Origin of the sequence: Aeromonas sp. ASNIH5 (assembly GCF_002902865.1) — a bacterium.
GTDB classification, from domain to species: domain Bacteria; phylum Pseudomonadota; class Gammaproteobacteria; order Enterobacterales; family Aeromonadaceae; genus Aeromonas; species Aeromonas caviae.
Genome location: NZ_CP026122.1, coordinates 1,323,389 through 1,550,935, shown reverse-complemented (window position 1 = coordinate 1,550,935; position 227,547 = coordinate 1,323,389). Strand labels below are relative to the sequence as shown.

General features: G+C 62.6%; 212 protein-coding genes, 1 tRNA gene, 1 other RNA gene, 3 pseudogenes and 1 riboswitch (2 of these 218 only partly in view). Of the genes and pseudogenes, 121 read left to right on the top strand and 96 right to left on the bottom strand.

What is annotated here, in order from left to right; all coding sequences use genetic code 11:
• The 29 genes and pseudogenes from C2U30_RS06880 to C2U30_RS06740 form a co-directional block, all read left to right on the top strand.
• Positions 1-279: the final stretch of a glycoside hydrolase family 108 protein gene (locus C2U30_RS06880; RefSeq protein ID WP_103243490.1), read on the top strand. 297 nt of this gene lie to the left of the window's left edge; 279 of the gene's 576 nt are visible here — the last part of the coding sequence; its start codon lies beyond the left edge, outside the window; the stop codon is at positions 277-279.
• Complete coding sequence (locus C2U30_RS06875) at positions 276-593, top strand: hypothetical protein (RefSeq protein ID WP_103243489.1); 318 nt, start codon at positions 276-278, stop codon at positions 591-593. Before C2U30_RS06880 ends, C2U30_RS06875 begins: the two co-directional genes overlap by 4 nt.
• Positions 586-807 carry a hypothetical protein gene (locus tag C2U30_RS06870; protein ID WP_103243488.1) on the top strand — a complete coding sequence of 74 codons (222 nt, stop codon included), beginning with the start codon at positions 586-588 and terminating at the stop codon, positions 805-807. The genes C2U30_RS06875 and C2U30_RS06870 overlap by 8 nt, the downstream gene beginning before the upstream one ends.
• 21 nt (positions 808-828) lie before the next feature.
• Positions 829-1,056, top strand: a complete 228-nt coding sequence (locus tag C2U30_RS06865; RefSeq protein WP_095592516.1) for a TraR/DksA C4-type zinc finger protein — start codon at positions 829-831, stop codon at positions 1,054-1,056.
• On the top strand, positions 1,037-1,351 hold the full coding sequence (locus C2U30_RS06860; RefSeq protein WP_005345918.1) for a DUF2730 family protein: 315 nt from the start codon (positions 1,037-1,039) through the stop codon (positions 1,349-1,351). The genes C2U30_RS06865 and C2U30_RS06860 overlap by 20 nt, the downstream gene beginning before the upstream one ends.
• Positions 1,348-1,644 carry a VpaChn25_0724 family phage protein gene (locus C2U30_RS06855; RefSeq protein ID WP_005345917.1) on the top strand — a complete coding sequence of 99 codons (297 nt, stop codon included), beginning with the start codon at positions 1,348-1,350 and terminating at the stop codon, positions 1,642-1,644. The genes C2U30_RS06860 and C2U30_RS06855 overlap by 4 nt, the downstream gene beginning before the upstream one ends.
• A 2-nt stretch (positions 1,645-1,646) precedes the next feature.
• Positions 1,647-2,222, top strand: coding sequence for a DUF3486 family protein (locus C2U30_RS06850; protein WP_058059546.1), 576 nt, complete (start codon positions 1,647-1,649; stop codon positions 2,220-2,222).
• Entirely contained in the window at positions 2,222-3,790 is a 1,569-nt protein-coding gene (locus tag C2U30_RS06845) for a terminase large subunit domain-containing protein (RefSeq protein ID WP_103243487.1), read from the top strand. Before C2U30_RS06850 ends, C2U30_RS06845 begins: the two co-directional genes overlap by 1 nt.
• Positions 3,790-5,367 (top strand): DUF935 domain-containing protein, encoded by a 1,578-nt coding sequence (locus tag C2U30_RS06840; RefSeq protein WP_103243486.1) that lies wholly within the window; start codon positions 3,790-3,792, stop codon positions 5,365-5,367. The genes C2U30_RS06845 and C2U30_RS06840 overlap by 1 nt, the downstream gene beginning before the upstream one ends.
• Positions 5,367-5,807, top strand: a pseudogene (locus C2U30_RS23155) (phage head morphogenesis protein); the annotation flags it as partial. The gene C2U30_RS06840 and the pseudogene C2U30_RS23155, both read left to right, overlap by 1 nt.
• Before the next feature lie 1,067 nt (positions 5,808-6,874).
• Positions 6,875-7,075, top strand: coding sequence for a hypothetical protein (locus C2U30_RS06830; protein WP_103243484.1), 201 nt, complete (start codon positions 6,875-6,877; stop codon positions 7,073-7,075).
• Entirely contained in the window at positions 7,075-7,521 is a 447-nt protein-coding gene (locus C2U30_RS06825) for a phage virion morphogenesis protein (RefSeq protein ID WP_103243483.1), read from the top strand. Before C2U30_RS06830 ends, C2U30_RS06825 begins: the two co-directional genes overlap by 1 nt.
• 360 nt (positions 7,522-7,881) lie before the next feature.
• Entirely contained in the window at positions 7,882-9,510 is a 1,629-nt protein-coding gene (locus tag C2U30_RS06820; RefSeq protein ID WP_103243482.1) for a phosphoethanolamine transferase, read from the top strand.
• Between the two features lie 23 nt (positions 9,511-9,533).
• A complete protein-coding gene (locus tag C2U30_RS06815; RefSeq protein ID WP_103243481.1) occupies positions 9,534-9,914 on the top strand; it encodes a diacylglycerol kinase in 381 nt (126 codons plus the stop codon).
• 139 nt (positions 9,915-10,053) lie between these two features.
• Complete coding sequence (locus C2U30_RS06810; RefSeq protein WP_103243480.1) at positions 10,054-10,566, top strand: cytochrome b; 513 nt, start codon at positions 10,054-10,056, stop codon at positions 10,564-10,566.
• Between the two features lie 119 nt (positions 10,567-10,685).
• Complete coding sequence (locus C2U30_RS06805) at positions 10,686-11,861, top strand: phage protease (RefSeq protein WP_103243479.1); 1,176 nt, start codon at positions 10,686-10,688, stop codon at positions 11,859-11,861.
• A 44-nt stretch (positions 11,862-11,905) separates the two neighbouring features.
• Positions 11,906-12,814, top strand: a complete 909-nt coding sequence (locus C2U30_RS06800; protein WP_103243478.1) for a Mu-like prophage major head subunit gpT family protein — start codon at positions 11,906-11,908, stop codon at positions 12,812-12,814.
• Between the two features lie 103 nt (positions 12,815-12,917).
• Positions 12,918-13,379 carry a Rho termination factor N-terminal domain-containing protein gene (locus C2U30_RS06795; protein ID WP_103243477.1) on the top strand — a complete coding sequence of 154 codons (462 nt, stop codon included), beginning with the start codon at positions 12,918-12,920 and terminating at the stop codon, positions 13,377-13,379.
• A gap of 1 nt (position 13,380) precedes the next feature.
• Positions 13,381-13,794, top strand: a complete 414-nt coding sequence (locus C2U30_RS06790; RefSeq protein WP_103243476.1) for a gp436 family protein — start codon at positions 13,381-13,383, stop codon at positions 13,792-13,794.
• The gene (locus C2U30_RS06785) at positions 13,791-14,237 is read left to right on the top strand and encodes a phage tail terminator protein (RefSeq protein ID WP_103243475.1); all 447 of its coding nucleotides are present in this window, start codon (positions 13,791-13,793) and stop codon (positions 14,235-14,237) included. The genes C2U30_RS06790 and C2U30_RS06785 overlap by 4 nt, the downstream gene beginning before the upstream one ends.
• Positions 14,237-14,986 carry a hypothetical protein gene (locus tag C2U30_RS06780; protein ID WP_103243474.1) on the top strand — a complete coding sequence of 250 codons (750 nt, stop codon included), beginning with the start codon at positions 14,237-14,239 and terminating at the stop codon, positions 14,984-14,986. The genes C2U30_RS06785 and C2U30_RS06780 overlap by 1 nt, the downstream gene beginning before the upstream one ends.
• Positions 14,987-15,130: 144 nt before the next feature.
• A complete protein-coding gene (locus tag C2U30_RS06775; protein WP_103243473.1) occupies positions 15,131-17,974 on the top strand; it encodes a tape measure protein in 2,844 nt (947 codons plus the stop codon).
• Positions 17,971-18,339, top strand: a complete 369-nt coding sequence (locus C2U30_RS06770) for a hypothetical protein (protein ID WP_103243472.1) — start codon at positions 17,971-17,973, stop codon at positions 18,337-18,339. The genes C2U30_RS06775 and C2U30_RS06770 overlap by 4 nt, the downstream gene beginning before the upstream one ends.
• On the top strand, positions 18,336-21,929 hold the full coding sequence (locus tag C2U30_RS06765; RefSeq protein WP_103243471.1) for a curculin (mannose-binding) lectin protein: 3,594 nt from the start codon (positions 18,336-18,338) through the stop codon (positions 21,927-21,929). Before C2U30_RS06770 ends, C2U30_RS06765 begins: the two co-directional genes overlap by 4 nt.
• 39 nt (positions 21,930-21,968) lie before the next feature.
• Positions 21,969-23,168 carry a hypothetical protein gene (locus C2U30_RS06760; protein WP_103243470.1) on the top strand — a complete coding sequence of 400 codons (1,200 nt, stop codon included), beginning with the start codon at positions 21,969-21,971 and terminating at the stop codon, positions 23,166-23,168.
• 3 nt (positions 23,169-23,171) lie between these two features.
• On the top strand, positions 23,172-24,752 hold the full coding sequence (locus tag C2U30_RS06755) for a hypothetical protein (RefSeq protein WP_103243469.1): 1,581 nt from the start codon (positions 23,172-23,174) through the stop codon (positions 24,750-24,752).
• 2 nt (positions 24,753-24,754) lie between these two features.
• Positions 24,755-25,159 carry a hypothetical protein gene (locus C2U30_RS06750; RefSeq protein WP_103243468.1) on the top strand — a complete coding sequence of 135 codons (405 nt, stop codon included), beginning with the start codon at positions 24,755-24,757 and terminating at the stop codon, positions 25,157-25,159.
• Positions 25,160-25,172: 13 nt separating this feature from the next.
• Positions 25,173-27,134: a hypothetical protein gene (locus tag C2U30_RS06745; RefSeq protein WP_103243467.1), complete on the top strand. Its 1,962-nt coding sequence runs from the start codon at positions 25,173-25,175 to the stop codon at positions 27,132-27,134.
• A complete protein-coding gene (locus C2U30_RS06740) occupies positions 27,131-27,355 on the top strand; it encodes a hypothetical protein (protein WP_103243466.1) in 225 nt (74 codons plus the stop codon). Before C2U30_RS06745 ends, C2U30_RS06740 begins: the two co-directional genes overlap by 4 nt.
• Positions 27,356-27,725: 370 nt before the next feature.
• Here the strand turns inward: C2U30_RS06740 and ssrA are convergent.
• Both ssrA and smpB read right to left on the bottom strand, forming a co-directional pair.
• Positions 27,726-28,085, bottom strand: a transfer-messenger RNA (tmRNA) gene (ssrA, locus tag C2U30_RS06735).
• 122 nt (positions 28,086-28,207) lie between these two features.
• Entirely contained in the window at positions 28,208-28,696 is a 489-nt protein-coding gene (gene smpB / locus C2U30_RS06730; RefSeq protein ID WP_010673973.1) for an SsrA-binding protein SmpB, read from the bottom strand.
• A gap of 248 nt (positions 28,697-28,944) precedes the next feature.
• Here smpB and C2U30_RS06725 point away from each other — a divergent pair, with 248 nt between their 5' ends.
• Both C2U30_RS06725 and C2U30_RS06720 read left to right on the top strand, forming a co-directional pair.
• Positions 28,945-29,379, top strand: a complete 435-nt coding sequence (locus C2U30_RS06725; protein ID WP_010673974.1) for an SRPBCC family protein — start codon at positions 28,945-28,947, stop codon at positions 29,377-29,379.
• Positions 29,372-29,728 (top strand): RnfH family protein, encoded by a 357-nt coding sequence (locus tag C2U30_RS06720; RefSeq protein WP_102948158.1) that lies wholly within the window; start codon positions 29,372-29,374, stop codon positions 29,726-29,728. The genes C2U30_RS06725 and C2U30_RS06720 overlap by 8 nt, the downstream gene beginning before the upstream one ends.
• Before the next feature lie 68 nt (positions 29,729-29,796).
• Here the strand turns inward: C2U30_RS06720 and C2U30_RS06715 are convergent, their stop codons facing one another.
• From C2U30_RS06715 to yiaY, 3 genes are all read right to left on the bottom strand, one after another.
• Positions 29,797-30,432, bottom strand: a complete 636-nt coding sequence (locus C2U30_RS06715; protein WP_041212681.1) for an NAD-dependent epimerase/dehydratase family protein — start codon at positions 30,430-30,432, stop codon at positions 29,797-29,799.
• Between the two features lie 100 nt (positions 30,433-30,532).
• Complete coding sequence (locus C2U30_RS06710) at positions 30,533-30,871, bottom strand: outer membrane protein assembly factor BamE (protein WP_029314185.1); 339 nt, start codon at positions 30,869-30,871, stop codon at positions 30,533-30,535.
• A gap of 132 nt (positions 30,872-31,003) precedes the next feature.
• On the bottom strand, positions 31,004-32,155 hold the full coding sequence (gene yiaY / locus C2U30_RS06705; protein WP_041212682.1) for an L-threonine dehydrogenase: 1,152 nt from the start codon (positions 32,153-32,155) through the stop codon (positions 31,004-31,006).
• A gap of 392 nt (positions 32,156-32,547) precedes the next feature.
• Here yiaY and udp point away from each other — a divergent pair, with 392 nt between their 5' ends.
• Entirely contained in the window at positions 32,548-33,303 is a 756-nt protein-coding gene (udp, locus tag C2U30_RS06700) for a uridine phosphorylase (RefSeq protein WP_103243465.1), read from the top strand.
• Between the two features lie 107 nt (positions 33,304-33,410).
• Here the strand turns inward: udp and C2U30_RS06695 are convergent, their stop codons facing one another.
• Positions 33,411-34,175 (bottom strand): RluA family pseudouridine synthase, encoded by a 765-nt coding sequence (locus C2U30_RS06695; RefSeq protein WP_199767352.1) that lies wholly within the window; start codon positions 34,173-34,175, stop codon positions 33,411-33,413.
• A 161-nt stretch (positions 34,176-34,336) separates the two neighbouring features.
• Between C2U30_RS06695 and rihA the strand changes: the two genes are divergently transcribed.
• Together rihA and C2U30_RS06685 are read left to right on the top strand one after the other, a co-directional pair.
• Positions 34,337-35,272, top strand: coding sequence for a pyrimidine-specific ribonucleoside hydrolase RihA (gene rihA, locus C2U30_RS06690; RefSeq protein WP_010674039.1), 936 nt, complete (start codon positions 34,337-34,339; stop codon positions 35,270-35,272).
• 29 nt (positions 35,273-35,301) lie between these two features.
• Positions 35,302-35,778, top strand: coding sequence for a hypothetical protein (locus C2U30_RS06685; RefSeq protein ID WP_029314217.1), 477 nt, complete (start codon positions 35,302-35,304; stop codon positions 35,776-35,778).
• 96 nt (positions 35,779-35,874) lie between these two features.
• Here the strand turns inward: C2U30_RS06685 and C2U30_RS06680 are convergent, their stop codons facing one another.
• The 3 genes from C2U30_RS06680 to C2U30_RS06670 form a co-directional block, all read right to left on the bottom strand.
• On the bottom strand, positions 35,875-36,171 hold the full coding sequence (locus tag C2U30_RS06680) for a winged helix-turn-helix domain-containing protein (RefSeq protein ID WP_103243464.1): 297 nt from the start codon (positions 36,169-36,171) through the stop codon (positions 35,875-35,877).
• Positions 36,168-36,698, bottom strand: a complete 531-nt coding sequence (locus tag C2U30_RS06675; RefSeq protein ID WP_039039880.1) for a DUF1523 family protein — start codon at positions 36,696-36,698, stop codon at positions 36,168-36,170. Before C2U30_RS06675 ends, C2U30_RS06680 begins: the two co-directional genes overlap by 4 nt.
• 178 nt (positions 36,699-36,876) lie before the next feature.
• Positions 36,877-38,499 carry a methyl-accepting chemotaxis protein gene (locus C2U30_RS06670; protein ID WP_041215567.1) on the bottom strand — a complete coding sequence of 541 codons (1,623 nt, stop codon included), beginning with the start codon at positions 38,497-38,499 and terminating at the stop codon, positions 36,877-36,879.
• A 164-nt stretch (positions 38,500-38,663) separates the two neighbouring features.
• On the opposite strand from C2U30_RS06670, the gene C2U30_RS06665 reads away from it, so the two are divergent.
• Positions 38,664-39,296 carry a LysE family translocator gene (locus C2U30_RS06665; RefSeq protein WP_039039878.1) on the top strand — a complete coding sequence of 211 codons (633 nt, stop codon included), beginning with the start codon at positions 38,664-38,666 and terminating at the stop codon, positions 39,294-39,296.
• 142 nt (positions 39,297-39,438) lie between these two features.
• On the opposite strand, the gene C2U30_RS06660 is transcribed toward C2U30_RS06665, so the two are convergent.
• The 6 genes from C2U30_RS06660 to C2U30_RS06635 all read right to left on the bottom strand — a co-directional run bounded on the left by C2U30_RS06660 (position 39,439) and on the right by C2U30_RS06635 (position 44,970).
• Positions 39,439-40,542: a beta-N-acetylglucosaminidase domain-containing protein gene (locus C2U30_RS06660; RefSeq protein WP_103243463.1), complete on the bottom strand. Its 1,104-nt coding sequence runs from the start codon at positions 40,540-40,542 to the stop codon at positions 39,439-39,441.
• A 45-nt stretch (positions 40,543-40,587) separates the two neighbouring features.
• Positions 40,588-42,315, bottom strand: a complete 1,728-nt coding sequence (locus C2U30_RS06655; protein WP_010674047.1) for a potassium/proton antiporter — start codon at positions 42,313-42,315, stop codon at positions 40,588-40,590.
• Positions 42,316-42,583: 268 nt separating this feature from the next.
• On the bottom strand, positions 42,584-42,730 hold the full coding sequence (locus tag C2U30_RS06650; RefSeq protein WP_010674048.1) for a hypothetical protein: 147 nt from the start codon (positions 42,728-42,730) through the stop codon (positions 42,584-42,586).
• On the bottom strand, positions 42,730-43,416 hold the full coding sequence (locus tag C2U30_RS06645) for a M15 family metallopeptidase (RefSeq protein WP_103244661.1): 687 nt from the start codon (positions 43,414-43,416) through the stop codon (positions 42,730-42,732). The genes C2U30_RS06650 and C2U30_RS06645 overlap by 1 nt, the downstream gene beginning before the upstream one ends.
• Before the next feature lie 29 nt (positions 43,417-43,445).
• Positions 43,446-44,573: a succinyl-diaminopimelate desuccinylase gene (gene dapE, locus C2U30_RS06640; RefSeq protein ID WP_103243462.1), complete on the bottom strand. Its 1,128-nt coding sequence runs from the start codon at positions 44,571-44,573 to the stop codon at positions 43,446-43,448.
• Between the two features lie 22 nt (positions 44,574-44,595).
• Positions 44,596-44,970, bottom strand: a complete 375-nt coding sequence (locus C2U30_RS06635) for an ArsC family reductase (protein ID WP_053288949.1) — start codon at positions 44,968-44,970, stop codon at positions 44,596-44,598.
• Between the two features lie 240 nt (positions 44,971-45,210).
• On the opposite strand from C2U30_RS06635, the gene C2U30_RS06630 reads away from it, so the two are divergent.
• From C2U30_RS06630 to C2U30_RS22615, 5 genes are all read left to right on the top strand, one after another.
• Entirely contained in the window at positions 45,211-46,926 is a 1,716-nt protein-coding gene (locus C2U30_RS06630) for a recombinase family protein (RefSeq protein ID WP_103243461.1), read from the top strand.
• A 20-nt stretch (positions 46,927-46,946) separates the two neighbouring features.
• A complete protein-coding gene (locus C2U30_RS06625) occupies positions 46,947-47,897 on the top strand; it encodes a hypothetical protein (protein ID WP_103243460.1) in 951 nt (316 codons plus the stop codon).
• 379 nt (positions 47,898-48,276) lie between these two features.
• The gene (locus C2U30_RS22620; protein WP_010674054.1) at positions 48,277-48,414 is read left to right on the top strand and encodes a hypothetical protein; all 138 of its coding nucleotides are present in this window, start codon (positions 48,277-48,279) and stop codon (positions 48,412-48,414) included.
• Positions 48,415-48,526: 112 nt separating this feature from the next.
• Positions 48,527-49,066 (top strand): recombinase family protein, encoded by a 540-nt coding sequence (locus tag C2U30_RS06620; protein ID WP_103243459.1) that lies wholly within the window; start codon positions 48,527-48,529, stop codon positions 49,064-49,066.
• 170 nt (positions 49,067-49,236) lie between these two features.
• Positions 49,237-49,833: a hypothetical protein gene (locus C2U30_RS22615; RefSeq protein WP_158654837.1), complete on the top strand. Its 597-nt coding sequence runs from the start codon at positions 49,237-49,239 to the stop codon at positions 49,831-49,833.
• 513 nt (positions 49,834-50,346) lie between these two features.
• On the opposite strand, the gene C2U30_RS06615 is transcribed toward C2U30_RS22615, so the two are convergent.
• Positions 50,347-50,661 (bottom strand): hypothetical protein, encoded by a 315-nt coding sequence (locus C2U30_RS06615; RefSeq protein WP_010674057.1) that lies wholly within the window; start codon positions 50,659-50,661, stop codon positions 50,347-50,349.
• Positions 50,662-50,946: 285 nt separating this feature from the next.
• Here C2U30_RS06615 and dcuC point away from each other — a divergent pair, with 285 nt between their 5' ends.
• Both dcuC and C2U30_RS06605 read left to right on the top strand, forming a co-directional pair.
• Entirely contained in the window at positions 50,947-52,323 is a 1,377-nt protein-coding gene (gene dcuC / locus C2U30_RS06610; RefSeq protein WP_103243458.1) for a C4-dicarboxylate transporter DcuC, read from the top strand.
• A gap of 137 nt (positions 52,324-52,460) precedes the next feature.
• Entirely contained in the window at positions 52,461-53,600 is a 1,140-nt protein-coding gene (locus C2U30_RS06605) for a M20 family metallopeptidase (protein WP_103243457.1), read from the top strand.
• A gap of 70 nt (positions 53,601-53,670) precedes the next feature.
• Here C2U30_RS06605 and C2U30_RS06600 read toward each other — a convergent pair whose 3' ends face one another.
• From C2U30_RS06600 to asnS, 3 genes are all read right to left on the bottom strand, one after another.
• Entirely contained in the window at positions 53,671-54,327 is a 657-nt protein-coding gene (locus C2U30_RS06600) for a hypothetical protein (protein ID WP_103243456.1), read from the bottom strand.
• Positions 54,328-54,453: 126 nt separating this feature from the next.
• Positions 54,454-55,797, bottom strand: coding sequence for an anaerobic C4-dicarboxylate transporter (locus C2U30_RS06595; protein ID WP_041215561.1), 1,344 nt, complete (start codon positions 55,795-55,797; stop codon positions 54,454-54,456).
• Between the two features lie 352 nt (positions 55,798-56,149).
• Positions 56,150-57,550, bottom strand: coding sequence for an asparagine--tRNA ligase (gene asnS / locus C2U30_RS06590; RefSeq protein WP_039039869.1), 1,401 nt, complete (start codon positions 57,548-57,550; stop codon positions 56,150-56,152).
• Positions 57,551-57,790: 240 nt separating this feature from the next.
• Between asnS and C2U30_RS06585 the strand changes: the two genes are divergently transcribed.
• Entirely contained in the window at positions 57,791-58,093 is a 303-nt protein-coding gene (locus tag C2U30_RS06585; RefSeq protein WP_010674063.1) for a hypothetical protein, read from the top strand.
• Here the strand turns inward: C2U30_RS06585 and C2U30_RS06580 are convergent.
• Both C2U30_RS06580 and bioA read right to left on the bottom strand, forming a co-directional pair.
• Positions 58,081-58,902 (bottom strand): HAMP domain-containing protein, encoded by an 822-nt coding sequence (locus C2U30_RS06580; protein ID WP_041212690.1) that lies wholly within the window; start codon positions 58,900-58,902, stop codon positions 58,081-58,083. The two genes, C2U30_RS06585 and C2U30_RS06580, sit on opposite strands and share 13 nt — an antisense overlap.
• 135 nt (positions 58,903-59,037) lie before the next feature.
• Complete coding sequence (gene bioA, locus C2U30_RS06575; protein WP_042882496.1) at positions 59,038-60,312, bottom strand: adenosylmethionine--8-amino-7-oxononanoate transaminase; 1,275 nt, start codon at positions 60,310-60,312, stop codon at positions 59,038-59,040.
• Positions 60,313-60,505: 193 nt separating this feature from the next.
• Here bioA and bioB point away from each other — a divergent pair, with 193 nt between their 5' ends.
• From bioB to htpX, 5 genes are all read left to right on the top strand, one after another.
• Positions 60,506-61,594, top strand: coding sequence for a biotin synthase BioB (bioB, locus tag C2U30_RS06570; RefSeq protein WP_042016348.1), 1,089 nt, complete (start codon positions 60,506-60,508; stop codon positions 61,592-61,594).
• Positions 61,591-62,787 (top strand): 8-amino-7-oxononanoate synthase, encoded by a 1,197-nt coding sequence (gene bioF, locus C2U30_RS06565; RefSeq protein ID WP_103243455.1) that lies wholly within the window; start codon positions 61,591-61,593, stop codon positions 62,785-62,787. The genes bioB and bioF overlap by 4 nt, the downstream gene beginning before the upstream one ends.
• Entirely contained in the window at positions 62,777-63,580 is an 804-nt protein-coding gene (gene bioC / locus C2U30_RS06560) for a malonyl-ACP O-methyltransferase BioC (protein ID WP_103243454.1), read from the top strand. The genes bioF and bioC overlap by 11 nt, the downstream gene beginning before the upstream one ends.
• A 108-nt stretch (positions 63,581-63,688) precedes the next feature.
• Complete coding sequence (bioD, locus tag C2U30_RS06555; RefSeq protein WP_103243453.1) at positions 63,689-64,369, top strand: dethiobiotin synthase; 681 nt, start codon at positions 63,689-63,691, stop codon at positions 64,367-64,369.
• 113 nt (positions 64,370-64,482) lie between these two features.
• The gene (gene htpX, locus C2U30_RS06550; RefSeq protein WP_010674070.1) at positions 64,483-65,355 is read left to right on the top strand and encodes a protease HtpX; all 873 of its coding nucleotides are present in this window, start codon (positions 64,483-64,485) and stop codon (positions 65,353-65,355) included.
• 80 nt (positions 65,356-65,435) lie between these two features.
• Here the strand turns inward: htpX and C2U30_RS06545 are convergent, their stop codons facing one another.
• Positions 65,436-67,238, bottom strand: coding sequence for a hybrid-cluster NAD(P)-dependent oxidoreductase (locus C2U30_RS06545; protein ID WP_103243452.1), 1,803 nt, complete (start codon positions 67,236-67,238; stop codon positions 65,436-65,438).
• A gap of 351 nt (positions 67,239-67,589) precedes the next feature.
• Between C2U30_RS06545 and C2U30_RS06540 the strand changes: the two genes are divergently transcribed.
• Together C2U30_RS06540 and nifJ are read left to right on the top strand one after the other, a co-directional pair.
• Positions 67,590-69,251 carry an NAD(P)-binding protein gene (locus C2U30_RS06540; protein WP_103243451.1) on the top strand — a complete coding sequence of 554 codons (1,662 nt, stop codon included), beginning with the start codon at positions 67,590-67,592 and terminating at the stop codon, positions 69,249-69,251.
• Positions 69,248-72,823, top strand: coding sequence for a pyruvate:ferredoxin (flavodoxin) oxidoreductase (nifJ, locus tag C2U30_RS06535; protein WP_103243450.1), 3,576 nt, complete (start codon positions 69,248-69,250; stop codon positions 72,821-72,823). The genes C2U30_RS06540 and nifJ overlap by 4 nt, the downstream gene beginning before the upstream one ends.
• Before the next feature lie 163 nt (positions 72,824-72,986).
• Here nifJ and C2U30_RS06530 read toward each other — a convergent pair whose 3' ends face one another.
• From C2U30_RS06530 to C2U30_RS06505, 6 genes are all read right to left on the bottom strand, one after another.
• Positions 72,987-73,202, bottom strand: coding sequence for a YdcH family protein (locus tag C2U30_RS06530; protein ID WP_005313020.1), 216 nt, complete (start codon positions 73,200-73,202; stop codon positions 72,987-72,989).
• Between the two features lie 276 nt (positions 73,203-73,478).
• A complete protein-coding gene (locus C2U30_RS06525; protein WP_039039859.1) occupies positions 73,479-74,069 on the bottom strand; it encodes a hypothetical protein in 591 nt (196 codons plus the stop codon).
• An 11-nt stretch (positions 74,070-74,080) separates the two neighbouring features.
• Complete coding sequence (locus C2U30_RS06520; protein ID WP_010674075.1) at positions 74,081-75,427, bottom strand: MATE family efflux transporter; 1,347 nt, start codon at positions 75,425-75,427, stop codon at positions 74,081-74,083.
• A 122-nt stretch (positions 75,428-75,549) separates the two neighbouring features.
• On the bottom strand, positions 75,550-77,373 hold the full coding sequence (locus tag C2U30_RS06515) for a SulP family inorganic anion transporter (RefSeq protein ID WP_039039857.1): 1,824 nt from the start codon (positions 77,371-77,373) through the stop codon (positions 75,550-75,552).
• A 70-nt stretch (positions 77,374-77,443) separates the two neighbouring features.
• Positions 77,444-78,028, bottom strand: a complete 585-nt coding sequence (locus tag C2U30_RS06510; RefSeq protein ID WP_103243449.1) for a nucleotidyltransferase family protein — start codon at positions 78,026-78,028, stop codon at positions 77,444-77,446.
• Entirely contained in the window at positions 78,018-78,275 is a 258-nt protein-coding gene (locus tag C2U30_RS06505; RefSeq protein ID WP_041212700.1) for a GNAT family N-acetyltransferase, read from the bottom strand. The genes C2U30_RS06510 and C2U30_RS06505 overlap by 11 nt, the downstream gene beginning before the upstream one ends.
• 154 nt (positions 78,276-78,429) lie before the next feature.
• On the opposite strand from C2U30_RS06505, the gene cysM reads away from it, so the two are divergent.
• Positions 78,430-79,320: a cysteine synthase CysM gene (cysM, locus tag C2U30_RS06500; protein ID WP_103243448.1), complete on the top strand. Its 891-nt coding sequence runs from the start codon at positions 78,430-78,432 to the stop codon at positions 79,318-79,320.
• A 15-nt stretch (positions 79,321-79,335) separates the two neighbouring features.
• Here cysM and C2U30_RS06495 read toward each other — a convergent pair whose 3' ends face one another.
• The 4 genes from C2U30_RS06495 to C2U30_RS06480 are packed head-to-tail and all read right to left on the bottom strand — an operon-like array spanning position 79,336 to position 83,083.
• On the bottom strand, positions 79,336-80,520 hold the full coding sequence (locus C2U30_RS06495; RefSeq protein ID WP_103243447.1) for an iron-containing alcohol dehydrogenase: 1,185 nt from the start codon (positions 80,518-80,520) through the stop codon (positions 79,336-79,338).
• 16 nt (positions 80,521-80,536) lie between these two features.
• Positions 80,537-81,064, bottom strand: a complete 528-nt coding sequence (locus C2U30_RS06490) for a hypothetical protein (protein ID WP_103243446.1) — start codon at positions 81,062-81,064, stop codon at positions 80,537-80,539.
• Complete coding sequence (locus C2U30_RS06485) at positions 81,054-81,644, bottom strand: TetR/AcrR family transcriptional regulator (protein WP_103243445.1); 591 nt, start codon at positions 81,642-81,644, stop codon at positions 81,054-81,056. Before C2U30_RS06485 ends, C2U30_RS06490 begins: the two co-directional genes overlap by 11 nt.
• 8 nt (positions 81,645-81,652) lie before the next feature.
• A complete protein-coding gene (locus C2U30_RS06480) occupies positions 81,653-83,083 on the bottom strand; it encodes a coniferyl aldehyde dehydrogenase (protein ID WP_103243444.1) in 1,431 nt (476 codons plus the stop codon).
• Between the two features lie 212 nt (positions 83,084-83,295).
• On the opposite strand from C2U30_RS06480, the gene C2U30_RS06475 reads away from it, so the two are divergent.
• Complete coding sequence (locus C2U30_RS06475) at positions 83,296-83,589, top strand: hypothetical protein (RefSeq protein ID WP_010674084.1); 294 nt, start codon at positions 83,296-83,298, stop codon at positions 83,587-83,589.
• Positions 83,590-83,643: 54 nt separating this feature from the next.
• Here the strand turns inward: C2U30_RS06475 and C2U30_RS06470 are convergent, their stop codons facing one another.
• The 8 genes from C2U30_RS06470 to C2U30_RS06435 form a co-directional block, all read right to left on the bottom strand.
• Positions 83,644-84,093 carry a C40 family peptidase gene (locus tag C2U30_RS06470; protein WP_103243443.1) on the bottom strand — a complete coding sequence of 150 codons (450 nt, stop codon included), beginning with the start codon at positions 84,091-84,093 and terminating at the stop codon, positions 83,644-83,646.
• Between the two features lie 106 nt (positions 84,094-84,199).
• A complete protein-coding gene (locus C2U30_RS06465; RefSeq protein ID WP_010674086.1) occupies positions 84,200-85,114 on the bottom strand; it encodes a hydrogen peroxide-inducible genes activator in 915 nt (304 codons plus the stop codon).
• Between the two features lie 297 nt (positions 85,115-85,411).
• A complete protein-coding gene (locus tag C2U30_RS06460; RefSeq protein ID WP_010674087.1) occupies positions 85,412-86,377 on the bottom strand; it encodes an alpha-L-glutamate ligase-like protein in 966 nt (321 codons plus the stop codon).
• Positions 86,378-86,380: 3 nt separating this feature from the next.
• Entirely contained in the window at positions 86,381-87,919 is a 1,539-nt protein-coding gene (locus C2U30_RS06455; protein ID WP_103243442.1) for an inactive transglutaminase family protein, read from the bottom strand.
• Positions 87,920-87,922: 3 nt separating this feature from the next.
• Complete coding sequence (locus C2U30_RS06450) at positions 87,923-88,711, bottom strand: ATP-dependent zinc protease family protein (protein ID WP_039039848.1); 789 nt, start codon at positions 88,709-88,711, stop codon at positions 87,923-87,925.
• A gap of 52 nt (positions 88,712-88,763) precedes the next feature.
• Positions 88,764-89,741 (bottom strand): tRNA 5-methoxyuridine(34)/uridine 5-oxyacetic acid(34) synthase CmoB, encoded by a 978-nt coding sequence (cmoB, locus tag C2U30_RS06445; RefSeq protein WP_053288620.1) that lies wholly within the window; start codon positions 89,739-89,741, stop codon positions 88,764-88,766.
• A 3-nt stretch (positions 89,742-89,744) separates the two neighbouring features.
• The gene (gene cmoA, locus C2U30_RS06440; protein WP_010674091.1) at positions 89,745-90,482 is read right to left on the bottom strand and encodes a carboxy-S-adenosyl-L-methionine synthase CmoA; all 738 of its coding nucleotides are present in this window, start codon (positions 90,480-90,482) and stop codon (positions 89,745-89,747) included.
• A 333-nt stretch (positions 90,483-90,815) separates the two neighbouring features.
• Positions 90,816-91,664 carry a DUF72 domain-containing protein gene (locus C2U30_RS06435; protein WP_010674092.1) on the bottom strand — a complete coding sequence of 283 codons (849 nt, stop codon included), beginning with the start codon at positions 91,662-91,664 and terminating at the stop codon, positions 90,816-90,818.
• Positions 91,665-92,092: 428 nt separating this feature from the next.
• Here C2U30_RS06435 and aspS point away from each other — a divergent pair, with 428 nt between their 5' ends.
• The 3 genes from aspS (at position 92,093) to C2U30_RS06410 (ending at position 96,911) form a co-directional block, all read left to right on the top strand.
• Complete coding sequence (aspS, locus tag C2U30_RS06425; protein ID WP_045525291.1) at positions 92,093-93,859, top strand: aspartate--tRNA ligase; 1,767 nt, start codon at positions 92,093-92,095, stop codon at positions 93,857-93,859.
• A gap of 100 nt (positions 93,860-93,959) precedes the next feature.
• Positions 93,960-94,700: a YebC/PmpR family DNA-binding transcriptional regulator gene (locus C2U30_RS06420; protein WP_010674094.1), complete on the top strand. Its 741-nt coding sequence runs from the start codon at positions 93,960-93,962 to the stop codon at positions 94,698-94,700.
• A gap of 585 nt (positions 94,701-95,285) precedes the next feature.
• On the top strand, positions 95,286-96,911 hold the full coding sequence (locus C2U30_RS06410) for a phosphoethanolamine transferase (RefSeq protein WP_103243440.1): 1,626 nt from the start codon (positions 95,286-95,288) through the stop codon (positions 96,909-96,911).
• Positions 96,912-97,104: 193 nt separating this feature from the next.
• Here the strand turns inward: C2U30_RS06410 and nagC are convergent, their stop codons facing one another.
• The 3 genes from nagC to nagB are packed head-to-tail and all read right to left on the bottom strand — an operon-like array spanning position 97,105 to position 100,279.
• Positions 97,105-98,319 (bottom strand): DNA-binding transcriptional regulator NagC, encoded by a 1,215-nt coding sequence (gene nagC, locus C2U30_RS06405; protein ID WP_010674096.1) that lies wholly within the window; start codon positions 98,317-98,319, stop codon positions 97,105-97,107.
• A gap of 4 nt (positions 98,320-98,323) precedes the next feature.
• Positions 98,324-99,469 carry an N-acetylglucosamine-6-phosphate deacetylase gene (nagA, locus tag C2U30_RS06400; protein ID WP_039039842.1) on the bottom strand — a complete coding sequence of 382 codons (1,146 nt, stop codon included), beginning with the start codon at positions 99,467-99,469 and terminating at the stop codon, positions 98,324-98,326.
• A gap of 9 nt (positions 99,470-99,478) precedes the next feature.
• Entirely contained in the window at positions 99,479-100,279 is an 801-nt protein-coding gene (nagB, locus tag C2U30_RS06395) for a glucosamine-6-phosphate deaminase (RefSeq protein ID WP_010674098.1), read from the bottom strand.
• Positions 100,280-100,551: 272 nt separating this feature from the next.
• Here nagB and nagE point away from each other — a divergent pair, with 272 nt between their 5' ends.
• The 3 genes from nagE (at position 100,552) to glnS (ending at position 106,796) form a co-directional block, all read left to right on the top strand.
• Positions 100,552-102,006: an N-acetylglucosamine-specific PTS transporter subunit IIBC gene (gene nagE, locus C2U30_RS06390; RefSeq protein ID WP_039039841.1), complete on the top strand. Its 1,455-nt coding sequence runs from the start codon at positions 100,552-100,554 to the stop codon at positions 102,004-102,006.
• A 122-nt stretch (positions 102,007-102,128) separates the two neighbouring features.
• Entirely contained in the window at positions 102,129-104,792 is a 2,664-nt protein-coding gene (locus tag C2U30_RS06385) for a beta-N-acetylhexosaminidase (RefSeq protein ID WP_103243439.1), read from the top strand.
• Positions 104,793-105,134: 342 nt separating this feature from the next.
• On the top strand, positions 105,135-106,796 hold the full coding sequence (gene glnS / locus C2U30_RS06380) for a glutamine--tRNA ligase (RefSeq protein ID WP_103243438.1): 1,662 nt from the start codon (positions 105,135-105,137) through the stop codon (positions 106,794-106,796).
• Positions 106,797-106,895: 99 nt separating this feature from the next.
• On the opposite strand, the gene fur is transcribed toward glnS, so the two are convergent.
• The gene (gene fur / locus C2U30_RS06375; RefSeq protein WP_010674102.1) at positions 106,896-107,324 is read right to left on the bottom strand and encodes a ferric iron uptake transcriptional regulator; all 429 of its coding nucleotides are present in this window, start codon (positions 107,322-107,324) and stop codon (positions 106,896-106,898) included.
• Between the two features lie 231 nt (positions 107,325-107,555).
• On the opposite strand from fur, the gene C2U30_RS06370 reads away from it, so the two are divergent.
• A complete protein-coding gene (locus tag C2U30_RS06370) occupies positions 107,556-108,029 on the top strand; it encodes a DUF4442 domain-containing protein (RefSeq protein ID WP_010674103.1) in 474 nt (157 codons plus the stop codon).
• 68 nt (positions 108,030-108,097) lie between these two features.
• Here the strand turns inward: C2U30_RS06370 and fldA are convergent, their stop codons facing one another.
• The 4 genes from fldA to C2U30_RS06350 are packed head-to-tail and all read right to left on the bottom strand — an operon-like array spanning position 108,098 to position 110,021.
• Positions 108,098-108,622, bottom strand: coding sequence for a flavodoxin FldA (fldA, locus tag C2U30_RS06365; RefSeq protein WP_010674104.1), 525 nt, complete (start codon positions 108,620-108,622; stop codon positions 108,098-108,100).
• A gap of 40 nt (positions 108,623-108,662) precedes the next feature.
• Complete coding sequence (gene ybfE, locus C2U30_RS06360) at positions 108,663-108,959, bottom strand: LexA regulated protein (protein ID WP_005325670.1); 297 nt, start codon at positions 108,957-108,959, stop codon at positions 108,663-108,665.
• A gap of 20 nt (positions 108,960-108,979) precedes the next feature.
• The gene (locus C2U30_RS06355) at positions 108,980-109,201 is read right to left on the bottom strand and encodes a DUF2788 domain-containing protein (RefSeq protein WP_010674106.1); all 222 of its coding nucleotides are present in this window, start codon (positions 109,199-109,201) and stop codon (positions 108,980-108,982) included.
• Positions 109,202-109,256: 55 nt separating this feature from the next.
• Positions 109,257-110,021 carry an alpha/beta fold hydrolase gene (locus C2U30_RS06350; RefSeq protein ID WP_103243437.1) on the bottom strand — a complete coding sequence of 255 codons (765 nt, stop codon included), beginning with the start codon at positions 110,019-110,021 and terminating at the stop codon, positions 109,257-109,259.
• Positions 110,022-110,312: 291 nt separating this feature from the next.
• On the opposite strand from C2U30_RS06350, the gene seqA reads away from it, so the two are divergent.
• Both seqA and pgm read left to right on the top strand, forming a co-directional pair.
• On the top strand, positions 110,313-110,822 hold the full coding sequence (seqA, locus tag C2U30_RS06345) for a replication initiation negative regulator SeqA (RefSeq protein WP_010674108.1): 510 nt from the start codon (positions 110,313-110,315) through the stop codon (positions 110,820-110,822).
• Between the two features lie 53 nt (positions 110,823-110,875).
• Positions 110,876-112,525: a phosphoglucomutase (alpha-D-glucose-1,6-bisphosphate-dependent) gene (gene pgm / locus C2U30_RS06340; RefSeq protein WP_010674109.1), complete on the top strand. Its 1,650-nt coding sequence runs from the start codon at positions 110,876-110,878 to the stop codon at positions 112,523-112,525.
• A 73-nt stretch (positions 112,526-112,598) separates the two neighbouring features.
• Here pgm and C2U30_RS06335 read toward each other — a convergent pair whose 3' ends face one another.
• A complete protein-coding gene (locus C2U30_RS06335; RefSeq protein ID WP_103243436.1) occupies positions 112,599-113,480 on the bottom strand; it encodes a DMT family transporter in 882 nt (293 codons plus the stop codon).
• A gap of 94 nt (positions 113,481-113,574) precedes the next feature.
• Here C2U30_RS06335 and C2U30_RS06330 point away from each other — a divergent pair, with 94 nt between their 5' ends.
• A complete protein-coding gene (locus C2U30_RS06330) occupies positions 113,575-114,057 on the top strand; it encodes a MarR family winged helix-turn-helix transcriptional regulator (RefSeq protein WP_103243435.1) in 483 nt (160 codons plus the stop codon).
• Positions 114,058-114,102: 45 nt separating this feature from the next.
• On the opposite strand, the gene mltB is transcribed toward C2U30_RS06330, so the two are convergent.
• The 10 genes and pseudogenes from mltB to C2U30_RS06280 form a co-directional block, all read right to left on the bottom strand.
• Positions 114,103-115,200, bottom strand: coding sequence for a lytic murein transglycosylase B (mltB, locus tag C2U30_RS06325; protein WP_041212714.1), 1,098 nt, complete (start codon positions 115,198-115,200; stop codon positions 114,103-114,105).
• 93 nt (positions 115,201-115,293) lie between these two features.
• Entirely contained in the window at positions 115,294-115,896 is a 603-nt protein-coding gene (locus C2U30_RS06320) for a CDP-alcohol phosphatidyltransferase family protein (RefSeq protein ID WP_103243434.1), read from the bottom strand.
• Positions 115,889-116,551, bottom strand: a complete 663-nt coding sequence (locus tag C2U30_RS06315) for an ATP-binding cassette domain-containing protein (RefSeq protein WP_103243433.1) — start codon at positions 116,549-116,551, stop codon at positions 115,889-115,891. Before C2U30_RS06315 ends, C2U30_RS06320 begins: the two co-directional genes overlap by 8 nt.
• A gap of 4 nt (positions 116,552-116,555) precedes the next feature.
• Positions 116,556-118,208, bottom strand: coding sequence for an ABC transporter permease (locus C2U30_RS06310; RefSeq protein WP_103243432.1), 1,653 nt, complete (start codon positions 118,206-118,208; stop codon positions 116,556-116,558).
• 6 nt (positions 118,209-118,214) lie between these two features.
• Positions 118,215-119,384, bottom strand: coding sequence for an ABC transporter substrate-binding protein (locus C2U30_RS06305; RefSeq protein ID WP_103244659.1), 1,170 nt, complete (start codon positions 119,382-119,384; stop codon positions 118,215-118,217).
• Positions 119,385-119,403: 19 nt separating this feature from the next.
• Positions 119,404-121,559, bottom strand: a pseudogene (locus tag C2U30_RS06300) (FAD-dependent oxidoreductase).
• A complete protein-coding gene (locus C2U30_RS06295; RefSeq protein WP_103243431.1) occupies positions 121,556-122,131 on the bottom strand; it encodes a carboxymuconolactone decarboxylase family protein in 576 nt (191 codons plus the stop codon). The pseudogene C2U30_RS06300 and the gene C2U30_RS06295 overlap by 4 nt, the downstream one beginning before the upstream one ends.
• Positions 122,121-122,834 carry a DUF1499 domain-containing protein gene (locus tag C2U30_RS06290; protein WP_103243430.1) on the bottom strand — a complete coding sequence of 238 codons (714 nt, stop codon included), beginning with the start codon at positions 122,832-122,834 and terminating at the stop codon, positions 122,121-122,123. The genes C2U30_RS06295 and C2U30_RS06290 overlap by 11 nt, the downstream gene beginning before the upstream one ends.
• Positions 122,835-122,961: 127 nt before the next feature.
• The gene (locus C2U30_RS06285) at positions 122,962-123,240 is read right to left on the bottom strand and encodes a peptidylprolyl isomerase (RefSeq protein WP_039039827.1); all 279 of its coding nucleotides are present in this window, start codon (positions 123,238-123,240) and stop codon (positions 122,962-122,964) included.
• A 59-nt stretch (positions 123,241-123,299) separates the two neighbouring features.
• On the bottom strand, positions 123,300-123,695 hold the full coding sequence (locus C2U30_RS06280; protein WP_010674121.1) for a hypothetical protein: 396 nt from the start codon (positions 123,693-123,695) through the stop codon (positions 123,300-123,302).
• A 536-nt stretch (positions 123,696-124,231) separates the two neighbouring features.
• Here C2U30_RS06280 and tamA point away from each other — a divergent pair.
• Both tamA and tamB read left to right on the top strand, forming a co-directional pair.
• Positions 124,232-126,007, top strand: coding sequence for an autotransporter assembly complex protein TamA (gene tamA, locus C2U30_RS06275; protein WP_103243429.1), 1,776 nt, complete (start codon positions 124,232-124,234; stop codon positions 126,005-126,007).
• Between the two features lie 76 nt (positions 126,008-126,083).
• Positions 126,084-129,857 carry an autotransporter assembly complex protein TamB gene (gene tamB / locus C2U30_RS06270; RefSeq protein ID WP_103243428.1) on the top strand — a complete coding sequence of 1,258 codons (3,774 nt, stop codon included), beginning with the start codon at positions 126,084-126,086 and terminating at the stop codon, positions 129,855-129,857.
• Between the two features lie 204 nt (positions 129,858-130,061).
• Here the strand turns inward: tamB and C2U30_RS06265 are convergent.
• Positions 130,062-130,146, bottom strand: a tRNA-Tyr gene (locus C2U30_RS06265).
• 126 nt (positions 130,147-130,272) lie between these two features.
• Between C2U30_RS06265 and C2U30_RS06260 the strand changes: the two genes are divergently transcribed.
• Positions 130,273-130,785, top strand: coding sequence for a VC2046/SO_2500 family protein (locus C2U30_RS06260; protein WP_039038826.1), 513 nt, complete (start codon positions 130,273-130,275; stop codon positions 130,783-130,785).
• A 63-nt stretch (positions 130,786-130,848) separates the two neighbouring features.
• Here C2U30_RS06260 and hpf read toward each other — a convergent pair whose 3' ends face one another.
• Positions 130,849-131,181, bottom strand: coding sequence for a ribosome hibernation-promoting factor, HPF/YfiA family (gene hpf, locus C2U30_RS06255; protein WP_010674126.1), 333 nt, complete (start codon positions 131,179-131,181; stop codon positions 130,849-130,851).
• Between the two features lie 392 nt (positions 131,182-131,573).
• Here hpf and C2U30_RS06250 point away from each other — a divergent pair, with 392 nt between their 5' ends.
• From C2U30_RS06250 to yciA, 5 genes are all read left to right on the top strand, one after another.
• Positions 131,574-134,093, top strand: a complete 2,520-nt coding sequence (locus C2U30_RS06250; protein ID WP_103243427.1) for a bifunctional diguanylate cyclase/phosphodiesterase — start codon at positions 131,574-131,576, stop codon at positions 134,091-134,093.
• Between the two features lie 83 nt (positions 134,094-134,176).
• Positions 134,177-136,093, top strand: a complete 1,917-nt coding sequence (locus C2U30_RS06245) for a transglycosylase SLT domain-containing protein (protein WP_103243426.1) — start codon at positions 134,177-134,179, stop codon at positions 136,091-136,093.
• A gap of 177 nt (positions 136,094-136,270) precedes the next feature.
• Positions 136,271-137,269, top strand: coding sequence for a LacI family DNA-binding transcriptional regulator (locus C2U30_RS06240; protein ID WP_039038828.1), 999 nt, complete (start codon positions 136,271-136,273; stop codon positions 137,267-137,269).
• Between the two features lie 247 nt (positions 137,270-137,516).
• Complete coding sequence (locus tag C2U30_RS06235; RefSeq protein ID WP_103243425.1) at positions 137,517-138,329, top strand: NAD-dependent epimerase/dehydratase family protein; 813 nt, start codon at positions 137,517-137,519, stop codon at positions 138,327-138,329.
• Positions 138,330-138,468: 139 nt separating this feature from the next.
• Positions 138,469-138,867, top strand: a complete 399-nt coding sequence (gene yciA / locus C2U30_RS06230) for an acyl-CoA thioester hydrolase YciA (RefSeq protein WP_029314261.1) — start codon at positions 138,469-138,471, stop codon at positions 138,865-138,867.
• A 6-nt stretch (positions 138,868-138,873) separates the two neighbouring features.
• Here yciA and C2U30_RS06225 read toward each other — a convergent pair whose 3' ends face one another.
• A complete protein-coding gene (locus C2U30_RS06225) occupies positions 138,874-139,098 on the bottom strand; it encodes a hypothetical protein (protein WP_010674132.1) in 225 nt (74 codons plus the stop codon).
• 111 nt (positions 139,099-139,209) lie between these two features.
• Between C2U30_RS06225 and C2U30_RS06220 the strand changes: the two genes are divergently transcribed.
• The gene (locus C2U30_RS06220) at positions 139,210-140,055 is read left to right on the top strand and encodes an endonuclease/exonuclease/phosphatase family protein (protein ID WP_029314263.1); all 846 of its coding nucleotides are present in this window, start codon (positions 139,210-139,212) and stop codon (positions 140,053-140,055) included.
• 96 nt (positions 140,056-140,151) lie between these two features.
• Here C2U30_RS06220 and C2U30_RS06215 read toward each other — a convergent pair whose 3' ends face one another.
• Positions 140,152-141,402: a LysM peptidoglycan-binding domain-containing protein gene (locus tag C2U30_RS06215; protein WP_233721078.1), complete on the bottom strand. Its 1,251-nt coding sequence runs from the start codon at positions 141,400-141,402 to the stop codon at positions 140,152-140,154.
• On the opposite strand from C2U30_RS06215, the gene C2U30_RS22890 reads away from it, so the two are divergent.
• On the top strand, positions 141,403-141,675 hold the full coding sequence (locus tag C2U30_RS22890; RefSeq protein ID WP_010674135.1) for a hypothetical protein: 273 nt from the start codon (positions 141,403-141,405) through the stop codon (positions 141,673-141,675).
• An 87-nt stretch (positions 141,676-141,762) separates the two neighbouring features.
• Here C2U30_RS22890 and gloB read toward each other — a convergent pair whose 3' ends face one another.
• On the bottom strand, positions 141,763-142,527 hold the full coding sequence (gloB, locus tag C2U30_RS06210) for a hydroxyacylglutathione hydrolase (protein WP_053288602.1): 765 nt from the start codon (positions 142,525-142,527) through the stop codon (positions 141,763-141,765).
• Between the two features lie 79 nt (positions 142,528-142,606).
• On the opposite strand from gloB, the gene C2U30_RS06205 reads away from it, so the two are divergent.
• Complete coding sequence (locus tag C2U30_RS06205; protein ID WP_010674137.1) at positions 142,607-143,329, top strand: class I SAM-dependent methyltransferase; 723 nt, start codon at positions 142,607-142,609, stop codon at positions 143,327-143,329.
• Between the two features lie 6 nt (positions 143,330-143,335).
• On the opposite strand, the gene rnhA is transcribed toward C2U30_RS06205, so the two are convergent.
• Positions 143,336-143,800 (bottom strand): ribonuclease HI, encoded by a 465-nt coding sequence (rnhA, locus tag C2U30_RS06200; protein ID WP_010674138.1) that lies wholly within the window; start codon positions 143,798-143,800, stop codon positions 143,336-143,338.
• A 75-nt stretch (positions 143,801-143,875) separates the two neighbouring features.
• Between rnhA and dnaQ the strand changes: the two genes are divergently transcribed.
• Positions 143,876-144,610 carry a DNA polymerase III subunit epsilon gene (gene dnaQ, locus C2U30_RS06195; RefSeq protein ID WP_041212726.1) on the top strand — a complete coding sequence of 245 codons (735 nt, stop codon included), beginning with the start codon at positions 143,876-143,878 and terminating at the stop codon, positions 144,608-144,610.
• Positions 144,607-145,857 carry a TIGR03503 family protein gene (locus tag C2U30_RS06190; RefSeq protein WP_042865207.1) on the top strand — a complete coding sequence of 417 codons (1,251 nt, stop codon included), beginning with the start codon at positions 144,607-144,609 and terminating at the stop codon, positions 145,855-145,857. Before dnaQ ends, C2U30_RS06190 begins: the two co-directional genes overlap by 4 nt.
• A 75-nt stretch (positions 145,858-145,932) precedes the next feature.
• Here the strand turns inward: C2U30_RS06190 and C2U30_RS06185 are convergent, their stop codons facing one another.
• Both C2U30_RS06185 and fadE read right to left on the bottom strand, forming a co-directional pair.
• Positions 145,933-147,450, bottom strand: a complete 1,518-nt coding sequence (locus C2U30_RS06185; RefSeq protein ID WP_103243423.1) for an HD domain-containing phosphohydrolase — start codon at positions 147,448-147,450, stop codon at positions 145,933-145,935.
• A 174-nt stretch (positions 147,451-147,624) separates the two neighbouring features.
• Positions 147,625-150,081: an acyl-CoA dehydrogenase FadE gene (gene fadE, locus C2U30_RS06180; RefSeq protein ID WP_041212728.1), complete on the bottom strand. Its 2,457-nt coding sequence runs from the start codon at positions 150,079-150,081 to the stop codon at positions 147,625-147,627.
• Positions 150,082-150,333: 252 nt separating this feature from the next.
• On the opposite strand from fadE, the gene lpcA reads away from it, so the two are divergent.
• From lpcA to C2U30_RS06165, 3 genes are all read left to right on the top strand, one after another.
• Positions 150,334-150,912, top strand: a complete 579-nt coding sequence (gene lpcA / locus C2U30_RS06175) for a D-sedoheptulose 7-phosphate isomerase (RefSeq protein ID WP_010674142.1) — start codon at positions 150,334-150,336, stop codon at positions 150,910-150,912.
• Positions 150,913-151,023: 111 nt separating this feature from the next.
• Entirely contained in the window at positions 151,024-151,821 is a 798-nt protein-coding gene (locus tag C2U30_RS06170) for a class II glutamine amidotransferase (protein ID WP_010674143.1), read from the top strand.
• 300 nt (positions 151,822-152,121) lie between these two features.
• Positions 152,122-152,457, top strand: a complete 336-nt coding sequence (locus C2U30_RS06165) for an Hpt domain-containing protein (RefSeq protein ID WP_039038838.1) — start codon at positions 152,122-152,124, stop codon at positions 152,455-152,457.
• A gap of 12 nt (positions 152,458-152,469) precedes the next feature.
• Here C2U30_RS06165 and C2U30_RS06160 read toward each other — a convergent pair whose 3' ends face one another.
• Positions 152,470-153,393, bottom strand: coding sequence for a gluconeogenesis factor YvcK family protein (locus C2U30_RS06160; RefSeq protein WP_103244658.1), 924 nt, complete (start codon positions 153,391-153,393; stop codon positions 152,470-152,472).
• 113 nt (positions 153,394-153,506) lie between these two features.
• Between C2U30_RS06160 and C2U30_RS06155 the strand changes: the two genes are divergently transcribed.
• Both C2U30_RS06155 and C2U30_RS06150 read left to right on the top strand, forming a co-directional pair.
• The gene (locus C2U30_RS06155) at positions 153,507-154,688 is read left to right on the top strand and encodes an FIST signal transduction protein (RefSeq protein WP_041201554.1); all 1,182 of its coding nucleotides are present in this window, start codon (positions 153,507-153,509) and stop codon (positions 154,686-154,688) included.
• 18 nt (positions 154,689-154,706) lie between these two features.
• A complete protein-coding gene (locus C2U30_RS06150) occupies positions 154,707-156,782 on the top strand; it encodes an ATP-binding protein (RefSeq protein ID WP_199767350.1) in 2,076 nt (691 codons plus the stop codon).
• Between the two features lie 272 nt (positions 156,783-157,054).
• On the opposite strand, the gene C2U30_RS06145 is transcribed toward C2U30_RS06150, so the two are convergent.
• From C2U30_RS06145 to narQ, 4 genes are all read right to left on the bottom strand, one after another.
• Complete coding sequence (locus C2U30_RS06145) at positions 157,055-157,630, bottom strand: LON peptidase substrate-binding domain-containing protein (RefSeq protein ID WP_043154220.1); 576 nt, start codon at positions 157,628-157,630, stop codon at positions 157,055-157,057.
• A 302-nt stretch (positions 157,631-157,932) separates the two neighbouring features.
• A complete protein-coding gene (locus tag C2U30_RS06140) occupies positions 157,933-158,403 on the bottom strand; it encodes a globin domain-containing protein (protein ID WP_233721076.1) in 471 nt (156 codons plus the stop codon).
• A 101-nt stretch (positions 158,404-158,504) separates the two neighbouring features.
• Complete coding sequence (narL, locus tag C2U30_RS06135) at positions 158,505-159,143, bottom strand: two-component system response regulator NarL (protein ID WP_039038841.1); 639 nt, start codon at positions 159,141-159,143, stop codon at positions 158,505-158,507.
• Positions 159,143-160,855 carry a nitrate/nitrite two-component system sensor histidine kinase NarQ gene (narQ, locus tag C2U30_RS06130; RefSeq protein WP_041215515.1) on the bottom strand — a complete coding sequence of 571 codons (1,713 nt, stop codon included), beginning with the start codon at positions 160,853-160,855 and terminating at the stop codon, positions 159,143-159,145. The genes narL and narQ overlap by 1 nt, the downstream gene beginning before the upstream one ends.
• A 78-nt stretch (positions 160,856-160,933) precedes the next feature.
• Positions 160,934-161,073: riboswitch (molybdenum cofactor riboswitch) on the top strand.
• Between narQ and moaA the strand changes: the two genes are divergently transcribed.
• The 16 genes from moaA (at position 161,061) to C2U30_RS06050 (ending at position 173,921) form a co-directional block, all read left to right on the top strand.
• A complete protein-coding gene (gene moaA, locus C2U30_RS06125) occupies positions 161,061-162,056 on the top strand; it encodes a GTP 3',8-cyclase MoaA (RefSeq protein ID WP_041215514.1) in 996 nt (331 codons plus the stop codon). (Overlaps the previous riboswitch by 13 nt.)
• A gap of 251 nt (positions 162,057-162,307) precedes the next feature.
• The gene (gene napF, locus C2U30_RS06120) at positions 162,308-162,817 is read left to right on the top strand and encodes a ferredoxin-type protein NapF (protein WP_010674153.1); all 510 of its coding nucleotides are present in this window, start codon (positions 162,308-162,310) and stop codon (positions 162,815-162,817) included.
• The gene (locus C2U30_RS06115; RefSeq protein ID WP_010674154.1) at positions 162,814-163,116 is read left to right on the top strand and encodes a chaperone NapD; all 303 of its coding nucleotides are present in this window, start codon (positions 162,814-162,816) and stop codon (positions 163,114-163,116) included. The genes napF and C2U30_RS06115 overlap by 4 nt, the downstream gene beginning before the upstream one ends.
• A 189-nt stretch (positions 163,117-163,305) precedes the next feature.
• Complete coding sequence (napA, locus tag C2U30_RS06110) at positions 163,306-165,795, top strand: nitrate reductase catalytic subunit NapA (RefSeq protein ID WP_103243422.1); 2,490 nt, start codon at positions 163,306-163,308, stop codon at positions 165,793-165,795.
• A gap of 16 nt (positions 165,796-165,811) precedes the next feature.
• Entirely contained in the window at positions 165,812-166,546 is a 735-nt protein-coding gene (napG, locus tag C2U30_RS06105) for a ferredoxin-type protein NapG (protein ID WP_103243421.1), read from the top strand.
• Complete coding sequence (gene napH, locus C2U30_RS06100; RefSeq protein WP_103243420.1) at positions 166,543-167,418, top strand: quinol dehydrogenase ferredoxin subunit NapH; 876 nt, start codon at positions 166,543-166,545, stop codon at positions 167,416-167,418. Before napG ends, napH begins: the two co-directional genes overlap by 4 nt.
• Complete coding sequence (locus C2U30_RS06095) at positions 167,418-167,873, top strand: nitrate reductase cytochrome c-type subunit (protein ID WP_041212738.1); 456 nt, start codon at positions 167,418-167,420, stop codon at positions 167,871-167,873. Before napH ends, C2U30_RS06095 begins: the two co-directional genes overlap by 1 nt.
• A gap of 11 nt (positions 167,874-167,884) precedes the next feature.
• Positions 167,885-168,475, top strand: coding sequence for a cytochrome c3 family protein (locus C2U30_RS06090; RefSeq protein WP_010674159.1), 591 nt, complete (start codon positions 167,885-167,887; stop codon positions 168,473-168,475).
• A 193-nt stretch (positions 168,476-168,668) separates the two neighbouring features.
• Positions 168,669-169,175: a molybdenum cofactor biosynthesis protein B gene (gene moaB / locus C2U30_RS06085; protein WP_039038846.1), complete on the top strand. Its 507-nt coding sequence runs from the start codon at positions 168,669-168,671 to the stop codon at positions 169,173-169,175.
• Positions 169,176-169,225: 50 nt separating this feature from the next.
• Positions 169,226-169,720, top strand: a complete 495-nt coding sequence (gene moaC, locus C2U30_RS06080) for a cyclic pyranopterin monophosphate synthase MoaC (RefSeq protein WP_042017462.1) — start codon at positions 169,226-169,228, stop codon at positions 169,718-169,720.
• Positions 169,717-169,962, top strand: a complete 246-nt coding sequence (gene moaD / locus C2U30_RS06075) for a molybdopterin synthase sulfur carrier subunit (protein ID WP_103243419.1) — start codon at positions 169,717-169,719, stop codon at positions 169,960-169,962. Before moaC ends, moaD begins: the two co-directional genes overlap by 4 nt.
• Positions 169,963-169,964: 2 nt before the next feature.
• Positions 169,965-170,444, top strand: coding sequence for a molybdopterin synthase catalytic subunit MoaE (gene moaE, locus C2U30_RS06070; RefSeq protein WP_103243418.1), 480 nt, complete (start codon positions 169,965-169,967; stop codon positions 170,442-170,444).
• 54 nt (positions 170,445-170,498) lie between these two features.
• On the top strand, positions 170,499-171,227 hold the full coding sequence (modA, locus tag C2U30_RS06065) for a molybdate ABC transporter substrate-binding protein (protein WP_103243417.1): 729 nt from the start codon (positions 170,499-170,501) through the stop codon (positions 171,225-171,227).
• A gap of 117 nt (positions 171,228-171,344) precedes the next feature.
• Entirely contained in the window at positions 171,345-172,025 is a 681-nt protein-coding gene (gene modB / locus C2U30_RS06060; RefSeq protein ID WP_010674165.1) for a molybdate ABC transporter permease subunit, read from the top strand.
• On the top strand, positions 172,022-173,077 hold the full coding sequence (modC, locus tag C2U30_RS06055) for a molybdenum ABC transporter ATP-binding protein (protein WP_103243416.1): 1,056 nt from the start codon (positions 172,022-172,024) through the stop codon (positions 173,075-173,077). The genes modB and modC overlap by 4 nt, the downstream gene beginning before the upstream one ends.
• Positions 173,078-173,144: 67 nt before the next feature.
• On the top strand, positions 173,145-173,921 hold the full coding sequence (locus tag C2U30_RS06050) for an alpha/beta fold hydrolase (RefSeq protein WP_199767372.1): 777 nt from the start codon (positions 173,145-173,147) through the stop codon (positions 173,919-173,921).
• Positions 173,922-173,989: 68 nt separating this feature from the next.
• On the opposite strand, the gene moeB is transcribed toward C2U30_RS06050, so the two are convergent.
• Both moeB and moeA read right to left on the bottom strand, forming a co-directional pair.
• Positions 173,990-174,745, bottom strand: coding sequence for a molybdopterin-synthase adenylyltransferase MoeB (moeB, locus tag C2U30_RS06045; protein ID WP_103243414.1), 756 nt, complete (start codon positions 174,743-174,745; stop codon positions 173,990-173,992).
• Positions 174,742-175,968 (bottom strand): molybdopterin molybdotransferase MoeA, encoded by a 1,227-nt coding sequence (moeA, locus tag C2U30_RS06040; protein ID WP_053288944.1) that lies wholly within the window; start codon positions 175,966-175,968, stop codon positions 174,742-174,744. The genes moeB and moeA overlap by 4 nt, the downstream gene beginning before the upstream one ends.
• Before the next feature lie 370 nt (positions 175,969-176,338).
• Between moeA and folE the strand changes: the two genes are divergently transcribed.
• The 3 genes from folE to C2U30_RS06025 all read left to right on the top strand — a co-directional run bounded on the left by folE (position 176,339) and on the right by C2U30_RS06025 (position 181,233).
• Complete coding sequence (gene folE, locus C2U30_RS06035; protein ID WP_010674171.1) at positions 176,339-176,995, top strand: GTP cyclohydrolase I FolE; 657 nt, start codon at positions 176,339-176,341, stop codon at positions 176,993-176,995.
• 251 nt (positions 176,996-177,246) lie between these two features.
• Entirely contained in the window at positions 177,247-178,896 is a 1,650-nt protein-coding gene (locus C2U30_RS06030; protein ID WP_053288586.1) for a methyl-accepting chemotaxis protein, read from the top strand.
• Between the two features lie 249 nt (positions 178,897-179,145).
• Entirely contained in the window at positions 179,146-181,233 is a 2,088-nt protein-coding gene (locus C2U30_RS06025; RefSeq protein WP_053288585.1) for a methyl-accepting chemotaxis protein, read from the top strand.
• Between the two features lie 74 nt (positions 181,234-181,307).
• Here the strand turns inward: C2U30_RS06025 and C2U30_RS06020 are convergent, their stop codons facing one another.
• Entirely contained in the window at positions 181,308-183,038 is a 1,731-nt protein-coding gene (locus C2U30_RS06020) for a formate--tetrahydrofolate ligase (RefSeq protein WP_053288584.1), read from the bottom strand.
• Positions 183,039-183,104: 66 nt separating this feature from the next.
• On the opposite strand from C2U30_RS06020, the gene C2U30_RS06015 reads away from it, so the two are divergent.
• A complete protein-coding gene (locus tag C2U30_RS06015) occupies positions 183,105-183,506 on the top strand; it encodes a hypothetical protein (RefSeq protein WP_103243413.1) in 402 nt (133 codons plus the stop codon).
• Positions 183,507-183,514: 8 nt separating this feature from the next.
• On the opposite strand, the gene C2U30_RS06010 is transcribed toward C2U30_RS06015, so the two are convergent.
• Positions 183,515-184,417, bottom strand: a complete 903-nt coding sequence (locus C2U30_RS06010; RefSeq protein ID WP_103243412.1) for a LysR family transcriptional regulator — start codon at positions 184,415-184,417, stop codon at positions 183,515-183,517.
• A gap of 109 nt (positions 184,418-184,526) precedes the next feature.
• Between C2U30_RS06010 and C2U30_RS06005 the strand changes: the two genes are divergently transcribed.
• The 4 genes from C2U30_RS06005 (at position 184,527) to C2U30_RS05990 (ending at position 187,436) form a co-directional block, all read left to right on the top strand.
• Complete coding sequence (locus C2U30_RS06005; RefSeq protein WP_010674176.1) at positions 184,527-185,087, top strand: YceI family protein; 561 nt, start codon at positions 184,527-184,529, stop codon at positions 185,085-185,087.
• The gene (locus tag C2U30_RS06000; RefSeq protein WP_048207342.1) at positions 185,087-185,821 is read left to right on the top strand and encodes a hypothetical protein; all 735 of its coding nucleotides are present in this window, start codon (positions 185,087-185,089) and stop codon (positions 185,819-185,821) included. The genes C2U30_RS06005 and C2U30_RS06000 overlap by 1 nt, the downstream gene beginning before the upstream one ends.
• A 185-nt stretch (positions 185,822-186,006) precedes the next feature.
• Positions 186,007-187,128 (top strand): adenosylhomocysteinase, encoded by a 1,122-nt coding sequence (locus C2U30_RS05995; RefSeq protein WP_042882543.1) that lies wholly within the window; start codon positions 186,007-186,009, stop codon positions 187,126-187,128.
• Positions 187,125-187,436, top strand: a complete 312-nt coding sequence (locus tag C2U30_RS05990; protein WP_010674179.1) for a SelT/SelW/SelH family protein — start codon at positions 187,125-187,127, stop codon at positions 187,434-187,436. The genes C2U30_RS05995 and C2U30_RS05990 overlap by 4 nt, the downstream gene beginning before the upstream one ends.
• Before the next feature lie 63 nt (positions 187,437-187,499).
• On the opposite strand, the gene C2U30_RS05985 is transcribed toward C2U30_RS05990, so the two are convergent.
• Together C2U30_RS05985 and pepT are read right to left on the bottom strand one after the other, a co-directional pair.
• Entirely contained in the window at positions 187,500-189,224 is a 1,725-nt protein-coding gene (locus C2U30_RS05985) for a lysophospholipid acyltransferase family protein (protein ID WP_103243411.1), read from the bottom strand.
• A gap of 105 nt (positions 189,225-189,329) precedes the next feature.
• Positions 189,330-190,556: a peptidase T gene (gene pepT / locus C2U30_RS05980; protein WP_103243410.1), complete on the bottom strand. Its 1,227-nt coding sequence runs from the start codon at positions 190,554-190,556 to the stop codon at positions 189,330-189,332.
• A 1,025-nt stretch (positions 190,557-191,581) separates the two neighbouring features.
• On the opposite strand from pepT, the gene speA reads away from it, so the two are divergent.
• Positions 191,582-193,483: a biosynthetic arginine decarboxylase gene (speA, locus tag C2U30_RS05965; RefSeq protein ID WP_042882536.1), complete on the top strand. Its 1,902-nt coding sequence runs from the start codon at positions 191,582-191,584 to the stop codon at positions 193,481-193,483.
• Between the two features lie 256 nt (positions 193,484-193,739).
• Positions 193,740-193,928, top strand: a complete 189-nt coding sequence (locus C2U30_RS05960) for a hypothetical protein (RefSeq protein ID WP_010674183.1) — start codon at positions 193,740-193,742, stop codon at positions 193,926-193,928.
• 45 nt (positions 193,929-193,973) lie between these two features.
• Here the strand turns inward: C2U30_RS05960 and C2U30_RS05955 are convergent, their stop codons facing one another.
• Both C2U30_RS05955 and C2U30_RS05950 read right to left on the bottom strand, forming a co-directional pair.
• The gene (locus tag C2U30_RS05955) at positions 193,974-194,261 is read right to left on the bottom strand and encodes a hypothetical protein (protein ID WP_103243409.1); all 288 of its coding nucleotides are present in this window, start codon (positions 194,259-194,261) and stop codon (positions 193,974-193,976) included.
• Between the two features lie 164 nt (positions 194,262-194,425).
• Positions 194,426-196,534 carry a putative bifunctional diguanylate cyclase/phosphodiesterase gene (locus C2U30_RS05950; RefSeq protein ID WP_227263536.1) on the bottom strand — a complete coding sequence of 703 codons (2,109 nt, stop codon included), beginning with the start codon at positions 196,532-196,534 and terminating at the stop codon, positions 194,426-194,428.
• Positions 196,535-196,859: 325 nt separating this feature from the next.
• Between C2U30_RS05950 and C2U30_RS05945 the strand changes: the two genes are divergently transcribed.
• On the top strand, positions 196,860-197,447 hold the full coding sequence (locus C2U30_RS05945) for a histidine phosphatase family protein (protein WP_103243408.1): 588 nt from the start codon (positions 196,860-196,862) through the stop codon (positions 197,445-197,447).
• Between the two features lie 48 nt (positions 197,448-197,495).
• Here the strand turns inward: C2U30_RS05945 and C2U30_RS05940 are convergent, their stop codons facing one another.
• Positions 197,496-200,639: a DUF3427 domain-containing protein gene (locus tag C2U30_RS05940; RefSeq protein WP_103243407.1), complete on the bottom strand. Its 3,144-nt coding sequence runs from the start codon at positions 200,637-200,639 to the stop codon at positions 197,496-197,498.
• 153 nt (positions 200,640-200,792) lie between these two features.
• Here C2U30_RS05940 and C2U30_RS05935 point away from each other — a divergent pair, with 153 nt between their 5' ends.
• Positions 200,793-201,260, top strand: a complete 468-nt coding sequence (locus C2U30_RS05935; RefSeq protein ID WP_103243406.1) for a hypothetical protein — start codon at positions 200,793-200,795, stop codon at positions 201,258-201,260.
• Positions 201,261-201,370: 110 nt separating this feature from the next.
• On the top strand, positions 201,371-201,739 hold the full coding sequence (locus C2U30_RS05930) for a VOC family protein (protein ID WP_103243405.1): 369 nt from the start codon (positions 201,371-201,373) through the stop codon (positions 201,737-201,739).
• Between the two features lie 12 nt (positions 201,740-201,751).
• Here C2U30_RS05930 and C2U30_RS05925 read toward each other — a convergent pair whose 3' ends face one another.
• Positions 201,752-201,967 (bottom strand): DUF3955 domain-containing protein, encoded by a 216-nt coding sequence (locus C2U30_RS05925; RefSeq protein WP_103244655.1) that lies wholly within the window; start codon positions 201,965-201,967, stop codon positions 201,752-201,754.
• Between the two features lie 184 nt (positions 201,968-202,151).
• Positions 202,152-203,495, bottom strand: a complete 1,344-nt coding sequence (gene gdhA, locus C2U30_RS05920; RefSeq protein WP_103243404.1) for an NADP-specific glutamate dehydrogenase — start codon at positions 203,493-203,495, stop codon at positions 202,152-202,154.
• A 571-nt stretch (positions 203,496-204,066) separates the two neighbouring features.
• On the opposite strand from gdhA, the gene rluF reads away from it, so the two are divergent.
• Positions 204,067-205,080 (top strand): 23S rRNA pseudouridine(2604) synthase RluF, encoded by a 1,014-nt coding sequence (rluF, locus tag C2U30_RS05915; protein WP_010674196.1) that lies wholly within the window; start codon positions 204,067-204,069, stop codon positions 205,078-205,080.
• Positions 205,081-205,166: 86 nt separating this feature from the next.
• Here rluF and C2U30_RS05910 read toward each other — a convergent pair whose 3' ends face one another.
• Positions 205,167-206,399 carry an MFS transporter gene (locus tag C2U30_RS05910; RefSeq protein WP_103243403.1) on the bottom strand — a complete coding sequence of 411 codons (1,233 nt, stop codon included), beginning with the start codon at positions 206,397-206,399 and terminating at the stop codon, positions 205,167-205,169.
• Positions 206,392-206,901: a nucleoside deaminase gene (locus C2U30_RS05905; protein WP_103243402.1), complete on the bottom strand. Its 510-nt coding sequence runs from the start codon at positions 206,899-206,901 to the stop codon at positions 206,392-206,394. The genes C2U30_RS05910 and C2U30_RS05905 overlap by 8 nt, the downstream gene beginning before the upstream one ends.
• 116 nt (positions 206,902-207,017) lie before the next feature.
• Between C2U30_RS05905 and C2U30_RS05900 the strand changes: the two genes are divergently transcribed.
• On the top strand, positions 207,018-207,860 hold the full coding sequence (locus tag C2U30_RS05900) for a LysR family transcriptional regulator (RefSeq protein WP_029314296.1): 843 nt from the start codon (positions 207,018-207,020) through the stop codon (positions 207,858-207,860).
• Between the two features lie 16 nt (positions 207,861-207,876).
• On the opposite strand, the gene C2U30_RS05895 is transcribed toward C2U30_RS05900, so the two are convergent.
• From C2U30_RS05895 to C2U30_RS05885, 3 genes are all read right to left on the bottom strand, one after another.
• Positions 207,877-208,344, bottom strand: a complete 468-nt coding sequence (locus tag C2U30_RS05895) for a GyrI-like domain-containing protein (protein WP_103243401.1) — start codon at positions 208,342-208,344, stop codon at positions 207,877-207,879.
• Positions 208,345-208,364: 20 nt separating this feature from the next.
• Positions 208,365-208,520, bottom strand: coding sequence for a pleiotropic regulatory protein RsmS (rsmS, locus tag C2U30_RS05890; RefSeq protein ID WP_010674200.1), 156 nt, complete (start codon positions 208,518-208,520; stop codon positions 208,365-208,367).
• 84 nt (positions 208,521-208,604) lie between these two features.
• On the bottom strand, positions 208,605-209,072 hold the full coding sequence (locus C2U30_RS05885; protein ID WP_103243400.1) for an acyl-CoA thioesterase: 468 nt from the start codon (positions 209,070-209,072) through the stop codon (positions 208,605-208,607).
• Between the two features lie 173 nt (positions 209,073-209,245).
• Between C2U30_RS05885 and C2U30_RS05880 the strand changes: the two genes are divergently transcribed.
• Both C2U30_RS05880 and C2U30_RS05875 read left to right on the top strand, forming a co-directional pair.
• Positions 209,246-209,896: a tellurite resistance TerB family protein gene (locus tag C2U30_RS05880; protein WP_103243399.1), complete on the top strand. Its 651-nt coding sequence runs from the start codon at positions 209,246-209,248 to the stop codon at positions 209,894-209,896.
• Positions 209,897-210,055: 159 nt separating this feature from the next.
• Positions 210,056-210,514, top strand: a complete 459-nt coding sequence (locus C2U30_RS05875; RefSeq protein WP_199767348.1) for a GNAT family N-acetyltransferase — start codon at positions 210,056-210,058, stop codon at positions 210,512-210,514.
• Between the two features lie 26 nt (positions 210,515-210,540).
• On the opposite strand, the gene C2U30_RS05870 is transcribed toward C2U30_RS05875, so the two are convergent.
• Positions 210,541-211,989, bottom strand: a complete 1,449-nt coding sequence (locus tag C2U30_RS05870) for an aminotransferase-like domain-containing protein (protein ID WP_045525377.1) — start codon at positions 211,987-211,989, stop codon at positions 210,541-210,543.
• Between the two features lie 120 nt (positions 211,990-212,109).
• On the opposite strand from C2U30_RS05870, the gene C2U30_RS05865 reads away from it, so the two are divergent.
• The 3 genes from C2U30_RS05865 to C2U30_RS05855 are packed head-to-tail and all read left to right on the top strand — an operon-like array spanning position 212,110 to position 214,950.
• On the top strand, positions 212,110-213,681 hold the full coding sequence (locus C2U30_RS05865; protein WP_103243397.1) for a cytochrome ubiquinol oxidase subunit I: 1,572 nt from the start codon (positions 212,110-212,112) through the stop codon (positions 213,679-213,681).
• Positions 213,681-214,808, top strand: a complete 1,128-nt coding sequence (gene cydB / locus C2U30_RS05860; RefSeq protein WP_103243396.1) for a cytochrome d ubiquinol oxidase subunit II — start codon at positions 213,681-213,683, stop codon at positions 214,806-214,808. The genes C2U30_RS05865 and cydB overlap by 1 nt, the downstream gene beginning before the upstream one ends.
• A 28-nt stretch (positions 214,809-214,836) precedes the next feature.
• Complete coding sequence (locus C2U30_RS05855) at positions 214,837-214,950, top strand: CydX/CbdX family cytochrome bd oxidase small subunit (RefSeq protein WP_010674207.1); 114 nt, start codon at positions 214,837-214,839, stop codon at positions 214,948-214,950.
• A gap of 63 nt (positions 214,951-215,013) precedes the next feature.
• Here C2U30_RS05855 and C2U30_RS05850 read toward each other — a convergent pair whose 3' ends face one another.
• The 5 genes and pseudogenes from C2U30_RS05850 to C2U30_RS05830 form a co-directional block, all read right to left on the bottom strand.
• Entirely contained in the window at positions 215,014-216,183 is a 1,170-nt protein-coding gene (locus C2U30_RS05850; protein ID WP_103243395.1) for an MFS transporter, read from the bottom strand.
• Positions 216,184-216,725: 542 nt separating this feature from the next.
• Positions 216,726-217,528: pseudogene (dkgB, locus tag C2U30_RS05845) on the bottom strand (2,5-didehydrogluconate reductase DkgB).
• 90 nt (positions 217,529-217,618) lie between these two features.
• Positions 217,619-217,909: a putative quinol monooxygenase gene (locus tag C2U30_RS05840; protein ID WP_103243394.1), complete on the bottom strand. Its 291-nt coding sequence runs from the start codon at positions 217,907-217,909 to the stop codon at positions 217,619-217,621.
• Between the two features lie 154 nt (positions 217,910-218,063).
• Complete coding sequence (locus C2U30_RS05835; RefSeq protein WP_103243393.1) at positions 218,064-218,429, bottom strand: VOC family protein; 366 nt, start codon at positions 218,427-218,429, stop codon at positions 218,064-218,066.
• A 26-nt stretch (positions 218,430-218,455) separates the two neighbouring features.
• Positions 218,456-218,842, bottom strand: coding sequence for a DUF6404 family protein (locus C2U30_RS05830; RefSeq protein WP_103243392.1), 387 nt, complete (start codon positions 218,840-218,842; stop codon positions 218,456-218,458).
• Positions 218,843-219,010: 168 nt separating this feature from the next.
• Here C2U30_RS05830 and C2U30_RS05825 point away from each other — a divergent pair, with 168 nt between their 5' ends.
• Positions 219,011-219,913 carry a LysR family transcriptional regulator gene (locus tag C2U30_RS05825; RefSeq protein WP_041212776.1) on the top strand — a complete coding sequence of 301 codons (903 nt, stop codon included), beginning with the start codon at positions 219,011-219,013 and terminating at the stop codon, positions 219,911-219,913.
• A gap of 177 nt (positions 219,914-220,090) precedes the next feature.
• Here the strand turns inward: C2U30_RS05825 and glpK are convergent, their stop codons facing one another.
• Positions 220,091-221,593, bottom strand: coding sequence for a glycerol kinase GlpK (glpK, locus tag C2U30_RS05820; RefSeq protein WP_010674229.1), 1,503 nt, complete (start codon positions 221,591-221,593; stop codon positions 220,091-220,093).
• Between the two features lie 54 nt (positions 221,594-221,647).
• Complete coding sequence (locus tag C2U30_RS05815) at positions 221,648-222,496, bottom strand: MIP/aquaporin family protein (protein WP_103243391.1); 849 nt, start codon at positions 222,494-222,496, stop codon at positions 221,648-221,650.
• 490 nt (positions 222,497-222,986) lie between these two features.
• Between C2U30_RS05815 and glpT the strand changes: the two genes are divergently transcribed.
• The 4 genes from glpT to glpQ all read left to right on the top strand — a co-directional run.
• The gene (gene glpT / locus C2U30_RS05810) at positions 222,987-224,342 is read left to right on the top strand and encodes a glycerol-3-phosphate transporter (RefSeq protein WP_010674232.1); all 1,356 of its coding nucleotides are present in this window, start codon (positions 222,987-222,989) and stop codon (positions 224,340-224,342) included.
• A gap of 101 nt (positions 224,343-224,443) precedes the next feature.
• Positions 224,444-225,202, top strand: a complete 759-nt coding sequence (locus C2U30_RS05805) for a DeoR/GlpR family transcriptional regulator (RefSeq protein ID WP_010674233.1) — start codon at positions 224,444-224,446, stop codon at positions 225,200-225,202.
• Between the two features lie 449 nt (positions 225,203-225,651).
• The gene (gene glpD, locus C2U30_RS05795) at positions 225,652-227,139 is read left to right on the top strand and encodes a glycerol-3-phosphate dehydrogenase (protein ID WP_103243389.1); all 1,488 of its coding nucleotides are present in this window, start codon (positions 225,652-225,654) and stop codon (positions 227,137-227,139) included.
• A gap of 102 nt (positions 227,140-227,241) precedes the next feature.
• Positions 227,242-227,547, top strand: partial view of a glycerophosphodiester phosphodiesterase gene (glpQ, locus tag C2U30_RS05790; RefSeq protein WP_103243388.1) — the beginning only. Its footprint extends 774 nt past the window's final position; the window shows 306 of its 1,080 coding nt (coding positions 1-306); its start codon is at positions 227,242-227,244; the stop codon falls past the right edge of the window.

Below are 227,547 nucleotides of genomic sequence, written 5' to 3'. Positions count from 1 at the left end.
CACGGGCCGAAACGCGCCATCCAACAGCTGCAGCAGGTCTTGGGGGTGATGGCAGATGGCCGCTTTGGCCCAGTGTCGATTGGTAGGCTCAAACAGCAACTGGGCGCCAAGGGCGAAGGCCCGTTCCTGCTGGCGCTGATGATGCAGCGGGCCAGCTTCATGCACGGAATTGTGCGCAAAGACCCGAGTCAATGGGCCAATGCCGATGGCTGGATCAACCGGCTGCTGCGTCTGCAGAGCTACCTCCTTTCCGACGTGGTTGGCGAGGTGGTGGCATGAGCGTGCTGTCCATCAAGCAACAGAAGGTGGCGGTCGCGATCCAGGCTGCGGGCTACTTTGGCATTCCTGAGCTCAAGAACCCCCGCTATCTCGCTTGCTTCAAGGATGGGCGCAAAGCCCATCTCAAGGCCGCCTTGGCCAATCAGATCGCTGACCCGAAGGCGATCCCGCTCTATAGCCACCACCAGACCCTTCAATCCCTGTTCGAGAAAGGGTGGCGTTCGGTGACCGAACTGGATCGCCTGCGGGCCCGTGCCCGTCATTGCCAACCTCCGTTATTTCACCCCAAAAAGAAGGAAGTCCATCATGCCTGATTCCCTGTTACCTCAAACGAAATCTGCCTTTAAAAGCCGCACCGTGATCGGTGGTGTGATTGCCGTGGGGGCCGGTATTGCGGGCCTGTTCGGTGTGCCGGTCGATGCGGGTACCCAAGCCAGCTTGGCATCCACCCTGGTGGATCTGGCCAGTGCGGTGGGTGGCCTGCTCGCCATCTGGGGCCGCATCAAGGCGACACATACCGTCCGTTAGTAGCCATACGAGAGAGGTCATGTGACAAACCTCATAGACCGCGCCCAGCAGGCCGATGCCGATCGGACTGGGCGCATTATCGAAGCCCACCAGAACAGGGCAAGGCCACACGGTGATGGTATCTGCTGCGATTGTGACGAAGCCATCCCGCCCTCCCGCCTTGCCGCCGAGCCTGGTGCCGAGCGCTGTATTGAGTGCCAGACCCTGTATGAGCGCAAGGAGGCGACCCGTGTGGGATTTCATCGTTAAGAACTGGGGCCCGCTCTATGCGTTGGCCAGCCTGGTGGGTCTGGTGGTCATCATCTTGCTCTCCAAAACCTACGCCAAGCGCGAAGACCTCACTGCCCTGGTGCAGAGAGTCCAGCGGGTGGAGCAGGTACTGGCTGATCTGCCGAGCGAGCGTGAGCTGCACAAGCTGCAGTTGGAGATCAGCGAGTTGCGGGGGGAGTTGCGGGAGGTGAAGCCGGAGCTGCGCCAAGCCCGTCGCCTTGCCGATCTGCTGTTGGAAAATGAGCTCGCCGCCGTACAGAAGGAGAAGCCATGAGCATTCAACAAATATTGGACGCCCAGCAGCGGCTGGTGATCCTGCGCTCCCTGCTGGATATCGGTGGTGCCGCCAACGAGTCAATCCTCAATGACTGCCTCGACCAGCTGGGTACCGGCCGGGTGACGCGGGATCGGGTGAAGACCCTGCTGGCCTGGCTGGAAGAGCAGGGGCTGGTGCGCATCGAGCGACTGGCCACGGTGCAGGTGGCTCACTTGACCGGTCGTGGGCAGGACGCGGCAGAGGGCCGTGCAACGGTGCCCGGCGTCAAGAAGCCCCGAGCGGAGGATTAAGCATGGCCGAGAAACCGACCCGAGGCCGCGCCAGCAAGGTGTGGCTGCTGCCTGAGTCTATCCGCAACGCGCTCAACGAGATGCTGCGGGACAAAGGCAACAGTCAGGCCGCCATCCTGGATGAAATCAACGGTCTGATCGAGGAGGCGGGGTTGCCCGATGATCTCAAGCTTTCCCGCTCCGGGTTAAGCCGTCATGCCAGCCAGGTTGAACAGGTCGGCCAGCACCTGCGGGATTTGCGCGAAACCACGGCCGCCTTGACCTCCCAGCTTGGCGACAAGCCGATGGGGGAGACCACCAAGCTCATTCTGGAGCTGGGCCGTTCCCAGTTGTTCAAGGCGATGCTGGCTCAGGTACAGAACCCGGAGGAGGCGGTGGATATCGACATGCTGAAAAACGCCATGCTGGCGGCTCAGCGGCTCGAATCCACAGCCATGCAGAGTCATAAGCGGGAGAAAGAGATCCGCCAGGCATTTGCCGAAGAGATCGCCGCCAAGACTGAAGCCATCGTAACTCAGGCGGGCTTGAGCGGTGAAGCCGCCGCCGAGATACGCCGCGAAATCCTGGGGATTGCCTGATGACCGCCATTGCTCAGACCCCTATCGCCCAGCAGTTAGCCCAGACCCTGGGTACCGAATACAACTCCGACGAGGTGTTGCTGCCGTACCAACGGATCTGGATTGCCGACGAGAGCCCGCTCAAGATTGCCGAGAAGAGCCGCCGTACCGGTATCACCTGGGCTGAGGCGGCCGACGCTGCCCTGACGGCCTCCAAGACCAAGACGGCCGGGGGTTGCCACCACTTTTATGTGGGCAGCAACAAGGAGATGGCCCGCGAGTTTATCGATGCGGTGGCGATGTGGGCCAAGGCGTACAACAAGGCGGCCGGTGAGATCCAGGAGGAGGTGTTCACCGACGATGAGGATAAAGCGATCCTCACCTTCGTGGTCTATTTCGCCTCTGGCTTCAAGGTGCAGGCGCTCTCCAGCAACCCCTCCAACCTGCGGGGGATGCAGGGCAATGTGACCATCGACGAGGCTGCTTTCCACGACCGACTGGCCGAGGTGTTGAAGGCCGCCATGGCGCTGACCATGTGGGGCGCCAAGGTGCGCTTGATCAGTACCCATAACGGCGTCGATAACCTGTTTAACCAGCTCATCAACGACAGCCGAGCGGGCCGCAAAGAGTATTCCATCCATACCATCAGCCTGGACGATGCTTGCCGCCAGGGGCTCTATCGCCGGATCTGCCAGGTCAAGGACGGCCTTTGGACACAGGAAGCAGAGGACGCCTGGAAGGCGGGGCTGCTCAAGGCCACCGCCACCGAAGAGGATGCCCTTGAGGAGTATTTCTGCGTACCCAAGCAGAGCAGCGGCGTCTATATCAAGCGCACCCTGATCGAGCGGGCGATGCAACCGGATATCCCTATTCTGCGCTTTACCGCCCCCAAAGACTTCGAACTGCAGAGCGAGGAGACCCGTAAGGCAGTGGTGGATATCTGGTGCGAGGAGAACCTCAAGCCCTGTCTGGAAGCACTCGATCGCAGTTGCCGCCATGCGTTTGGAGAGGACTTCGCCCGCAAGGGCGATTTGTCGGTGTTCGTTCCGCTCTCCATCGCCACCAACTTGCGCAAACGGGTGCCCTTTGTGGTGGAGCTGGTCAATGCCCCCTATGAGAGTCAGCGCCAGATCCTGTTCTACCTGCTGCAGGGGCTGCACCGTTTCACGGCGGCGGCCTTCGATGCCACCGGTAACGGCGGCTATCTGGCAGAGGCGGCCCGCTTGCGCTGGGGGGCCGGAATGATCGAGTGCGTGATGCTCAATGACCCCTGGTATCGGGAGTGGATGCCCAAGCTCAAGGCCGAGTTCGAGGATGGCAACCTGACAATCCCGCGCCATGCAGACGTGCAGGATGACTTGGGGAAAATCCAGGTCATCAACGGCATCCCCAAGATCGACAAGGGCAAGAACACCGGCCAAGGGGGCCAACAGCGCCACGGTGACTTTGCGGTGGCCTTGGCCATGGCGGTGCGGGCCAGCTGGATGGAGGGGGGCGCCATCGAGTTCACCCCACTACCAGGTAAACGTGATGACCATGGCAGCGACAACAACGATGACTATCACCGATATGAGCGAGGAGCCTGGTAATGGGCAGGATCATTGATATCCATGGCAAAGCCATGAGCCTGGAAAAAGAGCCGCAGACCGAGAACGATGCCAAGTTGGCCCAGCTGCGCCGTCACTACAGCGATCACCCGACCATCGGGCTGACCCCAGGCAAAGCAGCTGCTGCACTGAAAGAGGCCGAGGAAGGGGGCCTGATCGCCCAGTGCGAGCTGGCCGAAGACATGGAGGAGAAGGATGCCCACCTGCAGAGCGAGCTCGGCAAACGCCGCCGCGCCCTGCTGGGGGTGAGTTGGACAATCGAGCCGCCTCGCAATGCCACCCCGGCCGAGAAGCGCGATGCCGAGCTTATCCGGGAGCTGCTGGAGGACTTCACCTGGTTGGATGATGCCATCTTTGACGCCACCGACGGGATCCTCAAGGGGTTCAGTGCCCAGGAGTTCAGCGGCTGGGAGATGGTCGAGGGGCTGCAAATCCCCAAGGGTATCATCTGGCGCGACCCTGCCTGGTTCCAGACCCACCCCGACGATCGCAATCAGCTGCGCTTGCGAGACGGCAGCCAGGAAGGGGTTGCTCTCAACCCGTTTGGCTGGCTGCTGCACAAGGCCAAGTCAAAATCGGGGTATCTGGCTCGCACCGGCCTTGTCCGCACCCTGGTCTGGCCGTTCCTGTTCAAGAATTACAGTGTGCGGGATCTTGCCGAGTTTCTGGAAATCTACGGCCTGCCGGTGCGGCTGGGCAAATACCCGGAAGGGGCGACCGAAAAAGAGAAGGCCACCCTGCTGCAGGCGGTGCTCTCCATCGGCCATAACGCCGGGGGCATTATCCCGCGCGGGATGGAGATTGAGTTCCAGAACGCTGCCAGTGGTCAGGCTGATCCCTTCGTGGTGATGATGGAGTGGTGCGAGCGCTCCATGAGCAAGGCCATCCTGGGGGGCACCTTGACCTCACAGGCTGATGGCAAGAGCTCGACCAATGCCCTGGGCAATGTCCATAACGAGGTGCGCCAGGAGGTACGGGATGCCGACCTGCGTCAGCTGGCCGCCACCCTGACCCGCGATCTGGTTTATCCGCTCTATGCCCTGAACGGCAAGAGCTACCAGGGGCCGCGCCGTTGCCCCCGGTTGGAGTTTGATGTGACCGAGCCGGAGGATATGCGCGATTTGGCCTATCCACTGCGGGCTCTGGTGGGGATGGGAATGCAGATCCCGGCGCAGTGGGTACGGGATAAGTTGCAGATCCCGACCCCCAAAGAGGGGGAGGAGGTACTGATCATCGTTGACAAACAGGCCGGGCAGGGAGAGGCCGCGCTCAAGGCAAAGGGACTGGCCGCGCTGGCTGCAAGTAAAGGTGAAGCCGACAAGGGGGATAACAACGATGCCCAGTTGGCCCGGCTGCAGGCCGAGGCGGCCCCTCTGCTGGCGGGGATGACCGATGCTGTCCAGGCGCTGGTGATGCAAGCCACTACCCTGGAAGAGATCCGGGATGGCTTGTTGGCACTGGAACCAGAGCTCAGCCATGACGAACTGGGGGCGCTGATGGCGCAAGCCATCGCCGCCAGCGAGCTGCTCGGCATGCTTGAGATGGAGGAGGGCCGCTGATGCCCGTTCGCTATGGTTCCTTGCCCTTTGCCGAGGCGATCGCCTTCTTTCGCCAGAAGCTCGATATGCCGAGCGAACGCTGGGCCGATGTGTGGCGCGATGCCCATAACCGCGCCTTTATGGTGGCGGGGGCCACCAAGACGGATCTGCTGGCTGACCTGCGCGGGGCGGTAGACAAGGCGATCAGTGAAGGGCAATCCATCGGGGCCTTTCAGAAGGCGTTCAAGGAGATTGTGGCCCGCCACGGTTGGGAGCATACCGGGCCCGCGTCCTGGCGTTCGCAGGTTATCTTCGAGACCAACCTGCGCCAGAGCTATAACGCCGGGCGTGAAGAGCAGATCCAGCGCATCAAGCACAAACGCCCCTATGCGCTCTATCGTCATGGGGACTCCGAGCACCCCAGGGAGTTGCACCTCAAGTGGAACAACTTGGTACTGCCGGTTGATCACCCCTGGTGGGAGGCGCACAGCCCCAGTAACGGCTATGGCTGCAAGTGCAAGAAGTACCTGCTCTCCGAGGCAGACCTCAAGCGGCGCGGTTTGGCGGTCGGCAAGGCCCCGGATGATGGCAAATATGAGTGGGTGGACAAGGCCACCGGGGAGTTGCACAAGATCCCCAGAGGTATCGACCCCGGCTTTGATTATCGTCCCCAGACCCCGGCAGACCTGACCAAGGTGGTGGCCAAGCGCGAAGCGGCCAAGCCTGCGTTGGCCGAGCGCCTGCCAGAGCGGATAGTGGAGAGCGTCTTCTCCAGTGTCAAAGGTGTCACCGCCCAAGGTTTGAGTGACCTGATGGCCCAGTTGCCAGCTCCCCAGCGTGAACCGTTGGCGGCGTTCCTCAAGGCACATCCGGTCAAAACGCTGTTTATCAAGCAGGCCGAGATGGGGAAGGGGGCGGCAGGGCTCAAGGTTGCCCCGGCTATCGCTGATTACTTGGGCAAAGATCCCTATCTGGTGCGCTCCTTTTACTATTCGCGCCGGGCCAGCAGGGTTAACGGCTTTACCGCAACCAGCTGGGATCATCTGGTTATCAAGGTAAAGGGGGGCGATACTTTAAAGACGGTGGATATGCAGGCAGTGCAAGCGGCGGCTGCCGACGTGTTGGCTGATGCCTACGCTAATCGCGGCCCGCGCCAATTGCTGCCAAGAGGCGCCAGTGGTGCAGCCTTGCGCCGTCATTGGAGTGTGTCGGCCAATGTAGGCGATAAACTGGGGGAGTCGGCCCAGCGGATCTCGACCTGGTTGCATGAACTCGGCCATCAGGTTCACTTCTGGGCCGGGGAGCTCAATCTCACCGGTATCGGTCTGATTACCGAATATGCCGGAACCAATGGCAAAGAGATGGCTGCCGAGGCGTTTGCCGCCTGGGTGCTGGCGAGGGAATCCATGCTGGAGTACTTTCCCGAACTGGCCAAGGGGGTGGAAGCCATGCTGGCCAAAGCAACGGCAGCCACTACCAAAGGCGGCCGCTAGTGGCCCCGGAGATCAAAATATAAAGGAGCGAGAAGATGACCTTGCTGGAACAAGCCAGCGCCCTGCTGGCACAGGATGGCCCCTTTACCCTGGCGCAAGCCAAGGCGCTGGATGCCTTGTGTGAGCAAGCCCGTGATGAGGAAGCTGACCTGATGGGGGATCTCTGGGAGGCCGCCATGGCAGTCGCTGATGAGGAGGCCTTGCATTATATGACCACCTTTGAGGATGAGATCTGATGGCGGGCAGCTTTATCGCCATCAGCCACCATGGGGTGGCTGATGCCCACGAACTGCTGGCCAAGCTCTACCAGCAAACCGGTGATCTCAGTGAGCCGCTGGCCGATATTGGCGAGGGGCTGCAGCTGTCGCACCGGGATCGCTGGGATGTGCAAGAGAGTCCGGAAGGGGAGCCCTGGGCCCCGCTCTCGGAGAAGTACCGTGCCCGCAAGCCGCGTCATGCCGATGAGGTGCTGCGTCTGAACGACGATCTGCGCGATACCCTCAACTATCAGGCCGAACCCCAGACTCTCTACTTTGGTACCCCCATGGGATATGGTGCCGCCCACCAGTTCGGCCGTGAGGAGATTCACCTGCCCGAGCGTCCCTATATGGGGCTGTCAGAAGAGGATAAACAGAGCGTGTTGGAGACGTTGGAGAGCTATCTGGCCTCCGAAGGGCTGTAACTCTCTTGGCGCTATTCTGGGATTAATCTGGACGGATGCTTGTCCGAAATAGAGCATGCGCCTTCATGAGGCCATTAAACACGTTTAAACAGTGTTGCCGTTACAGTTGTCACCCGCGCTTGTCCCTCTCTCAGTTGCCAACACGGTAGAGAGGGCGCCGTGCTCCTCATTTTGGCCTGAAACACTGTCACCACTACTCACTTCCGTCGAACATTGTTCTTAAGTTTTCCTTAAGAATGCGCCAATAACATGTGTCGTTGCCTCTGTATGACAACGCTTGCTGTTATAAATGACATTTTTGTTTCTAGCTATTGTTTTTGTTGTTAACGGGGCCGTAACATCATGGTTTTTAACGGGTAAATGGACACCCCAAAAATGAAAATAAAAGTAGTACCCTTTGTGTTATTGGTGGCATTTGGTTTTTCCTTATTACAAAACTGGCCGATTTTATTACATTTTGCCGATATTCTGCTCGGGCTCGAACATTTCAAGATTGGTTTCGCTATTTCCATCCCCATCGTATTGATTGCGGCACTGAACTTCGTGCTGATGCCCTTTTCCATTCGCTATTTTGTGAAGCCCTTTTTCGCCTTCCTGTTCATCGCAGGTTCGATAGTCAGCTATGCCATGCTGAAGTACCGGGTCATTTTTGACCGGGACATGGTGCAAAATGTGCTCGAAACTAACAGTGGCGAGGCGGGAGCCTACCTCAACCTCTCTGTCATCTTGTGGGTCGCGCTCATCGGTGTGTTGCCCGCCGTGCTGCTCTTCTTTGTCAAGATCGAGTATCCCCAGCGCTGGTATCGTGGCCTGTTGGCCAGAGGTGCGTCCATGCTGGCCTCCCTGGCGGTGGTCGGCGTGGTGCTGGCGCTCTACTACCAGGACTATGCGTCGGTCGGGCGCAACAACACGACGCTGAACAAGGAGGTGGTACCGGCCAATTATGTCTATGCCACCGCCAGATATGTCTATAAACGCTATCTGCAGGCACCCATGCCGTTTCAAAAGATTGGCGAAGATGCCACGCGCGAGCCCGGCAAGGAGAAGCCCACCCTGATGTTCCTGGTTGTGGGAGAGACGGCCCGTGGTGAAAACCTCTCCATGAACGGGTATGCCAAAGAGACGAATCCGTTTACCTCGAAACAGGAAAATGTGGTGTCGTTCAAGGATGTGCGCTCCTGTGGTACGGCGACGGCAGTCTCGGTGCCCTGCATGTTCTCGAACATGGGGCGTGCTGGATTTGACAGCAACAAGGCTCGCAATAGCGAAGGCTTGTTGGATGTGTTGCAACGCACCCAGGTCAGCGTGCTGTGGAAGGAGAACGATGGAGGGTGCAAGGGAGTGTGTGACCGGGTTCCGACCATCGAGATCAAGCCTGCGGACTTCCCGGCCCTGTGTGACAAGGAGACCTGCTTTGACGAGGTCATGCTGGAAAACCTGCAGCACGAAATCGCCAATATGAAAGGGGACAAGCTGGTGGCCTTCCATCTGATCGGCAGTCATGGCCCGACCTACTACAAACGCTATCCCGATGAGCATCGCCACTTCCAACCGGACTGTCCGCGCAGCGATATCGAGAACTGCACCAGCGAGGAGCTGATGAATACCTATGACAACACGATCCGTTATACCGACAACGTGGTTGCCAAGATGATCGAGCGGCTCAAGCAGTATGAAGGGAACTACAACACCGCCCTCATTTATCTCTCCGACCATGGGGAGTCCCTGGGGGAACTGGGGCTTTATCTGCACGGTACCCCCTACAAGTTTGCCCCGGATGAGCAAACCAAAGTGCCATTCCAGGTCTGGATGTCGCCGGGTTATATCGTCGAGAAAGGCATGAACATGGCGTGTTTGCGTGACAGTGCCGCCGCCAAAAGCTATTCCCACGACAACCTGTTCTCGTCCGTGCTGGGACTCTGGGGGGTGAACAGTCAGGTTTACAATCCGGAGCTGGACATGTTCCAGCCGTGCCGGACAACACAATAATTCAGATATAGGAGGGGCCTTGTATGGCCAAACCAGGTGCTACCGGTTTGATCCGGGTGATCCATGCCACCGGCTACAGCATGAAAGGGCTGAACTCGGCCTGGCGGCATGAGGCCGCATTTCGTCAAGAATTGCTGCTGATCCTCTTGCTGACGCCGCTGGCGTTTGTGGTGGGCAAGGATCTGCCACAGACCCTGTTGCTGCTTGTGCTGGCCTGGCTCGTGGTGGTGGTCGAGATCCTAAATTCGGCCATCGAGGCCGTGGTGGATCGCATTGGCCACGAGCACCATGAACTCTCCGGACGGGCCAAGGATCTCGGTTCGGCCGCCGTCTTCATCACCCTGATGATGAATCTGGTGGCATGGGGAGCACTGGCGGGACGCAACCTGCTACATCTGTGGTGAGCGTAGTGAGTCCACAAGGGGCCGGATGGCCCTTTGTTTATTTCTCAGCGGCTTAAGTTTCGCTTAATCGAGTCTGACTACACTCAACAGGTATTCGAACGGATTTCACTACCCATGCCGGTGCCATCAAGGAGCAATCATGAACAAATACCCATCCCCCCTGATCGTCATTCACTGGATGACCGTGGTTTTGGTGCTGACGGCCTATGCCACCAGCGGCGATCCGACCCGGGGCGCCACTACCATGGACTTCCTGGTTGGCCAGACTCATGTGCTGAGTGGCAGCCTGTTGTTCATCCTGGTGCTATGCCGTCTGTTTGTCCGTCGCCTGATGCCGGTGCCTGAGGTGATGGCGCATACCCCATGGCTCACCCTGGCGGCCAAGGCAGGGCATGGTCTGCTCTATCTGTTTATGTTGCTGACGCCGGTGGCGGGCTGGCTCAAGCTCTCCGGCAAGGTGACCTACTTTGACGCTATCTTGTTCGAGCTTCCCCTGATGGGGAAACCTGGACCCTTGTTGCATCAGTTGGGCAATCTCCATCAGACGATAGGCAATGTGTTCATTACTCTGGTGGGCTTGCATGCTGCGGCCGCTTTGCTGCATCACTACTATTTCAAAGATGACACCTTGAGAAAGATGATGTTTCGCTGATGATTGTGTGATTGCTGTAATGGGTATCCGAGCTGTGAGAGAAATCATCTGACGGCCAGAGGGAAAGTAAATGCAATCGCCGTCATATCTCTAATCCACCATAAACCCCATCTCTTTTCATGCCGCCGCACTATGGCGGCATGAACATATCCAAGACCCAATACTCAACGCCCCTCGTGGCCATCCTCCATGCCAACCCAGTCAGCGGGGAGCGGCTGGCGGTGCTCGATGCGCATTTAACCCCTCAAGGCGATGGCTGGTACCAGTTGTTGCCGGTCGGCCCGTTCAAAGCCCGTGATGGTCGCCCATTCGATGTGGCGAGTGGCCACTGGCAACTGGACGGGCAGATCGCGGCTGCCCTGATTGCCCGTGCCAAAGTGCTTGGACAAGACATCCTGATCGACTACGACCACCAGACCCTCAAGACTGACCAGAATGGCCAGCCTGCACCTGCGGCCGGTTGGTACAACGCTGACGAAATTGAATGGCGCGAGGGGCAGGGCCTCTTTATCAAGCCTCGCTGGACCGAGCGGGCTGCCGCCTTGGTGGCTGCCAAAGAGTACCGATTCCTTTCTGCAGTCTTTCCCTATGACGCCCAGGGCCGCCCGCTGGAACTGCGGATGACCGCCATCACCAATGATCCTGGTGTGGTGGGTATGCAGGCACTGGCAGCTCTCAGTGCCTTACCCCTCAAGACCAATCAACCCGGCCAGTTGGCCACTGTACCCAAGGAGAGACCCATGAACGAGGCAATGCTCGCCCTGCTGGCCAAGCTGGGCATTCAGGTGGAGGAGGGCTGCGAGCTCACCGCCGAACAGGGACAGGCTGCCCTGTCGGCCCTCGACACCCTGCAAAGCGCGGCAGGCAAAACTGCCAGCGCAGAAGCCGCTTTGGCTGCCCTCAAGGCCCAGCCGGTGCAACAGGGCGGCCAGATTGACCTGGCCAAGTATGTGCCGGTGGCGACCTATAACGCCCTGGTGACTGAAGTGGCCACGTTGAGCGCCAAGGTCGAGACCACGGATGCCACGACCCTGCTCAAAGATGCCCGTGCCCAGGGCAAGGTGGTGGCCGCAGAAGAGGAGTATTTGACCGCCTATGCCGCCCAGAAGGGGGTGGCAGCCCTCAAGGCATTGCTGGAGCCCCGTCCGGCGATTGCCGCCCTGGCCGCCAGCCAGACCACCCAGGTGACTCTGCCTGAGAAGAAGGGGGATGCGGTGCTCTCGGCGGATGACAAGTATGCCGCCGACCAGCTCGGTATCAGCCACGAAGAGTTTGCCAAGGCCAAGCAGGCTTAAGCGCAGACCCTACCACGCCATTTATCCAGAGAAGGAACACCCGTATGGCCATGATTACACCCGCGCTGTTGCAGGCCCTCTTCACCGGCTTCAAGAAGAACTTTGAAGACGCCAAGGGTGAAGCGCCTGCCCAGTACACCAAGATCGCTACCGTGATCAAATCGACCACCAAGTCCAACACCTATGGCTGGTTGGGCAAGTTCCCCAATCTGCGCAAGTGGGTCGGTGATCGGGTGATCGAGTCGATGAAGGCGCACGGTTACCAGATCGTCAACGAAGACTTCGAGGCCACCGTCGGCGTCGATCGCAACGATATCGAAGATGACGAGCTGGGTATCTACGCGCCGATGTTTGCCGAGATGGGCCGTTCGGCGGGTATTCACCCCGATGAGCTCTGCTTTGGTCTGCTCGGTGCTGGCTTCACCACGCCTTGCTATGACGGCCAGTATTTCTTCGACACCGATCACCCTGTCTATCCCAAGGCCGATGGCACCGGTACCCCTGTTCTGAGCGCCAACGTGGTGGTGGATGCCGGTTATCAGGGGGAGCCCTGGTTCCTGCTCGATACCAGCCGTGCTCTCAAGCCAGTCATCTTCCAGGATCGCAAGTCGCCGCAGTTGATTGCCATGACTAAGGTCGATGACGAGTCGGTATTCACCCGCAAGGAGTTCCGTTACGGGGTCGATTGCCGCGATGCCGCAGGCTTTGGCTTCTGGCAACTGGCCTTTGCCAACAAGCGGGCGTTGACCCCCGACAACCTGTGGGATTCTTTCTCCAAGATGCGGGAGTTTCAAGCCGATGGTGGCCGAAAGCTCGGGGTGAAGGCCACTCTGCTGGTGGTACCGCCCTCCCTTGAGAAGCTGGCGACCCAGATGCTGGAGCGAGAGCTGTCGAACAGCAGCAGCAACGAGCTGAAAGGCAAGTTGGAGCTGGTGGTGGCTGACTACCTCTAACCCTGCGTTATGCCTGTTTAAAGCGGGGTTAAACAGCTGCCAGGCACTGTTTAACCCCCGGTTTAAACAGCCTCTCTATCAGATACGACGAGGAAAACATGAGATGGAACAAGAGATGGAACTGGCTATTCGAGTGGGGATTACGTCAACAGTTCGTCAGGTCTATTTTCGCGCGGGCCTGCCGATTGTACCGGGCAAGTCTGAGATGGTTGTGTCGCCTGAGCAGTGCGCGACCCTGGAGAGCGACCCGCGTCTGGTGGTCGTCCGGTTGGCTGAAGACGCCAGCCTTCAGGCAGGTGATGCACCATCGGCGCCTGGGGATCTGGACGCAACACTGGGCGTCCTGACCGGTTCGGGCTATCTGGCAGGGGTTGTCACCTTGGCTGGCAAGGTCACGCCGCTGGCCGAGATGAAGGTCGATGGGCTGCGCGAGCTGGCGCTGCAGATGGGTATCCCGGAGGCGGCCAAGCTCAAGAAGGCCGAACTGGTGACAGCGATCGCCGCGACCGAAGTGCAATACCCGGTCAAGGATGAGCAGTCATCTGGCCAGAACGGAGAGCAGTGATATGTACGCCAGCGTCAATGACATGGTAATCCGCTTTGGCGAGGCCGAGTTGCTACGCCTGGCCATGATGCCGACCGGTGAGCTGGATCAGGCGGCCATCACCATCGCCCTGCAGGATGCAGGCGCCTTGATCGATGGCTATCTGGCGGGTCGCTATCCCTTGCCGCTGGCCCATATCCCGAGTGCCCTGGTACCTATCTGCGCCGATATCGCCCGTCACCGTCTCTATGGTGAACAAGCACCGGAGCAGATAGCCAAGCGCAATGAGGCCGCCCTGGCCTTTCTGAAATCGGTTGGCAAGGGGGAGCTGGCGCTGGGGTTGGCATCCGATGGCGCCACCCTGGAGAGCCAGAACCTGGCTCAACTGCAGTCGGATGGGCGGGTGTTCGGGCGGGATAAGGGGGGCTTTCTATGAGCCAACCCGCCAACCCGTCTGGTACCGAACTCGACTACCTGCAGGCGGGCGAGCGGCTGCGTGAGCTGCTGACCCCCCTGAAAACCAAGGGGCTCAAGGAGGTGTTTGTGGCCACCGATGTGGCGGCCATCGCCAATCTGGGCCAGCACAGCCCGGCGGTGCATGTGGTCTATCAGGGCGAACGTGAGAGCGAAGGCACCCAGTCAGGCCGGGCCAGCAGCTTTGATCAGCTCTGGTTGCTGGTGCTGGTGCATCGTGCCAGCCCCAGGGAGGTCAGTGCCGGAGTGTGGCTTGGCCGCATCCTGCAGGCCGTCAGTGGGCGAGCATGTGGTGACAGTACCTTTCGCCGCGAAACCCCACCGGTCAAACCCAGTTACAGCGGCGGTGCGGCTTATTTGCCGCTTGCCTTTACTACCCGAGTGAAATTCAAAGGAGAGCGATGATGAGCGAAACACTGCACCTGGAAGGGGATCTCTTTATCGAGACCTTTACCAACGGGGTCTCGGCCGGGGTGATTGGCCCCATCGATGTGGATAGCCTGGAAGTGAAACCCGACAGCCAGAAGATCTCCATTCCCAGCAAGCGCAAGGGGCAATACGGTCAGGCGCGGGAGAACTACCACATTCCCAAGCCTGCCATGGTCACCATCAAGACCACCGAGATCCCGCCCGTGCTGCTGGCCGCCGCCTTTATGGGTCTGGAGAGCCCCATTAATCAGGGGGCCGGGACGCTGACTGATCTGCCGGTGACCCTGCCCGCCTATCCAAAGTGGGCCCAGCTGGGCAAGAGCAATATTGCCGCAACCGGTCTGGCCATCAAGGAAGGGGCCACGGCGCTGGTAGTGGGTACCGATATCGAGGTTAACTATGCGCTCGGGCTGGTACGGGCGATCAAGGGTGGCTCGGTGGCGGACGGTGGCAGCTTGACGGTCAGCGGTACCTATAACGCGGTGACTGGTACCCGCATCGCGGGCAACATCCAGCCGGAGATCAAGGCGCGACTGCTGCTTGATGGCCGCAGTATCGTCAGTGGCGAAACAATCAAACTGACAGTGCCCCGTGCCAGCTTGTCCCCCAAGAAGGCGGTGGACTTTATGAGCGACAAGCCCATCGAGATCGAGCTGGAGGGGGAGCTGCTGGCCGTGGATGGCGAGACTGCCCCCTTCTATGTGGATCGACCGGTCACCGTTTAACCCCTGCTTGTTGTTCAACCGACTCAAAGGCCCCGATCGCTCGGGGCCTTTGCTTATGACTAATCCGCCATAAACCCGCCCATCCCTGCCCATCCTGCACCATATGGCAATCGGCCCAGTAGCCTTATGAGCGCAGGAAATCTGATGAGCACCAACACCACCCTCAAACTTGCCCTGGAGCTGGCGGCCAAAGTCACCGGCCGGGAAGACTTGGCCGCGTTGGCGGGTGAGGTGCAGGAGCTGGGCCCGATCTCGGACGAGACGGCCTCCGAAACGGCGCAACTGGCTGAAACCCTCGAATCGTTAAGCCGCCAGCAGGCGCTGATCCAGCAGTTCAATGATTCAAAGGCCGCCCTGACCCAGCTCGAACTGGCGACCGTGCTCAGCCGTGACAAGCTGGAGCAGTTGCGCCGCGAGCAGCAAGCAGGCAGCGGTGACGCCAAGGCGCTGGCCGAACAAGAGCGGTTGCTGACTTCCGAGGTCAAGCAGCTGGAGCGCCAGCTGGTCGCTCAATCCGCCAGTCATACCCGCCTGCACGCAGGGCTCAAGCAGTCCGGGCTCGACACCAAGAACCTTGCCCAGGAACAGCAGCGCCTGCAGCGTGAGCTGACCAGGAGTGTTGCCCAGACCGAACGGCTGGGGCGCGAGCTTAGCCAGGGTGGGCAGCATGCCGGTGGTTTTCAAGGGGCCATCGGCAGTCTGACCGGCCGCCTGGTGGCCATGGCCGGTACTTGGTTCGGTATCCAGACCCTCACCAGCCAACTGATGGCCATGTTCCAGACTGGCGATCAGGCCGAGCGCCTCGATGTGCAGCTCAAGGCGGTGATGGGGTCGATTGCCGGTGGCAAAGAGGCGTCAGCCTGGATCCAGGACTTTGCCAAGAATACCCCCCTGCAGCTCAGTGAAGTCACCCAGGTGTTCGTGCGCCTCAAGGCGTTCGGCATCGACCCCATGGCGGGGGCCATGCAGGGCATTGTCGATCAGGCGTTCAAGTTGGGCGGCGGTTTTGAAGAGGTGCAGGGTATCTCCTTGGCGCTCGGCCAGGCTTGGGCCAAGCAGAAGCTGCAGGGTGAGGAGATCCTGCAGCTGATTGAGCGGGGCGTACCTGTCTGGCAGATGCTGGAGCAGGTGACTGGCAAGAATACTGCCGAGCTGCAGAAGCTCTCTGAGGCAGGCAAGCTGGGCCGCGAGACCATCTCTGCGCTGATGAATGAGATTGCCACCCAATCGCGCGGGGCGGCTGCCGACAACATGAGTCTGCTTTCCGGGCTTATCTCCAATGCCCAGGACAACCTCGCCAAGTTTTACCGGATGGTGGCCGAGAGCGGGGCGCTGGCCTGGCTCAAAAACCAGCTGGCCAACCTTAACGCTGAATTCGACAGGATGGCCAATGATGGTCGCCTGCAGGAGTGGGCGCAGCGCCTCTCCGATGGTTTTATCTCCATGGGGGAAACCCTCAAGTCGCTGATCCAGACCCTCTATGAGTGGCGCACCGCGCTGACCGTGCTGGCCCAGGCTTGGTGGGGATTAAAAATTGCCAGCTGGATCGGCGAGCTGCGCGGTCTTTATGCCCAGTTTATCGCCATGCCGGTGGCGACAGCGACAGCGGCAGGCGGCATGACCACTGCTGGAACTGCAGCGGCGGCTGCCTCGATAGGTGTTAGGGCCCTGGGCTTGGCCGTCAAGGGGTTGCTGGCTGCCGTGACGGTCGAATCCATCATCCAGATCACCCAGTTCGCCTCTGCCTTGCGCCAACTGGTGCAGGCTGAGCTGGCGCTCCGGGAGGCTCAGGCGCTGCGCTCCGAGACTCAGGCCCGCCTCAATGGTCAGTTTGCGGCCCTGTCAGCCGAGCTTGGTTTCGCCATCACCAGCATGGCGGATCTTGATCGCCTGGTCGCCGAGGGCAAGGTGCATTACGACGAGGCCACCGGAAGCTGGCGACAAGGGGCTGCAGCCGTTAAAGCGCTGGGTGATGAGGCCAAGAGTACCCGTGATTATCTGGCCGAGATCAATGCGGTGGCAAAGCAAACCGCAGCTGATGGCCCAGCCAAACTGGCTGAGGCGTTTAAGGTGCTCGGCCTCGATTTTGAGCAGGCCAATGGCCGTATCGGTGCGGGATTTCAGAAGACCATCGGCGCCCTGGATGTATTGGTGGCACACACGGGGGCCAGTAGTGCCGCCATCGAGGAGGCGCTGGCCGCCGCCTACAACAGCGCCAAGACCACCGCCGAGATCGATGCGGTGATCGAGCGTCAGACGCAACTGGCCGCCCAGGGCAAAATCACAGGGGATGCGCTGGCTCGCTCCATGGCCATCGCCGCCGATGCCATGGCCAAGGTGAAAGGGGGGAGTGGCGATACCAAGCAGGCCGTTGCTGCCATTGGTGATGGTTTTGACGAAGCAGCAGCGCGGGCCAAAGGGGCCACAGATGCGATGCGGGCTAATCTGCGCGGCGTGCAGGATGAGGCCAAGCAGACCCAGACCAGCCTTGCCAGTAGCGGCGGGGGCGGTGGTCGAGGTGATATCACTCGCACCGTGAATGCCGGTTCCTTCTACTACAAGAGCGTGGATATCAACAGCCTGCGTGGCAATGCCGAGGGGCTGGCCAATACCCTGGCCGGAGTGGAGGAGGAGCTGGCCCGCTACAGCCAGAAGGTCAAGGACATTCCGGCCTACAGCGAGTGGAGCAAGTATTACGGCGAGAAGTTCCAGAAGGAGATGGAGGTGATGCAGGCCCGCCTCAAAGAGGAGCTCAACAAAGCGTTGGCCAAAGAGAGTGCCAAAACCAATCAGGCCGCAGCTCAGCCACCGGCTTCGGCTGTCGCGCCATCTCCCCCCGGCCCCAACTCCCCAGGAACACGCAGGCCCTTGTCCGAGCGGATCACAATAGAGCTCAAAGGGGCAGGGGGCTCGGCCGAACTGCAGGCCGATGAGGCCAATGCGAATGCCCTGATATCCCTTCTTAAACAGCAAGGACTTCGCCAATGAACGTGACCTTAAACAGCGTGCTGCTGCCAGATGATCTGGTCTGGCGCGACGAGTTCGAGTGGGCGCCAGTCGAGCAGGTGGTGACCCCGACCTTGAGTGGCGCCCTGTTGGTGGAGGAGACCGCCAAGCCCGAGGGGCGGCCGCTGACTCTGAGCGGGCATTGCTCCCGCGCCAAGGTGCAGGAGCTCAAGGCGCTGGAGGTGCAGGTGGCCCAGCTGATGACGTTGACCCTGCTCGATGGCGTGGCCCGCACTGTGGTGTGGCGCCGCCCTGGCGTGGTGGCCATGCCACTGGTGGAGATGGCCGACCCGGAAGGGGGCGACCCCTATGTCTTGACCCTGAATCTTACAGAGGTAACCCCATGACCATTCTCTCTGGCGATATCGTGTTGTTGGCCAGCCAGCGCCTGGTTGATACCGATGACGGCGGCGGTCGCATCACTGGCCGCGAGATCATCAGCGGCAACCATAACAGCCTGTTCCCTGACATAAGCGACATGGATCGGGCCTATGGCACCGTGAATATGCGCAAGGCGTTTCTGGCGGTGCAGACGGACGACACCGACACCTACTATGGCGCCAATGCCATGGTGCTGCTGCCGCCCAGTGACCCCAGCGTCAACCTGACGCTGATGACCACCAAAGACCACAACGACACCCGCGATAACGCCCGCAACACCCTGGAGCGCTATCAGGCCCGAGGCCCGAAGTGGCAGGGGGTGCTCTACGATACCCAGCTGGAAGGGCAGCGGGCGATCCGCATCCTGCAACGCATTGAGGTGCGGTTGCCGGAGATCGGGGAGGTGCTGGTGCTGGTCGGCAACGAAGGGAAGGGGAACGAGGTTGAGCAGTATGTGCGGGTTGACCGGGTAACCGCCGAGCTGCGCAAGTTCGGGGTAGCAGGCTACCAGGGCGAGTTCACCCGCAACGTGGTCACTTGCGTGATCACTGACCCACTGCGTCACACCTTTGAAGGGGAGCAGCCCAGCCCCTATGACCAGGCAACCACCAAGACCACCCTGCGGGAAACCGTGGTGGCCGATGCCGCCAACTACTTTTCGACCACCAAGCTGGTCGCGGATGCGGCGCTCGGGGCAATGCGGGTGCAGGCCAAGACCATTTTCACCCAGCTGGTACCCAGTGCCCGCAGTGAAACCCCGGTGGTGGATCTGACCGCTGCCGGTGAGCTGGGCGCTCTGCTGGAATCCGGGGTTGGCAGTCCCCACACCTTCACCACCACCTCACCGGTCAGCCCCAGTCAGGGGCTGTTCCTGGGGATTGGTGCCATGCCGGGCAGCGTATCGGTCACCATCGGCGCGGCAGTGATCACCGACAAGGGCGGCGAGCTGTTCCTGGTCGGTACCGTGGTGGGGGCTATCGACTACGGGCGCGGCCTGCTGACCTTCAACAGCCAGTGCCCGAACTATGGCGCGGCCAGCAAAACCGTGAGCTTTCGCCCGGCAGTGATGCCATCGCGCATCGCTGACACGGCCCAGATCCAGATCGCCGCCAACAACCGGGGCTATGCCTACACCGCGACCCTGCTGCCCACCCCTTGCCCCGGTTCGTTGACCGTCAGCTATCTGGCCCAGGGCAAATGGTACGACCTCAAAGACAACGGGCGCGGGGAGCTGTTTGGCCAGGACAAATCCTATGGCTCTGGCCTGCTCAACTTCACCACCGGCTCTGTGGTGTTGACCCTGGGGGCGCTGCCGGATGTGAACAGCGCGATCATGTTCAGCTGGGGTACCAAGGTCTCTTACCTCAACCGCGCCAGTATGGTACTGGATCCGGTGCAGCTGACCCATAAGCTGGCCCATGAGGGGATCACCCCCAACAGCCTGACCCTGACCTGGCAAGCCGGTGGCGCGACCAAAACCGCCATCGACAACGGGGCGGGCCAGCTGACCGGGGATGCCACCGGCACCATCAACTATGTGACCGGCGATCTGGCCCTGCGGGTGGCAACCCTGCCAGATGGCGGTCAGGAGTACCAGGTTGTTTACCAGTACGGCGAGCCGGACACCCAACGCTTTGACTACCCGGCCCGTAACCCGGACGGGACGATCACCCTGCAGCTGACCAAGCAGAACCTGACCCCCAGGATGGTCTCGCTGCGCTGGAATGCCCTTTATGAGGATGTGAAGGACGACACCGAACTGGTGATCGCTACCCGTGACCCGATCATCAGTGTGCGCGACAACGGCGCGGGCAAGCTGCTGGATGCGGCAGGGGTGGAACGGGGCAGCGTCAACTACACCACCGGCCAGATCACCATCAAGCCGGATGGCCAGGGCGGCATTCCAAAAACCCGCTATGAGTGGCGCACCATCGGCACCTATGGCGATGGCCACGGTAACACCATTGCCCGCCAGCGCTGGACACTGGTGGAGATCTACTACGTGCAGGCCGCTTACCTGTTCCCGGTGGACGACAGTGGTTGGGTCGAGGTGGAGTACCGCAGCAACAATGCAAGCCAAGCGGGCCAAGATACCGTGAAGGCTACCCCGCTGGTGCTGGATATCACCCCGCGCAATGGCGAGGCGATCCTGGCCAACTCAGTGCGCTTTGCGCTGGGTGGGTCGGTCTATGTGGACAGGCAAGGTATCCTCTATCGCAACATCGACCCAGCAACCGGGGCCGGTGAGCAGGCCGGGACGCTGGATTACGCCACCGGCAAGGCCACCGTCACGGTCTGGAACCCTGGTGCGGCGCCCGTACCTGCCCTGAGTTCGCTGGTCACCAGCATGGTGGCCCAGACGGTGGACGAGGTGACATTCAGGACGCCGGGGGCTCCCATTGCGCCATCCAGCCTCTACCTGAGTGGCAACACCGCAGACGGGCGCCGGTTTGAGGTGACCGCCAACGGCGATGGCACCATCACCAGCCAGGATGTAACCGGCAAGGTGGACTATCAGACCGGGGTGGTCTCGGTGCGCTTTGGCCGCTTGGTGACGGCAGCGGGCAACGAGAGTAAACCCTGGTTTGACCCGGATAGGGTGGTCGATGGCAAGATCTGGCGCCCCTTGTCGGTGGTGGCTGACACCATCCGGTTTAATGCGGTGGTCTATAGCTATCTGCCGCTCGATGCGGATCTGATCAAGCTGGATCCGGTGCGCCTGCCATCCGATGGCCGGGTGCCCTTCATTCGCAAGGGTTACATCGTGGTGGTGCATTCCACCAAGCGCAGCGCCTTCCCCATGGGGGTACAGGCCGGGCAGCAGCTCAACACCGGGCGCGAACGGCTGGCCTATTGCCGGGTGGAGGACAAGAACGGCAAGGAGCTGGCGCCGCAGCTCTACAGCGTCAACATGAACAGCGGGATGGTGACCTTAGCCAGCCCGCTGAACCTGACCGGCTATGTGGAGCCGCTGACCGTGGTTCACCGGATCGAGGATATGAGCTTGGCCACCGATGTGGAGATTTCTGGCCGGATCACCCTGGCTCGGCCCCTCAGTCACAACTATGAGGCGGCGGATACCCTGGTCTCCAGCGCCCTCATTATCGGTGACCTGTGGGCCCGCTATGGGGCGCTGTTCGACCAGCGCACCTGGACAAATAACTGGTCTGATTTTCTGATTGGCGACCCCTGCACGGCGGAATACAACGACACGGATTTCCCGATCGTGGTGACCAACCGGGCGACCCTGCAAGAGCGCTGGGCCATCATCTTCCAGACCACCACCACGTTTATTTTGGTCGGCGAGCATGTGGGCCAAATTGCGGTGGGGGACGTGAATACCGACTTTGCCCCCATCAACCCCAACAACGGCCAGCCCTATTTCAGGCTTGACCGCCGTGGCTGGGGGGCCGGGTGGGCTGTGGGCAACGTGCTGCGCTTCAACACCTACGCCGCCAATTACCCGATCTGGTTTATCCGCACCATCTTGCAGTCGGTGGCCGCGGTAGATACCGACCGTTTCGAGGCCCAGCTCAGGGGCAACGTCAACCGTTAACCGGTGAGGCGTTGCGCCTTGCCCGTGGAGAGAAAAGTGATGGCTGAATACAAGGTCAAATGGTTTGCAAGCGAGATGCAGGGCGCCCCGAGCCTGGGCGATACCGCAGAGGGCGCTCTGGCGGCGCTACTTAAGGCGGTGCTGGTCACCGGCTTTGGCACCCTGACCATCAACTCGCTGGCTTTCGATACTGCCAAGGGGTGGGCGGTGGCCACCTTTACTGGGGGGCATGCCTATCTGCAAGACTCAGTTGTTCAGGTCGAGGGGGTATCCCCTGCCGCCTACAACGGCGAGCATAGGGTGATGCAGGTCACCGCTACTCAGGTCTGGTTTGAGCTGGATGGCGGCAACCCCGGCGCTGCGGGTTCCGGCGCGGCCATGACCATGAAGGTGGCGCCGCTGGGCTGGACGATCACCCATGAGAGCGGTGACGGGAAGATCTTTATCGTGCGGCCCACCAACGTCAGTGAGTCGGGGAATGTCAGCCTGCGCATCGACAATTCGGCGTTTACGGGGTGGATGGGGCCAAACTATTTCAACTATCTGGCCAAGGTGGCGATGGTTGAGGATGTGGTGGATATCAACAGTTACACCAATATTGGGGAGTGGCGCTGGCCTTGTACCGGGCGCTTTTCCAACCGGCGTTGGGATCTGGTGGGCGATAGCCAGCTGTTTTACTTCATGCCAGCTTATGCGGCAGGTAACTACCAGTTTATGTATAGCTTTGGCTATATCAGAACTGTTCGGCCAGGCGACCGCTATCATGCCGTGATTAACATCTATCCGACTACCAATGCCAATGAGCAGGGGCGTAACTGGCAACAGGGTTCATCTAGTTGGGCGGTTTGGGGCAACCTGTATCCCAATTTTGACAACGCTAGCCACCGGATAATTGCCCGGCCATATCACCAGCTATTCGGAGCCACCAACTGGTTTATTAAAGGGCTGTTTGGCCGATTCGGTAACGGTTTGAACATCCCCAACGGCCCGGACAACGGTTTCTATGTGACCCAGGATCCCACCATGGTGATCGAGAGTGGCAACCACCTGCGTGGGTACTTGCCCGGTTTGGTGTGCCCGTTTGCCACCATAGGGGCATGGGACAGGAAGAACTTCAAAGACCTGCCTGCCATGCCTGGCAAGTTGTTGCGGTTTGTCAGGGTGGGGTTTCAGGAAGATAACTATACCGCTGGGCAGACCTGCCTGATGGGCTTTGACCTGACCGGCCCATGGAGGTAAGTCATGGCGACTTTCCTGCCGTCAAAAGGGTGGCTGATGTTATCGGCCGCCCAGACCATTACCTACGATGCCGCGCTTGATGTAACCGCGACCAGCGGAGCGGAATGGGCCGACTGGTTTGGCGATACCGCCGATATCGGGTTGTTCCGTTATGCCTATAACAAGAGCGGTGCTGCTGATACCGGCGTGTGGGGTGGGTCTATCCCGTTCAAGCCCATTGGGTATCGGTTGAAGATTGGGGCATCCAACGCCTGCTGGACTAACGACCTGTGCGATATGGATCTGGAGTTTCTGGATGCGGCGGGCAATGTGGTCGCCGCCCTTCGCACCCGCACAGATGGCACCTATCGCAGCGGGCTATGGTACGGCCCAAGCCTTGCCAGCCTGACCAAAGCCACCCAGCGAGACGCATACCCGCGCACTTATGGTGAGCTGACCTTTACCCCAACCAGCCTGATTTATACCGATGATGGCGGTCAGCATCGCAACCAGTCATTTACCCTGACCTGCAATATGGCGGTGGTAACGACCCTGCGCTTTAGCAATATGCGCTCCTACGAGACCTATACAGGTGGCAACGGTTGCCGTGCTGAAACCTATTTGCGCATTGCAGGCGGGCCACCTGGGTTTAATGGGGACTTTGCGGCGATGACGGCAGAGCAGTACACCGCGTTGCAGCCGGATTTGGTATTGCCAGTCGGTGCGGCTATTGAGCATCAATCCGGGGTCGGGTTGGTCGCTTCTGGCACTGCACCATCCTACGTCTTGGCCAGGGGAATTTTGCCTGGTCAGACAGGGGTGCTGTTCGATGCGGCTGGCGCTGTGGTTGCCAAACTGGCCTACCTCAATGGTATGGCGGTGCTGACGGTCGGTGGGGTGACCACTCAAGGGCCAGCTGATGCACCCTATCTCGGCTTGGCCGCTATCAATGGGCAGGTGTTTGGCTACTACCAGACCAAGGTGTTTACCCGCTCAACGCAATTCATTGCCTCATCGCAATACAAGATATGGATAGAGCTGCAACCGGGCGACCAACTGGACAGGATAGGGACTGAATTTGTCCCGCTCCAGGTCGAGTTTACCTATGTGCTGTTCACCACCCCGATGACCGTTACCGTGGCCAACCAGGAGGCCCGCGCCCAGTTCCTGCCGCAAAATGTGGCGTGGCAAGGGAAACCGCCATTTTATCCTGGCCCGTTGAGTATCCAGCAGATGAGCCAGCGAGTGATCTGCAAGGGGCGGGATTACTTCTGGATCCGCGATGGGGTGCGCAACGTGGAGCAGGGGTTTATTGAAAGCACGGTGACCATCAGCGGTATGGGGGTACGGCGCCGGGTGCTCTGCTTTACCCAAGATGGCGAGCTGGTTGGCGAGACCTACAGCCGCGCAGCGGATGGGGTCTATCGGTTCGATCTGCTGTGGCTGAATCGCCGTTATATGGTGGTTGCCCAGGATGACCCGGCATATGGCCCTGCCGACTACAACGCGGTGGCCGCCGACTATCAGGCCCCGAAACCCTACACGCCTGGCGAGGGTGTGGCGCCTGCGCCGTTCCCCATGCTGGCCCCGCTCAAGAGGAAATAACCATGATCTCCTATGCCGAAGGGGTGCGCACCAGTCGCGCTCAGCTATTGGCCACGGCCATTGATACAGGCAGCGGGGCCAGTGCCAAGCTGACCATCTACACCGGCACCAAACCGGCACCGGGGGCGGCCACGACTGACCAGCTTGCTCTAGTGGTGCTCACGTTCAGCCACCCCTGCGCCAAGACGATCTCTGGTGGGGTGCTGACCTTGAAACCACTGGCCGAGCAGATGGCTACCGCCAGCGGCGCCCCCACCTGGGGGCGCATTGTTGACCGGGATGGGGCCTTTGTGGCGGATCTCGATGTAGGGGTGCCGGGCAGCGGCGCCGATCTGGAGCTGCCCGCAGCGGAGTTTTTTGCCGGTGCGCTGATCCGCATCAATACCGCCACCATCACTGAACCGTAACCGGGGGCTCGTCATGTCGGCAGAGCAGGCCAGAAAGGATGCGAGCTTAGAACTACGCAAGGCCAGGAACGGCACCGGCCAGCTGGAGCTGAATCAGTCTGAGGTGGTGCGGCTGGTCGGTATCCTTAACGGTACCACCATGCCGCCGCGCCTGAGCGCATCACATGGGCTTGTGCTGGCATCGGTATTGGCTGGCGCCCCGCATCGTTCCAGCGCGATGCTGGGCGGCTCTGTGGTGTTTGATGCAGTGCTTGCCAGCCACACCCATAGCCGTGGGGAGCTGGTCGGCGCGTTCGTCATTGTATGCACCATGACCAGCACATCCCGCGCCCCGGTGCCGGTGATCGCCGGGGAGTATGACCAGAACGTATTCCGGGGCCCTGCCAGTGCAATGGGGGATGCCTGGGAGCGGGCGGATAGCCATTCCCAGGCCCTCAGTAGCGAATGGAAGAAGGCTGGCACCGAGCGGGCAACCAGCCGCTCCCTGTGGCAACAGGCTGCCGTGCATCAGCAGCAGGTGGCTGAGCTGGGCGAGCAGATGCCCCAGACGTTCATGGCCAATCAACAGCGCTTTGCCGAGGGGCTGCCGGTCAGCCAGCAGAACCGCCAGGGCTATGACAGCCTGGCCGCTGGCCATGTGGCGAATCAGTCCCTATGGGTTGAGGCGGCGCCGGTCGTCAGCTGGCGCCTGGTCGGGTTCACCAACCCGCCGCGCTTTGACAAGGTTTGGCAGGCTGACCAGTGGCAAGAGGGTATCCCCATCGGTAAAGGGGTGGCCGCCCAAGCCTGGCACCACGGCCAGCCGCTGATTGAGGGTTGGCGTGATGGCTGGGACGAGGCCATGTGGCCACCCAAGGGCAAGACGCCGCCACCAGAACCACCCAAGCCACCCATCCGCCCCGATAAGCGGGTGCTGCGGCTGGCGTTCGGGCGCAAGCGCGACACGGCAGAGCTGGAGTTTGTCTGGCAGGGCAGTGATGCGGCAATCGTCATTCCAACCCGGAGGGTTTATCTGGTGAGCAATACAGCGAAGATCGTGCGGGTACGCGATGGGCTCGATATCCCGGCCACAGCGGTGAGCATCGAACTCGATACCGACTCCTGGGCGTGGCAGTTCAGCGCTCAAATCCCCCGTATCGCGGCGGCTGCGTTGACCGATGAGGAAGAGGTCAGTATCCATATCAACGGTCAGCAATGGGACTGCGTGTGTGATGGCTGGCAATCGAGCCAGAGCTTTGGCCGCGAGTCGGCAACGCTGACCGGCCGCTCTCGTACTGCTTACCTGTCACCGACCCATGTATTGGCGCAGGCGGTGAGTGAGGGGGCCGCTGCGACCATGGCCCAGCTGGCTGCGGCCGTATTGCCGGTGGGCTGGACGTTGGATTGGCAAGCGGCTGACTGGTTGGTGCCTGCCGGGTTCTTTAGCCTGGATAACCAGACCCCGATCGAGGTGGTCAGGTACCTGGCCGAGGCGGCCGGTGGCTTTGTGCTGCCACACCAACGCAACCGTCATCTGGTCATCAAGCCGCGCTATCCCACCGTGCCGTGGCAGCTCGATACTGCAGAGGCCGATGTGGCGATCCCCCGCGCCATCATTACCACCCTGGGCAGTGACTTCCAGCCGGGTCATGCCGCCAACGGGATCTGGGTCAGCGGTGGCCATCAGGGCATCAGTGCGCGGGTGGTGCGCCAGGGAACGGCTGGCGAGCAACAAGCGCCGACCATTACCCACCCGCTGGTATGTGATGTGACGGCAGCCCGTGCCCAGGGTGTGGTGGGGCTGGCCAAGACCATGCCCAAGCGTACCCAGACCATCGAGCTGCCGTTGTCTGCTGATACTGGGCTGATCCTGCCGGGCGCATTGCTCGCCGTGGATGGTTGGAAGGGTTACAACCGGGGCGTCAGGGTCTCTGCTGCGTTGCAGAACCGGGCCATGACGGTGCGCCAGCAACTGAGTGTGGAGCGATTTATATGAACCTGTTTAAGCGATTCCTTGAGCTGGTACCGGGCGCTGATCCCTTGCTGGTTGGTACCGTGACCGCAGTAGGTACCACGGCGACCACTCTCAATACGTTGGCTGGCGGGACAGTCACAGTACGTGGTACTGGTGTAGCCATCGGCAAGAAGGCGTTTTACAGGGGAGGGGAGCTGGCAGGAGAGGCGCCGGATTTACCGACCTATGAGATAGAGGTTTAATGCCGGTTTAACGGGGTTATCAAACTCAGTGATTCCGGTGTCACCAAGTTTGATAAACTACCGGGCCGGTAGCTTTTCATTTTCCCCGCAAGTCTTTTTCATTTTCGGCGGCGGGCTACAATTCTGGAAAAACTACGCGATGAAGCCACCGTGTCAGCGTGATGCGGAAGGATTCGGATTGGCCCGCCATTGAGCGGGCTTTTCTATGCCTGGATGGCAGAAAAGAAAAAAGCCTGCATTTCTGCAGGCTTTCTTGCTCTTGGATCACCATTGGATCATTTCGGTTCCAGTTTTGGTCTAGTCACTGTCGCTATGTTTTTGCTAAGTGGCTGTTTTTTCTGGGTTTGTCCTGTCAGTGTCCTAGTTAAATTGGTGGAGCTGGGGGGATTTGAACCCCCGTCCAAAATTACTACATCCTCGGTACTACATGCTTAGTCACTCTTTACATTCGCCAACACGCTGCGGAGAGACACGCCACGCATTGACTAGCTCGATTGGTTTTAATGCTTCCGCCCCGAGCAGGACTTCCACACGATCCTGTGAAGGATGACCTTCCATTTCCCTAGGACACAGGCAAGCTAGGGGAGAAGGGCTCAGCGCAGGTTATTAAGCTGCGAGTGCGTAGTTTTCGTCGTTTGCGACTATTTTTTTGCGGTTTATTAACGAGGCCTACCGCACCTCGGCATGCACCTTGGGTTTCGTGAATCTTGTCGAATCCAGAATCAGCCCCAAGTTGTCAAAAGGGATTGTACGCAAAAATCCTGTCATGGCAAGGCGTTGATGGCAATCGACCGGCCTTGGCCGGTCGATTGCTGGTTTATTGGTCGCCGCATGGGGGCCGGCGGCGCACGATCAACCGCGGTGTTTGTTTTTCATGATGCGGGCTTTTTCCCGATCCCATTCCCGGGCCTTGGTATCTTCACGTTTGTCGTGTTCTTTCTTGCCCTTCACCAGGCCGATCTCGACCTTGACCCAGCACGCTTTCCAGTAGAGGGCCAGCGGCACTATGGTGTAGCCCTGACGAGCGGTCAGGCTCTCGAGCTTGTCGAGTTCACGGCGACTGAGCAGCAATTTGCGGGTGCGGGTCGGATCGCATACCACGTGGCTGGAGGCGGCGTTCAGCGGCAGGAAGCTGGAGCCGAACAGGAAGGCTTCCCCCTGCATGAAGATGACATAGGCTTCGCTGATGTTGGCCTTGCCCGCCCGCAGGGACTTCACTTCCCACCCTTGCAGGGACAGGCCGGCTTCCACGCGCTCTTCGATGAAGTACTCGTGACGGGCGGTTCTGTTGAGTGCAATGGTGCTGGACCCGGCTTTGTTTTTACTGTTTTTTTTGCTCATGACGGGGGCCTTAGGCAATGTTTAGGAAGGCGCATTATACGTGGGTGGCGGCGGCTGTAAAACGCACAGCGCTCCGAGTGGCGGCTTTGTGAGCAGTTCGATGACGATTTTGAGGGAAGGGCGGGGCGAGAGCGGACCACACTGTCCGGAAAGTGTGCGATTGCCCTGCTTGGTGACCCGCGAACAGTTTCGGCGGTGATTTTGGCTGACAAGGTGATAAAATCGGGCCGATTGGATGAGGAAAACCCATGCCCCGTATTACTCGCAGTGCCCTGGTGATGTTCAGCGCGGAACAGATGTTCCGGCTGGTCAATGATGTTGATGCCTATCCTGAGTTCCTGCCCGGCTGTGTCGGCAGCCGTGTTCATGAGTCGGGTGAAGACTACATGATGGCCTCGGTCGATGTGGCCAAGGCAGGTATCGCCAAGACCTTTACCACGCGCAACCAGCTCGATGCCAATCGCACCATCAAGATGGAGCTGGTGGAGGGGCCTTTCAGCAAGCTGGCGGGATGGTGGACCTTCACACCCCTGGACGTGGATGCCTGCAAGGTGGAGTTCGATCTCGACTTCGAGTTCACCTCCAAGCTCATTGAGCTGGCCTTTGGCCAGATCTTCCGCGAGCTGGTGAGCTCCATGGTGCTTGCCTTCTCCAATCGTGCCAAGGTGGTTTACGGTGTCTGAGCTCCTCAATATCGAAGTGGCCTATGCCCTGCCCGAGCGGCAGACGGTGCTGTGCATCCGGGTCGCGCCCGAGACCAGCGTGCTGGCGGCCATCGAACAATCCGGCATCCTGCAAAAGCACCCGGAGATCGACCTGTCGGTCAACAAGTTCGGTATCTACAGCCGTCCGGTTAAGGGCGCAGAGCCGGTGCAGGAGGGGGATCGCATCGAGATCTACCGCCCTCTCATCGCCGACCCCAAGGAGATGCGCAAGAAGCGTGCGGAAAAAGCCAAGGAAGAGGGGCGTGCCGATGTGGTCACCGGCGGGCGGCCCGATGTGCACCGCAAGCGAGACGATGCCGGCACCTGACGGGTGATGGGTTGTGACAAAGGGGCGCCGTGGCGCCCCTTTGTGATCGTCTCGCCCGACACGGGGCATCACAGGGTGAGCAGGCGCTCGTTTTCCACCGTCTCTATCCCGCTCTCCTGGATGGCAAGGCGCGCCATGGCGTGCGCCACCTGACTGGCCTCGATGGCACGCCAGCGGCGCAGCGACCCGCGCAGCAGGGGCTTTACCAGCGGATAGATGGCCTGGATGATCTGTTCCGAACGGCGCGCAGGTTCGCGATGGCCGAGCAGCATGGCCGGGCGCAGGATGACAAGCCGCTGCCACTCCTGGGCCAGCAGGGCCTGCTCCATCTCGCCCTTGGTGCGGGGATAGAGGGCAGGGGAACCCGGGTTGGCGCCCAGACTGGAGACCACCAGCAGGCGGCGGCAGCCGTGGCGACGGGCGAGTGCGGCAAAGGCCAGCACATAGTCGAGATCGACCCGGCGAAATGCCTCGGCCGAGCCGGCATCCTTGCGGGTTGTGCCAAGGCAGCAGAAGGCAATATCCACAGGGGAGGGCAACGTCAATCTGTCCAGCGCGTCGAACGAGGTGGGCAGCCAGGTGCGTCCCGGAGCGGGGTCGCCCGGTTTGCGGCAGAGCAGGAGGAGGTCGTGCTCCGTCCCCAGCTCGCGCAGCAAGGCTTTGCCAATCAGACCGGTGGCGCCGGCAATCAGGAATCGACTCATGATGATCTCCTCGGGGCAATGAGGCATCCAGAGTGTGGCCCGGAGACATCACCGGGGCCAGAGAGAACAAAACCGGCAGAAGCCGGTTTTGTGGTGTCATCTAGAGCGGTGTGGTGAAGGCGGCAGGGAGAGGGAAATCACCGGTCACGGTGGCCAGTCTGTCACCCACGAAGTTGAGGGTCAGCTCCTTGCGCTCCTTGTCGCCCCGACCGGGCTGGAACTCATAGAGGTAGTACCAGGTGTTGGGGTCAAAGCTGTCGCGCAACATGGGAGAACCCAGCACGAACTCGACCTGTTCGCGGGTCATGCCTTGGCGCAGCTTGTCGACCTGCTTTTGTTCCACATAGTTGCCCTGGGGAATATCGATGCGATAGACCAGGCTGCAACCGGACAGGGTGAGGGCGGTCAGGGCCGCGGCAATCAGGTGTTTCATCCGCATATCGGGTTCAGATCATCCATACAGTCTTTTTAGCTCGGCAAATCATACCCACTCCCCGTGCGGAAGTAAAAAGCCATTGATCCATCAGCCAATAAAAAGGGCCGCGTGGCGGCCCTGGCAGATCTTGCCCCCTTACATGGCGGCGCGGAAGATGGCGACGATCTCCGCGTGAGTCGCCTGCCTGGGGTTGGTGAGACCACAGGCATCCTTGAGCGCATTGGTGGCCAGCACGTCTAGGTCGTCGGCCCTGACCCCGAGCTGCTCCAGACCGGCGGGGATCTTGACGTCGCGAGCCAGTTGCCGGATGGCGTCAATGGCTGCCGCCGCACCCTGCTCATCGCTCATGGCGCTTACATCCACCCCCATATGACGGGCCACATCCTTGAGCCGACCGGCGCACACCCGGGCGTTGTAGGCCTGGACATGGGGCAGCAGCACCGCATTGCACACCCCGTGGGGCAGGTCGTAGAAGCCGCCGAGCTGGTGAGCCATGGCGTGCACATAGCCCAGGCTTGCGTTGTTGAAGGCCATGCCGGCCAGGAACTGGGCATAGGCCATCTGCTCACGGGCATGGAGATCCTCCCCCTGATGCACGGCGGTGCGAAGGTGTTCGGCAATCAGTGCGATGGCCATCACGGCGCTGGCATCGGTGACCGGGGTGGCGGCGGTGGAGACATAGGCCTCGATGGCGTGGGTCAGGGCATCCATGCCGGTGGCGGCGGTGAGGCCGGCGGGCTTGGCCAGCATCAGTTCCGGGTCGTTGACCGACATCAGCGGCGTGACGTGCTTGTCGATGATGGCCATTTTCACCTGACGGGATTCGTCGGTAATGATGCAAAAACGGGTCATCTCGGAGGCGGTGCCGGCCGTGGTATTGATGGCGATGAGCGGCAACTGCGGCTTGGCGGAGCGATCCACCCCCTCGTAATCCTTGATGCTGCCCCCATTGGCGGCCACCAGGGCGATGCCCTTGGCGCAGTCGTGGGGTGAGCCGCCGCCGAGCGAAATGACGCAGTCGCAGCCGTGGGCCCGGATCATCGCAAGACCCGCCTCGACGTTGGCCACGGTGGGATTGGGTCTGGTCTCGTCGAACACCACGGCACCGATGCCGTGCTCGGCCAGGAGGGCGGCAAGCCGGCCCACCACGCCAATCTGGCCCAGGATCTTGTCGGTGACGATGAGCGCCTTGCGATAGCCATGTCCCTGGATATCCGCTGCCGCCTCCTGCAGGCAGCCCGCCCCCATCAGGTTGATTGCGGGAATGTAGAACTTGAATGTCGCCATGATGGACTCCGTATGATTAGCCATTAAGTGGTATGCGGGCGCCAACATAACAGCGTCGGAGGGGATGAGAAGGGGTCAATGGTATCTCGTTTGCAACTTTGTGGACTCGATCGCGCTCTTTAAATGGACGGTCGCTCAAGGCTTGACAAGGGATGGGAGTGCAAAAGGAACGTAAAAACGTTTTTCAAGAAATTCATCATCTTAGCAAACGTTTCGCGCCATTTTTGTCAGCTTTGAAGCGCAGAAATGTGAGGCGCATCAAGGAATTGGAAAGCGCTTTCGACCATAGTTGGCGCCTCCCCGGATGAGGGGACACCGGCTTGAAAGTACCGTAAAGAATCACCTTAACTGCACTCGGCTGCCATGCGGCGGGGCGCAACCAGGAGTCCACTATGTCTGATGTATTTCACTTGGGTTTGAAAAAAGCGGATCTGCAAGGCGCCACCCTGGCGATCGTCCCCGGTGACCCCGAGCGCGTGAAGCGCATCGCAGAGCTGTTGGACAACCCGGTGCACCTGGCCAGCCATCGTGAATTCACCACCTGGCGCGGCGAGATGGACGGCAAGGCCGTGATCATCTGCTCCACCGGTATCGGTGGCCCGTCCACCTCCATCGCGGTGGAAGAGCTGGCCCAGCTGGGTATCCGTACCTTCCTGCGCATCGGCACCACCGGCGCCATCCAGCCGCACCTGAACGTGGGCGACGTGATCGTCACCACCGGCTCCGTGCGCCTCGACGGTGCCAGCCTGCACTTCGCGCCGATGGAGTTCCCGGCAGTGGCCGACTTTGACTGCACCACCGCCCTGGTGAACACCGCCAAGGAGCTGGGCTCCAAGCTGCATGTGGGCGTCACTGCTTCTTCTGACACCTTCTACCCGGGTCAGGAGCGTTACGACACCGTATCCGGCCGCGTGGTACAACGTTTCCAGGGTTCCATGAAAGAGTGGCAAGCCATGGGCGTGCTGAACTACGAGATGGAGTCCGCAACCCTGCTGACCATGTGTACCAGCCAGGGCCTGCGTGCGGGCATGGTGGCCGGTGTCATCGTGAACCGTACCCAGCAGGAAATCCCGAACGCCGAAACCATGGCGAAAACCGAATCTGATGTCATCAAGATCGTGCTGGGCGCCGCCCGCAAGCTGATCTGATAGCACCACACCGAGTGGGGGGTGGGGGCCGTTGCGAAAGCGCGGCCCCTATCTTTATCCGCCGTTTGCCTTTTTTGCCTTCCTGGCCCTGCTTTCCCCCTTCTTCGTTACCCCTGTTGCCCCGTCATGGCCGCCAGTGCCTGCGCAAAGGGCGCTTCACAGCGGATCTGTACCGCTTCGCCGCTCACCGGGTGCACAAAACCGAGTTCACTGGCGTGCAGCATCAGTCTGGGGGCCCGTTCGCAGCCGGGCGGGAGCAGGCCGCCATAGAGATCGCATCCCAGGATGGGATGGCCCAGCCACTGGCTGTGGATGCGCAGCTGGTGGGTGCGCCCGGTTTCCGGTACCAGCCTGACCCGGGTCAATGGCACCGGCTGGCCTGCCCCCTCCAGGGTGAGCCGCTCCATTACCCGATAGCGTGAGCGGGCGGGTTTGCCGCTGGCGGCGCAGATGCTCATCAGCGGGAACAGCGCCGGATCCTTGGCGATGGATGCGTCGATGACGCCCTCATCCGCCGCCAGATGGCCGCAGAGCAGTGCCTCGTAAGCCTTGCTCACGGTGCGCTGGCTGAACTGGTGGCAGAGCAGGGCGTTGATGCTCTTGTTTCTGGCCACCACCATGACGCCCGAGGTGCCAAAGTCGAGGCGGTGCACCAGGGTGCAGCCGGGGTAATCCTGTACCAGCCGGTAATGGACCGAATCGAGGTTCTGCGGGTTCTTGCCCGAGAGGCTCAGCAGGCCGCTCGGCTTGTTGATGAGCAGCAGATGCGCATCCTCAAACAGGATCTCGATGGTGGCGGCGCAGGGCGGGGCAACAAAGGTGTCGATGATGGCGGACATGGGGCAACCGGACGATGAAGGGAGAGGGATCATACCCGAACGATGGCGGCGCGGCGAATCTGGATGTCCACTCCCAAGGCCTGTCGCCAAGTACTTGATCTCGTTGGTTGAGGCGTTTTGTGACTCCCTCCTGAGTTCATCTGGCCATCTCTTGCTAAGGTATGGCTCCCTGTCATGTTGTAAGGAGTCTGTCCATGGCGTTGCCCGTTATTCTCGATTGCGATCCCGGCCACGATGATGCCATCGCCCTCATTCTGGCGCTGGCGAGCCCCGAGCTGAAGGTGCTGGCGGTCACCACCAGCGCGGGCAACCAGACCCCGGACAAGACCCTCAACAATGCCCTGCGCATCCTGACCCTGCTCGGCCGCGACGACATCCCGGTGGCGGCGGGGGCTGCCAAGCCCCTGGCCCGTGAGCTCATCATCGCCGACAACGTCCACGGCGAATCGGGGCTGGACGGCCCAGAGCTGCCGGATCCCGCCTTTGCTCCCCGGGCGATGAGCGCCCTTGAACTGATGGCCAGATGTCTGCGCGAGAGCCCGGAGCCGGTCACCTTGGTGCCGACTGGGCCGCTCACCAACATTGCCCTCTTGCTGGCGGCCCACCCCGAGCTCAAGCAGAAGATCGCCCGCATCGTACTGATGGGGGGCGCCGCCGGTGCGGGCAACTGGACCCCCGCGGCGGAATTCAATATTTATGTGGATCCCGAAGCGGCCGATATGGTCTTCAAGTCGGGGCTGCCCATCACCATGTGCGGGCTGGACGTGACCCACGAGGCCCAGGTGATGGACGAGGATATCGAGCGGGTACGCGCCATTCCCAACCCGGTGGCGCAGTGCGTGGCACAGCTGCTCGACTTCTTCATGATCTATCATCGGGATCCCAAGTGGGGATTTGCTGGCGCGCCGCTCCATGACCCCTGTACCATCGCCTGGCTGCTGGCGCCCTCCCTGTTTCACGGGGTGGAGTGCCGGGTCGATATCGAAACCGGCGGGACCCATACCCTGGGGATGACGGTGGTGGATCGCTACGACCTGACCGGCAAACCGGCCAATGCCCTGGTGCTGCTGGGGCTCGACAGGGTCGGTTTCATCGAGTTGCTGGTGCAGCGACTGCGCTCATTTGGTTGACATCCTGGACATCGGATAAGGGGTTGGGAATGTGGAAAGGGACGTTGGCGCTGCTGACATGCATGCAACTGACGGGTTGCGCGACCCCGTTCGAGAAGATGTGGCAGGGGCTGGCGACCTGCGAGCTGGACACCCTTCATCTCGACATCGAGACCGGGCGCCCGGCCAATCCGCAGCTCGCCATGTATACCCCTGACAAGGTGAGCGAGGGCTTTGCCTGGTACAAGGTCCATCAGGAGCTGCACGGCCTGCCCATCGTCGGCTTCCTGGTGCCGGCCTCCACCTTCGAGGTACATGCCCTCTTCGTGGATACCCCCATCGCCAATGCCCGCAGGCTGACCCACAACGCCTATGGCAGCGAATTTTCCGACGAGAGGTTGCATGACGAGGGGATGGCCCCCCTGTTGCTGCGCGACCCCAACAATCCCAAGCGCTCCATCATCGACTGCACCCGGGGTGAGTCGGCGGAGCCGCTGCCGGAAGAGTCTTTCGGCGAAGGGGAGTGAGTCCGGGGGAGGGCAACGGGATATCAGGCCAGACAAGAAAGGGGCCAGCCGCAAGGCTGGCCCCTTCTCTATGGGAGCAGACCCGGGTCCGGGGTGTCAGGGATACCCCAGGGTCTGCCTGATGACGGGAAGCTGCGCAGCAATCCAGGCCGGATTGATGGGCCCCCAGTCGCTGATGCGGTAGTGCCCCTGCAGATGGCGAGCCCCCTCGGTCTGCTCGAAGGCGCACTGGATGTCGAGCTCCGCCAGGGCGCTGAGGGTGTCCTGGGCGGTGCGGCGCGGCATGCCGGTCGCCTCCATGATGGCGGGCACGGTGTCCGTGCCCTGACTGATGAGGTGAGCCACGTAGAGCCGGCGATAGAAGCTGGTGCGGGTCTTGCTCGGCTCGTTCATATCTCGTCCTCGAGGCGATCGAAGTAGCGCCAGGTGGCGATGGCCGCCTTGCCCATCACCAGGGCCCAGACACCGAACCAGAACCAGCGGAAGAAGCTCCAGGTGGAGGCATCGGGCTCGGTGCTCGCGATCTTGGTGACGTTGGGGAACATGGAGAACATGTTCACGCGCCAGCCGTAGGAGGTGATGATGGCCAGGCGTTTTTCGAACTCCATGGACTTGGCCTTGGCCTGGACGTCGGCGGCGTTGAATTTGAAGTAGAAGGGCCAGCCCCATTCGGTGTCTTCATTGCGAAACACCCGGATCTTCTCGCCGGGGCGCTCGGTGTAGATGTAATAGACGTCGGTGGTGGGGCCGTCAGCCGGGTTCTTCTGGCTGATGGGGCCATCCTTGTCGGTGCGCTTCACCTCCACCCCGGTGATGGTGGCGATGGTGTGTTCCGGCAGATAGAAATCGAGCCAGAGTGCGGAGAGCAGGGCGATGAGGCCGAGCGTGATAAAAGCGGGTTTCTTGAACTTCAGGCTCATGATGATCTCTCGATGAGGGGGAGTGACGTGCCTCTACCATACCCACATTTGCGAATGCAGCCCAGCCCCCAATGACACCTTGATGGCAAAAACCCGTTTTAAACAGGAGGTGTGAAGGGGGAGGGGCAAGTGCGGGGCCTGCGCCGGGCCCCGCGGTATCGAAGAGACCCTCTCGGGATCAGAGCTGGAACTGGGCGAGCTGTCTGCGCTGCTGCTCGGCGAGCTGTGACAGTTCGTGACTGGCGGCGGCACTCTGGCTGATGCCGGCGGCGTTCTGGTTCACGATCTCGTGGATGTTGGTGAGGTTGCGGCTGATGTCGGCGGTGACGCAGGATTGTTGTTCTGCCGCGGTAGCCACCTGGGCGTTGGCACCGTTGATCTGGTTGACCGCGTCCGTGATGCCCCCCAGCAAGGCCTGTACCTCGGCGGAGAGCTGCCGGTTGTGGCCGAGGATCTCCAGGGTCTGCTGCACGCCGCTGTTGGCGGAGAGGGACTGGCTCTGCAACTGTTCGATGATGGCCTGGATCTCCTTGGTGGAGTCCTGGGTACGGGCGGCCAGCAGGCGCACTTCGTCGGCCACCACCGCAAAGCCGCGGCCGCTTTCACCGGCGCGGGCCGCCTCGATGGCGGCGTTGAGGGCCAGCAGGTTGGTCTGCTCCGAAATGCTCTGAATGACTTCGATCACCTTGCCGATCTGCTCGGACTGGGACTTGAGCCTGGCCACCACAGTCGCGGCGTTCTCCAGACTGCCCGCCATGCGGCCGTTGGCCTCGATGCTTTCGGCAAACAGGGCCAGCCCCTGCTCGACCCGACTGTTGGCATCCCGGGCCAGCTCGTCGGCCAGGGCGGCGTTGTGGTTGACGTTGTCGGCAGTGCTGGCCAGCTCGGTGACGGCGGAGGCCACCTGTTCGGTCTCACCGCGCTGCTGCTGGGCGTTGACCTCTGCCTGGGTCATCACAGCGGCAAGCTCGGTGGCGGCGGAGGCCACATTGCCACTGATGCCGGTCAGGGTCTGGATGGTGTTGGCAAGCTGGCTCAGGGTCCGGTTGATATCCCTGGCGAGCTGGCCCAGCTCGTTGTTGCCTTCGGCATTGGCACGCACGTTGAAGCGGCCGAGGGCGACGGCGTGCATCACCTCCTGCAACTGGCCGATGGGCTGCACGATGCGCCCGGAGATCCACCAGCCACCCAGCAGGGCCGCGATCAGGGTGCCCCCCATCAGCAGCAGGGTGCGCAGCAGGGTCGCGCGGTAGTGGGCCTGCTCCTCGGCAATCTCAGTCTGGGTCAGCTGATTGATGTGGACGGACATGGCATCGATCTGCTTGATGAGCGCCTCCCCCAGATCGCGAAAGTGCAGGCGGGCCTGCTCATAGGCGGCGGGATCGCCACTGCCTTGGTACTTGGCGGTCAGCAGGGGCAGCATGCTGCTGCGGGTATGGCCGAGGTAGGCCTGCAGGGCGGCCGCGACCTGACGGTTGTCCTGCTCGGCTCCGGTGACAACCAGTCTGGTCAGGATGGCGCCAATCTCCTGTTCGGCGGCGGAGAGCTGGGCCGGCAACTGGGCGAAGAGGGCCTCATCGTACAGGCCGTAGATGGCGTTGGTGCGCAGCCGGTAGGTGGCGTGGATCAGGGCCGCGATGTCGTCCTTGTGGCGGGTGACGCTGGCGGTGGTTTCATTCATGTCCTGAATGGCACCGTCGATTTCCTGTTTGCTGATCACGGCCATCAGCAGCATCAACAGGCTGGCGAGCAGGAGAGGGATAAGCACTTGAAGACGAATGGACAGATTATTCAATGACATGAAAGATCCTAACCCGAAAGAGGAGTGAGGCGGCATCTTACACAGGCGCGACAATCCTTGTCACAGGGTTTTTAATGCTGAATTCTTGCTGAATGAAAAGGTTTTTCTTGTGTTAAAAGAGTGTGATAGGCAAGATCGTCTGCTTGTTACCCTGGAGGTGTAGTGTGTCCGACTGGATTGATCCCGCCATCTTGGCGCTCTTTATTCCCACGTTCTTTTTTGTCTCAGTAACCCCCGGTATGTGCATGACCCTGGCGATGACCCTGGGCATGAGTCTGGGGGTGCGCCGTACCCTGCACATGATGTGGGGGGAGCTTGTCGGCGTCGGCCTGGTCTCCGTGCTGTCGGTGGTCGGGGTGGCGGCAGTCATGCTCAACTACCCGGCCCTGTTCTCCGCATTCAAATATGTAGGTGGCGCCTACCTGGTCTGGCTTGGCATCCAGATGTGGCAGGCCAAGGGCAAGATGGCCATCCCGGCGGATCTCTCGGCGGGTCAGCAGACCAGCCCCATGGGACTGGCCGTGCAGGGTTTCGTGACCGCCATCGCCAACCCCAAGGGGTGGGCCTTCATGGTCTCCCTGCTGCCCCCCTTCATCAATGCGGCCAAGCCGATGGCACCCCAGATAGGGGCCCTGGTCGCGCTCATCCTGGTCATCGAGTTCTCCTGCCTGATGCTCTATGCCAGCGGTGGCCGCACCTTGCGCCATTTCCTCGCCAAGAGCGGCAATGTCACTCTGATGAACCGGATCGCGGGCTCTCTCATGCTGTTTGTCGGGGTCTGGCTGGCCTTCGGCTAAACACCCGCTCAATCTGCCGCCCTATGTGACGCCATGGGGCACCTGAAGAGAGATGATGCAAAAAGGCCACCTCCCTGCCCGGGAGGTGGCCTTTTACATGGGCCCGTTTTTTTATGAACCCACTTTTCATGGACTCATGAGGTCAGTCGGTCAGGCAGTCCGGATCGAACACGTACTCCCCGGCCAGCCAGCGCAGGATCTCGTTCACGCAGGCCTGATCCTGGAACGGCAGGTAGCGGCTCTTGAGATGGATGACCTGCTCGGGGGTGAGCTGGGCCAGACCGATGTCCTGGAAGAGCGGCAGGTCTGCCTGGATCATGGCGGAGATCTGCGGCCCGCAGGTGGCGTTGAGGGAGGCGTGCAGCGCCTTGTCAGGATCGTACTGCTTGCCGAGCTTGTAGCTCATGGGCAGGGTGGCGAGCGGCAGGGCCGAGAGGGCCGCCTGCTTCATGGGATTGACCGCATGGCCGCTCACGAGATCCGCCAGCTCTGCCGGACGGTTTTCGAAGGCGCGCAGGTGCAGGAAGCTGCTCGCCTTGCTGCCGTCGTTGACCGGATAGTTGTCCCACAGGAAGGGCTTGCGATGGAGCCAGTCGGCGGCCTGTTTGAGGTGGGCAGCCGGATACTCGGTGGAGCAGACTTTGGGGCCGGTCCAGAAGACATCGATGCGCCTGTCGAGCCCCTGACCCAGATCCTGCAGATAGTGGGGGGGCATGGCACCGAACACCTTCTCCAGCACCGGATCCGTGCTGTAGTAGCTGGGGCAGAACAGCAGGCGGCCTGCGTCGGTGTGGGCCGCGATGTCGTGGGCGATGGTGAGCTGCCAGTGGGCGAGATCCGGGGTGTCCCCCTTCATGTCGTCAAACAGGATCGCCAGGATATCGGGCTTGAGCGCCTCCTCGATGAGCCTCACCTTCTCCAGCAGGGCGGGTCGCTGGCGGGCATAGTCGTGATGGGCCCCCATGGGGCTCAGGCCCACCCCGAAGGCCAGAGCGTTCTCCCGGCACTGGCGGGCGAGCTGGCACAGGGCTTCAAGCTGGTCGGCGGGCCAGGGTGTGGCCCAGTGCTTGCGCAGGTAGCCGTCTTCCTTGGGGGCGTAGAGGTAGAAGCCATAGCCGTGGCGGGGCAGCCACTGGGCGTAGCGGGCACGGGCTTCCCAGCTCCAGCCCTTGCCAAAGAAACCCTCGATGAGGCCCAGCTTGGGCGAGGGAGGATACAGACCGGACAACAGGGTTTGATAAGGCATGGTTCACTCCCTTCTCACACAAATGCGGGCTACGATGGCCGGCGCCTAGACGGGGTCTTCTTCCAGGAAGCGTACCCCTATCTTGCGGGGTTCACCCTCTTCCATTTCCGCCACCGTCCAGAGCAGTCCCTGCCAAGCGACATGGTCACCGACCACCAGATTATCGCCCAACTGATGGGCAATAAAATCGCCGAGGCTCTGATCCGCCACCTCGCTCACATCCAGCCCGTAGAGCGGGGCGAGATCCACCAGCCTGGCGTTGGCCTCCAGCAGGAAGTCACCGAAGAAGCGCGGGCCCAGATCCTGCTCCGGCGCCTGGCTGAAGAGCTGACCGAGGGCGGGCAGGTCGTGCTCGTGGCCGATGACGCAGAGGATGTCATCGGATTGCAGGCAGGTACTGCCTGAGGGGTGGAGCAGCTCCTGGCCGCGGAACAGGGCGCAGATGCGGGTGCCCTGGGGCATGCGCAGCTCTCGCAAGGGGGAGCCGATGCACCACTTCTCGGCGCTCAGGCGATAGACGAAGGTCTCCCACTGGCTGTCGAGATCGATTTCCAGCCCAGAGCGGTTGATGGGAGAGGGCGGTGCGGGCACCTCCACTCGCGCCAGCTTTGATGCCAGCGGCAGCGAGCTGCCCTGCAGGATCAGCGAGACCAGCACCACGAAGAAGGCGACATTGAAGTAGAGCTGGGCATTGGGCAGCCCCGCCATCATGGGGAAGACCGCCAGGATGATGGGCACGGCGCCGCGCAGCCCCACCCAGGAGATGAACCAGCGCTCGCGCGGCGCGAAGTTCTTGAACGGCAGCAGTCCAATCCAGACCGACACCGGACGGGCAAACAGGATCATCCACATGGCCAGGGCCAGCGCCGGCAGGGCGATGGGCAGCAGCTTGTGGGGCGAGGCGAGCAGCCCCAGCACCAGGAACATGCCGATCTGGCTGAGCCAGGTCAGGCCGTCCAGCACGGAGAGGGTGGTGCTGCGGCTGCGCAGGGAGAGGTTGCCAAGCAGCAGGCCGGTGAGGTAGATGGCGAGGATGCCGCTGCCCCCCACCGCCGTGGTGAGGGCGAAGATGAGCAGGCCGCCGCTCACGGTGAGCAGGGGATAGAGACCGGGGGCGAGCTTGGCACTGTTGATGAGTTTCCACAGCAGCCAGCCCCCCGCAAGGCCGATGCCAGCGCCCAGACCAAACTGCTTGACGAGTTGCAGCAGCAGGAAGCCGGCATCCAGCCCCTGCTGGGCGGTGGCCAGCACCTCGATCAGGGTGACGGTGAGAAAGACCGCCATGGGATCGTTGCTGCCCGATTCTATCTCCAGGGTGGCGCTGACCCGCTCGTTGAGGCTGCGCCCGCCGAGCAGGGAGAAGACCGCCGCCGCATCGGTGGAGCCGACGATGGCACCGATGAGCATCCCCTGCATCAGGTTGAGGTCGAACAGCCAGGCGGCGGCGAGGCCCGTGAGGCCGGTGGTGATGGCCACCCCGACCGTGGCCAGCGAGAGCGCGGGCCAGAGCGCGACCCGAAAGGAGGAGACCCGGGTGCGCATGCCGCCGTCCAGCAGAATGATGGCCAGTGCCAGGTTGCCCACCAGGTAGGCGACCGAGTAGTCGGCGAAGTGGATGCCGCCGGGACCATCCTCACCCGCCAGCATGCCGACGGCGAGGAAGATGACCAGAATGGGGATGCCGACTCTGGAGGAGAGTGCGCTCAACAGGACACTGGCGCCCACCAACAGGGCACCGATGAAGAAGAAACTGTTGACGGTGGTGGCATCCAATGGCGAACTCCTTATGGCGGGCTGCAAAACAGGCACATTATATGCAGATTGACCCCCTTTGTGTGGCTTAATTGTGCATTGTTTTGCAGTTTTTTACGTTTGTTGCGCAGTTTTCAAGCAGGGCGAGGGTGGCGTGCCCGCGCGGGAAAGCGTAGGGAAAGGGGGCAATGGATGGGGCTTTCAGTGCAGGCAGAGGGGGGCGGCAGAGGGCGAAAAAATGCCGTGGACGAGAAGGGGGCAGGAGCGCCGACGGGCTCCTGCGAGTAGGTCAGTCGTCCTCGTCGTCCTTGACCTCCCGGATCTTGTCCTTGTACTTGGGCAGCTGTTTCTCGAGCTGCTTCATGTCCTTGATGGCGTTGAGAAACAGGCCGAGCAGAAACAGCAGCGGCAAGCCTATCCATAACCACAAGCTCATCAGAATCTCCTTTCGTGGTGTGCCGGGGTGACATAGCGGGCCAGGATCTCGTCGAGATGGGCCAGGATGCACTCCTTGCCTTCAATATCCGCCCCTTCCAGACAAAGCGCCAGCGCCGCCGGATCCAGGGCCAGCCCGTCGGATTCGGGTGCGAAGCTCAGGTGCCAGGGCTCGTAGGCCACCCCCTGATCCGGTTGCTCCCCTTTTGCATAGGGCAGGAAGAAGCCGAAGTCGTTCATGTGATCGTCCAGCCATTCGCGCAAATCGGCAAACCAGCCGCCCGCCTCGTACTCCCAGGGTTCCAGCGCGAGCCGGGTGCCGGCGGGGAGGCAGTCTGGATCGTAGATGTCGAGATCCGTGCCCCAGTGATGGCGGCTGGTGCCGGGCAGGGCGCTCCAGTGCAGGATGGCGTGCAGTCGCTCGGTCTCGCCCAGTTGCAGGGCATCGAGGGGTTGGTTGTGCGCATCCAGCAGAGGGCGCTCCCCGCGCCATTTGCCGTTCCAGATGGCGAGCTGGCGCTCGAAGCCGCGCCAGCTGGAGGCCGCCTGCAGGTTGAAACCGGCATGGGCGGCAGCCACCTGCATGTCGTTGAAGGCCGCCGCGGTGGCGGCGGTCAGACGATGGGGGCCGCGCCCCACCAGGATGAGGTGGCTCTCATCCAGCCCAAGCAGTTGATCCTGATTCATGGTCTGGTCTCTCTTGTCCGGAGCGCCGCTCATGCCAGCAGTCGTGCCAGCACCCCTTGGTACATGTCCGCCAGCAGGTCCAGGTCGTCCGCCTTCACACACTCGTTCACCTTGTGGATGGTGGCGTTGACCGGGCCGAGCTCGATGACTTCCGCCCCGGTGGGAGCGATGAAACGCCCATCGGACGTGCCCCCCGTGGTGAGCAGGGCCGGCTGCTGGCCGTTCACTGCCGCCACGGCGGCGACGGTGGCTTCCAGCAGGGCGCCGGTGTCCGTCAGGAAGGGCTGGCCGGAGAGGGTCCACTTCAGCTCGAAGTCCAGGCCGTGACGGGTCAGCAGCGCCTCGACCCGCTCGCGGATAGCCGCATCGGTGAGCTCGGTGCTGAAGCGGAAGTTGAACTGGACCTGCAACTCCCCCGGAATGACGTTGGAGGCGCCGGTGCCGCCCTGGATGTTGGCGATCTGGAAGCTGGTGGGGGGGAAGTAGGCGTTGCCCTTGTCCCACTCGATGGCGGCGAGCTCCGCCAGCGCCGGTGCCGCCTTGTGGATAGGGTTGTCCGCCAGATGGGGGTAGGCGACGTGGCCCTGCACCCCGCGCACCAGCAGATCGCCGGTGATGGAGCCGCGACGGCCGTTCTTCACCACGTCACCGACGTCCTTGGTGGAAGAGGGCTCGCCGACGATGCACCAGCGGATCTTCTCGTTGCGTGCCTCCAGGGTGTCGATGACGCGTACCGTGCCGTTGATGAAGGGCCCCTCTTCATCCGAGGTGATGAGAAACGCGATGGAGCCCGCATGGTCCGGGTGCTCGGCCACAAAGCGCTCGGTCGCCACCACCATGGCGGCCAGGGACCCCTTCATGTCGGCGGCGCCCCGGCCATGGAGCATGCCGTCCTTGATGGTCGGCTCGAATGGCGGGGTGTCCCACTTCTCCAGGGGGCCGGCGGGTACCACGTCGGTGTGGCCGGCGAAGCAGAAGAGGGGACCCTCGCTGCCACGGCGTGCCCAGAGGTTGGTGGTGTCCTCAAAGACCATGGGTTCGATGACGAACCCCAGGCGCGCGAGGCGCTCCGCCATCAGGGTCTGGCACCCTTCATCCAGGGGGGTCACGGAGGGGCGGCTGATCAAATCCTTGGCCAGTGTGATGACGTCCGACATCGGTGTTCCTTAACAGAAAAAGTTAACGGGAGAAGAGGGATTGATAGAGGTCTGCCTTGAAGCCCAGGGTCAGGGTGCCGTCCTGGTCCAGCAGCGGGCGCTTGATCATGGCCGGGTGGGCCAGCAGCAGGTCACGGGCCTTGGCGGTGTCGAGCCCCTGTTTTTCTGCTTCTGGCAGGGCGCGGAAGGTGGTGCCACGGGTGTTGAGCAGGGCTTCCCAGCCCAGCTTGGCGAGCCAGAGATCGAGCTGCTCCGGGCTCAGACCGTCGGCGCGGTGATCATGAAAGCGGTAATCGATACCCGCCTCTTCCAGCCACTTGCGGGCCTTCTTGATGGTGTCGCAGTTTTTAGGGGAAATGCCGTAGAGCACAACTTTGCATTCGGTCTTGTTTTCCATGGGGTTCACCGTGGTTCCGTTCGATGGGCAGTAGCATACAGGCGATCACCATACAGGGAAACGCAAGCGACTTGGACTGACATGCTGCTGGTAGCTGGTTTTATGGAACTTGCCACTTTCGGCAAAAATAACCTTTGATCAGTATTGTGTAAAGAGCCGCATTGCTGATAGTCTCACCTCATCTTAGTTACCCATCCCGCTCATCCGTCTTCGGCTTGAGCCAATTGCCAAGGAGTCGTTATGAGCCGTCCACCGAAGGCTTACTCTTACATTCGTTTCAGCACCACCAAGCAGGCCCAAGGGGATAGCTACCGTCGCCAGATCCAGCAGGCCATCGATTATTGTACCGAGCACAACCTTCAACTCGATGAGAAGGCGATTGAAGATTTCGGTGTGAGTGCATTCCGTGGCAGCAACAGGATCGATGGGGCGTTAGGGCGTTTCATTGAGGCGGTGAAGGGAGGGGCAATTGAGAAAGGTTCTTACTTGCTAGTGGAGTCTATGGATCGCTTGAGCCGACAGACGATTCTGAAAGCATTGTCCCAGTTCATTGAAATCCTCAATGCGGGGATCGTGATCGTCACACTCTCCGATGGCGAGATTTTTCGCGTGACCGATGATGGTAAAAACTTTGATTTCGCAAAACTGATTATCTCGATCGTATACATGGCCCGAGCAAATGATGAGTCTGAGATGAAGAGCCTTCGGAGTCGTGCAGCATGGTCAAATGGGCGTAAGGCTGCGAGAGAGAGTAAGAAGGTGATGAAGAACGCCCGCTTGCCTTCATGGTTAACGAGGGAAGGGGAAAGAATAGTTCCGATTCCTGAGCGAACCGCTATTGTGAGCGAGATGTTTGAGATGGCGCAATCAGGCTGCGGTTACGAGCAGATAGCTAAGGTTTTTTTGGAGAAGGGCTACAAGACGTTTGGCAAAGAGGCTGATTGGCGTCCGGCAGGGATTCAGGCCGTCATTAAGAGTCGAGCTGTGATCGGCGAATTTCAGCCGCATGTCATCGAAAATGGTGAGCGGGTGCCTGATGGTGAGCCAATTTTGGGGTATTACCCAACGATTGTATCCCCTGCCGTGTTTGAAGAAGTGCAGCACCTAATCGGCAAGCGAAGCAAACATAGTGGTTCCTATCGCAAAGGCACCTATAGCAACCTTTTTAGCGGGGTGCTTCGCTGTCAGTGCGGTGAATCCCTACGTTATGGCAACAAGGGCCGAGCGGGAAGCCCACGATATTATCTTATGTGCCCCAAGCACAATACACATGGCTGCTCAATGCCGCATCTGCTCTATAGCAAGGTTGAACCACAGCTATTACAGGCTGTCAGCCTGCTAACTGTGGTTATGGAGCAACGAAAGACTACGACTGAGAAGATGATGGCTCTCAAGGATGAGCTGGCGACACTGCGAAGAGAGCTCGAATTGGAAGTCAAGAGGAGAAAAAAAGCAGCTCAATCCATGCTGGATAACGACAATGATGCAGATTTCCGAGAATTATTCATACAGTGCAAAGCCAACTGCCAAGCCTTGGAAGAGCAAATCAGCCAGCTGGAAAATGAGTTGATGAGCCGTGAGTTGTCCGAGAAAACACTCTCCCAGAACCTTAGTTCGGAGGACTTGGACAGCACCGATCAACGCCAGAGATTTAACGGCCAGTTAAAAGCTGTACTGAGAGAGATCCAATTCAGCTATGACGGCTATGACCTTGCCGCAGTTTTCAAAGACATTGATGGTGAGTTCATGCTTGAGCAGGCGTTTGAACCCAAGCTCGTTGGCAGTACCGTTCGTGACCGAGATGGCATGACTCTGATAAAGACAATCGCCGAAGCTCCCTACATTGACGCCAACTGGGTGAAGGACGAGATCGATGAGTACGAGTCTTTCCAGAAGGAGTCTGACTCAGAATTTGACGATGATTTCGAGGACTTGAGCTCAGAAGAGTCGAAGTAAAGGTGCCGCAGGGAGTTACGTTGGACGTGACAGGTATTTTTATCGGACACCCTTCACAGGGAACCATCGACCCAATAGTATTGCTATCGCAGATTCCTGGATTCAGTCAGCGAAGCTCTCGACGATTCAGTCAGTACGTCAGGCGGGCTATCAACAACATCCGGCAGGTGCAGGGGCTCGACCTGCCGGAGGTTCCCGAACCGGATAATGGATTGGGGACGTGGACTCCCTTGCAAGCCTTGGCTGTGTTGACCTATGGCCCCAGCTCTCACCTGAACGCAGCGTTGATAGCGGAGATCGAGCGGTTGACCGGACAATCATTACCACGAGAGGAAGGTCAGAGCCGCTATGAGGCAGCATTTTACACAGAGTACCTAGTTTCGCTGCTTGCTTATTTTGAAGAACAGCAGCCGGGTTTGCGAATTGAGGTGATCCCGCAGTTCTCTTGCGGCCCTTACCGAATAGATTTCCGAGTCGATTTGCAGTGGTTCGACCCAGACGGAAAGTATTTTGACAAACCGATCCGGCAGGAGGCGTACTTGCTGGAGTTTGACGAAGCCTATCATCTGGAGCCAGCGAACAGCCAAGCAGACCAGCAGCGTGATGCCTACATCGAGCAGCAGACGGGCATCAGACCGCTCAGGATTCGCCATGAGGAGCAAGAGCTGTGGGCTACCATTTGCCGGACTCAGGGACGCATCCTAAGCGTGGAGGAGTACCTGCAAGGGCTGCTGGAAGTGATGAAATGGCGACAGGAGGAGGGGCATATCTATATCACGTTGAAGTCTGCACAGAGTGCTTATACCTGCGATCCTACCGGATATCTGCGTTACGCCTCTCAGCCCAAACGCGATTTGAAGAAGATTGCTGCTCGGCTCGATTGGCGATTGATAGATGGGCATAGCGACAAGTTGTCGTATTACCGTCTGACCCCGCCGCGAGTGACTGCCAATCGACACATTTCGGGGTGATGTGTCTGGTCGATTTGAGTCTCATCGACACATCCAGCAGCGTGTTCATGGGCTTTTCGGCGGCATGTGTCTGGTGTTCCAGCTGTTCCAGCCCGATATATATACCCGTTTAGTTACTCAGACTCTTATCTATTTATTGCACCGAGGGGGGAGCTTACCAGCCACCCGAGGGAGACAAATCAAGAAGATAGCAACGATCCCGCTCCGTTGGCGGCCCTGAAAAAACAATCCCGAACCCCACCAGCACAAGGAAAACGAGCAGGCAACATTCAGACCAAACGCCGGTATAAGCCAGATAGAGATCAGCACCATAGGAGAACCCCATGGAATACATCACATCTGGCCCCTTGTCGGGAGCCATCCAGCAAGGAGCAGGCGTATGAATGAGCAGCAAGGAAACCCGTTACTGAAAGCGTTGGAGGCGGCACTGCTGGCAGCCTTGGGCGTCCTCATTAAGGAAGCCGTCAACTCGATGCAGACACCGCCGCCTCCGCCGAAGGAGCCGGACGCTCAATAGACCATGCCCGTGTGACAGACCGGAAGCCCCTCGGCAACCCCTGTCGCACGGGTTGGTTTTCGAGTTTTGACACGTTTTTCTTGCAGGGTCTTGAGCCTATTGGGAGGCCATCATGGCAATTATCGGGTATGCCCGTGTCTCGACCACGGGGCAATCGCTGGAGCAGCAACTGACAGCTCTGGCGGGGTGCGAAAAAGTCTTTAACGAGAAGGTCAGCGGTAGCAAGACGGATAGGCCGCAACTACAGGCAATGCTCGAATTCGTCCGCTCTGGAGACGTGCTAAAAGTGACCAAGCTGGATCGTCTGGCTCGGAACACCCGGCACTTGCTGGAGATCACAGACCAGCTACACGCCAAAGGGGTAACATTGCAGATCCAGAATCTGGGCATCGACACGGCGACACCAACCGGAAAACTGATGCTGACCATGATCGGAGCCATCGCCACGTTCGAGCGGGAAATCATGCTGGAGCGTCAGGCGGAAGGGATCGCCTTGGCGAAGGCCAAAGGGGTCTACAAGGGCCGCAAGCCGACAGCGATGGAAAAGCGGGAGGAAGTACTACATCTGCTATCGCAAGGAATCGCTAAGGCATCAGTGGCAAAGCGGTTGGGCATCAGCATTTCGAGTGTCCATCGGATCGTGCATACATAACAATATTTCTATTATTTGGTGGGGGAAACCTCACTTTTAGAGAGGTGCTACATTGAGGCAATGGCTGTTATAGTTTTTATCGTTGTATTACTTGTGGTGGTGGGATCTAGACTCAGCGGAGATAGCTCTGCTGTTAAAAAGAAGATGGTAAATCAATCGAGGAAAAATATATGGGCTTTGTTATTCGCGATGGAGCTAAATCATCAGCTTCGGAGACTGGATATTCAATGGTTGGAGTAATAATTGATTATGTTGATAACTTTATATTTGGTTTGGAGACGCTCACACCTACCATACATAAACATATTCTATCGCAACCTTCAGCAAGATCTCACTTACTGATTTATTCATACAGTTCATTTTATGTCTACTGTTGTGAGGTCTTGCATGTAGATGATCGAGCTTTAGTATCTATGCTTGAAGGTTTGAAAAAAGGTGTTTTAGTTAGTCTGGGGCCATCATTAAATGTTGAGCAGCAATCGATGGCAATAGAATCCTTCAGCAATGTGTTTCGCTTATATATGCACGAATTAATTGAGGAAGTCTATCAAGAGGAGACAAAAAATCAACTAGGACAGATAAATCTTGACTCACCATCATCTTCGATTAATAGACTAGCTGAAAACATTATTCCTCACTGCTCCACCCCCCAAGCCTCCCTTGAGACATCATTATTTAAAATGCAGCTAACCGGGCATTTCGGGATTGCATTCATGACATTCCTTCTAAATGAAGTCGAGCTGAGATATATAAATGAGAATGATTGATTTGTTCTTTTCAATTGAATGGCCGTAATATTGACTGTAAGTGAAAACTGATTGTAATGAGTAAATTTCCTTCTATTAATGCGGCTCTTACAACAAAAACAGCTCGCAGTTCTTGATGCCATAGAGGGTGGTGGCCATGGGGGATCCTTTGTCTGCGGGCCGGCGGCCCTGAAATCGTGCAAGGTCCCGATTCTGGCATTGTGGCCCCCCCATGGCAACGCTCATGGCCGGATGGGCTGGTTTTACCAGTCAGGCCGAGTGGAGAAGGGAGGGGGCCGCGCGCCAGAACACGCTGGTCTGTGACGGGGTAGGCTGCGGTATCAAAGGGGGAGACCGGGGGGGGGGAGGCCCTTATGCTGCACACCTGGCCGGATAGGACGACAGGGGGCAGGGCGCCTCACAGGGAAGCACACCTGGCCGGATGGGCCGCTGGGGCCGGGGAAGGGACGGCGGGGGCCAAAAACCAGAACGCGCCTGCTGGTCTGGGCGCGTTCCGGATTCAGGGGGCGGCACTCAGTGCAGGGTGGTCCACTCATGATCGAAGACCCGTGCCCGCTCCCAGGGGGCATCCGGCAGGCTGGAGGAGAGGCCGGCGTACTTGCCCACGTCATCCATCACGATGGCGGAGAGAATGGGCAGGTGATTTTCGGTGCAATACATGCGGATGCGTTGCAGCAGGGTGCGCAGTTCATCCTGGCACTGCTCCAGCCCGGCCTGCCTGGCCAGTTTGGAGTAACGAATGGTGGTGCGTTCCTTTGCAGACTCGACGAGGATGTCCCACAGCTTGCAGTCGCAGGTCGGGGTGCCTGCGGTGGCTTGGTTTGTCATAACTCTCTCCGGTGCGAAATGGTCGCTCTGTGTCGACGGGCATCTTGGCCAGTTCACCCCGGCGGGATGTTGATCCAACGCAAACAAAGTGGCGGTTGTCGGTCAGGGATACCCTGGGGAGCATTCTAGATCCAGTTCCTTGATGTTAAATGTCGTTTTTAATTTTATTTTCGGAATAAAAATCTACAACCGTTTGCTTTTTCCATCTTTATTGATGGTGTTCAAGAGGAAAGGGGAGATCCACCACTAGATTGCGCTTCTCGATAATCTTGTCAGGAGTGCACCTTGGAACTCGTCTTCGTCTTGCTCGTGCTGATCGCCGTGGTCTACGGCATCATCAAGGATTACAACCCGCAGGCGGTGCTGGCGCTGGCGGGCATGGCCCTCTTCACCGTCGCCTACTGGCTGGGATTGCACCCCATTCTGCCCGCCGACAAGAGCACCGGCTTCGCCCTGTTCGACCTGTTCGAGGTGTTCAAGGGGATCTTCTCCTACCGTGCGGCGGGCCTTGGCCTCACCATCATGGCGGTGGCGGGCTTTGCCACCTACATGTCCCATATCGGCGCCTCCCAGGCCCTGGTGCGGGTGGCGGTCAAACCGGTGGCGGGCATCCAGTCCAGCTACCTGATGCTGGCCATCTGCTATCTGGTTGCGGTCTTCGTCTCCCTGTTCGTCACCTCCGCCACCGGCCTCGGCCTGTTGTTGATGGTCACCATGTATCCTGTGATGCGCAACCTCGGCATCAGCCCGACTTCCGCCTGCGGCGTCATCGCCACCTCCCAGGCGTTCGAAATCGGCCCGACCCAGACCAACGCCATCTTCTCCGCCGGTCAGTCCGGCATGGATCCCACTAGCTACTTCGTCGACTACCAGATCTGGCTGGTGGCCCCCATGTTGCTGGTGACCATGGTGCTGCACTTCTTCTGGCAGCGGCACTGTGACCGCCAGGAGGGTTGGGATCCGGCCCTGCATCGCGGCGAACACGCGGAGCTTGACGAAAAAGGGGCAGACGAGGTGGCCGCGCCAACCTGGTACGGCCTGCTGCCCATCATCCCCTTCGTGCTGATGATGACCTTCTCCAAGCTGCTGGTGACCAGCATCAGCGTCAGCGTGGAGGTGGCCATGCTGCTGTCGGTCTTTATCGGCATGCTGTGCGAGCTGCTGCGCACCCGCTCGGTGCGCACCGCCTTCGCGGGGCTGTCGAGCTTCCTCGACGGCATGGGCAAGGTGTTCGGCCCCGTGGTGGCGCTGATCGTCTGTGCCGAGCTCTTCGCCGAATCCCTCAAGGCCATCGGCGCCATCGACACCCTGCTCCATTCGGCCAGCAATGCCGGCATCGGCAGCGGCCTGATGACCCTGGTGATGGTGGGGCTCATCATGGTGGCGGCGGTCATCATGGGCTCGGGCAACGCGGCCTTCCTCAGTTTCTCCTCCCTGGCCCCCGCCGTGGCGGCCAAGTTTGGCGTGCCGGCGGTGACCATGCTGCTGCCGATGCAGCTCGCCTCCAGCATCGGTCGCACCGTCTCCCCCATCGCGGCGGTGCTCATCGCCTGTGCGGGCATCGCCAAGGTCTCTCCCTTCGTGGTGGTCAAGCGCACCAGCGTGCCCATGGCGGGGGCCCTGGTGACGGCGCTGCTCCTCAACTATCTGCTGTTCATGTAAAGGCTCTGGTGTAGAGGTGGCGGCCAGTTGATCCACGCTGGCCGACCGCCGTTGACGAGGCGGCGCCGAGTGCCCGCCCACTCTTATCGTTGCAAAAACAGTCTGTGTTTTACGCAGATTGTTCCATAGAGAAGACAATGAACGATCTCAAGCGCCCGTTTTCACTCGATACCTATCTGGCGGAGCTGGCCCCGCTCATCAACCTCGACTGCGGCACCCGCACCCCGGCCGGGGTGGCCCGGGTAGCCGACATCATGACCGAGAAATATGAAGCCATCGGCTGGCAGGTGACCCGCCACCAGTTCGCCGCCGAGTGCGGGCCTTGCCTCGAGGCAACCAATGCCCCGGGGGCGGAGCACTACGATGTCATGCTGGTGGGCCACATGGACACCGTCTTCCACGAGGGGACGGCGGCCAAGCGCCCGCTGAAAATCGAAGACAATCAGGCGTTTGGCCCCGGCGTCTCGGACATGAAGAGCGGCCTGCTCTCCACCTGGTATGCCTTGAAAGAGCTGGACCCAGCCGTGCTGGCCAGGCTCAGGGTGCTGGTCTGCTGCAACTGCGACGAGGAGATAGGCTCTCCCTGGTCCAAAGATTGGCTGGTGGAGAAGGCTAGACAGAGCGGCTGCGTGCTGGTGGCCGAGGCGGCGCGCCCGAGCGGGGATCTCATCAGCGCCCGCAAGGGCAATGCCAAGTACCGCATCACCTTCCACGGCAAGGCCTCCCATGCGGGCTCGGCCCTGGCACAAGGGATCTCCGCCATCACGGAGCTGGCCCACTGGGTGCTCGCCATCAACGAGCAGGTCAACATGGAGACCGGCACCACCATGAACGTGGGGGTGGTGCAGGGGGGCACCGGCGTCAACGTGGTGCCCGACTTTGCCGAGGCGATCGTGGATTTGCGCTTCTGGCGCAACGAAGAGGCGCAGGCGGTGCACGACCGGCTCACCTTCATGGCCAACAACCCCTTCCTCGCCGGTTGCCGGGTCGAGGTGGCGCGCCAGAGCTTCAAGCCCGCGATGCGCCCGAGCGGCGACACCGAGGCCCTGATGGCACTGGTGGAGGCGGCAGGCAGGGAGGAGGGAGTCCCCTTCACCTGGCTGGAGGCCGGTGGCGGCTCCGATGCCAACTTCACCGCGGCCGCAGGCGTGCCGTCCCTCGATGGCTTCGGCCCCATGGGGGGCGGCTTCCACTCGGAGGGGGAGTTCCTGCTGCTGGAGAGCATCGAGCCGCGCATCCGCCTGCTTAAGCGGGTGCTGGGCAAGCTGGCCAAATAGGTCAACGTTAAGGACAAGCAAAACGGGAGGCCAGCGCCTCCCGTTTTTTATGTGTCGCCCTCGTGAGACGTCATTCCTCGTCCTCCAGCAGATAGGCGAGGTGCTCCTGGCGCGCCACCTGCCAGTGGCCGAGCGTCAGCGGCGCCGCAAACCCGGGGCCGTCGGTCACCATGGTGTGGTACTCCCCCTGCTCGCCGCAGGCATCGAAGCCATCCCGATCCGCCAGTTGCTGTAGATCGCTGAGGGTGCCAGCATCGAGCCTGCGCCCCACCCACTCGGGGGCCAGTACCCGGGTATCGACGCAGGAGAAGTGGGCGACGATGCCGCGGGCCAGCATGTCCGCCAGCAACGCCTCGCGGGGTTGTTGCCAGAGCGGGGTGTGAACGGTGAGCCCCAGGGGGCGACAGCGCTCGCGGATCCAGTTCGGCGCGCCCCCCACGCTGTCGATGTCGCCGGTGACGACCCCATCGAGTTGCCACTCCTCTTTCAATGCCGCCAGCGCCCGCTCGTAACCGAGATCGAAGGGCGCCTCGATGGTGACCAGCCGATGGGGCAGTGCGAGGGCCGCCGCCTGACGGCGAACCTGTGACAGGGGATGGGCGAGAAAGCGGGGCGCTGGCGGGGCAAAGGTGATCAGGGCCACCACCTGATGGCCCGCTTCCCGGGCGTGGCAGAGGGCCTGCATGGCATCTTTGCCGCCGCTCCAGAGCAGGATGACGCGAGACATGGGGGATTTCCGCAAAGAAAAGAGGGGTCATGCTACCCAGAGTGGAGGGCGATGGCAAAGCGCGGGCCGGGGATGCGGGGATAAAAAAGCGGCTCCCACGGGGGAGCCGCTCGCACTGGATGCCTGTTACAGCAGGATGCTGGTCAGGATGAAGCCCAGGGTACAGGAGGTCACCACCCCGATGAGGCCCGGAATGATGAAGCTGTGGTTGATGATGAACTTGCCGATGCGGGTGGTGCCGGAGCGGTCGAAGCCGATGCAGGCGAGATCGCTCGGGTAGGTCGGCAGCACGAAGTAGCCGTAGCTCGCCGGCAGGAAGGCGATGAGCAGCTTGGGTTCGACCCCCAGCGCCAGCCCCATGGGGGCGATGGCGGTGAGCGCCGCGGCCTGGCTGTTCACCAGCTTGGAGATGAGGAAGAGCACCAGGGCGTAGGTCCAGGGCTGGGCCTGTACCACGTGGGCCAGGGTCTCCTTGAGCAGCGGCATGTGGGCCTGGAAGAAGGTTTCGCTCATCCAGGCGACCCCGAACACGGAGAAGATGGCGACCATGCCCGCCTTGAAGACGGCGCCGTTGGCAATCTCCCCCGGCTTGACCTTGCAGCGCATCAGGATGATGGCGCCGGCGATCAGCATCATCATCTGGATCACCAGGTTCATGGAGAGGGGGCCCGTCTTCTCCTTGATGGTGAAGACGGGGCGCAGCGCCTCATCGGCCCCCAGCAGCACCACGGCAGCGATGGCGGCGAAGAAGATCCAGGTGGACCAGTAGGCCTCTTTCGGGAACTTGGTGTTGAGCAGGGTTTCACCACCGCCGTAGATGAAGTCCCGCTGGGCAGGGTCCTTGATCTTGGCCTGGAACTCCTCGTCCTTGTCCAGATCCTTGCCGCGGCGCAGGCTCCACAGGGCCGCCATCATGACACCCATGAGAGAGGAGGGGATGGCGACCATCAGGATGTCGAGCAGACCGTAGGCCTGACCCACGCCGTGAGCCGCCGCCAGGATGGAGACCATGGAGACCACGGCCACCGAGACCGGCGAGGCGCAGATGGCCATCTGGGAGGCAACGGACGCCACTGCCATGGGGCGCTCCGGGCGGATGTTCTTCTGCAGCGCGATGTCGGCGATGATGGGGAACATGGTGTAGACCACGTGGCCGGTGCCGCACAGGAAGGTGAGGGTCCAGGTAGTGAGCGGCGCCAGCAGGGTGATGTACTGGGGGTGACGGCGCAGCAGACGCTCGGCCACCTGCATCATCAGGTTGAGACCGCCGGCGGTCTGCAGGGTGGCGGCGCAGCCAATGACCGCCAGTATGGTCAGCATCACTTGCACCGGCGGCTCGCCCGGCACCAGGCCGAAGACGAAGGTCAGCAGGAACAGACCAATGCCGCTGATAAGACCCAGCCCCATGCCCCCGAAGCGGGTACCCAGTAGCAAGCAGCCGAGTACCACCAAAAATTCCATCAAGATCATTCCATTACCTCGTGTGTTTTATCCATGTCCCCATCGGCCAGCTGCCCGGGATCCGCTGTCATCAATTACCCCTGAAGGGTTAATGGATATTTTGTCACCCCTAAAGGGGTAAAAAATTGCGTTGCTTCAACAACCGGCTTTTTTCCGATTTAAGTGCATAAAAACTACGGTTCAGCCCTTGAACAGGGGACCGCTTCCTGGCGCACACCAGATAAATGGCGGGAAAGATGGGGGAGCGCACAGGGTTTGGAATGCAAAAGGCGGGAATAACGGGGGCGGGAAGAGCGAGGCAGGCATAAAAAAGCCGACCCCGGGGGGTCGGCTTTTGCACGGTGCGAGTGGGCGGGTCGCCTTAGAACTCTGCGGTGCGGGGAGTACGGGGGAAGGGGATCACGTCGCGCACGTTGCCCATGCCGGTCACGTAGACCACCAGGCGTTCGAAGCCCAGACCGAAGCCGGAGTGGGGCACGGTGCCGTAGCGACGCAGATCGCGGTACCACCAGTAGTCTTCCTTGTTCAGACCCATCTCGGCCAGACGGGCATCCAGCACCTCGAGACGCTCTTCACGCTGGGAGCCGCCGATGATCTCGCCGATCCCCGGGGCCAGTACGTCCATGGCGGCAACGGTCTTGCCGTCGTCGTTGAGGCGCATGTAGAAGGCCTTGATGTCCTTCGGGTAGTTCTTCACCACCACCGGGGACTTGAAGTGCTCCTCGGCCAGGTAGCGCTCGTGCTCGGAGGAGAGATCGATGCCCCAGGAGACCGGGAACTCGAAGCTCTTGCCGCAGTTTTGCAGCACGTCGATGGCGTCGGTGTAGTCAATCTGGGCGAAGTCGGAGGCGACGAAGCGCTCCAGACGGCCGATGGCGTCCTTGTCCACGTGCTGGGCGAAGAACTCCAGATCGTCGCGGCGCTCGGTCAGCACGGCGTTGAAGACGTACTTCAGCATGGCTTCGGCCAGGGCGGCGTTGTCTTCCAGATCGGCGAAGGCCACTTCCGGCTCCACCATCCAGAACTCGGCCAGGTGGCGGCTGGTGTTGGAGTTTTCGGCGCGGAAGGTCGGGCCGAAGGTGTAGACCTTGGACAGGGCGCAGGCGTAGGTTTCGACGTTCAGCTGGCCGGACACGGTCAGGAAGGTCTCCTTGCCGAAGAAGTCCTTGTCGTAGTCCACCTTGCCTTCGGGGGTGCGCGGCAGGTTTTCCATGTCCAGGGTGGAGACGCGGAACATCTCGCCGGCCCCTTCAGTGTCGGAGGCGGTGATGAGGGGCGCCGCGATCCAGAGGTAGCCCTGTTCGTGGAAGAAGCGGTGAATGGCCTGGGAGAGGCAGTTGCGCACCCGGGTCACGGCACCGACGATGTTGGTGCGGGCACGCAGGTGGCCCTGCTCGCGCAGGTACTCGATGCTGTGGCGCTTGGCAGACATGGGGTAGGTGTCCGGATCTTCGACCCAGCCCACCACCTTGACCTCGGTGGCCTGCAGTTCGAACGCCTGGCCGCTGCCCTGGGACTCGACCACGGTGCCGGTCACTTCGACGGAGCAAGCTGTGGTCAGACGTTGCACTTCATTCTCGTAATTGGCCAGGGTATTGGGGGCGACGGCCTGCACCGGATGGAAGCAGGAGCCATCGGAAACGGCCAAAAATGAGATCCCCGCCTTGGAATCGCGGCGGGTCCGGATCCACCCTTTCACAGTCAGGGTGGTGCCGACCGAATACTTACCGGCCAGCACATCAACTACGGATGCGTGCGTCATCGAAATATTGTCTCCAGCTTGTTCTTGCAGCGCTATTTGCAACACTAGGGGTCTGGCCCGGGCGCAGTTGGCCCACCATGGCAGACTAAGCCGTTCATCTTACCCGCGCAGGTTTGATAAACAAGCAAAAATGTCGGACCCTTGCGGGGATTTCCCCATGCATCGTGCATGGATCATGGCGGCTGGACGGGGGTGAGGGTGAAGGAGCGCAGGCGGGGGCCGGATGGCTGGATACGGGTGTTGCAGGGGCTGGTGATCCTCTGCTGGGGCGGCTTTGTCGCCCTGCTCTCCCTCTATCACTTCGCCCGGCCAGAGGTGGCTTACGGCTTTCTGGTCTATGGGGGCGTCAAGGTGCGCCAGAGCTGGGACCCCCTGCTTACCCCCTGGCTGGAGCGTGGGCTCTGGGGTTGCTGCCTGCTGACCCTGGTGGTGCTGGTGCTGGCCCGTGGCCGCAGCCGTCGGCAGGAAGATGCCCGCCACGTCAATCTCTTCATCCTGCTGCTGATCCTGGTGGCCTGCCTGCTGCTTTACTACCGGGGCTGAGGGCGGTCGCCGTCATCCAGCCCCTGAGAGGCGGGGCGCTTGCCTATCTGGCGCTCCACGCTGTCGAGCATCTGGTTGTAGGCGAGCGCCACCCGGCCAATCTCGTCCCCTTCATCCCCCTCCAGCCTGTGGCCGAAGTCGTTGCGATCGGTGGCCTCCTCCATGGAGCGGGTCAGCTGGTTGAGGGGGCGGACTATCCAGGTGCGGATGACCCAGAGGGTGAGCAGGAGTCCCAGCCCGAAGATGAGGGTGAGACTCAGGGCCGAGGTGAGGATGTTCTGCTCCACCCGGGTAAACAGGGTGTCGAGGGAGTAGTCAAAACGCACCGCTCCCAGCACGGTGTTTTCCGGCACCTGGTGGCAGCTGGTGCAGTCGGTACCGCGAAAATCCTTTCTGGCCAGCAGCGGGCGGGTCACCACCAGCCGGCTGTGCATGCCGTCATGTTCTACCTCCAGGCTCCCCTTGCCCGCCAGCGCCAGGGCATCAAACCTGTCCTTCGGGGCCTCGACGTCACGGCCCGGCCCGTACTGCTTGTTGACCGCCGCCCCGCGCACGATGCGGGCATCTTCCACGTGGGCGTGATCGAGAAACTTGGCGCGCAGGGTGTCGCGGGCGTCCATCTTGCCAGTCAGCATCAGCATGTTGAGGCCATCGAAGTAGGCCTCGGTCTGCTCGCGGCTCTGTTCCTTGATGAGGGTCAGGATGAGGTCACGCTCGCGCACCGCCTGATAGGCCGCAGAAAACACCAACACCATGGAGAAGATGAAGAGCAGGAAGAAGTTGATCTTGGCAGCAATGGAGAGGCGCATGGGACTGGTACATCTGTTGGGTAAAACCCGCGCAGTCTACTCTCCTCGCCGGACGGGTTTTGGTGTCTTGCTCACATTCTGATGAAAAAGCGCCAAAAGGCCCTGCGTTCTCATGCAGGGCCCGTTCAGCCGGACTCAATATTCGCCGCTGGTGATGGCCTCGTGGATGGCGCCGGTCAATACCCGCAGCTCTTCAGGGGTGATGACGAAGGGGGGCATCAGGTAGATGAGCTTGCCAAAGGGACGGATCCAGGCGCCCAGCTCCACGAACTTGCGCTGGATGCGCGCCACGTCCACCCGCTCCTTCATCTCCACCACCCCGATGGCGCCGAGCACCCGCACATCCGCCACCGCTGGGTGCAGGGTCAGCTCCACCAGTTCGGTTTTGAGTTGGTGTTCGATGGCTTGCACCCGCGCCTGCCACGGGGAGGCGAGCAGCAACTCGATGGAGGCGTTGGCCACCGCGCAGGCGAGCGGGTTGCCCATGAAGGTAGGGCCGTGCATGAAGACGCCCGCCTTGCCGTCACACACGGTGCGAGCCACATGCTCGGTCGTGAGCGTGGCCGACAGCGTCAGATAGCCACCGGTGAGCGCCTTGCCCAGGCACATGATGTCGGGGCTGATCCCCGCCCAGTCGCAGGCAAAGAGCTGGCCTGTGCGGCCAAAGCCGGTGGCGATTTCATCTGCTATGAGCAGCACGCCGAACTCGTCGCACAGGGCGCGCACCCACTGCAGGTAGCGGGGGTGGTAGAAGCGCATGCCGCCCGCCCCCTGGACGATGGGTTCTAGCACGATGGCGGCAATTTCCTCGTGATGATCCGCCACCAGGGTGGCCAGCTCCACCACGCTCTGCTCGTCCCACTGGGCGTGGAAACGGCAGCTTGGCGCTTCGACGAAATGGTGTTCGGGCAGGAAGCCCTGGTAGAGCTCGTGCATGCCGCCATCGGGATCGCACACGCTCATGGCGCCGAAGGTGTCGCCGTGATAGCCGCCCCGAAGGGCAACGAATTTGGCGCGGGGCGTCCCTTTGGCATGCCAGTACTGCTGGGCCATCTTGAGGGCCACCTCCACCGCCACCGAGCCGGAATCTGCCAGAAAGACCCGATCCAGCCCCTTCGGGGTGATCTCCACCAGTTTGCGGCAGAGCTCGACCGCCGGGGCATGGGTCAGGCCGCCAAACATCACGTGGGACATCTTGCCGAGCTGGGCGGTGGCGGCTGCGTCCAGTTCCGGCACCTGATAGCCGTGAACGCAGGCCCACCAGGAGCTCATGCCATCCACCAGCTCGCGCCCGTCCGTCAGGGTGAGGGTTACCCCTTTGGCGCTGGCCACTTCATAGCAGGGCAGGGGATGGGTGAGGGAGGTATAGGGGTGCCAGACGTGGTGCAGGTCGAATTCTTGATTGGTCATTTTGTGTTCTGTTGTCAATTAATTTGATCTGGTCGGTGTTGACAGTCTACGCGTGCTCTCTACACTAGCCAACAATTTCAGCCACTTGGCTTCGCGAACGCCCTGGCATCGCGCTGTCCAGCTGGCGGGTCTTGCGGCGAACGCTCTCTTGAGCGCGGCGCAGGATCCCACCAATAACAACCGGAAGCCATGTATGAATGCTCTCACCGCGGGTGCCCACACCCTTCGTCACGACTGGACCCTGTCCGAGGTTCAGGATCTCTTTGCCCTGCCATTCAACGATCTGCTGTTCCAGGCCCAGACGGTGCACCGCGCCCATTTCGACCCGAACGAGGTGCAGGTAAGCACCCTGCTCTCCATCAAGACCGGGGCCTGCCCGGAAGATTGCAAATATTGTCCCCAGAGCGCTCGCTACCACACCGGGCTCGAGACCGAGCGGCTGATGGAGGTGGAAAAAGTGCTGGAGCGGGCCCGGGAGGCCAAGGCCAACGGCTCGTCCCGATTCTGCATGGGGGCGGCCTGGCGCAACCCGAAAGAGAAGGACATGCCCTACATCCTGCGCATGATTGAAGAGGTGCGCGGGCTCGGCATGGAGACCTGCATGACGCTGGGGATGCTGACCGCCGATCAGGCGGCGCGTCTTGGGGCTGCGGGGCTCGATTACTACAACCACAACCTCGACACCTCGCCGGAGTTCTACGGCGACATCATCACCACCCGCACCTATCAGGACAGGCTCGACACCCTGGAGCATGTGCGCGGCGCCGGCATGAAGGTCTGCTCCGGCGGCATCGTCGGCATGGGGGAGCAGGCGAAAGACCGTGCGGGCCTCCTGATGGCGCTCGCCAATCTGCCGCGCCACCCGGAGAGCGTGCCCATCAACATGCTGGTCAAGGTGAAGGGGACGCCCCTGGAGAACCAGGAGAACCTGGACCCGTTCGAATTTATCCGCACCATCGCCGTGGCGCGCATCATGATGCCGGCCTCCCACGTGCGCCTCTCCGCCGGGCGGGAGAAGATGAACGAGCAGATGCAGGCCATGTGCTTTATGGCCGGGGCCAACTCCATCTTCTACGGCTGCAAGCTGCTGACCACCCCCAATCCGGACGAGAACAGCGACATGCAGCTCTTCAAGCGCCTTGGCATTCGCCCCGCCCAGCGGGCCCAGAAGCCGGATCAGGTTCAAGAGGAGGAGCTGCTGGCCGAGGTGAACCGCCAGAGCGAGCCGAGCGAACTCTTCTACGATGCCACCCGTTCCCGCGCAGATGTCCTTCGTCCATGATGACGCCCGTTGTTACCGGCCCCTTTGCCCTGGGGGAGGCGCTGGCCGAGCGTGAACAGGCCACCCTGCTGCGCCGACGCACCCCGGTGGATGTGGCGAGCGGTGGGCGGATCCGGGTCGGGGGGCGTGATTACCTCAACGTCTCTGGCAACGACTACCTGGGCCTTGCGGGTCACCCCGCCATCAAGGCCGCCTTCACGGCGGGGGTGGCGCAATATGGCGCAGGGGCAGGCGCCTCGCCCCTGGTGACCGGTTACAGTCGCGCTCACCAGCAGCTGGAAGAGACGCTTGCCGACTGGCTCGGCGTGGAGGCGGTGCTGCTGTTCAACTGCGGCTTCTCCGCCAATCAGGCGGTGCTCAAGGCGCTGCTCGGCAAGGATCACCTGCTGTGGCAGGACAGGCTCAACCACGCCTCCTTGCAGGAGATGGGGAGCCAGCTCCCCTGCAAGATGAAGCGCTTCGGCCACAACGACATGGCGGCCCTTGAGCGGCTGCTTGAGCCAAACCGGGGCCTGATCGTCTCGGAAGGGGTCTTCAGCATGGACGGGGATCAGGCCCCCTGGGCTGAGCTGGCCACACTCGCATCCCGAAGCGGCAACTGGCTGATGATTGACGATGCCCACGGCCTCGGCGTGCTGGGTGCCGAGGGGCGCGGCACCCTGGCGGCCCAGGGGGTTGCTCCTGCCAGCGTGCACATCCAGATGGGGACCTTCGGCAAGGCGCTCGGGGTGGCCGGCGCCTTTGTGGGTGGCAGTCGCGAGCTGGTGGAGTACCTGGTCAATTTTGCCCGCCACTATGTCTACAGCACCCATATGCCCCCCGCCCAGGCGTGCGCCGTGCGCCAGAGCATCGAGCTGGTACGCGTAGCCGACGAGGCCCGTGCCCACCTGGCTCGCATTGTCGCCCGGTTCCGGCAGGGGGCGCAGGCGCTCGGCTGGCGGCTTGGGGCAAGCGATACCCCCATCCAGCCGCTGCTGGTGGGGGAGAGCCTCGCTGCCCTGCAACTGGCCGAGCGGCTGCGGGAGTGCGGTGTCTGGTCCGGCGCCATCCGCCCGCCCACGGTGCCGGTCGGCACGGCGCGCCTTCGCATCACCCTGTGCGCCGCCCATGGCGAAGATGACGTGGATCGCCTGCTCGAGGCCCTGGGATCCCGCCCATCCACTGACGAGAGAGGGGGCGCCCATGGTGCATGAGCGTTTCCAGTCGGTGGACAAGGCGCAGCTCGCCCGCCGCTTCGGGGCGGCGGCCCGCCACTACGACGCCCACGCCCGCTTCCAGCAGGAGGTGGGGCAAATGCTGCTGGCGCGCATGGACGAGGGGGGCGTGAAAGAGGTGCGCTCAGGGGCCGGGCTGGATCTGGGCTGCGGCACCGGTTTCTTCCTGCCTGCCCTGGCGCCGCGCTGCGAGACGCTGACCGGGCTGGATCTCGCTCCCGGCATGCTGGCCCAGGCGGCCCTTCGCGGCAGCGGAGCCCGCCTGGTGTGCGGCGATGCGGAGGGGCTGCCCTTTGCCGACCAGAGCCTGGACTGGGTTTTCTCCAGCCTGGCCCTGCAGTGGTGCGAGCGGCCGGCCCAGGCCTTTGCCGAGCTCAACCGGGTGCTCAAACCCGGTGGACAGGTCTTCTTCTCGACCCTGCTTTCGGGGTCACTGTGGCAACTGCGGGAGGCCTGGCGGGCCGTGGATGGTCGTGACCATGTCAATCGCTTCCTGACGTTGCCCCAGTTGCAGCAGGCGGCCCGTGACGGGGGCTTCGAGGCCCCGGCACTCTGCCCGCTGACCTGGTCCCTCGCCTACCCGGCGCTCAGCGGACTGCTGCGCGACCTCAAGGGGATAGGCGCGAGCCAGGTCAACGACGAGCGGTCTGCGGGCCTGGGTCATCGCCAGCGCCTGGTGCGACTGGGGGAGGCCTACGAGCGCCACCGTCAACCGGACGGCCTGCTGGCCGCCAGCTACGAGGTCTGCCTCGGGCGCCTGGTGCGGCGCTGACACAAAAAGACCCGGCGCACCCACCCCTTCAGCGGCAGGACGCGCGCCTGCCTTTCACCATGGATATCGGGGCGCCTCTGCGCCCCTGCACTGCATCGAGGAATCATCATGGGGACATCCTATTTCATCACGGGCACGGACACCGACGTGGGCAAAACCCTGGTGGCCCGCACCCTGTTGCTGGCGCTTGCCGCCAGAGGCATTCGCTGCGCCGGGTACAAACCGGTGTCGGCGGGCTGCACCCGCACCCCGGAGGGGCTTCGCAATCTGGATGCCTTGCTGTTGCAGCGGGCGGCCACGGTTGCGCTGCCCTACGAGCAGGTCAATCCCTATGCCTTCGAGCCGCCCATCGCCCCCCATATCGCCGCCCGTGAGCGGGGGGCGAGCATCCCCTTCGAGGGGCTGTCCGCCGGCTTGCGGGAGATTGAGGGAGCTGGGGCCGAACTCGTGATCGTCGAAGGGGCGGGGGGCTGGTTCCTGCCGCTGGATCATCAGCGTCTGCTCTCGGAGTGGGTCGCCCAGGAGCGGCTGCCGGTGATCCTGGTGGTGGGGGCCAGGCTGGGCTGCCTCAACCATGCCCTGCTCACCGTCAGCGCCATTCGCCAGCAGGGGTTGACCCTGGCGGGCTGGGTCATCAACCGGGTGGATCCGCACATGAGCCGCTACGAGGAGAACCTGGACACCTTGAAAGCCATGTTGCCGGCCCCATTTCTGGGGGAGCTCCCCTTCGTGGACGCGGTGAATGAGGTGGATTTGCACCACTGTCTCGATGTGTCGCCCTTGCTCTGAGGCCAGACATTCAGCAAACATTCATCGAGTCTGTCTATTATCTGGGGCAAGTGTGGCATCGGTCGCCCCTGGGGCGCGCCGAACCATGCATCCATATCTCACAAGGAGTCAATATGAAGCGAATTATGCTATTCCTGGTGACCAACCTGGCCGTCATGCTGGTGCTGGGGGTGGTACTCAATATCCTGTTCTCGGTTCTGGGGATCAACAAGTCCAGCATTTCCGGTCTGTTGGTGTTCTGTGCCGTGTTCGGTTTTGGGGGTTCCTTTATCTCCTTGCTGATGTCCAAGTGGATGGCCAAGCGCAGCTATGGCGTCCAGGTCATCGAGCAGCCCCGCAACGAGACCGAGCACTGGCTGGTGAGCACTGTGGCCCGTCAGGCCCGTGAGGCTGGCATCAAGATGCCGGAAGTGGGGATCTACGACTCTCCCGAGATGAACGCGTTTGCTACCGGTGCCCGCCGCGATGACTCGCTGGTGGCCGTCTCCTCCGGCCTGCTCTACAGCATGAGCCGCGATGAGGCGGAAGCGGTGCTGGCCCACGAGGTGAGCCACGTGGCCAACGGCGACATGGTGACCCTGACCCTGATCCAGGGGGTGGTGAACACCTTCGTGATGTTCTTCGCCCGCATCGTGGCTGGCGTTATCAGCAACTTCTTCAGCTCCAACAACGAGGAAGAGAGCAGCAGCACTGGCGGTTTTGCCTACATGATCACCGTGTTCGTGCTGGAGATGGTGTTTGGCGTGCTCGCCTCCATCATCGTCATGTGGTTCAGCCGTCAGCGTGAGTTCCGCGCCGATGCCGGTGCCGCCAAGCTGGCCGGCCGCGACAAGATGATCGCCGCGCTCCAGCGTCTCGCCCGCGGTGCCGAGCCGCAGATGGAGGGTTCCATGATGGCGTTCGGCATCAACGGAAAGCGCTCCATGAGCGAGCTGTTCATGAGTCACCCGCCCATCGAGCAGCGCATCGCAGCCCTGCGTGGCTGATAGCCAGTCATCTAAAGAAAACGGCTGCCCTCGGGCAGCCGTTTTGCATTCCGGGGACGGGTTTTTGCCCCCCGATCACCCTATTTGATCACCAGATCCGTCAGGGGCACGGCGCAGCAGGCGAGGATCTTGCCCTCGGCCCGCTCGGCGGCGCTGATGGCGGGGGCATCGGGGTGATCTACCTCGCCCGAGACCAGGGTCTGCTTGCAACTGCCGCAGATGCCGGCACGGCAGCTCCAGGGCAGCTCTACCCCCTGCTTGTTGGCCTGATCCAGCACGGTGCCCTGGTTGTTGCCCGCAAACTCCCGCTCGCCGATACGCAGTTGCACCGCCTGATGGGGGCGGGCCACCGAGAGCAGGGCCCCGCCAAAGCTCTCCTGGCGGATGCGCCCGGCCGGTACGCCGAGGGCGGTCAGCCGGTTGGCTGCATCGGCCATGAAGCCGTGAGGGCCGCAGATAAACACCTCCCGTTCGGTGAGCTGCTTGACCTGTGCGAGGTGCTCATCGCCGAGTCGTCCCTTGAGCCCCTGCCAGTGTTTGTCAGGCTGGCTCAGGATCAGGGTGAGGGTCATTCCCTGCTGCGCCATGGCGTGCAGCTCGCTGGCGGCAGGAATGTCTGCCTCGCTGCGGCACAGGTGCATGAAGTGGACATCATCGAGCTCCCCCCGTAGTGCCAGAGTGCGGGCAATGGAGAGCATGGGGGTGACACCGGATCCCGCCGAGAGCAGCAGCAGCCTGCGCTCGGACCCTAGGTGAAACTCGCCGGCCGGGGGCGCGGCCAGCAGGTGATCGCCCACGCGCAGCTCATGGTGCAGCCAGGGGGAGAGGCGGCCATCGGCCAGCTTCTTGACGCTGATGCTGTAACGCTCGGGCCGCTCCGGCGTGGAGCTCAGGGTGTAGCGGCGTTGAACCCGTGTGTTTTTGATATCGAGGCTGATGGGCAGGTGCTGGCCAGGCAGGTAGTCGGGCAGGGGCTCGCCGTCGGCGGCCTCGAACCAGAAGGTTTCCAGATCCCGGGCCAGGGGTTCCCGGGCGACGCACACCAGCTCCCGCTTTTTCGGGGCCGCGTTGGGGTAGACCGGCGCCCGGGCCCGCTCCAGCACCTCGATCTCGCTGCCCGCTTCAATCCACCCCTCGTTCAGGGCCACCAGATTCTGGCCGAAATAGACCTCACCATCTTCGCCACGGCGGTAGCGGGTGAGGGTGGCCAGCGGCTCTTTCAGGGCATTGAAGCGCTCCGTGCCGGCCTCCACCGTGGTCATGATGCAGCGGCTGCACGGCTTGTCCACCCGAAACTCCACCTCGCCGATGCGGATCCGCTTCCAGCCATCCTCCTCGAAGGGGCGGGTGCCGCTCGCCACCAGGTTGGTACGAAACTGGCTCATCTGGTGCAAGGCATCGGATCTCAGGTTGAGATCCTCAAGGGAAGCCTGGCTGATGAGCAGCAAGGGGTAGCCGTCTGCAAAGCTCACCCGGGTGCCGGTCTTCTCCCGAAAACGATCGGATGCCTCCCCGAGCCAGAGCAGGCGCACCGGCTCCCTCGCCACCCGGCTCAGCCACTCATCGGCTTCGGGCCCGGTGTGCAGGGCGGTAAAGCGATCCCCCCAGACACCGGTGTGCTGAGGGGCGCGACTGAACGCCGCCTCCATGAGAGCAAGGGGGGGCAGACCCGGATAGCGCAGTTGCAGCCCCCCCTCGACGGGGGTGGCCACCACCTGCTGCAACTGGGGATGGGTGCGGGCGGTGATAAAGGTGCCATCCGGTTTGACCACCATGTAGCGGCGATCCCCGGCAAGTCCCTCCTGGGTCACCTGGGCGCGCTCCAGCGGCATGTCTGCCGTCGATTTGATGGGGTAGAGATGTATGCTGGCGAGGGTCGGCATGTCCTGGTCCTTGTGCTGTGGCGATTCCTGTGAAGAGGGGAAGATAACGATTCCTGTCCCGGGCGGCAATCTTCTCCTGCTGCCCATGTCGAGGGCGGCGAGGGGGCTCGGGCGACAGGCCCGAATGGCTGCGGGGTGTGACGGGGATCCGGTTGTGAAGGGGGGCGACCCATAAAGCGCAACATTTTTTGATCCTGATCCACCATGTCGTACAAAAAACGGCCCATCATCGGGCCAGCTTCCAGTTTCTGACGCTTTCGCTTCTTCCCTCTCCGGCCACCGTCTGCCCAGGCAAAACGGTATCAAGCGCATTCGGATGGGGCCTGTCACACAAAAAGAAGAAAGCAATGTATGAGCAAACAACTGGATATGACCCCACAGCCGGATCTCTCCCAGAAAACGGGAACAGGCCCGGTCCGCACTCGGCTGCCCGTCTGGCGGCCGGCCCTGCCACCCTGCAATCACGCCTGCCCGGCCGGAGAAAATATCCAGGCCTGGCTCTCTTTGGCGCAGGCCGGTCGATTTGAGGCGGCCTGGCAACGATTGATCGAAGAAAATCCCCTGCCTGCAGTCCACGGGCGGGTCTGCTATCACCCCTGCGAGAGCGCCTGCAACCGTGGTCAGGTGGATGAGTCCGTCTCTATCCATGCCATCGAGCGTTTCCTCGGCGACGAGGCGCTGGCCCGGGGCTGGCAGCCTGCGCCCCCCGCACCCGCCAGCGGCAAGAAGGTGCTGGTGATCGGTGCCGGTCCCTCCGGCCTCGCCTGCGCCTGGCACCTCAATCGGCTCGGCCATCAGGTGGAGATCCGCGAAGCGGGGCCGCTGGCCGGCGGCATGCTGCGCTTCGGCATTCCCGCCTACCGCCTGCCCCGCGACGTGCTGGATCGGGAGGTGGCCCGCATCGTGGCGGCCGGGGTGACCCTGACTCTCAACCACAAGGTGGAGGATGTGCTGTGCGAGCGCGACGAGGGGGGCTTTGACGCCGTCTTCATGGCCATCGGCGCCCATCTGGCCAAGCGGGTCGACATTCCGGCCCGGGAGGCAGGCAAGATCCTCGATGCGGTGAGTTTTCTCGAACAGGCCAGTCTGGCCGAAGAGAAAGGCTTGCCGCCGCCCAAATTGGGACGGCGGGTAGCCATCTACGGCGGCGGCAACACCGCCATGGACGCGGCCCGTACCGCCCGTCGCCTCGGTGTGGAAGAGGCGATGATCATCTACCGCCGCGACCGCGATCATATGCCGGCCCACGCCTTCGAAGCCGATGAGGCCGAGGAGGAGGGGATCAAGATCAACTGGCTGCGCACCATCCGCCAGCTCGACAGCACCAATATCGAGGTGGAGGTGATGGCGCTGGATGCCGAGGGCAAGCCGGTGCCCACCGGCAAGTTTGAAACCCTCGAAGCGGACTCCCTTATTCTGGCGCTCGGTCAGGAAGTTGATTTGAGCGTGCTGGAGAGCATCCCCGGCGTGCGGGTCAACAAGGAGGGAGTGGTACAGGTTGGCGAGAACCTGATGACGGACGTGCCGGGTCTGTTTGCCGGTGGCGACATGGTGCCCTCCGAGCGCACCGTCACCATCGCCACCGGCCACGGCAAGAAGGCGGCGCGCCACATGGATGCCTGGCTGCGTGGTCGCCTCTATCACAAGCCGCTCTCCCATTTGCAGGCAGGGAAGCCGCTGGTGGGGCCGGAGCAGTTGCAGCTCTGGTTCCAGACCCAGGCGCCGGCCAGCAGCCAGCCGGTCAAACCGCCTTCGGCGCGGGACGACTTTGGCGAGATCATCGGCGGGCTGGATGAGGTGGCCGCCCGCTACGAGGCGGCGCGCTGCTACTCCTGCGGCAACTGCTTCGAGTGCGACGGCTGCTACGGCAGCTGCCCCGAGCAGGCCATCGCCAAGCTGGGGCCGGGTCTGGGGTATCAGGTGGATGCCGAGCGCTGCACTGGCTGCGGTGCCTGCCACGACCAGTGCCCCTGCCACGCCATCGAGCTTCGCCAACCGGAGGAGTCCCAATGAAACATGAACTGATCATGGTTGACGGCAACGAAGCCGCGGCCCGGGTGGCGTACCAGCTGAGCGAAGTGTGTGCCATCTATCCCATCACCCCGAGCTCGACCATGGCCGAACTGGCCGACGCCTGGGCGGCAGAAGGGCAGACCAACCTCTGGGGCAACATCCCCACCGTGGTGGAGATGCAGAGCGAAGGGGGAGCGGCTGGCACGGTGCACGGCGCCCTGCAGGCGGGGGCGCTCGCCACCACCTTCACCGCCAGTCAGGGGCTGATGCTGATGCTGCCCAACATGTACAAGATCGCAGGCGAATTGACCTCGGCGGTGTTCCATGTGGCGGCCCGATCCTTGGCGGCGCAGGGGCTCTCGATTTTTGGCGACCATCAGGACGTGATGGCGGCGCGCAGCACCGGCTTTGCCATGCTCGCCTCCGGCTCGGTGCAGGAGGCGCAGGACCTGGCTTTGGTCGCCCACAGCGTCACCCTGCAATGCCGGGTGCCCTTTATCCACTTCTTCGACGGCTTTCGCACCTCCCACGAGGTGAACAAGATAGTCGCCCTGCATCGGGATGAGATCCGGGCCCTTATCGACAACGACTGGGTGCGCGCCCACCGTGCGCGGGCGCTCAACCCGGATCATCCGGTGATGCGTGGCACCGCCCAGAACCCGGACACCTATTTCCAGTCCCGCGAGAGCGTCAATCCCTTCTACGAGGCGGTGCCGGCGCGGGTGCAGCAGTGCATGGAGAGCCTCGGCGAGCTGACCGGCCGTCACTACCGGCTGGTGGAGTACCACGGCGCCCCGGATGCCACCGACGTCATCGTGCTGATGGGCTCGGGGGCGGCCACCGCCCGCACGACGGTGGATTGGCTCAACCGGCAGGATCGCAAGACCGGGGTCTTGGTGGTGCGCCTCTATCGCCCCTTCCCGGTGCAGGCGCTGCTCGATGCCCTGCCCGCGAGCGTTCGCCGCATGGCGGTGCTGGATCGCACCAAGGAGCCGGGGGCAGGCGGCGAGCCGCTGCTGCTGGATGTGCAGAGCGCGCTCATCGATGGCTTGCAGCGCGGCCTTATCAAGCGGCTGCCCTGGCTGAGCGGTGGTCGCTACGGCCTCTCTTCTAAGGAGTTCACCCCCGCCATGTGCGCGGCTGTCTTCGAGGAGCTGGCATCCGATGCGCCGCGCCCGCGCTTTACCGTGGGGATTGTCGATGATGTGTCGGGCCTCAGTCTGGCATGGCACCCCATAGGCGATCTGGAGCCCGCCAGTCGGGTACGGGCGCTCTTCTTCGGCCTCGGTGCCGACGGCACTGTGGGCGCCAACAAGAACAGCATCAAGATCATCGGCGAGCTGGAGGGCTTCCACGCTCAGGGCTACTTCGTCTACGACTCCAAGAAGTCGGGCTCGCGCACCGTCTCCCACCTGCGCTTTGGCCCCGAGCCCATCGACGCCCCCTGGCTTATCGAGCAGGCGAGCTTTATCGGTTGCCACCAGTGGGGGTTTGTCGAATCGGTGGACTTGCTGGAGCACGCAGCGGAAGGGGCGACCCTGCTGCTCAATGCTCCCTATGAGCCTGACCGTGTCTGGGCCGAACTGCCCGAGCGGCTGCGTGCCCGCATCCGTGCCCTCGATATCCGCCTCTATTGCATCGACGGCGATCGGGTGGCCGAGCGTAACGGCATGGGCAATCGCATCAACACCATCATGCAGACCTGCTTCTTTGCCCTGGCCGGAATCTTGCCGCGGGACGAGGCGATCGCCCTTATCAAGGAGAGCATCGAGAAGAGTTATGCCCGCAAGGGGCCCGAAGTGGTCGAGCGCAACTTCGCGGCGGTGGATGACACCTTGGCCCATCTCCATCAGGTGGCCATCCCGGCCGGTGAGGAGCAGATCAGCGACTATCCGCTGCCGCTGGCACCGGGTGGCAGCGAATTTGTCCAGCGGGTCACAGGCCCGATGCTGGCGGGGCGCGGCGATCGCATCCCGGTCTCCATGCTGCCGGTGGATGGCACTTACCCCACCGCCACCAGCCGCTTCGAGAAGCGGGATATCGCCCGCGAGATCCCCATTTGGCACTCCGATATCTGCATCCAGTGCGGCAACTGCGTCTTTGTTTGCCCCCATGGGGCGCTGCGGGCCAAGTTCTACCATCAGGACTGGCTGGCGAGCGCCCCCGAGGCGGCGCAGTCGGTGCCCGTTACCGCCAGGGGCTTCCCCGACAGCCGCTACACCCTGCAGCTCTATCCGGAGGATTGCACCGGCTGTGGCCAGTGCGTGCAGGCCTGTCCGGTGCGGGCCGGGGCTGATGAGGAACACGAGGGCGAGCGCGCCATCGCCATGATGGACAAGGCGCCGCATCTGGCTGGTCAGAAGCAGGCGCTGCGCTGGTTCGAGAGCCTGCCGTGGCCTGCTCGCGAGCGGGTGGATTTCTCCACGGTGCGCGGTGCCCAGTTCCTCGAACCCCTGTTCGAGTTCTCCGGCGCCTGCGCCGGCTGTGGCGAGACCCCGTACCTCAAGCTGCTGACCCAGCTGTTTGGGGATCGCATGCTGGTGGCCAACGCCACCGGTTGCTCCTCCATCTACGGCGGCAACCTGCCGACCACCCCCTGGGCCAAGAACGGTGAAGGGAAGGGGCCGGCCTGGTCGAACTCATTGTTTGAGGACAACGCCGAGTTTGGCTTTGGCTTCCGTCTCACCGCCGATCAGCATCACGGTCAGGCGGTGGCAGCCTTGCAGGCGATGAAGGGGGAGATCGGGGTCGAGCTGGTGGAGACACTTGTCAGCGCCCCGCAGCGGCTGGAGTCGGAGATCCGCGCCCAGCGTACCCGGGTGGCGCAAGTGCGCGAGCGGCTGGAGGAGGTGAAATCCGGCAAGGCTCGCGAGCTGCTCTCGCTTATCGATCAGCTGGTGCGCCGCTCGGTCTGGATCATCGGCGGCGATGGCTGGGCCTATGACATCGGCTCGGCGGGGCTCGATCACGTGCTCGCCTCCGGCCGCGATGTGAACGTGCTGGTGATGGATACCGAGGTGTACTCCAACACTGGCGGCCAGATGTCGAAATCGACCCCGCTCGGGGCCGTCGCCAAGTTCGCGGCGGGAGGCAAGACGCTGGCCAAGAAGGATGTGGCGTTGCAGGCCATCTCCTACGGCAACGTCTATGTTGCCCGCATCGCCTTTGGTGCCAACCCGCAGCAGGCGCTGCAGGCCTTGCGGGAAGCGGAAGCCTATCCGGGCCCGTCGCTTATCATCGCCTACAGCCACTGCATCGCCCACGGCATCGACATGGAGCAGGGATTGGCCCAACAGAAGCGTGCGGTCGATTCGGGCCACTGGCCGCTGATGCGCTACAACCCGGTACTGCGCAGCGCCGGGCAGAACCCCTTCAGCCTCGACAGCCTGCGCCCCTCCATCCCCCTTGCCGAATATCGGCAGCAGGAGACCCGTTATAGGGTGCTGGCCCAGAGCCATCCACAGGAGGCCGAGCGGCTGATGCAGGTGGCGCAACAAGTGGCGTGGCAGAAGTGGGCCACCTACGAGGAGATGGCCACCCGTGAGGCCAGCCATTTCCATCCGCCGGTGTGATGGTTGGGTTAACTCTGCATAAAACGAAGCGGGCCACTGGCCCGCTTCGTTTTCCGGTGCCAAGGGAAGTGGCCGTTGCCGCGCCTTGGGGCGGCCAACAAAAAGCCCGGCGTCGGGCCGGGCTGGCAGGATAAGTTGCTTATCCAGGTATTCGTCGAGGCGTCTAGTGTGGATGTTGTTTGAGGATGTCGTATATCTCCTCTTTCAGTTTAAGTTTCTGTTTTTTCAGATCCTTCACCTCGGAGCTGTAGTCGCTGGCGTGGTGTTTCTCCAGCTTTCTGATCTCCGCATCCAGGTCGTTGTGCAAGTCAAACTTCTTCTGGAAATGGACATCACTGCTCTTCAGTTTCGAGATGAGATCTCTGTACTCCGGAAACATGTAATGAAGCCTCCTTGTTGTCGTTTGATTGTGCCTGCAAGACCAAAGTACCCCTTACTGCCGGGGAGAAACGTGATCCCGATCCAATTCGGGGCCACGGAATTGCTGCATAAGAAGGGTGATTTTTAACTGTTTGAATTACATGATGATTGCCTACTGACCCAGGGACAGCAGAGGAAAGAAGCGGGATCCGCTTCACATTCGGGAGAGGGGGTCTGCAACGGGGCGGGCAACAGAAAGGGGCGCGAGGCCCCTGACTGGAAACGGGTGAGCCGTTTACTCTTTTTTCTTTTTCTTCTCGGGCAGGGGCTTGCCGTCTCTGGCAATCACCTTGCCCGCCTCGAAACCGATCTGCGCCGCCAGCTCTTCCAGATCCGGCGCCTTGGCCTCGTTGCCGATGGCGTACTGGTAGTTGGCGATGGAGATCTTCTCCGCCACCGGTGTGCCCGGCACGATGGGTTCGCGCCAGCCCTGACCGATGTGGGCCACCAGGGTGCCGTTCATGATGAGCTCGCCGACGATCTCCTGGGTGGGGATGCCCTTGCCATAGGTGAGGCCCTGCGGGTGCTTCTTGCCGACCAGGGGCTCTTGGCTTGCGGGCATCAGCTTGGTGCGGATCAGCCACTTGGGCGATTTGGTTTTGCCCACCGCCTTGCCGGTCTGGTACTCGTTGATCTTGATGGTCTTGATCATCTGGGCCGTGAACTCCTTGGTCAGGGCCTTCTGGGCTTCGCTGGTCTCGTCGATGACGATGGGGGCCACATACCAGGTCTGGGGAGCCTGCGCCTTGGGGGTCGCCGGGGCGGTTTGCGCCATGGCGAGCGGGCTGAGCAGGATGGCCGTCAACAAGAGTCCGATTTTCTTCATGGTGATTCCGCTTATGTTTCAACAAGAATTTTGTTTTGCCAGCGACGACTGCGCCAGCGCCAGAACATGGCCAGACCGCGCACCCACTCGTCGCAGGCGAGGGCCAGCCAGATGCCTACCAGGCCATAGCCCTGCATGATACCAAGGAAATAGGCCAGGGGAACGGCAATGCCCCACATGGAGACGAGCGCCATGTAGAGCGGGAAACGGGCATCCCCGGTGGCGCGCAGGGCGTTGATCACCACCAGATTGAAGGTGCGACCGGGTTCGAGGATGAGGCTGATGAGGAAGAGTTGCGCCACCTGGGTGATGATGTCGGCGTCGTCGGTGAACAGGCTGATGATGGCGCGGCCGTTGAGGGCGGCGGCGATGGCGATGGCGGCGGTGACGATGAGGCCGAGTTTCAGGCTCTTCATCAGTTGGCGATAGGCCTGATCGAAGCGTCGGGCCCCCGCCAGGTGGCCGATGATGATCTCGTTGCCAAGGCCGATGGAGAGGCCGAACAGCAGGATGAACAGGCAGATCTGGAAGAAGTAGGACTGGGTCGCCAGCGCCTTGTCACCGAGCAGGCCGACGAAGGCGGTCACCACCATGAACTGCAGCATCCAGGAGAGGTTCTCCCCCGCCGCCGGCAGACCGATGTGCAGCACCTTGTCCAGCATGGCGCGGCTTGGGCGGACGATCTCGGGCAGACGCAGCCGGATGCCGGTCTTGCGCGCCACCAGCCACACCAGCAGCACCACCCCGACGATGCGCCCCGCCACCGTGCTGATGGCGACCCCGGCGACCCCGAGTTGGGGCAGGCCGAACCAGCCGTAGAGCAGCAGCAGGTTGCCGACGAAGGTGATGAGGTTGACGATGAGGGTCACGTACATGGCCTGGCGGGTGTGTCCGTGGGCACGCAGGGTGGCGGCCAGACAGAGGGCCGCCGCCTCCGGCAGCAGGCAAAGCCCGATGATCTGCAGGTAGAGGCTGCCGTCGCTCATCAGGTGGGCAGGCAGGTTCATCAGCGCCAGCATAGTGCCGGCCCCCGCCATGACGCCGACCGCGGCCACCAGTCCCACCAGCAGGTTGAAGCCGATGGCGGTGTGGATGACGACGCGGGCTTTTTCCTTGTCTCCCGCCCCCAGATACTGGGTGATCACCACGCTGGTGCCGATGCTGACGAAGCTGAACAGGGTGATGGCGAGATCGAAGACCTGGTTGCCCACCGCGAGGGCCGCCACCCCCTGATAGGAGACGTGGCCCACCATGAAGGTGTTGAGGGCCCCGGTCAGAAAGTGAAGGGCCAGATCGATGAACAGTGGCCAGGTCAGGGCGAAGAGGGAGCCCGGGCCCGCGTGGGATTGAGTCTGCATGGGATATCCAGGTGCTGGCGATGGCCCTCGTCAGGGCCAACTGGAGGGGCATTTAACACCAAGCGGGGGCGGGGTGCAATCCTGGTCGCAGGAGGAGGGGGCCTGCGACCAGGGGATGTCTCTCAGACCGGCGTGGCGCCGGCCTCCTGCTCGCTGGGGCGGGTGAGGCGCGCCGAGTCGGGCAGGTCGTCATCGTGCGGCCAGCGGGTGAGCAGGGCATCCGTGGTGCTCTCCACCCCCTCGTCGTCCCGGAACACCGGCTCCCGGTAGCAGCGGGTCATGCGCAGGGCCTGGTACATGTCGGGGCAGAGGATGATGCCATCCTCGCCGACCCGGATCCCCGCCTGTTTGAACCACTGGCTCATCTGGCCGTGCCGACCGGCCATTACCATGTGGATGCCGCGCCGCTTGAGCTCCTTGTGCAGCTCTCCCACCATGCTCATGACGCTGATGTCCTGATGGGTGAAGCAGGCCACCGCATCCACCACCAGGCACCTGGGATTGTGGGGATCCTGCACCAGGAGCGCCAGCACCCGCCGCTTGAAGTAGGGGGCGTTGAAGTAGGTGAGCGGGGAGTTGAAGCGGTAGACCAGGATGCCGGGAATCGCCTTGGCCTGCTCGTTGTCTCCCAGGGTGCGCACCACGCCCTCGTCGTCCATGCCGAGCAGCTGGTCGGTGGGGCGCATCACGTTGCGCAGGAACTGGAACAGCCCCAGCAGCACCGCGAGGGTGATGCCCGGAATGACCCCCATGGTGAGCACGCTGACAAAGGTCACCAGGGCGAGCCAGAAGGCGGCGCGGTCCGAGTCGCGCAGAGCCCAGAGGCCGCGAAAATCCGTGAGCGACAGGGAGGCCATCACCAGCACCACCCCGAGGGCGGCGGTGGGAATGTATTGCAGCGGCGCCGTCAGGTAGAAGGTGACCAGGGCGATGACGGCGGCGGCGATGATGGAGACCAACTGGCTTTTGCCGCCGTTGGCGTCGTTCACCGCGGTGCGCGAATCCGCCCCGCTGATGGCAAACCCCTGGGAGGCGGCGGCGGCCAGGTTCGCCATGCCCAGCGCCCTAAACTCCTTGTCCGCATCAATCTCGTAGCCATTCTTGGCGGCAAAGCTGCGGGCGGTGAGCATCATGGAGACGAAGCTCACCATGGCAAGGTTGAGGGCGGGCAGCACCAGCTCACGGATAAGCCCGGGGGGAAAGTCCGGCATCTGGAAGGCGGGCAGCCCCGAGCCGATGGTCCCCAGGGTGGCGATGTCGACGCGGCCGAGATTGAACAGCCACACCAGGGCCGCCGTCACCACCATGGCCACCATGGAGGAGGGCCAGGCCGGTCTGTAGCGCTTGGCCAGCAGCAAGGTGAGCAGAGCGGTCAGGCTCATGGCCAGGGTGGGCAGATGGGTCTGGGTAATGTAGCTGGTGCCGTTCAGGATCCGCTCTATCAGGTAGCGCTCGCTGAAGGTGAAGCCGAAGATCTTGGAGAGTTGGCCCACCATGATGGTGATGGCCACCCCGTTGAGCAGCCCCATCAGGATGGGGCGGGAGAGAAAGTCTGCCAGCACCCCCAGCTTGAAGCGGCTGGCGATGAGGCACCAGAAGCCGGTCATGGCGGTCATGGTCATCACCAGTTGCCAGTGACGGGTGGGATCCCCGGCGGCGAGCGGCGTTACCACGGCGGCGATCACCGCGCAGGTGGCGGCATCCGGACCGACGATGAGCTGACGGGAGGTGCCAAAGAGGGCATACACCACCATGGGCAGGATGCAGGAGTAGAGGCCGACGATGGCACCCACCCCGGCGAGCTCCGAATAGGCGATGGCCACGGGCAGGGCCACGGCCGCGACCGAGAGGCCAGCGCGAAGATCCGGCATCAGCCAGGCCCGCTGGTATTGCAGCAAGGCGGCGAGCCCCGGCAGCCAGCGCTCGAGAGAGAAGAAGTCGCGCATTATTTAACCCATTGAGTTACAAACATCTTTTTCTTAGTGTGCCCAAGGTCGTCGGCCCTTTGCAATCCGCTCATGGCCAGTTCACCACAAGGTCAGGCCAGATGCGTTGCCACTCCTTGGCCCTGACCCGTTCGCTAAAGATACGGCTCTCCTGGCGACAGCGCGGATTGGGGCTCACCACCAGGGACCAGTTGGGGGCAAAGCCGTAGGGGGCCAGCCACTCGAAAGCATCATCTGCCAACAGGCGGACTCCGATGCAGGTGGGTATCTCCACCCAGTGGCTGAGGGCCGAGAGGGAGCTGGCAAAAGGAGGCACCTGCTGGCGCAGATGCATGCGGGCCTGGTTGCGCACCTCCCATAACTGGCCCGGCATCCTGGCGGCGAGCCAGGCTTCGTGATCGGCCTCCTTCAATCCAGTCGGATCAGCGCTGTCCAGATAGATAAGATCGATGTCGTTGAGCGGGGTGGGTTCGGCCTTGTGATGGAGGTGATCCCAGATGAGGTTGCGCACAAACCCCGCCCCCAGGGCCCAGTCGGGCAGGGCCAGCTCCCGCGCAGCCCGGAGGCAATCCATGCGCGGGTGATCGGCCCGCAGCAGGGCCTCGGTGCAGGCCCGCAGGTGCGCCTCCCGCAGCGGCGCGGCTTCAACCGGCATTGCGGCGCAACCAGACGTCGATGTAGCTGCAGCTCGGCACTATGGTGAGCCCCTCAGAGAGGGTCCAGTCGTAGAAGCGGCGGGCCAGCTTGTCGGCAATCCCCTGTCCGCGCAGCTCGGGGGGAACCTGGGTGCTGTAGGCGTCCACCGTGGTGGCGTCCAGCCGGCGATAGGCAAGGCGGGAGAGCTTGCCGTCCACGGTGCAGACAAACTGCTGCTGATCGGCCTGGTGAAGGATGTCGCTCATCGGGGGTCCTCTCTGGGTGAATGGGAAGATCAGAACATGGCGGACAGGGTTTGCCAACGCCATTCTTTGCGCCCATGGCGGGCTCGCTTACACTGACCGGCCTGCGAATGGTCGCAAGGCAAGGTATAGAACATTGAGAGAGGATGGATCCGTCATGGCCTTCGCCACCCTGGACGATCTGATAGGCAACACCCCGCTGCTGGCGCTGCGCCGCATTAATCCGCACCCCGGCGTCACCCTGCTGGTGAAGCTGGAGGGCAACAACCCCGCCGGCTCCGTCAAGGACAGGGCGGCGCTGAACCTCATCAGGCAGGCAGAGGCGAGTGGTCACTTAGCGCCAGGGGCCCGGCTCATCGAGGCCACCTCCGGCAATACCGGCATCGCGCTGGCCATGGTGGCGGCGTCCCGGGGTTACCGGATGCGACTCATCATGCCGAGCAACATGAGCCAGGAGCGGCGCGACGCCATGGAGGCCTACGGCGCCGAGCTGGTGCTGGTGGAAGAGGGCATGGAAGCGGCGCGAGACCTCGCCCTGGCCATGCAGGCGCGGGGGGAGGGGCTGGTGCTCGATCAGTTCAACAACCCCGCCAACCCGGATGCCCACTACCGCTCCACCGGCCCCGAGATCTGGCGCCAGAGCGGCGGGACGGTCACTCACTTCGTCTCGGCCATGGGTACCACGGGCACCATCATGGGGGTCTCCCGCTACCTCAAGGAGCAGAACCCGGCGGTGGCGGTGATCGGCCTGCAACCGGCCGAGGGGAGCCAGATCCCCGGCATTCGCCGCTGGCCCGAGGCCTACCGGCCCGCCATCTTCGAGCCTGCGCGGGTCGATGGGGTGCTGGATGTGACACTGGAAGAGTCCCTCGTCATGATGCGCCGCCTGGCGAGGGAGGAGGGGATCTGCTGCGGTGTCAGCTCGGGTGGCGCCGTGGCCGGGGCCTTGCGGGTGGCGGCGGAGATCGGGCAGGGGGTGGTGGTGGCGATCATCTGCGATCGGGGGGATCGCTATCTCTCTACCGGGGTCTTCACCCCCGATGTCTGACGGGCAAGGGGCCTGCTACTCCCAGGCCCGCTCCAGCAGGGCCAGCAACTGTTCCCTGTCCGCATCCTTGCGGTTGTAGAGCAGGGCGCCGTCGTTGATGGCGAGATCCCGGATCCCGGGCAGCAGCGTCTTGTCGGTGAGGCCCGCCTCCCGCAGGGTGCGGGGCAGCTTGACCGTCTGCCACAGGGTATCGCGCAGTGCCTGCAACGCCTCGATGGTGGCCTGGGGTCTCCCCTCGGCCGGGGTCGCGGCAAAGCGCTCCGGCCCCACCAGGGGCAGCAGCAGGCGGGCGAGCTCGGGGTCGATGCCGGGCCGGTTGTAGTCGAGCACGGTGGGCAGGAAGAGGTTCATACAGAGGCCATGGGGCAGGTGGCAGCGCGCCCCCAGACTGTGGCCGAGGGCGTGCACCAGCCCCACCATGGAGTTGGAAAACGCCATGCCCGCCAGGGTGGAGCCCTCTGCCAGTTGCAGCCGCAGGCCCTTGTCCGTCGGGTGGGCCAGCACCCTGGGCAGGGCGGTGGCAATCTTCTCCACTGCCATCAGGGCCAGGGCGTCACTGACCGGGTTCTTGCCGTTGCCGATGAAGGCCTCGATGGCGTGGGTCATGGCATCCATGGCGGTGGCGGCGGTGATGGGCAGCGGCAGCCCCAGGGTGAAGCGGGGATCCAGCACCGCCAGCCGGGGCAGCAGGAAGGGGGAGGTGAAAGGCACCTTGCGCCCGCTCCCTTCGTCCTTGATCACCGCCACCAGGGTCACTTCGGAGCCGGTCCCCGCCGTGGTGGGGACCACCGCCAGGGGGTTGAGGGGACGGGTCAGGCAATCCGCTCCGGCATAGTCGAGCAGCCGCTCGCCCCCCAGGGTCGCCAGTATGTTCACCGCCTTGGCGGTGTCGATGACGGAGCCGCCGCCAAGGGCGAGCAGGCTGTCACAGCCCAGCTCCCGGTAGTGGCGGGCGATCCGCTCCACCACGGCGGTGGAGGAGTCTGCCGGGATCTCGTCCCAGATGGCGGCGACCGGCAAGGCCCCTTCGGCCATCACATCGGCCAGCAGGGTGGCGAGCCCGCTGCCGCTGACCCCCTTGTCGGTGAGCAGCAGCGGGCGGCCAGCCCCCAATCCCTTCAAGGCATCCGGCAACTGCTCCAGTGCCTGCTCCCCCGCCATCAGCTTGACCGGACAGAAAAAATCGTAATAACGGCTCATCCCGTTCTCCTCGTGTTCAACCGGTCAGCAGACCCAGATAGATGTGGCAGGCCCGCGCGAGCTTGCGATGCGGGTCCGGGTAGTGGCGAAGCAGGGGCCGCGCGATGAAGGCGGGCAGGATCAGGCTCTGCAACTGCTCAAGCGCTCGCACCAGGTGCATGGCCGCGTCGAGATCCCCCTCCACCAGCAGCCGGTTTTCGCAAAAGGCCTGGTTGATGCCGAGGCGAAAACTGAGGGCGCGAAAGGCGACGGCGGGGTGCTTGAAGCGCACCCGCAGGGGGTGGGGGCCGTCATGGGCACAGGTTGAGTGCACCCAGCCAGCCTCCTCACCGCAGTGCCAGCGCCCCGCGAACTTGTAGAGACTCAGCCCCCGGGTCATGCCGTTTACCTCGAGCCTGATGGTGAGGCCATCCGGCAGGGGGGCAAGCTCGCGGCGCACCGCCTCGTCGACTCGGGCGGCGCGGCACAGAGTGCGGCCGATGATCCAGAGCAGGCTGCCAATCCAGAGGCGTCTGCCGGTGGCAAGCAGGGCGTCAGGGCGCATGGGGACCTCCGCTGATGGCGGACCAGAAGAGGGTGAAGGCGCTCTCCTGCCAGTGGGGGTCTTCTCCCAGTTCAGGCTGATCGACAAAGAGGGAGGCGCAGGCCAGAAACTGGCCCTGGCACACCTCCAGCATCAGTGCCGGCGGGGCCGACATCAGCTCGCCGCTGGCCTGGCCCCGGGCGAGCAGGCTCGGCAGAAAATGCAGGGTCTCCGCCAGGATCTGGCTGCGCAGGGGGCGGGCCAGCAGGGGGGAGTGGAAAAAGCCCAGCACGAACCTGAGCTCACGGGGGTGGGCCTGCATCCAGCCCATGGCCTGGTGCCAGTAGTGGCGGGCCTGCTCCTGGAGCGGCAGGGCGGCATCGGCCTCGGTGATGGCGGCGCCAAGGCGCAGCTTGATGTCCTGGTAGAGGCTCTGGATCAGCACCTCCTTGCTGGGAAAGTGATGAAACAGGGTGCCATTGGCCACCCCGGCCGCCTTGGCGATGCGGGCGGTGGCGGCGCCCTGCAGGCCATCCTCCGCGCACAGGGCCAGGGCGGCATCCAGGATCTGGCGGCGTTTGTCGGTCATGGTCTCTCGCATCTCGCCTCCTAGCGCAGGAACAGGGCCATCATCAGCCGCTGGTACCAGCGCCGATAGGGGGGGTGAATGAGGGAGCCTGTGCTGAAGCGTCCGCGGCGCAGCACGGTCTTGGCCTTGGAGAAGGTGAGAAACCCCTCGCGGCCGTGATAGTGGCCCATGCCGGAGGGACCGATGCCGCCGAAGGGGGCATCGTCCGCCGCCACCTGGAACAGACTCTCGTTGATGGCCATGCCTCCGGCGTGGGTCTCCCGGATGAGGCGGCGCTGCAGCGTCTCGTCCAGGCTCATCAGATAGAGCGCCAGGGGGCGGGGCCGGGCCGCCACATAGGCCAGGGCTTCCTCGATGTCGTCATAGGGCACCAGGGGCAGCAGGGGGCCGAAGATCTCCTGCTGCATCACCTGGCAGTGGCCGGGCACCTCGGTCAGCAGGTGGGGCACCAGTCTGCGGGTGGCGTCATCCCGGGCGGGCGTGACGCAGGGGTGGATCTGGGCGCCGGCCTGCCTCGCCTCCTCCAGCCAGGCGGTGAGCCGCTCGTACTGGGGAGCGTTGATGATGGCGCCATAATCCGGGCTCTCGAGCCCTTTGGGGTAGAGGCGGCGAAAATGGGCCTGATAGGCCTCGATGAAGGCCTGCTCCTGCCCCCTCGGCAGCAGTACGTAGTCGGGGGCCACGCAGATCTGGCCGGCGTTGAGGCTCTTGCCGAAGATCATCCGCTCCACCGCCAGGGCCAGGGGCATGTCGGGGGCGATGAGACAGGGGCTCTTGCCGCCGAGCTCCAGGGTGAGGGGGGTGAGCTGGGGGGCGGCCGCGGCCATCACCAGCCGACCCACCGCCGTGGAGCCGGTGAAGATGAGATGGTCGAAGGGGAGGGCGCTGAAAGCGGCCGCGATCCCCGCATCCCCCTCGATGACCACCACCTCGTCACCGCCGAGGGCCTCATCGAGCAGGGTGCGCAGCACGGCGTTGGTGTGAGGGGTGAACTCGGAGAGCTTGATCATGGCGCGGTTGCCGGCGGCGAGGGCGCCGATGAGGGGCCCGAGGCTCAGCATCACCGGGAAATTCCAGGGCACCATGATGCCGACCACGCCGAGGGGCTGATAGTGCACCTCGACCCTGGCGGGGGCCAGCAGCAGGCCGGAATGACGGCGCTCCGGTTTCATCCACCCCTTGAGCCGTTTCAGGGTGTAGTTGATCTGCATGACGCAGGGGAGCACATCGGCGATCAGGCTGTCGTAATCGCTGCGCTGGCCGTAGTCCCGGGCCAGGGCCTGACACAGTGCCTGCTTGTGGCGCAGCAGCCCCTGCTTGAGGGCATCAAGTCTGGCGAGGCGGGACGCCAGATCCGGCATGGGGGTGGCCTGGCTGGCCTGCCTGAGCCGATGCAGTTGCTCGGGGAGGGAGAACTTGTCCGGTGAGGCGGGGGTGACGGTGGTGTCCATGGCATGCTCCGCACGAAAAGTGACCGACTGATTAGTCGGTCCAAATCTAGCGATTCGTTGCCGACTTGTAAACCGGGCGGGGGCAGAGGGTGGCTGCCAGTGGGCGGCGTTGTCCGGAACTGTGTCCGGGCTCCCATTTTTGAGGTATCTGGATTGGTCTTCTATCTAATAAGGGGTAATTGTGGGTCACCAACTCGGAGGGAGAACCGCACATGACCAGGGAATTGCATAGCCTGCTGGCCCGGCTGGATGACGTGATCGCGCGCATGCCGGACAGTTTCAATACCTATGAGTTTGCCCAGAAGCTGGCGCTGCAACATCAGCAGGAGTATTTCGCCGCAGGCCACTCCCTGGCGGGCCAGGAGAAGAACCTGCTGCGCCTGCTCCACGAAAAGATTGCCCTGGCGCTGGCGAGCCATGAGGGCGTCATCGAGGGGGCCCTGCTGCCCTGCATGACCCCCTGGGGGGAGCGTGCCACCTCGCCCCGCTGGCACCGCAAGCACTGACCCGACAACAACATGAAAAGGCCCCTCGGGGCCTTTTCATGTTGGGGGTCACACCTACTGGACCAGCCTGCGGGCCTGCCAGTAGTGGCTGTTCCAGTAGACGTTGTCGAGGCGCGAGCGGATCACGCCCTTGCTGGTGGAGGCGTGGATGAACTCACCTGCCCCGGTGTAGACCCCGACGTGGTACTGCTGCCAGCCGGTCTTGAAGAAGACCAGGTCCCCGTGCTGGAGACGGTATCTGTCCACCGGGCGGCCGAGGCTCGCCTGGGATTCCGTGGTGCGGGGCAGGGTGAAGCCCAGGACCTGGCTGTAGGCGAGCTGGGTGAAGGCGGAGCAGTCGAGACCGGCGCGGCTGGTACCGCCCATGCGATAGGGCACGCCGCGCCACTGCTGATAGAAGTTGTCGAATGCGCCGCTCTGGCGCACGGGAGGGGGAGGCTCCGGCGTGCTGGAGCAGGCGGCGAGAAGCAGGGCCAGCAGGGGCAGCAGCAAGGTGCGAAACATCTCAACTCCTTGATAGGGCACGGGGTTCATCATAGACGATGATCCTGCCTGGAACCTGAATGACAACGGCATTGACGAGTGGCCGCCTGTGGGGGCAACCACTGGATCACCCCGCCGGTTTGGGGGTAATGAGCGGCGTCAGCAACTCGGCAATCTTGTAGAAGGTCTGCACCCGCGTGGTGCTGGGGCGCCACACCAGGCCTATCTCCCGATAGGGTTTCTCCCCGGGCAGGGGGATGGCCACCAGGTCCGTGTTGTCGAGGATGCCCGCATCTATGGCCATCTGGGGCAGGAAGGTGGTGCCAAGACCGGCCCCCACCATCTGCACCAGGGTGTGCAGGCTGGTGGCGGCGAACGGGTTGATCTTGCTCTTGTCCCGCAGCCGACAGGCGCTCACCGCGTGCTCCGTCAGGCAGTGCTCCCGCTCCAGCAGGAAGATGCTCTGGTTGGGCAGCTCCTTGTAGTCGAACGGCATGTGCAGGCCCGCCGCCATGTGGGAGGGCATCACCATGTGGAAGGGATCCTGGCCGACGGTCTTGCTGTGGAAGCCGCCGATCTCCACCGGCAGCGCCAGGATCAGCAGATCGAGCTGCCCCTGCTCCAGCTGCTTGAGCAGATTGGTGGTGGTGTCTTCCCGCAGCAGCAGCTCCAGATCCGGATAGGCCTTGCCGCACACCTGCAGCAGCTTGCTCAGCAGGAAGGGGGCGATGGTGGGGATGCAGCCCAGGCGTACCGTGCCGTGCATGACGCCCCCCTGCTGCTGCCCCAGCTCCATCAGATCCCGGGCGTCGGAGAGCAGGTTGCGCGCCCGCGCCACGATTTCCATGCCGACCGGCGTCATGATGAAGCTCTTGTGATCCCGCTCTACCAGTTGCAGGTTCATCATGTCCTCCAGGGTCTGGATCCCGGTACTCAGGGTCGACTGGCTGACATGGCAGGCCTTGGCGGCGCGGTTGAAATTCTTGTGCTCGTCCAGAGCGACCAGATACTGGAGCTGCTTCAGGCTGGGCCAACGTTGCATAGGAGAAACCCGATCGATGCTATCTATTTGATTTGATTAATCTACCATCGAGAAGCCCCGTTGTCGTCGACAAATCGGTGCCCCCTGGCAGGCGCACTGCCTCACGCACATGGGGTGGCCTGCGCCGATGAGCTGGTCACCCCTCATTGGTCAGGAGCTTATCCCCTTGTGCCGCGCCATTGAAGGGGCGCCGCCATGGGATGTGACGGGGATCGGCCTTCGGGCGAGGCGCCCTGCGCGCAGGAGCGGCCATAAAAAAACGCGCCGGTGGGCGCGTTTTTGCAGAAGGGGGGCGGACTATTCGTCGAAGATACCGAAGTGATCCTTGGCGAAGTTGACCCGCTGCTCCACGTTCATCTTGACCTGACCCAGCTTCTCGATGGTCTTGAGGTTGGGCACCAGGCCGCGACCGTTGGCGATCTGGATGGCAAGGCCCGGACGGGCGTTGAGCTCCAGCAGCATGGGGCCGCGGAACTTGTCCAGCACCATGTCGGTCCCGATGTAGCCAAGACCGGACATCTCGTAGCAGGAGGCCGCCAGGTTGAGCAGGGTGTCCCAGTGAGGCACCTTCAGATCGTAGAGATCCAGGCCGGTGTCCGGGTGGTGGCGCAGCGGGTTGCCAAACTGCACCGCCCGCAGGGCGCGGCCGGTGCGCAGGCACAGGCCCACCCCCACGGCGCCCTGGTGCAGGTTCGCCTTGCCATCGGAAGCCGAGGTGGAGAGGCGCATCATGGCCATCACCGGGAACCCCTTGAAGATGATCACCCGGGCATCGGGGACCCCTTCGAAGGAGTAGCCGTCGAACACGTCGTCGAAGTTGATGAGCCCTTCCACCAGCGCCACGTCGGGCTTGCCGCCGAGGGAATAGAGCCCCGCCAGGATGTTGGAGACATGGCGCTCCAGATCCTGGCCGTTGGCGGCGCTGCCGTTGGGCTTGTAGAAGAGGCCATCCTCCTGGCGCAGGATCACCAGGATCCCCTTGCCGCCGGAGCCGCGGGCCGGCTTGATGCAGAAGCCCGGCCAGTCCTTCACCAGCGCGGTGATGCGAGTCACGTCGTGCTGCTCGCGGATGGTGCCGATGAGTTCAGGCACCGTCACCCCCGCATCCAGCGCGATGCGCTTGGTCTTGAGCTTGTCATCCACCAGCGGATAGAGGCGGCGCGGGTTGTAGCGGCTGATGTAGGAGTGGTTGCGCTTGTTCATGCCGAGGATGCCTGCCTGGGACAGGCTCCACGGACTGGTGTATTTCTGCCAGAACCACATCTGTTACTTGTCCTTACCCGGGGTGGCACCAGACTTCATCTCGTCCACCAGCGGCTTGAAGCGCTTGAGCTCGCTCAGCTTGTAGCCGGTGTAGTTACCCATCAACAGCACGGTCGCCATCAGCACCAGCTGCAGGCCGAGGAAGTTGAAGGTGAGGTGACGAATGAGCTCGTTGTCCATGGCCAGGTAGGCGATGACCGCCACCAGCAGGGAGCCGCCGCCCTGGCGGAACACCTCTTTGGGACCCTCTTCTTCCCACAGGATGGACATGCGCTCGATGGTCCAGGAGAGGATGATCATCGGGAAGAAGGTGATCTTCATGCCGTCGGTCAACCCCAGCTTGAAGGCGAACGCCGAGAAGATGCCGATCATCGAGATCACCATGATGATGATCGCCGATATTCGGGCGACCAGCAGCAGGTTGAGCCTCGAGAGGTAGGAGCGGATCACCAGGCCGGTGCCGACGATCAGCAGGAAGCCGATGAGGCCGGTGACCAGCGAGGTCTGGATGAAGGCGACCGCGATCAGCACCGGCATGAAGGTGCCCGAGGTCTTGATCCCCACGATGACCCGCAGGAACACCACCATCAGCACGCCGATGGGGATGAGCAGCAGACCCTTGAACAGGGCTTGTTCTTCCAGGGGCAGGCTGTGGATGGAGAAGTTCATCATCTCGGATTTTTCGAACTTCTGGGCCAGGGCCACGTTGACCGGTTGCTCCTGCTCGATCATCGAGAAGGTGACGCGGGAGTTGTGGCCGCCGGTGACGTCCAGGAGGGCGCCGGAGTTGTACTCCCACAGCAGCAGGTTGGCCGGTTGACCCTGTTCACCGCTTTGCGGGTTGAACAGCTTGTAGTCGGTCGGGCTGTTGAAGACCTGCAGGTAATCCACCAGCTCCTGACGGCGACGGCCGTCTTCCAGGCTGAGGGCGTGAACCACCCGGGCCGGGACGTCCGCGTTGTTGAGCAGCTCGGCAATCAGATTGGCGCGGCTCTTGTGGGACTTGAGCAGCTCGGCGTTCTGTTCCTGCTTCTCGATCTCCTTGATGATCTCGCGGGTCAGGGTGTAGCCGTCGGCGGAGCGCTCCTGGGCGCGCTCCAGGATCTGCTTCATGGCCGTGGCGTAGGGCTCGCTCTCGATCTGCTTCTCGATGGCGGGCAGCTGCGGGTTGGCGGCGGGCTTGGCATGGGCATCGGCCATCATGTCGACCCGGTAGTAGAGCTCCTGACGGCCGGAGGCGGTGCGGATGGACCACTCGGCGCGGGCATCCCCGTCTTTTTCCACGAACGACAGGCCATAGCCCGGGCTCGCGGCGTTCTCGTTCATCAGGGTGAAGCCGGGCTGGGTGCCCGGAATGGCCAGGGAGGCGATGACCGGCTCGCCGGTGGCCTCGAATTCGAGCTTGGCTTCGATGGACCAGATCTGGCGCTTTTCACCCGGCGTGAGCGGGACGTCCAGCGCGATGTGATGATAGAAGGTCATCCCCAGGCCGACGATGTAGAGCAGGGCGACCAGCAGATAGAACGGCTTACGGGAAACCATGGATTATTTCACATCCTTGAGCTTGGGTTTGGGTTGGATATATTCGCGGGCCACGTCGACCACGGCGATGTCTTTGAGGAATTCACGGCCCAGCAGCACGGGGAAGGTCATGTCGCTGCGGTCCTTCAGGGTAAATTCGGCCTTCTCGGTCATGTCGCCGATGCGCACGGCGAGGCGGACCACGGGGCGACGGTCGAGATCGTCGGCGGAAGCCTGACGGACCCGCACGTGACGCACCAGGGGCGCTTCAATCTGGATCTTGTCGTCCATCTCCTGGTGGCTCAGGAAGAAGCGCACCCAGTTCTTGCCGTTGCGCTCGAAGATGGTGATCTCCTGGGCGCTGATGGAGGAGGTGGTGGCGCCGGTGTCGACCCGGGCCTGGAAGGCGTCGTTGGCGGCGTCAACCCAGATCCACTCCGCTTCACCCACCAGCAGCTTGCCATCGACGGTGTGGCCCTGGCTCGGCGCCGGGCACTTCTCGGTGGGAATGGGCATGGCCTTGGGCGGCTCGGGAGGAAGGGTAGCCAGTTTGCTGTCGACTTTCTTCACGGACTCTTTCATGTTGGTGACATCGGTGTTGAGCTGAACCAGCAGGTGCTGTTGCTGCACATACTGCTTCTGTTGCTGTTCCATGGATGTTTGCAGACGTTGCTCGCTCAACGAGATCTCGTTGCGCAGCTCGGCCAGCGTCAGGGTCGGGGCCGGGGGGGCTTTTTCCATACTGACACACCCGCCGAGACTGAGCAGGGAGAGCAGGGTCATTCCTTTTAATTTGCTTTTCATGTCATTCATTTAACTGTGCTTCCTGGAATTGGGTCAGTGTAACTTCCACAGCCGCCATCGGCTAGTCTTTGGCCTTTCTGGCGATCAGTACGGCACGTTTGGGTGCCGGGTATCCTTCGACCGTGAGTGCAGGATTGTGTGGATCCAGATAGTCACTCAGGGACTCGTTAATCATCCAGTCGGTACGACGCTGTTCGTCGGTGCTGGTCATATTCTCGTCGACGATGCGCACATCGGTGAACCCGCAGCGCTCGACCCAGCGTGTGAGGGCCGCGCTCGAGGGGAGGAACCAGACGTTGCGCATCTTGCCGTAGCGATCGGAGGGCATCAGCACCTGGTTTTCGTCGCCGTCCACCACCAGGGTCTCGAGCACCAGCTCCCCATCGTCTTTGAGCTGGTTGCGCAACTGCTCGATGTGCTCGATGGGGGACTTGCGATGATAGAGCACCCCCATGGAGAAGACGGTGTCAAAGGCCCGCAGCGCCGGCAGCTCCTGGATACCGAGGGGCAGCAGGTGGGCGCGCTGGTCGTTGCCGGCGAAGTGGCGAATGGCTTCGAACTGGCAGAGGAACAGCGGGCTCGGGTCGATGCCGACCGCCAGTTTCGCCCCTTCCCCCACCATGCGCCAGAGGTGGTAGCCGCTGCCGCAGCCCACGTCCAGCACGTAGCGGCCCTGGAGCGGGCTGATGTGGGGCAGCACCCGATCCCACTTCCAGTCGGAGCGCCACTCGGTGTCGATGTGGATGCCGTGCACATGGAAGGGGCCCTTGCGCCAGGGCATGAGCTGGCGCAGCAGGCTCTCGGTCTTCTTGCGCTCACCCTCTCCCAGGCTATCGGGGCCGCCGATGGCGACACGCTCTTTGAGCTCGATCCGGCCGGGGGCCACGACGGGCAGCTTGGCGAGGGCGCGGTTCCAGCGCGGCAGATCCCCGTGCAGGTTGTCGTGCTGCCAGGCGTGCAGCTGGGCGGGCAGGGTGTGCAGCCAGTGGCTCAACCGGTTCTTGGCGATCAGTTGATAAAAATGGGCGAAATCGATCATGGCTTAGTTGGTGTCGCTGGCTTTGATGGCAATCATGGAGCCGAAGTTGAAGCACTGGAACCAGAGGTCCAGGTGGGTGAAGCCGGCGTCCCGCAGGCGCGCCTGATGGACCGCCAGGGTGTCGGTGCGCATCACGTTCTCAAGGGCGGTGCGCTTCTGGCTGATTTCCAGCTCGCTGTAGCCGTTGGCCCGCTTGAAGTCGAGGTGCAAGTCGATGAGCAGCTCGTTGACCTGCTCGTCATCGAAGCGGAACTTCTCGCTCAGGATGAGGATGCCGCCGGGGCGCAGGCCGTCAAAGATGCGCGCGATGAGGGCGGCCCGCTTCTCGGGGGCGACGAACTGCAGGGTGAAGTTGAGCACCACCACGGAGGCGTTCTCGATGGGGATGTCGCAGATGTCCGCCTCCACCAGCTCCACCGGCACCTCGGACTTGAAGCCCGAGAGGTGAGCGCGGGCCCGCTCGATCATGGGGTGGGAGAGATCCACCGCCGTGATCTGGCAGCCGGGCTGGGTGACGTGGCGGCGCATGGCCTGGGTCGCGGCGCCGAGGGAGCAGCCGAGATCGTAGAGGCGGCTCTGGGGCTGGGCGTAGCGGGCGGCCATCATGCCGATGGCGGAGATGATGTTGCTGTAACCGGGCACCGAGCGCTGGATCATGTCGGGGAAGACGTCGACGACCTGCTCGTCAAAGCAGAAGTCTCCCAGACGGGCGATGGGGGCGGCAAAAATCTGATCGTGCATGCTGACGCAACCTGACAGCCGGTGTGGTGGGCGGCTGTTTTATTCAATTGAATCTTGGGTGGACGGGCATCGAAATGGCGTCGTCACCGGTTGACGAACGGGGTGGCTTGCTCCGGGATCCTTCGGGCTGCCCCTGTTCGCAACGGGCCATGGTCCGGGCCCTCAGGGTGCCGGGCTGGGGTGGGCAACGCATTGCCATGCACCCAGGCCCGGGACCTTACTTGGGGCGCTAGTGTAGAGGAAAGGCGGGCGTTTGTCTTGACGCCAACCCCGGTGGGACCACAAAAAAAGCGGCTTTTTTTGGGGATGGAGAAGGGGCGGGGAGGGGGCCGCTCAAAAGGGCAGCACCCCCTGGCGGGCGCGATCGTTTTCTCCCGGCCAGGGGGCCATCTCCTGGCCGAGCAGGCGGCTGATCTGCCGTGCGAGTTCGGGGGCCCGGGCATTGTCGGCGGTGTGAACAAAGAGGTAGAGATCCTTGCCCTCCTGGAGCCATTGTTTCCAATGTGGCAACCATGGTGGCAAAAATGGGTGATTGTCCTCGATTTGAGGCAAACCAATCAGGCGCACCACCGGGGCACCCCCCGTGGCCAGCAGATGGACCGGCAACCTGGGTTTCTTGCCCTGGGCATCGATCATGGCGGCCGTGGTGGCGGGCACCGAGAAGAGCGGGCGGCTGTCGAGCATGATGCGATTGATGCCCCGCGCCATCAGCATCCGGTTGAGGGCCCGTTCCGCCTCCCCCTTGGCGAAGAAATCGGGGTGGCGCACCTCGAGGGCATAGGTGAAATCCTGGGGCAGCCGCGCGAAGAAGGCATCCAGACGGGCCAGCCCCTCTGGCCCGAAGCGGGCGGGCAGTTGCAGCTTGAGTAGCCCCAGCTTGTCATGCAGGGGGGCCAGCAGGCGGATGAAGGCCGTCACCTGTTTGTCCGCGCTCACCAGATCGCTCTGGTGGCTGATCTCCTTGGGAAACTTGAAGCTGAAGCGAAAGTGGTCGGGGACCGCATCGGCCCAGCGCTGCACCGTCTCCGGGGTCGGCGAGGCGTAGAAGGTGGTGTTGCCCTCCACAGAGTTGAACACCCGGGCATAGTCGGCGAGGTGCTCGGCGGGCCTGGCATTCATCCCCAGCAACTGGCCGGGCCAGGCCGGGTGTGACCACTGGGGCAGGCCCAAATAGAGGCTCATGATGGTTCCTGTCGGCAGGTTGGCGCACTTTTGCCCTCCTTTTTGCGCCAGAACAACAAAAAACAGGGTAAAGGGGGCTGCGGGCCATTTTACCCAAATGGAGGTTTTCCTCTATAATGCCAACCCTTTTGTTTGCCACATTGTCGTAATGCGCGCGACCGAGCCCCCGGGTGACGATGATCGCGGCCCGGCAGTGGCCAGACAACGACGCCAGCCGATACCCCGGCGCCCACTCGTCATCCCGGTCGGGAGCGGGGGCATGCCTGGGACGGCGGCAAGAATCCGGCTCGGGGAGCCGGATGACCCGAGACAGATTTCAAACCGGGCAAGAAGCAGGATCTGGCCAGCTGTGAGACAGACGGTGCTTGCCAGTCGTGCCCGGCGACCCAGGATGAACCGTCTCTCTACCATTTCGAAGGAAGAAGTCCATGCGCTCTATCTATTGCGGACAGGTCAATGAGGCCCATGCCGGGCAGACCATTACATTGTGCGGTTGGGTCCATCGTCGTCGTGATCTCGGCGGCCTCATCTTTATCGACATGCGCGACCGCGAGGGCATCGTGCAGGTGTTCTTCGATCCGGACAAGCCGGACGCCTTTGCCCTGGCCTCCGAGCTGCGCGGCGAGTTCTGCATCCAGGTGACCGGCGTGGTGCGTACCCGCCCCGACTCCCAGCGCAACAGCGACATGGCCACCGGTGCCATCGAGGTGTTCGCCCACGAGCTGACCATCATCAACCGTGCCGAGCCGCTGCCCCTTGACTTCAACCAGGTCAACAGCGAAGAGGTGAGCCTCAAGTACCGCTACCTGGACCTGCGTCGTCCCGAGATGGCCAAGTACCTGAAGACCCGTGCCAAGGCCAGTGCCTTCGTGCGCCGCTTCATGGACGAGCACGGCTTCCTCGACATCGAGACCCCGATGCTGACCAAGGCGACCCCGGAAGGGGCCCGTGACTACCTGGTGCCGAGCCGCGTGCACAAGGGCAAGTTCTACGCCCTGCCGCAGTCCCCCCAGCTGTTCAAGCAGTTGCTGATGATGTCCGGCTTCGACCGCTACTACCAGATCGTCAAGTGCTTCCGCGACGAAGACCTGCGTGCCGACCGCCAGCCGGAATTCACCCAGATCGACGTGGAGACCTCCTTCATGACCGCGCCCCAGGTGCGTGAAATCATGGAAGAGATGATCCGCAAGCTCTGGCTGCACATCCTGAACGTGGACCTGGGTGACTTCCCCATCATGACCTTCGACGAAGCCATGCGCCGCTTCGGCTCCGACAAGCCGGACCTGCGCCTGCCGATGGAGCTGGTGGACGTGGCAGATCTCTTGACCGAGGTGGAGTTCGCCGTGTTCGCCGGTCCTGCCAAGGATCCGAAAGGCCGTGTGGCGGCCCTGAAGGTACCGGGCGGCGCGGAGCTGTCTCGCAAGCAGATCGACGAGTACACCAAGTTCGTCGGCATCTACGGTGCCAAGGGCCTGGCCTGGATGAAGGTCAACGAAGCCGGGAGCGGCCTCGAAGGGGTGCAGTCCCCGGTGGCCAAGTTCCTCTCTGACGCCATCGTGCGCGAGATCCTGGCCCGCACCGGCGCGATGGATGGCGACATCATCTTCTTCGGCGCCGACTCCAAGAAAGTGGTGTGCGATGCCATGGGCGCCCTGCGCCTGAAGGTGGGCCGCGATCTGGGTCTGGTGGAGAACGTCTGGAAGCCCCTGTGGGTCATCGACTTCCCCATGTTCGAAGAAGATGGCGAAGGCGGCCTGGCGGCCATGCACCACCCCTTCACCGCCCCGAGCAACCTGGGCCCGGCCGAGCTGAAAGCGAACCCGGTGGGCGCTTACGCCAACGCCTACGACATGGTGATCAACGGTTACGAAGTGGGTGGCGGCTCTGTGCGTATCCACAACAGCGAGATGCAGTCCACCGTGTTCGACATCCTGGGGATCACCCCGGACGAGCAGCGCCTGAAGTTCGGCTTCCTGCTGGATGCCCTGAAATACGGCACCCCGCCCCACGCCGGCCTGGCCTTCGGTCTGGACCGCCTCAGCATGCTGCTGACCGGCACCGACAACATCCGGGATGTCATCGCCTTCCCGAAAACCACGGCGGCCGCCTGTCTGATGACAGACGCCCCGAGCTTTGCCAACCCGGCCCAACTGGGCGAGCTGGCGATTGCGACCACCGTCAAGGGTGACGAATAAGCCGTTATCGGCAACAAAGGCCGCAGCGATGCGGCCTTTCCCGTTTCCCCCTGGGCGCAACCAGTGTTACTGAAATTTCCAACTATAACGGAGAGTCCCTATGGCAGGTCACAGTAAATGGGCCAACATCAAACACCGCAAGGCGGCGCAAGACGCCAAGCGCGGCAAGATCTTCACCAAGCTGATCCGCGAAATCACCACCTCCGCGCGTCTGGGTGATGCCGATCCTGCCAACAACCCCCGCCTGCGTGCAGCGGTGGCGGCAGCCCTGACCAGCAACATGACCCGCGACACCATCAACCGCGCCATCGCCCGTGGGGCCGGCGGCGGTGACGGCGAGCAGCTCGAGACCATCGTGTACGAAGGGTACGGCCCGGCCGGTTCCGCCGTCATGGTGGAGTGCCTGACCGACAACCGCAACCGTACCGTGGCCGAAGTGCGTCACGCCTTCAGCAAGTGCGGCGGCAACCTGGGGACCGACGGCTCCGTGGCCTATCTGTTCACCAAGAAGGGGGTGCTGACCTTCGTGGGCGCCGATGAAGACGCTCTGATGGACGCCGCGCTGGAAGCCGGTGCCGACGACGTGGTGACCGAAGAAGATGGCACCATCGAGGTCTACACCACCCCGAACGACTTCGGCACCGTGCTGGACGGTCTGGAAGCCGCCGGCTTCAAGCCCGAGAGCGCCGAAGTGACCATGATCCCCTCCACCGAGGCGGAACTGGATGCCGAGACCGCGCCCAAGCTGATGCGCCTCATCGACATGCTGGAAGATCTGGACGACGTGCAGGAGGTGTACCACAACGGCTCCATCTCCGACGAGATCGCCGCGACCCTGTGATCCCCCAGGGCAAGGGGAGGGCGACCACAACGGTCCTCTTCCCCGGCTCCGACGAGATTGCCGCGACCCTGTGATCCCCCAGAGCAAAGGGGAGGGCGATCACAACGGTCCTCTCCCCCTGCTCCGACGAGATTGCCGCGACCCTGTGATCCCTCAGGGCAAAGGGGAGGGCGACCACAACGGTCCTCTTCCCTGGCTCCGATGAGATCGCCGCGACCCTGTGATCCCCCAGGGCAAGGGGAGGGCGACCACAACGGTCCTCTTCCCCGGCTCCGACGAGATTGCCGCGACCCTGTCATTGTCTCTCGTGACCCTGTTCAGGTTCGCGAACACACAGGTGCGACACCTTGTTCACCTTCGCAAAAACGGCAGCCCGGGCTGCCGTTTTTTATGTTGCCAGACCGAGCACCTCCCCTTGTGGTTCGATTTCCTCTCTTAATGTTCGCTTAAGTTTGCCGTCCTAGGATGACCCCGTATCTGGACCTCCCTGGCTCTTGTCCTGTTTTTCCAGGGCCGAGCGCCGGGATGGTCACCACGAAGCCTGCTGGCAGGTTGTTAGTTCCACTGGTTTGTCGGAGTCTCTCTATGCGTCTCACTCTGGGAGTGATGAAGGTCAATCTGTTGCTGGTGCTGCTGTTTGCACTGGTCTTCAACTGGCCCATTTTCCTGCACTTTTATCGCATTCTCAGCGCCCTTGAACACGTCAAGGCGGGGTTTGTCCTCTCCATTCCCCTGGTACTGGTGGCGGCCCTCAACGCGGTGTTCCTGCCCTTTACCTTCCGTTATCTGCTCAAGCCCTTTTTCGCCTTGCTCATCCTGACCGGCTCCCTGGTCAGCTACGCCATGCTCAAGTACGGGGTGATCTTCGACATGGGCATGATGCAGAACATCATCGAGACCAACAGCGGGGAGGCGGGCTCCTACCTCAACGGCTCCGTGGTGCTCTGGTTCCTGCTGACCGGCCTGCTGCCGGTGCTGGTTCTGTTGTGGGTGAAGATTGAGTATCCCCGTCCCTGGTACAAGGGGCTGGGTCTGCGCCTCGGTTCCATCGCCCTCTCCTTGCTGTTTCTGATGGGGGCTGCCGCCCTCTATTACCAGGATTACGCCTCGGTCGGGCGCAACAACAAGTCCCTCGGCAAGGAGATAGTGCCCGCCAACTATGTGCACGGGCTCTACAAGTACGCCCGGGATGTGGTCTTCGCCACTCCCATTCCCTACCAGCAGATCGGCACCGATGCCAGGGTGATCGGCCAGCATGAGAAGCCGACCCTGATGTTCCTGGTGGTGGGGGAGACGGCCCGCAGCCAGAACTACTCCCTCAACGGCTACAAGAAGGAGACCAACGGCTTCACCGAGAAGGAGGCCAATGTCGTCTCGTTCAGGAACGTGCGCTCCTGCGGCACCGCCACTGCGCTCTCCGTGCCCTGCATGTTCTCGAACATGACCCGGCGTGGCTATGACGAGGCCAGGGCCCAGTCCCAGGATGGCTTGCTGGACGTGCTGCAACATGCCGGGATCTCGGTGCTCTGGAAGGAAAACGACGGCGGCTGCAAGGGGGTGTGCAAAAACGTCCCCACCATCGAGATTGAGCCCAAGGCATTCCCCGCATACTGCTCCGGCAATGCCTGTCATGACGAGGTGCTGTTGCAGGGGCTGGATCAGCAGATCGCCGACATGCAGGGCAAGCAGGGCAGCAAGCTGGTGGCCTTCCACCTGATGGGCAGCCACGGTCCGACCTACTATCGCCGCTACCCGGCCGCCGATCGTGTCTTCCTGCCGGACTGCCCGCGCAGCGACATCGAGAACTGCAGCAACGAAGAGCTGGTGAACACCTATGACAACACCATCCGCTACACCGACAAGGTGCTGGCCCAGCTCATCGACAAGCTCAAGAGCCTGGAGAGCCAGTACAACGTGGGGCTGGTCTATCTGTCGGATCACGGCGAATCCCTCGGCGCCATGGGGCTCTATCTGCACGGCACCCCCTACAAGTTCGCACCGGACGATCAGACCCGGGTGCCGTTCCTGACCTGGTTCTCTCCCCAGTTGCAGGCGGACCGTCAGCTCAATCTGGATTGCCTGCAACAGGAGGCAGCCAGCAAGCGCTTCTCCCACGACAACCTGTTCCACTCCATGCTCGGCATCATGGATGTGCAGACCCAGGTCTATGACGGCAAGCTGGATCTGTTCAAACCGTGCCGGGCGGGGTAAATGGGCCCGAGCGGTTGAGCGGCACGACGACCTGTTGCCCCGCACCATGCTCGGCATCATGGACGTGCAGACCCAGGTGTATGACGGCAAGCTGGATCTCTTCAAACCGTGCCGGGCGGGGTGAACCGGCGAAAACAGACCATAAAAAAACGGCAGCCACCGGCTGCCGTTTTCGTATCCGAAGGGGTAGGCCTTACTTTTGCTCCATGATGATCTGCAACAGATCCCCTTCCAGCAGGGAGCGCTTGACCAGGGCGAAGCCGCCGATGGTGGGCTGGTTCTGGAAGCGCGCCTTCACGATGGGCAGGCCGCGATGGAAACTTGGCAGAGACTGGTGCTCGACACAGCGGCGGATGGCCGGGATCAGGATCTCTTCGGCGGCGGTGATTTCACCGGCGATGAGCACCTTCTGGGGGTTGAACAGGTTGACCGTGATGGCGATGGCGCGCCCCAGGTGCTCCCCCACGTTCTCGATCACGCTGCGGGCCAGCTCGTCACCGGCCACCGCCGCCTTGCACACCTCCTGGATGGTGATGTGCTTCTCTTGCAGCGAACTCAGGTGACCCCGGCTGATGAGCTCCTTCACCTTGTCGACGATGGCCTCGTTGGAGGCGATGGTCTCGAGGCAGCCGAAGTTGCCGCAGTGGCAGCGCTTGCCAAGGGGTTCGACCTGGATGTGGCCTATTTCGCCGACGTTGCGGTTCTGGCCGAGAAACACCTTGCCCTTGGTGATGATGCCAGAGCCCGTCCCCTGGTGGACACTCACCAGGATGGAGTCCATGCAGTCGCGGGACTCGCCGAAGAAGTGTTCGGCCAGCGCCAGCGAACGGGTGTCGTTGCCCACGTAGCAGGGGAGGTTGAAGTGGTGCTCCAGGAGCTTGGCGAGCCCCAGGTTGCGGATCTGGTAGGTGGGGGTGTAGATGACCATGCCGGATTCGGGGTTGACCAGACCCGGCATGGTCAGCGCGATGCTGATGAGGTTGCGGCTGCGATCCTGATTGGCGTCGATGAAGGCGCCAATCTCCCGCAGCAGCATGTCCACCACGGGTTGCTGCTCGATCTCGGTCACCTGGGTGATGTGCTGATCGAGCTCCTTGCCGTCGAGGTCATACAGGGAGAGCTGCAGGTAGCCGCGACCCAGCTTGGCGGACACAAACTGGAAGCGATGCTTGATGGTGGTCAGGGAGATGGCGCGGCGCCCGCCAGTGGAGGCTTGCGGCGAGGTTTCCCTGATGAGACCGTGCTCGATCAGTTGCCGGGTTATCTTGGTCACGCTGGCCGGGGCCAGCTGACTCAACTCGGCAATTTTGACCCGCGAGATGGGCCCCTGCAGGTCAATGAGGCGATAGACGACCGCACTGTTTACCTGCTTGATAAGATCTACGTTTGCTATTTGTCCGCCAGTCATAGTGTCACTGTGTTGTGTAGTGTCCGTTAACCACGGTCCCGCAGACCGCGAAGGCCTGATCAAAGACGGTGAGGTTGGCAATTTTTCCGACCTGGATACTACCGAGACGCGAGTCCCATCCAATGGCGCGAGCGGGGTAAAGGGTGGCCATTCTCAGTGCTTCGTCGAGCGGCAATCCGACCTGTTTGACCAGATTTTCCACCCCTTCGATCATGGTGAGGGCGGAGCCGCCGAGTGTACCATTCTCATCGACGCACTGACCATCGCGGAAATAGACGGTTGCGCCGCAAAAATCAAATTTCTCAAAGCCTTCCGGTGCACCTGCCGCCGCGGTGGCATCGGTGACCAGCACCAGCCGCTCCCCCAGCATCCTGTGCGCCAGGCGCACGTTGGCCCAGTGTACGTGGTGGCCGTCGACGATGATGCCCGCATAGACATCCTTGCGATCGTAGATGGCACCGACCACGCCGGGCTCGCGACCGTTCAGGGTCGGAGTCATGGCGTTGTAGAGGTGGGTGGCAAAGCGCATGCCGTTGTCAAAGCCCGCCATGGCCTGGTCGTAGTTGGCGGCGGTGTGGCCGGCGGAGACCAGGATGCCGGCTTCCACCAGACGGCGGATGTGTTCGGGCTTGTTGCGCTCGGGTGCCAGGGTGATCTTGGCGATGGCGTCCGCGTTGTCGCAGAAGAAGTCGATCATCTCGTCGGCGGGCTGGCGGATCTGTTCGGCCGGGTGGATCCCCTTGCGCTTGAGGTTGGTGTAGGGCCCTTCCAGATGGACGCCAAGCACCTCGTTGGGGTGGGCGGCCATGTAGTCGCGGGTGACGGCGACGGCCTGCTTCATGTCCGCATCCGGGCTGGTGATCAGGGTCGGCAGGAAGCTGGTGGTCCCGGATTTCAGGTTGGCCGCCTGCATGGTGGCCAGGGTGTCCGTGGTGATGTGACCGTTGAACATGACGCCACCGCAGCCGTTGAGCTGGACGTCGATGAAGCCGGCGCTGAGGTTGGCGCCCTGGAGGTCAATCTGCTCGATGCCGGCTGGCAGTTCTGCCTGGCGGGAGATGGCGACAATCTTGTCGCCATCGATGACCACGCCATAACCGGTCAGCACGCAGCTGCCGGTGTAGAGAGTGCAATTAGTCAGAGCGTACATGGGAGCTCCTCAGAGGTGCTTGATGTTGTCGGCTTCCAGTTGCTGGAAGTAGCGCACCGTCTTGACCTTCAACTCCATGGTGGAAGGTTCGTCGCACACCACAATCCCTTTCGGATGCAGTTGCAGGGTGGAGATGGTCCACATGTGGTTGACGCTGCCCTCCACGGTGGCCTGCAGGGCCTGGGCCTTGGCGTGACCGACCACCAGGATCAGGATCTCTTCGGCGTCCATCAGGGTGCCGACACCCACGGTCAGGGCCAGCTTGGGCACCTGCTCCATGTCGCCGCCAAAGAAGCGGGAGTTGGCGATGCGGGTGTCTTCGGTCAGGGTCTTGACCCGGGTACGGGAAGCCAGGGAAGAGGCCGGTTCGTTGAAGGCGATGTGGCCGTCATTGCCGACGCCGCCCATGAACAGGTGGATCTTGCCGTAGGACTTGATCTTGTCTTCGTAACGCTGGCACTCGGCCACCAGATCCTCGGCGTTGCCATTGAGGATGTTGATGTTTTCCGGGCGAATGTCAACGTGATTGAAGAAGTTGTTGTGCATGAAGCTGTGGTAGCTCTCCGGATGTTCCTTGGGCAGCCCCACATACTCGTCCATGTTGAAGGTGACCACGTTCTGGAAGCTCACCTCGCCGGCTTTATGCAGCTCAATCAGGCGCTTGTAGGTGTTGAGCGGGGTGCCGCCAGTGGGCAGACCCAGCACGAAGGGGCGCTCGGCAGTGGGTTTGAACGCATTGATGCGGTCAACGATGTAACGGGCAGACCAGAGACCCACCTGGCTGGCAGACTTCAACGGGATCAGGCGCATTCTATATACCTCAGTACGGTTGCCGCACAGGGAGTGACGGCAAGGGACCAGACACGGATTCAAGTTGTTTTATAGCGTAAATAAAGATTGCGAACTAAGCCACATCTATCGGCTACCTTTATCTCTGTTGAGTGATAATGATCACGAAAGCTGGTTTATTAATTTGCGCAGCGAAATAAAACACATAGACTGCCAATCAAGCCTTGATGGCTTATGCGTCGAACGTGATAAGCACTTAATTTCTAGAAAAACACCAACTAAGGAGAGGAACCGTGAACATTCTCGGTTATTTACAAAAGATCGGCCGTGCCCTGATGGTGCCGGTAGCGGTATTGCCTGCCGCCGCGATCCTGATGGGGATTGGCTACTGGATTGACCCGAACGGTTGGGGTGGCGGAAGCCCTCTGGCTGCGTTTCTGATCAAGGCGGGCGCCGCCATCATCGACAGTATGCCCATTCTGTTCGCCGTCGGCGTCGCTTACGGCATGTCCAAGGATAAAGACGGTTCCGCCGCGCTGGCCGGTCTGGTCGGCTTCCTGGTGGTCACCACTCTGCTGAGCCCGGGCGCCGTGGCCCAGATCAAGGGTATCCCGGCCGACCAGGTGCCGGCAGCCTTTGCCAAGATCAGCAACCAGTTCGTCGGCATCCTGTGTGGTGTCATCGCCGCCGAGCTCTACAACCGTTTCAGCAGCGTGGAGCTGCACAAGGCGCTGGCCTTCTTCTCCGGTCGTCGTCTGGTGCCGATCGTGACCTCCGTGGTGATGATCGTCGTCTCCTTCATCCTGATGGCCGTCTGGCCGGTCATCTACGGTGGCCTGGTGAGCTTCGGTGAATCCATCGTCAGCATGGGCTCCACCGGTGCCGGCATCTATGCCTTCTTCAACCGTCTGCTGATCCCGGTTGGTCTGCACCACGCCCTGAACTCCGTGTTCTGGTTCGACGTGGCCGGCATCAACGACATCCCGAACTTCCTGGGTGGCCAATCCTCCATCGACGCCGGCAAGGCTGTCGTGGGCGTGACCGGCATGTACCAGGCCGGCTTCTTCCCCATCATGATGTTCGGTCTGCCGGGTGCCGCACTGGCCATCTACCACAGCGCGAAGAAAGAGAACAAAGAGAAGGTTGCGTCCATCATGATCGCTGCCGCCTTTGCCGCCTTCTTCACCGGGGTGACCGAGCCGCTCGAGTTCTCCTTCATGTTCGTGGCGCCGGTACTGTACGTCATCCACGCCCTGCTGACCGGTATCTCCGTGTTCATCGCAGCCTCCATGCACTGGATCGCCGGTTTCGGCTTCAGCGCCGGTCTGGTGGATATGGTGCTCTCCAGCCGCAACCCGCTGGCGACCCAGTGGTACATGCTGCTGGTACAGGGTCTGGTCTTCTTCGGCCTCTACTACGTGGTCTTCCGCGCCGTGATCGCCAAGTTCAACCTGAAAACCCCGGGTCGTGAAGATGACGAAGCCGTGCCGGTACAGGCTCAAACCACCGACCGCACCGAGCTGGCCAAGCAGTATCTGGAAGTGCTGGGTGGTCAGGAGAACCTGGTGACCATCGATGCCTGCATCACCCGTCTGCGTCTGACCCTGAAAGACCGCAGCATCGTTGACGAGCGCAAGCTCAAAGCTCTGGGCGCGGCCGGTGTGGTCAAGCTCGGTGAGCAGAACCTGCAGGTGATTCTGGGCCCATTGGCCGAGATCATCGCCGGTGAGATGAAAGCCCTGCGTTAATCGAGCGACTCGCTCACCTCAAGTCTAAGTCCATTGTTGACATAACTAAGGGCCCCGCCTCGGGGCCCCATATAAAAAAAGCCAAGAAAATCCAACCTTTACTTCAAATGAGAGCAGCAGTTATGAACTTGAAACATTCTCTGTTAGCCATTGCCATGTCTACCGTTTTCGCCGGTCCCGCACTTGCAGCTGATGCTGCCAGGCAAGCGGTGGTCGACGCCCTCGCCAGCAACCTCGTCGTCAAGTACGAAGTCGTCACCAATGACGGTGCCGGCGCCGGTCTTGACTGCCAGGCGCTGGGCTCCGAGTGGGCAAGCTGCGGCGTTGCCAAGCTGCACCTGACCAATACCGGGGCCGACGTCACCTCCAAGGACTGGAGCATCTATGTCTCCTCCATCCGCCGCATCCAGCGGGTGGACAACGACCAGTTCACCATCACCCACCTGACCGGCGACCTCTATCGTTTGACGCCGACCGAGAAGTTCCAGGGCTTTGCCAAGGACGCCACGGTCGAGGTGCCCCTGGTGGTGGAATACTGGGTATTGTTCGAATCTGACATCATGCCGAACTGGTATGTTGCCAGTGAAGGGGCCGAGCCGAAAGTGCTGGCCAGCATGAGCAACATCGACGATGCCAGCACCTACGAGAAGCCGATGCCGGCCGATGGCTGGAAGCGCACCAAGGATGACAACAACATCCTGATGAACAGCGAGACCCGTTTCGCCGCCAACCAGACCAGTACCCTGCTGCCTGCCGGCAAGATTGACGACCGCATCCTGCCAAGCCCGATGAAGCAGGTGGTCAAGGCCGGCCCGCAAGTCGACTTCTCCACCATCAAGCTCAATGCCCTTGACCTGCCGAGCGATCGCGCCGAGGCCCTGAAGGCGCAACTGACCAAGCTGGGTGTTACCCTCTCCGACACCGGCTACCCGGTCACCATCAAGCTCGGCAGCAAGCTCAAGCAGGCCGAAGGCTACGACATGACCATCGGCCAGAAGGGCACCGTCATTCAGGGGCACGACGTTGACGGCGCCTTCTGGGGCGCCCAGTCCCTGATCTCCCTGCTGGGGGTTGACGACAAGCTGGTGAGCCAGATGAGCGTCGAGGATGCGCCACGCTTTGAATACCGCGGCATGCAGACCGACGTGGCCCGTCACTTCAGAAGCCCGGAGACCATGAAGAAGCTGGTTGACCAGATGTCCGCCATGAAGCTCAACGTGCTGCACCTGGGGCTGACCAACGATGAAGGCTGGCGTCTGGAGATCCCGGGCCTGCCGGAGCTGACCGACGTCGGCAGCCAGCGTTGCCATGACGAGTCCGAAACCAAGTGCCTGATGCCGCAGCTTGGCTCCGGCCCCACCAGCGACAACCAGGGCTCCGGTTTCTACAGCAAGGCGGACTACATCGACCTGGTACGCTATGCCAAGGCCCGCGGTGTGACCGTGATCCCCGAGATCAACATGCCGGCCCACGCCCGTGCCGCCGTGGTCTCCATGGAGGCACGCTACAAGCGTCTGATGAGCGAGGGCAAAGAAGCCGAGGCCAACCAGTTCCGTCTGACTGACCCGGCCGATACCTCCAACGTCACCTCGGTGCAGTTCTACGACAAGATGTCCTTCATCAACCCCTGCCAGCCGGGTGCCGCCACCTTCGTTGCCAAGGTGATGGACGAAGTGGCCCAGATGCACCAGGCCGCCGGCCAGCCGCTGACCGCCTGGCACTACGGTGGTGACGAGGCGAAGAACATCATGCAGGGCGGTGGTTACCAGGATCCGGCCGTCACCAAGAAAGAAGATCTGGTGGCCTGGAAGGGCAACGTCGACTCCAGCAAGCAGGACAAGCCGTTCGGCAAGTCCCCCATGTGCCAGAAGATGATCGACGATGGCAAGATCAAGGACGTGGCCGAGCTGCCGGTCTACTTTGCCAAGGAAGTGAGCGAGATGGTCAAGGGCCACGGCTTCTCCACCCTGCAGGCGTGGGAAGACGGTCTGAAGTACGCCAACAGCGCCAAGGACTTCGCCACCGACAACACCCGTGTCAACTTCTGGGAAACCCTCTACTGGGGTGGCTTCAACGAAGCGATGAAGTGGGCGCACAAGGGTTACGAAGTGGTCCTGTCCAACCCGGATTACCTCTACTTCGACTTCCCGAACGAGGTACACCCGGCCGAGCGCGGCTACTACTGGGCAACCCGCTTCAACGACACCCGCAAGGTGTTCGCCTTCGCCCCGGAAAACCTGCCGCAGAACGCCGAGACCTCGGTTGACCGCGACGGCAACGCCTTCGTGGCCAAGGGTGACCAGGATCCGGTCAAGTTCAAGGGGATCTCCGGTCAGCAGTGGAGTGAAACCGTGCGCACCGATGCCCAGTACGAATACATGGTCTATCCGCGCATCTTCTCCGTGGCCGAGCGCGCCTGGCACAAGGGCGGCTTCGAGCTCGATTACGTGAAGGGTCGCGAGTTCTCCGGCACCACCAAGCATGTCAACAAGGCAACCCTGAACAAGGAGTGGAACCAGTTTGCCAACGTGCTGGGTCAGCGCGTGCTGCCGAAACTGGACCAGGCCGGGGTGGAATATCGCCTCTCCGTACCGGGTGCCAAGGTGGTGAACGGTGTGCTGGAAGCGAACGTGGATCTGCCGGGTCTGCCCATCCAGTACAGCCTGGACGGCAAGAGCTGGAGCGCCTACGACGCTGCCGCCAAGCCGACCGTGGATGGCAAGGTCTACCTGCGTACCACCAGCTTCGATGGCAAGCGCACCAGCCGCGTCACCGAGCTGAACTGATAGCTAGCCTTCAATCCATAACGCAAGGTGGGTCGCAAGACCCGCCTTTCCCAAGGGCGATGGCCATCGGGCTTGGGAAAGGTTGACTCTGCGTGTGAACCTTTGTTGTGTGTGTTTTGTCTGTTTTTCATCACTTGAGACCCCGCCCCGTGCGGGGCTTTTTTTGACCAGGATCTCTGCAATTTCTCCCGTTTCGCCGTTTTTGGTGCGCCAATGACCCGAATTGGCCAAATTCAGGTTGAGGCAGGGCGCGTAATGAGGGATCATACCCGGCTTGACGGCGGGGGTATGAGGGTGCCAGCCGGCACAACGTCCGCCAGTGACGCATTTTTGAGGTGAGCCATGAGTCAGGCGAACAGCCCAACTAACTTTATTCGTCAGATCATTGATGAAGATCTGGCCAGCGGTAAGCACAGCAGCGTGCATACCCGTTTCCCGCCGGAGCCGAACGGTTATCTCCATATCGGCCACGCCAAATCCATCTGCCTGAACTTCGGCATCGCCCGCGACTATCAGGGTCAGTGCAACCTGCGTTTCGATGACACCAACCCGGCGAAGGAAGACATCGAGTTCGTGGAGTCCATCAAGCAGGACGTCCAGTGGCTGGGCTTCCAGTGGAGCGGCGAGATCTGCTACTCCTCCGACTATTTCCACAAGCTGCACGGCTACGCCATCGAGCTCATCGAGAAGGGACTGGCCTATGTGGACGAGCTCTCCCCGGAGCAGATGCGCGAATACCGCGGCACCCTGACTGCCCCTGGCAAGAACAGCCCGTTCCGCGATCGTTCGGTGGCCGAGAACCTGGCCCTGTTCGCCAAGATGAAAAACGGTGAGATGGCCGAAGGCTCCGCCTGCCTGCGCGCCAAGATCGACATGGCATCCCCCTTCATGGTGATGCGCGATCCCGTCATCTATCGCATCAAGTTTGCCCACCACCACCAGACCGGTGACGAGTGGTGCATCTACCCGATGTATGACTTCACCCACTGCATCTCGGACGCCCTGGAGGGGATCACCCACTCCCTGTGTACCCTGGAGTTCCAGGACAACCGTCGCCTGTATGACTGGGTGCTGGACAACATCAGCATCGACTGTCACCCCCGTCAGTACGAGTTCTCCCGTCTGAACCTCGAATACACCGTCATGTCCAAGCGCAAGCTGAACCTGCTGGTGACCGAGGGGCACGTGAACGGCTGGGATGATCCGCGCATGCTGACCGTCTCCGGTCTGCGCCGCCGTGGTTACACCCCGGCCTCCATCCGCGAGTTCTGCAAGCGCATCGGTGTGACCAAGCAGGACAACATCGTTGAGATGAGCATGCTGGAAGCCTGCATCCGCGACGATCTCAACGAGAACGCCCCGCGCGCCATGGCCGTGCTGCACCCGGTGAAGGTGGTGATCGAGAACCTGGCGGCCGACGAGGTGCTGACGGCGCCTGCGCACCCGAACAAGCCGGAGATGGGGACCCGTGAGCTGCATTTCTCCCGCGAAATCTTCATCGACGAAGCGGACTTCAAAGAGGAAGCCAACAAGCAGTTCAAGCGGCTGGTGCTGGGCAAGGAAGTGCGCCTGCGCAACGCCTACGTCATCAAGGCCGAACGGGTCGAGAAGGATGAGGACGGCAAGGTCACCTGCATCTACTGCTCTTACGACCCCGAGACCCTGGGCAAGGATCCGGCGGACGGCCGCAAGGTGAAAGGGGTGATCCACTGGGTCAGCGCCACTCACTCCCTGCCGGCCGAAGTGCGTCTCTACGACCGTCTGTTCAAGGTGCCGAACCCGGGCGCCGAGGATGACTTCGAAGCGGCTCTGAATCCGGAATCCCTGGTGATCATCGAAGGGGCCCGGGTGGAAGCTTCCCTGAAGGATGCCAAGCCGGAGTTTGCCTACCAGTTCGAGCGTGAAGGTTACTTCTGCGCCGACAACAAGCTCTCCAGCGCCGAGCGCCTGGTGTTCAACCGCACCGTGGCCCTGCGTGACGTCTGGGGCAAGGCCGAGGTCTGATAGAAGAGGGCAGGGGAAACCCTGCCGCTTCTGGTCCGGATTGCGGACACAAAAAAGCCAGCATGATGCTGGCTTTTTTATTGCGCTGACCCGGCCGAATCAATCGTCGTGCTTGCAGTCACCGTTGGCGCAGTGGCCATACAGGTAGAGGCTGTGGTTGGTCAGGCGGATGTTGTGCGCCTTGGCGATGTCGCGCTGTCGCTGTTCGATCACCTCGTCGGAGAACTCGATCACCTTGCCGCAGTCGAGGCAGACCAGGTGGTCGTGGTGCTCCTGGGTGGCCAGCTCGAACACCGACTTGCCCCCTTCGAAGTGGTGGCGGGTGACGATACCGGCATCATCAAACTGGTTGAGAACGCGATAAACGGTAGCGAGACCAATCTCCTCGCCCTGATCGATCAGCCGTTTGTACAGATCTTCCGCACTGGTGTGCTGGCAGTCCGGCTGTTGCAGGATTTCCAGGATCTTGACACGGGGCAAGGTGATCTTGAGCCCGGCCTTTTTTAACGCTTGGTTGTTGTCTGCCATTTCTATTTATTCGCATTCTCGAAGGTGTGGTTATTCTGATTGACTGCCGCTGTAATGGCAACCACGAACTCGCTTGGCCTGTCATTATAGGTCGTAGCCAAGTTAAAAATAAACCCAGCAATTCAAGGGCTTTAGCTCATCAAGCCCGTCATGGGAATATTCAGGCCCGCTTGCTCGACCAGAGAATGTTGATACTATGTGACTTCTTTATAGTCTGGTCGGATGAGATCCATGGATTGGCTTTTCGGCAATGCCGCCTGGGTGCGCTGCGCCCTCAACGCCTGGCCCCCCTTCTGGGGTGCAGGCATCAAGATAGAAACCCTGAGCCCCGATTTTCGCTTCTGCCGGGTCACTCTCAAGTCCCGCTGGTGGAACAAGAATGCCAACCGGACCCAGTTCGGTGGCAGCATGTTCGCCATGACGGATCCCATCTACCCGTTGATGCTGATGGGCTATTTCAAGAACCGCTACTACGTGTGGGACAAGGCGGGCAGCATCAATTTCATCAAGCCGGGCAAGGGCAAACTGGTGGCGGAGTTCACCCTGAGCGACGCCAAGCTGGCATCGATCGTGGCGGCGACCGAGGGGGGGGAGAAGCACTTTCCCGAGTTCGAGGTGCAGGTGCAGGATGGCCAGGGCGAGCTGGTGGCCCAGGTGAAGCGCACCCTCTATGTCAGATCCAAGCCCCAGCACAGGGGTGGCTGAAAGCCTGCTGCAGATGCAACAAGGGCCCCGTCGGGGCCCTTGTTGCATGAAGAGGGAGGGAGATCAGATCACTCCAGCTCGCCCAGGCACATCTCTTCGTGCAGCTGTTTGCACCAGCCCTTGACGCGCTCGGCAGTCAGCTCGGGTTGGCGATCTTCGTCGATGCCCAGGCCCACGAAGTGCTTGTCATCCACCAGCGCCTTGGAGGCTTCGAACTCGTAGCTCGCGGTCGGCCAGTGGCCGATGATGATGGCGCCCTTGGCTTCGACGATGTCACGCAGGGTGCCCATGGCGTCGAGGAAGTACTCGGCATAGTCTTCCTGATCGCCGCATCCGAAGATGGCCACCAGCTTGTTGTTGAAGTCGATCTCTTCGAGTTCGGGGAAGAAGTCGTCCCAATCGGCCTGGGCTTCGCCGTAGTACCAAGTCGGGATGCCGAACATCAGCAGATCGAAGCTGTCGATGTCGGCCTTGCTGCTCTTGGCAATGTCACGGACTTCAATCAGTTGTTTGCCCAGTTCTTTCTGGATCATCTTGGCGACAGCTTCGGTATTACCGGTATCGCTGCCGAAAAACAGACCTACACTAGCCATAGTGTTTCGTTACCCGTATCTGGTGTTGATGCTTGACGGTTCAGATTGCGATGCCTGCTGCATGAGCAGACTCGATCTGTTGCTTCAGGATAGATTGGATCAGCTCGGCTCGGCTGACGTTCTGTTGCAGCGCAAGTTGGTTCAGGCGCTCCAGCAACTCGGCTTCCACCTTTAACTCGACCCGTTTCAGCCCGTTCTCACGATCGCGCTTGAGCTGGTTGCGCTTGTTGATCTTGAGCTGGGTCTCGCGGGGGAGTGGATTGGTCTTTGGCCTGCCGGGGCGCTTCTCAGTTGCGAACAGATCCAGTGTTGTTCGATCAGTTTGCTGTTTGGCCATACATCACAGATGAAAAGTAGTTAGCCGATCCCTGAGCCTTCCCAGCCCATTTCGATCAGCCCCTTGGCGACAAAACCCGCGCAACCCAGAAACAGCACCAGCCAGACGATGAAGCGGCCGAAGCGGGGCACATTGCCCCGTTTGAGCACGTCCTGAATGGCCAGACCAATCAGCAGGAAGATGGCCACGAAGAACAGTTTCAGGCCCAGACTCTCGATGAGATCGATGTGTTCACTCAGCATGGATTGCGCGCACTCCTTAAGACGGGCGCACTATATCACAAAGGATTTGAAACTGTTAACCGCCTGTCGACAGGAAATCCACAACCAGTTTGTTGAACAAAACCGGCTTTTCCGCGTGCAGCCAGTGACCCGTGCCGGCGATGACGCGGGCCTTGGCGGCCGGGAACTGGGCCATCGCGGCTCCGGTGTATTCGGGCAGCATATAGTCGGAGTCGCCCCCCTTGATGAAGAGTGTCGCGCCTTCGAAGCGGCGTTCATCGTCGGGCCAGCCCATGATGTTGGCGTAGTTGCGCTCAAGGGCCGGCACGTTGAAACGCCACCCCCATCCAGACTCCCCTTTGGCGAAGGATTTGAGCAGGAACTGGCGCACCCCGGCGATCTCGATGTGCTCGGCCAGCATGGCTTCCGCCTCGCTGCGGCTCTGGGGGGGCGTGGCCAGCGTGGCATTGAGCCCGGCAAACACGTTCTTGTGGCGGGCGTGGGGATAGGCCACCGGGGCGATGTCCGCCACTACCAGCTTGCTGACCCTGTGAGGGGCCTGCTTGGCGACCTGCATGGCGACCTTGCCCCCCATGGAGTGACCCACCAGGGCCACCTGTTCAAGTCCAAGATGGTCCAGCAGGGCCAGGATGTCCTCCGCCTGGGCCGGGTAGCTCATCTCGTCCGAGTGAAAGGAGGCGCCGTGATTGCGCAGATCGACGCTGATGACCCGGTATTGTTCGCTGAGGGGGCGCGCCAGCAGGCCGAGGTTGTCCAGGCTGCCAAAGAGGCCATGGATCAGCACGACAGTCGGGCCTTCGCCCTGTTCCTTGAAGTTCAATCGTGGGTATTGTTGCAAAATGACACCTTATCGGTCGTGGGCTCTATCGCCATAATTTTTAACACACTGAAAGAAAAGGATTTCATTCCTGATGGGGGGATTTTTTGTGGTTTTTTTTTCAAAAATATCTCCCCGGGATCGGCTATCAGTGCGGGGGATCACACACTTGGCCTGTCATTATGCCGTATTCTCAAGGAGATTCATGCACATCTGTCCGCCCCTTGCTTGGGCTGCCGGGTCTGCCTATGTATAATCGCCGCATCCGAATTTCGACGAGTCCAGCGCATCCCTATGAAAACCATCGAGCTTGATGACGATCTCTACTTCTTTATCGCGAGCCAGACCCGGCACATCGGCGAGAGTGCGTCCGATATCCTGCGTCGCCTGCTGGAGCAACCCGCCCAGGCTGGCACGGCAACCGTGGCGGCCGCGCCTGCGATGCAACCGCAACCAGTGGCCGATGCCATGGGGCTGGAGGCACTGCTGGATTCCGGCGAGCTTCAGAAAGAAGAGAAGTCCATCAACCGCTTCATGCTGGTATTGAGCACCCTCTATCGGGACAACCCGGAAGGCTTCACCCAGGCGACCGAGATAAAAGGGCGCAAGCGCGTCTATTTCTCCCGTGACCCGGAAGCGCTGCGTGCCAGTGGCAGCACCACCAAGCCCAAGCCGGTACCGGAGACCCCGTTCTGGGTGATCACCAATACCAATACCAGCCGCAAGCAGAACATGGTGGCTCAGCTCATGAACAGCATGGGTTATGACGAGGATCTGACGGCTCGGGTGTGCGGCGCCGTTTAACCCATCAATGACTTCAGGCCTTGCCGGGCAAGGCTCAGCTCAAGGAAAACGCCATGGCACAGCATTCCCACGCCGGTCAGCCGGCTCGTCTTTGCGATCTGACCAACATTCCCCGTCTGGTCAGCGCCTACTACCTCAACAAGCCGGACATGAGCCGCCCTGAGCAGCGGGTCGCCTTCGGCACCTCCGGTCACCGCGGCAGCGCCCTGCACAGCGCCTTTACCGAATCCCATATTCTGGCGGTGACCCAGGCGCTGGTGGAGTACCGCCAGCAGGCCGGTATCACGGGGCCGCTGTTCGTCGGCATGGATACCCATGCCCTGTCTGAATCCGCCTTTGCCAGCGCGGTGGAAGTGCTGGCGGCCAACGGTGTCGAGACCCGCATTCAGGCCGGCCTCGGCTTCACGCCGACCCCGGTCATCTCCCATGCCATCCTGCGCCACAACGCAGGCAAACCCGTGGCGCAGGCGGACGGCGTGGTGATCACCCCGTCCCACAACCCGCCGGAAGATGGTGGCTTCAAATACAACCCGCCCCACGGCGGTCCTGCCGAAGGCGAGATCACCAAGTGGGTGGAAGACCGCGCCAACGCGATCCTGGAAGCGGGCCTGGCCGGCGTGAAGCGGATGCCGTTTGCCGAGGCCCTCAAGAGCCCGTTCGTGGTGGAACACGACTATGTCACCCCTTATGTGGATGATCTCGAAAACGTGCTGGATCTGGCCGCCATCAAGCAGGCTGGCATCAAGATCGGCGTGGATCCGCTGGGTGGCTCCGGCGTCGCCTACTGGGACGTCATCGCCAGGCGCTACGGTCTGGACATCGAGGTGGTGAACTACAAGGTCGACCCGACCTTCTCCTTCATGACCCTGGACAAAGACGGCAAGATCCGGATGGACTGTTCCAGCCCGTTCGCCATGGCGAGCCTGATTGCTCTGAAAGACAAGTTCGACATCGCCCTTGGCAATGACCCTGACTACGACCGTCACGGCATCGTCACCAAGGCGGGCCTGATGAATCCGAACCACTATCTGGCGGTGGCCATCCAGTATCTGTTCACCCACAGAACCGGCTGGCCCAAGGGGGCGGCCGTCGGCAAGACGCTGGTCTCCTCTTCCATGATCGACCGGGTGGCCGGCGAGATTGGTCGCACCCTCAAAGAGGTGCCGGTCGGCTTCAAGTGGTTCGTGGACGGTCTCTACAGCGGCGAGTTCGGCTTTGGCGGCGAGGAGAGCGCGGGTGCCTCCTTCCTGCGCAAGGACGGTACCGTCTGGACCACCGACAAGGATGGCTTCATCCTGGCGCTGCTGGCGGCCGAGATCCTGGCGGTGACCGGCAAGGATCCCCAGGCCCACTACGATGCGCTCGAAGCCAGATTCGGCCGCTCCAGCTACCGCCGCATCGATGCTCCGGCCAACAGCGCCCAGAAGGCGGTGCTCTCCAAGCTGGATCCGGCCCTGGTGGAAGCCTCCACCCTGGCCGGTGAGCCCATCCTCGCCAAGCTGACCAAGGCGCCTGGCAACGATGCCGCCATCGGCGGCCTGAAAGTGGTGACCGAGAACGGCTGGTTCGCGGCGCGCCCCTCCGGCACCGAGTCCATCTACAAGATCTACATGGAGAGCTTCAAGGGGGAGGCGCACCTGGACCTCATCCAGCAGGAAGCCCAGCAGATCGTCTCCGCCGCCCTGGCCAAGGCAGGCGTTTGACCCTTACGGCAACAACCCATGTGAAAGAGGAGCCCTGGTGGCTCCTCTTTTTTTGTGTCGGGTTGACTGCGGATCAGCCGTTGTCGACGCTGCCGGTGGCGGCCTTGCGGTTCTGCCAGCGCTTGAGGAAGGAGCGGGCCGGCAGCTTCATCAGGAAGAGAGAGAGCAGGATGATGCCGATGCCGAGCCACTGACGGCCATCCAGGGTTTCTCCCACCATCAGCACACCGCAGGAGACCGCCACCATGGGATTGGTGAGGGCCAGCATCCCCATCACCTCCGGGCCATGGCGTTTGAGTCCCCAGAGCCAGGCCCAGTAGGCCAGGGCCGTGTTGAGGATCACCAGCCAGATAAGCCCGGGAGTGGCGTCAGCCTTGGGCAGGGGCATGGGGCCGGCCAGCCACCAGGCCAGCGGGATCAGCATCAGGCCGCCCAGCAGCAGCTGCCAGGCGGTCAGGGCCAGCAGATCGTCCACCGGCCAGCGTTGCATCCAGCGGCTCGACTGGCCGATGAGCAGGGTGGCGAGCAGGGCGCACGCCACGCCGACGGGATCCAGATTGGCAGAGGGATTGAGCAACAAGAGCACCCCGACGAGCCCCATCACCCCCAGCAACAGCCACTTGAGCGTCGGTCTGACACCGTCTTGCAGCCAGGCCAGCCCCATCAGGATGAGGGGCAGCGTCGCTCCCAACGTACCCGCCACGGCGCCGGGCAGGCGGAACGCCGCCACGAACAGCAGGGCGAAGAAGGCGGTGATGTTGCAAAACGCCAGCAGGAACTGCCTGCTCCAGACGAGAGGCGGTCTGCGGGGATGGAGCAACAGCAGCAGCACCCCGGCGGGGAGGGCGCGCCACACGGCCACCCAGTAGGGGGAGTAGTCGGTCAGGTAGAGACTGACGACGGCATAGGTGCTGCCCCAGAGCAGGGGGGCGAGCAGGGCGATCAGCAGCGGCATGGTTATCTCGTAACAAAGTATCTTTAAGTAAAGATACATTAGCCGCGAGTTGGTTTATTATCAAGTATCTTCATGTAAAGATAATGGAGCCCGAATGGAGAGTGATCATGTAGATCAGCTGCTGGTCCAGTGGGCCCGGCAGCGCCCGGACCTCGACTGCTCCCCCATGGGGGTGCTGGGGCGGGTGGCGCGCATGGCGGCGATCGCCGGGCGCGAAGTGAGCGAGACCCTCAAGGAGTGCGGTCTGCTGGGGTCTGACTTCGATATCCTGGCGACCCTGCGTCGGGCCGGTGAGCCGCTGACTCCGACCGCGCTCTACCAGTCCGCCATGCTGAGTTCAGGGGCCATGACTGCCCGGCTCGACAAGCTGGAGCAGCGTGGCCTGATAAGACGTGAAGCCTCCCCCGATGACAGGCGCAGCCTGCTGGTCTGCCTGACGGAGCCGGGGCGGGAGCTGGTTGACCATGCGGTGGAACAGCACGTGGCGAACGAGCGCCGCCTGCTGGCCCCATTGACCTTGGCCGAACAGGAGCAGCTGGCCGCCCTGCTCAAGCGCTGGTTGCTGGAGAACGAATAGCAAAACGGGCCCATCGGGCCCGTTTTCGTTGGCATTGAGGCTGACTCAGTAGCCGCCTCTGGCATCCCTGACGGCAAGGCCAAGCTGCCATACCGCCATGGCGTAGTGGGTGCTGTGGTTGTAGCGGGTGATGGCGTAGAAGTTCGGCAAGCCGTACCAGTACTGGTAACCGGTGCCGACATCCAGACGCAGCAGGCTCGCCTCTTTGTGATTGCCAAGGGAGCCGGTGGGAGCCAGCCCGGCACCGCGCAGGGTGGCTACCGGGTAGCGGGTCTGGAAGCCGTGCTCATAGCCCGGCAGCTGTCCCTGACCGCGCACCGCCACCGGCTGCCCTTTCTCCCAGCCGTGGGCCTTGAAGTAGTTGGCCACGCTGCCGATGGCATCCACCGGATCCCACAGGTTGGTGTGGCCGTTGCCGTTGAAGTCCACCGCGTAGTTGCGAAAACTCGACGGCATGAACTGGCCGTAGCCCATGGCCCCGGCATAGGAGCCCTTGGGTTCGGTGGGATCCATACCCTCATCCCGGGTCATCACCAGGAAGGCTTCCAGCTCGCCGGTGAAGAAGTCGGCGCGGCGCGGGTAGTCAAATGCCAGGGTCGCCAGGGCGTCGAGAATGCGGGTCTTGCCCATCACCCGACCCCAGCGGGTTTCCACCCCGATGATGCCGACGATGATCTCGGGTGGCACCCCGTAGATCTGCTGCGCCCGGTTGAGTTCACTCTCGTATTCACGCCAGAAGTTGACGCCGTTCTGCACGTTGTCCGGGGTGATGAACTTGGCGCGGTAGCGGTTCCAGGCGCCGGTCGGGCCGGTGGGCGGTCTGGTGGTGGGGGCCTGGGCGTCCATCAGCTTGATGATCCAGTCATAACGCTCGGCCTGGGCCAGTACCCGGTGCAGCTCGGCGCTGTCGAAACCGTGCTTTTGCACCATCCGCTGCACGAAGTTGTCCACGTTGGAACGATTGGCGAAGTCCCCCTTGCTGACCCCGGGCTGGCTCACCTGTCCGTAGAAGGGTTTGCTCGGCGGCGTCTGGTTGATGAAGGCGCTGTTGGGTTGGGGTTTGACCACGGGCTTGGGCGCCGGCGTGCTGCTGCAGCCGTAGATCAGGGGAAACAGGGAGAGGACACAGACAAGGCGACGCATAGGGTTCTCGTGAGCCTGAAAAAGAGTGCCGTCATGGTAAAACATTGGCGTGCAGGCGCAAGTGCTCCGTGCCGGCGCGCCCCCGGGATCCCGTCAGCGCAGGGTGTGGTAGCCGCTCCAGATCCGGGTCAGGGTCGTGATGGCGCAGAGCAGGGCGAAACCGTAGGCCAGTGGCACGAAGGTGGCGGGCCAGAGGCACATGAGCACGAAGAGGGCGATGGTTTCGCTCCCCTCGGTGAGCCCGCCCAGATAGTAGAGGGATTTGTGGTGGTAGACGGGGCTCTCGATGCCCCGTTTGCCCGCCATGATGGCAAAGGCCAGAAAGCTCGATCCCGTGCCCATGAAGGCGAACAGCAGAGTGGCGGCGGCCAGGGCGTTGGCCGGGTCGGCGAGGGCAAAGCCCAGCACCACGGCGGCGTAGAAGATGAAATCCAGCGTGATGTCGAGAAACCCGCCGCAGTCGGTGATGCCCGTTTCCCGCGCCACGGCGCCATCCAGCCCGTCCAGCAGCCGGTTGAGCAGAATCGCCGCCAACGCCCATTGATAGCAGCCAAAGGCCAGCAGCGGCAGCGCCAGCATGCCGATGAGAAAGCCGGCGAGACTCACCTGGTTGGCGCTCACCCCGGCCCGGCACAGGGGGCGGGCGAGCGCGGCGAGGGGGCGGCGGATAACCGGGATCAGGTGGCGATCAAACAAGGTGGTGCTCCTCTTCGGGGATGGCTGGGGGGATCAGCTGCAAGATGGTGCCCGGCGCATCCTCTTCGTCGTGGGTCACCAGCAGGGCGGGGATGGCCTGCGTGCGCAGGCGCTCGAACACCAGGGTTCTGAATGCCGCCCGCAGCGGCTTGTCGAGGCGGGAGAAGGGCTCGTCTAGCAGCAATGCCCTGGGCTCGGCCAGCAGGGCACGCAGCAGGCTGACGCGGGCTTTCTGGCCGCCGGAGAGCGCCCCGGGCAGCTTGTCCACCTGAGCCTCCAACCCGACCTCGGCCAGCGCCTCGCGGGCCCGGGTCTGCCTTGCCGCCATCCCCTTGAGATGCGCCGGCATGCCGAACATCAGATTTTCGGCCACCGTCAGGTGGGCAAACAGCAGGTCATCCTGAAACAGGATGCCGATGCCCCTCTCCTGGGGGGGCAGCGGGGTGAGGCGATGTGCGCCGAGCAGGATGTCCCCGGTCAGCCGGATGGGCCCCCCGGGTGGCAGCACTCCCGCCAGCGCCGCCAGCAGGGAGCTCTTGCCACAGCCGCTCGGTCCCATCAGGGTGAGCACCTCGCCCGGGGCCACCCTGAGGGGGGGGAGCGTCAGCAGGGGGGCGTCGTCGAGGAAGAGGGTGAGTGTGGAGGTGTGCAGCATCGGGTCAGGGCCTCAGTGCGGGGTTGATGCGCCGCGGCAGCCAGAGCGCCAGGGCATAGATGAAAAGGGGCAGCAGCAGTTGCAGCAGGCCGTAGAGCCCCGCCAGCCGCCTGTTGAGGCCGCTGCCGATGGCCACCGCCTCCGTGGTGATGGTGATGACCCGCCCGCCCCCGAACAGCAGGGTCGGCAGGTATTGGGCCAGGCTCACCGCCGCTCCGACACCGAAGGCGAACAGCAGGGGACGGGCGAGCAGGGGGCCCTTGACTCGCCACCAGGCCCCCCAGGGGCTTGCCCCGAGCGTGAGGGCCACCCGGGTGAGGCGCTCGTCGAACTGGCGATAGGGGCCGTGCAGGCAGAGATAGACGTATGGAAAGACGAAGATCAACTGGCTCCAGAGTACCCAGCCTGGGCCTATGCCAGTGAATCCCAGCCCGTCGGTCTGAAGGCGCAATCCAAACAGCAGGCTGGCCTGGGGCAGCAGCAGAGGCAGGCAGACAAGCCAGAGGGTGCGTGTGGCGCGGCGCGCAGGCAACGCCTCGAGGCAGAGCACCGCCAGCAGCAGGGAGAGCGCGGCGCAGAGCAGGGCCAGCCACAGACTCTGCCACAGCAGCGGGCCCAGGCTCGGCAGCAGAGCCTGCCAGTGGTGGCTGCTCCATTCGCTCGGCCAGAGGGTGGGAAAGGACCAGCGCCGGGTCAGGGACCAGAGCAGCAGGGCGGCGAGCACCAGCAGATTGGTCAGGAGCAGCTCCCACACGCCGATGCGGGCAATGAGTGCGGGCCAGGGCGAGGCGGGGGCGCGTCGCCCATCCAGCCAGCGTGCCTTGCCGAGGGTGAGGTGGGCCCGCTCCAGCAGCCTGAGGGCGCCAAGCAGCAGCAGGTTGAGGGCGAGCAGCAAGAGGGCGCCGCTGGCACTGGCGCCGCGCCAGGCGGGGTCGGCATCCTGATACCAGAGCCAGAGTCGCACCGCCAGGGGCGGCGGGGCATCCGGCCCCAGCAGCAGGGCGAGATCCACCACCGCCAGACCATAGGCGGCCACCGCGTAGAGGGGCAGTCGCAGGGCGGGCCAGAGGGAGGGCAGCAGCAGGCGCCACCAGATCCGGGGGGCGCTGAAGCCGAGGCTGGCCCCCAGCCACTGCTGGCGCGCCACCTTGGCGGGATCCAGTGCCGCCAGCGCCATCAGCAGCAGGAAGGGGGTCTCCTTGAGGATGAGCACCACGATGAGGCCAAGGCCCCAGGGATCCTTGAGGGTTTGCCAGTCCGGGGGCTGATGGGTGAGGTCAAGCAGGGGGGCGACGAGGCGCAGCAGCCAGCCGGAGGGAGCGATCAGAAAGGCGATGCCGATGGCAAAGGCGATGTGGGGAAGCGCCAGCAGGGGGGAGAGCAGGCGGCGCAGCCAGCGCATCCAGGGACGCCCGTCCCCCTGGGCGAGCAGCAGGGCGGTGACGGCCAGGGCCCCCAGAGTGGAGGCCCCCGCCACCCAGAGACTCAACCCTGCGGAGTGCCAGAGTCCGGGCTGGGGGAGCAAGAGGGATAGATTGGCGGGGGTGAGCCCCTCGATGACCAGCAACAGCAGGCCCCCGACGAGCGGGATCCCCAGTAGCAAGGCTCCCAGCATCAAAAAGGGCAGCAGGAGGAGAAGAGGGGCGCGCGCCTGCATGATGGATCAGTGGCCGTAGCGCTCGGCCCAGGCCGCTTCCAGCCGCGTCTGCCAGCTGGGGTGGGGCTCTGCCACCCCCTTGAAGCGCAATGCCGGACGGGTCTGGCCTGGCAGCGCCTTCTGGCGCAGCACGCTGGGATCCCCCCAGAAGGCGGGGTCACTCTTGCGCGCCTGGGCGGCGGGGCTCAGCAGGAAGTTGACCACCACCTTGGCCCCGGCCCGGGCGGAGGCATTGAAGGGGATGGCGAGGAAATGGCTGTTGGTGAGCGCCCCTTTTTCCATGGCGATGGCCTGGACGGTGGGGGGCAGGGTGCCGTTTTGCACCGAACTCTGGGCTTCCCCCGGGTTGAAGCTGATGGCCATGGCCAGCTCGCCGTCATCGAGCAATTGCCTGGTCTCGGCGGCGCCGGTGGGGAAGAGCCTGCCCTTGCGCCAGAGCGCGGGGTGAAGCTGGTCGAGCCAGGCCCAGAGAGGGGCGGTGATGCGAAGGAAGTCGGCATCGGTCGCCTCCCGATAGAGGGGCGCCGGATCCGGTGTCAGCTCCAGCAGGATCTGCTTGAGAAAGCTCGATCCGTGAAACTGGGGAGGCTTGGGGTAGGTGAAGCGGCCGGGGTGAGACTTGGCCCAGGCCAGCAGGGCTGCCGCCGAGGTGGGAGGTGCGTCTACCTGGTCGCCATCCACCATCAGATTGAGCTGGCCTATGCCCCAGGGGGCCTCCAGCCCCTCGACCGGCACGGTGAAGTCTTCACTCACCGGCAGGGTGGTGTCCACCAGGGCCATGTTGGGCAGCTCGTCGGTAAAGGGGTCCCCCAGCAGCCCCTGCTCCTTGAGCGCCTTGAAGTTCTCGCCGTTGACCCAGAGCAGGTCGATGGGGCCGTTCGACGTCTTGCCAGCCTGCTTGCCGGCCAGCAACTGGCTCACGCTCTGGGCGATGTCATCCACCTTCACCTGCACCAGCTCGACCTGGTACTGGCGAGCGATCTCCTGCCTGGCCCACACCAGGTAGGCGTTGATCTCGGGGCTGCCCCCCCAGGCGTTGAAGTAGACGGTCTGCCCCCTGGCGGCCAGCAGGGTCTGCTGCCACGATGCGTCATTGGCGTGGAGCGGGGAGGCCAGCAGCAGGGGGACAGCGGCCATCAGGGGACGGAGCAGGGCGCGAAGTCGGGTCGTGAACATGATGGTTGCCTCGTCAGAGTCAGGCGCCGCGGCGCCAGCGGTGATAACGGGCCAGCAGCGCCAGCAGGCGCCCGGGCTGACGGGCACGGCGCCAGGCGCCAGCCACGTACTTGTTCCCCTCCATCAGGGTGGGGTAGGGGTGAACGGTGGCGAGGATCTTGCCAAGTCCCAGGCGGTGGCGCATGGCGAGAGCAAACTCGGCGATCCGCTCGCCGGCGTGAGCACCCACTATGGTGGCCCCGAGTATCCTGTCACGGCCCGGCACCGTCAGCACCTCGACAAAGCCCCCTGACTCGCCGTCGGTGATGGCTCTGTCCAGCTCGGCCATCTCGAAGCGGGTCGACTCGAAGGGGATGCCTCGGGCATGAGCCTCTTTCTGGTTGAGGCCGACCCTGGCTATCTCCGGACTGGTATAGGTGGCCGCCGGCATGACCCTGTAGTCTGCCCGAAAGCGCCTGAACTGGCCAAAGAGGGCGTTGATGGCGGCATACCAGGCCTGATGGGCGGCAAAATGGGTGAACTGGTAGGGGCCGGCAACGTCCCCCACCGCCAGGATGCTGGGGTAGTTGGTGGCGAGGAAGCCGTCGATGGCCAGGGTGCCGCCGGGGGCCAGTTCAACCCCCAGCGCCTCCAGCCCGAAACCGCTCACGTTGGCCTCCCGGCCAAGGGCCAGCAGCAGCTGGTCCCCCTCAACCACCAGCGTCTCGTCCCCCCGGCGCAGGTGCAGCCGGATGGGCAGGTTGGTGTCTTTACCGTCCATATACCCGGCCGAGGTAGCCTGCCAGCCGAGGTGCAGGGTGACGCCGTCGTGCTCCAGCTGCGCGGCCAGGGCCCCGGCGACGTCCCTATCTTCCCGGGGCAGCAGCTGAGGGCCTTGCTCCACCAGGGTGACGGGGATACCGAGCAGGGCCAGGCTCTGGGCCAGCTCGCAGCCGATGGGACCTCCTCCCAGCACCAGCAGATGGCGGGGGGGCTCACGCAGTCGCTGCCAGATAGTGTCGGAGGTGAGGTAGGGAACCCTGTCCAGCCCCGGCAGTGCGGGCACCCGGGGGCGGGCGCCGGTGGCGATCACGATATGACGGCTGGTCAGGCGCTTGCCGTTGACCTCCACCTCCCAGGGGAGGTGACTCGCGCCCGCCCCTGGATGCACTCCACCCCGAGTCCTTCATAGCGCGCCACCGAGTCGTGGGGTTCGACCTCCTCGATGACCCGGGCGACCCGCGCCATCACGGCGGCAAAGTCGGCGCGGCTCTGGTTCGGGGTAAAACCAAGCTCTGTGGCCTTGCGCTGTTCAATGGCGAAGCGGGCGCTTCGGATCAGCGCCTTGGAGGGGACGCAGCCGGTATGGAGGCAATCCCCCCCCATCCTGTGCTGCTCGATGAGGGCCACTCTGGCTTTCACCGCGGCGGCGATGTAGCTGGTGACCAGGCCTCCGGCACCGGCGCCTATCACCAGCAGGTTGTAGTCAAAGCGCGCCGGCTTGCGGTAGGGGGCGTGCAACCGGTAGAGGGCGAGACGGCGCTGCAAGGCACGCATCAGCCAGGGCATCAGGCCGAGCAGGGTCAGGGCGGCCAGCAGGTCGGGGGAGAAGAGGTTGCCTGTGCTGGTGAGGGTAGCCAGCTCGCTCCCCGCCAGCACGTAGACGAGGGTGCCCGGCAGCATGCCGAGCTGGCTGACCCAGTAGTAGGTGCTGACTCTGATGGGGGTGAGCCCCATCACCAGGTTGACCAGAAAGAAGGGGAAGAGGGGGATGAGGCGCAGGCTCAGCAAATAGAAGGCCCCCTCCTTTTGCATGCCGGCCTGAACGCTCGCCAGCTTGTCGCCAAAGCGCGTCTCGACCCAGTCCCGCAGCAGGAAGCGGGCACTGAGAAAGGCCAGGGTGGCGCCGAGGGAGCTGGCAAAGGAGACCAGCAAGAGCCCCCACAGGATGCCGAAGACGGCGCTGCCCGCCAGGGTGAGCAGGGCCGCCCCCGGCAGGGAGAGGGCGGTGGTGAGCACATAGATCACCAGAAACAGCAGGCTGGCTGCGACAACATGGCGGTCGACCCAAAGGGTCAGGCGCGCCTGGTATGCCTGCAACTGGGTGAGGCTCAGATAGTGGTCAAGGTCGAGGGCAAAGAAGGTGCCGACCAGGGCCCCCATCGCCAGCAACAGCAGCAGGCGTGCCTGGTTCATCCCTGCCCCTTGTCGAGGGGGCGCTCGGGTTGCACCGGCAACTGGCAGAACCCCTGGGGAGCGATATCGAGAGCGGCATTGAACTTGGCGGACATGTTCTGGAAGGCGATGAGGCCGGTGAGCTCCACCAGGGCGTCGTCATCGAACCAGGGCTTGAGGCGGGCGGCCTGCTCGTCGCTCACGCCATCTAGCCCGGTCATGGCCTCGGCATAGTCCAGCACGGCCCGCTCCCGCTCGTCGAACAAGGGGCTGTCGCGCCACCGGGCCAGCGCCTCCACCTTGTCGCTGGAGCCTGTCCGCTTGACGAGGGTCATGGCGTTGATGTCGACACAGAAACGACACCAGTTGAGCTGGGAGACCCGCACCGTCACCAGGGAGCGCAGCACGGGGTCGATGGGGGAGCGCTTGCGGTTGATGACGCCGTAGAGGGTGGCGACCGCGGCGAACAGCCTGGGGGAGCGCCCCCAGCACTTGCCCGGGATCAGCACCTGACCGTAGTTGCGTTTCTGCAGCCAGAAGAAGGGGCGGATGAACCAGGCGTAGGCCCGGTCCGGTTTGACCTCAATGCGCATCTTGTTCCTCTTTTTTGAGCTTCTCCATCTTGGGCTTGTAGGCCCCGCCCAGACGCTCGTTCAACCGATTCAGGAAATCGATGATCCGTGCCCGGTTGACCCCCAGATCGCTGCGCCCCTGGCGCGAGGCGGAGCGCATGTCGATACGGGTCTCTTTGGGCCCGGCAAAGACCCGCAGGGCCACGTCATCCTGAAACCCGAACCAGCCGGTGGTGACGACGGCATCGATACCCTCGCTGCCCGGATGAACCTGCCAGCCCAGCTCCGTCATCAGTTCCTCGGCTTCCGCGAGCACTTCGACCGGGGATGCCCGGGTATAGAGAGGACCGGGGTTGCCTGGAAATACTTGCAGGGGCGGGGGGGAGATCGGGAGATCCTCCGGGCTTCTGAGCAGCTCGGCCCACTGGAGCCGTGGCGGATGGTAGGGATCCGTGCTGACGTCGTTGGTGAGGGGGGAGCGCAGCGCCTGGGCGAGAAACAGCAGGGGCAACAGCAGGGGAGTGATGCCCCAGATATCCGGCCAGAGGTTGGTGGTGCGGCGATAACGCCAGGGCAGGCGCAGCAGCAGCACGAGGCTGAGGAGGGCGCTGGCGAGACAGAGGATGAAGCCGAGCCACCAGGGCCAGAGATGGGCGCGGCTGCCAAGGGCCCCGCAAAGGGGCAATAGCCAGGTCAGCAGCGGCCACCACAAAGAGCTGTGCATATGAGGGATCCACGGGACAGGATGGAACTATGCCCAGAAGGATAAACTTAATTGCCTGATAACGTTAGTAAATGATCATCAATCCCGGGCGTGCGGCTCAGAGAACCGATGGCCTCGTCGCCCTGGATCAGTTGCGATAGAGCACCTTGATGAGGTGGAAGCCGAACTTGGTGCGCACCGGCCCCAGCACGGTCAGCAACTCCCCCTTGAACACGGCATCGTCGAAGGACTTGACCATGTCCCCCTTGGAGAACTCCCCCAGATCGCCGCCACGCTTGCCGGAAGGGCAGGTGGAGAAACGCTTGGCCATCTGGCTGAAATCGGCGCCCTTGGCGAGCTTCTCCTTGATTTCCAGACACTGTTTCTCGGTCTTGACCAGGATGTGCTGGGCACAGGCTTTTTTCATCGGAATGCTCCTCGGCGAGGGGAAAGGGGGCGCAAGATTACTGCAATTGCGCCTCCGCGTCAGCCCCTCGGGCGCGAGACCCGGCTCCGGGGGCCGGTGGCCAGGGGGACCCTGGCCCGGGATTGCCAGAGGATCTCCAGCCCCAGCAGGGCATAGAGGCTCCAGATGGCCAGGGGGTTGAGCCAGTTGCCCCCCATCTGCAGGGTGGCCAGAGCTGCGCTCACCAGCAGCAGGACTATGCCGGGCAGGCGCCAGTGGACAGGCAGGGGGGCGAGCAGGGCCATGCCCAGCAGCAGGGCCAGGCCAAAGGGCAGATTGAGCGCGGTGAAGGCGAGGGCCTGCTGACCGTTCATGCCGGTCAGCAGGGCCAGCAGGGCGCTGCAGCAGGCCAGGAAGGTGATGAACTCGAGTCGGTCGGCGATGTAGTCAGCCAGTTGTTCGCTACGTAGGTGCATGGGGTCTCTCCTGCGATGATTGGGATCAGTGTGGGACAGGCAGGAGCGCAGGGGCAGCGGGATAAATCGATTGAATTGAACGAAGCTTTAGTGCCATCTATTCAAGTGATTGATTTAAGCTTATTTTCCTGTTCAATAGCAGGCAGGGCGGGGAAGAGGGCACGGAGCAAGTCGAGGGGGACGGGTTGACGAAACCCGCCGGATGCGGGGTGTCCGACAAGGGTTGTCGCGAAGAACCGGACCCTGCTGCCAGCCCAAGGCCGCCAGGGGAGATCCGGCGTGGCGGGGCAGGTGGTGGCGTTTTGTTCGCCCCTTGCCCGGATTGTGCGCAGTTTGGCTCCTCACACCCGGCTGGCTCCTTGCAGGGCCGAAGCGATCCCCGCACCGGGGGTGGCAGAGCGGCACGCAAAGGGGCCCCGAGCGTGGGATTTCGCCGTCGCGATTATGCTAGGATGAGCGGCATTCGCCCGGGATGAGTCTCGGTATCGTACTAAATAACACAATCTTTAAATCATGTTATTCGGGGAAACTGACGTTTGACAGGATGCTATCCTACTTTTCTCACCGGGAGCACTTCATCCGGGCGATCCCGTCGCCCCGGGCCCGGTCTCTTGCTGCTCGCCCTCGCTCTCTGGCTGATGGCGATGCCCGCCATGGCGGCCAAGTTGACCTACCAGATCAAGGGGGTCAGGGGAGAGCAGCAAGATAACGTCGAGGCCTACCTCAACGCCCTGCCCGTCTACCAGGAACGCCAGTACCGCCCCGCCCGCGCCAAGATCACCGAGAGCGTACAGAAGGCGCTGCAGGTCTATGGCTACTACCAGCCCAAGATCACCCTGAACCGCGACAAGAAGACGCCCGCCAAGGTGGTGATCGAGATTGAGCGGGGGGAACCCGTGATCATCTCGCGCCTCGACATCCTGCTGGAAGGGGATGCGGGGAGCGACGAGGTGTACAGCGAGCTGCTGGACAAGCTGCTCCTGAAGGAGGGAGATCCCCTCAACCACGGCAAATATGAATCCATCAAGGCGGATCTCGGCAGTCTGGGGCTGGCCCGCGGCTATTTTGACGCCAAGATCAGCAAGAGCCAGGTCAAGGTTTTCCCGGAACAGGGCAAGGCGGAGATCTACATCCTGTTTCGCTCTGGCCCGCGCTACCATTTCGGCGAGATCCGCTATGACGCGACGCCGGAGGCACTGCACCTGATCCGCCCGCTCATCAACATCAAGAGCGGCGACCCCTATCTGGCGATCCGTCTGGCGGAGATGTCCCAGGATGTCTCCTCCACCAAGCTGTTCAAGCAGGTGGACATCAAACCCCTGATCAGCCAGGCCGAGGGCAACCGGGTGCCGGTGCAGGTGACCCTCTCCAACCGGGTCGATCACGAAATTGAGACCGGTATCGGTTATGCCACGGACGTGGGGCCGCGCCTGAGTGCCACCTGGGAGAAACCCTGGGTGAACCGCTATGGTCACCGCCTCTCCAGCACCGCCAAGATCTCGGCGCCGGAAGCGGAGCTCAGCTTCGACTACCAGATCCCGGTGGGTAACCCGCTGCGGGATTACTACTCCCTGCAGGCGGGCTATCAATACACCGACAACAACGACACCCGCTCCGATCTGGCCACCTTCGGGGTGCACCGCTGGACACGCCGACCGGAGAGCTGGGACAGAGACGTCTTTGTGCGCCTGGAGAACGAGCGCTACGTCCAGGGTCAGGACGAGGGGAACAGCCTGCTGCTGATCCCCGGCGTCTCCTGGTCACGGCTGCGGGTGCGCGGCGGTCTGGTGCCGGATTGGGGGGATCGCCAGCAATTGACGATGGAGTTCTCGAGCCCCTACTGGGGGTCCGACATCAGCTTCATGCGGGTGTGGGGGCGCAGCAAGTGGCTGCGCACCCTGGGCGAAGATCACCGTTTCCTGATGCGGGCCGAACAGGGGGCCATTGTCGGGGATGATTTCTCCCTGGTCCCCCCCTCCCTGCGCTTCTTCACCGGCGGCGATCAGACGGTCCGGGGCTACGGTTACGAGACCATTTCGCCACGGGGGGACGATGGCAAGCTGACCGGCGGACGCTACGCCAGCGTCGGCAGCCTGGAGTACAACTACCGCTTCAGCGAGAAGTGGCTCGGTGCCCTGTTCGTGGACGCCGGGACCGCCACCGTCGACTACAGCGAGGCCTGGAAGATAGGCACCGGGGTCGGGGTGCGCTGGGTCACCCCCATCGGTCAGGTCAGGCTCGATCTGGCGGTGGGCATCTCCGAGGAGGACAAGCCGCTGCGGCTGCACTTCGCGCTGGGGCCGGAACTATGACCCGGCAACCAGGCGCACATCCTCTTCTTTCTCTTTTCTGGCCGCTGCGGCTGCTTTCCTTGCAGGGGTCTGCATCGTGATCTGGGTAAAACGCATTTTCTTGTGGCTCATGGGCCTCTTCTTCCTGCTGCTCATCGGCGTCAGCCTGCTGGGCTTCACCCATCAGGGCAACAAGTGGCTGTGGCAACAGGCCAGAGCCGCGCTGCCCTCCCTCAAGGGGGAGCTGGTGGCGGGGCAACTCGGGTATGGCTGGACCTTCGAAGGGGTTGGCTGGCAGGACGAGCTGGTGGATGTCACCGTGGAGCGGGCCGTGCTGGACTGGGATCTGGGCAAGCTCCTGCAGGGCAAGCTCTGGATCAAGTCTCTGGCGGTGACTCGCCCCGTGGTCCGGGTGGCGGAGTCCGAGCCGGTGCCGGAAGAGCCGTCGGAGCCCTTCGTCTGGCATCCGTTGCCGCTCAAAATCCAGGTCGACAGCCTCAAGGTTGCCGATCTCGATGTGGCGGTGCCCGGCGTGACGATCACCCTCAAGGATCTGGACATTGGCGCCGCCCTGGATCGCGCCGTGCTCATCGTGCGCGGCCCCGTGCTCGATGGCCTGAACGTGGTGGTGGCACCCTCCCCGGTGGAGGCGGCCAGTGACAAGGGCGCCAAACCGGCGGATGAGAAAAGCGCCACCCTGGCGGCCGGCGAGGGCAAGGCTGCCCCCGGTGACAAGACGCAGGCCGCAAGCAAGCCCGAGCCCATGGTGCTGCCGGCGGTGCGACTGCCTTTCCCCATCCAGCTGGAGGGGCTGAAAGCCACTGCGTTCCGTTATCAGCAAGGTGAGCTGGTGGAGGGGCTAGACAACCTGTTGCTGTCGGCCACCGCCGAGGAGGAGCGCATCGACATCCGGGAGCTCTCCTTGCGCCATGCCATGGCGGATCTGGCCTTGCGTGGTCAGGTGCGCCTGCACGAGGATTATCCCCTCACCCTGACTCTGGATGCCAAGACGCGTCAAGGGCTGCTGGACGGGGAGCTCAAGGGGGAGCAGGTCAATCTCGTCCTGGACGGTTCTGTGGGCAAGCTTGGGCTGGCACTCAAGGCCAAGGGGCCGGTGGGCGCCAATCTCAAAGGATCCCTTGCGGCCCTCGACCCGGATCTGCCCTTCGATCTGGCGCTGGACTGGAAGAGCCTCTCCTGGCCCCTGCACAAGCCTGCCAAGGATGAGCCCAGCTATCGGTTGGACAAGGGCACCCTGAGCGCCAAGGGCAAGCTCTCCGGTTACCAGTTTGCGCTCAACACCGCCGGCAAGGGGACCGATGTGCCCCCCTTCAAGGTGGCGCTCTCGGGCAAGGGGGATCTCAACCAGCTGAGCCGTATCGAGCTGCTGCTGGGGGCCCTCAAGGGGGAGCTCAAGCTCGACGGCAAGCTGGCCTGGAGCAAGGGGGTCCAGTGGCAGGGGACGACCGAATTCAAGGGGATCAACCCGGCGGAGCTGGTGCCCGAGATCAAGGGGGCACTGGCGGGCAAGATCACCAGCCGCTTCGATCTGGATGAGGCGGGCCACTGGCAGCTGGCCCTGCCCGAGCTCAAGGTGGATGGCAAGCTCAACCAGTATCCTCTGGCCTTGCAGGGCAGGCTCAGCGGCAACGACAAGATGGAGTGGACCATCCCGGCCCTGGCGCTGCAAAGCGGCCCCAACCGGCTGCAGGCCAAAGGCTCGCTCACGACCCAGGCCTGGAAGCTGGATGCGGATCTGGATGCGCCCAAGCTTGGGGGCATCTACCCGGGTCTGGGAGGGGACATCAAGGGCCAGGTGCGCGTCACCGGCAACCAGCAGGCGCCGCGCGTGAATGCCGATCTGGTGTCGGGCCGACTCGCCTACGCGGGCACCGTCCTCAAGGAGACCGTCATCAGGGCCAACGCCCTGGTCGGGGAGAAGCCCGCCGGTGAGGTGGCGGTGACGGTGGCGAGCCTGGCGCAGGGGGAGACCAAGCTCTCGCAAATCGCCCTGAACCTGAGCGGCGATCTCGAGCGCCACGGGCTCACCTTGACCATGAAGGGGGATCCCCTGGCGGCAGACCTCAGCCTGAATGGCAGCCTGCGCGGTGACCGCTGGCGTGGCGCCCTTGCCGAGCTGAAGCTCAAGACCCCCCTCAAGCGCTGGGCGCTGGCCGCCCCCTGGTCTCTTGACCTGGATCTGCCGAAACAGCAGCTGACCATGGGGGATCTCTGCCTCGCGTCCCAGAAGGCCAGTCTCTGCGTCAAGGGGAGCCGGATAGCCCAGTCCCAGGGCGATCTGGAATTTGCCCTGAACGAATTTGATCTCAAGCGGCTGCGCCCCTGGTTGCCGGACAATTTCCGCTGGCAGGCGGTGCTGTCGGCCGACGGGCGCGCCAGCTGGCGCGGCAACCAGCCGACCCTGCACGCCACCGTGCGCACCACGCCTGGGACCTTCGTCGCCGACGAACTCAAGACCGACTACCAGCGCCTCGAGCTCGGGATCGACTTCGAGCGCCAGCAGGCCGCCATCCGGGTCGATTTCGCCTCCGAGCAGATAGGCAACATCGACACCGATCTGCTGATCCGGGATCCCGCCGGACGCGGCAACCTCGGCGGTCAACTCAGGTTTGACGATCTGAAGCTGGCGACCTTTGCGCCGCTCATACCCGAAGTGCGCTCCCTGCAAGGGGTCATCTCGGCGGATGCCCGCTTCGACGGTACCCTGGCTGCCCCCCTGCTGTATGGCGAGCTGAACCTGAAAGAGGGGGAGGTTCAGACCCACTCCGACATGGTGACCCTCTCCAAGCTGGTGACCCGCCTCAAGATAGAAGGCAACCGGGCCGAACTCGACGGCTCCATGATGGTGGGCAAGGGCCCCCTGGTGCTGGGGGGCTGGCTGAGCTGGGCCCAGCAGCCGGTGACCGGCAGCCTCACCATTCAGGGCAAGGAGCTGGAGGCCCAGTACCCGGGCATGGGCCGGGTCAGGGTGACACCTGACATCGCCATCTCTCTCGGGGAGGAGACCAGGGTGACCGGTCAGGTGGACATCCCCTGGTCGCGCATCCTGGTCAAGAGCCTGCCAGACAGCGCGGTAGCGGTCTCCGATGACGTCACCGTCATCTACGACGATCTGCCGCCGGTCCCCAAGGCGGCACCGCTGCCCATGGAGATCAGGCTCGCCATCCGGCTCGGGGACGACGTCCGCCTTGAAGCCATGGGACTCAAGACCAAGGTGGGAGGGGCCATCAACATTCGCCAGGATCCCTCCAAGCCGCTCTCGGGCAACGGGCAACTGGAGCTCAGGGACGGGCGCTTCAAGGCCTATGGCCAGAACCTCATCATCAAGGAGGGGCGGATCCTCTTCTCCGGCCCCATCGATCAGCCCTATCTCAACATCGAGACCTATCGGGATCCGGACACCATCGAGGACAACGTGACCGTCGGGGTGCGGGTGACGGGGCCGGCCGCCAAGCCGAAGATCACCGTCTATTCCGAGCCGCAGATGGCGCAGTCCGAACAGCTCTCCTATCTGTTGCGGGGCAAGGGATTGCAGACCAGCGGCGAGGATGGCGGCTTCAACGGCCTGCTGGTGGCGGGGGCCGTGAGCCAGGCGAGCGGCGTGGTCTCCAGCATCGGGGAGTCCCTCGGCATGAGCGACGTGGCCCTCGATACCGCAGGCAGTGGTGATGACACCCAGGTGACCCTGTCGGCCTACCTGCTGCCCGGCTTGCAGTTCCAGTACGGGGTCGGGGTGTTCAGCCCCATCGCCGAATTCAAGCTGCGTTACGAGCTGATGCCAAGGCTCTATCTGCAGGCCATGAGCGGGGTGGCCCAGGCGGTGGATATCTTCTATCGCTTCACCCTGTAAGGGGGGCGGATGACAAGACAGGTGCCTGGGGGGACGCTGATCCCCCTCTGCCTGACCTGCCGATGACAGCTGTCTCCAGCAGGTTCGGGGTGAGAGAGTGCATATATTGACGGGAGGCCTGGCCCCCCGTTTTTTTGTAGAAGAAGGGGATTTGTGGAAGGCAGAAAAGCGAAAACCCGGCACAAGGCCGGGTTCTCTGAAAGATGGTGGAGGGAGAAGGATTCGAACCTTCGAAGGCAGAGCCGTCAGATTTACAGTCTGATCCCTTTGGCCGCTCGGGAACCCCTCCCCAAGTGCGAGGCGCATACTAACAGATCTGTCGCGCTTGTGAACCCCTCTGCCGGGATTTTTAATGCTTAAAGGATCGGGTTGATGGCCGATAAGCAATGAAACCTTCATTTCCAAGATTTATCTCATGCTGCCCAGTGCGATTCGTGACCGCTTGCTCGTGGATGAGGCCCAGTTGGGCCAACGGCTCAACCAGGATCTCCGTGCGGGGGACCGTGCCGACTTCAGGCTGCATCTGGCGCTGCTGACTGATGCAGTGGAAGAGCAGCCCTGGTTTGATGCCCCGCCCAAGCCTGCGTCGGGTGAGATGGATTGGCGCTCCCGTTTCGGTCTGATGCCCCGGGCGTCCCTGCAAGGCGGGGTGGAAGAGAGCGATGCCACCAGCCTCAACGAGCGTCTGCAACAGGGCGGGTGCATGACGGATGTGAGACTCTGGCTGGCGCTGCGCTCCCCGCCACTGGTGAGCCGAACGCCCGCGCTGGATCCCGCGGTGTATGACAACCTCTCGGCACTGGGTCGCGAGCGATGGCAGGCCCGCCCTATGGGCGCTGACCCCAGGGAGGAGGCTCCGCTGATGATGCTGCCGCTGCTCGATGAGCTTGCGCAAGGGGTGGATGCCAGGCTGCGCTGGCTGGGGTGACGGCACGGTAGAATGCAAAAAGGCGGGATGACCCGCCTTTTGCTTTATGAGTGGTGAACCTTGTCAGGCGTCTGCTTCGTCCGGTTGGGGCACTTCCTTGCCGGCGGCACGACGGGCGATGGGTTTTTCCGTGTGACGGTTGAGCTGGCGTTCCAGCTTCTGGCCCAGGTCCGTGATGGCGGCATAGAGATCCTCGTGCTCTGCCTGCGCAAACAGTTTGCCGTTGGGAATGCCGATAGTGGCTTCGACGATATACATCAAACGCTCTTTGGAGATGATCACATGGGGTGTGATAAGAGGCACCTGAAGACGCTCGAGCTTTTCAAAACGGGATTCAATGCGCTCGCGGATGGCTGGGGTGATGTCGATGATTTTACTGGTCATTTCGATTTTCATAATGGCCCCCTTCGGGTCGTCTTGCTTGTGTCTTCACCTCCAGATTACCCATGTCGCCAAATCAAAGTGTGATCTGCGTCACGAAAAATGCCCTTGGGAATCCCGCTGTCCATAAATTGTGAGCTTTTCCCGTTTCATGCCAAAAACCGCTTGAGCTCAGTGAAACAGGCAGGCAGTATCAGCAAATAGGATCGTTTCTGTCCCCCCTCGGCAGCGCCTTGTGTCGACCCGATGTTTGGTTTTTGCCGCATAGTCTCGAATTTTCTCCACCCACATCGCCTCATCGCATCGCAAAATCATTGCCATGCGCCGGTGGAGATATGCGCGCAAACGGATATGCTTTTCTGCAGGAGTCGGGGTGGATAACGTGGTTGTAGTGGTTGGAGTCGTAGATGAAGCAGCAAGCCACCCAGATGATGTGGTTTTATGATCGGCAGCATGGGCAATGGAGCCTGTCTGATCATGTCTCTTGTGAACCCTGGGCAGGGGAGGGAGCCCACCCCTGGGCCACCCAACTTGAGCGGGAAGATGAAGCGGGTTTCGCCGATTTTCTTGCAAGACTCCACGATTCCGGCCAGCCTGGCCAGTTCATCGGTCACCTGCGCGATGAGGACGGCAAGGTACACCATGCGCTCTGGTACGGTCAGTATGTGCCTGCACAGGGGCTCTGTTGTGGCTGGCTTGCCCCCCTCGAAATGATGCATCGCGAGATGGATCGCGCCGACTCCCCCGCAGGCGTGACACCGCCGCTTCCCATGTTGCAGGCCCCCTTGCTGGCCAAGCTGGCGCAGGCGCTCTCCGCCAAGACGGGGCTCGATTTTTGCCAGACCCTGGTCAACGAGCTGGCCCATATCCTGGGAGCCACTGCCGTCTGGCTGACGGAGCGGGTTGGTCTCGACAGGCTGAGAGTGCTGGCGAGCCACGGCATCGACGTCAAGGAGTATGCCCTCTGTGACATGCCCTGCCAGCAGCTCTATCGCCAGGGGTCCTCCTGCGCGGTCCCCGTGAGTGAACCCCTGACCGGGTATCCCGACCTGCCCCCGGGCCAGCACTATTACGCCCAGCCGCTGCTCGATCGCAACGGTCAGATCCTGGGCCATCTCGCCCTGCTGTTCCCAAGCCAGACCCGGACCACGGATCTGGACTCTGTCCTGACCATCTTCTCGGTGCGCATGGTGGCCGAGCTGGAGCGCCTGCAAAGCGATGCCCTGATGCGGCTGTCTGCGGTGGCCTTTGAAACTCACGAAGGGATCATCATCACGGATCCCGAGTTCAAGATCCTGCGGGTCAATTACGCCTTCAGCCAGATCACCGGCTTTGACAACCAGGGGGTGATTGGTCTGCACCTTGGCAACGATCTCTGGTCGGGGCTGGGAGGGCTGGGTTACGAGCTCAACGCCCTGGATCGCTGGCAGGGGGAAACCCTGCGCCTGCACGCCGACGGTCACGCCTATCCCCAGTGGGAGATCGTCACGCCGGTGCAGGATGAGAAGGGGGGGATCAGCCACTATGTCATCTTCTTCGAGGATATTTCCGAGCGCAAGGCGGCGGAGCGCCGCATCCAGGATCTCGCCTTCTATGACGAGCTGACCGGCTTGCCCAATCGCCGTCAGCTGCACGAAACTCTGACCCAGGCGTTCACCGATGCAAATCGCAGTCACCTCATCGGGGCCCTGCTGTTCATCGATCTCGACCACTTCAAGACCATCAATGATTCCCTGGGTCACGCCACCGGCGACTGGCTGCTCAAGGAGGTGGCCAGCCGTCTCAAGCGGCTGGTGCGCCAGGGGGATTGTCTGGCCCGTCTCGGCGGCGACGAGTTCGTGTTGTTGCTGCCAGCGCTCTCCATCAGCCCGCCCCAGGCGGAGATGCAGGCCGACCTCATCGCGGAGCGGCTCATCGGGGAGATCGCCGCCCCCTATGATTTCAGAGGCCAGGTGCTGCACATCGGCGCCAGTGTCGGCATCACCCTCTTCCCCGGTCGGGAGCAGGAGGCGGGGGATCTGCTCAAGCAGGCTGACACCGCCATGTATCAGGCGAAATCGGCGGGCCGCAAGACCCGGCGCTTCTTTGATGCCTCCATGCAGTTGCAGGCCGACAGGCGTCTGCACATTCACAACGAGCTGCGCAGTGCCCTCGACAATGGGGAGCTGACTCTCCACTACCAGCCCCAGCATATGGTGGCGGGGGGGGAGATCATCGGTGTCGAGGCACTGATCCGCTGGCAACCCCCCGGGCGTGCCCTGGTGTCGCCCGCCGAGTTCATCCCGATTGCCGAGGAGACGGATCTCATTGTCGACATCGGCAACTGGGTATTGCACGAAGCCTGTACCCAGTACGTCTCCTGGGAGGAGAACGGGATCCACGTCCCCCAGCTCTCGGTCAACGTGAGCGCCAAACAGTTCCATGCTCCCGACTTCGTCGATCGCATTCACGATGTGCTGGCGGCCACCGGCATGGATCCCGCCTGCCTCAACCTGGAGATCACCGAGTCGGTGGTGCTGGGTCATGCGGAAGACACCATCAGCAAGATGGCGGAACTCAAGACCCTGGGCATCAGCTTTGCCATCGACGACTTCGGGGCGGGGTACTCTTCCCTGAGCTACCTCAAGCGGCTGCCTGCTGACGAACTCAAGATCGACCGCTCTTTCATCCAGGACATTCCCAAGGATGGTGACAACATGGCCATCGTCGAGGCCGTGATCGCCATGGCCCGCCACATGGGGTTCAACGTGACGGCGGAGGGGGTGGAGTCCCGCCAGCAACTGGAGTTTCTGCAGGCGCAGGGCTGCCATTTCTTCCAGGGATACCTCGCCTCCAAGCCGCTCCCTGTTCCCTACCTTGAACGCTATGTCAGCCGCCAGGTACGCGGTGATCGCCCCGTCTGCATCGATAAAAATAGTGTGGCGTAGCGCCCATATTTAACGGGTAGAATGAAGGTATCTCACCACCGCCAGCGGGCGGTGGTTATGCCTCTCAAGGGAGAATACCTTTCGTGAAAGCCGTGCAGGGAATCATCTTTTCGGCGCTGTGCGTGCCAGGGCTAGTGGCACCCGCCTTTGCGCAAACCATGGAGCAGTCTCTCTATCGCCAGGCCCATGAGGCCGTGCGTGCCAATGATCAGGTCAAATTCAGCCAGCTTCGCGCACGCCTGATCCACTATCCACTGCTGCCCTATCTGGATTACTACCAGCTTGCGTTCCGTCCCGGGGCGGCAGACTACAACGATGTGACCCGCTTCATCCGCCAGCACGGGGACACCCCCCAGTCCAACCGGCTCGAGCGCAGCTATCTCACCTATCTTGCCCAGAGCCAGCAGTGGTCCCAGTTCCTGCGCTTCTATCCGGCCAAGCCAAGCTCCACCGATCTGCTCTGTCAGCACTATCAGGCCCGCTACTACACGGGGCACAAAAGTGAAGCCCTGCAGGAGGCAGGCAAGCTCTGGTTGAGCGGTCAATCCAGGCCCGATGCCTGCGATCCCCTGTTCCAGCTCTGGCAGCAGGCAGGTCTGCGCACCCAGGAGAAGATCTGGGAGCGCATGAACCTGGCTTTCGAGGCCCAGAACCCCAACCTCATTCGCCACCTCGGGGCCCAGCTCGGCAGCGGCATGAAGGGGTATGGCGATCAGATGATCGCCCTGTATGACCAACCCGTGCGGGCGATGAATCCGGCCAACTTCACGGCGGCGCCCCCGTCGCGGCATCTGCTCTCCCTGGGGCTGGCCCGCTACGCCAACCAGGAGCCCGACGCGGTTCTGCGCCAGCTGGGGGAGATGACCCGTCGCTTCGGCCTGAACCATGCCGAGGTGAGTCGGGTGGAGAAGGCGGCCGCCCGCCGCCTGTTGTTGGACCGCTCTTCTGACCAGCGCGCCTGGCTGGATACGGCCCTGGTGCGGCTCAAGGATCCGGAGCTGGTGGAGCTGCGGGCCCGTCTTGCCATCTGGGAGCAGGATTGGCGCGGTCTCGAAGGCTGGGTCAAGCGGATGCCCATGGGGCTGCAAAAAGAGGATCGCTGGCGTTACTGGATGGCGCGCTCGCTGGAGAAACAGGGGCGGCAGAAACCGGCGCGGGACCTCTATCTCGAGACTGCGAGCCTGCGCGGCTTCTACGGCTTCATGGCGGCCCAGCGTACCGGTGTGCCCTATCGCATGAAGAACCAGAGCGTGGCGCACAAGGTGCCGGACTGGCAAAGTGCCAGCCGCCGCTGGCCCTTCCTGCTGCGGGTGCGTGAACTGCTGGCGATGAACGAGATCACGGCGGCCCGCTCTGAGTGGATCCACAACATGGATCGCAACAGCGTGGCCCAGCGCCTGGAGTTTGGCCACATCGCCCTCAACCAGGGCTGGCACGAGCTGGCGATCCTCTCCAGCATCCGTGCCGAGGCCTGGGATGCGCTGGACCTGCGCTTCCCGCTGCCCCTCAAGCGCACCTTCTCCCAGATGGCACAAGAGCGCACCATGAACACCAGTCTGCTCTACGCCATCTCCCGTCAGGAGAGCGCACTCTATCCCCTGGCCCAGTCACCGGTCGGGGCGCGGGGGTTGATGCAGCTGATGCCTGCCACCGCGAAAGAGACGGCCGGCAAGCTTGGGGTGCCCTATCGCAACGAGCAGCAACTGTTCGACCCGGCCATGAACATTCGTCTTGGCAGCGCCTACCTCAAGCGCCTTCTGGATGTGTATGACGGCAACCGGATCCTGGCGGCGGCGGCCTACAATGCGGGTCCTGGCCGGGTCAAGCGCTGGCGCGAGCAGAGCGACAACAAGCCGATGGATGTCTGGGTGGAGAGCATCCCCTATCGGGAGACGCGCAACTATGTCCAGAACGTGCTCTCTTTCGATCTCATCTATCAACACAAGCTGCAGCAGCCCTTGCGTTTCATGTCGGAACGCGAGCTGAATCACGCCTATTGAGTTCGGGGGCAGTCGTTGTCGCGGCTGCCTCCCATTCTTGCCCCAGAATGGTTATCATCCCTTAAGCTTTGTTACAAAAAGAAACCTGCCAGGTGATCGGGCGCCGCGTCTTGGTCTGTCAGGTTCGATACAATGCCCGATCATCACTGACAGGCTTTTCCAACAAAGGAATCGAGAGTGGCAACGATCAAAGATGTGTCTCAGCTGGCGAATGTCTCCATTTCGACAGTGTCTCGAGTGATCAACAACACGGCGCAGGTGGCGCCCGAGAAGCGCGAGGCTGTCCTCGCGGCCATGAAGGAGCTCAGCTTTCGTCCAAACAGCTTCGCCCAGGCCCTGGTGAGCAAACGCTCCAACTGTATCGGTGTGCTGGTGGGGGATCTGTGTGGCGGCCCCTTCTTCGCCCAGATGATGCGCGGCATCGAAAGCATGGTCGACAAGGCGAACAAGTTCACCATCGTGGTGTCCGGAAACCACGATGCGACCCGTGAGCGGCACGCCATCCAAGCGCTGCTGCAGCGCCAGTGCGATGCCCTGATCCTGCACAGCAAGGCGCTGCCTGACGAAGAGCTCAGCGAGCTGGCGTCGGGCACGACCCCCATCGTCTTCATCAACCGTCAGGTGCCAGGCTGCGAGGATCGCTGCGTCTGGCTGGACAACCAGGCCGGCATCACCACGGCTTGCCAGCATCTGCTGGACGCGGGACATCGCAAGATTGCCTTCGTCACCTCCGATGACGAGGAGTTTGTGGATGGTCAGCAGCGGATGGCCGGCTATCGCTTCGCCCTGCAACGGGCAGGTATCGAGCTGGATCCTGCCCTCATCGGCCGTGCCTATGCCGACGAAAAAGGTGGCTATGTGGCCATGAGTGAGCTGCTGGCGCGCGGCGTCGAGTTCAGCGCTGTGCTTGGTTTCAACGATGCCATGGTGGCGGGGGCGATCTCCTGTCTGCTGGAGCGGGGTTACAAAATACCCCAGCAGGTCTCTGTGGTCGGTTTTGATGACATCCCCTATGCCCGATACATCTATCCCAAGCTCACCACGGTACGTTACCCCATCGAGGAGATGGGAGAGCGGGCCGCTGAGCTGGCCCTGCGGCTGCTGGATCACAAGCCGGTAGAGGGATTGGCGCTCAAATTCGAAGCCGAACTGGTACGGCGGGAATCTGTGGCCTGAGTCATGAAGTTGGCCCCGTGCGGGTCGACTTTTTTGCAAAAATAGTGAAAGCGCTTTCAGAAATCCTTTTCAACTGTGATCCGCTTCAAAGCTTTTTGACCGCGCTGCCACTAGGATAGGCCCACGAATTAGGAGCGTGCGCTCCCGATTTTCCCGCTGTGGGAGGTAACCGGTTAATCCGGCTATTTCCTTCGTTACTTTCGACGGTCATCATTGGATGGCCGTTTTTTTTTGTCAGGATCCGGGTATGACGAACGAATTTGAGTATCAGACGGGTATCGTGGGCGCCGGCTGGCTGGGTTTGCCCCTGGCCAGGGCATTGCAAGAGCAGGGGCAATCTGTCGCGGTGACGGTCAGTACGGCCGAAAAGGCTGAACGGCTGCGGGGGGAGAGTATTGCTGCCTGGCCGCTGTTGCTCACCCCTGACATGGGGTCACTGCCTTTTCGCTGTCATGACCTGGTGATCTGTGTGCCCCCCAGCAAGACCGGTGATTACCCGGCGTCCGTGGCCAGCCTGTGCCGACAGGCGAGGGAGGCGGGTGTTCAGAGGGTTCTTTTTATCAGCGCGACTTCGGTCTGGGGGGCCGGACAGGGGGAGGAGGATACGCCCGCTCCAGCCCATGACAGAGGCTTGCGGATGCGGGCGGCCGAGCTTGCCGTGCTGGAAGGGCATGTTGACTGCGCCATGATCTTGCGCCCGGCCGGACTCTATGGTCCTGACCGTCACCCCGGCCGTTTTCTGGCGGGCAAGACGCTGGCCGGGGGAGGCCAGGCTGTGAACCTGGTGCATCTGGACGACGTGGTGGCCGCCTGTGAGCTGATGCTGGCCCGGGGGCAGGATGGGGATGCCTACAATCTGAGTGCCCCCGTTCACCCGCGCCGGGAGCAGCTCTACCCCTTCGCGAGCCGCCTGCTCGGGCTGGTGCCGCCGCAGTTCGTTGAGCCGACGGGGGAGTTTGCTCCCATCGAAGGTCAGCGCATCTGCCAGCAGCTTGGTTTCGTCTATCGCTGGCCGGATCCGGCCCACTGGTTTGCGGACGGGGCGGCCTTGAAGGGTTGAACGGGTCGTCGCCATCCGGGCCCCGGAGTCGGTCATCTGGCGTGCAAACCAGATACGGCGCGCGCTCCGGGACAATTGAGGTTTGCCAAGGGGGGGATCGCCCCCTATCATGCCGCCATCCATGATAAAGAGAGCGGTAATGATGGAAGAGACCAAGCGCCACCCCGATGGGGAGCTGTTGCTGAGAACCCTGGCAATGCCAGCCGATACCAACCCCAATGGCGATATCTTCGGCGGGTGGATCATGTCCCAGATGGATATAGGTGGGGGCATCATGGCCAAGGAGCTGGCAAAAGGGCGCATCTGTACCGTCTCGGTGGAGGGGATGACCTTCCACAGCCCGGTCAAGGTGGGTGACGTGGTGTGCTGTTACGGTCGCTGCCTCAAGATTGGTCGCAGCTCCATGCGACTCAAGCTGGAGGTCTGGGTCAAGCCGGTATTGCGGGAGAACGAAGCCCAGCGGTACTGCGTGACCGAGGGCGTCTTCACCTATGTGGCCATCGACGATCAGGGCAAATCCCGCCCCGTCCCGGTCTGAGTCTGCTCAGATGAGCCGGGCATTGATGATGGATATTTCCTGCTCAAGCCCGGTTTTTTGCCGTATCATGCGCTCCAGCATCTCTTCCGACCCCACGCACTGCCGGGTGTCGAACAGACAGAGATCACATTGGGGATCCCGCCTGATTTGATAGACGGTGGAAAGCTCCACTTGATGACAGGTTCCCTGTTGATCGTAAAATGTCACGCGGTACTGGTGCTGTCTCGCCATCGTTGAATTCCTTCTGGATGAGTCGGGCCGGACACGAATAATGAGACTAGTCGGCGACCGTGGCCTGTGTGAGGGCCATGTCGTCTTGCAGAGGCAGGTGATTGTTAGCCAATGAAAAATAGTTATCGGATTCTGGGAACGTCCCTGCTGACGTTGGGGCTGGTCGGTTGCTTCGAGGTACCGGATCAAGATCATCTGGTGACTGCGGCAGGTATCATACCTGGCGCAAGCTGTGACAGACCACCTCTGGTGGCGCTCGCCTCCACGGCCTTGCCGAGGGAATTTGGCATCACCGTCTGGAACCTCTACAAGGGACAACGCAAGAACTGGCGGGAAGGGCTGGATGAGTATGCCAAGTCCCAGGATCTGGTGCTGCTGCAAGAGTCGGCGACCCGGCCCGAGATGCTGGACTGGCTGAAGAGAGGCGATTTCCAGTGGCAGCAGTTGCAGGCCTTCACCCAGGGCGGTGTCTCCTTTGGCGTGATGACGGTGGCGAAAACGCCGCAGGCGTTTGTTTGTGGCGTCCGTTCCCCCGAACCCCTGCTGCGCATCCCCAAGTCAGGTCTGGTCAGTCTCTATCCCTTGCAAGGGGATCCTGACGGCGTGCTGGTGGTGAATCTCCATGCGGTCAATTTCGAGCTGGGCATGGCGACCTTTCGCGAGCAGCTCAACGATCTGACTGCGTTGATCCATCGCCACCAGGGGCCGGTCATCCTGGGTGGCGATTTCAACACCTGGAGCGACAAGCGCGCGTTCTGGTTGAACAAGCTGGTGGGTGAGCTTGGCCTGCAGGAGGCCATACCTGTACCTGATCTGCGTCGCACCGCCTTTGGCCGGCCTCTGGATCACCTCTACTATCGCAATCTGGATCTGGTTGAGGTGAGTTCACCGGCTACCGATGCCTCTGATCACAACCCCATTCTGGCGCGCTTTGCGGCCCAGGCCATCACACCCTGAGTCATCCCTCAGGGGGAGAGCGGCGTCGCCGCTGGTTCATGCAGACAAAAAAATACCCCGCATCAAGCGGGGTATTTTTTGGATTGCGACGAGCGATCAGCTGTTGTTCTTAACGAACAGAGTCAACTCCTGACCTGGCTTGAGATAGTCACTCTTGCCGAGCTGGTTCCAGCGCATCACATCGTTGACGGCGACCTGGAAGCGGGCTGCGATGGAGGAGAGGGAATCACCGCGGCGCACCTGATAGACCATGGACTTGTTGCTGCTCTTGCCCTGCTTGGGCCAGACCACCAGCTTCATGCCAGGCTTGAGGGCCGACTTGGCGTTCAGGCCGTTCCACTTGGCCAGGTCGGCGTGGCTGACCCCGTGTGCCTGGCTGATGCTCCACAGGTTGTCACCGGAGCGCACCTGATAGTTCACCTTGCCACCACTGCGGCTGGCGAGCTGCTGCGGCTTGCTCTGGGCAACCTGGGTTGCGCGCCCCCCATTGGGGATGATCAGGCTCTGGCCACGGCGCAGGTTGTTGCCACGCATGTTATTGGCCAGCTTGAGCTGTTGCACGGTCACCCCGTGATTCTGGGCGATCCGTGACAGCGTATCACCACTGGTGACCTGATAGGAGCGCACGCCACGGGTACGTTCACGCTGGGGCAGATCGGCCAGGGCCAGCTCCAGGGTGTCGGCGTACTCGACGGGGACCAGCAGGTTGTAAGGGCCCTGCGGCGAGGTCATGCCACGCTTGAGCGCAGGATTGAGCGCCTTGAGCTGGGAGGCGGAAACGCCAGCCAGCTGGGCGGCCACGTTCAAATCAATCTGACCACCGGTATTGATGGTTCGCAATTGCGGCTTGTTGGCCAGCACCGGCAGGGTGACATTGTATTTGTCCGCATTGCGGATCATGTCGGCCATGGCCAGGATCTTGGGCACATACATCCGGGTTTCGCGGGGCAGGTCCAGCGACCAGTAGTCGGTCGGACGACCAGCCCGCTCGTTGCGGGTGATGGCGTTGCGCACCCGACCTTCACCGGCATTGTAAGCGGCCAGGGTCTGCAGCCAGTCACCGTCGAAGAACCGGTTCAGGTACTCCAGGTAATCCAGTGCGGCATTGGTGGATGCCAGGACATCGCGTCGACCGTCGTACCAGTTGTCGTGGCGCAGGCCGAAATTCTTGCCGGTTGCAGGAACGAACTGCCAAAGACCGACCGCATTGCTGCGGGAGCGGGCATTGGGATCGAACATGCTCTCGATCATGGGGATGGTAATAAGCTCCATTGGCAGCTCACGCCGTTCGATTTCCTCTACCATCAGATACAGGTAGGGCTCAGCCCGGCTGGCAATGGTCGCCATATGCTTATCATTGCGCAACAACCAATCACGCTGTTGGCGAACCCGGGCATTATCGTGCGAGTCCAGCTGCATATCATCGCTGATACGCACCCACAGGTTATCAGTGTCATCCAGCTCTTCTATCTGTTCGTCGCCGAACAGCATCCGAGAAGAGTGTTTTTTGTACGTTTTCTTGCTGACTTGGGGGGATTTGATCGGCTCGATTGCCGTTACCGCCCGGTCATCCTGATGGCTCAGGTTTTGACAGCCGCTGAGAAACAGCGCTGCCAATAAGGCCGTTCGTAGCTTCATCTCGCTCAGGTCATCTGTGGAAAAACAGCTCGCATCATAAGGGGCAATGCCCCCCTGATCAAGGTTTGTTCAAAAAACGTCCTTCCAGGCCCGCAGAACAGCGAAGGTATCCTCTGGATTTTCCAAGCATTTAAGGGCGTATTTCTCAGCAGAAAATTTTACCGAGTCCTGCTCGCAGCGCAGAAAAACATTGAAATTCCGCTCATCTCCCAGCCGGGAGGGGAGACTCGGGAGGCCCTGCTGACGCAGTTTGCTGATCACGCCGATCTGCCGCTGGATCGCCAGGTTGTCGGGCTCGACCGCATGGGCGAAACGCAGGTTGGAGAGCGTGTATTCATGGGCACAATAAAGGAGGGTCTCATCGGGCAGTGCCGCGAGCCGTTGCAGGGAAGTGTGCATCTGTGCCGGGGTCCCTTCGAACAGACGGCCGCAACCGGCGCTGAAGAGGGTATCGCCACAAAACAGCATGCCCTGGCCGTAATAGGCGATGTGCCCCAGGGTATGACCGGGCACATGGAGGACATCCAGACTCAGGCCATGCCAGTTGATTTGATCCCCATCGTCGAGCCACTGGCCGTGATGGTCCGGCATGGGGTCATGCTTGGGGCCATAGAGGCGAGCGTGGGGGAAGTGTTGCAGCAGCTCGGGTACGCCCCCGACGTGATCGCGGTGGTGATGGGTCAGGAGGATGGCATCCAGCACCAGATCCAGCGCAGCCAGCCGTTCCAGCACGGGAGCGGCCTCGCCCGGATCGACGACCAGACAGTGATTTTCATGACGGATCAACCAGATGTAGTTGTCGCTGAAGGCGGGAACTGTGATGACGGTATACATGGGTCGAGGTCTCTTGTGTTCTCTTTAAGGAAGGGATCTTATATAACTGGATGGCATTCGCCCCCGAGTTGGTCCCATTATGCAGCTGGCACGTACCGAACAACAGATCGCGCTTCCGACCAGTTGGTCCGCACTGCCCATGGGGGACTGGGTGGCCGCCGAGCTTCAGGAGCGCCTCGACAACTGGTGCCCCCACCTCTTTGGCTATCACTTGCTCAAGATAGGAGCCCTGAGCGCCGAACTCTCCTGCGGTTGTTCCACCATTCGCCATCAAATCGGTGTCGCCCCCGGCGGACGGCTGCTGGACATCCAGGGGGATCCGCTCGCCTTGCCGGTGCGATCGGGGAGCGTGGATGCCTGCCTGCTGGCTCACTGCCTCGATTTCTCGCCGGATCCTCATCAGGTGCTGCGGGAGGCAGAACGGGTGCTGACCGACGATGGCTGGCTCATTGTCAGCGGTTACAACCCGCTCAGCCTGGTGGGGCTGGGTCACTATCTGCCCTTCATGCGGCGGCATCTGCCCTGGTCTGCCCGCATGTTCACGCCCGCACGGGTGACCGACTGGCTACAACTGCTCGGCTGCGAGGTGATGTTCGACGAGCGGTTCGGTTTCTCCTTCATGGGCAGGCAGAGCAAGATCGGCTGGTGGCGGGAGAGTCTGGGGCGGGACTATTGCCGCTCCCTGGCGTCTGTTTACGTGATTGCCGCCCGCAAGCGGCGTTTTCCCGTGACACCGGTACGTCGCCGCTGGCGGCTGCCGGAGTCGATGGCCGCGCCAGGAATGGCGCGCCAGGGCGGCTAGCGGGCATCAGGGCTGGTAGCCGCTGTCTTCAGCAAGCTGCTTGCCACTGGCGGCCTCACGGGCAAGCTCGTCACAGCGTTCGTTTTCCGGGTGGCCCGAGTGTCCTTTCACCCAGAGCCATTCGATCTGGTGACGGGCCACTTCCGCATCCAGGGCCTGCCAGAGATCGACGTTCTTGACCGGCTGACGGTTAGCGGTCATCCAGCCCTTCTTTTTCCAGCCGATGATCCATTGGGTGATCCCCTGGCGCACATACTGGCTGTCGGTGGTGAGCCGCACCTGGCAGGGTTCGTTCAGGGTCCGCAGCCCCATGATGGCGGCCATCAGCTCCATCCGGTTATTGGTGGTCAATCGAAAACCTGCGGAGATCTCCTTGCGATGCTTGCCATAGACCATGACGGCACCATAGCCGCCGGGGCCCGGGTTGCCTAAGCAGGAGCCATCCGTGAATAAATCAATCTGTTTCAACATGAGCAATCAATCTGTTTTAGCGAGAGGCTTGGGGTAAACTAGCGAGTAAAACCGAAGTTTGACATGGATTTGATCATGAGCACACCCCAACTGAATCGCCAGATCATTCTGGATACCGAAACCACCGGCATGAACACCGCGGGCGGCCCTGTCTATCTTGGGCACCGCATCATCGAGATCGGCTGTGTGGAGGTGATCAACCGCAAACTCACCGGCAACCATTTCCACGTCTACATCAAGCCGGATCGGCTGGTGGACCCCGAGGCCATCGCCGTGCATGGCATCACGGATGCCTTCCTGGCGGACAAGCCCTCTTTTAGCCAGATAGCGGACGATTTCATCGAGTTCATTCGCGGCGCCGAGCTCATCGCCCACAACGCCCCCTTTGACGTGAGCTTCATGGACTATGAGTTCAGCAAGCTCGGTCTGAACTTCAAGACGGCGGATATCTGCGGCATCACGGATACCCTGGCGATGGCGCGGGATCTCTTCCCGGGCAAGCGCAACAACCTGGACGTATTGTGCGATCGCTACGGCATCGACAACTCTCACCGTACCCTGCACGGCGCCTTGCTTGATGCGGAGATCCTGGCGGACGTCTACCTCCTGATGACGGGTGGCCAGACCAAACTCAATCTGGCGAGCGAAACCAGCGAGAGCGAGACCAGCCAGGATACCGGCATTCGTCGTCTGGAGAGCAATCGCCCACCGCTCAGGGTGGTGCGCGCGAGCGACGAGGTGGCAGCCGTTCATGAAGCGAGGCTGGATCTGGTACAGAAAAAAGGAGGTGCCTGCCTGTGGCGGCAATGAGATCGCTTTGGGGGCTGCTGCTGCTGGCCTCCCTCCCGGCCGCGGCCAACGAGGTGTTTGCGCCTTCCGACATTCCTCTGCTCGACAACCGCTTTCGCATCGATTATGGCGTGAAGGAGATCACCTTCATCATCAAGCGCAAGCCGGGGACGCCTTCGGTGATCCTGGTGCGGCCCGATGGCAGCAAGCTCTATGTGGGCAAGGTCAAGCCGCCCGACGTGGGCTGGTTGCCCCTCAAGGATCAGGATCTCATCACCATCCGCGACCCCATGCCCGGCCCCTGGCAGGCGATCGGAGAGGTGGACCCCGACAATCGGGTGCGCCTGCTCACCGACATTCAGGTCGAGAGCGAGCCGCTACCGGCCCGCCTCTATCAGGGTGAGCGGGTCAAACTGCAATCCCGTCTGCTGATCGATGGCGCGGCGCCTGGAGCGGGTTACTACCTCACCGATCTGGGCATGACCGTCAAGCTGCAGCAGTTCAACGATGCCAGCCAGAGCGGCGATCCCGTGTTCGAGGAGACCCTGGGACGTTACATGGATGATGGCAAGGGGGTGGACGAAGTGCCGGGGGATGGCATCCTGACCGCCGAGGCGGTACTGGACGTCCCTGCGGGAAAATACCGAGCCCTCTTCAGCACCGGCAATGAGGTCTTCTCACGAGCCCAGTCACAGCAGGTGCTGCTCTACCCCTGGCCGGTCAGCTATTCCCTGAATCCCCCCTCCGGGGAGGGGGGAGCCAAGCTCTCTCTGGTCATCGATGTGGATGAACTGGATCCCGCCTCCGTGGTCATCCAGGGCAAGGCCATCGACGGCGGCGGCAGTAGCATGACGTTCAACGAGGTGGCGACAGCGCCGCGTTTTGGTGTGGATCTCTCCGCCCTCAAGGCGGCAGGGCAGTACAAGGTAGAGGCCACCCTCTTTGGAACAACCCGGCTCGGTCGCGAGGTGCAACTGCAATTGCCGGCCAAGTCGTTCACCATAGCACCACCTCCCCCCCCTCCCGCACCCTCTGCGGCCATGCCCGCATCCGCCGCCACCCCCGATCGGTTCGAGGAGCGGGAGAGTCCGGTCTGGCTGCCCTGGGCGCTGGGGGGAGGTGGCGTGTTGCTGCTCTTGCTGGGGGCGGGTGGTTTCATTCTGCTGCAAAAGCGCCGCACTCTGCACAAGGCAATGGCGGCGCAGAAGGCGCAACTTGAAGAGACGCCAGCAACCCCCAAACTGGATCTCAATCTGCCGGAGCAATAATTCCGCGCACATTGCAAAGAAGCCGCCCAATGGGCGGCTTCTTCATGGTGGCAAGTGGATGGGGTGAATCCGATATCAGTGAGCGCCGATATAGATGTCTTTGTACTGCTCGCGAATATCGAGGAATTTCTCCAGATTGGCCAGCATCAGGTCCACCAGGAGGGGGTCGAAGTGCTCTCCTTTCTCCTCCTTGATCAGCGCCAGCACCTGATCCAGCGGCCAGGCCTGCTTGTAGCAACGATCCGAGCCCAGGGCATCGAACACATCCGCCAGGGCGACGATGCGTCCTTCCAGCGGAATGTCCTCTCCCTTCAATCCGCGGGGATAGCCGCTGCCATTCCACTTCTCGTGATGGTTGCCCGCGATGGTGGCGCCTATCTGGAACAGGGCCAGGTCACTGCCGGAGAGCATGTCCTGCCCAAGCTGGGCGTGGGTTTTAATGATCTCCCACTCCTCGGGAGTGAGTTTGCCCGGTTTGTGCAAGATGGCGTCCGGGATCCCCACCTTGCCGATGTCGTGCAGGGGAGAGGCACGCTTGATGAGCTCGCACCTGTCCTCATTCATGCCGAGCAGCTTGCAGAACAGTTCGGTGTAGAGGGCCACCCGCTTGACGTGCAAGCCGGACTCTTTCGAGCGGCTCTCCACCAGTTCGCCGATGCGATAGATGATCTCTCGCTGGTTGTCACCGTTCACCTCGTTGAGCCGGATATTCTCCAGCGCCACTATGATGTTTTCGGTGAACAGGCTCAGCAGCCCGGTGTCCATCTGGCTGAGCGGGCGAGTGGTCTCGATGTGGAACAGCAGGTGATGACGGGCATTCTGGCAATAGAGCACCATCTGGTTGCCATCGTAGACATTGGCTCCCTTGGTCATGGCACAGCGCAGGATTTCCGGCGCATCGACGAGGCGCAGCATGGGACCATCGCTGAGCAGAGGCTCGAGCACCTGATCCCGCACCTCATACGCCAGGTGCTTCACATCGTAAATCTGGGACTCTTCCAGATTGAGCAGGGCACTGAGCTGGGTCTGGGCTCCTTCGACGAACTGGCGCAGGGCACGCTGCTTGAAGATCCCCTTGGACGCCTCGATGACCTTCTCCAGCCCCTGTCGATTGCTCTCAAGGGTTCGGATGTCCCGGTAAGAACGCAGGCTGGCGCGCAACAGGGTGCGCAGTTTCTGGGAGGTAAGTTCGGTCTTGTCCTTGTAGTCGTTGATGTCGTAGTTGGTCACCACGTCATCTTCCGGGGCCTGACCGGGCTGACCGGTTCGCAGTACGATGCGCACCATCTTGTTTTGCAGCTCGTCGCGCACGAACTTGACCACCTCGAGACCGGCATGATCGACCTCCATGACGACGTCGAGCAGCAGCAGGGCGACATCCGGGGTGAGGGCGAGCAAGGCTTTGGCTTCAGCCGCAGAGTAGGCGTGCAGAAAATCGATCGGCTTGCCGTCGAATTCAAACTTGTTCAGGGTGATTTTGGTGATGCGATGCACTTCGGGTTCATCGTCCACTATCATCACCTTCCAGCCGGCGGGACGCGGTGCTGATTGGGGAAGATCTTCATCATCAATAATCAGGATTTGATCATCCATTATGCAATCCTGTGTGTGATCCTGTGCTTACCTTAACCGCTTCATTCAATATAGGAAACGGATTGATATCCAAAATATGATCCAGTCGGTTTCTCTTTCTTCGTATCGAATGCCATCCACCAGCCCTTTCATGAAAAACGCCTCCACAAGGGAGGCGTTCTGGCATCAGAGGCATCAAGCTGCCCTGTGATAAGCGGAGGCTTCAAACAGTGCCTTGTTGGCCACCAGGTCGACGGGATCGAAGTCATCGACGTTGATGGTGCGAAGGCGACTCTCCTCGGCGCGCCGCAGCAGGTCCGCTTCGGCCTGGTTGATGACACCGAGGCTCAGGCCCGCCTCTGCCACCTTGTCGAGCTGGGTGAAGGGGCGTTTGCTCCCTTCGGCTTTGCACACCTTGTCAAACAGCGGCTCTGCGGTCAGCACATCGTCCAGCGCCTGTTCCAGCAGCCCGAAGGGGTTGCCCTCCTCGCGCGTCAGATATTGGCCCTCGGCCAGACGGCTGCGAGTGGCACTTGGCACCTGGAGCAGGCGGGCTACCTGGCTGTCGAGCTTGTCGGAGGGACGCTTCAGGTCGCGACCAAGGGGTAGCACGATGGCGCGCAGGGCCAGACCAATCCAGCGATTCGGGAAGTTGCGCAGCAACTCGTCGATCGCTTCCTGAGCCTTGAACAGGGCGTCTTGCAGTGCCCAGTGCAGCAGCGGCAGGTCGGCCTGCTGGCGTCCTTCATCCTGATAGCGCTTGAGGGCGCTGGAGGCCAGATAGAGCTGGCTCAGCACATCGCCAAGGCGGGCAGACACCCGCTCTTTGCGCTTGAGCTCGCCACCCAGGGTGCCCATCGCCATGTCTGACAGGAAGGCAAGGTTGGCGGAGAGGCGAGAGAGCTGCTGATAGTAGCCCTTGGTCTGATCCTTGTAGGGCGCGGCGGCGAAGCGGGCACCGGTCAGCCCCAGCCAGAAGCTGCGCACCAGGTTGCTGATGGCAAAGCCCACATGGCTGAACATCGCCTTGTCGAAATCTTTCAGCGCCTGTTCTTTGTCGGGGTGGCTGGCGGCCAGCATCTCCGGCAACACATAGGGGTGGCAACGGATGGCTCCCTGACCATAAATGATCATGCTGCGGGTCAGGATATTGGCTCCCTCGACGGTCACGGCGATGGGCGCCCCCTGATAGCCACGGGCCAGATAGTTGCTCGGCCCCATACAGATGGCCTTGCCGCCATGGATGTCCATGGCATCGATGATGCACTTCTGGGCGCGGTCGGTGAGGTGGTACTTGACGATGGCGGAGATGACCGAGGGTTTTTCACCGAGATCGATGCCGGTGACCGTCAGTTTGGCGGCGGCGCCCATGATGTAGGCGTTGCCACCCAGGCGTGCCAGCGGCTCTTCAATCCCTTCCATCTTGCCAATCGGCAGCTTGAACTGGCGACGGATGCGGCTGTAGGCACCGGTGGCCAGGGCCAGCATCTTGACGCCGCCCGTGCTGTTGGAGGGCAGGGTGATGCCGCGGCCGACGGAGAGACACTCCACCAGCATGCGCCAGCCCTGACCGGCCATGGCCGGACCGCCGATGATGAAGTCGAGCGGTACAAACACGTCTTGGCCGCGGGTCGGGCCGTTCTGGAACGGCACGTTGAGCGGGAAGTGGCGACGACCGATATCGACTCCCTTGATGTGGGTCGGAATGAGGGCGCAGGTGATGCCGAGCTCTTCTTCCTCACCCAGCAGGTGGTCAGGGTCACGCAGCTTGAAGGCGAGGCCGAGTACGGTGGCGATGGGAGCCAGGGTAATGTAGCGCTTGTTCCAGGTCAGGCGCATGCCGAGCACCTCTTCCCCTTCCCACTCGCCTTTGCAGACGATGCCGAAGTCGGGAATCGAGCCCGCATCAGAACCCGCTTCCGGACTGGTCAGGGCGAAACAGGGGATCTCCTTGCCGACAGCCAGACGGGGCAGGTAGTAATCCTTCTGCTCGTCAGTACCGTAGTGTTGCAGCAATTCACCCGGCCCTAAGGAGTTGGGAACGCCGACGGTGGAGGCGAGCACGGCGCTGGCGCCGCACAGCTTTTGCAGCACGCAGGACTGGGCGTAGGCGGAGAACTCCAGCCCGCCATATTTCTTCTTGATGATCATGGCGAAGAACTTGTTGTCCTTCAGGTATTGCCACACCTCGGGAGAGAGATCGGCACGCTCGTGGGTCACTTCCCAGTCGTTGACCATGCGGCACACTTCTTCAACCGGACCGTCCATGAAGGCCTGCTCTTCGGCAGACAGCGTGCTGACCGGAATGGCGTGCAGCTTCTTCCAGTCCGGGTTGCCGGCAAACAGATCCGCTTCCCACCAGGTCGTCCCCGCTTCGATGGCTTCCTTCTCGGTTCGGGACATCTCCGGCATGATGGACTTGTAGATCTTGAACAGCGGCTTGGTCAGCTGGTTGCGGCGAAACTCCACCAGATTGAGGGGCAGGGCTATCACCGCGAACAGCGCCCACACCAGCAGGGGCACATGGCCATAGAAGGTGCCGGCGACCAGGGCGGCGGCCGTGGCAAGCGTGGCGGTGAACAGGGACGCACGGCGATAGGCCATGGCGCCGATCACCAGGATCACCCCGAGCAGAGTGAGGGTCGTCGTCATTGTTTGCTCCTTGCATGAATTGCCGAGGTTGGGAAATTGGCGTTAACTGATCCAGAGGTCTGACCTGTTGGATGTGGCCCCTGTTGTAATTCATACGCACAAACTTATCAAGCTGTTTACAAGCCTGTTACCTTGGCTCTGTGATCGGCATAACGCGCTGCCCGCCCCATCTTGGCGGGCGGGGGGCGACGATTGGACTGGCTTGTGCGACAATGCCGCCACCCTATGTTGGACGACGAGATTTCAAGAACCATGTACCAAGAACTGATCCGCAACGAGTTGACCGAGGCTGCCAGCGTGCTTCAGGCGTTCCTGGCAGATGAGCAAAATCTGAAAAACATCGAGGCGGCGGCCAGGCTGCTCGCCGACTCCTTCAAGCAGGAAGGCAAGGTACTCTCCTGCGGCAACGGCGGCTCCCACTGCGATGCCATGCACTTTGCCGAGGAGCTGACCGGTCGGTACCGCGAGAACCGCCCAGGCTATGCCGGCATCGCCATCTCCGATCCCAGCCACCTCTCCTGCGTCTCCAACGACTTTGGCTATGACTATGTCTTCTCCCGCTATGTGGAGGCCGTCGGCCGTCGTGGTGACGTGCTGCTCGGCATCTCCACCAGCGGCAACTCCGGCAACATCCTCAAAGCCATCGAGGCGGCCCGTGCCAAAGGGATGAAGGTGATTGCCCTGACCGGCAAGGACGGCGGCAAGATGGCTGGTCTGGCCGATGTGGAGATCCGAGTGCCGCACTTCGGTTATGCCGACCGCATCCAGGAAGTGCACATCAAGGTGATCCACATCCTGATCCAGCTGGTTGAAAAAGAGATGGCCAAGTAATCAACGATCCGGGATTGAGAGGGGGGATGGGTGACCATACCGGCCCTCTCGTCCAGCCGTGACGGTTGATTGACGAAACCAGAGTCAAGACATTCAGGGAGTGGATGGTATATGTGCGAACTGCTCGGCATGAGTGCCAATGTGCCGACCGACATCTGCTTCAGCTTTACCGGGCTGATGCTGCGGGGCGGCAAGACCGGTCCCCACAAGGATGGCTGGGGGATCACCTTCTATGAGGGGCGGGGTTTTCGCACCTTCAAGGATCCCGAACCCAGTGCCCAGTCTCCCATCGCCAAGCTGGTCCAGGCACTGCCCATCAAGAGCCGTGCCGTGGTCAGCCATATCCGGCAGGCGAACCGGGGGTGTGTCTCCCTGGAAAACACCCACCCATTTACCCGAGAACTGTGGGGCCGTTACTGGACCTTTGCCCACAATGGCCAGTTGACCGGTTACAAGAGGCTGCCCACGGGGCGGCACCGCCCGGTAGGCGACACCGACAGCGAGCACGCCTTCTGCTGGCTGCTCGACAGGCTGGAGCACAAGTACCCCAAACGGCCGGCAAATTTCCCCGCCATGTTCCGCTACCTCGCGACCCTGTGTGACGAGCTGCGTGGGCTCGGGGTGTTCAACATGCTGCTGTCGGACGGAGAGTTCGTGATGACCTATTGCAGCAACAACCTTTACTGGTTGACGCGCAGGGCTCCCTTTGGCGAAGCCCGTCTGCTGGATGAGGATGTGGCCATCGACTTTCAGAGTGAAACCACGCCGAACGATGTGGTGACCCTGATCGCCACCCGGCCGCTCACCGGCAACGAGAATTGGGTGAAGATGGTGCCCGGGGAGTTCTGCCTGTTCAGGCTGGGCGAGCTGGAATATGGCAATGCAGCCAACTTGTTGAACCAGAAATAAAAAATACCAGGGTAGATGTCTACCCTGGTTCTTCGCAGCAGCCATACAGGCAAAAAGGGATGAGAGAGGTGTTGCTGAGCCGCATCATTCTCATGGGTTGCATTGTTACTTTAATGTTAATTTTGTGACAACCTTTATCTCTCTCCATTCTGACTGACATACCGATAACTTGAAGCTGCTCACATTCTGGTGTCCCAAGAGCATCCGGAGCGATACGGGCATGCCCGAAGGGCGGGTGACAGCGGGGCTGTGGGTCCGCTATATTGTGGTCTGTTTGAATACCATCATAGGGAAGAGAAGATGGAGTGGCTGGATCAGAAAGTGCTGCGACAACTGGCAGATGACATCGGTCACGAGATGATGCCGGTCGTCATCTCGGTGTTTGTCGAAGAGGTAGGCGAGCAGTTGGCCCAATTAAGACCGCTTTTTGAGCAGCGGGACTGGTCAGCCCTGGCGCGTGTTGCCCACAGCATGAAATCGTCCTGTGGCAGCTATGGCGCCAAACCCAGCTATCAGCAGGTGATGGATCTGGAGTCCGCCTGTCGCCGGGAAGATGAGCAAGAGGCCGGCAGACTGCTGGCTGAGCTGGAGCACTCCCTGCCCCAGGTCTTCACCCATCTGGCCCAGTTTCACTGATCCAGAAGGGTATCAGCCCGCCATGTCGCGCTCGCCAAGCCTGCTCAGGATCACGGTGTCGAGTGCCAGCCGCAGCTTGAGGCGGTCGTGGCGGTGGGGGAGGGCCGCTTCACCCAGCTCGGCCCGAACGAGGCAGTGCTGCAGCTCGGGTACCTGGGGGCCCTCGGGAGCCAGAATGGCATCGATCCGGCCGCTGCCTATCCGCTCTTCCAGCCAACGATGCTGACTGGGCAGTGACAACTGGCCTGCCGGACCCTCTTCGTCCACCAGATTGCTGATGAACACGACGATGGCGCGGCTGCTGCGGATCGCCTCCGCAATCTCGCGCAGCAGCAGAGGAGGCATGATGGAGGTGAGGAAGCTGCCCGGCCCCAGGATGATCATGTCGGCCTGGCTCAGCGCCTCGACTGCTTCGCGCGTGGCGGGCACGACCGGTTTCAGGCTCAGGGCCCGTGGCGGCGTGGTGAGCTGATCGATGGAGACCTCCCCCAGGATCTGATCGCCACAGACGGTGTGGGCGCACAGATCGGTGGGATGCTCGGACATGGGCAGCAGATTGGGTTCAATTTCCAGCATGTCGCTGATGAGCCGGATGGCATCCAGGGGGCGCACGCAGAGGTTGTCGAGGGCCAGCAGCATCAGGTTGCCGAGGTTGTGGCCCGCGAGCTCGCCGCGGCCGGTAAAGCGGTGCTCGAACAGCTGGCTACCGATGCTAGGGGTGGTCACCAGCTGGTTGAGGCAGTTGCGCAGATCCCCCCAGGCGATGCACTCCTGGCTTTTGCGCAGGCGTCCGGTGGAGCCGCCATCATCCGTGGTGGTGACGATGCCCGTCAGCCGGGATCCCAAGAACGACAGGGAAGAGAGCACCCGGCCCATACCGTGCCCGCCGCCGATGGCGACAACCCGGTCGAAGTCATTGATATTTTTCTGCCACATGCAGTGATCCCGTGGGAGGCCAGTGAGCACCATTCTAGTCTCCATGGCCAGGTAATTGTTTGATAAGGGTATGATTTTTGCTTGATGCCAGCATCCCGTACCCATAGGAGACGATGTTGAACTTCCTGACGGCTCACTCGCTTGCCGAGACGACCCCACTGGCCGCCCAACAAGTTACAGAGCGGTTGCATGCCCAGTCATCCCATGTTCCATCGCTGTTGCTGGTCTATTTTACCCAAGCACACGAGGCGGCGGAACTGCGCCGTGCGCTCAAGGCACGTTTTCCCGATACCCGGCTGATCGGTTGCAGCTCCTGCGGCGGTATCCTGACCCAGGATGGCCATCATGGTCGGCATGGCTGGAGCCTGTCGGTCGCCGCCCTTTATGATGACAAGGGGGCCTATGGCGTGGCTGGCCAGATGGGGGATCAACCGGATGTGCGGGCATTGCTGCGCCGCGCCATCGCCGATGGTGGCCGACCGGGAGAGCTGCCGCAGCTCGTGTTGCTGCACACCAGCCCGGGGCTGGAGGAGGTTGTGCTCGCGGGGATCGACGCCGAGTTTGGCGCGACCGTTCCCGTCGTCGGCGGGTCGGCGGCAGACGATGGCGTGGCCGGGCAGTGGCAGCTGTGCTGGGACGAAGGGGAGGGATCACAAGGGTGCGTGTTGGCGGTGCTTTATCCCGATTGCCAACTGGCGTTCCAGTTTCATTCAGGCTATGTACCCACCGAGTGTCGCGGCATCATTACCGGGATAGACGGGCGGGAGGTGCTGACCATCGATCACGAGCCGGCGGCCCGGGTCTATGGTCGCTGGACCGAGCGTGCGACGCCCTGGCCGGTGGGCCCCATCCTCAGGGAGACGACGCTCTCGCCACTGGCCCGTCAGGTCGGCATGCTCGATGACCTGCCCTACTACAAGCTCTCCCATCCCGAGGCGGTGACGGCGCGGGAGGGGCTGCGCCTCTTTACCGAGACTCGACTGGGAGAGCGGCTGCTGCTCATGTACAGCAGCCAGGAAGGGTTGTTGCAGCGCAGCCTGAATGCGGTGAATATCGAGCCTGAATATGGCATGGCGAGCAATATGCGCCCCTTTGGCGCCCTGGTGGTGTTTTGTGCCGGTTGTCGGCTGGCACTGGGGGACAGGCTGGGGGACATCGTCAGTCAATTCAGTCAGAGGCTGGGTGAGATCCCCTTCATCACGCCCTTTACCTTCGGTGAACAGGGACGATTACCCCATGGTGAGCTGGCGCACGGCAACCTCATGGTGTCGAGCGTAATCTTCCTCGAGAGCTGACACTGTGCTGGATTCAACATGATAGGCAATAGCGAACTCGAAACCCTGGGTGACAAACTGCAAACCACGCTGGTGGAGCTGATGCGTTGCCGGGAGCGGGAGGCCAGATATCGGGAGGAGTCCCAAGCCCTGCTGTGCGGGGTGGCGACCCTGGCACAGGCCCAGAGTCTGGAGCAGGTACTGGAGAGTCTCATTCTTGCTCTCAAGCCCTTTATCGGATTTGAGCAGGCGGACGTGGTCGCCTGGGAGGCCGTGAGGGGCAGCACCCATCTGAGCACCCAGCCGGACGAGGTAGGCCGGACCTGGTCGCTGACACCGCTCTTCTCCAGGGCCATCGAGGGGGAGACCCTGGTGATCTATGATCCCGCCCAACTGCCTGAGCTGGCGCCGCTGGCGGGGGCGCCGGGCTGGGCCAGCGTCATGATGACAGGCTTGCAGGGACCGGGGTTTTCCGGTGTGCTCATCTGCCGGCACGGCGTGGCGGGCACCTTCGATCTCAAGAGCAAGGCGGCGATGCAGCGTTGTCGCCCGCTCATCTCCCAGGCCCTGGTCAACATCGCCTATCGGGCTCGCCTGCAAGAACAGGTTGACCTCAAGACCCTGGCCCTGCAGGCCAGCGAACAGCGTTTTCGCAGTTTTGCCGCCATGGCCTCCGATTGGTTCTGGGAGACCGATCCCCAGCACAGGCTCAGCTATGTCTCTGCCCCTGGCTATCAGGGGGAGGTGCTGGCCCGCCAGACGGGGAGAAGCCTCTATGATTTTGCCCACGACAAGCAGGACCCGGCCTGGAGCCACTACCGGCACCTGATCGCCCACCATCTGCCGGTGCGGGGAATGCGGGCCCAGGTGATGCTGGCGGGCGGGCCTTGCTGGATGGAGATCAATGCGGAGCCTTGCCATGATGCCGGTGGCCGCTTCCTCGGCTATCGGGGCACGGCGCGGGAGATAGGCAGCCAGATCCGCCGGGAGCAGGAGCTGGCGCGGGCGCGGGATGATGCCGAGACGGCCAACCGTGCCAAATCCCAGTTCCTCGCCATGATGACCCACGAGATCCGCTCTCCCATGAACGCCGTGCTGGGGATGCTGGATCTGCTGCAGCACGGCCGGCTCGACACTCCGCAACAGACCCTCATCGGCCATGCCACCCACTCTGCGCATCTGTTGCAGACCATCATCGACGACGTGCTCGATTTCTCGAAAATAGAGTCACATACCCTGACGCTGCACTGCGAACCTTTTCAGCCTGCCGAGCTGTGCCGTGCCCTGGTGGAGCCCTTGCAGGCACAGGCCAGTGCCAAGGGAATCACACTGCACTGGCATCTGGATGAGACGCTCCCCGAACGCCTTCAAGGGGATGCCGTCCGCCTCTCCCAGGTGATAGGCAACCTGCTTGGCAATGCCGTGAAGTTCACCTCCGCCGGCAGCGTGCGTCTGGCATTGACCTGGGAGGAGGAAAAGTTGGGGGTCATGGTCAGCGACACGGGGATCGGCATCTCCACCGAGGATCAGGCGTTGCTGTTCGAACCCTTCTATCAGGTCGACAGTTCGGCAACCCGCCGCTTCTCCGGCTCGGGGCTCGGACTGGCCATCTGCAGGCGGCTGGTGCAGCTGATGGGGGGAGATATTTGCGTGCAGAGCACGCCTGGGCTGGGAAGCTGCTTCTGGTTCGAGCTGCCCGGGATGGCCTCTCCCTGTGCTCCGGCCACCGCCCCCGGCAGTGAAGAGTGCGCCAGACTGGAGCTGGATGTGCTGGTGGTGGAAGACAGTCCGGTCAATCAGCTGGTGGTATCCCTGATGCTGCAGAAGCTGGTGTGCAGGGTGAGGCTGGCAGGCAATGGTCTGGAGGCCCTGGCACAGGTGGCGAAGCAGCAGCCGGACCTTGTCCTGATGGATATGCGGATGCCGCAGATGGATGGGCTGGAGGCGACCCGGCGCCTGCGGGACATGGGGTGCGAGGTGCCCATCGTCGCGCTGACGGCCAATGCCATGATGGAGGACAGGGCCCGCTGCCTTGCTCAGGGCATGAACGATTTTCTGGCCAAACCCATCAGTCTTGCCAGGCTGCGAAGCTGCCTGCTCCGCCATTGCAGGTGATGCCGGCCGATTTTGGGTAAAAAAAATGGTCAACCTGGTGGTTGACCAATTCTTCAGCAAATACTGAAGAGAGCACGGGATAAATCGGGTTGTACGGTTTTATATGAAAAAGTCGTGCCAACTTTTCAAAACCTGTTATTTGCGGCCTGTAGCTGAGTTGTGTGTTATTTATCGCTACCGTGATTGCAAAATGCAATTCTCATTTTTTCATTATAAGAATGCAGTGCCGAGAATTCGCGTTTTGCAAACCAACCGTTGACTCACTCTTTGACTCACTGTGCGATCAGTCGGCGCAAGAACTGGCGCGCCGCTTCACTGTTCTGTTTGGCAATCAACATCTGTTTTTCATAGATCGGCATGGGCAGGATCTCGAGCCAGCGTTGGCAGAGCCAGGCTGCATCGTCGAACTGCTTGTCCGGGTAGAGCTCATCCAGTTCCGGGTATTGTGCAAAGACCTCTCTCAATCGGCTGACCAGCTGGTTGTCGCTGATATCAGAATCCGCACTCGGCCAGTTGGGCAGTGGCTCGACCTGGGCGTGCCTGAGGCCTGCGTCATCCGTTTCCATCTCGTGGATGCAGAAGCGTTCAAGGCCGAGCACGGTGACCCCGAGCAAACCGTCGTTGAGGGTATAAAAATCAGTCACCTTGACGCGGGTTCCGACCGGGAGAATCCGTCCGCAGGTACCCGTGCTGGTAGTCTCTTCCATCACGATGCCAAAACCCCGATCCTCAAGGAAGGACTCCTTGAGCATCTGCAGGTGGCGCGGCTCGAACAGGCGAAGGGGGAGCTTGCCGCCGGGCAGAATATGGGACGGCAAGGGGAACAGTGCCAGTTGTTGAAGTTTCATGTTCCATCCTCCTAATCAGTCATTGCTGAATGTGACAATGCAGTGACCGTGCCAGAGAGAGGTGGCGTGGCGAAGGGGTGAGCTATTTCCCGTGGTTATTTTTAATATCCATTTAAAATCAATCTATTGTGATTTGATGTCGCGAATGCAAGCAAGGCAGTGCGAAAGGGATTCAGGTGAGGTGTTAGGGCGCCGAACATACCCCGTGTGCAGAATGAGTCTATTTTCGCATATTGCAAATTTGATTCATGCAAAATGCCTGTTACAGACCCATTCAGCGATTGGGGGCAAAGGCCAGGGGATCAGGTGGTCAATTCGGTGTGCTGTGTCATGCCGTCCAGCATCAGGGCGGCTATCTCGTCATACATCTGCGACCAGGCCTGTGCCAGTGCCGGGGTAAAACCACTGCCGAGACGCCGTGCCAGTACCTGGGTCAGCGCCTGTTTGAGCAGCGCAAACTGGTGGGGTTGAACGTTGAATCGCTGGTGACGCCTGCCGAGATCGTGAATGATGAAACCCAGTGCATCCAGCTGGGAGAGGCTGGTGATGACGGTGTTCAGGGTGTCCGACACCTTGGCAACGGGCAGCTCCTGATGTGGGGGGAAGAGGGCCCTGAGTTCGGGGGACATTCTGAACAGCTCTTCATACACCTCCTGGACATAGCTGTTGTTCAGGGCGCTCACCCTGCCCCAGGCTTTCTGGACCAGCTCTATCTGCTCAAAGGTCATGTCGATGTTTCCTTCCCGTTCGATGTCATGAAAATAATAATCCATCTACTCAATAGAGCACCGGGTTCCGCGCCATTTGGGGAAAAGGAGAGGGGGCCAGCAAGGAGGCACGGATGGTGACCCCTTGCTGGTAGGAGGCCGGGACCTCAGTTGCGCTGTTCCAGGTACATGACGGCTGCTTCGACGCGGCTTTGGGCCTCGAGCTTTTTCAGCAGGCTCTTGACGTGGACCTTGACGGTTCCCTCGGAGATATGGAGCACGGAGGCGACCTGCTTGTTGGACAACCCCTTGGCGATTTCACGCATGATCTGCATCTCGCGTCGGGTCAGGCTCTCCAGCTTCTGCTGCAGGTGGTCCAGCTCGTAGATGTTCTCGAGATAGGGACGTAGCGGCTCGCTCAGGATCTGCTTGCCGGTCATCACGTCAGCCAGCTGGGCCAGCAGCATGTCAGGCTCGGTGTCCTTGAGCAGATAGCCGTCCGCGCCTGCCTTGAGCAGGGCAACCACATCCTGGCGGGCGTCAGAGACGGTCAGGATCACCACGCGGGAAGTCACCTCTTCGGCCCGCAGCGCCTTGAGGGTATCGAGACCTGACAACCCCTTCATGTTGAGGTCGAGCAGGATAAGGTCCGGTTCGGACTCTTTGGCCATGGCCACGGCGTCGGTGCCGTTGGAGGCCTCGCCAACCACGTCGATGTTATCTTCCAACTCCAGCAGTTGCACAATTCCCTTGCGCATCAGGGGGTGGTCATCCACGACCAGAACACTGTATTTCATCTCGTCCATCAGGCGTCTCTTGTTAGGCTGGTGGGAAAGGTCAGGTGTATGCGGGTGCCCCCGGAGGGCGGTTCACTGATGGTCAACTGGCCGCGCAATTTGCTGGCGCGTTCATTCATGATGCTGAGACCGTAGTGATTCACCGCCGAGCTTGCGCCCCTTATTCCAACACCATCATCTGCAATCTGAACCTGGATGTTACCATCAGCCAGGGTCTCACAGCTAACGTCAATGTGCCGCGCGCTGGCATGCTTGATGGCATTGAGCACTGCCTCACGGATCAGCTGCAGGATGTGGATGTGCTGCCCTGCTTCCAGGTCGGTGTCCGTCAGTCCGTACTGGAGCCTGATGTCGGCGTGCGTCTGGGGTTTGAGCTGCTCGAGCATGACCGCGATGGCTTCACCCAGGTTGGCATCGCCAATGCTGAGGCGGAAGGTGCCGAGCAGTTCGCGCAACTGGGTATAGGCATTGCTGAGTCCCTCGTCGATCTGCTCCATGGCTGCCTCGGTCTTGGCCCTGTCTCCCTTGGCGAAGGAGCGTTTGAGCAGTGTGGCCTGGATCTTCAGGTAAGAGAGGGCCTGGGCGAGGGAGTCGTGCAGTTCACGGGCGATGACGGCGCGTTCTTCCATCAGCAGCAGGCGCTGGTGCTGCAGCAGGGTCTGATCCTTGTGCAGCACCTGGGCCAGCAACATGGAGAAGTTCTTCATCAGCCGCTCGTCGATGGGGTGGTCGCTTATCATGTCGAGCCGGCCATACTCCTCGTCATCCATCTGCAGGTAGAAGCTCACCACGGCGTCCAGATCCCCCGGCCACCCCTTGCGACCTGTGATGTAGACCGGCATCGCATTGTGCTCGAAGCGGGTGAGGCGGATGTACTCGATGTGCTGGTGGGCGGCGGCCCGCTCCAGCAGCTTTTGCAGGGTGCGGCGGCTGAGGGGCGCCGCGTGCAGTTTCTGGGCGGTAGAATAGAGGAAGGAGAGGGTGTCGTTGGCCTGTTGCAGCTTGGCCGTTTTCTCCTCCACCTTGCTCTCCAGCTCCCGGTAGAGTTTGCCAAGCTCGTCGGCCATGGTCGCGAAGGCCCCCGACAGCTCTCCCAGCTCGTTCTCACAGTGGGGGGGCAGGGTGAGATCGAATTCCTGACGCTGGATCTGGCGTGCGCAATAGACCAGCTGGTTGAGGGGCGCTACCACCTGCTGGCGGGTGAAGCGCACCGTGCACCAGGCGATGGTGATGATGGCGAGCAGCCCTAGCCCCTCTGCCAGGGCCAGCATGCGCACCTTGAACTCCACGTGGTACTGCATCTGGTTGACGAAGTCATCGATGGCGGCGACGAACTGCTCCGTATTGTCGGTATAACGGCTGGGAGTGGCATTCTCGATGTGTTCGCGCATCACTTGCCATTGCAAGAGGACTTCACCATAGGTGCGGCGCAGGGAGGCGGGCGTGATCCAGCGCTGGGTCTCCTGCAGCTCGGGGGCATGAAGGGTCTGTTCAAACTGGGCGAGCCGACCGAGGACGACCTGATCCTTCTCGATTTCATAGGCCATGCGGTAGGCCTGCATGCGCAGGGAGCCCGACAGGTTGATGGCCTTGGCATCGGGAACCGAATAGAAGAGGGTGACCATGGCCACCACGGCGATCAGGCTGGCCATGAACAGGATCAGCACCATGGAGCGACCGATGGCGCTGCTGACCGACTGCACTCTGAACCATTTTCCCATGCCGACCGGCTCCCTTTTCACCCACAAAGACCCCACAAAGTAGCATGGGAGTGTACTCCAAGTTGTGCTAGCATCGAAAAACTAGATGAACTCCGAGCGATTTTGCCTAAGTCATTGAGATAAGGGGAGATCGCCGTCAGCCGCTGTTCGAGCTGAAAGGGTCAGGAAAGAAATGCCCTGGCCTCCCGTATTTGGAAAGGTGTTTATGTTGCCACTTGAAGATGGTTTTTCCCGTCGCTTTTACTATTTGCGTCTGTCGGTCACCGACGTCTGCAATTTCCGCTGTACCTACTGTCTGCCGGACGGCTATCACCCGCCGAAAGGAGATGGTGAGGGGCGCCAGTCCTTCCTCTCCCTGGAGGAGATCCGTCGCGTCGTCTCCGGGTTTGCGGCCATGGGGACGCGCAAGGTGCGTCTGACCGGAGGCGAGCCCTCCCTGCGTCGCGACTTCACGGCCATCATCGAGACGGTGGCCAATACTCCCGGCATCGAGAAGGTGGCCATGACCACCAACGGGTATCGCCTCAAGGAGCGTGCCCGCGAGTGGTTCGATGCGGGGCTGACGGCCCTGAACGTCAGCGTCGACAGCCTGGATCCCCGCCAGTTCCACCAGATCACCGGCGAGAACAAGCTGGCGGAGGTGATGGCGGGGATAGACGCCGCCCTGAGTGCAGGTTTTCGGTCGGTCAAGATCAACGCCGTGCTGCTCAAGGGGCTCAATGATCATCAGCTCGAGACATTCCTCGCCTGGATCCGGGACAAACCCATCGAGCTTCGTTTCATCGAACTGATGCAGACCGGCGAGATGGACGCCCTGTTTCGCGATCACCATACCAGCGGTGAACTCATCAAGCAGCGTCTGCAAGAGAGCGGCTGGGTGCAGCAGCTGCGCGGCGTGGATGATGGCCCTGCCCAGGTGTTCACGCACTCGGACTCGAGGGGCGGGGTGGGGCTCATCATGCCCTACAGCAAGGATTTTTGCGCCGGTTGCAACCGGCTGCGGGTCTCCTCCAAGGGCAAGCTGCACCTGTGTCTCTTTGGCGACAACGGGGTGGAACTGCGGGATCTGCTCACCGATGACAGCCAGCAGGAGGCGCTGCAATGGCGTATTCGCCAGGCGCTGACCGGCAAGGCCGCCACCCATCGCCTCCATGAAGGCAATGCAGGCATGACCCCCCACCTGGCCTCCATCGGCGGCTGACAGCCGCCGTGCACCTCAAATAACCTTCGATTAATTATCAATCCTCACATAGGGGTAATTTACCTTGCCCCTGCTGTGTCTAATTGCGCCAAGGGTTTGATCCAGCGCAAGAATCCCCCCTGTTTATCTCCCTGGTGGTATATCCCCTGACTTGTCAGGGCCGCAATATACACCCACGCTTATAATTGGTATTGAAAATGCCAGTCACGGGATCCGCGCGGGGGCATCCGTCCCCGAAAAGAGGAGTCGATATGACCGATGGGGTCAACTTGTCACGCAGAGGCCTGTTTCGGGGACGCCTGAGCGCCCCCAAGGCCGGGATCCAGTTGCCCTGGTCCGTCTCCTGGGACGAGTTCGTGGCTGGCTGCACCCGCTGCGGCGACTGTCTGGCGGCCTGCCCGGAGCAGATCCTGATCAAGGGGGACGGGGGCTTCCCCACGGTGGATTTTCACCGCGGCGAGTGCACCTTCTGCACCGAGTGCGTCAGCGCCTGCCAGGCGCCGGTATTCAGGCCGACAACCCAGACACCCTGGGAGTATGTGGCCCATATCGAGGCGGGCTGTCTGGCCACTGCCCAGGTGTTCTGCCAGCGCTGTCAGGACAGCTGCGAGCAGCAGGCCATCCGCTTTTCCCCCCGGCTGGGGCGCGTACCCACCCCCAGCATCCATGCCGAGTCGTGCAATGGCTGCGGGGCCTGCGTGGCGGATTGCCCGGTGGGTAGCATCAGCATCGGTCTGTCTCGTGGCGAGGCTTCGCGATGACCCAAGAGACGAACAAGTTGGAAAACGGTGATATGACGCGAGAAGAGTTCCATGTATCCAGCCTGGTGGTGCTGACCCAGCCCGATCTGCGCCACGCCCTGGCAGAGCGGATTGCGACCCTGGACGGGGCCGAGATCCACGCCGTCAGCGAGGAGGGCAAGCTGGTGGTGACCCTGGAGGGGCCGAGCCAGCGCCCCATCATGGCGGCCATCGACACCATTCAGGGGTTGCCCGGGGTGCTCTCTGCGGCCCTGATCTACCACCAGTTCGATGAAATGGACGCCGAAGATGGGGAATAAGGCGTCATGTGGCAGAAGCGCAAGAGTCGTTCGCTGACCGCCATGGGTAATACACGGGATGCCGGGTCTGTTGTCTGCGTTCGATGAACGAAAAGCCCAGAGCAAAGGAATAAAGCGCCATGGAGCTGAGCCAGCGCGGCTCGTCACAATGGCTGTCATTGATGTGATTAAGCAATGCGAGGATATGTCATGAAGCTGAGTCGACGCGACTTTATGAAGGCCAATGCGGTGGCGGCAGCCGCTGCCGTGGCTGGTGTCAGTGCCCCCACTCTGGCGGCCAATCTGATCACCAGTACCGACAAGACTGCCATCAAGTGGGACAAGGCGCCGTGCCGTTTCTGCGGTACCGGCTGTTCCGTGCTGGTGGGTTCCCAGGATGGGCGCGTCGTGGCGACCCAGGGCGATCCCGATGCACCGGTCAACCGCGGTCTTAACTGCATCAAGGGTTACTTCCTGTCCAAGATCATGTATGGCCAGGACAGGCTGACCCAGCCCATGCTGCGCATGACGAACGGCAAGTTCGACAAGAACGGCAACTTCGCCCCCATCAGCTGGGGTCAGGCCTTCGACATCATGGCCGAGAAGTTCAAGGCCACCCTGAAAGAGAAGGGCCCGACCGCGGTCGGCATGTTCGGCTCCGGCCAGTGGACCGTGTGGGAAGGCTATGCCGCCGCCAAGCTGATGAAGGCCGGTCTGCGCACCAACAACCTGGATCCCAATGCCCGTCACTGCATGGCGTCCGCGGTCGTGGGCTTCATGCGTACCTTTGGTATGGATGAACCCATGGGCTGCTATGACGATATCGAGCAGGCCGACGCCTTCGTGCTGTGGGGCTCCAACATGGCCGAGATGCACCCCATCCTCTGGTCGCGCATCTCCGATCGCCGCCTGTCCCACCAGGACGTGCAGGTGCACGTGCTCTCCACCTTCGAGCATCGCAGCTTCGAGCTGGCGGACAACGGACTGGTGTTCACCCCCCAGACCGATCTGGCGATCCTCAACTACATCGCCAACTACATCATCCAGAACGACAAGGTGAACTGGGAGTTCGTCAACAAGCACACCCAGTTCCGCAAAGGGGTGACCGACATCGGCTACGGCCTGCGTCCCACCAACCCGCTGCAGCAAAAGGCCAAGAACCCGGACAGCGGCGACTCCACCCCCATGAGCTTCGAGGACTTCGCCAAGTTCGTGGCGGATTACGATCTGGAGTCCGTCTCCAAGCTCTCCGGCGTGCCCAAGGACAAGCTCGAGAAGCTGGCCCAGATCTATGCCGATCCGAGCAAGAAGGTGGTCTCCTACTGGACCATGGGCTTCAACCAGCACACCCGCGGCGTCTGGGCCAACAACCTCTGCTACAACATCCACCTGCTGACCGGCAAGATCTCCCAGCCAGGCTCCGGCCCCTTCTCCCTGACCGGCCAGCCCTCCGCCTGTGGTACCGCCCGTGAAGTGGGTACCTTCGCCCACCGTCTGCCGGCGGACATGGTGGTCACGGATCCCAAACACCGCGCCATCGCCGAGAAGATCTGGAAGCTGCCGGAAGGCACCATCCCGGAGCAGGTGGGCTACCACGCCGTGCTGCAAAACCGCATGCTGAAAGACGGCAAGCTCAACGCCTACTGGGTAATGTGCAACAACAACATGCAGGCCGGCCCGAACATGAACGAAGAGGCGCTGCCCGGTTATCGCAACCCGGCCAACTTCATCGTGGTCTCCGACCCTTATCCGACCGTGACCGCCCAGGCGGCCGACCTCATCCTGCCCACCGCCATGTGGGTGGAGAAAGAGGGGGCCTATGGCAACGCCGAACGTCGCACCCAGTTCTGGCACCAGCAGGTGAAGGCACCGGAAGGGGCCAAGTCCGACCTGTGGCAGCTGATGGAATTCTCCAAACGCTTCACCGTGGAAGAGGTGTGGCCGGCTGAGTTGATTGCCAAGATGCCGGAAGTGAAGGGCAAGACCCTGTTCGACGTGCTCTATGCCAACGGCCAGGTGAACCAGTTCCCGAAAGAGCAGAGCAAGGGGGCCCTGAACGACGAGGCCGAGCACTTTGGTTTCTACGTCCAGAAAGGGCTCTTTGAGGAGTACGCCTCCTTCGGTCGCGGCCATGGCCACGACCTGGCGCCGTTCGATCAGTATCACGAAGCCCGCGGCCTGCGCTGGCCGGTGGTGGACGGCAAGGAGACTCTGTGGCGCTATCGCGAAGGGTTCGACCCTTACGTGAAAGCGGGGGAGGGGGTGCGCTTCTACGGCAAGCCCGATGGCAAGGCGGTGATCTTCGCGCTGCCCTATGAGCCGGCTGCCGAGGCTCCGGACAAAGAGTACGACATGTGGCTCTCCACCGGTCGCGTGCTGGAGCACTGGCACACCGGCACCATGACCCGTCGCGTGCCCGAGCTCTATCGCGCCTTCCCGGATGCGGTGCTGTTCATGCACCCGGAAGATGCCAAGGCCCGTGGCGTGCGCCGTGGTGAAGAGGTGATCGTCTCCTCCCGCCGGGGCGAGGTGAAGACCCGGGTCGAGACCCGCGGTCGCAACCGCCCGCCCAAAGGACTGGTGTTCATGCCCTTCTTTGACGCGAGCCAGCTGGTCAACAAGCTGACCCTGGACGCCACCGATCCGCTCTCCAAAGAGACGGATTACAAGAAGTGCGCCGTCAAGGTCATGAAGGCCTGAGGCGGGGGAGCGCGAGATGAGTCGTAGTCGGCGCCAGTTTCTGGCCGACATGGCCAAGGGGGCCTGCGGTGTGGGCCTGCTTGGTGTGGGGCTCGGCGGCATGGCGCGCCAGCAGGTGCAGGCTGTGCCTGCCCAGGCGCTGCGCCCGCCGGCCGCCCTCGACGAGGCCGAGTTCCTCGGCGCCTGCGTGCGCTGCGGGCTCTGCGTCGAGGCATGCCCCTACGACACCCTCAAGCTCGCCCGGCTGTTTGAACCCGTGACCACCGGCACCCCCTACTTCAAGGCGCGCGCCGTCCCGTGCGAGATGTGTGACGACATCCCCTGCGTGGTGGCCTGCCCGAGCGGGGCGCTGGATCAGACCATGACCGACATCGATCAGGCGCGGATGGGAGTGGCGGTGCTCATCGATCACGAGACCTGCCTCAACTACCTGGGGCTGCGCTGCGATGTCTGCTACCGGGTCTGTCCCCTCATCGACAAGGCCATTACCCTGGAGCTGCAACATAACCCGCGCACCGGCAAGCACGCCATGTTCCTGCCCACGGTGCACAGCGATCTCTGCACCGGCTGCGGCAAGTGCGAGCACGCCTGCGTGCTGGAGGAGGCGGCCATCAAGGTGGTGCCTCGCCAGCTCGCCAAGGGAGAGATTGGCCACCACTACCGGCTCGGCTGGGAAGAGAAGGCGAAGGCGGGCAAGTCCCTCATCGGCGACAGGCTCACCCTGCCGACCCGCAAACCGGAGGGTCTATGAGTCGGTATCCAGGGGCCGAGGCCACGGCCAGGCTGGGGTGGTGGCGTGCCCACCGCTTCCTGCTGCTGCGCCGGCTCTGCCAGTTCGGGGTGCTGGGGCTGTTCCTGCTGGGGCCGCTCGCGGGCATCTGGATCCTCAAGGGCAACCTCTCCAGCTCCCTGCTGCTGGAGACGGTGCCCCTCACGGATCCCCTGACCCTGTTGCAGTCGGTGGCGGCGGGCCAGTGGCCCATCCCCACCCTCTGGCTCGGGGCCGGGCTGGTGCTCGCGGGTTACTGGCTGGTCGGGGGGCGGGTGTTCTGCTCCTGGGTCTGTCCGGTCAACCTGGTCACCGATGCCGCCGCCTGGCTCAGGGGGCGGCTCGGGCTCAAGAGCAACGGTCAGTTCAACCGCACCACCCGCTACTGGCTGCTGGCCATGGTGCTGGTGGCACCGGCCATCACAGGCGTGCTGGTGTGGGAGCTGGTCAACCCGGTGTCGCTCACCCTGCGGGGCCTGCTGTTTGGCATGGGGGCGGGCTGGGGCCTGCTGGCGGCCCTGTTCTTGTTCGACCTTTTTGTGGTGGAGCGGGGCTGGTGCGGCCACCTCTGTCCGGTGGGGGCCTTCTATGCCCTGGTCAACCGGGTCGGGTTCATCAAGATTGCAGCCTCGGGGCGCGAGCGGTGCAGCAACTGCATGGATTGCTATGCGGTCTGCCCGGAGCGTCCCATCCTGCGCGGCCCCGTTCACGGTGCCAGGCGTGGTCACGGGCCCTTGATTGCGGCTCAGGAGTGTACCAACTGCGGCCGTTGCATCGATGTCTGCGCGGAGCAAGTTTTTGAAATCACTGTAGGTTTTGCCGTCAAGGCAGAGAAAACGTCGGAGAACACATAATGAAGAAGCTGATTGGAGCAATGCTGGCCTGCCTGATGGCGGGTTCCTTGATGGCGGCCGTCCCCGAGATCACCAACAGCACGGGGGGCATCAAGTCGGAGCGGGGAAGCACGGATCTGGTGACGGATGCCGACGCGGCCCCTCTGAAGAACTTTCGCAAGGATGGCGACCTCTACGATCGCCAGTACATGCACCAGCCCCCGCTGATCCCCCACGACACCCGCAACTATGAAGTGGACAACAAGGTCAACAAGTGCCTGGCCTGTCACAGCTTCAAGAACGCCAGTGCCATGAAGGCCCCCAAGATAAGCCCCACCCACTTCGAGACCCGCGACGGCATGACCCTGGGCGAAGTCTCGCCGCGTCGCTACTTCTGTCTGCAGTGCCACGTGCCGCAAGCGGACGCCAAGCCGCTGGTGAACAATACCTTCAAACCGGTTGAAGCGCTGAACTGAGGAACCCGTAGATGAAATTACCCGGCTTTGTGAAGCGTCTGTGGACCACCTTCAAGTCACCGTCGAAGGCTGCCCTCTGGGTCATCCTGCTGATGGGCTTCTTCGGTGGCGTCATCTTCTGGGGCGGGTTCAACACCGCCATGGAAGCGTCCAACACCGAGGCCTTCTGCACCGGTTGCCACGAGATGAAGGACAACGTGTTCGTGGAGTACCGCGACACCATCCACTACGCCAACCGCTCCGGCGTGCGGGCCAGCTGCCCGGATTGCCACGTACCCCACGAATGGACCTACAAGATCATCCGCAAGGTGCAGGCCTCCAAGGAGCTGTGGGGCATGATCACCGGCAAGGTGGATACCCGCGAGAAGTTTGAATCCCACCGGCGGGAGATGGCCGAGCGGGAGTGGCAGCGGATGAAGGAGACGGATTCGCGCGAGTGCCGCAACTGCCACAACTTCGAGTACATGGACTTCTCCCTGCAAGGGCGTCGGGCCGCCCAGATGCACTCCACCAACCTGGCAAGCGGGGCCAACACCTGCATCGACTGCCACAAGGGGATTGCGCACCAACTGCCTGACATGAAAGGGGTGCCAGGCTTCTGATGGGAAGGCCGCCGGATCCCCGGGATCCGGCGGCCTTCGAGATTAATGGGCAATGACGCCCCCCAGCCAGACATCTTTTGATAGAATCCCTTCCCGGCAACGCGGCGCCCACCGGCTCCTTTCATGGCTGGCACCACGGTGCGGCGCGTTCACCTCATCCTCTCGTGGTCAATGATTGACAGGAATGGCCCCAATGGCACCCAAACACAGCGAATTCATCCCTCTCAAGATCGCCGTCCTGACGGTTTCCGACAGTCGCACCGCTGCCGATGACAGCTCGGGGGACTATCTGGTCGAGGCCCTGACCCAGACCGGCCACGTGCTGGCCGACCGGGCGCTCTGCCCCGACAACCTGTTTCGCATCCGCGCCCAGGTGAGCGACTGGATTGCCGACGAGGGAGTCCAGGTGGTGCTCATCAATGGCGGCACCGGCTTCAACGAGCAGAACCGGGTGCCCGAGGCGGTCGGCGTGCTGTTCGAGCGCACGGTGCAGGGCTTTGGCGAGATGTTCCGCCAGCTCTCGTTTGCCGAGATAAAAGGCTCCGCCATGCAGAGCCGTGCCCTGGCAGGGCTCGCCAATCGCACCCTGATCTGCTGCCTACCCGGCTCCACCGGCGCCTGCCGTCTGGGCTGGGAACAGCTTATCCGGGATCAGCTCGACGCCCGTACCCGGCCGTGCAACTTCGTGACCCATCTGTGATCCCGGGAGTAAACCCGGATCATCCATCTTATTTTTCGATAGGGGCATAGATGAACCTGACCCATCTCAACCAGAGCGGCGAGGCCCACATGGTAGATGTCACCGACAAGCAGGTGACCGAACGCGAGGCCCGCGCCGAGGCTTTCGTGACCATGTCCCCCGAGACTCTGGCGTTGATCCTGAGCGGTCAGCACCACAAGGGGGACGTGTTCGCCACCGCCCGCATCGCCGGCATCATGGCGGCCAAGAAGACCGCCGACCTCATTCCCCTGTGCCATCCCCTGGCTCTGACCCGGGTGGAGGTAGAGATAGCCCCCCAGACGGCGCACAATCGGGTCCATATCCGCACCCTGTGCAAGCTCTCGGGCAAGACCGGGGTGGAGATGGAGGCATTGACCGCCGCCTCGGTGGCAGCCCTGACCATCTACGACATGTGCAAGGCGGTGCAAAAGGACATGGTGATCGAGCAGGTGCGTCTGGTGGAGAAAAAGGGCGGCAAGTCCGGTCATTTCCAACTGGGTGCGACCAAAGGAGAGCAGGCATGATCAAGGTTCTGTTTTTTGCACAGGTGCGCGAGCTGGTTGGCTGCGACGAGCTGAGCCTGCCCTGTGACTACGCCAGTGCCGAGGCGCTTCGCGCCGCCTTGTGCGAGCGCGGCGACAAGTGGGCGCTGGCGCTGGAATCCGGCAAGCTCCTGGTGGCGGTCAACCAGACCCTGGTGCCGCTGGATACCCCCCTCCATGACGGGGATGAGGTCGCTTTCTTCCCGCCGGTGACCGGAGGCTGATGATGAGCGAGACAACCATGACCGATCGCATTCTGGTGCAGCGGGCTGACTTCTCGCTGGCTGACGAATATGCCCGCCTCGCTGCCCGGCAGGACACAGGCGCGATTGTCAGCTTTGTCGGCAAGGTGCGCGACTTCAATCAGGGGGAGCATGTGAAGGGGCTGGCCCTCGAACACTACCCCGGCATGACCGAGAAGGCGCTGGCGAACATAGTGGCCGAGGCCCGCGGGCGCTGGCCGCTGCAGGAGTGCACCCTCATTCACCGCATCGGCGAGCTGCTGCTCGGGGATCAGATCGTGCTGGTGGTGGTGAGCAGCGCCCACCGTGAGGCGGCTTTCGAGGCCTGCCACTTCATCATGGATTTCTTGAAGACCCGGGCGCCGTTCTGGAAAAAAGAGCTGACCGCCGACGGGGTGCAACGCTGGGTCGAGGCCAGGGCGAGCGATGACGCCGCCCTGGCCCGCTGGCAACAAGGGGAGTGAGCCTCGGGCTCGCGTCAATCGATCCGGCCGTGCCGGAACATAAGGAGCAACGGAATGAAAAGATGGGTATCCGTGTTGTTGCTGGGAGTCGGTACAAGCGGCATTTACAGCGGGACTGTGCTGGCTGACGAGGTCAAGGTGGCGGTGGCGGCCAACTTCAAGGGCACCATAGAGCGCATCGGCAAGGAGTTCACCGCCAAGACCGGCCACAGCATCGTCATCAGTTCGGCGGCCACCGGCGTGCTCTATACCCAGATCACCCACGGTGCGCCCTTCGATCTCTTCCTCTCGGCCGACGTGGCGACCCCTCAAAAGCTGGTGTCGGAAGGCAAGGGGAGCGAACGCTTCACCTATGCCATCGGTCAGCTCGGCCTCTGGCAGAAGGGGGGGCCTGCTCCCGACGAGGCCACCTTGCGCCACTGGCAGGGGGAGCTGGCCATCGCCAACCCCAAGACAGCGCCCTATGGCGCCGCCGCCATGGCGACCCTGGCTCATCTCAAGATCGATCCCAAGCAGTATCGGGTGCTGACCGGCGCCAACATCAGCCAGACCTGGCAGTTCGTCGACACCGGCAATGCGAAGCTGGGCTTCGTCGCCTGGGCCAATCTGGTGGAGGCGGGCAAGACCGGCGAAGCCTGGGCGGTGCCGGCCAGCTTCTATCCCCCCATCGAGCAGCAGGCCCTGGTGCTGAAGAAAGGGGCGGCGGTGGATGCCCTGGTCGCCTGGCTCAAGGGGCCGGGACAGGCGCAGATCAAGGCGGCGGGTTACGCCCTGCCACAGTAAGCGCCCGGCGTCTGCCGGCCAGCCCCGTGCTGGCCAGATCCGGTGCCTGACGTGTCCCAAGGCGGCGCCCGTCATGATGGCGCCCTGTTTTTTTATCGACACCCGAGAGGGGACCCTATGAGTGAAGGGGATCTGCTGGCGGTCTGGCTGACCCTGAAACTGGCGGCCAGCACCACTGCCATCCTGCTGCTGCTGTCGCCGCCGCTCGCCTGGTGGCTGTCTCGCAGCCAGCACCGGCTGCGCCCCCTGGTGGAGGCAATGGTGGCCCTGCCGCTGGTGCTGCCGCCTACCGTGCTCGGCTTCTATCTGCTGCTGGCCTTCTCCCCGGAGTACGGCCTCGGTGGCTGGTGGCGGGAGACCTTCGGGGCCCCGCTCGCCTTCAGTTTCCTCGGCCTGCTCATCGCCTCCGTCATCTACTCGCTCCCCTTCGTGGTACAGCCCCTCACCTCCGCCTTCGTCAACATGGGCAACAAGGAGCTGGAGGCTGCCGCCACCCTGGGGATGGGCCCGTTTGAGCGCTTCTTTCGCATCATCCTGCCCATGACGCTGCCGAGCTTCGTGATGGCGGCAGCGCTGGGCTTTGCCCACACCCTGGGGGAGTTTGGGGTGGTGCTGATGATTGGCGGCAACATTCCCGGGGAGACCCAGGTGCTCTCCATCGCCCTGTTTGATCACGTGGAGGCGATGGATTACCAGAATGCCCATATTCTGGCAGGCGGCCTGATGGGCTTCTCCCTGGTGATGCTGGTGCTGGTCTACGGCGTGCTGCAACGCCGGCAACGGAGGCTGTTCGGATGAACCTCTACCTCAAGGCCAGACGTGATTTCGGCCCCTTCACCCTGGCGTGCGATCTGGCGCTGCCCCCCAGCCGCATCCTCGGCCTGTTCGGTCCTTCGGGCTGTGGCAAGAGCACCCTGTTGCGCATCATCGCCGGGCTCGACAGGGCCCCGGGCGATGCCCTGCGCTGGCAGGGGCGCGAGCTTGCAGCCCTGCCCCCCGAGGCGCGGCGCATCGGGCTGGTGTTTCAGGATGCTCGTCTCTTCCCCCACCTGAGCGTGCTCGGCAACCTGCAACTGGCGGCTCGCAAGGGGAGGGGGCGCTGGCAGCCAGAGGATCTGGCTGCGCGCCTCGGCTTTGCCGAGCTGCTGGGGCAACCGGCCCACGGCCTCTCCGGCGGTCAGCGTCAGCGGGTGGCACTGGCCAGGGCCTTGCTGGCCGAGCCCGACTTGCTGCTGCTGGATGAACCCTTCTCTGCGCTGGACAGGCGCAGCCGCATCCATCAGGCCCACGTGCTCAAGGGCTTGCAGCAGGAGAGCGGCATCCCCATGATCTTCGTCAGCCACGCCATGGAGGAGGTGAGCCTGCTCTGCGATGGCCTGGTGCTGCTGGCAGAGGGACGGGTGGAGGCCCAGGGCACCCCCGAAGAGATCTTCGCCCGCACCGACCTGTCGCTGGCCAGTCGCGACGACGTCGGGGTCATGCTCTCGGCGACCCTGGCCCACTACGACGAGCACGAGCAGATGGCGACCCTGCGACTCGGGGAGCAGGCCCTGATGGTGACCATGGAGCATGCCCCCGATGAAGCAGGTCCCTTGCAGATCAAGGTGGCGGCGCGGGATCTGGTGATCGCCACCGAGCCCATCGTGCACTCCAGCCTCTCCAACTGCCTCGAGACCCGGCTGCTGGAGGTGCGGGAGGTGCGACCGGGGCAGACCCTGTTGCAGTTGGCTCTCGGGCAGCAGATACTGCTGGCCCGGATCACCAGCCGCTCCGCGCAGCGGCTCGCCCTGACGCCGGCCATGCGCCTCTACGCTTACATCAAGGCGGTGAGCCTGGTGGGAGAGGGGTAGACGGGGGATCGGAGTTCGGATTGGCTGGCCCTGAGTGGCTGGCATGGCGTCGAGAAAGGGGGGACGGGTGCGTCGCAATCAGGTAATGAAATCCCATGGCTTGGCCCTGCGCAGTGCAGGGGAGGGGCCCTTGCTGCTCTTGCTGCACGGGCTGGGCTCTTCCAGCCTCGACTGGCAGGCGCAGATCGAGCGTTTTTCCGAGCGCTACCGGGTGGTGGCCATGGACTTGCGCGGCCACGGTCAGAGCATGCAGGAGGGGCCCTTTGACGTGCCCACCCTGGCGGCGGACGTGGCCCGCTGGCTCGACGAGCAGCCCGAGCCTGCCTGGGTAGTGGGGTTGTCGCTCGGTGCCATGGTGGCGCTGGAGCTGGCGCTGCAACTGCCCCACAAGGTGCAGGGGCTGGTGCTGATCAACGGCTTCAGCGAATTTCTGCTGGAGACGCCAAAGGAGCAGGAGCGCTATGCCATGCGCCTCAAGTGGCTGCGCTGGTTCGGCATGCGGCCGCTGGCGTGGTGGCTCGGTCGCGAGCTCTTTCCCGGCCCCGATCTCGCCCAGGTGCGCCACACCTTCCGGGGGCGCTTCGTGCGCAACAAAAAGAAGACCTACAAGGCGCTGCTGGAGGCGCTGCCCGGCTGGTCGGTGCGGGCTCGTCTCGGCACCCTCTGGCAGCCGGTGGCCATCATCTCCACCAGTCACGACTATCTGCCCCTGGCGCGGCGGGTGGAGCAGTTCGCCTCCCTGCCCAATGCCACCATCCACACCCCGGATGGTCACCACGCCTGGCCGGCGGAAGATCCCGCCGGGTTCAATCATCTGTTGCAGCGGATCCTCTCAACCCATTGAGGGGAGCAGACAGCAGAGGTAGATAAAAAAGCCGAACCCCGGGGTTCGGCTTTTTTTGTGGGCGCAGCTCAGGGCCTTGAGCAGACCGGGCAGTTGGGGCGTTTGGGCAGTTTCAGCTCGCGAAAGCTGCCACCCAGACCGTCGATCATCAGCAGGCGGCCACTGTAGCTTTTGCCCATGCCCGCCAGCAGCTTGATGGCTTCGAGCGCCTGCAGGCTGCCCACCAGCCCCACCACGGGGGCCAGTACCCCCGCCTCGACACAGGTGAGGGCCTGATCGCCAAAGAGGGCGCTGAGACAGGCGTAGCAGGGTTCATCCTCCTGCCAGGTGAAGCTGCAGAGCTGCCCTTCCAGCCGGATGGCGGCGCCGCTGACCAGGGGCACCTTGTGCTGGCGGGCGCGCTGGTTGAGGAGGTTGCGGATGGCGACGTTGTCGGTGCAGTCGAGCACCAGCTGATGGCCTGGCAGCAGGGCATCGAGCAGCGCCTCATCGGCGAGGGTGGCGTGGGTCTCCACCTCGAGCCAGGGGGTGAGGGCGCGCAGGGACGTCGCCGCGGACTCCACCTTGAGCTGGCCGATGCGCGCGTCGCTATGCAGCACCTGGCGCTGCAAATTGGAGAGCTCCACCCGATCGAAATCCACCAGGGTGAGGTGGCCGACCCCGGCCACCGCCAGATACTGGCTGGCGGCGCAGCCGAGGCCCCCGGCGCCGATGACCAGCACGCGGGATTGCTTGAGCGCCTCCTGTCCCTCGAAGTCGAAGGATTTGAGCACGATCTGGCGGTTGTAGCGAAGGAGTTCTGCGTCGCTCAGGATCTCGCTCACAGCAGCAGCCCCGAGAAGGGCTCGACGGTGACCGTCTCACCGGCGGCCACCTTGCCGCGCTCCTGCTCGAGCACGATGTAGCAGTTGGCCCGGGACAGGGAGCTGAACACCCCGGAGTCCTGGGAGCCGGTGCTGCGTACCTCGAGGCCATTGGGGCCCACGCTCAGGATGCCGCGCTGGAAGTCCTGGCGCCCCGGGCTCTTCTTGAGCGGCGCTGTCGCCAAGGCCTGGAGGGGGTGCGGGCGTGCAAACTGCTGACCGGCGAGTCTGGCCAGGGCCGGTTGCACCAGCTGATCGAAGGTGACCATGGCGGAGACCGGGTTGCCCGGCAGACCGAAGAACCAGGCGTTTGGCAATCGGCCAAAGGCGAAGGGTTTGCCCGGCTTGATGGCGAGCTTCCAGAAGCCAATTTCCCCGAGCTCTTCGAGCAGTTGCTTGGTGAAGTCCGCTTCTCCCACCGAGACCCCCCCGGTGGTGATCAGGGCATCGGCCTCGCGGTCGGCCTGCAAGAAGGCGGCGCGCAGGGCCGCCGGATCGTCGGGGATGATGCCAAGGTCCAGGCACTCACAGCCCATGCGGCTCAGCATCGCCTTGACCCCGTAGCGGTTGGAGTCGTAGATGTCCCCGTGCTGGAGCGGGGTGCCCAGAGGCTTGAGCTCGTCCCCTGTGCTGAAGATGGCGACCCTGAGGGGACGGCGCACCGTGACGTTCGCGATGCCAAGGGAGGCGAGCAGCGGCAGCTCCCTGGGGCTCAGGCGCAGGCCGCTTTCGAGCACCCGGGCGCCCTGCGCCAGATCCTCGCCGCGGCGACGGATGTTCTGGCCAGGCGTGGGCGCGGTCAGGAAAGTGATCCCGTTGTCGCCGGCTTGCGTTTCTTCCTGCATCACCACAGCGTCTGCACCCGGGGGCACAGGGGCCCCGGTCATGATGCGGATGCAGTGGCCGGCGGGCCACTCCCCCTCATAGGGCTGGCCCGCAAAGGCCTTGCCCGCCACGGGGAGCGGCACCCCGGCGGCGAGATCCGCCAGGCGCACGGCATAGCCGTCCATGGCGGCGTTGTCGAAGGGGGGGACGAAGAGAGGGGAGCTTATCTCCTCGGCCAGGATCCGATCCAGCGCCTGGGGCAGGGGCAACCGCTCCGTCTCGCAGCAGCAGGTGAGTTGTTCCAGCATCCCTTGCAGGGCCTTGTCCAAGGGGAGGAGTGCACCGGTATCGAATCCCATCATCATGACCTCTCTGGTGTGTAGGGGGCGGATTATCCCAAAAATCCGCTCCGATGGGCAGGCCGAAGGTGCGGTAATGGGGGGCAGATGCTCCGGTGTGATCGGATTCTGGGACGCTATCCCGTTGAATTACCTCCTGATGGGTAACCAGGGCGAGGCTTGCGCGGGATGGCAGGTGGGGAAGAGGCGGCACGGCCGTGCGCCTTGCCCCCGAATGGGCAGGCCGGTGCGGACAAAACGGGGTGGTTTGGCATAAAGTCGGGCACCGGGCTTGAGTTAGACAGAATTATGACAATAATCGCCCTGTAAGATTGCGCCGCGGCACCATGCCGCAGGCCAGCACAGTCCCTGAGCGTGGGAGAGAAACACGATGACGAGCTTAAGCCAGGAGGCCCTGTTGGTCAGGGCTGCGCTCGAGGCCGAGGGCCTTGAGACACCTCTGGTGGCCAATGAATTGAGCGGCCAGCAGAAAAAGGAAAAAATCGAAGGTCATATGCGCGCCATCATGGAGACGCTGGGACTGGATCTGGCCGACGACAGTCTGGCCGAGACCCCTCACCGCATTGCCAAGATGTACGTGAACGAGATCTTCTCCGGCCTCGACTATGCCACCTTCCCCAAGGTGACGGTGATCGAGAACAAGATGAAGGTGGACGAGATGATCATGGTGCGGGACATCAGCCTCACCAGCACCTGCGAGCACCACTTCGTCACCATAGACGGCTTTGCCCACGTGGCCTACATTCCCCGCGGCAAGGTGATTGGCCTGTCGAAGATCAACCGCATCGTGCAGTTCTTCGCCCGCCGTCCCCAGGTACAGGAGCGGCTGACCCAGCAGATCCTGCTGGCGTTGCAGACCCTGCTTGGCACCAGGGACGTGGCCATCAGCATCAAGGCGACCCACTTCTGCGTGAAGGCCCGTGGCGTGATGGACTCCACCTCCTACACCACCACCACCTCCCTGGGCGGCGTCTTCAAGACCCAGCCCGACACCCGCGCCGAGTTCCTCGGTGGTCTGAAAGGGTAGTGCTCCCGGGGCCTGTCGCCGACAGGCCCCGTCTCCTTTCCCTCACTTTTTTTGAAAAATACCTAAAGTTGTGACCGTGCCGGTCGCTATGGCTCTCCGTGTTGTCGGACGGTCTGGTTGACGCCGACACCCCCGGGCCCGCCCTTGTGCGCGCCGACAGGGACGAGATGTGCTGCCAAGGAGGGTAGTGAAGGCGCAGGCCAGGCCTGCGCCCAGCAATGCCACTTGTTTTCCCCCATGCAGGACATCCCATGAACACCATGACGATAGGCAAAAAACTTACCGCCGGCTTTGCCGTACTCGGCCTGATGATGGCCTTTATCGGCGGCTTCTCGCTGTTTGAATTCAGCAAGATGAACCGCGCCGCCATCGGCTTTACCGACAGTATCCTGCCCGCCGTCGTGCGCACCAGCACCCTCGGCGAGACCATCAATGCCCTGCGCCGCTACGAACTGGATGTCTTCCTGGTGGCGGACGATGCCCAACAGAAGGCCCGCTATCGCAACGAGAGCGAGAAGAGCCTGCAAGAGGCTGCGCGCCAGATAGTGGCCCACGATGGCACCATCTGGGCGGAGGATCGGGAGGAGCGCCGCGCCTTTGACATCGTCAAGGCGGACTGGGAGCGATATGTCGCCCTGCACCAGCGCATCCGGCAGATGCAGGACTCGGGACAGATGGCCGAAGCCCAGCACCTCTTCATGGGGGAGGGGGTCACCCTCTATACCAATCTGACCAAGTCGGTGGGTGAGCTTATCCGCATCAACCACGGCTACTCCGTGGGCTCCCGTGCCGAGGTGGTGGACGCCTTTGACAGCGCCAAACTGAGCGTGACCCTGGCCCTGGTGATAGGCCTGGCCCTGGTTGTCGCCCTCTCGGTGGTGCTGACCCGCCAGATCCGCGACCCGCTCATCATGCTGGCCCGTCAGGCCCAGCGCATCGCGAGCGGCGATCTCGGCCGGGGCGAGCTGCAGGAGTGGGTCCGCGGCAACCGCTTCAACCGCGACGAGCTGGGTCAGCTGGGGTCGGCCATCGACCGGATGCAGGGGGCACTGGCAGAGCTGGTGAGCGAAATCTCCGGCTCGGTGAGCCAGCTCAGCAGCGCGGTAGAGGAGGTGAGCGCCATCTCCGAGCAGTCCGCCAAAGGCATGGCAAGCCAGCAGGGAGAGGTCTCTCAGGTCGCCACCGCCATGAACGAGATGCAGTCCACCGTCAATGAGGTGGCTCGCAACACCACGGACGCCATGGGGGCGGCCAAGCAGGCTTCCCGCACCTCCACCCAGGGCAACCAGGTGGTGCGCAGCGCCATCGGCAGCATAGAGCAGGTTTCCCGCCAGATAGAGCAGGCCGGGAGCGTGGTGCAGCAACTGGAGACCGACAGCGCCAGCATCAGCATGGTGCTGGACGTGATTCGCGGCATCGCCGAGCAGACCAACCTGCTGGCCCTCAACGCGGCCATCGAAGCGGCCCGGGCCGGCGAGCAGGGGCGTGGCTTTGCGGTGGTGGCAGACGAGGTGCGCAGTCTGGCCCAGCGTACCCAGGCATCCACCGCCGAGATCAGCAAGATGATCGAGGTGCTTCAGGAGCGCACCGCCGAGGCGGGCAGCGCCATGCAGCTGAGCCGTCAGCAGATGCAGGAGAGCGTGGAGCTGGCGCGGGAGGCGGGGAGCAGCATCGACAGCATCAACGGTGCCGTCACCCAGATCACCGACATGAACACCCTGATCGCCACCGCCACCGAGCAGCAGAACGCGGTCACCGAGGAGCTCAATCGCAGCATCGTCAAGATCCACACCGCCGCCGACGAGAATGCCCAGGGGGCGCAGCAGACCGCCCAGGCCTGCGTCGAGCTGAGCAGGCTGGCCACCTCGCTGCACCATATGACCCAGCGCTTCACCCTCTGAGTCTTGCTGCCACCCGGCACAGCGCAGAAGGCCCCGCCAATCGGCGGGGCCTTGTTGTTTGTCATCGCCCTCCCTGTGCCCGTTTCAACCGGCCCGCCTGCCCCGTCACCTACCGGATGGGGGGATGACAGGCCGGATGTTCGAATTCGCTCACAAATCGGCGATTAATTTCATGCGGGGCCGTTTGCGACCTGTTTGCAAGCCCGTATGATGCCCCCCTTTTTTGGATCAAGAGACCCACCATCCGTCATGTTCCGTTCCATCAAGTATCAAGTCATGTTCTTTGCGGGTTGCATCCTGCTGACCACCGTCCTCAGCGTGGTGGGTTACAGCTATGTTTCCCTGGCCAGCATGCAGGAGAAGATCCAGCAGGAGAGCCACGATGCGGCCCGCCAGCAGGCCAGGCAGTGGCTGCTGACCCTGGCGGATGGTCAGGCGAGCGAGGTGGCACGCTCCTTCGAACTGGCGCTGGATGCGGCCGAAACCCTGGCGGCGCTGCTGGCGGGCAATGTACATCAGTCCGAGCCTCTCGATCGGGACGAGGTCACGGCCCTGCTCAAGGACATAGGGGATCGCAACCCGGATTTCCTCAGCATCTACAGTGGCTGGGAGGCGGATCGTTTCGACGGTCAGGATGCGCTCCATACCGGTGATGGCCGGCATAGCCAGGCATCGGGCAACTTCGCCCCCTACTGGAGCCGCGGCCCGGCCGGTTTTGACCTCAAACCCCTGGGGGATTTCTACAGCAAGACGCCGAGCGCGACCGGGATCCGGGCCTCCGAGTGGTATCTCTGCCCGCAGGAGAGCAAGGCAAGCTGCGCCGTCGACCCCTCCGTCTACCAGGTTAACGGTCAGCCCACCCTGCTCACCTCCTTCGTGGTGCCTGTGCTGAACGGGGATCAATACCTCGGCATGGTGGGCATCGACTACTCCCTCAACTACCTGCAACGGCTGGCCGCTGACATCAGCCGACGGGTATTCGACGGGCAGGGCAGGGTGCGCATCATCAGCCCCATGGGCATCATCGCCGCCGACTCCCGCGATGGCGACGGGGTAGGGCAGCGCTTGCAGGATCCATCCTTGCTGGCCCAGTTGCAACGCGGCGAGAGGGGCAGCGACGAGCATGCCGATGGCTTGAGGGTCTTCGCACCCATCAGCCTCAACAAGGTCACACAGGCCTGGGGGATCGCCATCGAGGTGCCGGGCAGCGCCCTCTATGCCGAGTACGAGCGGATGGCGCAGGCCCGTGCCGAGGCCTTTGGCAAGGGGGTCTGGACCCAGCTGATGGTGGGCATCCTGGTGGCGGGTATCGGTCTGGTCGGGCTCGCTTTCGCGGCAGGGTCCATCTCCCGGCCGGTGCAGGAGACGGCTCGCATGGTGGCGCGTCTCTCCAGCGCCGGAGGGGATCTGACCCAGCGGCTGACCCAGCACCGGCGCGATGAGACCGGGGTGCTGGCGGAGGGGATCAACCAGTTCGTCGCGACCGTGCAGGGCATAGTGACCGACACCGCCACCAGCGTGCACGAGTTGCAGCAGGCGGCGGTGAACTCGGCCAGGCAGGCCCAGCAGGGGCTGGCGAACAGCCATCACCAGCTGGAGCAGGTCGAGCTGGTGGCCACGGCCATCCATGAAATGTCATCGACCGCAGACTCCGTCTCCAGCAGCGCCCAGATCACGGCCCAGGCGGTGGATGAGACCCGTCATGCGGTGCACAAGGGTCAGCAGGTGGTGAGCGCCTCTGCCAACGGCATCCGCCAGTTGAGTGCCCAGGTCAGCGAGGTGTCGGACAGGATCACCGCCTTGCAGCAGCAGGGGGTGCAGATTGGCAGCATCCTGGATGTGATCCGGACCATCTCTGAGCAGACCAACCTGCTGGCGCTGAATGCAGCCATCGAGGCGGCACGGGCCGGTGAACATGGTCGCGGTTTCGCCGTGGTGGCCGACGAGGTGCGTACCCTGGCATCCAAGACCCGGGCCTCGACCCAGGAGATCCAGCTGATGATAGACAGGCTGCGGGATACCACGCGCGCCGCGGTCGACACCATGACAGAGGGGCGCCAGTTGAGCAGCCTGGCGCTGCGTGATGCCGAGCAGGCGGTAAGCGAGCTGGCGACCATAGTGCAGGCCGCCGACCGTATCCAGGACATGGCGACCCAGATTGCGAGCGCCGCCGAGCAGCAATCCAAGGTGAGCGAGGAGATTAACCAGAACGTCAGCAACATCCACGAGCTGGCGAGCGCCTCCACCCGGGTGGCCCGGGAGCAGGATGCCCAGAGCCGGCAGATGCACGGGTTGACCGAGACGGTCATGAGCAAGCTGGGGCGCTTCCACTACTGATGGCGTTCTGATACGCATAACAAGGCCCCGCCAATCGGCGGGGCCTTGTTGTTTCTGGCTGGACCTGGGCGCCGTCAGCTCAGGCCGACGATGTCGCCGTCATCGTTGATGTCGATATGGCGATAGGCCGGCAGGCTGCCCAGGCCCGGCATGGTCATGATGGGGCCTGCCAGGGCATAGACGAAGCCTGCCCCCGCGCAGAGTTTCACCTCTTCGATGGGCACCTCGAAGTCCGTCGGCACGCCCTTCCTGGCCGGGTCATGGCTCAGGGAGAGCGGCGTCTTGGCCATGCAGACGGGCAGGTTATCCTGGCCCTCTGCCGAGAGTCTGGCCAGTTGCTGGCGCGCCTTGTCCGAGAGGGTGACGCCCCGGCCACCATAGCCGCACTCCACCAGGGTGGCGAGCTTGGCGGCAAGGCTCATCTCATCGGGGTAGAGCAGCCTGACCTCACTGGGCTGCTTGCAGGCCGCCACCACGGCGTGAGCCAGATCCGCCGCACCCGCGCCACCGTCAGTGAAGGCCCGGGAGAGGGCGACCCCACAGGCACCGGCCTGGCGCGCCGCCTCCAGCAGGGCCAGCTCGGCATCGCTGTCGCTGGGGAAGCGGTTGATGGCGACCACCACGGGCACCCCGTAACGGCGGGCGTTGTGAATATGCCAGGCGAGGTTGGCGCACCCCGCTGTCAGGGTGGGGAGATCTTCCCCTTGCAGGCTGGCCGGCAGCGGCTGGCCCGGCCGGATGTCAAGCAGGCCGCTGTTGGCCTTGAGGCCGCGCACCGTGGCCACCAGCACCACGCAGGCGGGGGCGAGGCCGGATTGGCGATACTTGATGTTGAAGAACTTCTCCAGCCCCATGTCGGAGCCAAAACCCGCCTCGGTCACCACGTAGTCGGCAAGACCCAGCGCCATGCGATCGGCGATGACGGAAGAGTTGCCGTGGGCGATGTTGGCAAAGGGGCCGGCGTGGACCAGCACAGGGGTCTGCTCCGTGGTCTGCATCAGGGTGGGCTTGAGGGCGTCTTTGAGCAGCACCGTCATGGCCCCCGCCACTTCCAGCTGCTCGGCGGTGATGGGCTTGCCGCGCAGGTCGAGGGCGAGCTGGATGCGGCCGATACGCGCGCGCAAGTCCTTGAGATCCCTGGCCAGCGCCAGAATGGCCATCAGCTCGGAGGCGGCGGTGATGACGAAGCGATCGGGGCGCTCGACCCCATCGGCAGCGCCGCCCTGGCCGAGGGTGAGGTGGCGAAGCGCCCGGTCGTTCATGTCCAGGGTGCGGGGCCAGAGGATGTTGGCCGGGTCGATATCGAGCCGCGCCAGACCGGTTCTGGCGCTGAACTGGTCACCGAGTTTGCGTTCATGGAACAGGCGGGCATCGAGGGCGGCAGAGGCCAGGTTGTGGGCGGCGGTGAGGGCGTGAAAATCCCCGGTGAGGTGGAGGTTCATCTCCTCCATCGGCACCACCTGGGCCATGCCGCCCCCGGCGGCGCCCCCCTTGACCCCGAAGACGGGGCCGAGGCTCGGTTGGCGAATGGTGGCGATGCTGGGCTGGCCGATGTGGTTGAGCCCCATGGAGAGGCCGATCGTGGTGACCGTCTTGCCCTCCCCAAGGGGGGTCGGCGTGATGGCGCTCACCAGCACCAGCTTGCCGGGCTCGCGGGCGGGGGCGTGATGGAGCAGCGCGAGGTCGAGTTTGCCCTTGTAATGGCCGTGGGGGTGGAGATGGGCGGCCGCTATGCCGAGCTGTGCTGCCACCTCGGCGATGGGCAGGCGGGGGGACTGGCGGGAGATCTCGATATCGCTTAGCATCAGCACCTCGTTGGCATGTAAGGTCAAATATGCGGCGAAGTCTAGAGGAATCAACAGGGTAATCCAATGAGCAATGCTATTTTATCCGGCAGTCGTGAGCCCCATCAAAGCCCCATCCTGCTGGATCTCAACGCCCTCTATCACCCGCCCAAACGGCCCCTCACCGCCCTTGGCATCGTCAGCGCCTTCATCCCGCTGTTCGGCTACGGCTGGCAGGCGATGACCCAGGATCCCGAGACCCACTTTCGCCACGAGCTCGGCAGGCGCATCAACAGGCACAAGAGCGACGAGGCGAACCTCGCCCTGATCCTGCAACTGGCAGCCATGCTCGACTGCCACTGCCTGCACGTCACCCTGCCCTATGCGCTGGGGGAGGCCGAGCTCGCCGCCTTGCGCCAGCGTCTGCCACGCTGGCAGATGAGCCAGCAGGATCACCTGCTGGTGGCCGAGCTGATGCCCACTCCCTGAGCCCGGGCTCAGGTCTCCCTGTCCCAGTAGTGGGGCGCCAGGTAGCGCTCCTGCACGAACTCGATGAAGCAACGCACCTTGGCCGAGACGAAGCGGCGGTGCGGATAGAGGGCATAGAGCCCCACCTGCCCCTTCTCCCACTCCGGCAGCAGGGGCACGAGGGCGCCTGAGCGCAGCGCGTCGCCGACGATGAAGGTGGGCTGCAATATGATGCCCTGGTGGTCGCAGGCGGCCCGGGTCAGGGCCACCCCGTTGTTGGCGCGAAGGGGCCCCTGGGGGCGAATGCTCTGTTGCTCCCCATCCCGTTTGAAGACCCAGTCCGGCTGGGTCAGGGTGTAGATGAGGCAGTCGTGCTGCTTGAGATCCTCCGGGGTCCTGGGGGTGCCCCGGCGGGCCAGGTAGTCTGGGCTGGCGCACACCACCAGCTTCATGGTGGCGAGCGGCTTGGCCACCAGGGAGGAGTCCGGCAGGTTGCCGATGCGCAGCGCCAGATCGAAGCCCTCCTCCACCAGGGCGACCCGCCGGTCGCTGTACTCTATCTCCAGCTTGAGCTCGGGGAAGCGCTCACGAAACAGCGGCAGGGCGGGGGAGAGGTGCAGGTAGCCGAAGTCCATGGGCACCGACAGCTTGAGGGTGCCCTGGGGCTGCTGGTTGTTGTGGGTGAGCTGGCTGTGGGTCTCTTCCAGCTCCGCCAGCAGGGCCAGGGAGCGCTGGTAGTAGAACTGGCCCGCCTCTGTGGGGTTGACCTGGCGGGTGGTGCGCGACAGCAGCCGGGTCGACAGCGACTCCTCGAGCTGCTGCATCAGCTTGGAGGTCATGGCGACCGAGATCCCGAGCTGATGGGCGGCCTTGGTGAAGCTCTGGCACTCTACCACCTTGATGAAGGTGCGCATGGCGGCTATCTGATCCATATTCCACTCTCGGTTGATAATTATTTTAATAAATCGATGATTATCTATTCTCGATAGGAGGTTAGCATTTTGGACACCGTTGTGAACCCCCAATGAAGGAACGATCGGAATGAAAATGACCAAGGCCCTGCTGGCCTCTTGCCTGTTTATGGCGGCTCCCCTGATGGCTGCCGATTACGATGTCGATGCAGCGCACACCACAGTCCAGTTCAAGGTGGGCCACCTCGGCTTCTCCGAACTGGTCGGCCGGTTCAACACCTTCAGTGGCACCTTCAGCATGGACGACGCCAACCCGGCGGCGGCCAAGGCGAGCTTCGAAATCGATGCCGCCAGCGTGGATTCCAACCACGAGGCCCGCGACAAGCACCTGCGCAGCCCCGACTTCCTGGACGTGAAGCAGTACCCCAAGATGACCTTCGTCAGCACCGGCTATGAAGGCACCAAGGACAAAGGCGTACTCAAGGGCACCCTGACCCTGCACGGTGTGTCCAAGGACGTGGCCTTCGACCTGGTCCACATCGGCGAAGGCAAGGATCCCTGGGGCGGCTACCGCAGCGGCTTCAACGCCACCACCACCATCAAGCGCAGCGAGTTCGGCGTGAACTACATGGTGCCGAACATCCCTGACGAGATGACCATCAACCTGTTCGTTGAAGGCGTGCGCAAGTAATGGGCGCAGCACTCCTGCTTCAAACCCTGGCGGCTCCTTTAGGGGCCGCTTTGCTGTCGTGGCGCTGGCCGCGGCTGGGCTATCTGTGGGGCGCCCTGGGGATCTGGCTGGTAGGCTGCCTGCTGGGCGGTGCCTATGGCCTGCCGGTCAAGGCGTGGCAGTGGCTGCCGCTGACCCTGCTGGTACCCGCCCTGACCCAGGGTACCAACAAGGGGGTCGCCCTCGCGCTGTTCGGGGGGCTGGGTGCCCTGGTGTGGTGGCAGGGGCTGGCCTCCGTGCTGGCGAGCGAGCCCGGGATCTGGCTGGCCTTGCTGCCCGCCATCCTCTGGTCTGGCTGGACGAGCTGGCGTGGTGACAGCGAGGAGGGGCTCGGCTTCGCCCTGGCCTTCATCTGGCTGGCGCTGGTCATCGGCATCGATGGCAGCCTGCTCATCGCCCAGCTGACGGGGGCCCTGGCCGCGTTTGCCGGATTCCGTGCCCTGCTCGGCGCCTTTGCAGGGGTCAAGGTGACCCCGGCTGCCCTGGGGCTTTCACTCGCCTTCGTGCAGATGCTCGCCTGGCAGTACGTGGAAGTGCCCCTGCTGGTGCTGCTGCCGGTCTGGCTGTTGCCGCTGCTGGAACGTGCCCTGCACGGGCGCCCGGGACTCTCTCGCTGGGGGGTCTTGATCCTGGTGGCGGCCGTCGGTGCCGGAGTGAGTCTGTGGTGGGTATGGCCAGAGGCGTCACTTTACTGATTTCTGCATGAAAAACAGGCTATTACCTTAGAAATTGATGGGCTTGTCAAAGTCTGGACAGATAAAGATTGAGACCCATGGTGCTTTCGGATAAAAAGGATTTTCAATTATCTGGATACACACAGAACCCGGCTATGCCGGGTTCTGTTTGCCTGCTTTCCCGCGGCACGCTAAGGAGGCCACAGTTGCGCAGTCAGGGATCTGAGCATCTGTTTTTTCGCCATTTCACCGAACAGGGATGTCTTGGGGATCTCTGCATCCTGCTGGTGACCCACCTGCTTCCCGACAGACCCGACTTCATCCAGGTGCTCGATCGGGTGGGCCGGGTCGGTGCCATCCTGCCCAAACCCAAGTCCGTGCACGGGCCGACGCTGGCCTGGGCCCAGCAGCACTACCCCGTGCTGCCCCTCAATCGCCACTGGACCTCGGATCCCGGTGAGGTGATCGCCCAGATTGCCCCCCTGGTGATGTCCCACGAGCGGCTCATCATCCTCGACATCGGCGGCTACTTCGCCAAGAGCCAGGCGGTACTGGCCGAGCACTTTGGCGCCCGCTTCATCGGGGTGGTGGAGATGACCGAGAACGGCCATCAGCGCTACGAACAGGAGTCCCTGGCGGCTCCCGTCATCTCGGTGGCCCGCAGCCCCCTCAAGCAGGCGGAAGATATCCAGATCGGCCTGAGCGTGGTCTACTCCGCGGAGTCCCTCGCGCGTACCCTGAGGCGTACCTTCAATGTCTGCCAGGCCGCCCTGTTCGGCTATGGCAAGGTGGGGCGCAGCATCGCCCGGGAACTGCGCTGTCGCAACCTGCATCTGGAGCTGGTGGAGACGGATGCCCTGCGCCAGGTGGAGGCGCTCTCCCACGGCTTCAAGCTGGTGAACAAGGCCGAAGCCCTGGGCCGCGCCGAGCTGGTGATCTGCTCCACCGGCAACGGCTCCCTCGACATCACCGATCTGCAGGCCCTGCGCCCCGGCGCCATGCTGGCCTCGGTCACCTCCGCCGACGACGAATTCGCCTTCAGCCTCGCCCAGCTGCCCTGGCCGAGCGAGGAGGTGTGTCCCCATGTGCTGGCCCTGACCCGGCCGGACGGCAGCACCATCTTTTTGCTCAACCGGGGGGAGGCGGTCAACTTCGTCCACGGCGCCGTCATCGGCGAATATGTCTACCTGGTGCTGGCGGAGATCATCGAAGGGGTGCACCAACTGGCCCATCAGGCATCCACCCCGGGCCTTCACGAACTGCCCCAGGCCACCATGCAGCGCATCGCTCGCCACTGGTTGACCGATTTTCACGGAGTCACCCCATGACAGACACCCATTTGCCCCTCGCGAAACCGCGCATCGAAATCCGTTACTGCACCCTCTGCCGCTGGATGCTGCGGGCCGCCTGGCTCGCCCAGGAGCTGCTCTCCACCTTCGACGGCGAACTGGGAGAGGTGGCCCTGGTGCCCGCCAGCAAGGGGGAGTTTCGCATCCTGGTGGACGGGGTGCTGGTGTGGGACAGGGTGGCCGACGAGGGCTTCCCCGAGGCCAAGGAGATCAAGCAGCGGGTGCGGGATGTCATCGCCCCGGAGCGGGATCTCGGCCATGCGGATCGCAAACCCGCAGCCGAGTAGGCGGCATCACCCATGATGTGAAAGAGGGAGGCGCAGGCCTCCCTCTTTCGTTGCGACGCCCGGTCAACGGTCGCCAGATGTGGCCGGCGCTTCCCCGGCGGGGAGGCCAATATAGCGGGCCCGCTTGTGGGGCTTGATGCGGCTCACGTCCACCCACACCAGGCCGTCGATGCAGTGGTTGAAGTCCGGGTCGATGCCAAAGTCCATGAACTGCACGCCCCCCGGCTCGCACAGCTCGGCGTACTGCTTGTAGAGGGTGGGAATGGCGCAGCCCAGGTTGTCGAGCCCGGCCTTGAGCACCTTGAGGTCATCCCCGTAATCGCGCCCCTCGAACAGCGTCGGCGTGGCGGGATAGGGGCGGCGGGAAGGGGCGAGGGCAAGGGTGGGGGCGAAGTGCTGGCGATAGAAGCTCACCAGCAGATCCTTGGCCGCCGGCGGCAGGCTGCCGGAGAGGGTGACGGGCCCGAACAGGTAGCGGTATTGGGGATAGCGGGCCAGATAGGCCCCGATGCCGAACCAGAGGTAATCGAGCCCCCGCTTGCCCCAGTAGGCGGGCTGGATGAAACTGCGGCCAAGCTCGATGGCCTGTTCCAGCCGGGGCAGCAGCTTCTCTTCGAAGCCGAACAGGGTGTGGCTGTAGAGGCCATCCAGCCCCTTGCTGGCCAGCCGTTCGGCCACCGGGGCGAAACGGTAGGCGCCGATGATGTCGAGGCGGGCGGGATCCCAGAGGATGAGGTGGTGATAATCATCGTCGAAGGCATCGAGATCCCGCCGCTTGCCCGAGCCTTCCCCCACCGCCCGAAAGGCGATCTCCCGCAGGCGCCCCAGCTCACGCAGGATCACCGAGTGGCTCTGCTCGTGGCGGCGATAGAGCAGGATGCGCTGGCCGTCCGGGGTCTGGCCGAGCAGCTCGCACCCGTCGATGGCCTGTTTCAGCAGGCGGCGATCCTCCGGCAGGGCGATGGGGGCCTCGGTCTGCAACCGTCCCGCCTTGCCCCGAGCGATTCGGTAGAGGTGGCCGCGCACCAGCCGGGCCGCCGTCTTGGCCGGCAGCTCCTGAAAACTGGCGAGGGGAATGCGCGCCCCTATGGTCACCGGCAGCGTCTGCCCCTGCTGGCGAAACAGCTGGCGTACCAGCAGCAGGGCGGAGGCGGGCTTGTTGAGCCAGGAGGCGAGATAGAACCAGAGGCTGTTGCGCCCTCCCAGGTGAATGGGCACCAGGGGCGTTCGGCTGCGCTGGGCCAGCTTGATGAAGCCGGCCTGCCAGGGGCCATCCTTTACCCCCTTGGGGCCGAGGCGGGAGACCTCGCCTGCGGGGAAGATAACCAGGGCCCCGTCGGCGGCAAGGTGTTCGTTCATGGCGAGGATGGCCTGCCTGTCGGTCTTGCCCCCCAGGTTGTCCACCGGCAGCAGCAAAGGGCGCAGCGGCGCGAGCTGGGCCAGCACCTGGTTGGCCACTATCTTGACGTCGGGGCGGATGCGCCCGATGAGGCGTAGCAGGGCCAGCCCGTCCAGGGAGCCGATGGGGTGGTTGGCGACAAGAATGACCCGGCCGCTGGCGGGAATGTGCTCGAGCTCGGCCTCGCTCACCCGGTAGTCGAAGTGGAGCTCGGTGAGGGCCTGCTCGACGAAGTCCAGACCGCGCAGGTGGGGATGGCGCGTGGCAAAGCGGGTGAAGGCCTCTTCGTGCAGCAACCAGCTCAGCCCCTGCCTCATCAGGGGACGGAGGAGGGGCTGGCTGGCGAGGCGGGGCAGGTGCTGCCCCAACAGGGTATCGACGTCGAACATGGGCAAGGCTCCGCTGAACTTTGCCCCAGCTTGACGCCCCTGCGTGCCTTTCGTGTGTCGGTTGGGTGACGGTTTGATGACGGGGCGAGCCCCGTCCTTGCTCCCTTACTCTGCCCGCCAGGCAGAGGTGAGGCGCACCAACGCCACCAGGGTGGCGACCGCTTTTTCCATGGATTGCAGGGGGATGAACTCGTGCTTGCCGTGGAAGTTGTGACCGCCGGTGAACAGGTTCGGACAAGGCAGCCCCATGAAGGAGAGCCGGGCGCCGTCGGTGCCGCCGCGAATGGGTTTGATCTTGGGCACCACGTCGGCGGCCTCCATGGCGGTTTTGGCCAGCTCGACGATGTGGGGATGGGGCGCTATCTGGCTGCGCATGTTGCGGTAGTTGTCCGCTATTTCCAGGGTGATGCGTGCCCTGGGGGCGTCCAGTTGCAGGGAGGCGACCCGCTCCTTGAGCTGGGCCTTGCGGGCGGCGAAGCAGTCATCGTCGAAGTCGCGGATGAGGTAGTGCAGGGTGGTCTCCTCCACCGTGCCCTCCATCCGGGCCAGGTGGAAGAAGCCCTCATACCCCTGGGTGCACTCCGGGGTCTGTTCGGCGGGCATGGCGGCATGGAAGCGGGCGGCCAGGGTCTGGCTGTTGATCATGCTGCCCTTGGCGGTGCCGGGGTGGACGTTGTTGCCTGTGATGCGCACCGTGGCGCTGGCGGCGTTGAAGTTCTCGCATTCGAGCTCGCCGAGCTCGCCGCCATCCACCGTGTAGGCCCACTTGGCCGGGAAGCGGTCCAGCGGGAAGCGGTCGGCACCGCGCCCTATCTCCTCGTCCGGGGTAAAGCCGACCCAGACATCGCCACGGGGGATCTCGGGGTGAGCCTGCAGGTATTCCACGGCGGTGAGGATCTCGGCGATGCCCGCCTTGTCGTCGGCCCCCAGCAGGGTGGTGCCGTCGGTGGTGATGAGATCCTGCCCCAGGTAGTTTTTCAGGAAGCGGTACTGGCGGATGGCCAGCACCTCATCCCCCTTGCCAAGGCAGATATCGCCCCCCTGATAGTGCTCGACTATCTGGGGAACGACGCACTCGGCCTCGTAATCGGCGGTGTCCATGTGGGCGATGAGCCCGATGGCGGGGGCATCCGGCTGGTTGCCCGGCAGGCAGGCGGTGAGGTAACCATGCTCGTCCAGGGTGACCTGGCTCAGCCCCATCTGCGTCATTTCGTCGCACAGGGCCCGGGCGAAGAGGCGCTGTCCCTCGCTGCTGGGGCAGGCAGGATTGGTCGCATCGGAACGGGTATGAAAGGTGAGGTAGTGGAGAAAGCGCGAAAGCAGGGTGTTCATGGGCAAGCCTCGGGTCACGAAAGAGGAGTCATTGTGGCCAAGACGGCGGCGCCGCTTATTGCGTCAGCGCAGTTTTTGATGACTTTGTGGGGGAGAGAAGGGCCATCGAGGGGGAGGGGCGGGGATCATCGCTTGGCACCTTGCATAAAAATTCCAAAATAAAAACTGGTTAAGCAATTGCGAAAAAGCTGAATTTCCCCTCGGCCCAGCGCTGGCAAGGGGTGACCCAAAATGCGTGACGTGTTGGTTATTTTCATCGCCTCGCCCACGCACTCCCATCCCTCGCCATCCCAGAGCCCGCCTTGCTGGCAGCGAGATTTTGCCCCCCGATGAAAACCCGTTTTTTAACACGATTTTTTATTGTCACTGGCTGCGGTAAGTGTGTACACTCCGCGCCGATCCAAGGGCAACCCTGCGCAGGCCGTGTCCGCCAGACCCGCAGGATCATGACGCCTATAGGGCGAGGCACGCAGAAACGACAGACACTGCTGGGGAATGGTTTCTTTAATACCGGTTAGGCTCCGGTATCAGGGAGAACAACGGACTCTCATCTTTCAGCTGACCGAGTGGGCTTCGGGCTCATCATCTCCCTTGTCATGGGCGGTCACTGGCGTTGAGCGGGTCGTAGTGGTTGTCGTCCATCAACACGATGCGTGCTGACGTCTTCCCTTCTCTTCCTTGAAACCCTCTCCTGTCCGTCGGGATGGCTGCCGAATGATGAACAAACGGCGTGGCTGATGCCGATTGTCATCAAAGTACCGCGGTACGCCGGCAAGGTGTTACCGCATACCGTTGAGCTTGATGTAAAGCCACCAGCCCCACATCAAGACTCGTTACTTCCCAAGATCCACCAGGCAGCCTTGGCTTGCCGCGATGTGCAATGAACAGGATGTGGCGGAGCATGCTCCGTTGCGGGTCCAACGTCAGCAGGCCGCTCTGGCTTGCCGCATTTTGCAATCAATGGTCTGGATGTGATTGAGGGTAACGAAGGCGGCCCACGGCCGCTCATTTGCGAGGCATAGCCCATGACTAACTGGTCCAGCAAGGACTCCTTGAAGGTCTACAACGTTCCCTACTGGGGTGCGGGTTTTTTCAATATCAATGACGCCGGTCATGTGACCGTCTCTCCCGACAAGTCTCGCCCCGAGGCTCAGATCGTGCTGTCCGAGGCCATCGAGCAACTGCGCCAGTCCGGGCTGACCACGCCGGTGTTGCTGCGTTTCCCCGACATCCTCAAGAGCCGGGTCGATGCGCTGTTCAACGCCTTCGGTCAGGCCATCGAAAAGTCAGGCTATGAAGGGGATTACCTGTGCGTTTACCCGATCAAGGTAAACCAGCAGCGCCGCGTCATCGAGACCATCAGTCAGTCCTACAGCGACAAGCCGAGGCTTGGGCTGGAAGCGGGCTCCAAGCCCGAGTTGCTGGCCGTGCTGTCCCATCATCATGAGCAAGGGTCCGTGATCGTCTGCAACGGTTACAAGGACCGCGAATACATCCGCCACGCCCTCCTGGGCAACCTGATGGGCCACAAGGTCTACATCGTGGTGGAGAAGCCCTCCGAGCTGGAAATGGTGCTCGACGAGTCAGCTCGTCTCAACATCAAGCCCAACATCGGGGTGCGCGCCCGTCTGGCGTCCACCGGCTCCGGCATGTGGGAATCGAGCGGCGGTTCCATGTCCAAGTTCGGTCTCTCCGCCTCCCAGATCCTGGCGCTGGTGGAGCGTCTGCGCAGCCTCGGCAAGCTGGACTGCCTGCAACTGCTGCACTTCCACCTGGGTTCCCAGATCGCCAACATCCGCGACATCCAGGGCGGCATCCGCGAGTGCGGCCGCTTCTACGCCGAGCTGTGCCGTCTTGGCGCCAAGGTCGAGGTGGTGGACGTGGGCGGCGGCCTGGGTGTGGACTACGAGGGCACCCGTTCCCAGAGCCACTGCTCCGCGAACTACAGCCTCTCCGAGTACGCCAACAACGTGGTCTGGGGCATCGGCGATGTCTGCCGCGAGTTCGACCTGCCGCACCCGACCATCATCAGCGAGTCCGGCCGTGCCCTGACTGCACACCACGCCGTGCTGGTCACCAATATCATTGGTGCCGAAGGGGTGGAGGTGAACGACATCAGCGCCCCGGACGAGGACGCGCCCACCATCTTGCAGAACATGTGGAAAGGGTGGCTGGACCTGCGCGGGGAAGATCCCTCCCTGCTGGAGATCTTCCACGACTCCGTGGCGGATCTCGGTGACGTCAACGCCCAGTACACCATGGGCCTCTTGAACCTGGAGCAACGTGCCTGGGCCGAGATGCTGCACCAGAACACCTGTCTGGCGCTCAAGGAGCTGCTGAACCCGGTCAACCGCAACCACCGCGCCCTGGCCGACGAACTCTCCGAGAAACTGGCTGACAAGTGCTTTGCCAACTTCTCCCTGTTCCAGTCCCTGCCGGATGCCTGGGGTATCGGTCAGGTGTTCCCGGTGATGCCGCTGGCCGGCCTCGAGCGTCCGCTCACCCGCCGCGGCATCCTGATGGACATCACCTGTGACTCCGACGGTCAGGTGGAGCACTACGTCGACGGTCTGGGGGTGGAAAGCACCCTGCCGATGCCGGTCTACGGTGAGCACGAAGAGTGCCATGTCGGCTTCTTCCTGGTGGGTGCCTATCAGGAGATCCTGGGGGATCTGCACAACCTGTTCGGTGACACCCACTGCGCGGAAGTGTGGCTGGATGAAGAAGGCAAGATGGACATCCGCAACGTGGTGCGTGGTGACACCGTCGACCAGCTGCTGCGTTACGTCAACATCGACCCGTCCGTGATCCGCGAGAACTACCAGCGCATCGTCTCCCACCCGGCGCTGGACGACGAGACCCGCAAGGCCCTGCTCGACGAGCTGGAGCTGGGTCTGCAAGGCTACGCCTACCTGGAAGACGAATAAGCCAGCGGCTTGTTCCCCGTCGGTCAAATGACGGACATGAAAAACGGCGCCTTCGGGCGCCGTTTTTGTTGCGCTGTTGCCAGGCTGGAGCCGGTTGGCGGGCTCGGTCATCCAGGCTGGCGGCATCCCGCCCCGGCCAGATCCGGCCACTGCCCGCTTCTGCCCGCCACCTCCCTTGATCCAGGTCAAGGGGGACTTAGGTCCCTTATTTTACGGTCAAGGGTGAGGTTGGTGAATGACACATAAGGATGTGCGTATGGAACTCAAGAGGGACCCGAGATGCTATACCGACGTCTGTATCGACGGTAAGTGGTATCACTACGATCACTGCAGCACTCACGTTTATATGCTGATGGGGGGCGCCGCCCCCAGCCTGCAGCTTGCCCATGAACCCGGCAGTGAAGAGGAGCTGGTGGAGATGCTCCGTCAGCACCCTCAACGCTGACTGCCTGCGGGCCATCGGGGGTATCGTCCCGGCGGCCCGCCTTGCTCAGCCCGCCTTGCGGCCCAGGATCTTATTGCCCATCTCCAGCAAGGCCGTTGCCGCCGCATAGGCCTCGTCTGACTTGCCTATCTCGTCCGCCACGTAGAGAAAACCGGATCTGTACTTCTCCACCGCCTCGTGGGGAGTGGCTGCGTCGATGAAATCCTCTTCCACCTCGAACCCTTGTGTCAGCAGCGCCTCCTTCTCCGTGAGGAAGGTGGGGGAGGCCATGTCGACATAGGTATATTGCTGACGGCGGGAGGCGGGGACGCTGAAGAACTGGAATCTGGCCATGGATGTGGCTCCTCTGAACGGGTGATCTGCCATGGGGGGCGCTCGATGCGCCCGGCAAGATAAAGGAGCATTCGAGTCTTGCAGCAGACTACCTTGAGTCGTGAAGGGACGCAATCGGGCTGGTGATCACTCTGGCGACATGGGCGCAGCGCCCCACCTGCTTGTCAGGCAAGCACACCTTCCAGCACCCGCTGGGGAGTCTCGGGAGCGCAGTGGACAAGCAGTTGCTCCCCGGTCATGGGGCGTCCGAGCAGGTAGCCCTGCAAGGTGTCGCAGCCCAGCTCGGTCAGCAGGTCCCGCTGCTCCGGGGTTTCCACCCCCTCTGCCACGATGCGCATCTCCAGGGCCTGACCCAGGGCGATGATGGCGGCGATGATGGTGGCATCGTCGCCTCCCCGTTCCAGGGTGGTGACAAAGCCCCGGTCAATCTTGAGCTCGTTGGCGGGGAAGCGCTTGAGGTAGAGCAGACTGGAGTAGCCGGTGCCGAAGTCGTCGATGGAGATGCCAAGGCCGAGCTCGGCCAGACGGTTGAGGATGGCGAGGCTCTCCTCGGCCTTCTGCATGGCGGTGGATTCGGTGATCTCCAGGGTCAGGTGACGGGCCTCGAGCCGATGGCGGGCGAGGGCGCCCTGCACCTCCTCCAGCAACCCGGGGCTGGCGAGCTGGATGGTGGAGAGATTGACCGCCACGCTCCAGTCGTGATGACCCGCCGCCCGCCAGGCGCTCATCTGGCGGCACGCCTCGTCGATGACCCAGTTGCCGATGGGGATGATGAGCCTGCTCTTCTCCGCCAGCGGCAGGAAGCTGGCCGGCGAGACGGCACCATGCTCCGGGTGCTGCCAGCGCAGCAGGGCCTCGGCGCCGACCACCTGGCCGCTGCGGGCACAGTATTTGGGCTGGTAGTGCAGGGCCAGCTCCCCCCGCTCCAGGGCGTGTTGCAGCTCCTTGTGCAGCAGGAACTGCTGGTGGGCGTTGGCGTTCATGGCGCTGTCGAAGTAGTAGTAGTCGTTGCGCCCCTGCTCCTTGGCGTAATACATGGCGGCATCGGCGTTGAGGGTCAGCTCGTGCAGGCTGGTGCCATCCTGGGGATAGACGGCAATGCCGATGCTGGCGGTGATGTGCAGGCTGTGGTGCTCCCACTCATAGGGCTGGGCCAGGGTGGCCAGCAGCCGCTCGGCAAAGGCCGTGGCCTGGCTCACGTCCCCCGGCGCCAGGGCCAGCACGAACTCGTCCCCGCCAAAGCGCGAGGCGGTGTCGCTGGCACCGAGCAGGCCGGTGATGCGCTGGGCCACCTCGGCCAGCAGCAGATCCCCGGTGTGGTGGCCGTGGGCATCGTTGATGATCTTGAAGCCGTCGAGATCGAGAAACAGCAGGGAGAAGCTGCGCTGGCTGTGCTGACACTCCTGGATGCGCTGCTCCAGCCGGTCGGCAAACAGCAGCCGGTTGGGCAGCCGGGTCAGGCTGTCATGGAGCGCCAGCTTGAGCAGCTCGTCGTGGGCCTGGTGCAGGGAGGTGGAGAGCTTGGCGGCGTGGGCATCCAGCATGGAGAGCACGAAGGCGATGGCGAACACCGCCAGGGTCACTATGATGACCACGGTTGCCAACCACTGGGTATTGAGACCGGTGTAGAGGGCCCCGCACAGGCTCTCTGCGGGGAACTGGGCCGCCGCCATGCCGGTGTAGTGCATGCCGATGATGGCCGCCCCCATCACCAGGGAGGCGAGGGCCTTGCTGAAGAAGGCGCGGGGCGAGCTGTTGCGCAGGCGAAACGCTATCCAGAGCGCGGCACCCGAGGCGAATACCGCGATGAGGATGGAGAGGATGAAGAGCCCAGGCAGGTAGTGGATGCCGGGCGTTATCTTCATGGCCGCCATGCCGATGTAGTGCATGGTGGCGATGCCGGCCCCCATCAGCACGGCCCCGAACAGGATCTGGTGCCAGGGGAGCTGGGGACGACTCACCAGCCAGAGCGCAAAGGCCGAGGAGCCGATGGCCGCCACCAGGGAGAGACCGGTGAGGGTCAGATCGTATCCCAGCGCGATGGGCAGGTTGAAGGCGAGCATGCCGATAAAATGCATGGACCAGATGCCGAGCCCCATGGCGAAGGCTCCCCCCGCGAGCCAGAGCACGGCGGCCCGTCCCCGGCTCTGGCTCACCCGACTGGTCATGGTCAGCGCCGTGTAGGAGGCGAGCACCGCCACCAGGATGGAGAAGAACACCAGATCCTGGCTGTAATAACTGTCGAGCATGGGGTGGGTTGGGGTCACGTTCATTTACTCTGGGGTACATCAGGGCCTGAGCCTGGGCCGGGTCAGGGGAAATCGGGTGGCAGATTGTACACTAGGCGTCCCTGTCTTGAGCCAGAGATTCGTACCAAAATGGCCCCCGGATCAGAGCAAAAACTCTGTCTTTTCTGGCATTGGCCGCCATCCTGTGACCGATAAACCGGCACATCCCCTGTCGTCCTTTCACGATAGCCGCAGGCCATGCGCTCAAGGAGTCAGCACAAGCCTGCATCCTCCGGGTCTTGGTTGACCCGGTACATCTGTTATCATCTTCCCCCTGTTTTCTTATCTCGTTGACTCTGCTGGAGAAACCATGTCTCGAACCCTCTATTTGCTGCGCCATGGCCAGACCCGTTACAACGCCGAATTGCGGTTGCAGGGGCGTTGCAACTCCGAGTTGACCCCCAGGGGAGAAGCCCAGGCCCTCGCCATGGGGGCCCGTCTGGCCAAGCTCCTGACCGAGCCCACCGACTGGACGATCTACGCCAGCCCCCTCGGCCGGGCACGGCAGACGGCGGAGCGGGTGTGTCAGCAGCTTGGCTTGGACCAGGAGCGCATCATCTGGGATGAGCGGCTGGTGGAGCTAGGGATGGGGGAGTGGGAGAGTCGCCGGGTGCCCGAGCTGCTGGCGGCCTACCCCGAGCTGGATCTGGAGGAGCCGGACTGGTATCTGCAGGCCCCCCATGGCGAGAGTTTTGAGAGCATTCAGCGCCGGGCCCGGCAATGGCTTGAGGACGAGCAGATTGCCGAGCAGGCCATCGTGGTTTCTCACGGTCTCTTTGGCGCCATGCTGCGCGGCGCCTATGTGGATCTGGACTACACCACCACCTGGCTGCAGGAGCTGCCACAGGATGCCTTCTTCAAACTCAGTGGCGGTCGCATAGAACGGATTGCCTGCTGACCACACGAAGGCGGCCCGCCGTGGGTGGGCCTTGTTGTGATGGGTCGCTCAGCCAACTGCCAATTTGGCCGCTTCTTTCCACATAAAAGGCGGCATCGGAGTAGTGAGACGCCATTTAATGTTCATCGGTTGGCTACCGCTGTGGGAGATGTACTCCACCTCACCGAAGTTCACAAAGCCAAGGGTGCGGCCAAATTCATCTTTGCTCTGCTCACGAACGAACAGAAACACGCGCTTACCCTCTGCTCTGTGGTTTATGTAACTCAGCCCCTTACCTCGCTCTGGGCGAGCGCTGTTTTGGCTCTGCCAATGGAACAGTGACTCGTTGATGGCGTAGTCGTGATAACGGGTGGTGGGGGAGAAGTGCTGCTCCGTTTTGTTCAAGGTCACGAACAGCAACTCGATATTGTGCTCTGCGATGACATAGACCCCTTCGCGAGCCGAGGGCTGTTGCGTGAAGGTGGTTGCCCCAAAGCCAACCAGCACCTGCTCTCTGGCATAACGGGCATGCAGTTGCAGTGGATTGCCGGGAAGGTCAGGCATGGCCAGTTGCTCGTGTTGCACCCGGTTGATCAGCATGGGCAACAGATCTGCCAGCTCGGCCCTCAACTCAGGTTGATTGAGTTGTTTCAGGCTGTGCGCCAACGTTCTAAAGCCTGCGTTGGGGCCGCTTTGTTGCCAGAAGTCGTAATGGCACATCAAGGCCATCCGCTCATCGTGTTCAGCCGTTAAGGTAAAGGCGCTTTCCACCAAGGTTTGTAAGAAGTTCAAGTAATGGAGCGCATCGCAGCCCAATAGCCGGGTTTTGATGGCCCGGGTGTAGAGGGTCGACAGCTTCTCATCGCTCATTTCAGAAACGGTATGGTTGTGGGCCTGTTTGACCAAGGCGCTCCAATTGCCGCGCTTGTAGATCTCCTCAAGGCTGATATGAGGGTAGAACTTCAGAAAATTCGCCAGTGTCAGCGGTAAATCGCAATCCTGTGAGAAACGGCGGATCAGGCCCATGAGGCGCGAGGTATTGAGAGTCGCCTTTTTGATATTGCTCAGAATTAACTCTTGGGTCTGTTTTGAGAGCTCGATGCGGCAGCCCAAGGGGGCGTGAGGGAAGCCCTGTTTGATCTCGTGGCTGATCGCTTTATTGGTTTTACCCACCAGTGCCCGGAACTTCTGGGCAAAGTCATACTCAGCACGGGCATTCCCAACAAAGTCCAATACGGTGCAGCACTCTTTATCGCTCGCCAGTCGCAGGCCGCGCCCCAATTGCTGCAAGAAGATGGTGAGGCTTTCCGTTGGTCGTAAAAACAGCAAGGTATCGACTTCCGGGATATCAACCCCTTCGTTGAAGATGTCCACCACGCAGAGAATATTGATAACGCCGGTACGCAAATCTTGTTGCTTACTATGTCGCTCGTCTCGGTTATCGCTGGTGAGGATGTCAGCCTTGATGCCCTTCAATAAAAATGCTTTGCACATAAAGTTGGCATGTTCACGGCTCACACAAAATGCCAGTGCTTTGATCTTGGTAATATCGGTGACGATCTCATTGAGGCTCTGGACTATCTTCTGTACCCGCTGCTGATTGTGGGTATAGATATTGGTGAGCTCAGTGATGTCATAACGGCCATTTTTCCAAGCCACTTGGCGCAAGTCAGTATCATCATCGATACCAAAATATTGGAACGGACAGAGATGGCGACGATTGATGGCCTCGGGCAAGCGGATCTCTGCTGCGATGACACCACAAAAGTCGGCAAGAATATCACCGCCATCATGGCGCTCTGGCGTTGCGGTTAATCCCAACAGAATGTGAGGTTCAAAGGCAGCGAGCAGACCGCGATAACTGGCCGCCGCAATATGGTGAACCTCATCAATGACGATGTAATCGAAATAGTCGGGGCTAAGACGTAAATTAGCCAGCTGGTTATTCAAGGATTGCACCGAGGCAAATAGTTGACGGTAGTGGGTTGGCACGGCGCCGCCGACCAAGAGTTCGCCAAAATTGTATTGCTTGAGCACTCCGCGGTACGAGGCCAATGCTTGGCGCAAGATCTCCTCTTTATGGGCGACAAACAGGAACTTGGCATCGGGTTTGGTTTTCAGAAAACGCGCAAAATCAAAGGCGGAGATCAGAGTTTTCCCTGTACCGGTAGCCGCTACCACCAAGTTACGAAAGCGCTGGTGTAAAGCGCGCTCCATCGCCAATTGTTCAAGGATCTCCAGTTGATGGGGAAACGGCGTGATATCAAAGAAATAGGCAGGGATATTTCTGTCCCCATCCCCACGGGCCTCTTGCAGTGCATGCTGCAATTTTGTACGGCTTTCGAGCTTGCCATCAAACAGCTCAAAATCATCGGATTCCCAATAGGTTTCAAAGGTACTCAGGGATTTCTCGATAATATGAGGGATCTCTTGCGAGGTGATTTTTAGGTTCCACTCCAAGCCGCTGGTGAGGGCAGAGTGAGAGAGATTGGAGGAACCTATATAGCCGGTATGAAAGCCGGTATTTCGGCAAAAGAGATAGCTCTTGGCATGCAACCGCTCGCGCTGGGTGTTATAGCTGAGTTTGACTTCGGTATTTGGGAGGCTGGCTAAAAATTCAACTGACTTGGCGTCGGTCGCCCCCATATAAGAGGTAGTAATTACTTTTAATTGGCGGCCGCTGCGAGTGAACTCTTCCAGCTCATGACGGAAAATACGGATGCCTGCCCACTTGATAAATGAGACCAGCCAGCAGATGCTATCTGCCGATAATATCTCCCGTTTAATCTCTGACTCCATCGACAAACCCGCATTGCTGCCGCAGAACAGCTCACTTTGCGTTAGACCGGTCAGAGGGAAAATATCTTCGGCATATTGCTTTAAATTGGCAGAGATGGGGTTATCCAACTGGTAGAGCGCCGTCAGAATTTTTCCCTGACTGTCGATAAGGTTCTCGCCAATAAAGTCTGGGTCTTGTATGCGATCTTTTAGCCAAAGCAATAACTGGTTAGCCAGCTCAATCTGCCGTTGTAATGGGTCATCGCCAGTGACCGAGCCTACTGCATATTCCAACACACGAGTTAGGAATCGTGATAACCAGACTGCGGCCTCCGCAGACTCCAGTTGTCGTTCCCCGATGTAGAAATGCGATCGATCTAGTCTTGATGCCAACAGTTGTGTGATGAGTTGTTCATAAATACCACATTGCTGCATGGTGACTGACCTTGAATCTTGTGCATAGAGGGAGTAGGCAGGGTATCATTTTTTTTAGCTAAATCAGTAAGCTGTTATCTAATTTTGCCCATTTGAAGATCTATCTAGCCATGGGCGGCGAAGATAGAGAAGGCGAACCACAGGGAGGTGGTGATGGATCCAATATCTTATCTTTTTTCGGCTTATCTCAATCTGGTGCAGCAACAGGTGACGGATATCTATGGCACCGAGCTAAAAACGCTGGTAGTGCCCTATGAGGGAGAGCAGGTTCCCTTCTCTTTCCAGCTCTGGCAGATAAAACAGCAAAGTGTCTGCCGTCCCTACGAGCAAGATGTGCGGCGCTTCAGTCAGTGCACGGTCAAGGCGCAGGCACTGTTTGGCAAACTGTGCGATGACCTGACACGGCAAGACGACAGCAGTTGGCAGCTTCCCAAGTACCGCACCATGTACTGCTCGGCCGCCATCGGCTATCGCCCCATGATTGCGGAGATCGCCGATGCCCAGCAGAGCCCGGGGAAGCTCGCGGAGCGGGCCTGCAATCAGGCCATTCTGGCGGCCATGGAGAGCGACGACGAAACCCTGCTGGCCCAGCGTGACAAGGCGTGTGCCGCCGTGCGTTAAGGTATTTCCCTAGTAAAAATAAGTGGTTAGCCCCCCTGTGCACCATGCCACAGTTTCTATTGAGGCGGGTGGGTATGATGGTGCGGCAATCACCACCACAGGGAGAGACCATGATCAGCCATATCGACCATCTGGTATTGACGGTCAGCGACATAAAGCGGGCGGTGTCCTTTTACAGTCGCGCCTTCAAGATGGAGCCCATCACCTTCGGGGCCGGGCGCCGGGCCCTGCGCTTTGGCAACCAGAAGATCAATCTGCAGTTGCTGGGGGAGGAGCCGCGCAACCGGGCGCAGGTGGGGTCGGGGGATCTCTGCCTCATCACCCGCTGGCCCCTGGATCAGGTGATGGCCCAACTGGCGAGCCAAGGAGTCGAGATAGTGGAGGGGCCTGTGATGAAAAGCGGTGCCTGTGGCCCCATCGAATCGGTCTATTGCCTGGACCCGGATCAGAACCTCATCGAGATCAGCCGCTATTGCTGAGCTCCTGGCGCATCAGGGCCGGTTCTCTTCCCCTTTGGCGAGGGCCCTGCGCAGTAGCGGGAGCAAGCTGAGTACCATGCCGGTGAAGAGCAGCAGATAGCCCAGGGGCAGCAGGGCGAAGGGCTCGTGCAGGAATCCCTGTGCATCCACTGTGGTGCCCAGCAGGTTGAATACCAGAAAGCAGCCGACCCCGGCCAGGATCAGCAGGGCGCCTATGGTCGTTGTCATCTCGTTCTTCTCGTTCACGTATGGAAGAGGGGGGAGGGTGTCATGGCTGGGTGAAGCGAGCGTGAAGTGGCGTCGGGCATGCAACCTGCGTCGCCCAGGTTAAAGCAACAGCTATGCAGATAACACAACAGGGCAGCCATGGGCTGCCCTGTTGATTTGGGGGATGTCACGGGAAATGGCGTGACTAGCAGACCCCTTGCGCCAGCATGGCGTCAGCCACCTTGACGAAGCCGGCAATATTGGCACCGCTTTCGTAGTTCACATGACCATCATCCTGACCGTAACGGACACAGGTGGCATGGATACTGGTCATGATCCCCTTGAGGCGGGCGTCCACCTCCTCCCGGGTCCAGGAGAGGCGCTGGGCATTCTGGCTCATCTCGAGGCCCGAGGTGGCAACCCCGCCGGCGTTGGCCGCCTTGCCCGGGGCGAACAGCACCTTTGCTTCGTGGAAGAGGCGGATAGCGGCAGCGCTGGAGGGCATGTTGGCTCCCTCGGCCACCAGCTGCACGCCGTTGGCAATAAGCTGCGCCGCATCTTCGGCATCCAGCTCGTTCTGGGTGGCGCAGGGGAGGGCGACGTCGGTCGCCAGGTGCCAGGGGGTACGGCCGCTGAAGAACTCGAGCCCGAGCTCATGGGCGTAATCGGCGACCCGCTTGCGCTGCTCGTTTTTAAGCGCCATCAGGCGGGCCAGCTTCTCGGGGGTGAAGCCGTCCGGATCATAGACGGTGCCGCCGGAGTCGGAGGCGGTGATGACGCGTGCGCCGAGGGCCATCGCCTTCTCGATGGCGTATTGGGCCACGTTGCCCGAGCCCGACACCGAGACCCGCAGGCCATCGAGGGACTGGCCGCGATGGGCCAGCATGGCGTCGACAAAGTAGAGCAGGCCGTAGCCGGTGGCTTCCGGACGAATGAGGCTGCCGCCAAAGGAGAGTCCCTTGCCGGTGAAGACGCACTCGGCGCTGTTGGTGAGCTTCTTCATCATGCCCGCCATGTAGCTCACCTCGCGCCCGCCCACCCCGATGTCGCCCGCCGGCACGTCGGTGTTGGCCCCCAGGTGGCGATAGAGCTCCAGCATCAGGGCCTGGCAGAAGCGCATTACTTCTCCTTCGCTCTTGCCCTTGGGATCGAAATCGCTGCCCCCTTTGCCGCCGCCCATGGGCAGGGTGGTGAGGGCGTTCTTGAAGGTCTGCTCGAAGGCGAGGAATTTCAGCACCGAGAGATCCACCGAGGGGTGGAAGCGCATGCCGCCCTTGAAGGGGCCGATGGCGGAGCTGTGCTGCACCCGGTAGCCGCGGTTCACCTGCACCTGGCCCTGGTCATCCACCCAGCTCACCCGAAACTGCACCAGGCGCTCGGGTTCCACCAGTCGCTCCAGCAGGCCGTGTTGCAGGTAACGGGGGTGGCGTTCCACATAGGGCCAGATGGAGGCGATCACCTCGCTCACGGCCTGGATAAACTCGGGCTGGTGAGGGTTGCGGCTGGCGACCTGGGCCAGGAAGGCCTCCTGGGAGAGGGAATGACTCATCTTTAACTCCTGTCGTGAATGATGAAAGTGGCGTCCTGCCAGAGAGGGGACCATGCCCGTCTTCAGGGTTCGCGGGGCTCAAGGGGCCCGTTGTTGCGCCCCGATGGGGGTGTCATTTCCCGTCGTCGGCGGGTCAGAGCAGATAATTCGCGATGACCAAAATCTCTTTATGCATTTTTTCTGGATAAATATCAAGCGTTAGATCATCTGGCTATCTGCCGAAGGCCGCACCCTATCTTCGGCGGCGGGGGCCCGGCCCATGAAGTGAGCACCATGAAGTGAAAAGAGGCGGGGAGTGCGCGGTGCAGCCCAATCAGGGCCGCGGCGTCACCGCACGCTGGATAATGGGGGGCCTGCTGCTGCATCAGGGGCTGCACCCCCTGTGAGCCAGCGGCCAGGGTGCGACGGGGCCGGGCGCGGGCCCGTGCAATGTGCTACTGTAGCGGCGTTTTTTGCCGAACATGCAGGGCGCAGGCCCTTATTTCATGGAGTTGTATGCAGACGAACCCGACCACAGCGCGGCTGATCCAGCCAGCCATTCTCAAGGCCCATCCGACCGGGGAGGTGACCCATGCTGGCCGATGAATCCATGCGCCTGAACAAATACATCAGCGAGAGCGGCATCTGCTCACGTCGTGAGGCCGATCGTTTCATCGAGCAGGGCAACGTCTTCATCAACGGCAAGCGGGCCGGAGTGGGGGATCAGGTGTTTGCCGGGGATCTGGTCAAGGTCAACGGCCAGGTGATCGAGCCGCGCGAGGCCGACAGCCTGGTCTTCATCGCCCTCAACAAGCCGGTGGGCATCGTCAGCACCACGGAGGCGGGGGAGAAGGACAACATCGTCGACTTCGTCAACCACAGCACCCGCATCTTCCCCATAGGGCGACTCGACAAGGACTCCCAGGGGCTCATCTTCCTCACCAACCACGGGGATCTGGTGAACAAGATCCTGCGGGCGGGCAACGATCACGAGAAAGAGTACCTGGTGACCGTGGACAAGCCGGTGACCGACGAGTTCGTCCGGGGCATGGCGGCCGGGGTGCCCATCCTCGGCACCGTCACCAAGAAGTGCAAGGTGAAGCGAGAGGCGCCCTTCGTGTTTCGCATCACCCTGGTGCAGGGGCTCAACCGCCAGATCCGCCGCATGTGCGAGCACTTCGGCTTCGAGGTGACCAAGCTCGAGCGCATCCGCATCATGAACGTCAGCCTCAAGGGGCTGCCGGTGGGGGAGTGGCGCGACCTCACCGACGACGAGCTGATCGAGCTGTTCAAGCTGATTGAGGACTCCTCCTCCGAGGCGAAACCGGCCAAGGGGGCTCAGGTTGCCAAGCCCAAGGCGGCTGCGGCCGGCACTCCGGCCCAGGGCAAGAAGCCGCGGCGCAGCGACGATCACGAGATTGGCGGGCGGCCCAATGTGCCGGGTCCCGAGGCCTTCGAGAAGAAGAGCCCCGCAGGCAAGGGCGGGGCGGGCAAAGGGGCTGCCAGCAAAGGGGCAGCAGGTAAAAGCGCGCCCGGCAAGGGGGGCAAACCCGCCCCGGGCAAACCGCGGCCAGGGCAGGGCGGGCGCCAGAAGAAGGGGCGCTGAGCGCCAGGCCTTCCCGCACTCTGATGAACAACACCGGCCTTGGCCGGTGTTGTGCTTTCTGGCCCCCAAGGCCGGTGCTCGCCGGATCAGGCAGGTTTGTGGCCTGCCGTCTGCACAGCCATGGCCTGCTCCGGGGGCAGGCCCATGGCCCTTGGGTAGTGGCGCGGGTTGAGACGCACCACCAGCAGGCTCATCAGGACCAGGGCGCCGAGCTGCCACTGCCAGGCGGCGGCGAAGTCACCGCTTGCATGGTGCAGGCGGGCCGCCACCCAGGGGCCGGTAGCCGCCACCATGAAGCCGACCCCCTGCATCAGGGCGCAGAGGGCGCCCGCCCGGCGCGGGTCGGGCAGGTGATCCAGCGCAATCACCATGATGAGGGAGAAGCTCCCCCCAAGCCCGGCGCCGCACAGCAAGCACCAGAGCAGAGGGGCTGTCTGGGGAGCGAGCCAGAGGCCGCCAAAGCCCGCCAGCTGCATGGCGATGGCCAGCGCCATCCAGGGGCGGCGGTCCAGCCGACCGGCTGCCAGCAGGGGCAGGCCAAGGCCGCTCGCGGTCTGGGCCAGGGCGAGCCAGGCCACCAGCTCGCCCCCTTGCTGGGCGCTCCAGCCCGCCGCCATGTAGGCCGGGGCCAGCCAGGCCACGACGATGCCGTAGCCGCTGTTGATGATGCCAAAACAGGCGATCAGCAGCCAGGTGCGGGGCAGGGGGAGCAGCCGCTGCTCCCCGGTGGGGGCGGGCGTGCTGGCCGGGGCGGGCAGGGGCACCCGCCAGGCCAGCCAGCCGAGGGCCAGCAGCACCGGCAGGCCCCAGAGCGCCAGCGCCCGAGACCAGTCCAGATACTCGGCAAGGCGCGGGGTGAGCACGGCCCCGAGCGCCCCGCCCCCCATCATGCAGGCGGAGAAGATCCCCATCACCAGGGGCACCTTTTGGGCGAACCCCTCCTTGATGAGGCCGGGCAGCACCCCCTGCACCAGGGCCGAGCCCAGCCCGCACAGGGCGGCGCTGGCGATGAGCAGGGCGCCGCTCGCGAGATCGACGCGCAGGGCGCTGCCAAGGGCGAGCAACAGCAGGGCCGTCCCGAGCAGGGGGCGCGGGCCCGTGCGACCCAGGAGCGCCGGGGTGAGCAGCACGCCGACCCCGATAAGCCAGAGGGGCAGCAGGGTGACCCAGGCCAGGGTATCTACCCCGAGGGCCAGCCTCGCGTCGATGCGAGGGGCCAGGGGGCCGATGGCGGTGAGGAAGGGGCGCAGGTTGAGGGCGATGAGGATCACCAGCACCAGCAAGGCGCCGCTGCCCGGGGGGAGAAGGCGCTTATGCATGGGGCAGGGGACCGTAGAGGGTTTCAGCCGCGATGGGGCTCGCCAGCTTGATGAGGGGCAGGGGCGGCGGACTCAGCGGCAGTCGCAGGGCCGCGTAGGCCGCGCGGCTGTCAAAGCCGAAGGGGGCGGCATCGTCGTTGTCAAAGGCGTAGTAGACCGCCTGGATGCCGTTCATCACCAGGGCCGACAGGCACATGGGGCAGGGGTGCCCGCTGGCATAGACGATGGCCCCGGCCAGCGGCCCCTGGCGACTCCCTTCCCGCAGCGCTTCCAGCTCCGCGTGACGGGTGGGGTCCCCCGCCTCCAGCATGCGGTTGACGGCGCTCGCCACCAGCCGGTTCTCCCTCACCAGCAGGGCGGCGAAGGGGCGCCCCCCTTGCTGGCGATGGGTCAGGGCCAGGTGCAGGGCCTGCTCCAGCCACTCCTGATGGCTGGGGGCCGAGACGGCGGTGAGGGAGTTGAGGAGGCGGGCACCGGACTGGGAAGGGGGTGGCATGGTCATATCCTGGCAAAGAAGGGGGAGGACAGCAGCCTAGAGGGTCGCCGCATCATTTGGAAATTAAATGATAAAATGACTTCCAGTGGTTTTATAAATGGAGATTGCCCATGGAGCGCCCCCTGCTGGACCCCCAATTGCTGCAGAGCTTCGTCGCCATCGTCGAAACCGGCAGCTTTACCCGCGCCGCCGAGCGTATCCACCTCACCCAGTCCACCCTGAGCCAGCAGATGCGCCGCCTGGAGCAGCAGCTGGGCTGCACCCTGCTCGACCGATCCGGCCGCCAGGTGGTGACCACGGCCCAGGGGGAGACCCTGCTCGGGCTGGCGCGCCGCATCCTGGGGTTGCTGGCCCGGGCGGGGGAGCGGGTGAGCGAGGCGAGCCACCCCCTGCGCCTCGGGGTGCCGGAGGATTTTGCCGCGGGGGCCATGACCCCGGTGCTGGCCGCCTTCGCCCGCGCGCACCCGCAGGTGCGGCTGGAGGTGCAAAGCGATCTCAGCCATGCCCTGTGGCAGGCATTCGAAGGGGGAGAGCTGGATCTGGCCCTCATCAAGCAGGGGCGCGGCCAGGGGGAGCCCATCGCCCGCTGGCGCGAGCCCCTGGCCTGGGTTGACAGCCGGGAGTGGCCCGCCGCCGGGCGCGACCCCCTGCCTCTGGTGGTGTTTCCAAGCGAGGGGCTCTACCGGCGCCAGATGACCGACGCCCTGGATGCAGAGGGGATCCCCTGGCGCATCGCCTACGTGAGCGGCAGTCTCGCCAGCCTGCAAGGGGCGGTGAGCGCGGGGATCGGGGTCAGCCTGCTGCCGGCGCGCCTGCTGCAACCGGATCAGGTGGTGCTGGCCCACTGGCCTGCGGTGCGCTCGGTGGAGCTGGCCCTGCACCAGGGGCCGGGCACGAGCGAGCCCCTCGCCCGCCTGGGGGAGGCGCTGATCGCGCTCTGTGACGAGGTGATGGGGCCGAGGTAGCCCGGGCGGCCAGGGGTCAGGCCAGGGCCAGTTTCGGCACCACGGCGAGCCAGATTTCCACTTCGCCGCTGCCGGTGGCGGCGTCAAAGCGGGCGCCGTAGCGCTCGAAATCCGGCTGCTGGGCAGATTGATAGTCCGATTGCGCGAGCCACGCCAGGGCCTGGCGCCAGGTGTGCGGCAGGGTCGCGACATGCCCCTGATGCAAGAAGATGGCGTAGGTCTGGGGGGCGATGCGCATGCGGCCAAGCCCGGGAGGCAGCACCTCCAGGGCGGCGACCTCCACCCCGCAGAGGTATTCGCAGTGGGTGTCGGTGGCGGCGCAGATGACGCCATAGGCGTGCTCACCGAGCTGCCCCGGTAGGGGAAGCAGGGCGCTGAGGTCGCGCCACTGGCCGGCGAAGTCCCCCTGCTCGAAGGGGTGGTGACGGCGCAGCCCCCCGAGGAGCATGGCGCGGCCTTGTTCGATGCGAATGGGTGCTGACATGGTGCCTCCTGCGGGGGCGCTCAGGCCTCCCGACCTTCCTCGAGCTTGCGCTCATAATCCCGGCGAACGATGGCGAGTGCCGCCAGGGCCAGCGCGGGGGCGATGTGGTTGGTTTCCAGCAGTTCAATCAGATCCACCGCGAGCTGGACCTCGGGGGGGGCATTTTCCAGGGACATCTTGGGTTCTCAAGGGCAAGGGTGGTCGCCATTATAGCGCCCGGCGGCGCGAAGACACGCCCCGGCTGCCCGGGGCGGGACGGGTCACATGTGCTGGCGCATCTCCTTGTCCAGATCCTCGCGCAGGGCCATCAGCTTTTTGGCGTACTGCTGCAACTGCAGATCGCTCTCGCTCACCGGCTGCCACTGGGGCACCGGAGTGGGTTTGCCATGCTCGTCCATGGCCACGAAGATGATGATGCAGTGGGTGGTCTTGCGCCGCTCCGGGTCGGTGGGATGGCGGCTGTAGACATCCACCGCCAGGTGCATGCTGGTGGTGCCGGTGTGGATCACCTTGGCGTGCACCTCCACCAGCTGGCCTATCTGAATGGGGCGCAAGAAGCGGATGCCCCCCACATAGACGGTGACGGCATAGCCGCCACACCAGCCGGCGGCGCAGGCGTAGCCGGCCTGGTCAATCCACTTCATCACCATGCCGCCATGGACTTTGCCGCCAAAGTTGACGTCGGCGGGTTCGGCGAGAAATTGCAGGGTCAGTTCACGGGCGCTCATGGTACTTCCTTATGTCGAGGCAAGGGGGGACTCCTTGGCTGTCCCCCGGGGACAATAGCAGCGGGCGGGGCCGACACTGATCCAACCAGCGCCTCTTCTTGCCTGCGCCGTCATTCACCTTGAGTTCAGCGCAGGCGGCCCAGCATGACTCATCACGCGAGGGAGGAGGCCCCATGAAACAGATGCTGGAGCAATTGATGGGAGCTGGCAAGGGCTGGCTCAACGACGGTGGTGACACGCGCAAGGCCCAGATGAAGGGCATGGCGCAGGGGGGATTGGCCGCCGGGGCCATGGCGCTGCTGCTTGGCAACAAGAAGATGCGCAAATATGGCACCAAGGTGGCGGCGGTGGGGGGCGCGGCAGCCCTCGGGGGGCTGGCCTACAAGCTCTATCAGGACTGGCAGACCCAGCAGTCCACCCCGGCCCAGCCGACCCAGCCCCTCGACACCCTGGAGGGCAAGGCCCTGGATGCCCGCGCCAATCTGCTGGTGCGCGCCATGGTGGCGGCGGCCCGGGCCGACGGCCACATCGATGCCGTCGAGCGCCAGAAGATCCAGGAGTACCTGACCGAACAGGGGGAGCGGGATGCGGCCCGCTGGATTGACGCCGAGCTCTCCCGCCCCCTCGACCCCCATGTCCTGGCGCGAGAAGTGACCGACATGGAGCTGGCGACCGAGGTCTACCTCGCCTCCCTGCTCACCATCGAGGTGGATCACTTCATGGAGCGCGGCTATCTGGACGAGCTGGCGCGGGCCTTGAAGCTGGATGACAACCTCAAGGGGAGCATCGAGCGCCAGGTGGCCCAGCTGGGGGCGCCGGGCTGAGCCCGCATTGCCATCAGGATTGTCCACAAGGCCCCGTCATGGGGCCTTGTCGTTGCCGGGGGCTGTTGATTGCCGTGACGAGCCGATAAGATGCGGGTTCCAAAGGGTGACCGCCGAGCCTCTTTCCTCGCTGGCGACCCTCACTGCAAGGAGCATCAGGTGGACATTCGCAAGGCAACTGAACAGGATATCGACGCCATTCTGGCCCTGAACCGGCAGATAGGTCAGCTCCACTTCGAGCAGGTGCCCGAGGTGTTCTGCCCCCCGTCCCCGGAGGACAGGGTCTTCTTGCTCGGCGCCATTGCCGACGAGGCGCGTCTTTTCTGCGTGGCGGTGGTGGCGGGGGAGGTGGCGGGTTTTCTCACCGCCCGCATCGACCTCAACGAGAGCGTCCCCTTTCTCAGCAAGCTGCCCGTCTGCCGCATCACGACCGTGGTGGTGGATGAGGGGCAGCGCTCCCGGGGCATCGGCCGGGCGCTGATCGCCCACGGGGACCAGTGGGGCAAGGCGCGGGGCGCAAGCCAGCTGCGCCTGGAGGTGATGGCTTTCAACGAGCGGGCCAGGGCCCTCTACGAGCGATTGGGCTTCAAGGCCCAGTCACAGACCATGGCCAGATAAGGCGCACTCGCTTGCAAAAGGGCCCGTTACGGGCCCTTGTCGTGTGAGGCGTCAGGGGGGTTCTGCCAGGTTTCCCGTTGCCGGGCGATGAGGTCCGCAAGCCGGTTGAGCGCCGCGTCCAGCTGCGGGCTCCAGGGATGGGAGCTGTTGAGGCGAAGGCAGTGGTTGTGCTGGCCCTGGCTGGAGAAGAGGGCCCCGGGGGCGATGGAGACCCCCTGTTCGATGGCGCTGGCATAGAGCGCCCGGCCATCGAGGCGGGCGTCAAATTCGAGCCAGAGAAAGTAGCCCCCGTCGGGGGAGGAGATACGCGCCTCGGGAAAGAGGCGCATCAGGGCTGCCCGCATCTGCTGCTGGCGCTGGGCCAGGGTGTGGCGCAGGCGGCGAAAGTGGGCGTCCACCCCGCCCTGGCGCAGCATGTCGGCCAGCGCCAGCTGACTGGGCACATTGGTCGAGAGCGTCGACATCAGTTGCAGCCGCTGGATGCGCTCGGCGTGGCGCTTCGCCACCACCCAGCCGACCCGAAAGCCCGGCGCCAGACACTTGGTCCAGGAGCCGCACAGCAGGCTCTCTCCCCGCGCATCCCAATGGGTGATGGGCCTTGGCCGCTCGCGCCCGACATAGAGCTCCGCGTAGACGTCATCCTCCACCAGGGGGACCTGATGGCGGTTGAGCAGCCCCATCAGCGCCTGCTTGTGCTCATCCGGCATGGTGTGGCCGAGGGGGTGCTGCACATTGCCCATCAGCCAGCACGCCTTGACGGGGCGCTGGGCGAGGGCCTCCTCCAGCAGGGCGAGATCGATGCCCACCCCGGGGATCACCGGGATCTCCACCACCTTGAGCTTGAGCCGCTCGATGGCCTGCAGGGCGCCGTAGAAGGTGGGGGACTCCACCACCACCCAGTCGCCGGGCTCGGTCAGCACCTGAAGACTGAGGGAAAGCGCCTCCATGGCCCCCGTGGTGATGATGATCTGTTGGGGATCCACCGCCATCCCCTCGCCGGCGTAGCGCCGGGCGATGGCGCGGCGCAGTGCCTCGTTGCCGGGGGGCAGATCTGCCACCGTGCTGAAGGGGTCGAGGCGGCGCATGCAACTGCCGAGGGCCCGACCGAGTTGGGGGTGGGGGAAGAGTGTCGGGTCCGCCACCGCCATGCCAAGGGGCACCAGCTCCCGTGACTTGCTCGCCTGCAGCACCTCGAACACCAGATCGTTGATGTCCACCGAGCCGCTGTAGCGGGCCTGCTGGGGCTGGCTCTCCCGCCGGGCCGTGCTCGCGGCCTTGACGTAGTAGCCGGACTGGGGCCGCGCCAGGATGAGGCCCCGGCTTTCGAGCAACTGATAGGCCTGGAGCACCGTCATGGGGCTGAGGCCGTGGGTCTTGCAGCTCTGGCGGATGGAGGGGATGCGCTCCCCCGGCTGCCAGAGGCCGCTCGTGATCTGCTGTTGCAGCTGGTCTGCCAACTGGCCGTAGCGGGACATGGTGGGCCCAAACTGTTATAGGTGTTTTTCACTATAACTGCATCTGTTATAGGTGTCATGGACCATGGTGTACTTGGCGGGCGAAAACCTGTCCGTTAAATGCAACATAGAGAGTCATGCATGATAAGCCTGGATGATGTGGTCAGCCTCTCCCGAATACAGTTCGGGGCGACGGCGATGTTCCACTTTCTGTTTGTGCCCCTCACCCTGGGGCTGTCCTGGATCCTGGTGATCGCCGAGTCGGCCTACGTGATGACCGGCAAGGTGATCTACAAGGACATCACCCGCTTCTGGGGCAAGCTGTTTGGCATCAACTTCGTGATGGGGGTGACCACCGGGATCACCCTGGAGTTCCAGTTCGGGACCAACTGGGCCTATTACTCCCACTATGTCGGCGATATCTTCGGCACGCCGCTGGCGGTGGAGGGGCTGATGGCCTTCTTCCTCGAGTCCACATTGGTGGGCCTCTTCTTCTTCGGCTGGGACAAGCTCTCCCGCGGTCAGCATCTGCTGGTGACCATGCTGGTGGCGCTCGGCTCCAACCTCTCCGCCCTCTGGATCCTCATCGCCAACGGCTGGATGCAAAACCCGGTCGGCGCCGAGTTCAACCCCATGACCATGCGCATGGAGCTGGTGGATGTGGCCGCGGTCATCTTCAACCCGGTGGCCCAGGTCAAGTTCGTCCACACGGTGGCGGCAGGCTATGTGGCGGCCTCCCTGTTCGTGATGGGGGTGAGCAGCTGGTATCTGCTGCGCCGCATGGAGGTGCGCTTCGCCCTGCGATCCTTTGCCATCGCCTCGGGCTTTGGCCTCGCGGCCATCCTCTCTGTCATCGTGCTCGGGGACGAGTCGGGCTATCGCTCGGGGGAGGTGCAGAAGGTCAAGCTCGCCGCCATCGAGGCGGAGTGGGAGACGGAGCCCGCCCCGGCTTCTTTCACCCTGTTCGGCCTGCCGGATCAGCGGGCCGAGACCACCCACGCGGCCATCAAGATACCCTATCTGATGGGCATCATCGCCACCCGCTCCCTGGATGAGCAGGTAACGGGCCTCAAAGATCTGAAAGCGCAGCACGAGGCGCGCATTCGCAGCGGCATGTTGGCCCACGAGGCGCTCGAAGCGATGCGGGCAGATGGCAGCAACCAGGCGGCCCGCGCCACCTTCGAGCGCCACCGCAGCGATCTGGGCTACGGCCTCTTGCTCACCCCCTATGCCAAGGAGATTGGCAAGGCGGACGAGGGGGCCATCGCCAAGGCGGTGGAGGACTCCATCCCCCAGGTGGCGCCACTGTTCTGGAGCTTTCGCCTGATGGTGGGCATCGGCGTGGCGCTGCTGGCGCTCTTTGCCGCCGCCTTCCTGCAGCTGTGCCGGGGCAGGCTGGTGCAATCCCCGCGGCTGCTCAGGGCCCTGCTCTGGTCTATTCCGCTGCCCTGGATTGCCATCGAGGCGGGCTGGTTCGTGGCGGAGTTCGGTCGCCAGCCCTGGACCATCAGCGACGTGCTGCCGGTGTCGGCCTCCGTCTCCCTGCTGCAACCGGGGCAGCTCTGGTTCAGCCTCATCGCCATCTTCCTCATCTACAGCAGCCTGCTGGTGGTGGAGTTGTTCTTGTTGCGTCATGTGATCCGCAAAGGGCCTGCCAGCCTGCAGACGGGTCGTTATCAAGGTGAAGTGTTGCAAAACGGGAGTCCTGCCTGATGGATTACGAAACCCTGAAAGTGATCTGGTGGGGGCTGGTGCTCTTCCTGCTGGTCGGCTTCGTGGTGATGGATGGCTTCGATCTCGGGGTCGGCATGCTGCTGCCCGTGGTCGGCAAGACGGATGACGAGCGGCGGGTGCTGCTCAACAGCGTGGGGCCGGTGTGGGAGGGCAACCAGGTGTGGCTCATCGCCGGTGCCGGCACCCTGTTTGCCGCCTGGCCCCTGGTCTATGCCGCCGCCTTCTCGGCGCTTTACGTGCCCTTCATGTTCCTGCTGTTCGGTCTCTTTTTGCGACCGGTGGGCTTTGACTATCGCAGCAAGCTGCCGGACCCGGTCTGGCGCCGTTGGTGGGATCGCGCCCTGGTGGTGGGCGGTCTGCTGCCGACCCTGGTGTTTGGTGCCACCCTTGGCCTGGTGCTGCAAGGGCTGCCGTTTCGCTTCGATGCGGCCCTTCGCATCCACTACGGCGCCTTTGCGTTCCACTGGCCGCTGCTGTTGACCGCCATGGGGACGGCGCTGGCGCTGCTCTTGTTGCACGGTGCCAGCTTCCTGCAGTGCAAGACCCAGGGGGCCATAGCGGCGCGCAGCGCCCGCCTCGCCCTCTGGCTCGGCCCCCTGGCGAGCGCCCTCTTTGCCCTTGGCGGCGTCTGGCTTGGGGAGATGGCGGGGTATCGCATCACGGCCATCGGCGATCTCAACGGTGCCCTCACTCCGCTGATGAAAGAGGTGGTGGCGGTGCCGGCGGGCTGGCTTGGCAACTTTGTCGCCCATCCGGTGCTCTGGGCCGTGCCTGTGATCGGGCTCCTGCTGCCCCTGGTGTGCGCGCTGGCAAGCCGCCTCGGCAAGTCCGGGCTGGCGCTCGTGGCCAGCGGCGGTGCCTGCGCCGCCATGATGCTGACTGTGGCCATCGCGCTCTTCCCCTTCGTGCTGCCCTCGTCCCTGGATCCGGCCAGCAGCCTGACCCTGTGGGACAGCACCTCCAGCGAGCGCACCCTGCTTATCATGCTGGGGATCGTCGGGGTACTGATGCCGGTCAACATCGGCTACACCCTCTGGGTCTACCGGGTGGTGCGCGGCAGGGTCAGCGCCGAACAGGTGCGCCAGCACGGCCACAGCCTCTACTAATCCGCTTCAACACAAGGATCAACGCGATATGTGGTATTTCACCTGGTTGCTGGGGCTGGGGTTCGCCTTGCTCTGCGGGCTGGTCAACCTGCTCTGGCTGGAGGCGCGCTGGGCTGCCGATGAGGATCTCAAGGAGCCCTGAGCCTCGCATCTTGCCCATGAAAAAAGGCCGACACAGGATGTCGGCCTTTTGCTTGCCCGGGGGTCAGGCAAGGGCGGCGCGGCGCTCGCCCGCTTCGCTGACATGGGTGAGGCCGTAGGCCAGCAGCACGATGAGGGCGCCAATCCAGGGGGTGTGCATCAGGCCGAGGTGCTCCACCACGAAACCGCCGACCACGGAGCCCAGCGCAATGCCGACGTTGAAGGCGGCGATGTTGAGGCCGGAGGCCACATCCACGGCATTGGGGGTGTGGCGCTCGGCCTGTTTCACCACCAGTACCTGCAGACCCGGCACGTTGCCAAAGGCGAAGGCGCCCCACACCAGCACGGTCAGTACCGCCAGCACCGGGTGCGGCGCGGTGAAGGTGAGCACCAGCAGCACCACGGCGAGCCCGGCGAACAGCAGCTTGAGCGCAGGCAATGGGCCCATCCGGTCGGCGAGCTTGCCGCCCCAGATATTGCCGACCGCCACCGATACCCCGTACACCAGCAGGATCAGGCTCACCGCACTGGCGCCAAAGCCGCTCACCTGTTGCAGGATGGGGGCGAGGAAGGTAAACGCCGTGAAGGCACCGCCGTAACCGAGCGCCGTCTTGGCGTAGACCAGCAGCAAGGGCTTCCTGGTGAGCACCGAGAGCTGCTCGCGAACGCTGGAGGCGGCCCCCTTCGGCAGGTTCCCCGGTACCAGCAGCAGGCTGCCCACCATGGCGACGAGGCCGAGCAGGCTCACCACCAGGAAGGTCTCGCGCCAGCCAAAGACCTGACCAATCCAGGTGCCAAGCGGGACGCCGGTCACCAGGGCGACCGTGAGGCCGCTGAACATGATGGCGATGGCGCTGGCCGCCTTCTCTTTGGCCACGAGACCCGTGGCGATGGTGCTGCCTACCGAGAAGAAGACCCCGTGGGCCAGCCCGGTGAGGATGCGGGCCACAATCAGGCTCTCGTACCCGGGGGCCTGCCAGGCCAGCAGGTTGCCGACGGTGAAGAGGGCCATCAGCCCCACCAGCAGCCACTTGCGCGGCAGCTTGCCGGTGAGCGCCGTGAGCACGGGGGCGCCGATGGCCACCCCAAGGGCATAGAGGCTGACCAGCAGGCCCGCCGAGGGGAGCGAGACATTGAGCTGCTCGGCGATGGTGGGGATGAGCCCCACGATCACGAATTCGGTGGTGCCTATGGCAAAGGCACTTAAGGTGAGGGCAAATAACGCCAGTGGCATAACAACTCCTTGGATTGGGACTCCCGACGGGAGAATGGCGCCAGTATGCCGAGGGTGTTTGTTGGTAAAAATGACGGCAACGTCAAATTACTTTTGCCAAATCAGCAGCAATGGGGTCGTGAAATGGGGTTCCGGGAGTGGGCGAGGCCGCGAGACACACACGGCCATGCAGCACAAGTGAATGCAGAGGCAAAGCCTGTAGAGGCAAGGCGTATAGAGGAAGCTGGGGACAAAAAGGCAGGGGCACAAAGAGGAAAGGGCAAGGGAAGGTGGCAGTCGCGCCCGGTATTGAGACAAAAAAACGGGAGGCACAGTGCCTCCCGCTCAGGTTCTCGTCGATGGTGTCGGGTTTTCTTTGCTCCCTTCTCCCCTTGCGGGAGAAGGGCTGGGGATGAGGGGGCTATCTGGTTGAAGGCCTGATGACCTGAATAGAAGAGCCTGCCCTCACCCTCTCCCTCTCCCATAGGGAGAGGGGATAGCCCGTGGTTGCAGTCTGTTCGTGAGGGTCTCCGCTATCCACCGCCGAATCGAGAGGCCATGGTTTAATCCCAATTCGGCGCAAAGTCCGGGTTGGCGCAGCGCTCACCCCGATCCAGGGTGGCGATGGCGGCCATCTCATCGCGACTGAGTTGCACCTTCAGCGCAGCCAGGTTGGCGGCCAGATTCTCCCGTTTGGTAGAGCTCGGGATCACCGTCATGCACTGGGCCAGCAGCCAGGCCAGGGACACCTGGGCTGCCGAGACGCCGTGGCGCTGGCCGATCTCCATCAGCAGCGGCTCGGTGAGCACCTTGCCATAGGCGAGTGGCATATAGGCGGTGATGGCGATGCCGTGGGCCTGGCAGAACTCCACCACCTTGCGGTTTTGCAGCAGGGGGTGGATCTCCACCTGCTGGTGGGCGATGGCGCCCGGCCCCAAAATCTCGATGGCCTGTTTAAGCTGGGCCACGGTGAAGTTGGAGACCCCGATCTCCCGGGTCAGGCCCCGGGCTTTGGCCTCGGCGAGCTGCTCCAGATAGACCGCCATCGGCACCTCATCCTGGGGGAGGGCCAGTGAATGAGCGCCAGATCCAGATAGTCGGTGCCGAGTTTTTCCAGGCTCACTTCCAGGCTCGGGATCACCTTGCCCGGACCGAACTCGCTGGTCCACACCTTGGTGGTCAGGTAAATATCCTGGCGGGGCACGCCACTCTCGCTCATCAACTGGCCGACGTCGGCCTCGTTGTCATAGATCTGGGCGGTATCGATATGACGGTAGCCAAGTTCCAGCCCCTGGAGCAGGGAGTTGCGAAGGGGCTGATCTTTCAGGCGGAAGGTTCCAAGACCCAGGTTGGGCATCTTCATCATCAAATTCCTCAGGTTAGTGTTTCTACGCTCAATGCTTTGTCTGTTCGCCGGGCCTGCGGTGCAGATCCGGCGGGGAGGGCGCCGGCAGCCTCAGACCCTGTGATAGCGGCGCACCAGGCTGCTGGCAAACCACTCCTGGGTGTCGGCCACGAAGGCGAGAAAATGGGGCTGCTGCTGGTGGGCGCTGAGGGCGGCTTCACTCTCCCACTCCTCGAACAGCATCCAGCTGTGGGGGCTCTCCAGGCTCTGGTGCAACTGGTAGCGAAGGCACCCCGGCTCTTGCAGGGTAGCGGCGATCAGCGGCTCGAGGGCGGCGCGGAACTGGGCGGCGAATTCGGGTTTGGCGTCAAGCTGGGCAATCACAATCAGGGGGGATGGCATCTGAACCTCCTCGTTAAGACGGGAGTCAGTATGCCCGCCCCAGACTGGGGGATACAGGGCAGCAGTCGCAAAACACTATTGAGGTGAGTGCAGCAATGTGGCCTCCCCATGGCTGGTCGTGGTGCAGGTAGGCCAGGGGGAGGGCGGAGTATTATCAGGCGCTGGCCGGTTCGGACCAGACCGCAAATTCATTGCCGCTGGGCTCGACAAAGTGAAAGCGGCGGCCACCGGGGAAGTCGAACAGGGGGCGCACTATGGTGCCGCCATGCTGGCTCACCTTGCTCTGGGTCGCCTCAATATCGGCGCTGTAGAACACCAGGAGCGCCCCGCTCTGAGCACTCTGGCTGCACAGTTCGGCGCGGTAGAAGCCGCCATCCAGCCCTTCCCCTTCGAAGGCGCAATAATCGGGGCCGTAGTCGGCAAACTGCCAGCCAAAGGCGGCGGTGAAGAAGGCCTTGGTGGCGGCAAGATCCCTGGCCGCAAACTCCACATAGTTCAGTTTTTCATGGGCCCTGGTCATAAGGCGCTCCTTGTCGATATTGGTGGTTATTTCGGTTGCCAGCGCTTTTGCGTGGGGCTCGTGGAGTGGGGCAAGGCGTTCCAGGGGGTCAGCTTGAGCTGCTTGCGCCGAAACCAGAACCAGGTCCCCATCAGCAGACCGAGCCCGATGCCAAACAGCAGGCTCTGGCGCAGGGCAAACCCCGGGCTCACCTCATCCTGCCAGCCGAGGCACCACATCAACACCCCCCAGATAGCGCCGATGGGGAGTCCCAGGGCAAGAACGTTGATCAGAAAGCGTTCGTAGTGGGGCGGCCTGATGGTGAACCCCGCCTTTCGCAGCAGCCAGATGATCGGCGGGTTGTAGTTGAGCGTTTGCACGCCCTTCTCGGCCAGCTCCCGATGGGCGGCGGCCAGCCTGTTGTCGAATGTCATGGATCGTCCCTGTCATAGTGTGGCGCCATACGGTGCCGGTTGGCGGCATTGTACTGGCAATGGCGCAGATAAAACAGGTGGTGCGTCACGATACGAAGCGACGCCTGTCTTGCCAACTCCCGGCCACTGCGCCTATAAAGCCCCATGACTCTTGCCAGGATAACAACAATGAAGACCCATTCCGATGAATTGACCCTGTTTGTGGCGGTGGTGGAGGCGGGCAGCTTTCGCCAGGCGGCGGAGAATCTCGGCATGGATAATTCCGTGGTGAGCCGCGGCATCAAGCGCCTCGAAGAGAAGCTCGCCACCGTGCTCCTCAACCGCACCACGAGGCGGGTCAGCCTGACCGAGGAGGGGAGCTGGTTCTATCAGCGGGCGGTGAAGATCCTGACCGAGATGAGCGAGGCGGAAGGGTTGCTGCTGATGCGCCGGGAGCAGCCGGAGGGCATATTGCGGGTGGACGCCGCCACCCCCTTCATCCTGCATAGATTGGTGCCCATCATCGGCGAGTTTCGCCGCCGCTACCCCGCCATCGAGCTGCAACTGCACAGCTCCGAAGGCTTCATCAACCTGATGGAGCGGCGGGTGGACATGGCCATTCGCATCGGCGAGCTGACGGACTCCTCCCTGCGGGCCCTGCCCCTTGGCCGCTCGCGGCTGCGGCTGCTGGCCTCCCCCGACTATCTGAAGGCACGCGGTACCCCGCGCCAGCCAGCTGACCTGCTGGCTGGCCACGAGCTGCTCGGTTTTTTGCACCCCGATCACCTCAATCATTGGCCCCTATTGAGCGAGGAGCAGGGGGACAGGTTCGCCATCACCCCGACCCTGCGGGCCAGCAGCGGGGAAACCTTGCGTCAGCTGGCGCTGGCGGGGCAGGGGATCGTCTGCCTGTCGGACTTCATGACGGGGGATGACAGGGCGAGCGGGGCGCTGGTGGAGGTGCTGGCCCGCAGCAACAGCGGCGCCTCGCGCCCCATCCATGCGGTCTTCTACTCCGATGCCCAGCGGGACATCCGGCTGCGGGTCTGGCTCGATTTCCTGAAAGAGCAGCTCGGTGCTGAGGCGTTGTAAAGGGCATGTCGACAGTTCCAACCCCTTCCCGGCCTCCCCCTCCACGAGGGGGAGGGGTTATTTTCTCCCACTCCTCAAAGGGAGGGGGTCGAGGGGCTTGCGAGCGCCAATAAAAGAGGCCGACATCGCTGTCGGCCTCTTTGCTTTTTTCATCTCAAGGATGCGTCGGTTACCCCATCACTCCTCTTCGGCCCAGCGGCGTGAGCGTTCCACCGCCTTCTTCCAGCCGCTGTAGCGCTTGGCGCGATCGTCGCGGTCCATCTGCGGAATGAACTCGCGGTCCACGCTGAACTTGTCTTCCAGCTCTTCAGAGCTCTTCCAGAAGCCCACGGCGAGGCCGGCCAGGAAGGCGGCGCCCATGGCGGTGGTCTCGATGCGGGTCGGACGCACCACAGGGGTGTGCATCATGTCAGCCTGGAACTGCATCAGGAAGTCGTTGGCCACGGCGCCGCCATCCACCTTCAGGGCTGCCAGCTTGATGCCGGAGTCCTGCTGCATGGCATCCAGCACGTCGCGGCTCTGGTAGGCGATGGATTCGAGCGCCGCACGGATGATGTGGTTGCGGTTGGCGCCACGGGTCAGGCCGACCATGGTGCCGCGAGCATACGGATCCCAGTAGGGGGCGCCCAGGCCCACGAAGGCCGGCACCAGGTAGACGCCGTTGGTGTCGCCTACCTTGCTCGCGAAGTAGTCGGTATCGCGGGCATCGTGGATGATCTTGAGCTCATCGCGCAGCCACTGGATGGTGGCACCGCCCATGAAGACCGCCCCTTCCAGTGCGTAGTTCACTTCCCCTTTCGGGCCGATGGCGACCGTGGTCAGCAGGCCGTTGCTGGAGCGAACCGGCTCGGTGCCGGTGTTCATCAGCATGAAGCAGCCGGTACCGTAGGTGTTCTTGGCCATCCCTTTTTCGAAGCAGAGCTGGCCGAACAGGGCGGACTGCTGGTCACCGGCGATACCGGCGATGGGGATGCGGGCGCCGCCGCCACGGGTGGTGTAGCCATAGACCTCGGAGGAGGGTTTGACTTGCGGCAGCATGGAGGCGGGGATGCCCAGCTCGTCCAGCATGCGCTCATCCCACTTCAGGTCGCGGATGTTGTAGAGCATGGTGCGCGAGGCGTTGGTCGGGTCGGTGACGTGCACCTCGCCGTTGGTCATCTTCCACACCAGCCAGGTGTCGATGGTGCCGAACAGCAGCTCGCCGTTCATTGCCTTCTCGCGGGCCCCTTCCACGTTGTCCAGGATCCACTTCACCTTGGTACCGGAGAAGTAGGCATCCAGCACCAGGCCGGTGTTTTCGCGAACGTACTCTTCCAGGCCCCGGGCCTTGAGCTCTTCGCAGATGGCCGCGGTGCGGCGGCACTGCCAGACGATGGCGTTGTAGATGGGCTTGCCAGTGGCCTTTTCCCAGACGACGGTGGTTTCACGCTGGTTGGTGATGCCGATGGCGGCGATCTGCTCGCTGTGCAGGCCGCTCTTGGCCAGCACTTCGGTGAAGACGGAGGACTGGGTCGCCCAGATCTCCATGGGGTCGTGCTCGACCCAGCCCGCTTTCGGGTAGTGCTGGGTGAATTCGCGCTGGGAGGTCGCGACGATGTTGGCGTCCTGATCGAAGACAATGGCACGGGAGGAGGTGGTGCCCTGGTCCAGCGCAACGACAAATTTCTTTTCAGCAGACATGATGTTCTCCACGTTTTTATTTTCCACGTTGTTACACGTTGGGGAGGGCCGCTCTCAGGCGGCGGCCTCTTCTTTGTTAGACAGCTTGGCGGCTTCTTCGGTGGCGAAGCGGTTGCCCGGGACGCAGGGAGCCAGCACTTTCACATACAGGGCGGTACCGATCTGGGCGCCGACGATGGGGCCAAGGATGGGGACCCAGAAGTAGGGGTTGTCACGACCACCGGTCAGGGCCACGTCACCCCAGCCAGCCACGAAGGCGAACAGTTTGGGGCCAAAATCACGGGCCGGGTTCATGGCAAAGCCGGTCAAGGGGCCGAGGGAGGCGCCGATCACCGCGATCAGGATGCCGATGAGCAGGGCGGCGGCGAAGCCTTTGGGGGCGCCGTTGTTGTTGTCACCCAGTGCCATGATGCCCAGCATCAGGACGGCGGTGATCACCATCTCGACCGCGAAAGCCTGCATGTTGGAGAGCAGGGCATTGGGGTAGGTGGAGAAGATGCCTGCGGTGCCGAGGCTCTCGACGCTGCCGCGCACCACGTTGTGGGTCAGCTCCCACTGGGTGAACAGGTTGCTGTAGAGGGCGTAGACCAGGGCGGCGGAGGCGAATGCCCCGGCTATCTGGGCGATGATGAAGGGCACCACCTTGCGCTTGTCAAAGCCGCAGAAGGTCATCAGCGCCAGGGTCACGGCAGGGTTGAGGTGGGCACCGGAGATGCCACCGGTGACATAGATGGCGATGGCGACACCCAGGCCCCAGGTAATGGAGATTTCCCATTGCCCGAAGTTGGCGCCAGCCAGCACCAGGGCAGCCACGCAGCCGACGCCGAAGAAGATCAGCAGGCCGGTGCCGATAAACTCGGCGAGGCACTCGCCAAGCAGGGTATTGGGTCTTTGTATGCTCATAGTTGTTATTCCTTATATCCACCCACAGTAGGTTTGATGTTCCGTTTTGTTATCTTTCATTCCCATTCATTGCGCCCGAAAACGTTTCTTCTTGTTTTTTGAGCTTGCGCAAACGTTATGCTCGTTTGCGCTCGTTCTTGGACGAGAGAGAAAATAAACCTTCTGCGTCAATTCACCATACCCCCGCCACCGGAAATGTGGGCAAGATCCCATTCATTGCTAAGAAAATGTGACGAAAAGCAACAGTTGTCGGCCATATTACTCCTTAGTGAGTAGCCAAAAGCCACGCCATGCGTGGGCTGACCCTGGATGCGCGTTCACTCACTGCGTCACAATTTTTGTAATAAAACTGCAATAATTTAGCGCTCATCACAGATTAAATGTTCACAAATGAGCACAATAGGCTCGCTTGCGAATCAAGACGCGTCTGATCGCCGGCATGAGCGGGGCGTCCTCAACCGCCCAGAACAACAATAAAAGGAAGCAGAACATGCTTAGTCTCTTCAGGCCTGCACCCCATATCGACCGGCTGCCGGCCGACAAGGTGGATCCCTTCTACAAACGCATGCGTTGGCAGGTGTTCTTCGGGATCTTCTTCGGGTATGCGGGTTACTACCTGGTACGGAAAAACTTCAGTCTGGCGATGCCCTACCTCATCGAGCAGGGCTTCTCCCGCGGGGATCTGGGTCTGGCCCTCTCCGGCGTCTCCATCGCCTACGGTCTCTCCAAATTCCTGATGGGGAACGTGTCGGACAGATCCAACGCGCGCTACTTCCTCTCCGCCGGTCTGCTGCTCTCGGCAGGCATCATGTTCATGATGGGGACCATGCACTGGGCTACCTCCAGCATTGGCATCATGTTCGTGCTCCTGTTCCTGAACGGCTGGGCACAGGGCATGGGCTGGCCCCCCTGCGGTCGCACCATGGTGCACTGGTGGTCGCAGAAGGAGCGGGGTGAGATCGTCTCGGTCTGGAACGTGGCCCACAACGTGGGCGGCGGCATGATAGGCCCCCTGTTCATCCTCGGCATGGGCTGGTTCAACGACTGGCGCAGCGCCTTCTATGTGCCTGCGGCGGCGGCGGCGGCCATCGCGGTGATCGCCTTCTTCGTGATGCGCGATACCCCGCAATCGGTCGGTCTGCCCCCCATCGAGGAGTACAAGAACGACTACCCGAAGGATTACAACGAAAGCCACGAGCAGGAGTTCTCCGCCAAGGAGATCTTCATGAAGTACGTGCTGCACAACAAGCTGCTCTGGTACATCGCCATCGCCAACGCCTTCGTCTACCTCATCCGTTACGGCGTGCTGGACTGGGCGCCCACCTATCTGAAAGAGGCCAAGGACTTCAGCGTGGATCACTCCTCCTGGGCCTACTTCCTCTATGAGTGGGCGGGGATCCCGGGCACCCTGCTGTGCGGCTGGATCTCCGACAAGATGTTCAACGGCCGCCGTGCCCCGGCAGGCATCCTGTTCATGGTGCTGGTGACCCTCTCCGTGCTGGTCTACTGGTTCAACCCGGCGGGCAACCCGACCATCGACATGATGGCCCTGGTCGCCATCGGCTTCCTCATCTATGGCCCCGTCATGCTGATCGGCCTCTACGCCCTGGAGCTGGCGCCCAAGAAGGCGGCCGGTACCGCGGCGGGCTTCACCGGCCTGTTCGGTTATCTGGGTGGCGCGGTCGCGGCCAACGCCATGCTGGGCTACACCGTTGACCACTTCGGCTGGGACGGCGGCTTCATGGTGCTCACCGTCTCCTGCGTGCTCTCCATCATCCTGCTGGCCATGACCCTCAAGCACGAGAACGAGTCGATTGCCGCCAAGGCGGCTGCCCATAAGGCATAAAACGTGATCCTGCCCTTATCGATTGGAAAAGGGATCAGGTACACTGCCAAAGGCCCCGCACCTGCCGGGGCCTTTTTTCGTCTCATCTGCGGAGTGCAAGCGTGAAGCAAACCCAACGACATCTGGAGATCCTGGACGTCCTGACCCGGCAGGGTTTCGTCTCGACCGACGATCTGGTGACCCATTTTGACGTCAGCCCCCAGACCATTCGCCGGGATCTCAACGATCTCGCCGAACAGAACAAGATCCGGCGCCATCACGGCGGGGCCTCACTGCATTCGAGCACCGTCAACACCGCCTACAGTGCCCGCAAGGTGATGCAGCTCAAGGAGAAGGAGCGCATCGCCCGGGAAGTGGCCGCCAACATCCCCGACGGCTCGTCGCTCTTTATCGACATCGGCACCACCACCGAGGCCATCGCCCGGGCCCTGCTCGACCACCGGGAGCTGCGTGTGGTCACCAACAACCTGAACGTCGCCAGCATCCTGACCGCCAAGGATGACTTCACCGTCATCATCGCCGGCGGCGAAATTCGCAACCGGGATGGCGGCATCGTCGGGGAGGCGACCCGCGACTTCATCGGCCAGTTTCGCATGGACTACGGCGTCATCGGCATCTCGGGCATCGACAGCGACGGCTCCCTGCTCGATTTCGACTATCACGAGGTGAAGATCGCCCAGGCCATCATCGCCCACTCCCGCCAGGTGTTCCTGGCCGCCGACCACACCAAGTTTGGCCGCAACGCCATGGTCAACCTCGGCAACCTCAACCAGATCCACGCCCTGTTCACGGATCAGGAGCCGCCGGAGAAGCTGATGCGACTGATGTCCCAGCATCAGATCGCCTGCCATATCTGCTGAGCTTCCCCGCACAGGCATCAGGCCGCCTCGGGGCGGCCGCTTTTTTTCCTGCCCCCTCCAGGCCTGCGGCATCTCCCTTGCGGCGCCTAAGAGGCCAGTTCCTAGCGCTGATACTCTTTCTTTGATCCCCTGATGTTGCCCCCGCACTCGGGCGCCAGGTTTGCACCGACGCTAGGCGCCTGCGAGGGATTCACGCCATCGCGCTCACCGCCTTGCCTCATGGCCTCCCCATCCGTGACTCTTTGCTCTCCTCCCTGCCCGAAATGGTTGTTTCCGGCAGACCTTAGCCTTGCCAGGCCGTCACCGACTGGCAGCATTTTTAGCATTGTGAAAACAATCGCGATCACATTTCTCTCACGAAATGTTCGTTTATTGGTTTTTCATGTTCTAATATGAGCGAAATCAAACATTGCTGTCATGGCAAACACAAAATAAGAAAGTAGGTGAACATGAGCGAACATTATGATCTGGTCGTCGTCGGCGGCGGCATCAACGGGGTCGGCATCGCGGCAGATGCGGCGGGGCGGGGGCTGAAGGTGGCGCTGTTCGAGGCGAGCGATCTCGCCTCTGCCACCTCGTCCAACTCCAGCAAGCTGATCCACGGCGGCCTGCGCTACCTCGAACATTACGAATTCCGGCTGGTGAAAGAGGCGCTGGCGGAGCGGGAGGTCCTGCTCGGCATGGCTCCCCACATCGCCCGTCCCATGCGTTTTCGTCTGCCCCATCGCCCGCACCTGCGTCCGGCCTGGATGATCCGAGCCGGTCTCTTCCTTTATGACAACCTGGCCAAGCGGGACAAGCTCAAGGGGAGTTGCGGTCTGCGCTTCCTGCCACAGGACGGTCTCAAGAGCGGCATCAACAAGGGCTTTGAATACTCGGACGCCTGGGTCGACGACGCCCGGCTGGTGGTGCTCAATGCCATGCTGGCGCGGGACAAGGGCGCCGATGTGCAGACCCGTACCCGCTGCGTCAAGGCGGTGCGCGGATCCAAGCACTGGACCCTGACGCTGGAGCGGGAAGGGGGCGAGCAGTTCACCGTCAGCTGCCGTGGTCTGGTCAATGCGGCGGGCCCCTGGGTCAAGACCTTCTATGACGAGAGCCTGAGCGAGAAATCCCCCCGCGGCATTCGCCTCATCAAGGGGAGCCACATGATAGTGCCGCGCATCCATGAGCGCGAAGAGGCCTACATCCTGCAAAACGAGGACAACCGCATCGTCTTCGTCATCCCCTACCAGCAGGACTATTCCCTCATCGGCACCACGGACGTGGAGCACAAGGGCAGCCCGCGGGAGGCCAAGATCAGCGATGCCGAGATCAACTATCTGTGCAAGGTGGTCAATGCCCACTTCACCAGGCAGATAAGCCCGGCAGACGTGGTGTGGACCTATGCCGGTGTGCGCCCCCTGTGTGACGACGAGTCCGATTCACCCCAGGCGGTGACCCGGGACTACACGCTCGAGCTCAGTGGTGAATCCGACGGCGCGCCGCTGTTGTCGGTGTTTGGCGGCAAGCTCACCACCTACCGCAAGCTGGCCCAGGCCGCCTGCAACAAGCTCAAGCCCTGGTTCAGCCAGATGGGAGAGGACTGGACCGCCTCCTGCCGGCTGCCCGGTGGCGAGTTCGACTGCTCGGTGCGTGAACTGGCGCGAGCCTTTGCGCTGGAATTCGACTGGCTTGACGATCGCAGCGCCCTGCGCATCGCCGAAGCCTATGGCGCTCATGCCCGCCTCTGGCTGAAGGAGGAGCGCGGCCAGCACTTTGGTGCCGGGCTGTATGAATCCGAAGTGCGCTATCTCATCGCGCGCGAATGGGCTCACTCCCTGGAAGACATCCTGTGGCGCCGCAGCAAGCTGGGGCTGCGCCTGTCGGAATCCGAACAGCAGCAGCTCGGTGCCTGGCTGCTCGAGCACCACCACGCCCTGCCCAAGGCCAGCTGATGACCCATGGCGGGCGGCCTTTGCCGTCCGCCGTCAAACTGCAATAAACCCCTGCTATAACAATTACCTGCATCCTACACACCATAACAACGAGATCTCTTGATGAAGCAACCTCACCGTACCCTGATAGCCCTTGGCCTCGGGGCTGCCCTGGCGCTGCCTGCACTGGCGGCCGACGAAGGCAAAATCGTGATCGCCCACCGTGGTGCCTCCGGTTACCTGCCGGAACACACCCTGGAATCCAAGGCCCTGGCCTATGGCATGGGCGCCGACTATCTGGAGCAGGACCTGGTGATGACCAAGGATGACCAGCTGGTGGTGATGCACGATCACTTCCTCGATGGCATCACGGACGTGGCCGAGCGCTTCCCCGGCCGGGCCCGCCCGGACGGTCGCTACTATGTGGTG

Coding starts and splice junctions, on each gene's coding strand:
- moaC (WP_042017462.1), top strand. CDS start 169,226: ATGAACCTGACCCATCTCAACCAGAGCGGCGAGGCCCACATGGTAGAT.
- narQ (WP_041215515.1), bottom strand. CDS start 160,855: ATGGGAAAATGGTTCAGAGTGCAGTCGGTCAGCAGCGCCATCGGTCGC.
- C2U30_RS06805 (WP_103243479.1), top strand. CDS start 10,686: ATGCCGCCGCACTATGGCGGCATGAACATATCCAAGACCCAATACTCA.
- C2U30_RS06030 (WP_053288586.1), top strand. CDS start 177,247: ATGAACACCATGACGATAGGCAAAAAACTTACCGCCGGCTTTGCCGTA.
- glpD (WP_103243389.1), top strand. CDS start 225,652: ATGAGCGAACATTATGATCTGGTCGTCGTCGGCGGCGGCATCAACGGG.
- C2U30_RS06650 (WP_010674048.1), bottom strand. CDS start 42,730: ATGAGCTTGTGGTTATGGATAGGCTTGCCGCTGCTGTTTCTGCTCGGC.
- C2U30_RS05985 (WP_103243411.1), bottom strand. CDS start 189,224: ATGTTCGACGTCGATACCCTGTTGGGGCAGCACCTGCCCCGCCTCGCC.
- rnhA (WP_010674138.1), bottom strand. CDS start 143,800: ATGTTGAAACAGATTGATTTATTCACGGATGGCTCCTGCTTAGGCAAC.
- C2U30_RS06530 (WP_005313020.1), bottom strand. CDS start 73,202: ATGTTTCCGGAGTACAGAGATCTCATCTCGAAACTGAAGAGCAGTGAT.
- C2U30_RS05935 (WP_103243406.1), top strand. CDS start 200,793: ATGGATCCAATATCTTATCTTTTTTCGGCTTATCTCAATCTGGTGCAG.
- C2U30_RS06025 (WP_053288585.1), top strand. CDS start 179,146: ATGTTCCGTTCCATCAAGTATCAAGTCATGTTCTTTGCGGGTTGCATC.
- C2U30_RS06685 (WP_029314217.1), top strand. CDS start 35,302: ATGTGGAAAGGGACGTTGGCGCTGCTGACATGCATGCAACTGACGGGT.
- C2U30_RS22620 (WP_010674054.1), top strand. CDS start 48,277: ATGAATGAGCAGCAAGGAAACCCGTTACTGAAAGCGTTGGAGGCGGCA.
- modB (WP_010674165.1), top strand. CDS start 171,345: ATGAGTGAAGGGGATCTGCTGGCGGTCTGGCTGACCCTGAAACTGGCG.
- C2U30_RS05990 (WP_010674179.1), top strand. CDS start 187,125: ATGACAGACACCCATTTGCCCCTCGCGAAACCGCGCATCGAAATCCGT.
- C2U30_RS06215 (WP_233721078.1), bottom strand. CDS start 141,402: ATGGCGACCATTGCCAGCCGGGCTGAGCCCTACCTGTATCTGATGGTA.
- C2U30_RS05895 (WP_103243401.1), bottom strand. CDS start 208,344: ATGTCAGCACCCATTCGCATCGAACAAGGCCGCGCCATGCTCCTCGGG.
- C2U30_RS05880 (WP_103243399.1), top strand. CDS start 209,246: ATGAAACAGATGCTGGAGCAATTGATGGGAGCTGGCAAGGGCTGGCTC.
- C2U30_RS05885 (WP_103243400.1), bottom strand. CDS start 209,072: ATGAGCGCCCGTGAACTGACCCTGCAATTTCTCGCCGAACCCGCCGAC.
- hpf (WP_010674126.1), bottom strand. CDS start 131,181: ATGAAAATCGAAATGACCAGTAAAATCATCGACATCACCCCAGCCATC.
- glpT (WP_010674232.1), top strand. CDS start 222,987: ATGCTTAGTCTCTTCAGGCCTGCACCCCATATCGACCGGCTGCCGGCC.
- C2U30_RS05830 (WP_103243392.1), bottom strand. CDS start 218,842: ATGACATTCGACAACAGGCTGGCCGCCGCCCATCGGGAGCTGGCCGAG.
- aspS (WP_045525291.1), top strand. CDS start 92,093: ATGCGCTCTATCTATTGCGGACAGGTCAATGAGGCCCATGCCGGGCAG.
- moaA (WP_041215514.1), top strand. CDS start 161,061: ATGTTGCCACTTGAAGATGGTTTTTCCCGTCGCTTTTACTATTTGCGT.
- C2U30_RS06470 (WP_103243443.1), bottom strand. CDS start 84,093: ATGTTTCGCACCTTGCTGCTGCCCCTGCTGGCCCTGCTTCTCGCCGCC.
- C2U30_RS06090 (WP_010674159.1), top strand. CDS start 167,885: ATGAAATTACCCGGCTTTGTGAAGCGTCTGTGGACCACCTTCAAGTCA.
- C2U30_RS06475 (WP_010674084.1), top strand. CDS start 83,296: ATGACCAGGGAATTGCATAGCCTGCTGGCCCGGCTGGATGACGTGATC.
- C2U30_RS06595 (WP_041215561.1), bottom strand. CDS start 55,797: ATGATCTTGATGGAATTTTTGGTGGTACTCGGCTGCTTGCTACTGGGT.
- C2U30_RS06000 (WP_048207342.1), top strand. CDS start 185,087: ATGGGCGCAGCACTCCTGCTTCAAACCCTGGCGGCTCCTTTAGGGGCC.
- C2U30_RS06755 (WP_103243469.1), top strand. CDS start 23,172: ATGGCGACTTTCCTGCCGTCAAAAGGGTGGCTGATGTTATCGGCCGCC.
- C2U30_RS06615 (WP_010674057.1), bottom strand. CDS start 50,661: ATGACAAACCAAGCCACCGCAGGCACCCCGACCTGCGACTGCAAGCTG.
- folE (WP_010674171.1), top strand. CDS start 176,339: ATGACGAGCTTAAGCCAGGAGGCCCTGTTGGTCAGGGCTGCGCTCGAG.
- C2U30_RS05955 (WP_103243409.1), bottom strand. CDS start 194,261: ATGGCCAGATTCCAGTTCTTCAGCGTCCCCGCCTCCCGCCGTCAGCAA.
- C2U30_RS06485 (WP_103243445.1), bottom strand. CDS start 81,644: ATGCGAGAGACCATGACCGACAAACGCCGCCAGATCCTGGATGCCGCC.
- C2U30_RS06645 (WP_103244661.1), bottom strand. CDS start 43,416: ATGAATCAGGATCAACTGCTTGGGCTGGATGAGAGCCACCTCATCCTG.
- C2U30_RS06620 (WP_103243459.1), top strand. CDS start 48,527: ATGGCAATTATCGGGTATGCCCGTGTCTCGACCACGGGGCAATCGCTG.
- C2U30_RS05905 (WP_103243402.1), bottom strand. CDS start 206,901: ATGACCATGCCACCCCCTTCCCAGTCCGGTGCCCGCCTCCTCAACTCC.
- C2U30_RS06190 (WP_042865207.1), top strand. CDS start 144,607: ATGAGATCGCTTTGGGGGCTGCTGCTGCTGGCCTCCCTCCCGGCCGCG.
- C2U30_RS06545 (WP_103243452.1), bottom strand. CDS start 67,238: ATGCCGACCCTCGCCAGCATACATCTCTACCCCATCAAATCGACGGCA.
- C2U30_RS05925 (WP_103244655.1), bottom strand. CDS start 201,967: ATGACAACGACCATAGGCGCCCTGCTGATCCTGGCCGGGGTCGGCTGC.
- C2U30_RS05945 (WP_103243408.1), top strand. CDS start 196,860: ATGTCTCGAACCCTCTATTTGCTGCGCCATGGCCAGACCCGTTACAAC.
- C2U30_RS06225 (WP_010674132.1), bottom strand. CDS start 139,098: ATGGCGAGACAGCACCAGTACCGCGTGACATTTTACGATCAACAGGGA.
- C2U30_RS06630 (WP_103243461.1), top strand. CDS start 45,211: ATGAGCCGTCCACCGAAGGCTTACTCTTACATTCGTTTCAGCACCACC.
- C2U30_RS06490 (WP_103243446.1), bottom strand. CDS start 81,064: ATGCGCCCTGACGCCCTGCTTGCCACCGGCAGACGCCTCTGGATTGGC.
- smpB (WP_010673973.1), bottom strand. CDS start 28,696: ATGAGCAAAAAAAACAGTAAAAACAAAGCCGGGTCCAGCACCATTGCA.
- C2U30_RS06165 (WP_039038838.1), top strand. CDS start 152,122: ATGGAGTGGCTGGATCAGAAAGTGCTGCGACAACTGGCAGATGACATC.
- C2U30_RS06410 (WP_103243440.1), top strand. CDS start 95,286: ATGCGTCTCACTCTGGGAGTGATGAAGGTCAATCTGTTGCTGGTGCTG.
- C2U30_RS22615 (WP_158654837.1), top strand. CDS start 49,237: ATGGGCTTTGTTATTCGCGATGGAGCTAAATCATCAGCTTCGGAGACT.
- C2U30_RS06725 (WP_010673974.1), top strand. CDS start 28,945: ATGCCCCGTATTACTCGCAGTGCCCTGGTGATGTTCAGCGCGGAACAG.
- C2U30_RS06495 (WP_103243447.1), bottom strand. CDS start 80,520: ATGAGCCGTTATTACGATTTTTTCTGTCCGGTCAAGCTGATGGCGGGG.
- C2U30_RS06465 (WP_010674086.1), bottom strand. CDS start 85,114: ATGCAACGTTGGCCCAGCCTGAAGCAGCTCCAGTATCTGGTCGCTCTG.
- C2U30_RS06005 (WP_010674176.1), top strand. CDS start 184,527: ATGAAAATGACCAAGGCCCTGCTGGCCTCTTGCCTGTTTATGGCGGCT.
- C2U30_RS05950 (WP_227263536.1), bottom strand. CDS start 196,534: ATGAACGTGACCCCAACCCACCCCATGCTCGACAGTTATTACAGCCAG.
- C2U30_RS06310 (WP_103243432.1), bottom strand. CDS start 118,208: ATGCAGGCGCGCGCCCCTCTTCTCCTCCTGCTGCCCTTTTTGATGCTG.
- C2U30_RS06420 (WP_010674094.1), top strand. CDS start 93,960: ATGGCAGGTCACAGTAAATGGGCCAACATCAAACACCGCAAGGCGGCG.
- fur (WP_010674102.1), bottom strand. CDS start 107,324: ATGGCAGACAACAACCAAGCGTTAAAAAAGGCCGGGCTCAAGATCACC.
- C2U30_RS05870 (WP_045525377.1), bottom strand. CDS start 211,989: ATGTCCCGCTACGGCCAGTTGGCAGACCAGCTGCAACAGCAGATCACG.
- C2U30_RS06810 (WP_103243480.1), top strand. CDS start 10,054: ATGAACAAATACCCATCCCCCCTGATCGTCATTCACTGGATGACCGTG.
- cmoB (WP_053288620.1), bottom strand. CDS start 89,741: ATGATCGATTTCGCCCATTTTTATCAACTGATCGCCAAGAACCGGTTG.
- C2U30_RS06150 (WP_199767350.1), top strand. CDS start 154,707: ATGATAGGCAATAGCGAACTCGAAACCCTGGGTGACAAACTGCAAACC.
- moaD (WP_103243419.1), top strand. CDS start 169,717: ATGATCAAGGTTCTGTTTTTTGCACAGGTGCGCGAGCTGGTTGGCTGC.
- C2U30_RS06520 (WP_010674075.1), bottom strand. CDS start 75,427: ATGCAGACTCAATCCCACGCGGGCCCGGGCTCCCTCTTCGCCCTGACC.
- C2U30_RS06800 (WP_103243478.1), top strand. CDS start 11,906: ATGGCCATGATTACACCCGCGCTGTTGCAGGCCCTCTTCACCGGCTTC.
- rsmS (WP_010674200.1), bottom strand. CDS start 208,520: ATGTCCCTGGAAAATGCCCCCCCCGAGGTCCAGCTCGCGGTGGATCTG.
- seqA (WP_010674108.1), top strand. CDS start 110,313: ATGAAAACCATCGAGCTTGATGACGATCTCTACTTCTTTATCGCGAGC.
- C2U30_RS06330 (WP_103243435.1), top strand. CDS start 113,575: ATGGAGAGTGATCATGTAGATCAGCTGCTGGTCCAGTGGGCCCGGCAG.
- C2U30_RS05825 (WP_041212776.1), top strand. CDS start 219,011: ATGAAGACCCATTCCGATGAATTGACCCTGTTTGTGGCGGTGGTGGAG.
- C2U30_RS06675 (WP_039039880.1), bottom strand. CDS start 36,698: ATGAGCCTGAAGTTCAAGAAACCCGCTTTTATCACGCTCGGCCTCATC.
- C2U30_RS06745 (WP_103243467.1), top strand. CDS start 25,173: ATGTCGGCAGAGCAGGCCAGAAAGGATGCGAGCTTAGAACTACGCAAG.
- C2U30_RS05910 (WP_103243403.1), bottom strand. CDS start 206,399: ATGCATAAGCGCCTTCTCCCCCCGGGCAGCGGCGCCTTGCTGGTGCTG.
- C2U30_RS06790 (WP_103243476.1), top strand. CDS start 13,381: ATGTACGCCAGCGTCAATGACATGGTAATCCGCTTTGGCGAGGCCGAG.
- C2U30_RS06660 (WP_103243463.1), bottom strand. CDS start 40,542: ATGCCTTATCAAACCCTGTTGTCCGGTCTGTATCCTCCCTCGCCCAAG.
- C2U30_RS06600 (WP_103243456.1), bottom strand. CDS start 54,327: ATGTCTCGCGTCATCCTGCTCTGGAGCGGCGGCAAAGATGCCATGCAG.
- bioB (WP_042016348.1), top strand. CDS start 60,506: ATGAATGCTCTCACCGCGGGTGCCCACACCCTTCGTCACGACTGGACC.
- cydB (WP_103243396.1), top strand. CDS start 213,681: ATGGATTACGAAACCCTGAAAGTGATCTGGTGGGGGCTGGTGCTCTTC.
- C2U30_RS06450 (WP_039039848.1), bottom strand. CDS start 88,711: ATGAATGACATGAAAAGCAAATTAAAAGGAATGACCCTGCTCTCCCTG.
- htpX (WP_010674070.1), top strand. CDS start 64,483: ATGAAGCGAATTATGCTATTCCTGGTGACCAACCTGGCCGTCATGCTG.
- yciA (WP_029314261.1), top strand. CDS start 138,469: ATGATGGAAGAGACCAAGCGCCACCCCGATGGGGAGCTGTTGCTGAGA.
- C2U30_RS06525 (WP_039039859.1), bottom strand. CDS start 74,069: ATGAAGAAAATCGGACTCTTGTTGACGGCCATCCTGCTCAGCCCGCTC.
- C2U30_RS06750 (WP_103243468.1), top strand. CDS start 24,755: ATGATCTCCTATGCCGAAGGGGTGCGCACCAGTCGCGCTCAGCTATTG.
- udp (WP_103243465.1), top strand. CDS start 32,548: ATGTCTGATGTATTTCACTTGGGTTTGAAAAAAGCGGATCTGCAAGGC.
- moeA (WP_053288944.1), bottom strand. CDS start 175,968: ATGGGATTCGATACCGGTGCACTCCTCCCCTTGGACAAGGCCCTGCAA.
- nagA (WP_039039842.1), bottom strand. CDS start 99,469: ATGTACGCTCTGACTAATTGCACTCTCTACACCGGCAGCTGCGTGCTG.
- C2U30_RS06795 (WP_103243477.1), top strand. CDS start 12,918: ATGGAACAAGAGATGGAACTGGCTATTCGAGTGGGGATTACGTCAACA.
- C2U30_RS06680 (WP_103243464.1), bottom strand. CDS start 36,171: ATGAACGAGCCGAGCAAGACCCGCACCAGCTTCTATCGCCGGCTCTAC.
- cysM (WP_103243448.1), top strand. CDS start 78,430: ATGGCCTTCGCCACCCTGGACGATCTGATAGGCAACACCCCGCTGCTG.
- C2U30_RS06145 (WP_043154220.1), bottom strand. CDS start 157,630: ATGAAACTTCAACAACTGGCACTGTTCCCCTTGCCGTCCCATATTCTG.
- C2U30_RS05865 (WP_103243397.1), top strand. CDS start 212,110: ATGATAAGCCTGGATGATGTGGTCAGCCTCTCCCGAATACAGTTCGGG.
- C2U30_RS06780 (WP_103243474.1), top strand. CDS start 14,237: ATGAGCGAAACACTGCACCTGGAAGGGGATCTCTTTATCGAGACCTTT.
- mltB (WP_041212714.1), bottom strand. CDS start 115,200: ATGCGTCGCCTTGTCTGTGTCCTCTCCCTGTTTCCCCTGATCTACGGC.
- C2U30_RS06460 (WP_010674087.1), bottom strand. CDS start 86,377: ATGTGGTTCTGGCAGAAATACACCAGTCCGTGGAGCCTGTCCCAGGCA.
- C2U30_RS06185 (WP_103243423.1), bottom strand. CDS start 147,450: ATGGATGATCAAATCCTGATTATTGATGATGAAGATCTTCCCCAATCA.
- C2U30_RS05855 (WP_010674207.1), top strand. CDS start 214,837: ATGTGGTATTTCACCTGGTTGCTGGGGCTGGGGTTCGCCTTGCTCTGC.
- C2U30_RS06695 (WP_199767352.1), bottom strand. CDS start 34,175: ATGATCCCTCTCCCTTCATCGTCCGGTTGCCCCATGTCCGCCATCATC.
- C2U30_RS06315 (WP_103243433.1), bottom strand. CDS start 116,551: ATGCTGCACACCTCCACACTCACCCTCTTCCTCGACGACGCCCCCCTG.
- C2U30_RS06260 (WP_039038826.1), top strand. CDS start 130,273: ATGCTGCCCAGTGCGATTCGTGACCGCTTGCTCGTGGATGAGGCCCAG.
- yiaY (WP_041212682.1), bottom strand. CDS start 32,155: ATGGCGACATTCAAGTTCTACATTCCCGCAATCAACCTGATGGGGGCG.
- C2U30_RS06160 (WP_103244658.1), bottom strand. CDS start 153,393: ATGTGGCAGAAAAATATCAATGACTTCGACCGGGTTGTCGCCATCGGC.
- C2U30_RS06020 (WP_053288584.1), bottom strand. CDS start 183,038: ATGCTAAGCGATATCGAGATCTCCCGCCAGTCCCCCCGCCTGCCCATC.
- C2U30_RS06140 (WP_233721076.1), bottom strand. CDS start 158,403: ATGGATTATTATTTTCATGACATCGAACGGGAAGGAAACATCGACATG.
- nagC (WP_010674096.1), bottom strand. CDS start 98,319: ATGACTGGCGGACAAATAGCAAACGTAGATCTTATCAAGCAGGTAAAC.
- C2U30_RS06385 (WP_103243439.1), top strand. CDS start 102,129: ATGAACTTGAAACATTCTCTGTTAGCCATTGCCATGTCTACCGTTTTC.
- rluF (WP_010674196.1), top strand. CDS start 204,067: ATGCTGGCCGATGAATCCATGCGCCTGAACAAATACATCAGCGAGAGC.
- fldA (WP_010674104.1), bottom strand. CDS start 108,622: ATGGCTAGTGTAGGTCTGTTTTTCGGCAGCGATACCGGTAATACCGAA.
- C2U30_RS06710 (WP_029314185.1), bottom strand. CDS start 30,871: ATGCGGATGAAACACCTGATTGCCGCGGCCCTGACCGCCCTCACCCTG.
- C2U30_RS06510 (WP_103243449.1), bottom strand. CDS start 78,028: ATGCCGGTTGAAGCCGCGCCGCTGCGGGAGGCGCACCTGCGGGCCTGC.
- moaE (WP_103243418.1), top strand. CDS start 169,965: ATGAGCGAGACAACCATGACCGATCGCATTCTGGTGCAGCGGGCTGAC.
- C2U30_RS06115 (WP_010674154.1), top strand. CDS start 162,814: ATGACCCAAGAGACGAACAAGTTGGAAAACGGTGATATGACGCGAGAA.
- modA (WP_103243417.1), top strand. CDS start 170,499: ATGAAAAGATGGGTATCCGTGTTGTTGCTGGGAGTCGGTACAAGCGGC.
- bioC (WP_103243454.1), top strand. CDS start 62,777: ATGGTGCATGAGCGTTTCCAGTCGGTGGACAAGGCGCAGCTCGCCCGC.
- glpK (WP_010674229.1), bottom strand. CDS start 221,593: ATGTCTGCTGAAAAGAAATTTGTCGTTGCGCTGGACCAGGGCACCACC.
- dnaQ (WP_041212726.1), top strand. CDS start 143,876: ATGAGCACACCCCAACTGAATCGCCAGATCATTCTGGATACCGAAACC.
- dapE (WP_103243462.1), bottom strand. CDS start 44,573: ATGTCGGACGTCATCACACTGGCCAAGGATTTGATCAGCCGCCCCTCC.
- C2U30_RS06295 (WP_103243431.1), bottom strand. CDS start 122,131: ATGCGCATTGAGGTCAAACCGGACCGGGCCTACGCCTGGTTCATCCGC.
- C2U30_RS06010 (WP_103243412.1), bottom strand. CDS start 184,417: ATGGATCAGATAGCCGCCATGCGCACCTTCATCAAGGTGGTAGAGTGC.
- C2U30_RS06715 (WP_041212681.1), bottom strand. CDS start 30,432: ATGAGTCGATTCCTGATTGCCGGCGCCACCGGTCTGATTGGCAAAGCC.
- C2U30_RS06840 (WP_103243486.1), top strand. CDS start 3,790: ATGGGCAGGATCATTGATATCCATGGCAAAGCCATGAGCCTGGAAAAA.
- moaB (WP_039038846.1), top strand. CDS start 168,669: ATGGCACCCAAACACAGCGAATTCATCCCTCTCAAGATCGCCGTCCTG.
- C2U30_RS06095 (WP_041212738.1), top strand. CDS start 167,418: ATGAAGAAGCTGATTGGAGCAATGCTGGCCTGCCTGATGGCGGGTTCC.
- C2U30_RS06480 (WP_103243444.1), bottom strand. CDS start 83,083: ATGGACACCACCGTCACCCCCGCCTCACCGGACAAGTTCTCCCTCCCC.
- C2U30_RS05840 (WP_103243394.1), bottom strand. CDS start 217,909: ATGCCATCCCCCCTGATTGTGATTGCCCAGCTTGACGCCAAACCCGAA.
- asnS (WP_039039869.1), bottom strand. CDS start 57,550: ATGACGCACGCATCCGTAGTTGATGTGCTGGCCGGTAAGTATTCGGTC.
- C2U30_RS05930 (WP_103243405.1), top strand. CDS start 201,371: ATGATCAGCCATATCGACCATCTGGTATTGACGGTCAGCGACATAAAG.
- C2U30_RS06850 (WP_058059546.1), top strand. CDS start 1,647: ATGGCCGAGAAACCGACCCGAGGCCGCGCCAGCAAGGTGTGGCTGCTG.
- narL (WP_039038841.1), bottom strand. CDS start 159,143: ATGGACGAGATGAAATACAGTGTTCTGGTCGTGGATGACCACCCCCTG.
- C2U30_RS22890 (WP_010674135.1), top strand. CDS start 141,403: ATGCTTATCATTGCGCAACAACCAATCACGCTGTTGGCGAACCCGGGC.
- C2U30_RS06435 (WP_010674092.1), bottom strand. CDS start 91,664: ATGAGCCTCTATTTGGGCCTGCCCCAGTGGTCACACCCGGCCTGGCCC.
- C2U30_RS06740 (WP_103243466.1), top strand. CDS start 27,131: ATGAACCTGTTTAAGCGATTCCTTGAGCTGGTACCGGGCGCTGATCCC.
- C2U30_RS06220 (WP_029314263.1), top strand. CDS start 139,210: ATGAAAAATAGTTATCGGATTCTGGGAACGTCCCTGCTGACGTTGGGG.
- napG (WP_103243421.1), top strand. CDS start 165,812: ATGAGTCGTAGTCGGCGCCAGTTTCTGGCCGACATGGCCAAGGGGGCC.
- C2U30_RS06515 (WP_039039857.1), bottom strand. CDS start 77,373: ATGCGCGACTTCTTCTCTCTCGAGCGCTGGCTGCCGGGGCTCGCCGCC.
- C2U30_RS06205 (WP_010674137.1), top strand. CDS start 142,607: ATGCAGCTGGCACGTACCGAACAACAGATCGCGCTTCCGACCAGTTGG.
- pgm (WP_010674109.1), top strand. CDS start 110,876: ATGGCACAGCATTCCCACGCCGGTCAGCCGGCTCGTCTTTGCGATCTG.
- gloB (WP_053288602.1), bottom strand. CDS start 142,527: ATGTATACCGTCATCACAGTTCCCGCCTTCAGCGACAACTACATCTGG.
- C2U30_RS06670 (WP_041215567.1), bottom strand. CDS start 38,499: ATGTCATTGAATAATCTGTCCATTCGTCTTCAAGTGCTTATCCCTCTC.
- napA (WP_103243422.1), top strand. CDS start 163,306: ATGAAGCTGAGTCGACGCGACTTTATGAAGGCCAATGCGGTGGCGGCA.
- C2U30_RS06235 (WP_103243425.1), top strand. CDS start 137,517: ATGACGAACGAATTTGAGTATCAGACGGGTATCGTGGGCGCCGGCTGG.
- bioF (WP_103243455.1), top strand. CDS start 61,591: ATGATGACGCCCGTTGTTACCGGCCCCTTTGCCCTGGGGGAGGCGCTG.
- C2U30_RS06815 (WP_103243481.1), top strand. CDS start 9,534: ATGGCCAAACCAGGTGCTACCGGTTTGATCCGGGTGATCCATGCCACC.
- C2U30_RS06770 (WP_103243472.1), top strand. CDS start 17,971: ATGAACGTGACCTTAAACAGCGTGCTGCTGCCAGATGATCTGGTCTGG.
- C2U30_RS06875 (WP_103243489.1), top strand. CDS start 276: ATGAGCGTGCTGTCCATCAAGCAACAGAAGGTGGCGGTCGCGATCCAG.
- nifJ (WP_103243450.1), top strand. CDS start 69,248: ATGAAACATGAACTGATCATGGTTGACGGCAACGAAGCCGCGGCCCGG.
- C2U30_RS06785 (WP_103243475.1), top strand. CDS start 13,791: ATGAGCCAACCCGCCAACCCGTCTGGTACCGAACTCGACTACCTGCAG.
- pepT (WP_103243410.1), bottom strand. CDS start 190,556: ATGAACACCCTGCTTTCGCGCTTTCTCCACTACCTCACCTTTCATACC.
- C2U30_RS06775 (WP_103243473.1), top strand. CDS start 15,131: ATGAGCACCAACACCACCCTCAAACTTGCCCTGGAGCTGGCGGCCAAA.
- napF (WP_010674153.1), top strand. CDS start 162,308: ATGACCGATGGGGTCAACTTGTCACGCAGAGGCCTGTTTCGGGGACGC.
- C2U30_RS06015 (WP_103243413.1), top strand. CDS start 183,105: ATGAGCAATGCTATTTTATCCGGCAGTCGTGAGCCCCATCAAAGCCCC.
- C2U30_RS06290 (WP_103243430.1), bottom strand. CDS start 122,834: ATGCACAGCTCTTTGTGGTGGCCGCTGCTGACCTGGCTATTGCCCCTT.
- C2U30_RS06155 (WP_041201554.1), top strand. CDS start 153,507: ATGTTGAACTTCCTGACGGCTCACTCGCTTGCCGAGACGACCCCACTG.
- C2U30_RS06335 (WP_103243436.1), bottom strand. CDS start 113,480: ATGCCGCTGCTGATCGCCCTGCTCGCCCCCCTGCTCTGGGGCAGCACC.
- C2U30_RS05850 (WP_103243395.1), bottom strand. CDS start 216,183: ATGCCACTGGCGTTATTTGCCCTCACCTTAAGTGCCTTTGCCATAGGC.
- ybfE (WP_005325670.1), bottom strand. CDS start 108,959: ATGGCCAAACAGCAAACTGATCGAACAACACTGGATCTGTTCGCAACT.
- modC (WP_103243416.1), top strand. CDS start 172,022: ATGAACCTCTACCTCAAGGCCAGACGTGATTTCGGCCCCTTCACCCTG.
- bioD (WP_103243453.1), top strand. CDS start 63,689: ATGGGGACATCCTATTTCATCACGGGCACGGACACCGACGTGGGCAAA.
- C2U30_RS06580 (WP_041212690.1), bottom strand. CDS start 58,902: ATGCGCCTCTCCATTGCTGCCAAGATCAACTTCTTCCTGCTCTTCATC.
- C2U30_RS06765 (WP_103243471.1), top strand. CDS start 18,336: ATGACCATTCTCTCTGGCGATATCGTGTTGTTGGCCAGCCAGCGCCTG.
- C2U30_RS06825 (WP_103243483.1), top strand. CDS start 7,075: ATGGCGGGCAGCTTTATCGCCATCAGCCACCATGGGGTGGCTGATGCC.
- C2U30_RS05960 (WP_010674183.1), top strand. CDS start 193,740: ATGGAACTCAAGAGGGACCCGAGATGCTATACCGACGTCTGTATCGAC.
- C2U30_RS06540 (WP_103243451.1), top strand. CDS start 67,590: ATGAGCAAACAACTGGATATGACCCCACAGCCGGATCTCTCCCAGAAA.
- C2U30_RS06760 (WP_103243470.1), top strand. CDS start 21,969: ATGGCTGAATACAAGGTCAAATGGTTTGCAAGCGAGATGCAGGGCGCC.
- C2U30_RS05940 (WP_103243407.1), bottom strand. CDS start 200,639: ATGCAGCAATGTGGTATTTATGAACAACTCATCACACAACTGTTGGCA.
- C2U30_RS05815 (WP_103243391.1), bottom strand. CDS start 222,496: ATGAGCATACAAAGACCCAATACCCTGCTTGGCGAGTGCCTCGCCGAG.
- C2U30_RS06870 (WP_103243488.1), top strand. CDS start 586: ATGCCTGATTCCCTGTTACCTCAAACGAAATCTGCCTTTAAAAGCCGC.
- C2U30_RS06820 (WP_103243482.1), top strand. CDS start 7,882: ATGGACACCCCAAAAATGAAAATAAAAGTAGTACCCTTTGTGTTATTG.
- C2U30_RS06370 (WP_010674103.1), top strand. CDS start 107,556: ATGGATTGGCTTTTCGGCAATGCCGCCTGGGTGCGCTGCGCCCTCAAC.
- napH (WP_103243420.1), top strand. CDS start 166,543: ATGAGTCGGTATCCAGGGGCCGAGGCCACGGCCAGGCTGGGGTGGTGG.
- gdhA (WP_103243404.1), bottom strand. CDS start 203,495: ATGAGTCATTCCCTCTCCCAGGAGGCCTTCCTGGCCCAGGTCGCCAGC.
- speA (WP_042882536.1), top strand. CDS start 191,582: ATGACTAACTGGTCCAGCAAGGACTCCTTGAAGGTCTACAACGTTCCC.
- rihA (WP_010674039.1), top strand. CDS start 34,337: ATGGCGTTGCCCGTTATTCTCGATTGCGATCCCGGCCACGATGATGCC.
- nagB (WP_010674098.1), bottom strand. CDS start 100,279: ATGCGCCTGATCCCGTTGAAGTCTGCCAGCCAGGTGGGTCTCTGGTCT.
- C2U30_RS06170 (WP_010674143.1), top strand. CDS start 151,024: ATGTGCGAACTGCTCGGCATGAGTGCCAATGTGCCGACCGACATCTGC.
- C2U30_RS06280 (WP_010674121.1), bottom strand. CDS start 123,695: ATGCACCTACGTAGCGAACAACTGGCTGACTACATCGCCGACCGACTC.
- C2U30_RS06305 (WP_103244659.1), bottom strand. CDS start 119,384: ATGTTCACGACCCGACTTCGCGCCCTGCTCCGTCCCCTGATGGCCGCT.
- C2U30_RS06635 (WP_053288949.1), bottom strand. CDS start 44,970: ATGGAAAACAAGACCGAATGCAAAGTTGTGCTCTACGGCATTTCCCCT.
- C2U30_RS06830 (WP_103243484.1), top strand. CDS start 6,875: ATGACCTTGCTGGAACAAGCCAGCGCCCTGCTGGCACAGGATGGCCCC.
- C2U30_RS06250 (WP_103243427.1), top strand. CDS start 131,574: ATGAAGCAGCAAGCCACCCAGATGATGTGGTTTTATGATCGGCAGCAT.
- C2U30_RS06845 (WP_103243487.1), top strand. CDS start 2,222: ATGACCGCCATTGCTCAGACCCCTATCGCCCAGCAGTTAGCCCAGACC.
- C2U30_RS05835 (WP_103243393.1), bottom strand. CDS start 218,429: ATGACCAGGGCCCATGAAAAACTGAACTATGTGGAGTTTGCGGCCAGG.
- cmoA (WP_010674091.1), bottom strand. CDS start 90,482: ATGCACGATCAGATTTTTGCCGCCCCCATCGCCCGTCTGGGAGACTTC.
- lpcA (WP_010674142.1), top strand. CDS start 150,334: ATGTACCAAGAACTGATCCGCAACGAGTTGACCGAGGCTGCCAGCGTG.
- glnS (WP_103243438.1), top strand. CDS start 105,135: ATGAGTCAGGCGAACAGCCCAACTAACTTTATTCGTCAGATCATTGAT.
- fadE (WP_041212728.1), bottom strand. CDS start 150,081: ATGACGACGACCCTCACTCTGCTCGGGGTGATCCTGGTGATCGGCGCC.
- C2U30_RS06505 (WP_041212700.1), bottom strand. CDS start 78,275: ATGAGCGACATCCTTCACCAGGCCGATCAGCAGCAGTTTGTCTGCACC.
- C2U30_RS06355 (WP_010674106.1), bottom strand. CDS start 109,201: ATGCTGAGTGAACACATCGATCTCATCGAGAGTCTGGGCCTGAAACTG.
- C2U30_RS06605 (WP_103243457.1), top strand. CDS start 52,461: ATGAACGATCTCAAGCGCCCGTTTTCACTCGATACCTATCTGGCGGAG.
- bioA (WP_042882496.1), bottom strand. CDS start 60,312: ATGACCAATCAAGAATTCGACCTGCACCACGTCTGGCACCCCTATACC.
- C2U30_RS06855 (WP_005345917.1), top strand. CDS start 1,348: ATGAGCATTCAACAAATATTGGACGCCCAGCAGCGGCTGGTGATCCTG.
- C2U30_RS06285 (WP_039039827.1), bottom strand. CDS start 123,240: ATGAAAAAAGCCTGTGCCCAGCACATCCTGGTCAAGACCGAGAAACAG.
- C2U30_RS06455 (WP_103243442.1), bottom strand. CDS start 87,919: ATGGTTTCCCGTAAGCCGTTCTATCTGCTGGTCGCCCTGCTCTACATC.